The 228,668-nt window shown below is 64.8% G+C and carries 204 protein-coding genes, 2 pseudogenes and 1 riboswitch (1 of these 207 running past the window's edge); of the genes and pseudogenes, 104 read left to right on the top strand and 102 right to left on the bottom strand.

The annotated features are described in order from the left end of the window. The 8 genes from ACNFG0_RS02635 to putP all read right to left on the bottom strand — a co-directional run. Positions 1-38: the 5' end (the start) of a glycosyltransferase family 2 protein gene (locus tag ACNFG0_RS02635; protein WP_196145092.1), read on the bottom strand. It extends 736 nt beyond the left edge of the window; only the first 38 of its 774 coding nucleotides appear in the window; it begins with the start codon at positions 36-38; its stop codon lies beyond the left edge, outside the window. A 64-nt stretch (positions 39-102) separates the two neighbouring features. Further along, positions 103-1,059: a glycosyltransferase family protein gene (locus ACNFG0_RS02630; protein WP_196145093.1), complete on the bottom strand. Its 957-nt coding sequence runs from the start codon at positions 1,057-1,059 to the stop codon at positions 103-105. 29 nt (positions 1,060-1,088) lie between these two features. Then, on the bottom strand, positions 1,089-2,504 hold the full coding sequence (locus tag ACNFG0_RS02625) for a PIG-L deacetylase family protein (protein WP_416763955.1): 1,416 nt from the start codon (positions 2,502-2,504) through the stop codon (positions 1,089-1,091). Next, entirely contained in the window at positions 2,501-3,397 is an 897-nt protein-coding gene (locus ACNFG0_RS02620) for an antimicrobial resistance protein Mig-14 (protein WP_416763954.1), read from the bottom strand. Before ACNFG0_RS02620 ends, ACNFG0_RS02625 begins: the two co-directional genes overlap by 4 nt. Next, positions 3,397-4,527 carry a glycosyltransferase gene (locus ACNFG0_RS02615; protein WP_416763953.1) on the bottom strand — a complete coding sequence of 377 codons (1,131 nt, stop codon included), beginning with the start codon at positions 4,525-4,527 and terminating at the stop codon, positions 3,397-3,399. Before ACNFG0_RS02615 ends, ACNFG0_RS02620 begins: the two co-directional genes overlap by 1 nt. Continuing rightward, positions 4,511-6,268 carry a carbamoyltransferase gene (locus tag ACNFG0_RS02610; protein WP_196145097.1) on the bottom strand — a complete coding sequence of 586 codons (1,758 nt, stop codon included), beginning with the start codon at positions 6,266-6,268 and terminating at the stop codon, positions 4,511-4,513. Before ACNFG0_RS02610 ends, ACNFG0_RS02615 begins: the two co-directional genes overlap by 17 nt. Positions 6,269-6,488: 220 nt before the next feature. After that, the gene (locus ACNFG0_RS02605; RefSeq protein ID WP_196145098.1) at positions 6,489-7,325 is read right to left on the bottom strand and encodes a 23S rRNA (adenine(2030)-N(6))-methyltransferase RlmJ; all 837 of its coding nucleotides are present in this window, start codon (positions 7,323-7,325) and stop codon (positions 6,489-6,491) included. A 175-nt stretch (positions 7,326-7,500) separates the two neighbouring features. Beyond that, positions 7,501-8,979, bottom strand: coding sequence for a sodium/proline symporter PutP (putP, locus tag ACNFG0_RS02600; RefSeq protein WP_196155232.1), 1,479 nt, complete (start codon positions 8,977-8,979; stop codon positions 7,501-7,503). Positions 8,980-9,335: 356 nt separating this feature from the next. Between putP and putA the strand changes: the two genes are divergently transcribed. Next, entirely contained in the window at positions 9,336-13,286 is a 3,951-nt protein-coding gene (gene putA, locus ACNFG0_RS02595) for a trifunctional transcriptional regulator/proline dehydrogenase/L-glutamate gamma-semialdehyde dehydrogenase (protein WP_196145100.1), read from the top strand. A gap of 80 nt (positions 13,287-13,366) precedes the next feature. Here the strand turns inward: putA and ACNFG0_RS02590 are convergent, their stop codons facing one another. From ACNFG0_RS02590 to ACNFG0_RS02580, 3 genes are read right to left on the bottom strand one after another with little or no spacing between them, the layout of a single operon-like run. Continuing rightward, positions 13,367-14,299: a DMT family transporter gene (locus tag ACNFG0_RS02590; protein WP_416763952.1), complete on the bottom strand. Its 933-nt coding sequence runs from the start codon at positions 14,297-14,299 to the stop codon at positions 13,367-13,369. 2 nt (positions 14,300-14,301) lie between these two features. After that, the gene (locus ACNFG0_RS02585) at positions 14,302-15,261 is read right to left on the bottom strand and encodes a 2OG-Fe(II) oxygenase (RefSeq protein ID WP_416763951.1); all 960 of its coding nucleotides are present in this window, start codon (positions 15,259-15,261) and stop codon (positions 14,302-14,304) included. Between the two features lie 24 nt (positions 15,262-15,285). Beyond that, positions 15,286-16,266, bottom strand: coding sequence for a hypothetical protein (locus tag ACNFG0_RS02580; RefSeq protein WP_196166370.1), 981 nt, complete (start codon positions 16,264-16,266; stop codon positions 15,286-15,288). A gap of 123 nt (positions 16,267-16,389) precedes the next feature. On the opposite strand from ACNFG0_RS02580, the gene ACNFG0_RS02575 reads away from it, so the two are divergent. From ACNFG0_RS02575 to yccS, 7 genes are all read left to right on the top strand, one after another. Continuing rightward, positions 16,390-17,253 carry a LysR family transcriptional regulator gene (locus ACNFG0_RS02575; RefSeq protein ID WP_196166369.1) on the top strand — a complete coding sequence of 288 codons (864 nt, stop codon included), beginning with the start codon at positions 16,390-16,392 and terminating at the stop codon, positions 17,251-17,253. A 163-nt stretch (positions 17,254-17,416) separates the two neighbouring features. Next, positions 17,417-18,859, top strand: a complete 1,443-nt coding sequence (locus tag ACNFG0_RS02570; protein WP_416763950.1) for a TldD/PmbA family protein — start codon at positions 17,417-17,419, stop codon at positions 18,857-18,859. Beyond that, positions 18,859-20,190 (top strand): TldD/PmbA family protein, encoded by a 1,332-nt coding sequence (locus ACNFG0_RS02565; RefSeq protein ID WP_416763949.1) that lies wholly within the window; start codon positions 18,859-18,861, stop codon positions 20,188-20,190. Before ACNFG0_RS02570 ends, ACNFG0_RS02565 begins: the two co-directional genes overlap by 1 nt. Positions 20,191-20,343: 153 nt before the next feature. Beyond that, the gene (gene mdtD, locus ACNFG0_RS02560; RefSeq protein WP_196145108.1) at positions 20,344-21,771 is read left to right on the top strand and encodes a multidrug transporter subunit MdtD; all 1,428 of its coding nucleotides are present in this window, start codon (positions 20,344-20,346) and stop codon (positions 21,769-21,771) included. Positions 21,772-21,883: 112 nt separating this feature from the next. Beyond that, complete coding sequence (dbpA, locus tag ACNFG0_RS02555) at positions 21,884-23,221, top strand: ATP-dependent RNA helicase DbpA (RefSeq protein WP_416764000.1); 1,338 nt, start codon at positions 21,884-21,886, stop codon at positions 23,219-23,221. 148 nt (positions 23,222-23,369) lie between these two features. Beyond that, positions 23,370-24,551, top strand: a complete 1,182-nt coding sequence (locus ACNFG0_RS02550) for an NAD(P)/FAD-dependent oxidoreductase (RefSeq protein ID WP_416763948.1) — start codon at positions 23,370-23,372, stop codon at positions 24,549-24,551. Positions 24,552-24,740: 189 nt separating this feature from the next. Next, a complete protein-coding gene (yccS, locus tag ACNFG0_RS02545; protein WP_196145111.1) occupies positions 24,741-26,921 on the top strand; it encodes a YccS family putative transporter in 2,181 nt (726 codons plus the stop codon). A gap of 57 nt (positions 26,922-26,978) precedes the next feature. On the opposite strand, the gene ACNFG0_RS02540 is transcribed toward yccS, so the two are convergent. The 8 genes from ACNFG0_RS02540 to tkt all read right to left on the bottom strand — a co-directional run bounded on the left by ACNFG0_RS02540 (position 26,979) and on the right by tkt (position 34,201). Next, complete coding sequence (locus tag ACNFG0_RS02540) at positions 26,979-27,275, bottom strand: winged helix-turn-helix domain-containing protein (protein ID WP_070090534.1); 297 nt, start codon at positions 27,273-27,275, stop codon at positions 26,979-26,981. A gap of 12 nt (positions 27,276-27,287) precedes the next feature. Then, on the bottom strand, positions 27,288-27,788 hold the full coding sequence (locus ACNFG0_RS02535) for a M48 family metallopeptidase (RefSeq protein WP_196155222.1): 501 nt from the start codon (positions 27,786-27,788) through the stop codon (positions 27,288-27,290). 125 nt (positions 27,789-27,913) lie between these two features. Beyond that, the gene (gene fba, locus ACNFG0_RS02530; protein WP_084854068.1) at positions 27,914-28,978 is read right to left on the bottom strand and encodes a class II fructose-bisphosphate aldolase; all 1,065 of its coding nucleotides are present in this window, start codon (positions 28,976-28,978) and stop codon (positions 27,914-27,916) included. A gap of 98 nt (positions 28,979-29,076) precedes the next feature. Continuing rightward, the gene (locus tag ACNFG0_RS02525) at positions 29,077-29,406 is read right to left on the bottom strand and encodes an MliC family protein (RefSeq protein WP_084854066.1); all 330 of its coding nucleotides are present in this window, start codon (positions 29,404-29,406) and stop codon (positions 29,077-29,079) included. 161 nt (positions 29,407-29,567) lie between these two features. Beyond that, complete coding sequence (locus ACNFG0_RS02520; protein WP_196145938.1) at positions 29,568-29,783, bottom strand: hypothetical protein; 216 nt, start codon at positions 29,781-29,783, stop codon at positions 29,568-29,570. A gap of 32 nt (positions 29,784-29,815) precedes the next feature. After that, positions 29,816-30,979, bottom strand: a complete 1,164-nt coding sequence (locus tag ACNFG0_RS02515) for a phosphoglycerate kinase (RefSeq protein ID WP_196145939.1) — start codon at positions 30,977-30,979, stop codon at positions 29,816-29,818. A 12-nt stretch (positions 30,980-30,991) separates the two neighbouring features. After that, complete coding sequence (gene epd, locus ACNFG0_RS02510; protein ID WP_196155220.1) at positions 30,992-32,053, bottom strand: erythrose-4-phosphate dehydrogenase; 1,062 nt, start codon at positions 32,051-32,053, stop codon at positions 30,992-30,994. Positions 32,054-32,203: 150 nt separating this feature from the next. After that, positions 32,204-34,201: a transketolase gene (gene tkt, locus ACNFG0_RS02505; protein WP_196145941.1), complete on the bottom strand. Its 1,998-nt coding sequence runs from the start codon at positions 34,199-34,201 to the stop codon at positions 32,204-32,206. A gap of 312 nt (positions 34,202-34,513) precedes the next feature. Here tkt and ACNFG0_RS02500 point away from each other — a divergent pair, with 312 nt between their 5' ends. The 5 genes from ACNFG0_RS02500 to ACNFG0_RS02480 all read left to right on the top strand — a co-directional run bounded on the left by ACNFG0_RS02500 (position 34,514) and on the right by ACNFG0_RS02480 (position 39,638). Continuing rightward, positions 34,514-35,506 carry an ArsR/SmtB family transcription factor gene (locus ACNFG0_RS02500; protein WP_196145942.1) on the top strand — a complete coding sequence of 331 codons (993 nt, stop codon included), beginning with the start codon at positions 34,514-34,516 and terminating at the stop codon, positions 35,504-35,506. A gap of 19 nt (positions 35,507-35,525) precedes the next feature. Further along, positions 35,526-36,716, top strand: a complete 1,191-nt coding sequence (gene metK, locus ACNFG0_RS02495; protein ID WP_196145943.1) for a methionine adenosyltransferase — start codon at positions 35,526-35,528, stop codon at positions 36,714-36,716. A 268-nt stretch (positions 36,717-36,984) separates the two neighbouring features. Further along, on the top strand, positions 36,985-38,658 hold the full coding sequence (gene ligB / locus ACNFG0_RS02490) for an NAD-dependent DNA ligase LigB (protein WP_416763947.1): 1,674 nt from the start codon (positions 36,985-36,987) through the stop codon (positions 38,656-38,658). Positions 38,659-38,719: 61 nt separating this feature from the next. Next, positions 38,720-39,115: a DUF1090 domain-containing protein gene (locus tag ACNFG0_RS02485; RefSeq protein WP_196145945.1), complete on the top strand. Its 396-nt coding sequence runs from the start codon at positions 38,720-38,722 to the stop codon at positions 39,113-39,115. A 127-nt stretch (positions 39,116-39,242) separates the two neighbouring features. After that, complete coding sequence (locus tag ACNFG0_RS02480; protein ID WP_196145946.1) at positions 39,243-39,638, top strand: DUF1090 domain-containing protein; 396 nt, start codon at positions 39,243-39,245, stop codon at positions 39,636-39,638. 125 nt (positions 39,639-39,763) lie between these two features. On the opposite strand, the gene ACNFG0_RS02475 is transcribed toward ACNFG0_RS02480, so the two are convergent. Beyond that, on the bottom strand, positions 39,764-40,210 hold the full coding sequence (locus tag ACNFG0_RS02475) for a c-type cytochrome (RefSeq protein ID WP_196145947.1): 447 nt from the start codon (positions 40,208-40,210) through the stop codon (positions 39,764-39,766). Positions 40,211-40,328: 118 nt separating this feature from the next. Here ACNFG0_RS02475 and ACNFG0_RS02470 point away from each other — a divergent pair, with 118 nt between their 5' ends. Then, positions 40,329-41,480: a murein transglycosylase A gene (locus ACNFG0_RS02470; protein ID WP_416763946.1), complete on the top strand. Its 1,152-nt coding sequence runs from the start codon at positions 40,329-40,331 to the stop codon at positions 41,478-41,480. A 215-nt stretch (positions 41,481-41,695) separates the two neighbouring features. Here the strand turns inward: ACNFG0_RS02470 and ACNFG0_RS02465 are convergent, their stop codons facing one another. Together ACNFG0_RS02465 and ACNFG0_RS02460 are read right to left on the bottom strand one after the other, a co-directional pair. Beyond that, the gene (locus ACNFG0_RS02465) at positions 41,696-42,082 is read right to left on the bottom strand and encodes an MAPEG family protein (protein ID WP_196145949.1); all 387 of its coding nucleotides are present in this window, start codon (positions 42,080-42,082) and stop codon (positions 41,696-41,698) included. A 28-nt stretch (positions 42,083-42,110) separates the two neighbouring features. Further along, on the bottom strand, positions 42,111-42,944 hold the full coding sequence (locus ACNFG0_RS02460) for an EamA family transporter (RefSeq protein WP_196145950.1): 834 nt from the start codon (positions 42,942-42,944) through the stop codon (positions 42,111-42,113). A 234-nt stretch (positions 42,945-43,178) separates the two neighbouring features. Between ACNFG0_RS02460 and ACNFG0_RS02455 the strand changes: the two genes are divergently transcribed. After that, positions 43,179-44,414: a cation:proton antiporter gene (locus tag ACNFG0_RS02455; RefSeq protein WP_416763945.1), complete on the top strand. Its 1,236-nt coding sequence runs from the start codon at positions 43,179-43,181 to the stop codon at positions 44,412-44,414. A 73-nt stretch (positions 44,415-44,487) separates the two neighbouring features. On the opposite strand, the gene ACNFG0_RS02450 is transcribed toward ACNFG0_RS02455, so the two are convergent. Then, positions 44,488-45,216, bottom strand: coding sequence for an AAA family ATPase (locus tag ACNFG0_RS02450; RefSeq protein ID WP_416763944.1), 729 nt, complete (start codon positions 45,214-45,216; stop codon positions 44,488-44,490). Between the two features lie 343 nt (positions 45,217-45,559). On the opposite strand from ACNFG0_RS02450, the pseudogene ACNFG0_RS02445 reads away from it, so the two are divergent. Further along, positions 45,560-45,697: pseudogene (locus tag ACNFG0_RS02445) on the top strand (sodium:proton antiporter); the annotation flags it as partial. A 116-nt stretch (positions 45,698-45,813) separates the two neighbouring features. Here the strand turns inward: ACNFG0_RS02445 and ACNFG0_RS02440 are convergent. After that, complete coding sequence (locus tag ACNFG0_RS02440) at positions 45,814-46,215, bottom strand: acyl-CoA thioesterase (RefSeq protein ID WP_196145952.1); 402 nt, start codon at positions 46,213-46,215, stop codon at positions 45,814-45,816. A 180-nt stretch (positions 46,216-46,395) separates the two neighbouring features. Further along, positions 46,396-46,491: riboswitch (S-adenosyl-L-homocysteine riboswitch) on the top strand. Between the two features lie 21 nt (positions 46,492-46,512). Between ACNFG0_RS02440 and ahcY the strand changes: the two genes are divergently transcribed. From ahcY to ACNFG0_RS02415, 5 genes are all read left to right on the top strand, one after another. Next, positions 46,513-47,922 (top strand): adenosylhomocysteinase, encoded by a 1,410-nt coding sequence (ahcY, locus tag ACNFG0_RS02435; RefSeq protein ID WP_416763942.1) that lies wholly within the window; start codon positions 46,513-46,515, stop codon positions 47,920-47,922. A gap of 145 nt (positions 47,923-48,067) precedes the next feature. Further along, a complete protein-coding gene (gene metF / locus ACNFG0_RS02430; RefSeq protein WP_196145954.1) occupies positions 48,068-48,913 on the top strand; it encodes a methylenetetrahydrofolate reductase [NAD(P)H] in 846 nt (281 codons plus the stop codon). Positions 48,914-49,006: 93 nt separating this feature from the next. Continuing rightward, the gene (locus ACNFG0_RS02425; RefSeq protein WP_416763941.1) at positions 49,007-50,083 is read left to right on the top strand and encodes a hypothetical protein; all 1,077 of its coding nucleotides are present in this window, start codon (positions 49,007-49,009) and stop codon (positions 50,081-50,083) included. A gap of 48 nt (positions 50,084-50,131) precedes the next feature. Then, complete coding sequence (locus ACNFG0_RS02420; RefSeq protein WP_196145956.1) at positions 50,132-50,920, top strand: substrate-binding periplasmic protein; 789 nt, start codon at positions 50,132-50,134, stop codon at positions 50,918-50,920. A 219-nt stretch (positions 50,921-51,139) separates the two neighbouring features. Further along, positions 51,140-53,026, top strand: coding sequence for a DEAD/DEAH box helicase (locus ACNFG0_RS02415; RefSeq protein WP_196145957.1), 1,887 nt, complete (start codon positions 51,140-51,142; stop codon positions 53,024-53,026). A 131-nt stretch (positions 53,027-53,157) separates the two neighbouring features. Here ACNFG0_RS02415 and ACNFG0_RS02410 read toward each other — a convergent pair whose 3' ends face one another. The 3 genes from ACNFG0_RS02410 to ACNFG0_RS02400 all read right to left on the bottom strand — a co-directional run bounded on the left by ACNFG0_RS02410 (position 53,158) and on the right by ACNFG0_RS02400 (position 56,217). Next, complete coding sequence (locus tag ACNFG0_RS02410) at positions 53,158-53,736, bottom strand: YceI family protein (protein ID WP_196155212.1); 579 nt, start codon at positions 53,734-53,736, stop codon at positions 53,158-53,160. A gap of 33 nt (positions 53,737-53,769) precedes the next feature. Continuing rightward, positions 53,770-54,321, bottom strand: a complete 552-nt coding sequence (locus ACNFG0_RS02405; protein WP_416763940.1) for a cytochrome b — start codon at positions 54,319-54,321, stop codon at positions 53,770-53,772. 273 nt (positions 54,322-54,594) lie between these two features. Next, complete coding sequence (locus tag ACNFG0_RS02400; RefSeq protein WP_416763939.1) at positions 54,595-56,217, bottom strand: FAD-dependent oxidoreductase; 1,623 nt, start codon at positions 56,215-56,217, stop codon at positions 54,595-54,597. 230 nt (positions 56,218-56,447) lie between these two features. On the opposite strand from ACNFG0_RS02400, the gene ACNFG0_RS02395 reads away from it, so the two are divergent. Both ACNFG0_RS02395 and ACNFG0_RS02390 read left to right on the top strand, forming a co-directional pair. Continuing rightward, on the top strand, positions 56,448-57,854 hold the full coding sequence (locus ACNFG0_RS02395; RefSeq protein WP_196145961.1) for an adenosylmethionine--8-amino-7-oxononanoate transaminase: 1,407 nt from the start codon (positions 56,448-56,450) through the stop codon (positions 57,852-57,854). Positions 57,855-58,021: 167 nt separating this feature from the next. After that, entirely contained in the window at positions 58,022-58,741 is a 720-nt protein-coding gene (locus tag ACNFG0_RS02390) for a 16S rRNA (uracil(1498)-N(3))-methyltransferase (protein ID WP_416763938.1), read from the top strand. On the opposite strand, the gene trhA is transcribed toward ACNFG0_RS02390, so the two are convergent. From trhA to ACNFG0_RS02355, 7 genes are all read right to left on the bottom strand, one after another. Continuing rightward, positions 58,738-59,355 carry a PAQR family membrane homeostasis protein TrhA gene (gene trhA, locus ACNFG0_RS02385; protein ID WP_196145963.1) on the bottom strand — a complete coding sequence of 206 codons (618 nt, stop codon included), beginning with the start codon at positions 59,353-59,355 and terminating at the stop codon, positions 58,738-58,740. The genes ACNFG0_RS02390 and trhA overlap by 4 nt on opposite strands. Before the next feature lie 191 nt (positions 59,356-59,546). After that, a complete protein-coding gene (locus ACNFG0_RS02380) occupies positions 59,547-60,020 on the bottom strand; it encodes a chemotaxis protein CheW (RefSeq protein ID WP_196145964.1) in 474 nt (157 codons plus the stop codon). Continuing rightward, entirely contained in the window at positions 60,013-64,908 is a 4,896-nt protein-coding gene (locus ACNFG0_RS02375) for an Hpt domain-containing protein (protein WP_416763936.1), read from the bottom strand. The genes ACNFG0_RS02380 and ACNFG0_RS02375 overlap by 8 nt, the downstream gene beginning before the upstream one ends. A gap of 10 nt (positions 64,909-64,918) precedes the next feature. Continuing rightward, positions 64,919-66,943, bottom strand: a complete 2,025-nt coding sequence (locus ACNFG0_RS02370; RefSeq protein ID WP_416763999.1) for a methyl-accepting chemotaxis protein — start codon at positions 66,941-66,943, stop codon at positions 64,919-64,921. Between the two features lie 50 nt (positions 66,944-66,993). Continuing rightward, entirely contained in the window at positions 66,994-67,548 is a 555-nt protein-coding gene (locus tag ACNFG0_RS02365; RefSeq protein WP_196145967.1) for a chemotaxis protein CheW, read from the bottom strand. Beyond that, entirely contained in the window at positions 67,545-67,910 is a 366-nt protein-coding gene (gene pilH, locus ACNFG0_RS02360) for a twitching motility response regulator PilH (RefSeq protein WP_196145968.1), read from the bottom strand. The genes ACNFG0_RS02365 and pilH overlap by 4 nt, the downstream gene beginning before the upstream one ends. Before the next feature lie 46 nt (positions 67,911-67,956). Then, positions 67,957-68,358 (bottom strand): response regulator, encoded by a 402-nt coding sequence (locus ACNFG0_RS02355; RefSeq protein WP_084854016.1) that lies wholly within the window; start codon positions 68,356-68,358, stop codon positions 67,957-67,959. A gap of 338 nt (positions 68,359-68,696) precedes the next feature. Here ACNFG0_RS02355 and gshB point away from each other — a divergent pair, with 338 nt between their 5' ends. From gshB to ACNFG0_RS02285, 14 genes and pseudogenes are all read left to right on the top strand, one after another. Continuing rightward, a complete protein-coding gene (gene gshB / locus ACNFG0_RS02350) occupies positions 68,697-69,650 on the top strand; it encodes a glutathione synthase (protein ID WP_196155205.1) in 954 nt (317 codons plus the stop codon). 90 nt (positions 69,651-69,740) lie between these two features. Beyond that, on the top strand, positions 69,741-70,637 hold the full coding sequence (locus ACNFG0_RS02345) for a TonB family protein (protein ID WP_416763935.1): 897 nt from the start codon (positions 69,741-69,743) through the stop codon (positions 70,635-70,637). 158 nt (positions 70,638-70,795) lie between these two features. Beyond that, on the top strand, positions 70,796-71,365 hold the full coding sequence (locus ACNFG0_RS02340) for a YqgE/AlgH family protein (protein ID WP_196145971.1): 570 nt from the start codon (positions 70,796-70,798) through the stop codon (positions 71,363-71,365). After that, entirely contained in the window at positions 71,365-71,790 is a 426-nt protein-coding gene (ruvX, locus tag ACNFG0_RS02335; RefSeq protein WP_196145972.1) for a Holliday junction resolvase RuvX, read from the top strand. Before ACNFG0_RS02340 ends, ruvX begins: the two co-directional genes overlap by 1 nt. Positions 71,791-71,841: 51 nt before the next feature. Next, positions 71,842-72,360: a bifunctional pyr operon transcriptional regulator/uracil phosphoribosyltransferase PyrR gene (gene pyrR / locus ACNFG0_RS02330; protein WP_196145973.1), complete on the top strand. Its 519-nt coding sequence runs from the start codon at positions 71,842-71,844 to the stop codon at positions 72,358-72,360. 12 nt (positions 72,361-72,372) lie between these two features. Next, positions 72,373-73,377 (top strand): aspartate carbamoyltransferase catalytic subunit, encoded by a 1,005-nt coding sequence (locus tag ACNFG0_RS02325; protein ID WP_196166362.1) that lies wholly within the window; start codon positions 72,373-72,375, stop codon positions 73,375-73,377. Then, the gene (locus tag ACNFG0_RS02320) at positions 73,374-74,645 is read left to right on the top strand and encodes a dihydroorotase (RefSeq protein ID WP_416763934.1); all 1,272 of its coding nucleotides are present in this window, start codon (positions 73,374-73,376) and stop codon (positions 74,643-74,645) included. Before ACNFG0_RS02325 ends, ACNFG0_RS02320 begins: the two co-directional genes overlap by 4 nt. Positions 74,646-74,891: 246 nt before the next feature. Continuing rightward, positions 74,892-75,422 carry an ATP-dependent protease subunit HslV gene (gene hslV, locus ACNFG0_RS02315; RefSeq protein WP_043207181.1) on the top strand — a complete coding sequence of 177 codons (531 nt, stop codon included), beginning with the start codon at positions 74,892-74,894 and terminating at the stop codon, positions 75,420-75,422. A gap of 76 nt (positions 75,423-75,498) precedes the next feature. Then, positions 75,499-76,839 (top strand): annotated as a pseudogene (gene hslU / locus ACNFG0_RS02310) (ATP-dependent protease ATPase subunit HslU); the annotation flags it as partial. Positions 76,840-77,003: 164 nt separating this feature from the next. Beyond that, entirely contained in the window at positions 77,004-77,381 is a 378-nt protein-coding gene (locus tag ACNFG0_RS02305) for a gamma-butyrobetaine hydroxylase-like domain-containing protein (protein WP_196145977.1), read from the top strand. 346 nt (positions 77,382-77,727) lie between these two features. Next, the gene (gene phaC / locus ACNFG0_RS02300) at positions 77,728-79,404 is read left to right on the top strand and encodes a class II poly(R)-hydroxyalkanoic acid synthase (RefSeq protein WP_416763933.1); all 1,677 of its coding nucleotides are present in this window, start codon (positions 77,728-77,730) and stop codon (positions 79,402-79,404) included. A gap of 63 nt (positions 79,405-79,467) precedes the next feature. Further along, positions 79,468-80,313 carry a poly(3-hydroxyalkanoate) depolymerase gene (gene phaZ / locus ACNFG0_RS02295; RefSeq protein WP_196145979.1) on the top strand — a complete coding sequence of 282 codons (846 nt, stop codon included), beginning with the start codon at positions 79,468-79,470 and terminating at the stop codon, positions 80,311-80,313. 54 nt (positions 80,314-80,367) lie between these two features. After that, positions 80,368-82,050: a class II poly(R)-hydroxyalkanoic acid synthase gene (gene phaC, locus ACNFG0_RS02290; protein ID WP_416763932.1), complete on the top strand. Its 1,683-nt coding sequence runs from the start codon at positions 80,368-80,370 to the stop codon at positions 82,048-82,050. A 4-nt stretch (positions 82,051-82,054) separates the two neighbouring features. Further along, positions 82,055-82,669, top strand: a complete 615-nt coding sequence (locus tag ACNFG0_RS02285) for a TetR/AcrR family transcriptional regulator (RefSeq protein ID WP_196145981.1) — start codon at positions 82,055-82,057, stop codon at positions 82,667-82,669. Between the two features lie 116 nt (positions 82,670-82,785). Here ACNFG0_RS02285 and ACNFG0_RS02280 read toward each other — a convergent pair whose 3' ends face one another. The 3 genes from ACNFG0_RS02280 to ACNFG0_RS02270 form a co-directional block, all read right to left on the bottom strand. Then, on the bottom strand, positions 82,786-83,571 hold the full coding sequence (locus tag ACNFG0_RS02280; RefSeq protein ID WP_196145982.1) for a phasin family protein: 786 nt from the start codon (positions 83,569-83,571) through the stop codon (positions 82,786-82,788). Between the two features lie 10 nt (positions 83,572-83,581). Next, positions 83,582-84,004 carry a phasin family protein gene (locus ACNFG0_RS02275; RefSeq protein WP_416763931.1) on the bottom strand — a complete coding sequence of 141 codons (423 nt, stop codon included), beginning with the start codon at positions 84,002-84,004 and terminating at the stop codon, positions 83,582-83,584. 272 nt (positions 84,005-84,276) lie between these two features. Next, a complete protein-coding gene (locus ACNFG0_RS02270; protein ID WP_196145984.1) occupies positions 84,277-84,552 on the bottom strand; it encodes a polyhydroxyalkanoic acid system family protein in 276 nt (91 codons plus the stop codon). 124 nt (positions 84,553-84,676) lie between these two features. Between ACNFG0_RS02270 and ubiE the strand changes: the two genes are divergently transcribed. From ubiE to ACNFG0_RS02220, 10 genes are all read left to right on the top strand, one after another. Continuing rightward, the gene (gene ubiE, locus ACNFG0_RS02265) at positions 84,677-85,447 is read left to right on the top strand and encodes a bifunctional demethylmenaquinone methyltransferase/2-methoxy-6-polyprenyl-1,4-benzoquinol methylase UbiE (protein WP_196145985.1); all 771 of its coding nucleotides are present in this window, start codon (positions 84,677-84,679) and stop codon (positions 85,445-85,447) included. Continuing rightward, positions 85,447-86,070: a ubiquinone biosynthesis accessory factor UbiJ gene (locus ACNFG0_RS02260; RefSeq protein WP_416763930.1), complete on the top strand. Its 624-nt coding sequence runs from the start codon at positions 85,447-85,449 to the stop codon at positions 86,068-86,070. The genes ubiE and ACNFG0_RS02260 overlap by 1 nt, the downstream gene beginning before the upstream one ends. Next, positions 86,067-87,677: a ubiquinone biosynthesis regulatory protein kinase UbiB gene (ubiB, locus tag ACNFG0_RS02255; protein WP_196155198.1), complete on the top strand. Its 1,611-nt coding sequence runs from the start codon at positions 86,067-86,069 to the stop codon at positions 87,675-87,677. The genes ACNFG0_RS02260 and ubiB overlap by 4 nt, the downstream gene beginning before the upstream one ends. A gap of 73 nt (positions 87,678-87,750) precedes the next feature. Next, positions 87,751-88,143: a phosphoribosyl-AMP cyclohydrolase gene (hisI, locus tag ACNFG0_RS02250; protein ID WP_013974544.1), complete on the top strand. Its 393-nt coding sequence runs from the start codon at positions 87,751-87,753 to the stop codon at positions 88,141-88,143. 1 nt (position 88,144) lies between these two features. After that, entirely contained in the window at positions 88,145-88,480 is a 336-nt protein-coding gene (locus ACNFG0_RS02245) for a phosphoribosyl-ATP diphosphatase (protein ID WP_084853982.1), read from the top strand. Positions 88,481-88,661: 181 nt separating this feature from the next. Continuing rightward, complete coding sequence (locus tag ACNFG0_RS02240) at positions 88,662-88,934, top strand: twin-arginine translocase TatA/TatE family subunit (protein ID WP_196145988.1); 273 nt, start codon at positions 88,662-88,664, stop codon at positions 88,932-88,934. A 3-nt stretch (positions 88,935-88,937) separates the two neighbouring features. After that, positions 88,938-89,294, top strand: a complete 357-nt coding sequence (gene tatB, locus ACNFG0_RS02235; RefSeq protein WP_196145989.1) for a Sec-independent protein translocase protein TatB — start codon at positions 88,938-88,940, stop codon at positions 89,292-89,294. Beyond that, positions 89,291-90,082, top strand: coding sequence for a twin-arginine translocase subunit TatC (gene tatC / locus ACNFG0_RS02230; protein WP_416763929.1), 792 nt, complete (start codon positions 89,291-89,293; stop codon positions 90,080-90,082). The genes tatB and tatC overlap by 4 nt, the downstream gene beginning before the upstream one ends. Next, entirely contained in the window at positions 90,079-90,786 is a 708-nt protein-coding gene (locus ACNFG0_RS02225; protein WP_416763928.1) for a 16S rRNA (uracil(1498)-N(3))-methyltransferase, read from the top strand. Before tatC ends, ACNFG0_RS02225 begins: the two co-directional genes overlap by 4 nt. 94 nt (positions 90,787-90,880) lie before the next feature. Beyond that, the gene (locus ACNFG0_RS02220; RefSeq protein WP_416763927.1) at positions 90,881-92,482 is read left to right on the top strand and encodes a methyl-accepting chemotaxis protein; all 1,602 of its coding nucleotides are present in this window, start codon (positions 90,881-90,883) and stop codon (positions 92,480-92,482) included. Between the two features lie 110 nt (positions 92,483-92,592). Here the strand turns inward: ACNFG0_RS02220 and ACNFG0_RS02215 are convergent, their stop codons facing one another. From ACNFG0_RS02215 to hutC, 14 genes are all read right to left on the bottom strand, one after another. Next, entirely contained in the window at positions 92,593-93,327 is a 735-nt protein-coding gene (locus tag ACNFG0_RS02215; protein ID WP_196146001.1) for an amino acid ABC transporter ATP-binding protein, read from the bottom strand. Further along, positions 93,320-94,282, bottom strand: coding sequence for an amino acid ABC transporter permease (locus ACNFG0_RS02210; RefSeq protein ID WP_196145993.1), 963 nt, complete (start codon positions 94,280-94,282; stop codon positions 93,320-93,322). Before ACNFG0_RS02210 ends, ACNFG0_RS02215 begins: the two co-directional genes overlap by 8 nt. A 78-nt stretch (positions 94,283-94,360) precedes the next feature. Then, complete coding sequence (locus tag ACNFG0_RS02205; RefSeq protein WP_084854293.1) at positions 94,361-95,158, bottom strand: transporter substrate-binding domain-containing protein; 798 nt, start codon at positions 95,156-95,158, stop codon at positions 94,361-94,363. 326 nt (positions 95,159-95,484) lie between these two features. Then, positions 95,485-98,058: a glucans biosynthesis glucosyltransferase MdoH gene (mdoH, locus tag ACNFG0_RS02200; RefSeq protein ID WP_196156732.1), complete on the bottom strand. Its 2,574-nt coding sequence runs from the start codon at positions 98,056-98,058 to the stop codon at positions 95,485-95,487. Next, a complete protein-coding gene (locus ACNFG0_RS02195) occupies positions 98,051-99,754 on the bottom strand; it encodes a glucan biosynthesis protein G (protein ID WP_416763926.1) in 1,704 nt (567 codons plus the stop codon). The genes mdoH and ACNFG0_RS02195 overlap by 8 nt, the downstream gene beginning before the upstream one ends. A gap of 263 nt (positions 99,755-100,017) precedes the next feature. Further along, complete coding sequence (gene dtd, locus ACNFG0_RS02190) at positions 100,018-100,455, bottom strand: D-aminoacyl-tRNA deacylase (RefSeq protein ID WP_196156730.1); 438 nt, start codon at positions 100,453-100,455, stop codon at positions 100,018-100,020. Next, positions 100,452-101,423, bottom strand: a complete 972-nt coding sequence (pip, locus tag ACNFG0_RS02185) for a prolyl aminopeptidase (protein ID WP_196145997.1) — start codon at positions 101,421-101,423, stop codon at positions 100,452-100,454. Before pip ends, dtd begins: the two co-directional genes overlap by 4 nt. Positions 101,424-101,605: 182 nt before the next feature. Then, positions 101,606-102,409, bottom strand: coding sequence for an N-formylglutamate deformylase (hutG, locus tag ACNFG0_RS02180; protein WP_416763925.1), 804 nt, complete (start codon positions 102,407-102,409; stop codon positions 101,606-101,608). Positions 102,410-102,419: 10 nt separating this feature from the next. Next, positions 102,420-103,628 (bottom strand): imidazolonepropionase, encoded by a 1,209-nt coding sequence (gene hutI / locus ACNFG0_RS02175; RefSeq protein ID WP_196145999.1) that lies wholly within the window; start codon positions 103,626-103,628, stop codon positions 102,420-102,422. 15 nt (positions 103,629-103,643) lie between these two features. Next, positions 103,644-105,047 carry an amino acid permease gene (locus ACNFG0_RS02170; RefSeq protein WP_196146000.1) on the bottom strand — a complete coding sequence of 468 codons (1,404 nt, stop codon included), beginning with the start codon at positions 105,045-105,047 and terminating at the stop codon, positions 103,644-103,646. Between the two features lie 165 nt (positions 105,048-105,212). Beyond that, on the bottom strand, positions 105,213-106,745 hold the full coding sequence (gene hutH / locus ACNFG0_RS02165; protein WP_196144019.1) for a histidine ammonia-lyase: 1,533 nt from the start codon (positions 106,743-106,745) through the stop codon (positions 105,213-105,215). An 87-nt stretch (positions 106,746-106,832) separates the two neighbouring features. Beyond that, on the bottom strand, positions 106,833-108,506 hold the full coding sequence (gene hutU / locus ACNFG0_RS02160; protein WP_196144020.1) for a urocanate hydratase: 1,674 nt from the start codon (positions 108,504-108,506) through the stop codon (positions 106,833-106,835). A 268-nt stretch (positions 108,507-108,774) separates the two neighbouring features. Then, a complete protein-coding gene (locus ACNFG0_RS02155) occupies positions 108,775-109,347 on the bottom strand; it encodes a HutD family protein (RefSeq protein ID WP_416763924.1) in 573 nt (190 codons plus the stop codon). Continuing rightward, positions 109,344-110,054 carry a histidine utilization repressor gene (gene hutC / locus ACNFG0_RS02150; RefSeq protein WP_172402939.1) on the bottom strand — a complete coding sequence of 237 codons (711 nt, stop codon included), beginning with the start codon at positions 110,052-110,054 and terminating at the stop codon, positions 109,344-109,346. The genes ACNFG0_RS02155 and hutC overlap by 4 nt, the downstream gene beginning before the upstream one ends. 144 nt (positions 110,055-110,198) lie before the next feature. On the opposite strand from hutC, the gene ACNFG0_RS02145 reads away from it, so the two are divergent. After that, entirely contained in the window at positions 110,199-111,563 is a 1,365-nt protein-coding gene (locus tag ACNFG0_RS02145; RefSeq protein WP_416763923.1) for a formimidoylglutamate deiminase, read from the top strand. Between the two features lie 105 nt (positions 111,564-111,668). Here ACNFG0_RS02145 and ACNFG0_RS02140 read toward each other — a convergent pair whose 3' ends face one another. From ACNFG0_RS02140 to ACNFG0_RS02120, 5 genes are all read right to left on the bottom strand, one after another. Then, entirely contained in the window at positions 111,669-112,241 is a 573-nt protein-coding gene (locus ACNFG0_RS02140; RefSeq protein ID WP_196144023.1) for a lipocalin family protein, read from the bottom strand. Beyond that, a complete protein-coding gene (gene bamE, locus ACNFG0_RS02135) occupies positions 112,238-112,492 on the bottom strand; it encodes an outer membrane protein assembly factor BamE domain-containing protein (RefSeq protein ID WP_084853950.1) in 255 nt (84 codons plus the stop codon). The genes ACNFG0_RS02140 and bamE overlap by 4 nt, the downstream gene beginning before the upstream one ends. Before the next feature lie 223 nt (positions 112,493-112,715). Next, positions 112,716-113,312 carry a DUF924 family protein gene (locus ACNFG0_RS02130; RefSeq protein WP_196144024.1) on the bottom strand — a complete coding sequence of 199 codons (597 nt, stop codon included), beginning with the start codon at positions 113,310-113,312 and terminating at the stop codon, positions 112,716-112,718. Positions 113,313-113,315: 3 nt separating this feature from the next. Beyond that, on the bottom strand, positions 113,316-114,326 hold the full coding sequence (locus ACNFG0_RS02125) for a class 1 fructose-bisphosphatase (protein ID WP_025340932.1): 1,011 nt from the start codon (positions 114,324-114,326) through the stop codon (positions 113,316-113,318). 231 nt (positions 114,327-114,557) lie between these two features. Continuing rightward, the gene (locus ACNFG0_RS02120) at positions 114,558-117,008 is read right to left on the bottom strand and encodes a glycogen/starch/alpha-glucan phosphorylase (protein ID WP_416763922.1); all 2,451 of its coding nucleotides are present in this window, start codon (positions 117,006-117,008) and stop codon (positions 114,558-114,560) included. Positions 117,009-117,190: 182 nt separating this feature from the next. Here ACNFG0_RS02120 and ACNFG0_RS02115 point away from each other — a divergent pair, with 182 nt between their 5' ends. Next, positions 117,191-117,595 carry a YkgJ family cysteine cluster protein gene (locus ACNFG0_RS02115; protein ID WP_196144027.1) on the top strand — a complete coding sequence of 135 codons (405 nt, stop codon included), beginning with the start codon at positions 117,191-117,193 and terminating at the stop codon, positions 117,593-117,595. A 148-nt stretch (positions 117,596-117,743) separates the two neighbouring features. Here the strand turns inward: ACNFG0_RS02115 and typA are convergent, their stop codons facing one another. Both typA and thiI read right to left on the bottom strand, forming a co-directional pair. Beyond that, complete coding sequence (gene typA / locus ACNFG0_RS02110; RefSeq protein ID WP_196144028.1) at positions 117,744-119,564, bottom strand: translational GTPase TypA; 1,821 nt, start codon at positions 119,562-119,564, stop codon at positions 117,744-117,746. A 127-nt stretch (positions 119,565-119,691) separates the two neighbouring features. Continuing rightward, positions 119,692-121,146: a tRNA uracil 4-sulfurtransferase ThiI gene (gene thiI, locus ACNFG0_RS02105; RefSeq protein WP_196144029.1), complete on the bottom strand. Its 1,455-nt coding sequence runs from the start codon at positions 121,144-121,146 to the stop codon at positions 119,692-119,694. A 438-nt stretch (positions 121,147-121,584) separates the two neighbouring features. Between thiI and glnA the strand changes: the two genes are divergently transcribed. From glnA to ntrC, 4 genes are all read left to right on the top strand, one after another. Continuing rightward, positions 121,585-122,991 (top strand): glutamate--ammonia ligase, encoded by a 1,407-nt coding sequence (gene glnA, locus ACNFG0_RS02100; RefSeq protein WP_084853940.1) that lies wholly within the window; start codon positions 121,585-121,587, stop codon positions 122,989-122,991. 133 nt (positions 122,992-123,124) lie between these two features. Then, a complete protein-coding gene (locus tag ACNFG0_RS02095) occupies positions 123,125-123,670 on the top strand; it encodes a chorismate mutase (protein WP_196144030.1) in 546 nt (181 codons plus the stop codon). A 264-nt stretch (positions 123,671-123,934) separates the two neighbouring features. Continuing rightward, a complete protein-coding gene (glnL, locus tag ACNFG0_RS02090; RefSeq protein ID WP_196144031.1) occupies positions 123,935-125,020 on the top strand; it encodes a nitrogen regulation protein NR(II) in 1,086 nt (361 codons plus the stop codon). After that, entirely contained in the window at positions 125,017-126,453 is a 1,437-nt protein-coding gene (gene ntrC / locus ACNFG0_RS02085; RefSeq protein WP_196144032.1) for a nitrogen regulation protein NR(I), read from the top strand. The genes glnL and ntrC overlap by 4 nt, the downstream gene beginning before the upstream one ends. A gap of 223 nt (positions 126,454-126,676) precedes the next feature. Here the strand turns inward: ntrC and ACNFG0_RS02080 are convergent, their stop codons facing one another. After that, positions 126,677-127,114 (bottom strand): hypothetical protein, encoded by a 438-nt coding sequence (locus tag ACNFG0_RS02080; RefSeq protein WP_416763921.1) that lies wholly within the window; start codon positions 127,112-127,114, stop codon positions 126,677-126,679. Here ACNFG0_RS02080 and trmL point away from each other — a divergent pair. After that, the gene (gene trmL / locus ACNFG0_RS02075) at positions 127,113-127,568 is read left to right on the top strand and encodes a tRNA (uridine(34)/cytosine(34)/5-carboxymethylaminomethyluridine(34)-2'-O)-methyltransferase TrmL (protein ID WP_196144034.1); all 456 of its coding nucleotides are present in this window, start codon (positions 127,113-127,115) and stop codon (positions 127,566-127,568) included. The genes ACNFG0_RS02080 and trmL overlap by 2 nt on opposite strands. Positions 127,569-127,773: 205 nt before the next feature. On the opposite strand, the gene secB is transcribed toward trmL, so the two are convergent. From secB to ACNFG0_RS02060, 3 genes are read right to left on the bottom strand one after another with little or no spacing between them, the layout of a single operon-like run. Then, complete coding sequence (secB, locus tag ACNFG0_RS02070) at positions 127,774-128,256, bottom strand: protein-export chaperone SecB (protein ID WP_084853928.1); 483 nt, start codon at positions 128,254-128,256, stop codon at positions 127,774-127,776. A 41-nt stretch (positions 128,257-128,297) separates the two neighbouring features. Next, entirely contained in the window at positions 128,298-128,552 is a 255-nt protein-coding gene (grxC, locus tag ACNFG0_RS02065) for a glutaredoxin 3 (protein WP_043212544.1), read from the bottom strand. Between the two features lie 2 nt (positions 128,553-128,554). Next, a complete protein-coding gene (locus ACNFG0_RS02060; protein ID WP_196144036.1) occupies positions 128,555-128,968 on the bottom strand; it encodes a rhodanese-like domain-containing protein in 414 nt (137 codons plus the stop codon). A gap of 202 nt (positions 128,969-129,170) precedes the next feature. Between ACNFG0_RS02060 and gpmI the strand changes: the two genes are divergently transcribed. From gpmI to ACNFG0_RS02040, 4 genes are all read left to right on the top strand, one after another. Then, positions 129,171-130,706 (top strand): 2,3-bisphosphoglycerate-independent phosphoglycerate mutase, encoded by a 1,536-nt coding sequence (gene gpmI, locus ACNFG0_RS02055; protein ID WP_196144037.1) that lies wholly within the window; start codon positions 129,171-129,173, stop codon positions 130,704-130,706. A 238-nt stretch (positions 130,707-130,944) separates the two neighbouring features. After that, positions 130,945-132,231 carry a murein hydrolase activator EnvC family protein gene (locus tag ACNFG0_RS02050; protein ID WP_196144038.1) on the top strand — a complete coding sequence of 429 codons (1,287 nt, stop codon included), beginning with the start codon at positions 130,945-130,947 and terminating at the stop codon, positions 132,229-132,231. An 87-nt stretch (positions 132,232-132,318) separates the two neighbouring features. Further along, positions 132,319-133,650, top strand: a complete 1,332-nt coding sequence (locus ACNFG0_RS02045; protein ID WP_196144039.1) for a S41 family peptidase — start codon at positions 132,319-132,321, stop codon at positions 133,648-133,650. A gap of 8 nt (positions 133,651-133,658) precedes the next feature. Further along, positions 133,659-134,423 carry a divergent polysaccharide deacetylase family protein gene (locus ACNFG0_RS02040; RefSeq protein WP_416763919.1) on the top strand — a complete coding sequence of 255 codons (765 nt, stop codon included), beginning with the start codon at positions 133,659-133,661 and terminating at the stop codon, positions 134,421-134,423. 168 nt (positions 134,424-134,591) lie between these two features. Here the strand turns inward: ACNFG0_RS02040 and ACNFG0_RS02035 are convergent, their stop codons facing one another. Beyond that, positions 134,592-136,595, bottom strand: coding sequence for a BCCT family transporter (locus ACNFG0_RS02035; protein WP_196144041.1), 2,004 nt, complete (start codon positions 136,593-136,595; stop codon positions 134,592-134,594). Positions 136,596-137,013: 418 nt separating this feature from the next. On the opposite strand from ACNFG0_RS02035, the gene betI reads away from it, so the two are divergent. From betI to trxC, 7 genes are all read left to right on the top strand, one after another. Further along, a complete protein-coding gene (gene betI / locus ACNFG0_RS02030; RefSeq protein ID WP_196155353.1) occupies positions 137,014-137,670 on the top strand; it encodes a transcriptional regulator BetI in 657 nt (218 codons plus the stop codon). A 38-nt stretch (positions 137,671-137,708) separates the two neighbouring features. Then, positions 137,709-139,181, top strand: coding sequence for a betaine-aldehyde dehydrogenase (gene betB / locus ACNFG0_RS02025; protein WP_196144043.1), 1,473 nt, complete (start codon positions 137,709-137,711; stop codon positions 139,179-139,181). 77 nt (positions 139,182-139,258) lie between these two features. After that, complete coding sequence (betA, locus tag ACNFG0_RS02020; protein WP_196155352.1) at positions 139,259-140,956, top strand: choline dehydrogenase; 1,698 nt, start codon at positions 139,259-139,261, stop codon at positions 140,954-140,956. 253 nt (positions 140,957-141,209) lie between these two features. Next, positions 141,210-142,952 (top strand): potassium/proton antiporter, encoded by a 1,743-nt coding sequence (locus ACNFG0_RS02015; RefSeq protein WP_196144206.1) that lies wholly within the window; start codon positions 141,210-141,212, stop codon positions 142,950-142,952. Positions 142,953-142,987: 35 nt separating this feature from the next. Beyond that, positions 142,988-146,305, top strand: a complete 3,318-nt coding sequence (mscK, locus tag ACNFG0_RS02010; RefSeq protein WP_416763918.1) for a mechanosensitive channel MscK — start codon at positions 142,988-142,990, stop codon at positions 146,303-146,305. Between the two features lie 165 nt (positions 146,306-146,470). Then, a complete protein-coding gene (gene selO / locus ACNFG0_RS02005; protein WP_196155350.1) occupies positions 146,471-147,931 on the top strand; it encodes a protein adenylyltransferase SelO in 1,461 nt (486 codons plus the stop codon). A 136-nt stretch (positions 147,932-148,067) separates the two neighbouring features. Beyond that, a complete protein-coding gene (gene trxC / locus ACNFG0_RS02000) occupies positions 148,068-148,502 on the top strand; it encodes a thioredoxin TrxC (protein WP_196166891.1) in 435 nt (144 codons plus the stop codon). A gap of 272 nt (positions 148,503-148,774) precedes the next feature. Here the strand turns inward: trxC and ACNFG0_RS01995 are convergent, their stop codons facing one another. Then, positions 148,775-149,548, bottom strand: coding sequence for a ParA family protein (locus tag ACNFG0_RS01995; RefSeq protein WP_196144048.1), 774 nt, complete (start codon positions 149,546-149,548; stop codon positions 148,775-148,777). Between the two features lie 315 nt (positions 149,549-149,863). Between ACNFG0_RS01995 and ACNFG0_RS01990 the strand changes: the two genes are divergently transcribed. From ACNFG0_RS01990 to ACNFG0_RS01910, 17 genes are read left to right on the top strand one after another with little or no spacing between them, the layout of a single operon-like run. Then, on the top strand, positions 149,864-150,580 hold the full coding sequence (locus ACNFG0_RS01990; protein ID WP_196144049.1) for a beta-ketoacyl synthase chain length factor: 717 nt from the start codon (positions 149,864-149,866) through the stop codon (positions 150,578-150,580). Continuing rightward, entirely contained in the window at positions 150,556-151,371 is an 816-nt protein-coding gene (locus tag ACNFG0_RS01985) for a lysophospholipid acyltransferase family protein (protein ID WP_416763917.1), read from the top strand. The genes ACNFG0_RS01990 and ACNFG0_RS01985 overlap by 25 nt, the downstream gene beginning before the upstream one ends. Beyond that, the gene (locus tag ACNFG0_RS01980) at positions 151,343-151,612 is read left to right on the top strand and encodes a phosphopantetheine-binding protein (RefSeq protein WP_196144051.1); all 270 of its coding nucleotides are present in this window, start codon (positions 151,343-151,345) and stop codon (positions 151,610-151,612) included. The genes ACNFG0_RS01985 and ACNFG0_RS01980 overlap by 29 nt, the downstream gene beginning before the upstream one ends. A gap of 9 nt (positions 151,613-151,621) precedes the next feature. After that, complete coding sequence (locus ACNFG0_RS01975; protein WP_196144052.1) at positions 151,622-151,876, top strand: acyl carrier protein; 255 nt, start codon at positions 151,622-151,624, stop codon at positions 151,874-151,876. After that, a complete protein-coding gene (locus ACNFG0_RS01970) occupies positions 151,873-152,418 on the top strand; it encodes a hypothetical protein (RefSeq protein WP_416763916.1) in 546 nt (181 codons plus the stop codon). The genes ACNFG0_RS01975 and ACNFG0_RS01970 overlap by 4 nt, the downstream gene beginning before the upstream one ends. Next, positions 152,415-154,094, top strand: a complete 1,680-nt coding sequence (locus tag ACNFG0_RS01965) for an AMP-binding protein (protein WP_416763915.1) — start codon at positions 152,415-152,417, stop codon at positions 154,092-154,094. The genes ACNFG0_RS01970 and ACNFG0_RS01965 overlap by 4 nt, the downstream gene beginning before the upstream one ends. Beyond that, complete coding sequence (locus tag ACNFG0_RS01960; RefSeq protein ID WP_196144055.1) at positions 154,087-154,821, top strand: glycosyltransferase family 2 protein; 735 nt, start codon at positions 154,087-154,089, stop codon at positions 154,819-154,821. The genes ACNFG0_RS01965 and ACNFG0_RS01960 overlap by 8 nt, the downstream gene beginning before the upstream one ends. Further along, complete coding sequence (locus tag ACNFG0_RS01955) at positions 154,818-155,756, top strand: glycosyl transferase (RefSeq protein WP_416763914.1); 939 nt, start codon at positions 154,818-154,820, stop codon at positions 155,754-155,756. The genes ACNFG0_RS01960 and ACNFG0_RS01955 overlap by 4 nt, the downstream gene beginning before the upstream one ends. Then, a complete protein-coding gene (locus ACNFG0_RS01950) occupies positions 155,737-157,281 on the top strand; it encodes an HAL/PAL/TAL family ammonia-lyase (RefSeq protein WP_416763913.1) in 1,545 nt (514 codons plus the stop codon). Before ACNFG0_RS01955 ends, ACNFG0_RS01950 begins: the two co-directional genes overlap by 20 nt. Beyond that, the gene (locus tag ACNFG0_RS01945) at positions 157,274-157,699 is read left to right on the top strand and encodes an acyl-CoA thioesterase (RefSeq protein WP_416763912.1); all 426 of its coding nucleotides are present in this window, start codon (positions 157,274-157,276) and stop codon (positions 157,697-157,699) included. The genes ACNFG0_RS01950 and ACNFG0_RS01945 overlap by 8 nt, the downstream gene beginning before the upstream one ends. Then, positions 157,696-158,298, top strand: coding sequence for an outer membrane lipoprotein carrier protein LolA (locus ACNFG0_RS01940; RefSeq protein ID WP_416763911.1), 603 nt, complete (start codon positions 157,696-157,698; stop codon positions 158,296-158,298). The genes ACNFG0_RS01945 and ACNFG0_RS01940 overlap by 4 nt, the downstream gene beginning before the upstream one ends. Continuing rightward, a complete protein-coding gene (locus ACNFG0_RS01935) occupies positions 158,288-160,609 on the top strand; it encodes an MMPL family transporter (protein WP_416763910.1) in 2,322 nt (773 codons plus the stop codon). Before ACNFG0_RS01940 ends, ACNFG0_RS01935 begins: the two co-directional genes overlap by 11 nt. After that, positions 160,606-161,091, top strand: a complete 486-nt coding sequence (locus ACNFG0_RS01930; protein ID WP_196144061.1) for a hypothetical protein — start codon at positions 160,606-160,608, stop codon at positions 161,089-161,091. Before ACNFG0_RS01935 ends, ACNFG0_RS01930 begins: the two co-directional genes overlap by 4 nt. Next, positions 161,088-162,281, top strand: coding sequence for a beta-ketoacyl-[acyl-carrier-protein] synthase family protein (locus ACNFG0_RS01925; protein WP_416763909.1), 1,194 nt, complete (start codon positions 161,088-161,090; stop codon positions 162,279-162,281). The genes ACNFG0_RS01930 and ACNFG0_RS01925 overlap by 4 nt, the downstream gene beginning before the upstream one ends. Next, a complete protein-coding gene (locus ACNFG0_RS01920; RefSeq protein ID WP_196155339.1) occupies positions 162,278-162,748 on the top strand; it encodes a hotdog family protein in 471 nt (156 codons plus the stop codon). Before ACNFG0_RS01925 ends, ACNFG0_RS01920 begins: the two co-directional genes overlap by 4 nt. Then, entirely contained in the window at positions 162,741-163,469 is a 729-nt protein-coding gene (fabG, locus tag ACNFG0_RS01915) for a 3-oxoacyl-ACP reductase FabG (protein WP_416763908.1), read from the top strand. The genes ACNFG0_RS01920 and fabG overlap by 8 nt, the downstream gene beginning before the upstream one ends. Then, complete coding sequence (locus tag ACNFG0_RS01910; protein WP_416763907.1) at positions 163,469-164,695, top strand: beta-ketoacyl-ACP synthase; 1,227 nt, start codon at positions 163,469-163,471, stop codon at positions 164,693-164,695. Before fabG ends, ACNFG0_RS01910 begins: the two co-directional genes overlap by 1 nt. 94 nt (positions 164,696-164,789) lie before the next feature. On the opposite strand, the gene ACNFG0_RS01905 is transcribed toward ACNFG0_RS01910, so the two are convergent. Beyond that, positions 164,790-165,671, bottom strand: coding sequence for a LysR family transcriptional regulator (locus ACNFG0_RS01905; RefSeq protein WP_196144066.1), 882 nt, complete (start codon positions 165,669-165,671; stop codon positions 164,790-164,792). Between the two features lie 121 nt (positions 165,672-165,792). Here ACNFG0_RS01905 and ACNFG0_RS01900 point away from each other — a divergent pair, with 121 nt between their 5' ends. After that, positions 165,793-167,043 carry an MFS transporter gene (locus tag ACNFG0_RS01900; RefSeq protein WP_196144067.1) on the top strand — a complete coding sequence of 417 codons (1,251 nt, stop codon included), beginning with the start codon at positions 165,793-165,795 and terminating at the stop codon, positions 167,041-167,043. Positions 167,044-167,144: 101 nt separating this feature from the next. Here the strand turns inward: ACNFG0_RS01900 and ACNFG0_RS01895 are convergent, their stop codons facing one another. From ACNFG0_RS01895 to pilM, 24 genes are all read right to left on the bottom strand, one after another. Next, on the bottom strand, positions 167,145-167,492 hold the full coding sequence (locus ACNFG0_RS01895; RefSeq protein WP_196144068.1) for a YgiW/YdeI family stress tolerance OB fold protein: 348 nt from the start codon (positions 167,490-167,492) through the stop codon (positions 167,145-167,147). Positions 167,493-167,563: 71 nt separating this feature from the next. Next, positions 167,564-168,034, bottom strand: a complete 471-nt coding sequence (gene gspM, locus ACNFG0_RS01890; protein ID WP_196155336.1) for a type II secretion system protein GspM — start codon at positions 168,032-168,034, stop codon at positions 167,564-167,566. After that, positions 168,031-169,140: a type II secretion system protein GspL gene (gene gspL, locus ACNFG0_RS01885; RefSeq protein ID WP_416763905.1), complete on the bottom strand. Its 1,110-nt coding sequence runs from the start codon at positions 169,138-169,140 to the stop codon at positions 168,031-168,033. The genes gspM and gspL overlap by 4 nt, the downstream gene beginning before the upstream one ends. Further along, positions 169,133-169,990, bottom strand: a complete 858-nt coding sequence (locus ACNFG0_RS01880) for a type II secretion system protein GspK (RefSeq protein WP_196167062.1) — start codon at positions 169,988-169,990, stop codon at positions 169,133-169,135. Before ACNFG0_RS01880 ends, gspL begins: the two co-directional genes overlap by 8 nt. Next, a complete protein-coding gene (gspJ, locus tag ACNFG0_RS01875; protein ID WP_416763904.1) occupies positions 169,987-170,580 on the bottom strand; it encodes a type II secretion system minor pseudopilin GspJ in 594 nt (197 codons plus the stop codon). Before gspJ ends, ACNFG0_RS01880 begins: the two co-directional genes overlap by 4 nt. Then, positions 170,567-170,959: a type II secretion system minor pseudopilin GspI gene (gspI, locus tag ACNFG0_RS01870; protein WP_230386167.1), complete on the bottom strand. Its 393-nt coding sequence runs from the start codon at positions 170,957-170,959 to the stop codon at positions 170,567-170,569. Before gspI ends, gspJ begins: the two co-directional genes overlap by 14 nt. Further along, positions 170,928-171,392, bottom strand: coding sequence for a type II secretion system minor pseudopilin GspH (gene gspH, locus ACNFG0_RS01865; RefSeq protein ID WP_416763903.1), 465 nt, complete (start codon positions 171,390-171,392; stop codon positions 170,928-170,930). The genes gspI and gspH overlap by 32 nt, the downstream gene beginning before the upstream one ends. Beyond that, entirely contained in the window at positions 171,389-171,835 is a 447-nt protein-coding gene (gene gspG, locus ACNFG0_RS01860; RefSeq protein WP_196144074.1) for a type II secretion system major pseudopilin GspG, read from the bottom strand. The genes gspH and gspG overlap by 4 nt, the downstream gene beginning before the upstream one ends. Position 171,836: 1 nt before the next feature. Next, the gene (gene gspF / locus ACNFG0_RS01855; RefSeq protein ID WP_196155331.1) at positions 171,837-173,042 is read right to left on the bottom strand and encodes a type II secretion system inner membrane protein GspF; all 1,206 of its coding nucleotides are present in this window, start codon (positions 173,040-173,042) and stop codon (positions 171,837-171,839) included. Position 173,043: 1 nt separating this feature from the next. Continuing rightward, positions 173,044-174,507, bottom strand: a complete 1,464-nt coding sequence (gene gspE / locus ACNFG0_RS01850; protein ID WP_416763902.1) for a type II secretion system ATPase GspE — start codon at positions 174,505-174,507, stop codon at positions 173,044-173,046. Continuing rightward, on the bottom strand, positions 174,504-176,345 hold the full coding sequence (gene gspD, locus ACNFG0_RS01845) for a type II secretion system secretin GspD (protein ID WP_416763901.1): 1,842 nt from the start codon (positions 176,343-176,345) through the stop codon (positions 174,504-174,506). Before gspD ends, gspE begins: the two co-directional genes overlap by 4 nt. Further along, positions 176,342-176,827, bottom strand: coding sequence for a type II secretion system protein N (locus ACNFG0_RS01840; protein WP_416763900.1), 486 nt, complete (start codon positions 176,825-176,827; stop codon positions 176,342-176,344). Before ACNFG0_RS01840 ends, gspD begins: the two co-directional genes overlap by 4 nt. A 17-nt stretch (positions 176,828-176,844) precedes the next feature. Further along, positions 176,845-177,357 (bottom strand): cytochrome b, encoded by a 513-nt coding sequence (locus ACNFG0_RS01835; RefSeq protein ID WP_416763898.1) that lies wholly within the window; start codon positions 177,355-177,357, stop codon positions 176,845-176,847. Positions 177,358-177,413: 56 nt separating this feature from the next. Then, positions 177,414-178,877, bottom strand: a complete 1,464-nt coding sequence (gene gbpA, locus ACNFG0_RS01830) for an N-acetylglucosamine-binding protein GbpA (RefSeq protein WP_416763897.1) — start codon at positions 178,875-178,877, stop codon at positions 177,414-177,416. Positions 178,878-179,286: 409 nt separating this feature from the next. Next, the gene (gene hemE / locus ACNFG0_RS01825) at positions 179,287-180,351 is read right to left on the bottom strand and encodes a uroporphyrinogen decarboxylase (protein ID WP_196155325.1); all 1,065 of its coding nucleotides are present in this window, start codon (positions 180,349-180,351) and stop codon (positions 179,287-179,289) included. Between the two features lie 185 nt (positions 180,352-180,536). Next, on the bottom strand, positions 180,537-181,955 hold the full coding sequence (locus ACNFG0_RS01820; RefSeq protein WP_416763895.1) for an FAD-dependent oxidoreductase: 1,419 nt from the start codon (positions 181,953-181,955) through the stop codon (positions 180,537-180,539). A gap of 106 nt (positions 181,956-182,061) precedes the next feature. Further along, positions 182,062-186,507 (bottom strand): glutamate synthase large subunit, encoded by a 4,446-nt coding sequence (gene gltB / locus ACNFG0_RS01815; RefSeq protein ID WP_416763894.1) that lies wholly within the window; start codon positions 186,505-186,507, stop codon positions 182,062-182,064. A gap of 371 nt (positions 186,508-186,878) precedes the next feature. Next, positions 186,879-188,483 (bottom strand): AAA family ATPase, encoded by a 1,605-nt coding sequence (locus tag ACNFG0_RS01810; protein ID WP_416763893.1) that lies wholly within the window; start codon positions 188,481-188,483, stop codon positions 186,879-186,881. Between the two features lie 15 nt (positions 188,484-188,498). Next, positions 188,499-189,596 carry a 3-dehydroquinate synthase gene (gene aroB / locus ACNFG0_RS01805; protein ID WP_196155323.1) on the bottom strand — a complete coding sequence of 366 codons (1,098 nt, stop codon included), beginning with the start codon at positions 189,594-189,596 and terminating at the stop codon, positions 188,499-188,501. Positions 189,597-189,694: 98 nt separating this feature from the next. Continuing rightward, entirely contained in the window at positions 189,695-190,213 is a 519-nt protein-coding gene (gene aroK, locus ACNFG0_RS01800) for a shikimate kinase AroK (protein ID WP_196155322.1), read from the bottom strand. 4 nt (positions 190,214-190,217) lie between these two features. After that, positions 190,218-191,504 (bottom strand): type IV pilus secretin PilQ, encoded by a 1,287-nt coding sequence (locus ACNFG0_RS01795; protein WP_416763892.1) that lies wholly within the window; start codon positions 191,502-191,504, stop codon positions 190,218-190,220. Further along, the gene (locus tag ACNFG0_RS01790; RefSeq protein WP_196167056.1) at positions 191,410-192,312 is read right to left on the bottom strand and encodes a pilus assembly protein PilP; all 903 of its coding nucleotides are present in this window, start codon (positions 192,310-192,312) and stop codon (positions 191,410-191,412) included. The genes ACNFG0_RS01795 and ACNFG0_RS01790 overlap by 95 nt, the downstream gene beginning before the upstream one ends. Before the next feature lie 110 nt (positions 192,313-192,422). Further along, positions 192,423-192,962, bottom strand: a complete 540-nt coding sequence (locus ACNFG0_RS01785; protein ID WP_196144089.1) for a PilN domain-containing protein — start codon at positions 192,960-192,962, stop codon at positions 192,423-192,425. Next, complete coding sequence (gene pilM, locus ACNFG0_RS01780; RefSeq protein ID WP_416763890.1) at positions 192,959-193,819, bottom strand: type IV pilus biogenesis protein PilM; 861 nt, start codon at positions 193,817-193,819, stop codon at positions 192,959-192,961. The genes ACNFG0_RS01785 and pilM overlap by 4 nt, the downstream gene beginning before the upstream one ends. A gap of 163 nt (positions 193,820-193,982) precedes the next feature. On the opposite strand from pilM, the gene ACNFG0_RS01775 reads away from it, so the two are divergent. Beyond that, positions 193,983-196,433: a penicillin-binding protein 1A gene (locus tag ACNFG0_RS01775; protein WP_416763998.1), complete on the top strand. Its 2,451-nt coding sequence runs from the start codon at positions 193,983-193,985 to the stop codon at positions 196,431-196,433. 306 nt (positions 196,434-196,739) lie between these two features. Here the strand turns inward: ACNFG0_RS01775 and ACNFG0_RS01770 are convergent, their stop codons facing one another. The 3 genes from ACNFG0_RS01770 to rpmE all read right to left on the bottom strand — a co-directional run bounded on the left by ACNFG0_RS01770 (position 196,740) and on the right by rpmE (position 199,227). Beyond that, entirely contained in the window at positions 196,740-198,008 is a 1,269-nt protein-coding gene (locus tag ACNFG0_RS01770) for a malic enzyme-like NAD(P)-binding protein (protein ID WP_196144092.1), read from the bottom strand. A 179-nt stretch (positions 198,009-198,187) separates the two neighbouring features. Continuing rightward, a complete protein-coding gene (locus tag ACNFG0_RS01765; RefSeq protein WP_416763889.1) occupies positions 198,188-199,009 on the bottom strand; it encodes a thermonuclease family protein in 822 nt (273 codons plus the stop codon). 2 nt (positions 199,010-199,011) lie between these two features. Next, the gene (gene rpmE / locus ACNFG0_RS01760) at positions 199,012-199,227 is read right to left on the bottom strand and encodes a 50S ribosomal protein L31 (RefSeq protein ID WP_084853831.1); all 216 of its coding nucleotides are present in this window, start codon (positions 199,225-199,227) and stop codon (positions 199,012-199,014) included. 168 nt (positions 199,228-199,395) lie between these two features. On the opposite strand from rpmE, the gene ACNFG0_RS01755 reads away from it, so the two are divergent. The 3 genes from ACNFG0_RS01755 to ACNFG0_RS01745 all read left to right on the top strand — a co-directional run bounded on the left by ACNFG0_RS01755 (position 199,396) and on the right by ACNFG0_RS01745 (position 204,236). Further along, complete coding sequence (locus ACNFG0_RS01755; RefSeq protein WP_196167054.1) at positions 199,396-201,615, top strand: primosomal protein N'; 2,220 nt, start codon at positions 199,396-199,398, stop codon at positions 201,613-201,615. Positions 201,616-201,799: 184 nt separating this feature from the next. Beyond that, positions 201,800-203,536 carry an arginine--tRNA ligase gene (gene argS, locus ACNFG0_RS01750; protein ID WP_416763888.1) on the top strand — a complete coding sequence of 579 codons (1,737 nt, stop codon included), beginning with the start codon at positions 201,800-201,802 and terminating at the stop codon, positions 203,534-203,536. A gap of 1 nt (position 203,537) precedes the next feature. Continuing rightward, positions 203,538-204,236, top strand: a complete 699-nt coding sequence (locus ACNFG0_RS01745) for an SPOR domain-containing protein (protein ID WP_416763887.1) — start codon at positions 203,538-203,540, stop codon at positions 204,234-204,236. 43 nt (positions 204,237-204,279) lie between these two features. Here ACNFG0_RS01745 and ACNFG0_RS01740 read toward each other — a convergent pair whose 3' ends face one another. Beyond that, entirely contained in the window at positions 204,280-204,699 is a 420-nt protein-coding gene (locus ACNFG0_RS01740; protein WP_196144097.1) for an NINE protein, read from the bottom strand. 168 nt (positions 204,700-204,867) lie between these two features. On the opposite strand from ACNFG0_RS01740, the gene ACNFG0_RS01735 reads away from it, so the two are divergent. Then, positions 204,868-205,500 (top strand): C40 family peptidase, encoded by a 633-nt coding sequence (locus tag ACNFG0_RS01735; RefSeq protein ID WP_084853822.1) that lies wholly within the window; start codon positions 204,868-204,870, stop codon positions 205,498-205,500. A 160-nt stretch (positions 205,501-205,660) separates the two neighbouring features. On the opposite strand, the gene ACNFG0_RS01730 is transcribed toward ACNFG0_RS01735, so the two are convergent. Then, positions 205,661-206,668, bottom strand: coding sequence for a type IV pilus twitching motility protein PilT (locus ACNFG0_RS01730; RefSeq protein ID WP_416763886.1), 1,008 nt, complete (start codon positions 206,666-206,668; stop codon positions 205,661-205,663). 66 nt (positions 206,669-206,734) lie between these two features. Between ACNFG0_RS01730 and ACNFG0_RS01725 the strand changes: the two genes are divergently transcribed. The 9 genes from ACNFG0_RS01725 to ACNFG0_RS01685 all read left to right on the top strand — a co-directional run bounded on the left by ACNFG0_RS01725 (position 206,735) and on the right by ACNFG0_RS01685 (position 213,315). Next, positions 206,735-207,421, top strand: a complete 687-nt coding sequence (locus ACNFG0_RS01725) for a YggS family pyridoxal phosphate-dependent enzyme (protein WP_196155312.1) — start codon at positions 206,735-206,737, stop codon at positions 207,419-207,421. A gap of 38 nt (positions 207,422-207,459) precedes the next feature. Beyond that, positions 207,460-208,278 carry a pyrroline-5-carboxylate reductase gene (gene proC / locus ACNFG0_RS01720; protein WP_196155311.1) on the top strand — a complete coding sequence of 273 codons (819 nt, stop codon included), beginning with the start codon at positions 207,460-207,462 and terminating at the stop codon, positions 208,276-208,278. A gap of 10 nt (positions 208,279-208,288) precedes the next feature. Further along, positions 208,289-208,879: a YggT family protein gene (locus tag ACNFG0_RS01715; RefSeq protein ID WP_196144102.1), complete on the top strand. Its 591-nt coding sequence runs from the start codon at positions 208,289-208,291 to the stop codon at positions 208,877-208,879. 88 nt (positions 208,880-208,967) lie between these two features. Further along, positions 208,968-210,107, top strand: a complete 1,140-nt coding sequence (gene metX, locus ACNFG0_RS01710) for a homoserine O-succinyltransferase MetX (RefSeq protein ID WP_196144103.1) — start codon at positions 208,968-208,970, stop codon at positions 210,105-210,107. A gap of 7 nt (positions 210,108-210,114) precedes the next feature. Beyond that, positions 210,115-210,735: a methionine biosynthesis protein MetW gene (gene metW, locus ACNFG0_RS01705; protein ID WP_084853812.1), complete on the top strand. Its 621-nt coding sequence runs from the start codon at positions 210,115-210,117 to the stop codon at positions 210,733-210,735. Between the two features lie 32 nt (positions 210,736-210,767). Beyond that, entirely contained in the window at positions 210,768-211,202 is a 435-nt protein-coding gene (locus ACNFG0_RS01700; RefSeq protein WP_196144104.1) for a DUF4426 domain-containing protein, read from the top strand. Further along, positions 211,199-211,795 (top strand): RdgB/HAM1 family non-canonical purine NTP pyrophosphatase, encoded by a 597-nt coding sequence (rdgB, locus tag ACNFG0_RS01695; protein WP_196144105.1) that lies wholly within the window; start codon positions 211,199-211,201, stop codon positions 211,793-211,795. The genes ACNFG0_RS01700 and rdgB overlap by 4 nt, the downstream gene beginning before the upstream one ends. Continuing rightward, positions 211,792-212,979: a radical SAM family heme chaperone HemW gene (gene hemW / locus ACNFG0_RS01690; protein ID WP_416763884.1), complete on the top strand. Its 1,188-nt coding sequence runs from the start codon at positions 211,792-211,794 to the stop codon at positions 212,977-212,979. Before rdgB ends, hemW begins: the two co-directional genes overlap by 4 nt. A 9-nt stretch (positions 212,980-212,988) precedes the next feature. Then, entirely contained in the window at positions 212,989-213,315 is a 327-nt protein-coding gene (locus ACNFG0_RS01685) for a DUF3392 family protein (protein WP_196144107.1), read from the top strand. A gap of 385 nt (positions 213,316-213,700) precedes the next feature. Here ACNFG0_RS01685 and trmB read toward each other — a convergent pair whose 3' ends face one another. The 4 genes from trmB to ACNFG0_RS01665 form a co-directional block, all read right to left on the bottom strand. Then, the gene (gene trmB / locus ACNFG0_RS01680; protein WP_196144108.1) at positions 213,701-214,423 is read right to left on the bottom strand and encodes a tRNA (guanosine(46)-N7)-methyltransferase TrmB; all 723 of its coding nucleotides are present in this window, start codon (positions 214,421-214,423) and stop codon (positions 213,701-213,703) included. Between the two features lie 9 nt (positions 214,424-214,432). Then, positions 214,433-215,227, bottom strand: a complete 795-nt coding sequence (locus ACNFG0_RS01675; RefSeq protein WP_043208630.1) for a thiazole synthase — start codon at positions 215,225-215,227, stop codon at positions 214,433-214,435. A 53-nt stretch (positions 215,228-215,280) separates the two neighbouring features. Then, positions 215,281-215,481, bottom strand: coding sequence for a sulfur carrier protein ThiS (gene thiS, locus ACNFG0_RS01670; protein ID WP_084854288.1), 201 nt, complete (start codon positions 215,479-215,481; stop codon positions 215,281-215,283). Between the two features lie 103 nt (positions 215,482-215,584). Next, positions 215,585-215,956, bottom strand: coding sequence for a DUF423 domain-containing protein (locus ACNFG0_RS01665; RefSeq protein WP_196144110.1), 372 nt, complete (start codon positions 215,954-215,956; stop codon positions 215,585-215,587). Positions 215,957-216,020: 64 nt separating this feature from the next. On the opposite strand from ACNFG0_RS01665, the gene mtgA reads away from it, so the two are divergent. Continuing rightward, positions 216,021-216,719: a monofunctional biosynthetic peptidoglycan transglycosylase gene (mtgA, locus tag ACNFG0_RS01660; protein ID WP_416763883.1), complete on the top strand. Its 699-nt coding sequence runs from the start codon at positions 216,021-216,023 to the stop codon at positions 216,717-216,719. A 133-nt stretch (positions 216,720-216,852) separates the two neighbouring features. Here mtgA and rpoH read toward each other — a convergent pair whose 3' ends face one another. From rpoH to ftsY, 4 genes are all read right to left on the bottom strand, one after another. After that, positions 216,853-217,707, bottom strand: coding sequence for an RNA polymerase sigma factor RpoH (rpoH, locus tag ACNFG0_RS01655; RefSeq protein WP_084853798.1), 855 nt, complete (start codon positions 217,705-217,707; stop codon positions 216,853-216,855). A gap of 110 nt (positions 217,708-217,817) precedes the next feature. Then, positions 217,818-218,843: a permease-like cell division protein FtsX gene (gene ftsX / locus ACNFG0_RS01650; RefSeq protein ID WP_196144112.1), complete on the bottom strand. Its 1,026-nt coding sequence runs from the start codon at positions 218,841-218,843 to the stop codon at positions 217,818-217,820. Next, positions 218,840-219,511, bottom strand: coding sequence for a cell division ATP-binding protein FtsE (gene ftsE, locus ACNFG0_RS01645; protein WP_084853794.1), 672 nt, complete (start codon positions 219,509-219,511; stop codon positions 218,840-218,842). Before ftsE ends, ftsX begins: the two co-directional genes overlap by 4 nt. Then, entirely contained in the window at positions 219,508-220,965 is a 1,458-nt protein-coding gene (ftsY, locus tag ACNFG0_RS01640; protein WP_416763881.1) for a signal recognition particle-docking protein FtsY, read from the bottom strand. Before ftsY ends, ftsE begins: the two co-directional genes overlap by 4 nt. A gap of 230 nt (positions 220,966-221,195) precedes the next feature. Between ftsY and ACNFG0_RS01635 the strand changes: the two genes are divergently transcribed. From ACNFG0_RS01635 to ACNFG0_RS01610, 6 genes are all read left to right on the top strand, one after another. Then, the gene (locus ACNFG0_RS01635; protein WP_196144114.1) at positions 221,196-222,551 is read left to right on the top strand and encodes a M16 family metallopeptidase; all 1,356 of its coding nucleotides are present in this window, start codon (positions 221,196-221,198) and stop codon (positions 222,549-222,551) included. Then, a complete protein-coding gene (locus ACNFG0_RS01630; RefSeq protein ID WP_416763879.1) occupies positions 222,544-224,040 on the top strand; it encodes a M16 family metallopeptidase in 1,497 nt (498 codons plus the stop codon). The genes ACNFG0_RS01635 and ACNFG0_RS01630 overlap by 8 nt, the downstream gene beginning before the upstream one ends. Then, positions 224,040-224,642, top strand: a complete 603-nt coding sequence (gene rsmD, locus ACNFG0_RS01625) for a 16S rRNA (guanine(966)-N(2))-methyltransferase RsmD (protein ID WP_196144116.1) — start codon at positions 224,040-224,042, stop codon at positions 224,640-224,642. Before ACNFG0_RS01630 ends, rsmD begins: the two co-directional genes overlap by 1 nt. An 89-nt stretch (positions 224,643-224,731) precedes the next feature. Then, positions 224,732-226,063 (top strand): M16 family metallopeptidase, encoded by a 1,332-nt coding sequence (locus ACNFG0_RS01620; protein WP_416763878.1) that lies wholly within the window; start codon positions 224,732-224,734, stop codon positions 226,061-226,063. After that, positions 226,060-227,424, top strand: a complete 1,365-nt coding sequence (locus tag ACNFG0_RS01615) for a M16 family metallopeptidase (protein ID WP_416763877.1) — start codon at positions 226,060-226,062, stop codon at positions 227,422-227,424. Before ACNFG0_RS01620 ends, ACNFG0_RS01615 begins: the two co-directional genes overlap by 4 nt. A gap of 47 nt (positions 227,425-227,471) precedes the next feature. Continuing rightward, the gene (locus tag ACNFG0_RS01610) at positions 227,472-228,467 is read left to right on the top strand and encodes a hydrolase (protein ID WP_196144119.1); all 996 of its coding nucleotides are present in this window, start codon (positions 227,472-227,474) and stop codon (positions 228,465-228,467) included. Positions 228,468-228,668: the final 201 nt, after the last annotated feature.

Below are 228,668 nucleotides of genomic sequence, written 5' to 3'. Positions count from 1 at the left end.
ACGACCACGGTGATATCACTGTTCTCAGAGAAGCGCACGGGGCTCCCTCCACCTTTGGGCTATCAACGACTCACGCATTCCCTGCGACAGGCGCGCCATTGCTCAGAACCCCAGCCTCAGGCGCAGCCGCTGCCAGGCGCTCAGAGGTGGCTGCGGTCGCAGCGGAGGTTCCATGTGTTCGACGATGCTACGGCCCACCTGGGCGAAGCTGAAGCGCGAAACCGCCAGCTCCCGACCGTTGGCAGCGATGCGCGCGGCCAACGCCGCGTCCTGCCGTAGCGTGCGCAGTTTTTCCTGTAGCGTCGGGACGCTGTCGTATAGCACCACGTTGTGCATGTCTTCAAGGCCCAGGGCACGGTTTTCCGCCTCGCCCTGATCATAGGCCAGCAGCACGCAGCCACAGGCCATGGCCTCGAAGTTCTTGATCATGTACTCGCCCATGCCAACGTCGGCACTGACGAAGAAACGGATGCGGTTGAGCGTATTGCAGTAGTCCTCGCCCGACTTGGTGCGGGTGACCACCAGGTTTTCCACCTGGCCGAGCTCATCGAGCAACGCCTTGCGGCCGCTGTAGGCCACGCTGCCGGTGCTGCCGACGAAGGCCAGCTCGATATCGCGTTCGCGCGCCTGGTCGGTGAGGAGCTGTTCGTCATAGCCCTTGGGCACGAACACCGCGTCGAAACCCTCCTGGCGCAGGCGCTCGCTGACCATGTAGCCGGAACTGATCACCCGCGCCCACGGCAGGTGACGGTAGTGCGCACTGAACTTGCCGGTGTATTTGCACGGAATGTAGTTCTGGTAGGCATCGTGCTCGAGGATCACCAGGTTGGGCACGGTGCGGATGAAACCGACCTGGCGGATTTCCTGCTTGAAGCGCAGGAAGAACACGATCCGGTCGTAGCGGGTGACATCGACTTCACGCTTGAAGTAGCGACGCAGGTTGCGCTGGTCCTCGCTGGTCAGCCAGCGCAGGTCGCAGTCGCAGTGGGCGGCGACGCCGTCGTACAGGCGGTCCAGGATCGCCCGCTGCTCCTTCTGCACCAGAAATAGGACTTTCATTGCTTTCCTTGGGTTCTGTGCGCCATCAATCATTCGTCACGCTCGCGCGGGCAATGCCAGAACAGTTCGTGGCGGCGAACCGCCTTGCGGAAGAATTCGTTTTCGCCGTAGGCCGAGGGTTTGCGCCCGGCCAGCCAGCGTTGCAGCACCCGCCGCAGGCGGCGTTTGAACGGCGCGGGCGGCTGCAGGTCATGCATCATGCCCAACGCCATGGCCTTGTCGCGCTGGGTGGCAAGGTCCAGGACCCGGCTGTAGGGCGCCCAGGCCTGCTCGGCGCTCAACTGCGGCGGCAAGGCCACGCCATCGCCGCTGTCGCCCATGGGCCAGCGGTCGTTGTCGTGCAGGTGGTTGGCGTAGTACAGCTGTGTTTCGGGCTGCCAGTCCAGGCCCTGCAAGGCTTCGTGCACCGCGGCCTGGGCACAGATGTGGTCCGGGTGCGGGTCGAGTTGCGGGTGCGGCATCACCAGCACGTGCGGCCGGGCCTGCTCCAGCAGGGCGCGCAGGTCAGCCAGCAGGTTGTGCCAGGTGGGTGCGCCGTCGGCGTCGCCCGGCAACGTAAAGGCATTGAAACGGCGGAACGGGCGGGTATCGGCCAAGTCCGCCTCGCGCGACCCCACCGGCTGCTCCGGCGCCGCCTGCATCGCAGGCAATTGCAGGCAGAAATAGCCCAGCTGGACGCAGCGTGCCTCGGGCACTCCAGCCCAACGCGGCACGGCAATGCTGTCCCAGGCGCGCAGTCGGCCCTTGAGCCGCGCCGCCTCGGCCTTGGGCAGGCCCATCTGTTGATAGTGCTCGGCTTCGATCTCGCCTGCGGTCAAGGTGACCACCCAGGCTTCGTCAGCCTGGCTGTAGAGGCCATAGGCAGCCAGCTCGGCGTCGTCGGCATGGGGGGCGATGACCATGATCCGGCGCTGGCTCAGCTCGACCGACGGAGTTATCCACAGGCGCGGCGCACCGATCAATCGGCAATGCCGGCCACGCAGGCGCAACGCCCCGGCCATCAGCGGCGCAGCGAAGCCGGTGAGGTTGAGAAAGCGCACGCCATCCACCCCACGCTCGAAGGCCTGGCTGTCCTGCTGCGCTTCGCCGAGCAGTTCTACGCGCGGGTCGAGCCAGCGGCCTAGCCAGCTGCTTTTCACCCGCACTTCGAGAATCAGCGTTTCATCCCCGGCCAAGGCCACCTCGGCCTGCAGCACACCATCGCGAAGGCTGGCGGCAACCTGGCGAGCCTGGTCGCCGAAACGGTAGGCGTAGTCTTCGGCGGGCGAATAGAACAGGTGGTCGGCGAACCAGGCCTCATGCGCCACCCACAGCAGCGGCAACAGCAGCAGCGGCAGCCACCACCAGCCGAATACCCCTAGGGCGACCAGCGCGACCAGGCCTGCCAACAGGCCCAGGCGCTTGTTGCGTCGATGGCGCTTGAGCAGCTGCTGCTTGCGGCTCATGACTGGAACACCGGCACAGGGTTGCACCAACGGTCCTTGTATTCGCGATCGGCGCGACCGAAGGAGAACCGCAACGGCTTGTTGCGCGCTCGAGCGTCTTCCCAGGCGGCCTGGGTGTTGAGGAAACTCAACACGCTGCCAGGGCTGAAGGCCTTGGTCTCGGGGTCCACGCCGCCGTTGACGTACTCGACACTGACCCACTCCGGCGCCTCGACCCGGTACACCAGCTGGATGGCGATAGGGGCGCCGTCGAGCAGCAGCACCGAGCCGATCAACAGCTCGCGCAGGCGCTCCAGCACCTCGGCCATGCGCGCTGCGCCGGTGGCCGGGAACCCCCAGCGACGCTGGAACAGGTCGCAGTACATCGCGGCGATTTCAGCGGCGGAGAAATCACTGATCGGCCGCACCACGCCGCCCGCCTCTTCCAGCAGGCGCAACTCGCGGCGCTGGTTGTAGCGAAACTTCTTGGACAGGTCTTCGTGGGCGCGCGCCATGGCCAGTTGCTCGGGCTGCGCCTTGAGGCCCGTGAACCTGCCTTGGTTCAGCTCCGACAGGTAACGCGCGGCATGGCGTAGCGGCGCCCCGGCATCACCGGCAGCCGGCAGGATGATCTCGGCGTTGCCGAGGTCGAACAGGCCTTTCTTGCCGTGACGCTTGAGCACGTCCTTGGACAGCGCCAGGTGCCGGCCCCAGGTGGGAATCGCAGCCTTGAGCTCGCCATCGTGGTGCCAGCCCAGGTAGCGCACCGGGATCTGGGCAAGATCGGCCAGTTGCTCGATCACCAGCGGATGGGTCACGACGCTGCCGCCGAAACGCTGCCAGGCAGCGGCGTAGGTGGCCGCGTCGACAGGCGCCCAACCGCGTTCGCGAAAGGCCCGGATACGATTGAGCATCACGCCTCCGCCATCAGTGCACGCACCTGCGGCAGCGCCCAGAAGGCGTCGCGCACGGCTTGGTCGGAAAAGCGCTGGTGCAGCCGTTGCAGCATATGTTCGGCGCATGCCTGGCGCTGCGACGCATCGAGCCCTGCCATGTGCTTGAGCCCCTGAGCCAGCTGGCCGGCATCACCCAACGGGAACAACACGCCCACGCCCTCGACCACTTCCTGGGCACCGCCGCAGGCCGTGGCCAGCAAGGGTACGCCCGCGACCATGGCCTCCAGCAGGACCATGCCGAACGGCTCGTGATCCGAACTCAGGGCGAACACATCGAACGCCTGGAAATACCGACGGGCATTGGGTACCTGGCCGAGAAAATCGACCTGCCCGGCAATGCCCAGCGCCATGGCCTGGGCCTTGAGCGCTTCTTCCAGACGGCCCTTGCCCAGGATCGCCAGGCGCGCACCGGCGGGCAGGCTCGGCAGCGCCTGGGCGAAACCGCGCAGCAAGGTGGCTTGGTCCTTGTCCGGGTGCAGGCGCCCGACGTTGCCGACGATCCAGGCCTGCGGGTCGAGCCCCAGGGCCCGGCGCGCTTCTGCACGGGGCACAAGGCTCGCCTGCAGGGCCTGTACGTCGATCCGGTTGTACAAGGTCTGGATACGTTCGGCCGGCCAGTTGGCCAGGCAGCGGCGCATGTCGTCGCGCACCGCATCCGAGACGCCCAGCAAGCTCAGGCGCTTGCGATACAGGTTGGCGAACAGGCGCCGGCCCCTGCGCTGGTAGTCGCCGAACGCATGGTGCACGCCGATCACCGGCAAGCCGGTGCCCAACAGCGCCACGTAGATCGGCTTGAAGCGGTGGGCGATACAAAAACTGAAGTTGCGCGCGGCGGCGATCTTGCGCAGGGCCGCAATGGCCCCGAGCTTCAGGCCGCGCACGGCCTTGGAGCTGAACTCCAGGAACAACACCTCGTCCGAGGCGCAGCCGGCCGCGACCTGGGGGTCGGCCTTGCCGGTCAAGAAGACCGTGGTGACCTGGTAGCCACGCCCCTGGAACAGGCTGGCGTATTGACGGGCGCAGTCCAGGAACGGCCCGTCATAGCCATGGCAGAACTGCAGGACGCGCCGTTCAGAGCGGTTGGTCATAAGGCGCTGCGCCATCCTTGACCACCAGGATGTCTTCCATGATCAGGTACTGCAGGTCCGAGCCGAAGAACATGTTCAGGGCATCGGTCGGCGAGCAGATCATGGGTTCGCCACGACGGTTGAGCGAGGTGTTCAGCGATACGCCGTTGCCCGTCAGGTCCTCGAGGGCCTTCATCATGTCGTAGTAGCGTGGGTTGTACTCGCGCTTGAGGACCTGGGCACGCGAGGTACCGTCCTCATGGACCACTTCAGGCACGCGAGTCTTCCACTCCTCGGCCACCTCGAAGGTGAAGGTCATGAACGGCGCCGGGTGGTCGACCTTGATCATCTGCGGCGCGACGGTGTCGAGCATCGACGGGCAGAAGGGTCTCCAGCGCTCGCGGAACTTGATCTGCTCGTTGATCCGGTCGGCCACACCCGGCACGCTCGGGCAGCCAATGATGGAGCGACCGCCCAAGGCGCGCGGGCCGAACTCCATGCGGCCCTGGAACCAGGCCACCGGGTTGCCATCGACCATGATCTTGGCGATGCGCTGCGGCATGTCGTCGAGCTTGCGCCACTTGGGCGCGTTCGGGTGGCGGGCGCAGGCGGCGATCACGTCTTCGTTGGAGTACGCAGGGCCGAGATAGACATGTTCCATCTTCTCGACCGGCACGCCACGGGCGTGGGACACATAGGCTGCGGCGCCGACCGCGGTACCGGCGTCGCCGGACGCCGGCTGCACGAACAGCTCCTTGACGTCCGGGCGGGCGATGATCTTCTGGTTGAGCTTGACGTTCAGCGCGCAGCCGCCAGCGAAGGCCAGCTTGCCGGTCTGTTTGAGGGTGTCGCCCAGGTAGTGGTCGATCATCTGCAGGGCGAGCTTCTCGAACAGCGCCTGCATGCTCGCCGCGTAGTGGATGTACGGCTCGTCGGCGATGTCGCCTTCGCGCTTGGGGCCCAGCCATTCGATCAGCTTGGGCGAGAAGTAGAAGCCCTTGCCCTTCTCTTTATAGCGACGCAGGCCAATGACGTTGGCGTATTCGGTGTTGATCACCAGTTCGCCGTTCTCGAAGCTGGCCAGACGGGAGAAGTCGTACTTGCTGGCATCGCCGTACGGGGCCATGCCCATGACCTTGAACTCGCCGTCGAGCATTTCGAAACCGAGGAATTCGGTGATCGCGCCATACAGGCCGCCCAGGGAGTCCGGGTCGTAGAACTCCTTGATCTTGTGGATCTTGCCGTTCTCGCCGTAGCCGAAGAAGGTGGTGGCGTACTCACCCTTGCCGTCGATGCCGAGGATCGCGGTCTTTTCCTTGAAGCCCGAGCAGTGGTAGGCGCTCGAGGCGTGGGCCAGGTGGTGTTCGACCGGTTCGATCTTGATCTTCTTCGGGTCGAAGCCCAGCTGCTCCAGGCACCAGACGATCTTCTTGCGGTAGCGCTTGTAGCGACGGTTGCCCATCAGGATCGCGTCGAGGGCGCGGTCCGGGGCGTACCAGTAGCGCTTGGCATAATGCCAGCGTGCCTTGCCGAACAGGCTGATGGGGGCGAACGGGATGGCCACGACGTCGACGTCGGACGGCTTGATGCCGGCCTGCTCCAGGCAGAACTTCGCCGACTCGTAGGGCATGCGGTTCTTCGCATGCTTGTCACGCACGAAGCGCTCTTCTTCGGCGGCGGCAATCAGCTTGCCGTCGATGTACAGGGCCGCGGAAGGGTCATGGCTAAGGGCGCCGGACAGGCCAAGAATCGTCAATGCCAAGGGTCTAGCCTCTTCATTCGGTAGAGATGCGCCGACGGCCTCATGGGCGGACGGCGGCTAAAGGGCGGGATTATAACGCAAACATATGCGCAACGCGGCAACCTGTACCGGCCTCATCGCCGGCAAGCCGGCTCCCACAGGTACAGCGCAGGCCTCAAGGGCGATGGTGTATCTGCGGGAGCCGGCTTGCCGGCGATGAGGCCAGCACAGGCAATCAAGATTATTCGGCGATCAGCCAATCCATGCGGAAGCTGCCGGCGGTCTGCGCCAGCTCCTTGGCCAGCCAGGGCAGCAGCTCCTTGAGCTCGTCCTCCAGGCCCCACGGCGGGTTGGCGATGGCCAGGCCCGAGCCGTTCAGCCCCTGCGGGCTGTCTTGGTGATGCACGTACAGCTCGACCCGCAGCAGCTTGGGCGCGCCGGTGCTGGTCAGGTCCTGGTAGAAACGGGTCAGGGAACGCTGGTCCTTGATCGGGTACCAGATCGCCGCGACGGTTTGGCGCATGCGGCCGATCGCTTCCTTCATCGCCACGGTGCAGCGCTTGAGCTCATCGGCCTGCTCGAAGGGCGGGTCGATCAACATCACGGCGCGCTTTTCCTGCACCGGCAGCAAGGCTCGGGGCACATGCCAGCCCTCGCCCAGGTGCACGACCACCCGCGGGTCCTTCTTCATGTTGTCCTTGAGCAGCGGGCCGTCCTCGGGATGCTTCTCGTTGAGCAGCGCGCGGTCCTGCTGGCGCATCAGACGCCGCGCCAGCTCCGGGGAACCTGGGTAGTAGCGCAGCTCGCCATCGGGGTTCATGCGCTTGATGATGCGCAGGTAATCGGCGGTGACGGCCGGCAGGTCATCGCGATTCCACAGGCGGGCAACACCTTCGAGGTATTCACCGGTACGGGTCGCCTGATCACCCTGCAGGTCATACAGGCCAAGGCCGGCGTGGGTGTCGATATAGGCGAACGGCTGTTCTTTGCGCGACATCAGGGCGATGAGGCGGGTCAGCACGATGTGCTTGAGAACGTCGGCGTGGTTGCCGGCGTGGAAGGCGTGACGATAGTTCATGGCGACTCCTGCGGGGGTGGCAAGTTTACCTTGCAATGCAGGTGGCGTCAGGCCTGGCTGTCGGAGTTGACCTCATCGTCGGCAAGCCGGCTCCCACAGGAACCCTGGAACCTTTCGGACCGGGTTCACTGTGGGAGCCGGCTTGCCGGCGATGAAGCCGACTCCCATCACAGGCTTACTTGTCAGCGTGATACGCCGCGTCGGCCTTCTCGAAGCGCGAGACCATGCTGGTCGATGGACGACCCAGCTTGCTCACCACGACGATGGCGATGCTGGCGAACAGGAAGCCCGGGATGATCTCGTACAGGCCCAGGCCAACATAGTTCTTCCACAGGATCACGGTCAGGGCACCGACCACGATGCCAGCCAGAGCGCCGTTGCGGGTCATGCCCTTCCACAGTACCGAGATCAGCACCACCGGACCGAAGGCGGCGCCGAAGCCGGCCCAAGCGTAGGCCACCAGGCCCAGCACGCGGTTTTCCGGGTTGGCGGCCATGGCGATGGCGATCAGGGCCACGGCCAGGACCATCAGGCGGCCGACCCAGACCAGCTCACGCTGGGAAGCACCCTTGCGCAGGAAGGCCTTGTAGAAGTCTTCGGTCAGGGCGCTGGAGCACACCAGCAACTGGCAGCTCAGGGTGCTCATCACCGCGGCCAGGATGGCCGACAGCAGCACACCGGCGATCCAGGGGTTGAACAGGATCTTGGCCAGCTCGATGAACACACGCTCGTGGTTCTCGGTGACAGGACCCGCTACCTCGGGGTGCGCCGAGAAGTAGGCGATGCCGAAGAAGCCCACAGCACAGGTACCAGCCAGGCACAGGATCATCCAGGTCATGGAGATGCGGCGGGCCTTGGCGATGGATTTCACCGAGTCGGCGGCCATGAAGCGCGCCAGGATGTGAGGCTGGCCGAAGTAGCCCAGGCCCCAACCCATCAGCGAGATGATGCCGATGAAGGTCGCGCCCTTGAACATGTCGAAGTTCGTCGGGTCTTGCAGCTCGATGGCTTGGAACGTCGCATCGAAGCCGCCGGTGGAGATCAGCACGATGACCGGGGTCAGGATCAGCGCGAAGATCATCAGCGAAGCCTGCACGGTATCGGTCCAGCTCACCGCCAGGAAGCCACCGATGAAGGTGTAGGCGATGGTCGCTGCGGCGCCGGCCCACAGGGCGGTCTCGTACGACATGCCGAAGGTGCTTTCGAACAGGCGGGCGCCGGCGACGATGCCGGAGGCGCAATAGATGGTGAAGAACACCAGGATGACGATGGCCGAGATGATCCGCAGCAGGCCCGACTGGTCTTCGAAACGGCTGGAGAAGTAGTCCGGCAGGGTCAGCGCATCACCGTTGTGCTCGGTCTGCACGCGCAGGCGACCGGCGACGAACAGCCAGTTGAGGTAGGCACCGACGGTCAGGCCGATGGCGATCCAGGCTTCGGACAGGCCCGCGAAATAGATGGCCCCAGGCAGGCCCATCAACAACCAGCCGCTCATGTCGGAGGCACCGGCGGAAAGCGCGGTGACCACGCTGCCGAGGCTACGGCCGCCGAGAATGTAGTCGGAGAGGTTCTTGGTGGAGCGATAGGCGGCGAAGCCGATCAGCACCATTACTGCGATATAGATCACGAACGTGATCGTCAATGGATTGCCCATGGTTGTGCCCTGGCGTTTGTTTTTATGTTCAAGCGACCGCCCGCACGACGGTTGCACCTAGGCGGCGAATCCTATGCAACAACGCGAACAGGGTGCAACCATTTTTCGATGGCAAGTTGCACCCATTCGTGCAATTTCGGAAAAATCCTGCTTTTTGCGCCTTTTTGGAGCATAGACAGCCTTTTTCATAAGAAAACGCACCAAGAACAGGCTTTTTCGCGGTGTAAGAAAATCCGCCTGACGAGTTGCACCTTTTCCACGGAAAAAACGGGTTGCACCCGGTTGCACCCGAATTGTCCTACAGCTAATCTTGCGTCCAGCTTAGGCCACGCCCGTGGCAATAACGAGGATAAAAAATGGCGACGACCACCCTTGGGGTCAAACTCGACGACCCGACCCGTGAGCGACTCAAAGCAGCTGCGCAGTCCATAGACCGCACGCCGCACTGGTTGATCAAGCAAGCGATCTTCAATTACCTGGAGAAGCTCGAGGGTGGCGCCACCCTGCACGAACTCAGCGGCCAGGCCGGCAACCCTGCCGATGACGCCGGCGAGATCCAGCCCGACCACAGCCACCAGTGCTTCCTGGAGTTCGCCGAGAGCATCCTGCCGCAATCGGTGCTGCGCGCTGCGATCACAGCCGCCTACCGCCGCCCAGAGCCGGAAGTGGTGCCGATGCTGCTCGAACAGGCTCGCCTGTCGGTCGAGCAAGCAGACGCGACTAATAAGCTGGCTGCCGGCATCGCCGAAAAACTGCGCAACCAGAAGAGCACCGGCGGCCGTGCCGGTATCGTCCAGGGTCTGCTGCAGGAATTCTCCCTGTCGTCCCAGGAAGGCGTGGCCCTGATGTGCCTGGCCGAAGCCCTGCTGCGCATCCCCGACAAGGGCACCCGTGACGCGCTGATCCGCGACAAGATCAGCACCGGTAACTGGCAGCCGCACCTGGGCAATAGCCCGTCGCTGTTCGTCAATGCCGCCACCTGGGGCCTGCTGCTGACCGGCAAGCTGGTCTCCACCCACAACGAATCCGGCCTGACCTCCTCGCTCACCCGCATCATCGGCAAGAGCGGCGAGCCGATGATCCGCAAGGGCGTCGACATGGCCATGCGCCTGATGGGCGAGCAATTCGTCACCGGCGAGACCATCGCCGAAGCCCTGGCCAACGCCAGCCGCTTCGAGTCCAAGGGCTTCCGCTATTCCTACGACATGCTCGGCGAGGCTGCCCTGACCGAGCATGACGCCCAGAAGTACCTGGCGTCCTACGAGCAGGCGATCCACTCGATCGGCAAGGCTTCCCACGGCCGTGGCATCTATGAAGGCCCAGGCATCTCCATCAAGCTGTCGGCCCTGCACCCGCGCTACAGCCGCGCCCAGTACGAACGCGTGATGGAAGAGCTGTACCCGCGCCTGCTGTCGCTGACGCTGCTGGCCAAGCAGTACGACATCGGCCTGAACATCGACGCCGAGGAAGCCGACCGCCTGGAGCTGTCCCTGGACCTGCTCGAGCGCCTGTGCTTCGAGCCATCGCTGGCCGGCTGGAACGGCATCGGCTTCGTCATCCAGGCCTACCAGAAGCGCTGCCCGTACGTGATCGACTATGTCATCGACCTGGCCAAGCGCAGCCGCCACCGCCTGATGATTCGCCTGGTGAAAGGCGCCTACTGGGACAGCGAGATCAAGCGCGCCCAGGTCGAAGGCCTGGAAGGCTACCCGGTCTACACCCGCAAGGTGTACACCGACGTTTCCTACATCGCCTGCGCACGCAAGTTGCTGTCGGTACCCGAAGCCATCTATCCACAGTTCGCCACCCACAACGCCCACACCCTGTCGGCCATCTACCACATCGCCGGCCAGAACTACTACCCGGGCCAGTACGAGTTCCAGTGCCTGCATGGCATGGGCGAGCCGCTGTACGAGCAGGTGGTGGGCAAGGTTTCCGAAGGCAAGCTGAACCGCCCATGCCGCGTCTATGCACCGGTCGGCACCCATGAAACCCTGCTGGCCTACCTGGTGCGCCGCCTGCTGGAAAACGGCGCCAACACCTCGTTCGTCAACCGCATCGCCGACCACTCGATCTCCATCCAGGAATTGGTCGCCGACCCGGTCGCCAGCATCGAGCGCATGGCCACCCAGGAAGGCCAGATCGGCCTGCCGCACCCGCGCATCCCGCTGCCACGCGACCTTTACGGCAACGAGCGGGCAAACTCGGCCGGCATCGACATGGCCAACGAGCATCGCCTGGCATCGCTGTCCTGCGCCCTGCTTGCCACTGCCCACAATGACTGGAAGGCCGCACCGTTGCTGGCCTGCGCCGCCAGCGAGCAGCCGGCCGCACCGGTACTCAACCCGTCGGACCACCGCGATGTGGTGGGCCATGTGCAGGAAGCGACCGTCGCCGATGTCGACAACGCCATCCAGTGCGCCCTGAACGCCGCACCGATCTGGCAGGCCACCCCGCCAGCCGAACGCGCCGCGATCCTCGAGCGCACTGCCGACCTGATGGAAGCCGAGATCCAGCCACTGATGGGCCTGCTGGTGCGCGAAGCCGGCAAGACCTTCGCCAACGCCATCGCCGAAGTGCGCGAAGCCGTGGACTTCCTGCGCTACTACGCCGTCCAGGCACGCAATGACTTCAGCAACGACGCCCACCGACCGCTGGGCCCGGTGGTGTGCATCAGCCCGTGGAACTTCCCGCTGGCGATCTTCACCGGCCAGGTTGCCGCCGCCCTGGCCGCCGGCAACCCGGTACTGGCCAAGCCGGCCGAACAGACCCCGCTGGTCGCCGCCCAGGCCGTGCGCCTGCTGCTCGAAGCCGGCATCCCTGAAGGCGTGCTGCAACTGCTGCCGGGCCGCGGCGAGACCGTCGGCGCCGGCCTGGTGGGCGATGAACGCGTCAAGGGCGTGATGTTCACCGGTTCCACCGAAGTGGCGCGCCTGCTGCAGCGCAATATCGCCGGTCGCCTGGATGCCCAGGGCCGCCCGATCCCGCTGATCGCCGAGACCGGCGGCCAGAACGCCATGATCGTCGACTCCTCGGCGCTGACCGAGCAAGTGGTGATCGACGTGGTGTCCTCGGCGTTCGACAGCGCCGGCCAGCGTTGCTCGGCCCTGCGCGTGCTGTGCCTGCAGGAGGACTCCGCCGACCGCGTGATCGAGATGCTCAAGGGCGCCATGGCCGAAAGCCGCCTGGGCAACCCAGAGCGCCTGTCCGTGGACATCGGCCCGGTGATCGACGCCGAAGCCAAGGCCGGTATCGAGAAGCACATCCAGGGCATGCGCGAGAAAGGTCGTACCGTGTACCAGGTGGCCATCGCCAATGCCGAGGAATGCAAGCGCGGCACCTTCGTCATGCCGACCCTGATCGAACTGGAGAGCTTCGACGAGCTCAAGCGCGAGATCTTCGGCCCGGTACTGCACGTGGTGCGCTACAACCGCAAGGACCTCGACCAGTTGATCGAGCAGATCAATGCCTCCGGCTACGGCCTGACCCTGGGCGTGCATACCCGCATCGACGAGACCATCGCCAAGGTGGTGGACAACGTCAATGCCGGCAACATGTACGTCAACCGCAACATCGTCGGTGCAGTGGTCGGTGTGCAGCCGTTCGGTGGTGAAGGCCTGTCCGGCACCGGCCCGAAAGCCGGTGGCCCGCTGTACCTGTACCGCCTGCTGTCGACCCGCCCGGCCGATGCCATCGCCCGCCACTTCCAGCGTGCCGATGGTGAAAGCAAGGCCGACAGCGCCCTGCGCGACCAACTGATCAAGCCGCTGCACACCCTCAAGGCCTGGGCTGGCAGCAACCAGCCTGAGCTGGCCGCGCTGTGCGAGCAGTTCGCCGAACAGTCGCAGAGCGGCATCACCCGCGTACTGCCAGGCCCGACCGGCGAGCGCAACACCTACACCGTATTGCCGCGTGAGCATGTGCTGTGCCTGGCCGACAATGAAGCTGACCTGCTGGCCCAGTTCGCCGCCGTGCTGGCCGTGGGCAGCTCGGCAGTATGGGCTGACGGCGAGCCGGCCAAGAGCCTGCGCACCCGCCTGCCCAAGGAGCTGCAAGCGAAGGTCAAGCTGGTGGCCGACTGGCAGAAGGACGAAGTGGCCTTCGACGCGGTCATCCACCACGGCGACTCCGACCAGCTGCGCAGCGTCTGCGAGCAGGTGGCCAAGCGCGCCGGTGCCATCGTCGGTGTGCATGGGCTGTCCAGCGGCGATCACCAGATCGCCCTGGAGCGCCTGGTGATCGAACGGGCGGTGAGCGTGAATACTGCTGCGGCAGGCGGCAACGCCAGCCTGATGACCATCGGCTGACGCTGGGGTTGTCGAAGAAAAAGGAGAGCTTCGGCTTACTGCAGGTCAGTTAAGCTATTTGCGGCATTTCATTGGGGCTGCTATGCAGCCCCTGCACCGGCCCTATCGCGGGGCGAGGCCGACCTGCGCGGATGGCGAGTGATGGCGATCCCCGCCGCGACTACCGCGATGCCCACATAAGCTGTCCAATGGATGGCATCACCGAACATCAACGCTGCCCATAGCAATGTCACGGGCGGCTCCAGATAGACCAGGGCCGAGACACGGGTCGCCGACAGCTTCTTCAGCAATACCCATAGGCTCAGGTAGGCAATGAATGTGGAGAACAGGGTCAGCCATGCAACGGCCACCCAGACCTGCGTGCTGCCCGGTACCTCGATCAAGCCCAACGGCGCCCCTGTAGCAGCAAGCAGTGCCAGCGTCGCGCACGATTGCAGGAACAACGGCATCAGCAAGCCATCCTTGCTGTGGTCGGTTTCCAACACCGCCTGCCGCCGCTGGTACAGGGTGGCGATGGACAATGTCACCGCGGCAATCAGCGGCAGGGCGTACAGCCAAGGGGCGAGCCGGGTCGTGGACAGGCTGTATTCGCCGAGTATGACCACGCTGACACCCGCGAACCCGACCCCAAGCCCCAGCCACTCTTGCCGACCACTGCGCTCATGCTGATCGTTGCGGCTCATCGATGCCGTGATCAACGGCTGCAGCGCACAGATGATGGCGGCGATCCCCGCTGGCAGCCCACCGCGGATGGCAATGTAGACGCTGACTAGGTAGGCGAACTGGGCCAGGAAGCCGATCACGGCATTGTAGCGCACCTGAGCCCACGACAGCGTACGCAGCCGGTGCGCGACGAACGGCAGCAGGCAGACGCTGACCAGCAAAAAACGCCAGAACAGCAGGTTGATGGCGCCGGCGTCTTCGGTGCCCAGCCGGGCACCAATGAAGCCCGAACTCCAGGACAGCACGAAGATGGCTTGCAGCAGGATCAGGTATAGCGCACTGCTTGGCATGGTCACGCCCCTGTGCGATGCAATTGCTCGAACGTAATCGGCTCGATGCCGATACGCGCGAACTGTCGGGCGGGCGATCGGTGCAAGGCCCAGTGCAAGCCCAACCAGTTGGGGATGGTCGCCGGGATGCCATCGTCGGAGGCCAAGTGCCAGAAACGGTTGGCGTCCTCGCGAAAGTAGGGGCAATGGAACGACAACACCAATGACATGCGCCGCCCGCTGAGCACTGGGCGAACGCCATGGAACAATCGGCTGCCGTAGATGAACAGGGCATCGCCAGGCTCATTCAGCCGCGCGGTTTCGAAGGTGCGATGATCCAGCGCATCGAAGGTCTCGACCGTACCGTTGTGGAACAGGAACTCGCCCCCGCTGTAATCGGCAGGCCCCGACAACACGATGTTCAGCACATAGTTGGTGCCGTCTGTGTGCCACATGCCCCGTTGCTGCTGTTGCTCGGCAGGTTTGGGGTAGTAATAGTTGACCTGCGAGCGGGCGTTGAGCATCGGGTACGGTACCAGCGGCACGCCCGCGATGCGTGAGACAGCCAACAGGAACGCACGGCTGCGCATCATGTCGTTGATGAACGAAGACAATGCCGTCACCCCTCGGGTGCGCCGGGAAATGATCCAGTCACTGTCGCCCGCCCCATCCTCCAGGCGGGCGCAAATACCTTGCAAGGCGGCGACGCCCTCGGCAGTGAACAAACGATGGACGACCGCCACCCCGGTGATCGCATCCGCTGCGATGGTCGGATGCGGGCTATGGGCATAGCCAAGCGCCTCGAGCGTCCGGGTGTCGCTGACGGTGTGCCCCTGCTGGCAAAGCAGATCGTCCCGCCAGACTACCTGTTCGTCCAGGCAGCTCGACGACGGTTGCGGCGTACGCTTCAACGTCGACTTGAGCGCCAGCTTCACGCGCCCTATACCGCGCTCGAACAAGGGTAAGGTGTCTGTTTGGTTCATGATGTGTCCGTCCCAGAGGAGTCGCTACTGAAGGTATTTCGCGATCTGATAACGCACCGAACCGTCACCACTGGCGAACTCGTCCACCACGCTGCAGTTGCAGTGCCGGGCCCTGATACGGCGGAACTGTTCGGGCGTGTATTTGAGGCAGATATTGGTCAGCAGGTAGCCCTGCTGCCGCAGGTGCTGGACAGGCTGAAGGGTCACGGCCACATGGATCGACTCGTCCAGGAGCCGTAACGGCAGGAGGATGGCTTCGTGCTCGCCCGACGGGGTAAAGCCTTGTTGAAGCGCCACCATTCGCGAGAACTCGACCATGCAGGGGTTGGCATAGAACGCGAGGATGGCGTTTTCCAGGCCTTGGTCGTACACCTGCATTTCCGAAAGGATGTAGGTCGCATCACCTGCAAGATTACGGATCAGCCGCCCGGTGCTCACGGGCAGCTCGTTTCCTTCCTGGAACCCCAACAGGGTGATCAGGGTGAGTTCCTGGTCGTGACGCAATGCGTCATGGGTGACGGTGCGGTAGTCGGCGGCCATGTAGTTGAAGCTGCCCGCCCCTTGCACGATGGGACGCACGGCATCGCTCATGGCGATTTCCGAGGCCTGGTTGATGTCGATGGCGGTATAGCGGATGGAGCTGGACGTTTGGGCCATGCGCTTGAGCAGGCATGCGCTCTTGATCGGCTCGGGCCCCAGCTCGACATAGTGAACGCGGCGCCCACTGCCCAGAGCAGCCAACCGCTCGGCAACGTTGCCGATAACGTTCTTGAGCGCCCCCTGCCCCTGCGCATCGGCGCATAGCCCACTCTGGCCCACGCCCTGCTCGTTCAAGGCACGCATGAGCAGGAAGATCTCGTGGTTGAAACGATGATCTGCCAGAGGGCCAGGCTCTGGCTGGGCCAGGGTCGAGTACTTCTCGTGGTTCTCGACGGTCCATAAACGCACGTTCTGGTAGGAGGGGTTGCGTACGAGTGCATCTACAACGAAGTCGTTCAGGCTCATCCGTATCATTCCATTGCAATTCGGGGGGAGGCATGCCTTGACCCCACAGTAAGAGGGGGTATAAAGCCTGTACAGTTGAATAAATCGAAGCGCTGATTCGATCCGAGCAAATCAGGTGGCGACATGGGCAAAGGCCTCGACATCGATGTACTGCGAACCTTTCAGGCAGTCGCCCGGCTAGGCCGCTTCAAGGATGCGGCCGACTATGTCCACCGCAGCCCCTCGGCGGTGACGACGCAGATCCAGAAGCTGGAAGAAAAGCTCGGGCAACAACTGTTCGCGCGCAGCAACCAGTCGGTGGAACTGACCCCGGCAGGTCGGCAGTTGCTGGGCGAGGCCACACATTTCCTGATGGCCCATGACAAGCTGCTGGCAAAATTGTCGCCACAGCAGATGACCGGCAAGGTGCGCCTGGGGGTGCCCGACGGCTATGCCGCCGACCTCATGAGCGACTTCCTGCCGGTGTTCGTGGCCAGCAATCCGAAACTGGAGCTCGAAGCCGTGGCGCGCTCCAGCGCGGAGCTTATCGACCTGTTTGCGCGACAGCGGCTGGACCTGGCAGTGGCGGTCAGCCATGAAACCTGGGAGCAAGGTGAATGGCTGCGCTCGACCCAGCCGCGTTGGGCTTCAGCCCCCGGCTTCATCCATGATCCAGGCCGCCCTTTGCCGTTGGCACTGCAGTTGAAGGGCTGCCCGTACCGGGAAGCCGCCCTGCAGGCCTTGAAGGCCCACGGCATTGCCTACCGCATCCTGCTGGAAAGCGCCAATTGGCATGCGGTGCTGGCCTGCATGAGAAGTGGCCTGGCTGTCGGCATCGTCGAAGGGCTGGACAGCGGGGACACCTCGCTTGCGTTCGTAGAGGGGATGGGCCTGCCCGACTTCGCCGAGCACCATGTTTACCTGCTCACGGACACCTCCCACCATGTCGCGCTACACCTGAACGCGATGTTGAAAGCCGCCATTCAGAAGGAAGGCGCGGCCCAGTGATACCGCCGACTCGCCTTGGTGAATGGCTCGCTGCATGGTAATCCCTGACCTGCAGGTACCGGGCTGCCATAATGACCAGGCATCGTCCGAGGTCGCGCCCCACCCGCCAAGGCATGCAAAAGGGTGGCTCTAGGGGGAGCCACCGCGCACCGGAGGTTCCCGCATGTTCGATTCCAGCGCCCTGCTGCAACAGCGCTTCAAAGCGCTGCGCAGCTCGGCCGAACTGTTTTCCCTACGCCATGTGAAGCAGTCGCACCAGAGCCTGTCGGTGCGCCGCAATGTGGCCGAGCCGCCTTCTTTCAGCCAGGACGAAGGCGCGATGCTCACCGTACGCGTCAATGGCGTCGAGGCCTACGCCGCCACCGCCGACCTGTCCCAGGCCGGGCTGCAGCGCGCCCTGGAGCAGGCCGAAGCCCTGGCCCGCACCATCGCCGCCCACAGCTTGCTCGACCTGCGTGACCAACCGGTGCCAAGCCAGCGTCACGACCATGTCTCGCCCAACTTCGATCAGCCCCTGCCAAGCCTGGCCGAGTGCCTCGAGCTGCTCGCCAGCGAGTCGGCCAGCGTGCCCAGGGACAACCGCCTGGTGGACTGGCAGGCGAGCCTGGGCACCAGCCTGGTCGAGCAGACCTACCTGAACTCGGCCGGTGCCGAACTGCGCCATGCCCAACGCTTCCTGTTCCCCGGCCTGAGCGTGACCGCCAGCGATGGCCAGGACAGCCAGTGCCGCAGCCTGGGCCGGGAGAATTTCGGCCAGCAGGGCGGCTTCGAGGTCATCGAGCGCTGTGGCCTGGTCGGCGCCGCCCGCCGCATCGCGGACGAAGCCCTGCAACTGCTGCTGGCGCCCAATACCCCCAGCGGCCCCCGCGACCTGCTGCTGATGCCCGACCAGATGATGCTGCAGATCCACGAGTCCATCGGCCACCCGCTGGAAATGGACCGCATCCTCGGCGACGAGCGCAACTACGCCGGCACCAGCTTCATCAAGGCGAGCGACTTCGGTCACCTGCAGTACGGCTCGAACCTGCTCAACGTGACCTTCGACCCGAGCATCGGCGAAGAGCTGGCCAGCTACGCCTTCGATGACGACGGCACCCAGGCGAGCAAGCAGTACCTGATTCGCGACGGCCTGTTGCTGCGCCCCCTGGGCGGAGCCCTGTCGCAATACCGCTCGGGCCTGGAGGGCGTGGCCAACAGTCGGGCCTGCGGCTGGAACCGTGCACCGATAGATCGCATGGCCAACCTCAATATCGAGCCCGGCGACCGGACGCTCGCGCAACTGGTTGCCGGCATCGAGCGCGGCATCCTGATGCGCACCAACCGCTCCTGGTCCATCGACGATGCGCGCAACAAATTCCAGTTCGGCTGCGAGTGGGGCCAACTGATCGAAGACGGCGAGCTCAAGGGGGTGGTGAAGAATCCCAATTACCGCGGCATTTCCGCCGACTTCTGGCGCAACCTGTGCGCAGTCGGTGACCGCAGCACCTTCCAGGTGCTCGGCACGCCCAACTGCGGCAAGGGCGAACCCAACCAGGTGGTACGGGTCGGTCACGCCTCGCCGGCCTGTGTGTTCCGCCAGATCGATGTTTTCGGAGGGGACGCCTGATGACCACCCGCTACCAGCAACGTTTCCAAGACCTGCTCGACGCCCTGCGCAGTGCCATCGAGCCAGGGGAACACTTCACCCTTGGCTACAGTGCCGAGCAATCGCAGTTCGTGCGTTTGAACCATGCCAAGGTGCGCCAGGCAGGCCTGGTCAGCCAGGCCAGTGTCCACCTGCGCCTGGTGCGCGACGGCCGCCAGGCACAGCAGCAAGTCACCCTGGGCGACGATACCGCGCTCGATAGCCAACGCCTGCGCGACGCCCTGGCACAATTGCGCCAGACCTTGCCGCTGCTTCCCGCCGACCCCTACCTGAGCCTCGATGAACGCGCCTGGCACAGCCATAGCCTGCTGGAACAGCCGCTGCCGGAGTTGGGTGAAGTGCTGGCACGGGTCGAACGCGAGGCCGGCGACCTGGACCTGGTCGGGATCTATGCCGCAGGCCCGATCTGCCACGGCTTTGCCAGCTCTTTCGGGGCCTTCGGCTGGCACCAGGCCAACAGCTTCAACTTCGACTGGAGCCTGTTCCATGCCAACGGCCAGGCAGTGAAGGCCAACTATGCAGGCCAGGCCTGGAGTGCCGAACAGTTCGTCGCGCGCCTGCGCCAGGCCCGTGAGCAACTGGCATTCCTGGGACGCCCGGCGATTACCCTCAAGCCCGGCAGCTATCGGGCCTACCTGGCACCAGCGGCCATGGACGAGATCGCCGGCATGCTCTGCTGGGGGGGCTTTTCTGCCCAGGCGCTGGCTACCGGCAACAGCGCGTTGCAGCGCCTGTACAACGGCGATGCCTGCCTCAGCCCGCTGCTCAGCTTCGACGAACACGTCAGCGGTTCGCTGAGCCCACCGTTTTCCGATGAAGGCTCGCCTCGCCAGGACCTGCGCCTGATCAATGAAGGCCGCGCCCTGGAGCGCTTGGTCAGCGCACGCAGCGCTGCCGAGTTCGAACTGCAGGCCAACGGCGCCGACGGCTACGAGTCGCCTTGCGCGCTGAGCCTGGCGCCAGGGCACCTGGCATCGGCGCAGGTTCTCGAGCGCCTGGGCACAGGCCTGTACATCAGCAACCTCTGGTACCTGAACTACTCCGACCTGCCGGCCGCGCGCATGACCGGGCTGACCCGCTTCGCCACCTTCTGGGTCGAGGATGGCCAAATCCAGGGGCCGGTGAGCACCATGCGCTTCGATGACAGCCTGTACAGCTTGCTGGGCAGCCAGCTGGAAGACCTGACCCGCGAGCGGGAGCTGATCCTGTCGACCAGCACCTATGGCCAGCGCAGCACTGGGTCGAGTCATTTGCCGGGAGCGTTGGTCAAAGCCCTGACATTGACATTGTGATTGCAGAACAGGGGCTGCTGCGCAGCCCTTTCGCGGCACAAGGCCGCTCCTACAAGGGCGCCACTGCGCCCTGAAGGGGCGGCCTTGTGCCGCGATCGAGGGCGACGCCCTCGCCATGGAAGCATCATGCAGCTCTGGAAGAATGAGGTTCACATGCCCGAACGCGCCCCGCTGGACCCCGTCACCGCCCGCTGGATCCCATGGGTGGTGGCCATCGCCTTCTTCATGCAGTCCCTGGACGGCACCATCCTCAATACTGCCCTGCCCGCCATGGCCCGTTCCCTGGCCGAAGACCCGTTGCGCATGCAGGGCGTGATCATCGCCTACATGCTCACCGTCGCGTTGTTGATCCCCGCCTCGGGCTGGATCGCCGACCGCTTCGGCACCAAGCGCATCTTCTTCAGCGCCATCGTCCTTTTCAGCCTTGGCTCGCTGCTGTGCGCCATGGCCAACAGCCTGACGTTCCTGATCCTCGCCCGGGTCATCCAGGGCCTGGGCGGCGCCCTGATGCTGCCGGTCGGTCGGCTGGTGGTGCTGCGCGCCTATCCACGCTCGGAACTGGTGCGGATCATGAGCTTCGTCACCATTCCCGGGCTGCTCGGCCCACTGCTCGGGCCGACCCTCGGCGGTTGGCTGGTGGAGATCCTCAGCTGGCACTGGATCTTCCTGATCAACCTGCCCGTCGGCGCGCTGGGCTGCTATGCCGTGTGGAAGTTCATTCCCGACCTGCGCGGCGTCGAGCGCACGACCTTCGACGGCCCCGGTTTCATCCTGTTCGGCGCGGCGATGGTGCTGATCACCATCGCCATGGAAGGCCTGGGCGAGCTGCACCTGCCACACCTGCGGGTGATGCTCCTGCTGTTCGCCGGCATGGCGTGCCTGGCCGCGTACTGGCTGCGCGCCGGGCGCGACCCGGAGCCGCTGTTCCCGCCCAGCCTGTTCCGCGTGCGCACCTTCGCCATCGGCATCCTCGGCAACCTGTTCGCGCGCCTGGGCAGCGGCGCCCTGCCCTTCCTCGTGCCGCTGCTGTTGCAGGTGGCGCTGGGTTACTCACCGGCCGAAGCCGGCATGAGCATGATCCCGCTGGCAGCGGCGGCGATGCTGGCCAAGTCCATCGCCAGACCGCTGATCGAACGCTTCGGCTACCGCATCATCCTGACCGGCAACACCCTGTTGCTCGGTGCGCTGCTGGCCAGCCTGGGGCTGGTGGACGAACAGACTCCGTATGCCTTGCTGCTGGTACAACTGGCCCTGCTCGGCGCGGTGAACTCGATGCAGTTCACTGCCATGAATACCGTGACCCTGATCGACCTGGACGACGCCCACGCCAGCAGCGGTAACAGCCTGCTATCGGTGGTCGCGCAATTGTCGCTGAGCCTGGGCGTGGCTTGCGCCGGCGCCCTGCTCGGGGGCTTCAGCGCAGCCGGCAGCGCCGAGGGCGTGGAAAGCACCCTGGGCGCCTTCCAGCTGACCTTCCTGACCATCGGCCTGATGGCGATGCTGGCGGCGGCGATCTTCCTGCAGCTCGCGCCGACGGACGGAAGGCGTGCCCGTCGTCAGGAAGCGCACATGGAGTCGTAGGGCGAATGGCCACGAGGCTGGTAGACTGTGCGGCATTTTTCGCTTCGCAACGCAGGCCCGCCTCGTGACCACCGACTCCACCGCCTTCGCCACCCTGCCGCTGTCCGCTGCCATGCTGGCCAACCTGGACGCCCTCGGCTACACCTCGATGACGCCGATCCAGGCCCAGAGCCTGCCGGTCATCCTCAAGGGCCAGGACCTGATCGCCCAGGCCAAGACCGGCAGCGGCAAGACCGCCGCCTTCGGCATCGGCCTGCTCAACCCGATCAACCCACGCTACTTCGGCTGCCAGGCCTTGGTGCTGTGCCCCACTCGCGAGCTCGCCGACCAGGTGGCCAAGGAGCTGCGTCGCCTGGCCCGGGCCGAGGACAACATCAAGATCCTCACCCTCTGCGGCGGCGTCTCGCTCGGCCCGCAGATCGCCTCGCTGGAGCATGGCGCGCACATCATCGTCGGCACCCCGGGCCGGGTGCAGCAACACCTGGACAAAGGCACCCTGGTGCTGGACGGGCTCAATACCCTGGTACTGGACGAAGCCGACCGCATGCTCGACATGGGCTTCTTCGACGCCATCGCCAGCATCATCGGCAAGACCCCATCACGCCGCCAGACCCTGCTGTTCTCGGCCACCTACCCAGCCGGCATCGAGCAACTGGCCGCCGATTTCATGCGCAAGCCGCAGCAGGTGAAGGTCGAAAGCCTGCACGCCGACAACCAGATCGAGCAGCGCTTCATCGAGATCGACCCGCAACAGCGCCTGGAAGCCGTCACCCGCGTGCTGGGCCATTACCGCCCGCAATCGTGCGTGGCGTTCTGCTTCACCAAGCAGCAGTGCGAGGACGTAGTCGCCCATCTGACGGCCAAGGGCATCGTCGCCCAGGCGTTGCACGGCGACCTGGAGCAGCGCGACCGCGACCAGGTGCTGACGATGTTCGCCAACCGCAGCAGCTCGGTACTGGTCGCCACCGACGTGGCCGCCCGCGGCCTGGACATCGATGGCCTGGACATGGTCATCAACGTCGAGCTGGCCCGTGATGCCGAGATCCATGTGCACCGCGTCGGCCGTACGGGCCGTGCCGGCGAGAAAGGCATCGCCATCAGCCTGGTCGCCCCCGCTGAAGGCCACCGTGCCCAGGCCATCGAAGACCTGCAGAAACGCCCACTGCGCTGGGAACAGCTCGACAGCCTGAAGAACAAGGGCGGCGAGCCCCTGCTGCCAGCGATGACCACCCTGTGCATCGCCGCCGGCCGCAAGGACAAGCTGCGCCCGGGCGATATCCTCGGCGCGCTGACCGGCGACGCCGGCATCCCCGGCAAGCAGGTCGGCAAGATCGCCATCTTCGATTTCCAGGCCTTCGTGGCGGTAGAGCGGGCGCTGGCCAAGCAGGCCATGCAGCGGCTGAACAGCGGCAAGATCAAGGGCCGGTCCCTGAAAGTCCGCATCGTCTGACATTTTTCTGGGGCTGCTGTGCAGCCCATCGCCGGCAAGCCAGCTCCCACAAGATCTCCACAGGCCTCAGGTCGGGTGCAATCCCTGTGGGAGCTGGCTTGCCGGCGATGGGCCGCACAGCGGCCCCTGCTATCCATGAGGTAACACCGTGCACTCCACCGACGTGATCATCCTCGGCGCCGGCGCCGCAGGCCTGATGTGCGCCCAGCTCACCGCCCGCCGCGGCCGCCGCGTGCTGGTGCTCGACCATGCCAACAAGCCGGGCAAGAAGATCCTCATGTCTGGCGGCGGTCGCTGCAACTTCACCAATATGTACACCGAGCCGGCCAACTTCCTCTCGCACAACCCGCACTTCTGCAAGTCAGCCCTGGCCCGCTACACCCAGTGGGATTTCATCGAACTGGTCGCCAAGCACGCAGTGCCCTACCACGAGAAAAAGCTCGGTCAGCTGTTCTGCGACAACAAGGCCAGCGACATCCTCGACATGCTGCTGGCCGAATGTGACGACGCCGGCGCCGAGATCCGCATGCACACCAGCATCGAACAGATCGAGAAGACCGAGAGCGGCTACCTGCTGCAGACCAACGCCGGCCAGTTCGCCTGCCAGTCCCTGGTGATCGCCACCGGCGGCCTGTCGATCCCGACCCTGGGCGCCACCGGCTTTGGCTACCAGGTGGCGCGCCAGTTCGGCCACAGCCTGCTGCCCACCCGTGCCGGCCTGGTGCCGTTCACCATCACCGAGCCTCAACTCAAGGCACTGTGCACCGAACTTTCCGGCACCTCGCTGGACTGCATCGCCAGCTGCAATGGCACCAGCTTCCGGGAAAACCTGCTGTTCACCCACCGTGGCCTGAGCGGCCCGGCGATCCTGCAAATCTCCTCGTTCTGGGAGGCCGGCGACACGGTCGAGCTCAACCTGCTGCCGGATCGCGATGCACTGGTCTGGCTGCAAAACGTCCAGGCCGAACGGGCCAATGCCGAGCTCAAGACCGTGCTGGGCGAGGTGTTCACCCGCAAGCTGGCCAATCTGCTGGCCGAGCAGTGGTTCGTGTCCAAGCCGATGAAGCAGTACACGCCGGCCGAACTGGCCGAGGTCGCCGAAAAACTGTCGGCCTGGCAGGTGGTGCCAGCCGGTACCGAGGGCTACCGCACCGCCGAAGTGACCCTGGGCGGCGTGGATACCCGCGAGGTCTCGTCCAAGACCATGGAGTCGCTCAAGAGCCCAGGGCTGTATTTCATCGGCGAGGTGCTGGACGTGACCGGCCACCTGGGTGGTTTCAACTTCCAATGGGCCTGGGCTTCGGCCAACGCCGCGGCGCAGTTCGTGTAGAGTAGAATCCTTTCAGCAGCACGGAACGCTTCTTGCTGGACCGTGCGGTAAAGCCGGCATTGATCGGGGCTGCGTTGCAGCCCATCGCGAGGCAAGCCCGCTCCTACAGGAGTGGGGCTGCCCCGCGATGGAGCCCCCCAAAATGGACGGCGTGAAAGGTATCCATTCGATCACTGCCAGCAGGCCACCATGTCATCGAGCTCGTTCCGCCATTCATTGCGTCGCCTCTGGGGCCAAGACAAGTTCAGCTACAGCATCCGGGTAACGGTCGCCCTGACCGGCAGCATGGCCCTGTGCTGGTACCAGGACGAAATGGCCCTGCTGATCCCGCTGTTTCTGGGCATCATCGCCAGCGCCCTGGCCGAGACCGACGATGGCTGGCAAGGCCGCCTGAGTGCCCTGGCCGTGACCTTGGTGTGCTTCGCCATCGCTGCCCTGTCGGTGGAGCTGTTGTTCCCCTACCCCTGGCTGTTCGCCGGCGCGCTGGCCCTGGCCACCTTCGGCCTGACCATGCTTGGCGCCCTGGGCGAGCGCTACGGCGCCATCGCCTCGGCCACCTTGATCCTTTCGGTGTACACCATGATCGGCGTGGACCAGCGCGGCGGCGAGGTCAGCGACTTTTGGCACGAGCCCCTGCTGCTGGTGGCGGGCGCGGCCTGGTACGGCCTGCTGTCGGTGCTATGGCAGGCACTGTTTTCCAACCAGCCGGTGCAGCAGAGCCTGGCCAAGCTGTTCCTCGAGCTCGGCCGCTACCTCAAGCTCAAGGCCAACCTGTTCGAACCGATCCGCAACCTGGACCTCGAAGCCCGGCGCCTGGAGCTGGCCCAGCAGAACGGCAAGGTGGTGGCGGCCCTGAACGCGGCCAAGGAAATCATCCTGCACCGGGTCGGCAACAGCCAGCCGAATTCCAAGGTCAGCCGCTACCTCAAGCTGTACTTCCTGGCCCAGGACATCCATGAGCGGGTCAGTGCCTCGCACTACCCCTACAACGCCCTAGCCGAGGCGTTCTTCCACAGCGATGTGATGTTCCGTTGCCAGCGCCTGCTGCGCCAGCAGGGCTCGGCCTGCCAGCAGCTGTCACAGTCGATCCGCCTGCGCCAGCCGTTCGTCTACGGCACAGGCTTCGCCGAGGCGCTAGAAGACCTCAATGCCTCGCTGGAACACCTGCGCATCCAGAGCAACCCGGCCTGGCGTGGCCTGCTGCGTTCCCTGCGTGCCCTGGCCGGCAACCTGGCGACCCTCGACCGCCTGTTGGGCGCCGCGAGCAACCCCGACAGCCTGGCCGACGCCAGCGACAGCAGCCTGCTGGACCGCTCGCCGCGCAACTTCAAGGATGTCTGGAGCCGCCTGCGTACCCAGCTGACACCGACCTCGCTGCTGTTCCGCCATGCCTTGCGCCTGTCCCTGGCGCTGTCGGTCGGCTACGGCATGGTGCACCTGATCCACCCGACCCAGGGCTACTGGATCATCCTCACCACCCTGTTCGTCTGCCAGCCCAACTACGGCGCCACCCGTCGCAAGCTGGTGCAGCGCATTTTCGGTACCGCCATCGGCCTGACCGTGGGCTGGGCCCTGTTCGACCTGTTCCCCAGCCCGATCATCCAGTCCATGTTCGCGGTGGTCGCCGGGGTGGTGTTCTTCGTCAACCGCACCACCCGCTACACCCTGGCCACCGCAGCGATCACGCTGATGGTGCTGTTCTGCTTCAACCAGATCGGCGATGGCTATGGCCTGTTCCTGCCTCGCCTGTTCGATACCCTGGTCGGCAGCCTGATCGCCATCGTCGCGGTCTTCCTGGTACTGCCCGACTGGCAGGGTCGACGATTGAACAAGGTCCTGGCCAATACCCTGGCCTGCGCCAGCGTCTACCTGCGCCAGATCATGCAGCAGTATGCCCATGGCAAACGCGACGACCTGGCCTACCGCCTGGCCCGGCGCAACGCGCACAACGCCGACGCGGCCCTGTCCACTACCTTGGCCAACATGCTCATGGAGCCTGGGCACTTTCGCAAGGAGGCGGACGTGGGCTTTCGCTTCCTGGTGCTTTCCCACACGCTGCTCAGCTACCTCTCCGGCCTGGGCGCCCACCGTGACACGGCGCTGCCGGCCGAAGTCCACGAGCAGTTGATCGACGGTGCCGGCCAGAGCCTGGCCAACAGCCTCGATGAGATCGCCAACGGCCTGGCAGCAGGCTTGCCGGTAGCCGTCCACAGCGACACGGAAGAAGCCCTGGCCGACACCTTGGAACAGATGCCCGAAGAGCTGGATGAACACCAACGCCTGGTGCAAACCCAACTGGCGCTGATCTGCCGTCAGCTAGGGCCCTTGCGCACCCTGGCAGGCCACCTGATCAAGCAGCCTGACGCCTAGCGCTGCAGCGGCGCCCAGACGGCTAATAGCTCCGACCGCAGGAAGCGAACCCGTGGGTCAAGGGTAGCCAAGCACGTCGCGGATCTGGCGCAGGTGCTGGATGATCCACTGCTTGTCGATCGCGCCCCAGTCGTGGATGCGGTAGTGCCCGGCGTGGTTGCGCGCCCCTGCCTGCTGCTCGAACTCGCAGACAATATCCAGGTCGGCCAGGGCGGCGATGGTGTCCTGGGCGGTGCGCCTGGGCATGCCGGTTGCCTCCATCAACGCCGGCACGCTGGTGGCGGTCTGGCTGTCGATCAGCCAAGCCACGTAGAGGCGGCGGTAGAAACTGCTCTTGGTCTTGCTCACATCCATGCCGCTCGATCCTCAGGTGATGCCCGGTAGTTCCCGGTAGGTCAGGTAGACGCGCAGGTCGAACTCCAATTGATGGTAGTCCGGTTCCATGTGCTGGCAGAGTTGATAGAACGCTTTGTTGTGGTCACGCTCGCGCAGGTGTGCCAGTTCGTGCACGACGATCATGCGCAGGAACTGCGGCGCGGCTTCCTTGAACAACGAGGCGATGCGGATTTCCTTCTTGGCCTTGAGCTTGCCGCCCTGCACGCGCGAGACCGCGGTGTTCAGGCCCAGGGCACGATGGGTCAGGTCCAGGCGGTTGTCGAACAGCACCTTGTCCAGGTTCGGCGCGCTGCGCAGGTAGTGTTGCTTGAGGTCCTGGGCATAGCTGTACAGGGCCTTGTCGCTCTGCACGTCGTGGCGCTCGGGGTAGCGTTGGCGCAGGTAGTCGCCCAGGCGATCGGTGGCGATCATCTGGCGGACCTGCTCCTGCAGATGGGGTGGGTAGGCTTGCAGATAACGTAGTGTGGTCATGGCGCCGCGTTCAGCGAAACGAATCGCGGGACAAGCCCGCTCCCACAGGGTTCGGCGTATACAACCCCTGTGGGAGCGGGCTTGCCCCGCGATGGGGCTGCGCAGCAGCCCCGATTGATGCCGGATCAGTTGACCTTGGCAGCCAACTCGCCCTTGGCGTAACGCTGGAACATGCCTTCCAGGGAGATCGGCTTGATCTTGGAGGCGTTGCCGGCAGTGCCGAAGGCTTCGTAACGGGCGATGCACACGTCACGCATGGCCTTCACGGTTTCGGCGAAGAACTTGCGTGGGTCGAACTCGCTCGGGTGCTGGGCCATGTAGCGGCGGATGGCACCGGTGGAAGCCAGGCGCAGGTCGGTGTCGATGTTGACCTTGCGCACGCCGTACTTGATACCTTCGACGATTTCCTCGACCGGCACGCCGTAGGTTTCCTTGATGTCACCGCCGTATTCGTTGATGACCTTCAGCCATTCCTGAGGCACCGAGGAGGAGCCGTGCATCACCAGGTGGGTGTTGGGAATGCGCTTGTGGATCTCCTTGATGCGGTCGATCGCCAGGATGTCGCCGGTTGGCGGCTTGGTGAACTTGTACGCGCCGTGGCTGGTGCCGATGGCGATGGCCAGGGCATCGACCTGGGTCTTCTTGACGAAGTCGGCGGCTTCTTCCGGGTCGGTCAGCATCTGGCTGTGGTCCAGGGTGCCTTCGGCGCCGATGCCGTCTTCCTCACCGGCCTGGCCGGTTTCCAGGCTGCCCAGGCAACCCAGCTCGCCTTCCACCGACACGCCGCAAGCGTGGGCGAACGCCACGGTCTGCTGGGTGACGCGCACGTTGTACTCGTAGTCGGACGGGGTCTTGCCGTCTTCCTTGAGCGAGCCGTCCATCATCACCGAGCTGAAGCCCAGCTGGATGGAGCGCTGGCACACGTCAGGGCTGGTGCCGTGGTCCTGGTGCATACACACCGGGATGTGCGGGAACTCTTCGATCGCTGCCAAGATCAGGTGACGCAGGAAGGGAGCACCGGCGTACTTGCGGGCACCGGCCGAGGCCTGGACGATGACCGGAGAGTCGGTCTTGTCGGCGGCTTCCATGATGGCGCGCATCTGCTCGAGGTTGTTGACGTTGAAAGCCGGAACGCCGTAGCCGAACTCGGCGGCGTGGTCCAGCATCTGGCGCATGCTAATGAGTGCCATTGTGTATCTCTCTCCCGACAAGCGTCGTTGTTTCGTGCAAGCCTGCCGCAGGGGCGGTTGCTGTTCAAGTAGTGTGGGCCGCCTCGCGGCCCGGCCAGTCACGGTGCCTTGCAGCCCCGCCCAATCAGGTCGTTGGTCGCTACCCAGTACACCAGGCCTTCATCGCCCTTGGTGTGCAAGGCCAACACGCCATCGCTGTAGAGCGCACCCGATGCGCCCGGCTCGGACTTGAGCCGGTAGACCTGGTCGCCGCCACCCAGACGCACGTCGACCGACTCCTGGGTAGCATCGGCGAAGCGCCAAAGCACTTCGGCCTGTGTGTCGCAGACCCAGCGGGTCCAGTTGTCCGCCGGGGCGGGTTGCGGCGATTGCAGCAGCGAGCATCCTGCCAGGGTCGCCAGGGCCATCGAGGCCAGTAGCGCTTTCATTCAATTTCCTCGATTTGGGGCTGCTTTGCAGCCCATCGCCGGCAAGCCAGCTCCCACAGGGATCGATGCAGTACCTGTGGGAGCTGGCTTGCCGGCGATGGGCCGCACGGCGACCCCTTCTTCAAGACCACAAATCAGCCTTCAGGTTGCCTATTACCCGATCAAGGGCAACCCGGCGCCTTGCGCTGGTGGTCTTCGTCGTACTTTTCCAGGCCCTCCGGGCCCATGCGCTTGTTGATCACCGGGGCCGTCTCCGCCTGCCACTGGGACTGGTAGCAACCGCCCTTGGGCGGCTGCGACGGTTCGCTGTCCGCGCCCTTGCTGGAGCAAGCGCCCAGCAGCAGGGCCAGGATCATCACAGGCAATTGCTTGACCATCAGGTCGCTCCCTTTGCCAGGCGCCGTCATGCTCAGGCCTTGGCCCGCTCTTCCAGGATCGCCACGGCGGGCAGGACCTTGCCCTCGACGAACTCGAGGAACGCGCCGCCACCGGTAGAAATGTAGGAGATATCGGCGCCAACGCCATATTTGTCGATGGCCGCCAGGGTGTCACCACCACCGGCGATGGAGAAGGCGGCGCTATCGGCGATGGCCTTGGCCAGCACCTTGGTGCCGTTGCCGAACTGGTCGAACTCGAACACACCGACCGGGCCGTTCCACAGGATGGTCTTGGACGACTTGAGCAGTTCGGCGAATTGTTCGGCGGTCTTTGGGCCGATGTCCAGGATCATGTCGTCATCGGCCACGTCGGCGATGGACTTGACGGTGGCTTCGGCGCTCTCGGCGAATTCCTTGGCAACCACCACGTCCACCGGCAGCGGTACGCTGACCTTGGCGGCGATGGCCTTGGCGGTCTCGACCAGGTCAGGCTCGTACAGCGACTTGCCGACCTTGTGGCCGGCCGCGGCGAGGAAGGTGTTGGCGATGCCGCCACCAACGATCAGCTGGTCGCAGACAGTGCTCAGGCTGTTCAGCACGTCCAGCTTGGTGGACACCTTGGAGCCGGCGACGATGGCGGCCATCGGCTTGGCCGGGGCCTTCAGGGCCTTGCCCAGGGCGTCCAGCTCGGCGGCCAGCAGCGGGCCGGCTGCAGCGACCTTGGCGAACTTGGCCACACCGTGAGTGGAACCTTCGGCGCGGTGGGCGGTGCCGAAGGCGTCCATGACGAACACGTCGCACAGGGCAGCGTATTTCTGCGCCAGCTCGTCGGCGTTCTTCTTCTCGCCCTTGTTGAAGCGCACGTTCTCGAACAGCACCAGGTCACCGGCCTTGACCTGGACGCCGTCGAGGTAGTCGGCAACCAATGGCACGTCGCGGCCCAGGGCCTTGCTCAGGTAGTCGGCAACCGGCTTGAGGCTGTTCTCGGCGGAGAACTCGCCTTCGGTCGGGCGACCCAGGTGCGAGCAGACCATCACGGCCGCGCCCTTCTCCAGGGCCAGCTTGATGGTCGGCAGCGCAGCCAGGATACGCGCGTCGCTGGCTACCACACCGTCCTTCACGGGGACGTTGAGGTCTTCGCGGATCAGTACGCGCTTACCTTGCAGGTCGAGGTCGGTCATCTTCAACACGGTCATGAATGCAGTCCTTCAGGGCTGTTTGGTGCGGGTTTGGTGGACGACGCGCAGGAAATGGCCGGCGACGTCGAGCATACGGTTGGCGAACCCCCATTCGTTGTCGAACCAGGCCAGCAGGTTCACCAGGCGGGGGCCGGAAACACGGGTCTGGCTGGCATCGACGATGGCCGAATGCGGGTCATGGTTGAAATCACAGCTGGCATGGGGCAGCTCGGTGTAGGCCAGCAGCCCCTTGAGCGGGCCGTCCAGGGCGGCCTCGCGCAACACCCGGTTGACCTCGGCCGCACTGGTGTCGCGGGCGGTCTGCAGGGTGATGTCCAGGCACGACACGTTGACGGTCGGCACGCGTACCGCTTTGGCCTGGATTCGCCCGGCAAGTTCCGGAAGCAGCCGCTCGATGCCACGCGCCAGACCAGTGGACACCGGGATCACCGACTGGAACGCCGAACGGGTGCGGCGCAGGTCCTCATGGTGGTAGGCATCGATCACCGGCTGATCGTTCATCGCCGAGTGGATGGTAGTGATCGAGACATACTCGATACCGAACGCCTGGTCCAATACCCGCAGCAGCGGCACACCGCAGTTGGTGGTACAGGAGGCGTTGGACACCAGGCGTTCGTCACCGCCCAGGCAGTCCTGGTTGACGCCATAGACCACCGTGGCGTCGACATCCGCTTCACTGGACATCGGTTGGGAGAACAGCACCCGTGGCGCGCCGGCATCGAGGAAGCGCTGGCCATCGGCGCGGGTGTTGTAGGCACCGGAGCATTCCAGTACCAGGTCCACGCCCAGAGCACCCCAGTCGATGCCTTCCGGGGTGGCACTGCGCAAGACCTTCACGCAGTCGCCATTGATGTGCAGGCAATCGCCATCGACCCTCACCTCGCCGGGGAAACGCCCGTGGGTGGAGTCGAAGCGGGTCAGGTATTCGAGGCTGGCCTGGTCGGCTAGGTCGTTCAACGCAACGATTTCGAAACCGGCACCCGCTCCGCGCTCGAACAAGGCGCGCAAGACACAGCGACCGATACGGCCATAACCGTTGAGTGCAACTTTGTAGGGACGCGGATGGGGCATAGGTGGCTCTTGAACTCCGGCGGTTGAACGGGGCCGCTAGGCGGCCCATTCGCGGCACAAGGCCGCTCCTACAGGGGGCGACATGCGCAATACCCTGTAGGAGCGGCCTTGCGCCGCGAACGAGGGCCAAAGGCCCTCACCTTGCCTGTATCAGTCTTCCAGCAGCTCTTCGGCAGTACCCAGGATGTTCTCCAGGGTGAAGCCGAATTCTTCGAACAGTGCCGAAGCCGGCGCCGACTCACCGTAGGTGGTCATGCCGATGACGCGGCCTTCCAGGCCCACGTACTTGTACCAGAAGTCGGCATGAGCAGCTTCGATAGCAATGCGCGCGCCCACTTCCAGCGGCAGCACCGACTGCTTGTAGGCAGCGTCCTGGGCATCGAACACGCTGGTGCACGGCATGGAGACCACGCGGACCTTGCGGCCCTGCTCGGTCAGCTTGGCGTGCGCCTGGACCGCCAGGCCCACTTCGGAACCGGTGGCGATCAGGATCAGCTCAGGCTCGCCGGCGCAGTCCTTGAGGATGTAGCCGCCGCGGCTGATGTCGGCGATCTGCTGGGCGTCGCGCTCCTGGTGCTGCAGGTTCTGGCGCGAGAAGATCAGTGCCGACGGGCCGTCCTTGCGCTCCAGGGCGTTCTTCCAGGACACGGCCGATTCGACCGCGTCGGCCGGGCGCCAGGTGTCCAGGTTCGGGGTGCTGCGCAGGGCGGTCAGCTGCTCGATCGGCTGGTGGGTCGGGCCGTCTTCGCCCAGGCCGATGGAGTCGTGGGTGTAGACGTGGATCACGCGCTGCTTCATCAGGGCCGACATGCGCACCGCGTTGCGCGCGTATTCCATGAACATCAGGAAGGTCGCGCCGTACGGCACCAGGCCGCCGTGCAGGGCGACACCGTTCATGATGGCGGTCATGCCGAACTCGCGCACGCCGTAGAACACGTAGTTGCCGCTGGCGTCGTCGGCGCTCACGCCCTTGCAGCCCTTCCACAGGGTCAGGTTGGAGCCGGCCAGGTCGGCGGAGCCGCCGAGGAACTCGGGCAGCAACGGGCCGAAGGCGTTCAGGGCGTTCTGGCTGGCCTTGCGGCTGGCGATGGTTTCGCCCTTGGCGGCCACTTCGTTGATGTAGGCCTGGGCCTTTTCGGCGAAGTCGGCCGGCAGCTCGCCGCTTTCACGGCGCTTGAACTCGGCAGCCAGCTCCGGGTAGGCCTTGGCGTAGGCGTCGAAGCGCTGGTTCCACTCGGCCTCGAGCTTGGCGCCAGCGGCCTTGGCATCCCACTCGGCGTAGATGTCGGCAGGGATTTCGAACGGGCCGTGGTTCCAGTTCAGTTCCTTGCGGGCCAGGGCGATTTCGTCGTTGCCCAGCGGCGCGCCGTGGCAGTCTTCCTTGCCCTGCTTGTTCGGCGAGCCGAAGCCGATGATGGTCTTGCAGCAGATCAGGGTCGGGCGGTCGCTCTTGCGGGCGGTCTCGATGGCCGTCTTGATCTCGTCGGCGTCGTGGCCGTTGACGTTGCGGATCACCTGCCAGTTGTACGCTTCGAAGCGTGCCGGGGTGTTGTCGGTGAACCAGCCGTGCACTTCACCGTCGATGGAGATGCCGTTGTCGTCGTAGAAGGCGATCAGCTTGTTCAGGCCCAGGGTGCCGGCCAGGGAGGCGACTTCGTGGGAGATGCCTTCCATCATGCAGCCGTCGCCGAGGAACACGTAGGTGTTGTGGTCGACGATGGTGTGGCCTTCACGGTTGAACTGGGCGGCCAGCACTTTTTCCGCCAGGGCGAAGCCCACGGCGTTGGCGATGCCCTGGCCCAGCGGCCCGGTGGTGGTCTCCACGCCTGCGGTATAACCGTACTCCGGGTGGCCCGGGGTGCGGCTGTGCAATTGGCGGAAGGCCTTGAGATCGTCGATCGACAGATCGTAGCCGGTCAGGTGCAGCAGCGAATAGATGAGCATCGAGCCGTGGCCGTTGGACAGCACGAAGCGGTCGCGGTCGGCGAATTTCGGGTTGCTCGGGTTGTGCTTCAGGTAGTCGCGCCAAAGCACTTCGGCGATATCCGCCATGCCCATGGGGGCACCTGGGTGGCCGCTGTTGGCCTTTTGCACGGCATCCATGCTGAGGGCACGAATGGCGTTGGCACGTTCACGACGGCTGGGCATCGCTGAGTCTCCTGGGGCTTGAAAAGGTGGTGAAACGAAAAAAGGCGGCCATTTTCGCCCACAGGCGGGGCCGGGGGCAATGACGGATGGTCGCAGTTGGGTATTTTTCCTATGTTTGAGGCGTAAATCGGGACAAACCTGATGTCGCTGCCGCCCAGTTCGCGGGTAAACCCGCGTCCACAGCTCGGTCTTCCTCCTGTGGGAGCGGGTGTACCCGAGAACCGGGCTATCCCTACCCGCCCGTCATTCAATATCAAAACTTTTTGATATTGGCCTTGCGGGGGCAACGATGCCTGTCTAGACTGCCGCACCATGAACCTGCGCGCGCAACCGATCCCCCAGCAAAGCGAAACCCTGGCAGCCCTGTGCAAAGCCAGTGGCGATGCCTTGCGCCTGAACGTATTGCGTGCCCTGGCCAGCGACTCCTTCGGGGTGCTGGAGCTGGCGCAGATCTTCGATGTCGGCCAATCCGGCATGAGCCACCATCTCAAGGTACTGGCCCAGGCCGAACTGGTGGCCACCCGCCGCGAGGGCAACGCGATCTTCTATCGTCGCGCCCTGCCCGACAGCCTGCGCCTGGGCGGCCGCCTGCACGCGGCACTGCTCGAGGAGGTCGACGGGCTGGCCCTGCCGCAGGATGTACAGGCCCGGATCGCCCAGGTGCAGCAGCGCCGGGCGGCCACCAGCCAGGATTTCTTCCTGCGTGTGGAAGAAAAATTCCGCGCCCAGCAGGACCTGATCGCCGGCCTGCCGCAATACCGCGAAAGCCTCCTGGCCCTGCTCGACAACCTGAGCTTCGGCTCCGAGGCCACGGCACTGGAAGTCGGCCCGGGTGACGGCGGTTTCCTGCCGGACCTGGCGCGGCGCTTCACCCAGGTCACGGCCATGGACAACAGCCCGACCATGCTCGAGCTGGCCCGCCAGGTCTGCCAACGCGAAGGCCTGGATAACGTAAACCTGCAGTTGGCCGATGCACTGGGTGCAACGGATGTGGAAGCCGACTGCGTTGTGCTGAACATGGTGCTGCACCACTTCAGCGACCCGGCCCTGGCCCTGCGCCTGCTGGCCAAACGGGTGAAAGCGGGCGGCAGCCTGCTGGTCACCGAGCTGTGCAGCCATGACCAGGGGTGGGCGCGGGAAGCCTGCGGCGACCTCTGGCTGGGCTTCGAGCAGGACGACCTGGCCCGTTGGGCCCGGGTAGCGGGACTGGTTCCCGGGGACAGCCTCTATGTGGGCTTGCGTAACGGTTTCCAGATTCAGGTCCGCCATTTCCAGCGGACGACTGGCGACACTCACCATCGGTAAATTTTAGGAACCCGTCGAGATGAGCGAATACTCCCTTTTCACTTCCGAGTCCGTGTCCGAAGGGCATCCGGACAAGATCGCCGACCAGATTTCGGACGCGGTCCTTGATGCCATCATCGCCCAGGACAAGTACGCCCGCGTGGCCTGCGAAACCCTGGTCAAGACCGGTGTCGCCATCATCGCCGGCGAAGTGACCACATCGGCCTGGGTCGACCTGGAAGAACTGGTGCGCAAGGTCATCATCGACATCGGCTACGACAGCTCCGACGTCGGCTTCGACGGCGCCACCTGCGCCGTGATGAACATCATCGGCAAGCAGTCGGTGGACATCGCCCAGGGCGTCGACCGCTCCAAGCCGGAAGACCAGGGCGCGGGCGACCAAGGCCTGATGTTCGGCTATGCCAGCAACGAGACCGACGTGCTGATGCCGGCCCCGATCTGCTTCTCCCACCGCCTGGTCGAGCGCCAGGCCGAGGCGCGCAAGTCCGGCCTGCTGCCGTGGCTGCGCCCGGACGCCAAGTCCCAGGTCACCTGCCGCTACGAGAACGGCAAGGTCGTCGGCATCGACGCCGTGGTCCTGTCGACCCAGCACAACCCGGAAGTGTCCTACAAGGACCTGCGTGAAGCCGTCATGGAGCTGATCGTCAAGCACACCCTGCCGGCCGAGCTGCTGCACAAGGACACCCAGTTCCACATCAACCCGACCGGCAACTTCATCATCGGTGGCCCGGTGGGCGACTGCGGCCTGACCGGGCGCAAGATCATCGTCGACTCCTACGGCGGCATGGCCCGCCACGGCGGCGGTGCCTTCTCCGGCAAGGACCCGTCCAAGGTCGACCGCTCGGCCGCCTACGCCGGCCGCTACGTGGCCAAGAACATCGTTGCCGCGGGCCTGGCCGAGCGTTGCGAGATCCAGGTGTCCTACGCCATCGGCGTAGCCCAGCCGACCTCCATCTCGATCAACACCTTCGGCACCGGCAAGATCGCCGACGAGAAGATCGTGCAACTGGTTCGCGAGTGCTTCGACCTGCGCCCGTACGCCATCACCACCATGCTCGACCTGCTCCACCCGATGTACCAGGAGACCGCTGCCTACGGCCACTTCGGCCGCATCCCGCAGCAGAAGACCGTCGGCGACGACACCTTCACCACCTTCACCTGGGAACGCACCGACCGCGCCGAGACCCTGCGCAACGCAGCCGGCCTGTAAGCGTCACACCTGCACTGCCTGTGACAAGCCCCCGCCGAGCGATCGGCGGGGGCTTTTTTCATCCCGCATCGCCCCGCCGGCAAGCCGGCGCCCATAGCACAACGCAAAACTATTGGATTTTGCAGGGCCCCGGGGGAGCCGGGCGATGTGCCGCGCACGCGGCACCCACCCACCGAGCAACGAAACATCGCCTGACACCTTGCTCAGGCACACCCGCCGACAGCGGCCTAGGCTGTGCATTCGACTACGCCACGCACGGATGCCGGCCATGCGCTTCATGTTGTTCTTGCCCCTGTTGCTTTGTTCTTTCGGCCTATGGGCCAATGCCTCCCCCTGCCCCGACTGGGATGCAAAGCGCGCCCACGAAGAGGCTGCGCGACTGGGCGAGGTCATCGCCCGCTGGGACGATCACTACCACCGCCAGGGCGTTTCACTGGTTGCCGACGAAATCTACGACCAGAGTCTTCAACGCCTGCGCGCGCTCCAGGCCTGCTTCGACCTACCTGAGGCGCACGCCCCGTTGTCTGGCGCCGGCGGCCCTATTGCTCACCCCATCGCGCACACCGGCGTGGCCAAGCTGGACGACGAGCGCGCCGTGGCCCGCTGGCTGGAAGGCAAGCGCAACGTCTGGGTACAGCCGAAGGTGGATGGCGTCGCCGCGTCCCTGGTGTACCAGGCAGGCCAGCTGGTGCAGATACTCAGCCGCGGCGACGGTGTCCAAGGGCATGATTGGAGCCGGCACATCGGCCATCTCGCCGGTATCCCACGGCAACTGCCGGAGCCACTGCACCTGGTGCTGCAGGGTGAACTGTACTGGCGCCTTGACCATCACGTACAAGCCCAGGCAGGCGGCGCCAATGCCCGGAGCACCATGGCCGGGTTGATGGCCAGGAAGCAATTGTCCGATGCCCAAGGCGCAAGGGTCGGCGTGTTCGTCTGGGACTGGCCGAGCGGGCCGATCGATCAGGGCGAACGCCTGGCCCGGCTGGCCGAACTCGGGTTTCCCGACAGCCAGCGCTACAGCGTCGCCATCGACGACCTGGCGCAGGCTGCCCATTGGCGCCAACATTGGTACCGCTCGCCCCTGCCCTTCGCCACCGACGGCGTGATCCTGCGCCAGGACAGCCGCCCACCGGCTCACCGCTGGCGCGCCAAGCCGCCCTACTGGATCGCAGCCTGGAAGTACCCCTTCCAGCAGGCCCTCGCCGACGTGCGAGACGTGCGTTTCAAGATCGGGCGCACCGGGCGCATCACCCCCGTATTGCACCTGAACCCGGTGATGCTGGATGAACGCCGAATCAGCGTGGTCAGCGTTGGGTCACTGGCACGTTGGCAAGCGCTGGACATCCGTCCCGGCGACCAAGTCGCGATCACCTTGGCAGGCCTCACCGTGCCCAGGCTCGAAAGCGTGGTGCATCGCAGCACTGATCGCCCGCCCGTCCTGGCGCCGAACCCCAGCCAACATCATGCGCTCAGTTGCTGGCGGCCGAGCACACCGTGCAAGCAGCAATTTCTCGCCCGCCTGGCCTGGCTAGGCGGGCGCCAGGGGCTGAAGATGCCGGGTATAGGGCCTGCGACCTGGGCGCAGTTGGTCGAGCATGGCGTCATCAGCGACCTGCATACCTGGCTCGGCCTGGAGCGCGAGCACTTGCTGGGCATCCCCGGCATCAGCACGACGCGCGCCGAGCAACTGCTCCAGGCCTTCGCCCAAGCAAGGCGCCAGCCTTTCGAACGCTGGCTTCGCGCCCTGGGCGTACCAGCGCCCAGCCATCTGCAGCTCGCGCCCGACTGGGCAACGTTGGCAACCCGAAGTATCGCGCAATGGCGTGCCGAGCCAGGTATCGGCCCTGGGAGGGCGGCCCAATTGGCGGCGTTTTTCGCGGATGAATCGGTTGGCCTGCTGGCCGAACAATTGCGCGCCCAGGCAATCGAGGGTTTCTAAATTCCTCGGATCAGGGCAGCATTTCTCTTTTTTGTTGCCCTGCCTTCGAATGGAGTCCCCGATGAAACTGCTTTCGTCCCTTGCCCTGACCGCCTTGCTCGGCTTGGCCGCCGGCCCCCTGCTGGCCGTTGAAGAGCAACCTGGGCTGACCGGTTGCGCGGCCAAGCGCCAGGCCATCAGCGCACAGATCGAACAGGCGCGTGCCAACGGCAACGCCGACCAACAGGCAGGCTTGGAAAAAGCCCTCGACGAAGTCACCGAGCACTGCACCGACGCCAGCCTGCGCAAAGAGCGCGAACAGAAGGTGCTCGACGCCCGCCACGAAGTGAACCAACGCACCAAGGACCTGGACAAGGCCATGAAGAAGGGCGACGCGGAGAAGATCAACAAACGCAAGGAAAAGCTCGCCGAGGCCAAGAAAGAACTGCAGGAAGCCGTTGACGGTCTCGAACGCTGATACCGGTGTGGTCGTAAGAATTTTCTGAAAACGATGCAGCGCTTCCGGCCGGGGTTCACCCGGCAGCAGGAATGTAGGCACTATTCCCTACATTCTCTGTTGCCATTACTTTGAAAGGAAACTGCCCATGAAACGTCGCTCCTCCCTGGCGCTGATGATTGCCCTCGGCTTGGCCGCAGGCTCGCTGCAAGCGGCGCAGCCCAGCCCTGGCCTGACCGGCTGCGCAGCCAAGCGCAGTGCCATCGAGAATCAGCTTGTCTATGCCAAAAAGCACAACAACTGGGGCGAGATCCGCGGCCTGGAAAAAGCCCTGAAGGAAAACACCGACCACTGCACCGACGCCGGCCTGCGCCAAGAGCGCCTGGCCAAGATCGAAAAGGCCAAGGCCGAAATCGCCGAGCGCCAGGCCGACCTCGCCGAAGCCAGGGCCAAGGGCGATGCCGGCAAGATCGCCAAGCGCGAGCGCAAGCTTGCAGAATCCGAGGCAGAGCTGAAACAAGCCGAGCTCGAACTGGAGAAGTGATCCTGTCAGGGGCTGCTGCGCAGCCCTTTCGCGGCACAAGGCCGCTCCTACACCGATCGCATATGCCCGTAGAAGCGGCCTTGCGCCGCGAAAGGGCCGCAAAGCGGCCCCAACCCACCACCGCCTCAGTGGTTACGAAACTCCGTATGGCAGGCCTTGCAAGCCGCCTCGACCTTATCCATCGGCGCCTTCAGCCGCGCCGCGTCGAGCGGTTGTTCACGCGTAATCCCCACCAATTCCCCTGTCACCCCCTCCAGTTGCCGCGCCAGGTCATGAAAACGCGCCTGACGCTCCCACACTTCGGGCCGCGCGCTGCTGTCGCCTTCGTCTTTCACCTGTGGAAAATGCTGCCACGGCGCATGGGCCAGGCCGTCGAGCTTCACCGCCCCTTCGGCGAAACGAACGCCGTCGAACGGCAGGCGCCCTCGCAGCATGCCGCCCATGTCCTCGCTGGTCTTGAGCATCTGCTTGAAGATCGCCTTGCGCTGGCCCAGCGGTGAGTTAGGATCGACACGGTCGCAGGCCACCAGGGACAGGCTGGCCAACAGCAGAACGGTGAAACATTTCAACATCACGGTCACATTGGCAGAGGGAAAGGGCCAACAGTATCCTCGTCTGCTCGACAAAGACCAATACCCCTACGAAAAACATGGGTAGCCCACACCCGGCCACCCACTCAAGGATTCGACCATGACATCTGCTCTGCGCCATCTCGCCTGGGCGCTCCCCGCCCTGGCCCTGCTGGCCGGCTGCAATGGCGGCGAGAACGCCAAGCCCGAACCCCACGCCGTGGCGACCTATGCCTCTGCCACCTGGCAAGACCTGCCGAACGTCAGCGACAGCGACCTGCTGGCGGGCTTCCAGGCCTGGCGCAATGGCTGCGAAAAGCTCAAGCGCGACCCGGTCTGGGCCACCACCTGCGAGGCCGCTGCGCGCATGCCGGACGACGCCGCCCAAGTGCGCGCCTTCCTGCAACAGAACCTGCAGGTGTACGGCTTGCGTTCGGCCGAGAACAACGCCAATGGCCTGATCACCGGCTACTACGAACCGGTCTATCCGGGCAGCCTGGAACACACCGAAACCGCCCATGTGCCGGTCTACGGCGTGCCCGAGGACATGATCGTGGTCGATCTGGCCAGCGTCTACCCGGAACTCAAGGGCAAGCGCCTGCGCGGGCGTATCGAAGGCCGGGTGCTCAAGCCCTACGACACCGCCGAGGTAATCTACCGCGACGGCGCCAAGGCACCGGTGCTGGCCTGGCTGACCGACCCGATGGACCTGCAGTTCCTGCAGATCCAGGGCTCAGGGCGCATCCAGCTGGGCGACGGCCGGCAACTGCGCGTGGGCTATGCCGACCAGAACGGCCACCCGTACCGCCCCATCGGGCGCTGGCTGGTCGAACAAGGCCAACTCAAGAAAGAAGACGTCACCATGGGCAGCATCCACGCCTGGGCCCAGGCCAACCCGCAGCGCGTGCCGGAACTGCTGGCCAGCAACCCAAGCTATGTGTTCTTCAGTACCCGACCGGACAGCAACGAAGGCCCGCGAGGTTCGCTGAACGTGCCGCTCACAGCCGGGTACAGCGTGGCCATCGACCGCAAGGTGATTCCACTGGGTAGCCTGCTGTGGCTGTCGACGACCCGCCCAGACGGCACGCCGGTGACACGCCCGGTGGGTGCCCAGGATACCGGCGGAGCGATCACCGGCGAGGTGCGCGCGGACCTGTTCTGGGGCACTGGCCCCGAGGCTGGCGAGCTGGCGGGGAACATGAAGCAGCAAGGGCAGATCTGGCTGCTGTGGCCCAAGGGCGCCCCCTTGCCCGACGTGCCGAAAGTGCCCTGATCTCGTGGGCCCAATCGCCGGCAAGCCGGCTCCCACAGAACAACGCATAACTATTTGATTTTGCAGGTCCTTTGTGGGAGCGGCGGTGCGGCGGTCCCACAGAGGTACATTGTTTTCTGCGCGACAGCGCAGCCCGGAAGGGCTGGGTGATCTCCCACAGAACTATGCATAACGGGCCCTTGTGGGAGCCGGCTTGCCGGCGTTTGGGTTTCCAGTCAGACCGAAACCACGAACAACGCCACGATCATCGCCATCCCGGCGAACCAGACCAGCGAACGCAGGATCGCCAGGTCAGCCAGGTAGCAGATGATGTAGAGCAGGCGACTGGTGATGTACAGCACCGCCAGCACATCCTGGGTCACCTGCTCGGCATTGCCGACGATATCGGCCACCAGCACCGCTGCGGCGAATGCCGGGAACGCCTCGTAACCGTTCAACTGCGCCGCGTGGGCGCGCCGTGGCAGGCCCGAGAGGGTGTCGAGAAACGCACGGGGGTCATGGTTGTCGCGCAGGCCGAAACGGCCACTGCTCAGCTTGGCCGTCAACCCGCACAGCGGCGGCAGGACGAGGGCGATCAGGATGCACCACAGGGCTACGGTCATGGACAGGACTCCTTGTTCAAATCGTTGATCAGAGCTTCATCACCAGCATGCCTGCCAGGACCAGCCCGCAAGCTAGGAGTCTTGGCCCGCCAAAAGGTTCTTTGAGGTAGCGCATGCCCATGAGCACCACCAGGATCACGCTCAGCTCACGCAGCGCCGCCGCCTCGGCGATCGAGCCCAGGTGCATGGCCCACAGCACCAGGGCGTAGCTCAGCAATACACACAACCCCACCGCCAACCCCAGGCGCCACTGGGTCCGCCAGAACAACGCGAACGGCGCCCGCCGCGCCACACAGGCCAGCAATGGGAATGGCCAGGCGCTGAGCAGGGTCAGCCACACCAGGTAGTCCATCGGCTTGCCCCACAGCTGCACCGCCTTGCCGTCGAACCAGGTGTAGCAACCGATGCACAGGCCGATCAGCGCCACCACCGGCAGCATCGACCAAGGCAGGCGGTCACCGCCGCCGCCCTGCCACAATAGGCACGCCATGCCGCAGGGAATCAGCAGGATACCGATGATCTGCTTGTCGCTCAGCGCCTCGCCGGCGAACGCCAGGGTCAGCCCCAACACTACCAGCGGCGACAAACCCCGCATCAGAGGATAGACCAGCCCCAGGTCACCGACCCGGTAGGCCTGGATCAGCAGGAAGCGGTACAACTGCTCGGCCAGGGCCGAGGCCAACAGCCAGGGCCAGATCTCCCCAGGTGGAAAATCGACGAAAGCCACTGCCAGCACGGCGAAGACCAGGGCCACCAGGTCCATGCTGGCGATCACCAGCAAACGCTCGCCACTGAATTTGATCAGGGTATTCCAGGTCGCGTGCAGAAGGGCTGCGACCAACACCAGCGAAGTTGCCAACACGCCTTCTTTTCCTTTTGGCTTTTTCTGGCTGTGACTATATAGCGTTCGCAGGGGGGCCGTGGGAGATAGCCCAGCCAGATTTTTGGACAAGACTTCAGGTGCGTTGCGCCTCCGAACGGAAACGATTGGAACGAATCTGGTCAAACCCTGTGTCTCGAACCCCGTCTCAGGTCATCGAATAACTGCCCGAACGATTCGGGCCACGACTTGGAAGCCACTGTTACAGGATTCGGGATGCTTGAACTTGTTGCCGCGTTTATCTGCCTGACCACCCTCCTCACCTACGTCAACTACCGCTTCATCGGCCTGCCGCCGGCCATCGGCGTGATGGTCACCGCGCTGTTGTTCTCCTTGATATTGCAGGGTTTGAGCCTGATCGGCTTCCCTGGCCTGGAGGCTCGCGTCGAAGGCCTGATGAACCAGATCGACTTCAATGACCTGTTGATGCATTGGATGCTGTCGTTCCTGCTGTTTGCCGGCGCTCTGCACGTCAACCTCGTCGACCTGCGCAACTACCGCTGGCCGATCGGCCTGCTGGCCACCTTCGGCGTACTGATCGCCACCGTGGTGATCGGTTTCCTCGCCCATTGGGTCTTCGCCCTATTCGGCTGGGAGGTGCCGTTGATCTATTGCCTGCTGTTCGGCGCACTGATCTCGCCCACCGACCCGATTGCGGTGCTCGGCGCGCTGCGTACCGCCAACGCGTCCAAGCCGCTGAAGACCACGATCGTCGGCGAATCGCTGTTCAACGATGGCACCGCGGTGGTGGTGTTCACCGTATTGCTCGGCATCGTCCAGCTGGGGGAAGCGCCCAGCTTCGCCGACACCGCCGTGCTGTTCGCCCGCGAGGCCATCGGCGGCATCGTCTTCGGCGGCGTGATCGGCTACGCCACCTACCGCATGATCAAGAGCGTCGAGCAATATCAGGTCGAAGTGATGCTGACCCTGGCGCTGGTCATCGGCGGTTCGGCCATGTGCTATGAACTGCACGTGTCGGCGCCGATCGCGATGGTCGTGGCCGGCCTGATCATCGGCAACCTGGGGCGCAACCTGGCGATGAACGACATGACCCGCCGCTACATGGATGGTTTCTGGGAATTGATCGACGACATGCTCAACGCCCTGCTGTTTGCCCTGATCGGCCTGGAGCTGTTACTGCTGCCGTTCAACTGGCTGCACCTGGCCGCCGGCACCCTGCTGGCCGTGGCGGTGCTGCTGTCGCGGCTGCTCACCGTGGCCCCGGCCATCGTCCTGCTCCGCCGTTGGCGCAGCGTGCCCAAGGGCACCGTGCGCGTACTGACCTGGGGCGGCCTGCGCGGTGGCGTGTCGGTGGCCCTGGCGCTGTCGCTGCCCAGCGGGCCTGAGCGCGACCTGCTGCTATCGATCACCTATATCGTGGTGCTGTCGTCGATCCTGGTACAGGGCTTGAGCATCGGGCGGGTGGTGCGCAAGGTCAGTGCGCAGCCATAATAATGACACGGTAGTGGATCCCCCGCGTTATCTGCACCTCTTATTAGATTGGGCAGCTATTGCGGGGAATCGCTCAATCACGCAACATTTTCTCAAGAAATGCTCCTGATGATGAGATCACAGCCCTATAAAGATTGAACAACTCCGTATCCCTCGCGTGCGTGGGCTCCAGCACACTACCTTCAAGCTTGAAAAGGTCACAGCCGGGCGTGAACATGAGGATCGGCGAGTGCGTAGCGATGATGAACTGGGCGCCACGCTCGGCTAGCTCGCAGATTCGGCTGATAAAATTGAGTTGCCGTTGCGCAGAAAGCGAAGCTTCTGGCTCATCGAGAATATAAAGACCATTCTCCTTGAAGCGATGCTGATAAAGCGCCTCCATGGCTTCACCGTGGGACAATTCATGCAAGTCCTGTCCCCCATAGTAAGTATTGATTTTCGGATCAAAGCTACCCGCTGCGTCGAGATTACGAATCTCGGTCGTCAAATTATAGAAACTCTCCGCCCGATAAAAAAAAAGATCCCGCTCCTTCCGGTAGCCTTTAGTTAAGCGCAAGGCGTCATGCAATGTCGAGTGAGTATCTTCGGTCTTAAATCGAAAATTTCTGCCGCCACCTTCAGGATTGCACCCTAACTTAATGGCGATCGCTTCTAGCAAGGTAGACTTACCTGAGCCATTCTCTCCTAGAATGATCGAAATATTTTTATCAAACTTAACAGGGAACACATTTCGCAAAATATCTGGAGCGCGCCCTCCCGGCTTCAGGTTGACCTCCCTCAAGAAGAGCTCACTCAATGACATCACACACTCCTTATACGATTGATTGTCCTGATCCGACCAATGAAAGCGCAAGCTCAATGACCTGGGCGATCGAAATAGAAATAGTCTACAACTAGCAATATTTATACACCCAGCACAAACCATAAAAAGAAAAGCTTGTCCATAACGACGTACGACTGAAGCGCATTGTCATAGCCCCTGAAGTTCCTGTATATAAACAACAACAGCAAAACAGTTTCAGAATTTTTCTCTCAATGGCAAAATCCATATGATTCATTTAGTTATCCCAGCTTCCTGAGCAGATATCCAACATTGTCGCCAACGTCGGCCTGATCGGAGATAACTTGTGGAGCTACATGCACCGGCCCTGGCGCTGTCGCTGCCCAGCGGGCCTGAGCGCGACCTGCTGCTGTCGATCACCTATATCGTGGTGCTGTCGTCGATCCTGGTACAGGGCTTGAGCATCGGGCGGGTGGTGCGCAAGGTCAGTGCGCAGCCTTGAGATTCTGGGGCCGCTTTGCGGCCCTTTCGCGGCACAAGGCCGCGCCTACAGGCGAACGCTGGCTGCTGTAGGAGCGGCCTTGTGCCGCGAAAGGGCTGCAGAGCAGCCCCTGAATGTCATTCCACCGCGGTATCGGGGAACTGGTCCTGGATGTACTTGATCTCGGTCCGCCCGTGCGGGGCCGGCAGGCCGTCCTCGCCCAGGTTGACGAAGACCATCTTGTCCACTGTCAGGATGCTCTTGCGGGTGATCTTGTTGCGCACTTCGCACTTGAGGGTGATGGAGGTGCGGCCGAATTCTGTGGCGGTGATGCCCAGCTCGATGATGTCGCCCTGGCGCGACGCGCTGACGAAGTTGATCTCCGAGATGTACTTGGTCACCACGCGCTGGTTGCCCAGCTGGACGATGGCGTAGATCGCCGCCTCTTCGTCGATCCAGCGCAACAGGCTGCCGCCGAACAGCGTGCCGTTGGGGTTGAGGTCTTCGGGTTTTACCCATTTGCGGGTGTGGAAATTCATCGGGACTCCTGACCTGCTTGGCTGACGTGGGGTAATGATGGCAGAGCCTTCGGCGGTGCTCCATTGAACATCGACTATCGTCTCGATTAATCGACAGAAAACCTTGGGCGTGGCCCGGTGCCGCGGCTATAATCCCTGCCGATTCAACATGGCCGCCCGCCGCGGTGGCCATCCCGCCACCCAGCCGAGGGGCGCTGCAGCAGGTTCAACCTGTCAGGCTCGGCTGGGGCGTTGTCCGCAGCGCGGACGCTTAACGCACAACGGCGCCCATTCGCACACTACGAATGGAGGCTCTCGATGAGCGCTGTAAACACGCCTGCAGGTTTTTCCGACTTCAAGGTCGCCGACATTTCCCTGGCCGACTGGGGCCGCAAGGAAGTCATCATCGCCGAATCGGAAATGCCCGCGCTGATGGGCCTGCGCCGCAAGTACCAGGCTGCACAACCGCTCAAGGGCGCGAAGATCCTGGGCTGCATCCACATGACCATCCAGACCGCCGTGCTGATCGAGACCCTGGTCGCCCTGGGTGCCGAAGTGCGCTGGTCGTCCTGCAACATCTTCTCCACCCAGGACCAGGCTGCTGCCGCCATCGCCGCCGCCGGTATCCCAGTGTTCGCCTGGAAGGGCGAGACCGAGCAGGAGTACGAGTGGTGCATCGAGCAGACCATCCTCAAGGATGGCCAGCCATGGGACGCCAACATGGTGCTCGACGACGGCGGTGACCTGACCGAGATCCTGCACAAGAAGTACCCGGCGATGCTGGAGAAGATCCACGGCATCACCGAAGAGACCACCACCGGCGTGCACCGCCTGCTGGACATGCTGGCCAAGGGCGAGCTGAAGGTTCCGGCGATCAACGTCAACGACTCGGTCACCAAGAGCAAGAACGACAACAAGTACGGCTGCCGCCACAGCCTCAACGACGCCATCAAGCGCGGCACCGACCACCTGCTGTCGGGCAAGCAGGCGCTGGTGATCGGCTACGGCGACGTGGGCAAGGGCTCGGCCCAGTCCCTGCGCCAGGAAGGCATGATCGTCAAGGTCACCGAAGTCGACCCGATCTGCGCCATGCAGGCCTGCATGGACGGCTTCGAAGTGGTCTCGCCGTTCAAGAACGGCATCAACACCGGCACCGAAGACGGCATCAACCGTGACCTGCTCGGCCGCATCGACCTGATCGTCACCACCACCGGTAATGTCAATGTCTGCGACGCCAACATGCTCAAGGCACTGAAGAAGCGCGCCGTGGTCTGCAACATCGGCCACTTCGACAACGAGATCGACACCGCCTTCATGCGCAAGAACTGGGCATGGGAAGAGGTCAAGCCGCAGGTCCACAAGATCCACCGTACCGGCGCCGGCACCTTCGACCCGCAGAACGACGACTACCTGATCCTGCTGGCCGAAGGCCGCCTGGTGAACCTGGGCAACGCCACCGGCCACCCAAGCCGCATCATGGACGGCTCGTTCGCCAACCAGGTGCTGGCGCAGATCTTCCTGTTCGAGCAGAAGTTCGCCGCACTGCCAGCCGCGCAGAAAGCCGAGCGTCTGACCGTTGAAGTGCTGCCGAAGAAACTCGACGAAGAAGTGGCCCTGGAAATGGTCCGCGGTTTCGGCGGTGTGGTCACCCAGCTGACCCCGCAGCAGGCCGAGTACATCGGCGTCACCGTCGAAGGCCCGTTCAAGCCGGACACCTACCGCTACTAAGCGGCGCTGCGAGCGTCAGGCGGCGACAACCCGCCTGGCACTCGCAGTCTGTAGATCTTGATGGATGCCCAAGCCAGGCCGGCCCCCACCGCCCTGGCTTTTACTTGCAGCTTGCGGCTTGTCGCTTGCAGCTGAGGAATAAGAGATGTCACAAGAACGCCGCTACAGTTTCGAATTCTTCCCCACCAAGACCGACGCCGGCCATGAAAAGCTGATGGCCGTGGCCCGCCAGCTGGCTGGCTACAACCCGGATTTCTTCTCCTGCACCTATGGCGCCGGCGGCTCGACCCGCGACCGCACCCTGAACACGGTGCTGCAGCTGGAAAGCGAGGTGAAGATCCCGGCCGCGCCACACCTGTCCTGCGTCGGCGACAGCAAGGACGAACTGCGCACCCTGATCAACCAGTACAAGGCCGCCGGCATCAAGCGCATTGTCGCCCTGCGTGGCGACCTGCCGTCTGGCATGGGCATGGCCTATGGCGAGCTGCGCTACGCCAGCGACCTGGTCGAGTTCATCCGCCAGGAAAGCGGTGATCACTTCCACCTTGAAGTGGCCGCCTACCCGGAAATGCACCCGCAGGCGCGCAATTTCGAAAGCGACCTGGCCAATTTCGTGCACAAGGTCAAGGCCGGTGCCGACAGCGCAATCACCCAGTACTTCTTCAACGCCGACAGCTACTTCTACTTCGTCGAGCGCGCCCGGAAGATGGGTGTGGATATCCCGGTGGTGCCCGGCATCATGCCGATCACCAACTACAGCAAGCTGGCGCGCTTCTCCGACGCCTGCGGCGCCGAGATTCCTCGCTGGATCCGCAAGCAGCTGGAAGCCTACGGCGATGACACTGCCAGCATCCAGGCCTTCGGCGAGGAAGTGATCACCCGTATGTGCGAACAACTGCTGCAAGGCGGCGCACCGGGCCTGCACTTCTATACCCTGAACCAGGCCGAGCCCAGCCTGGCGATCTGGAACAACCTCAAGCTGCCGCGCTGACACATTTCGGCAATAAGTGCTTAAGGAAGATTTAAGGCTTTGGCTTTAGGCTAAAGCCTTATTTCTTTCTGCAGCCCGATAAGTTACCGAACGATGCAGCCGCCCTCCGCTTCGAATCCGCAACTCGTCTACCTGGCATTTGGTCGCCCGACCTACCATCAGGAAGCCTGTTTCAGCATCGTCAGCGCCCTCGCACAGTTACGCAAGGCGCCTGGCCAGGCACTGGATATCCAGGTTTATACCGACGACCCCGCTCCTTACGCGGGGCTGCCCGTCACACTGCATGTGCTGGATGACGCCACCCGGGCGGCCTGGAACCAGCCCCATGGTTATCACTTTCGCAGCAAGCATGTACTGTTGCGCCAGGTGCTGCAGCAATATCCCGTGGCAGCCTTGATCGACACCGATACCTTCTTCCGCGAGTCGCCCTTGCAGCTGTTCCAGCGAATCGCCCCCGGCAGCCTGCTGTGCAATGCCATCGGCGGGCGCTACGACGCCAACCGGCAATGCCAGCTGTACAGCAAACTGCAGGCCATCCTTCAGGAACGTGGCCTGGCGGATGGGCAGATGAGCCTGCTCAACTCCGGCGTCATCGGCCTGCATGCCAGCGATGCCTCGGTTCTCGACCAATCCATCGCCTTGATGGATGAGTTCCACCCCCAGGTGCCCAGCGCCTACACCCTCGAAGAGTTCTGCCTGGCCGTGGCCGCACACCGTACACTGGCCTTGGCCGCGTGCACCGATGTCATCCATCACTACTGGAGCCGCAAGGACCTGTTCCGCGCCAAGGTCCAGGCATGGCTTTGCAAGCACGGCCAAAGCCCGCTCAGCGAGGCGGCATTGGCCGATGTCGCGCTGGTCAACGACCGGCTGCCGCGCCCACCTACCTTGCACCGCCTGCGCTGCAAGGCCCTGAGCATGACGCTGCCCAGCCACCAGCGCCAGTTTGCCCGTGAACTGCTCTACGGCTGCTACCCCTATGACAACGAGTTCGACCGGGCCTGCGCGCCCGCCTGGTGGGACAAGGCGCTGGAAAACTTCCAAGGCATGCATGGCCGCAAGGACACCGAACAGCTGGGGCGGCTACTGCGCCATCCCGGTCTGCGCCTGTCGCTCGGCAGCAGGCACAAGGACGTGGAAGCACATCTGCTCCGGCCTTCGGGAACTTGACCGCAACGGCTGCTGGTATTGGTCGCGCATTGCACGTACCCTGCCGCCATGCCCAACTTCCTGCGCCTGACCTGCATCCTGCTGCTCGCCTGCCTGAGCCCGCTGGCCCAGGCAGAGCGTCTGCGCCTGGTCAGTGACGACTGGGCGCCATACATCTACTGGCACGACGGCCACCTCAAGGGCATCGACTACGAGGTCGCCAACGAAGTACTCAAGCGTCTTGGCATCGATGTCGACTGGCAACTGCTGCCCTGGAAGCGCTGCCTGGCCATGGTCGAGCAAGGCCTGGCCGATGGGGTGCTGGATATCTTCCAGCTCGATTCGCGCGAACCCTTCATGGTCTACCCGGACGAGCCTCTTTCAGAGGTGCAGTTCGTGCTGTTCCAGGCCGCCGCCCAGCACCGCGCAATAAAACGTCTGGAAGACCTCGCAGGCCTGACCGTCGGGACCTCGCCGGGCTATACATATAGCCCGGCCTTCAATACGTCGCCGCTGTTCCTGCGGGAATCGGCCCCTACCCACGAGGCGAACTTCGGCAAGCTGATGCTCGGGCGCATCGATCTGCTGGTGACCGACCGCCGCGCGGGCCGCTACCTGCGCAAGCGATTGGGCCTGGAGCAGCAGGTCGAGGAACTGCCGCTGATGATCAGCCGCCATGCACAATTCCTGGGCCTTGCCCGCAAACCAGGGCGCGAGCGCCTGGCCACGGCCTTTGCCGACGAGCTGCGCCGCTTCAAGCAGGAACCGGCCTATGCGGCGATCAGCGCCCGCTATGAAAACGACCTGGGAAATATTCCTGACGCCGTTGAGCAGCACGAACGCAGCACAGCGCGCTAGCTCTGTTATACTCGGGCCTTCCCGCCCGGCTCACGCCCGGACGCTCGGCCTCGCAACAGGCATCTCGACCGTCGGCCACGCACGCCCAGTGCTCCCCCGCCGCTTCCAGGATGCGCAGTGAACGCCCAGCTGGACCGGACGCGATCGCATCCCGCCGATGCCCGTCGCGCCAGGCAGATCATCCCATCGGGCCCAGCCCCCACGAGAACAGGATTGCCCATGTCCTTTGCTTCCCTCGGTCTCTCCGAGGCTCTTGTCCGCGCTATCGAGGCAGCGGGCTATACCCAGCCCACCCCAGTGCAACAGCGGGCGATTCCCGCCGTGTTGCAAGGCCGCGACCTGATGGTCGCCGCCCAGACCGGTACTGGTAAAACCGGCGGCTTCGCCCTGCCGATCCTCGAGCGCCTGTTCCCGGGTGGCCACCCAGACAAGTCCCAGCGCCACGGCCCGCGCCAACCGCGCGTACTGGTCCTGACGCCGACTCGCGAGCTGGCCGCCCAGGTCCATGACAGCTTCAAGGTCTATGCCCGCGATCTGCACCTGGTCAGCGCCTGCATCTTCGGTGGTGTCGGCATGAACCCGCAGGTCCAGGCCATGGCCAAGGGTGTGGACGTGCTGGTGGCCTGCCCCGGTCGCTTGCTCGACCTGGCCGGCCAAGGCAGCGTGGACCTTTCCCACGTCGAGATCCTGGTCCTCGACGAAGCCGACCGTATGCTCGACATGGGCTTCATCCATGACGTCAAGAAAGTCCTTGCGCGCCTGCCGGCCAAGCGCCAGAACCTGCTGTTCTCGGCGACCTTCTCCAAGGACATCACCGACCTCGCCGACAAGCTGCTGCACAACCCCGAGCGTATCGAGGTCACGCCGCCGAACACCACGGTCGAGCGTATCGAGCAGCGCGTCTACCGCCTGCCGGCCAGCCACAAGCGTGCCTTGCTGGCGCACCTGATCACCCTGGGCGCCTGGGAACAGGTGCTGGTGTTCACCCGCACCAAGCACGGCGCCAACCGCCTGGCCGAGTACCTGGAAAAGCACGGCCTGACCGCTGCGGCAATCCACGGCAACAAGAGCCAGAACGCCCGCACCAAGGCCCTGGCCGACTTCAAGGCCAACGCCGTACGCGTGCTGGTGGCCACCGATATCGCTGCCCGCGGCCTGGATATCGACCAACTGCCCCACGTGGTCAACTTCGAGTTGCCGAACGTGGAGGAAGATTACGTCCACCGTATCGGCCGCACCGGTCGTGCCGGCCGTTCGGGCGAGGCCATTTCCATGGTCGCGCCGGATGAAGAAAAACTGCTCAAGAGCATCGAGCGGGTCACCAAGCAGAAGATCCCGGACGGCGACCTGATGGGCTTCGACCCAAGCCAGGTGGAAGCCGAGAAGCCTGAAACCCGTGAGCGTCCACAGAACAATGGCCGTGGCGGTCGCAACCAGCAGCGCGCCGAAGGCAGCAAGGACGGCAGCGGCGGTCGTAAGGACAAGGGCAAGGACAAAGGCAAGGCCAAGCAGCAGGCCGCCGAGAAACCGGCCGACAAGGAAAAGGCCGGCGACAAGGCCCAGCAGCGCAAGCCGCGCAACAAGAAGCCACGCCAGCAACAGGCCGCCCAGGGCCAGGCCGGTATCCCACCGGTTCCAGTCGATCGTGACCCCGAAGAGTTCCTGGACGACGACATCGACAACTTCGGCAACCGTGCCGACTATGTCAGCCCGTACCAGAACGCCAAGAACCAAGGCCGCAACCGTCGCCCCGGCGGCAATGGCGGGCAAGGGCAGGGCCAAGGTCAAGGCCAGCGCAATGGTGGCGGGCAAGGCCGCAACAACGGTGGTCAACGCCAGGGTCAAGGTTCCGGCGAGAAACGTACCCGTAACAGCAACAACGGCGGTGCGCGCCGCGACAACAATGGCGGCGGCCGCGGCCGGTCTGCCGGCCGTGACGACCTTTCCCGCCAGGAACCGGCAGTGCGCAACCCGCGCGAAACCCACCAGCCGGTGATCATCCGCAAGGAGTCCAAGCTCGACCGTTACCCGACACCCGAGCAACTGGATGACCTGCCAAGCCGCCCACGCGGTGAGCGTCCAGCGCTGTTGACTCGCAAGGGCTAAAGCAAAGGGGCCGCTATGCGGCCCTTTCGCGGCACAAGGCCGCTCCTACAGGAACCGGCGGTAAACCTGTAGGAGCGGCCTTGTGCCGCGAAAGGGCTGCACAGCAGCCCCTGCTTTATCAGACAGCCGAATTACTTCTGCTTCACACCTTCGACACTGATATCCAGGTCCAGTGTCTGGGAAGTCGGGCCTGGGCCCTTGATGCCGAAGTCGTTCAGGTTCAGCGTGGTGGTGGCGTTGAAGCCTGCACGCTCACCGCCCCATGGGTCCTTGCCTTCACCGTTGAAGGTAGCCTTGAAGGTGACCGGCTTGGTCACGCCGTGCATGGTCAGGTCGCCGGTCACGTCGGCAGTCTTGTCACCGGTCTTCTTCACGCTGGTGGAGACGAACTTGGCTTCCGGATACTTCTTCACGTCCAGGAAGTCGGCGCTGGCGATGTGCTTGTCACGCTCGGCGTGGTTCGACCACAGGCTCGCAGTCTTCAGCTCGACGTTGATCTTGCTGTCTTCCGGCTTGGCGCTGTCCCAAGTGAAGTTACCGTCGAAGTCCTTGAAGGTGCCGTGGATGAAGCTGTAGCCCAGGTGGCTGATCTTCCAGTCGACGAACGCGTGCTGGCCTTCCTTGTCGATCTTGTACTCGGCGGCCATGGCCTGGCCGGCGGAGAGCAGTGCGGTACCGAGCGCCAGAGCGGCAAAAGTCTTTTTGAACATCCTTACTTCCTTCCTATGCAATTGAGTAGAGAGTCAAGCTTTGCGGCCCAGCATGCGGGACAGGGTCGCGTCACGGTCGATGAAGTGGTGTTTCAGTGCTGCCAAGGCATGCAGGACGGCGAAAATCACCAGCCCCCAGGCCAGGTAGAGGTGGATGACCCCGGCAACGTCCGCCTGGTCAGGCAGGTCGCTGACCAGCGCCGGGACCTCGAACAAACCGAATACCGGAATGCCCACACCGTCAGCTGTGGAAATCAGGTAGCCGGCGATCATCACGCTGAACAGGCCCAGGTAAAGCAGCGCATGGCCCAACTTGGCGGCCTGGCGGGTGAATGCCCCATGGCTGGCCGGCGCTGGCGGTGGCGGGCTGACGAAGCGCCAGATCACGCGCAACAGCATCACCCCGAGCAGCACCAGGCCGATGCTTTTATGCAGGTCGGGCGCGGACTTTCGCCACGGGCTGTAGTAGTCGAGGCCGACCATCCACAGGCCCAGGCCGAACAGCCCGAAGACTGCCAAGGCCACGCCCCAGTGCATGACGATGCTGACCAGGCCATAACGAGAGGATGAATTGCGCAGTTGCATGTTGATGTGTTTCCCCGTGAAAGCTGGTGCACAGACTAACGCGTAACGTATCGAATGAAAGCGGAAAAACTTGCTTCGGATGATCGAAAAATTAGATATGTATTGTGAAACCTTCTCATTAAGGAAACATTAACGATAGTCGCTCAAGGATCGGTTGCCAGTGCGGGCCCTATCGCGGGGCAAGCCCGCTCCCGCAGGAGCTTATCGTTGGGAAGACTGCCTGTGGGAGCGGGCTCGCCCCGCGATAGGGCCCGCACTGACAACGGGTGTGCTTCAGCCTGCCTTGACCTTGGACTCCACCGCGGCCTCAGGCTCGGCCTTGGCGCCATCCACCTTGTCGCCACCCCCGAATATCCGCGAGAAGAAGCCCGGCTTGTCTTCCTTGGCCTGTTCCTTCTTCACAGGTTCGGCCTTGGTCGACGAACCCCCGAACAGGTTGGAGAAGAACCCGCCCTTGTCCTTCGCCCCGGCAGTGCTGGTGACAGTGGCAGCCGCCGCGACCTTCGCCGGCTCGAACGACTTGCCGTCGGCCAGGTCCTGCACCTGGCTCGCTGCGCGCTGGCCACTGCGCAATGCACCTTCCAGGGTGCCTGGGTACAGTGCATCGGTGTGCTCGCCAGCGAAGGCAATGCGTTGCACGGGACGCTCCCACAGGCGCCAGTACTTGCTGATCTGGCCCGGACCATAGGCCAGGTAGGCGCCGCCGGTCCCGACATCGGTGCTGTAGCGCCGCACCTCGTAGCCGGTGAAGGCACCACGAGCCTGCGGGTAGAAGGCATGCATGCGGATCAATACCTGGTCGACCATCTGCTTGTCACCGAAGGCCTGCAGCAGACGGGCGTTGTCGCCGGAGAGGTTGATCACCACATTGGCGCCGCCCTTGAGCGCCGGCTCGATCCACAGCATGCCCAGGCCTGCGTTGCTGAAGATTTCACCCGACATGCGCGCGCGGCTTTCCCACACCGGTTTCTTGAACTTGAGCATCAGCTGGTCGCGCCAGCCGTAGTTGGTGCCCTTGAGCGCGGCCAGGTGCTTGCTGTCCAGGCCAGGGGTCATCTGGATCTTCGCCAACGCTCGCAGCGGCACGGCCATGACCAGGTAATCGGCCTGGTAGCCGACGCTGCCGACCTTGACCGTCACGCCGGTCTTGTCCTGGATGATCGCGGTCACCGGCGAACGGGTCTTGATGGTCTTGAGCTGCTTGACAAAGGCCTGTGCCAGCACTGGGCTGCCCCCTGGCAGACGCGCAGCACGCAGGTCGCGGTCGCTGACGCCACGGTAGACACGGGTCTGTTGGGCGAAATAGAGCAAAGACAGGCGCGACGGCTCGTCGTAACGGGTCCGGATCTGCTGGTTGACCAGTTGCCGAGCGGTGGCCGGCAGCTGCAGCTTGTCGAGCCAGGTGGAAACGTTCATCTGGTCGAGGGCGAACAGGGTGCTGGTGGCCGCCGGGTTCAACGGATCGTCGATCGAGCGGGCCAGGTCGTCGAGGGTCTTCTCGTAGCGCTTGAGCGCGTCGGCGGTGGCCGGTTGCTTGGAGGTCAGGTCGCTGGCGCTGTAGTACTCGCCGTCGATCAGGTAGCCAGGGGTGCGCACGAATTCCGGGGCAGGCAGCGTTTCAAGCTTGAAGCGGTCCAGGTACTGGTTGAGCACCGGCTGGCTCTTGCCATTGCCGATCCATTCGCTGGTGGCCAGGCCCGAGCGCCCACCCATGCCTGTCTTGGCCTCCAGCACGGTGACCTGCCAGCCCTTGTTCTGCAGCTCATAGGCCGCGGTCAGCCCCGCCAGCCCGCCGCCCACGACGATCGCCGTGGGGCTTTTGTCCTTGGCCAACGCGCCGGCGCTGGACACACCAATCAATACCAACGCACACAGGCGCACCCAAGCAGCAGCCATTTTGGCGAACTCCGGAAATAGAGGTGACAAAAAGAGGGGAAGAACGCCCCAGGAGGTGATGCGTTAAGAATACGTCAGGTATCCAGACCCTGCCAGCGTAGTGACATCAAGTGCCTGCCAGCACAGGAAATTTAATTTTCGACGCAGCCGCACGCTGCGCGTCGGTTGTCCTGCGCGGCCCCATTGCTTAGGCTTGTCGGCCAAAGCACGCCCCGCCAGGAGATCTGCCCATGGGCCTCAACCAACAGTGGATGCAACGCGACCTGAAAGTCCTGTGGCACCCCTGCACCCAGATGAAAGACCACGAGCAACTGCCGCTGATTCCGATCCGCCGTGGTGAAGGCGTGTGGCTGGAAGACTTCGAAGGCAAGCGTTACCTGGATGCCGTCAGTTCCTGGTGGGTCAATGTGTTCGGCCACGCCAACCCGCGCATCAACCAGCGCATCAAGGACCAGGTCGACCAGCTCGAGCACGTGATCCTGGCCGGCTTCAGCCACCAGCCGGTCATCGAGCTGTCCGAGCGCCTTGTCGCCATGACGCCGGCTGGCCTGGACCGGGTGTTCTACGCCGACAACGGCTCGTCCTGCATCGAAGTGGCGCTGAAGATGAGCTACCACTATTGGCAGAACAAGGGCCAGGTGGACAAGAAGCGCTTCGTCACCCTGACCAACAGCTACCATGGCGAGACCATCGCCGCCATGTCGGTGGGTGACGTGCCGCTGTTCACCGAAACCTACAAGGCGCTGCTGCTCGACACCATCAAAGTGCCAAGCCCGGACTGCTACCTGCGCCCGGATGGTATGAGCTGGGAAGCGCATTCGCGCAACATGTTCGCGCTGATGGAACAGACCCTGGCCGAGCACCACGCCAGCATCGCTGCGGTGATCGTCGAGCCGCTGATCCAGGGTGCCGGCGGCATGCGCATGTACCACCCGGTATACCTCAAGCTGCTGCGCGAGGCCTGTGACCGCTATGGCGTGCACCTGATCCACGACGAGATCGCGGTGGGCTTCGGCCGTACCGGCACGATGTTCGCCTGCGAACAGGCCGGTATCCGCCCCGACTTCCTGTGCCTGTCCAAGGCCCTGACCGGCGGCTACCTCCCGCTGGCCGCCTGCCTGACCACCGACGATGTTTACCAGGCCTTCTACGACGACTACCCGACCCTGCGCGCCTTCCTCCATTCGCACAGCTATACCGGCAACCCGCTGGCCTGTGCCGCGGCGCTGGCGACCCTGGACATCTTCGAGCAGGACAACGTGATCGAGGCCAACAAGGCGCTGTCGGCGCGCATGGCCAGTGCCACCGCGCACCTGGCCGAACATGCCCATGTCGCCGAGATCCGCCAGACCGGCATGGCCCTGGCCATCGAAATGGTCCAGGACAAGGCCGGCAAGGTCGCCTACCCCTGGCAGGAGCGCCGCGGCCTGAAGGTCTTCGAGCATGCGCTGACCCGCGGCGCGCTGCTTCGGCCGCTGGGCAGCGTGGTGTATTTCCTGCCGCCGTACGTGATCACTCCGGAACAGATCGACTTCCTGGCCGAAGTGGCCAGCGAGGGCATCGACATCGCCACCCGCGACAGCATCAGCGTGGCGGTGCCGGCGAACTTCCACCCCGACTTCCGCGATCCAGGCTAACCTGCGAACCGATCCCTGTAGGAGCGGCCTTGTGCCGCGAAAGGGCCGCCAAGCGGCCCCGGCAATCGATGCCGCGAAGCTGAAACCCTGGGGCCGCTACGCGCCCCCTTCGCGGCACAAGGCCGCTCCTACACAGTATGCGCAGCCCCCTTTTTGACGAGCACCCCATGAGACTGTCCCGCTTCTTCATCGACGCCCCCCTGAGCCTCGGCGAGCACGAGCTGCCCGAAGCCCAGGCCCACTACATCGGCCGCGTGCTGCGCATGGCCCCCAGCGACGCCGTGCAATTGTTCGACGGCAGCGGCCAGGAATTTCGCGGCCAATTGCTGGAGGTCGGCAAGAAAACCGTGCGCGTGGCGCTCGACGAGGCCCTGCCCGGCCAGGCCGAATCGCCGTTGCAGGTGCACCTTGGCCAGGGCCTCTCCCGAGGCGAACGGATGGACTGGGCGATTCAGAAGGCCACCGAGCTGGGCGTCAGCGCCATCACGCCGATCGTCAGCGAGCGCTGCGAGGTGCGCCTGAAGGACGAACGCGCCGACAAGCGCCTGGCCCATTGGCGCCAGGTGGCGATCAGCGCCTGCGAGCAATGCGGCCGCTCGACCGTGCCGGTGATCCACCCGCCGCTGACGCTTGCCGACTGGCTCAAGCAAACCGATGCCGACCTCAAGCTGGTGCTGCACCCGATTGCAGAGCCACTGACCCGCCACGAACGCCCGGCGCGCCTGGCGTTCCTGATCGGCCCCGAGGGCGGGCTGAGCGACGCCGAAGTGGACCAGGCCAAGGCTGCCGGCTTCCACGCAGCACGCCTCGGCCCGCGCGTGCTGCGCACCGAGACCGCGCCAGTGGTCGCGCTGTCGGTCGCCCAGCAGCTGTGGGGCGATTTCTAGCGTACGTAGAAGAACACCGCGACGAAGTGCATCAGGCTGCCGGCGATGACGAACAGGTGCCAGATGCCATGCCAATGGCGGAAGCGGCTGTCGAAGGCGAAGAACAGGATGCCGATGGTGTAGAACGCCCCGCCCGCCGCCAGCCAGGCGAACCCGGCACCGCCGAGGCTGTGCAGCAGGGGCTTGACCGCCACCAGGACGATCCAGCCCATCACCGCATAGATGATGATCGACAGGATCCGCGCTTCCGAGCGCGGCTTGATCTCTTGCAGCATGCCGATCACCGCCAGCCCCCAGACCACGCCGAACAGGCTCCAGCCCCAAGGGCCACGCAGGCTGACCAGGCAGAACGGGGTATAGCTGCCGGCGATCAGCAGGTAGATCGACAAGTGATCGAGCTTGCGCATGATCACCTTCGCCCGGCCGCGGGTGCTGTGGTAGAGGGTGGAGATGCTGTAGAGCAGCAGCAGCGTGCTGCCGTAGATGGAGAAGCTGACGATCTTCCAGGGGTCGCCCTGCAACCCGGCCACGACGATCAGCCAGATGGCGCCAATACAGGCCAGCACGGCACCGACCAGGTGCGTCCAGGCATTGAAACGTTCACCGTAATACATGCAGACACAGACCTCCTCGAACGCGCCAGGTTCCGGATCACCGCGCCCCTCATCGCGGGGCAAGCCCGCTCCCACAGATCCATCACATCACCCTACCCCAGGCCCGCGCTGTCGCGCACAGAACAAGCGGCCAGTGCTGATCCTCTGTGGGAGCGGGCTTGTCCCGCGATTGGGCCCGCAAGACCGACATCCTACCCGACCACAGGTTGCAGATCGGCGTCACGCACCATGCGCTCCAACGCGGCCAGGTCGGGCACCCGGGCCACCTGCTCGCCTACCTGCACTGCCGCCAGTTCCAGATTGGCCAGCGGCACATCCACATAATTGAGCTGGCTATCGAGCTTGCACGAGCGGGGAATGTCCTGCAGCAGCAGCGCCAGGTAGCGCAGGCCGGTATCGCCCAAGGCGTTGAGCACCACGACACGGGCCCGCTCGCCGCAGACGGTTTCGCTACCACAGGCCGCCTCGAAGCCGATCAGCGGCAGCCGCTGCTGGCGCCAGTCGATCCAGCCCAGATGCCAGGCCGGGTCGTGGGGCTGGCAAGCGAACGCACGCTGGCCGATCAGCTCGGCCACGGCGACATTGGGCAGCACCAGGGTCCGGTCGCTCATGGGCAGCAGCAGGCCGGTCAGGCTGCTGCGCTGGCCGGCGATATGTTCAAGCATGGGTCTGGCTCCAGTGGGCGATGCTCGCGAGCAATACCGACTCCTGATACGGCTTGCCCAGGTAGTCGTTGACGCCGATGGCCATCGCCCGGTCGCGGTGCTTCTGGCCTGTGCGCGAGGTGATCATGATGATCGGCAGGTCCTTGAGCCGGGCGTCGCGCCGGATACGGGTGGCCACTTCGAAGCCATCCATGCGCGGCATCTCGATATCCAGCAACAGCACGTCGGGGCGGTGCTCCTCGAGCAGGGTCATGGCATCCACCCCGTCCTTGGCCGTGAGCACGCTCATGCCGTGGCGCTCCAGCAGACGGCTGGTGACCTTGCGCACGGTCACCGAGTCGTCCACCACCATCACCAGCAGGCGCCGACGCGGCGCCGGCCCGAGCAACGGATGCTGGGCGCCATAGCCGCCCGGCAAGCGCGCCAGGCGTCGTTGCTGGCCACGCAACTGGCCGAGCAGGTCGAGAATCAGCACGACCCGGCCATCGCCCAACAAGGTCGCGCCGGACAACCCCGGCACCGCCGCGAACTGCGGCCCCAGGCTCTTGACCACGATCTCGCGGCTGGGCGACAGGCTGTCCACCTGAATGGCGAAGGACTGCTCCTGGGAATGCACCAGCAATACCGGCAGCGGCACGCTCTGGCCCAGCAAGCTGGGGCGTGGCCCGCCGCCTTGCAGCACCTCGCCCAGATAACGCAGGTGGTATTCGTGCCCGGCGTAGACGTAGCGCGGCGCGCTCAACTGGTAGCAGGCCTCGAGCTCCGCGGGCGGCACACGGACGATCCCTTCGATGGTATTGAGCGGGATCGCATATTGCTCGTCGTCCAGGTGCACCATCAGCGCCCGGTTCATGGACACGGTGAACGGCAGGCGAATCAGGAAGCGCGCGCCCTTGCCCGGGCTCGACTCGATGCTCATGGAGCCGCCCAGTTGCTTGACCTCTTCATGGACCACGTCCATGCCAAGGCCGCGGCCGGAAATCTGGGTGATTTTCTGCGCGGTGGAAAAACCGGGGCGCAGGATGAACTGCAAGATCTCGTGGTCGCTCAGATAAGCCTGCGGGTCCAACAGGCCACGCTTGATCGCCTTGGCGCGCACGGCCTGCAAAGGCACGCCGGCACCGTCGTCGCTCATCTCGATGACGATGTCAGCCCCCTCATGGAGCAGGTTCAGGTGGATGGTGCCCTGCTCCGGCTTGCCGGCCGCAAGCCGCGCCTCTCGGGTTTCCAGGCCATGATCGACCGCGTTGCGCAGCATGTGCTCGAGCGGCGCCACCATGCGTTCGAGCACGCTGCGGTCCAGCTCGCCCTCGGCATTGCCGACCACCAACTCCACTTGCTTGCCCAGCTCGCTGGCCACCTGCCGCACCACCCGTTGCAGGCGTGGTACCAGACGCTCGAAAGGCACCATCAAGGTGGCCGTCAGGCCTTCCTGCAACTGGCTGTTCACCCGCGCCTGCTGTTGCAGCAGGCTGTAGGCTTCCTGGGCACGCTGGGCCAGGGTTTCCTTGAGGTCAAGCAGGTCGGAGGCCGACTCGAACAGCGCCCGCGACAACTGCTGCAACTGGGAATGGCGGTCCATCTCCAGCGGGTCGAAGTCGTCATAGGCGTCGCCTTCGGCCTGGTAGCGGCTGGACATTCGCCCCTGGGTCTCGATATCCAGACGCAGCAGCTGATCGCGCATGCGCTCCAGGGTGGTTTCCATTTCGTTGAGGGCGAACTGGGCATCGTTGACCTGCTGCTCGATGCGCCCGCGGATGATCGAATGCTCGCTGGCCAGGTTGCCCAGGTCGTCGAGCAGCTCGGCGTCCACCTTGACCATATCGCCTGCGGCCCGCTCCGGCGTGGCTGCGGGCACTTCGGCGGCCGGCACCTCGACCTGCGCCTGGCCGGCGGCGCTGTCGGTCAGCGCGGCGCTGCTGAAGTTGCGGATATAGTCGATCAGTGCCGTGGCCGCGTGCAGCGGTTGGCCAAGGCGCACCGCATCGAGCATGTGGGCGAGGCGGTCATGGCAGTTCTGCAGCAGGGCGAACAGCGCCGGGCTCGGCGGTAGGCGCCCGGCGGCAAGCAGTTCGTAGAGGAATTCCAGCTCGTGGGCCAGGTCGCCGATCGCCGCGACTTCGACCATCCGCGCCCCCCCCTTGAGGGTATGCAGGTCGCGCAGCAGGTTCTCGACCTCGACACTGTTGCGTGGGTCGGCCTGCCAGCGGGCCAAGGCGGCGGCGGCGCTTTCGACGATATCCGAACTCTCTTCCAGGAAGACTTCGCGCAATTCGCTGTCGCCCGGGTGCTGGGCTTCGCCCACCCCAGGCTCGGCAACTGGCGCGGTCGGGAGGGACAAAGGCGTCACCGTGTCGAGGCCGACCTTGCCCGTCGCATCTGGCGCCAGTGCATCGTCCAACAGGCCGCGCAGCGCCGCCACGCACTCCAAGCGTGCCTCGACCTGCTGCCCGGCGGCGATTTCATCGAACATGTCGAGCAAGGCCTCGTGGGCTTGCTGGGCCAGGCCGAAGAAACGCCCGTTGGCGGCCAGGCTGCCCTCCTCCACGGCGCCATACAGGTCCAGCAGCGCCTCGCAGACTTCATCCACCTGCCACAGCTCGGCCAGGTGAGCCGCCTGCCCGAGCGCCGTCAGTTCATCGAGCAGGGCCTCCAGTTCCTGGCGCTCGCGCGGGTGTTCCTGCCAGCGCGACAACAGCGACTCGGCATCGAGCAGGATGTCCATGCCCTGCGCCAGGAAGGCGGCGATACGCTGCGGGTCGCGGCCGGATCGCTGGGCCGAGTGCGGGTTCTGTTCAAGGAATGCCAGGCGCGCATCCACGGCTTGGCCGACCTGCTCGATCAACGCCGCGGCGTCCGGGATGGGTGCCAGGGGCGTGCTGTCGAGCTGGGCGAGGCCCAGGTGGAACAAGGCCCGGGCGGCCTCCAGCCATTCCAGCTCGGCGACCTGCAACGTCAGCCCGTGCCCCTTGTATTCCCGGACCAGGCGGTCGAAGGCCGTGGCCAGTTCGGCGATCGGCATCACGCCCGCCATGGCGGCGCTGCCCTTGAGGGTATGCAGGGCACGCTGCAGGCTGTCGCTGACGGCCGTGCCCTCGCCATCAGCGCCGCGCAGGAAGGTTTCCAGGTGGCCCAGGTGGCCCTGGGCCTCGTTGCGAAAGATCTCCAGCAACTGCGGGTCCAGCCCGTGGCCCGCTGGCACCGGTACATCGTGGATGGCCAACTGGTGCAGATGGCTGGACAAGGCTTCGGCCTCGGCCAGCGGCGTCGGGTGGCCCACCGCGAAATCGGCGAGCAGGTCCGGCAACCGTACCAATACCTGCTGCAAGGCCACCACGCCTTCGTCGGCAAGGGTGATACGCCCTTCCAATACCCGGTTGAGCAAGTGCTCGGCGCCCCAGGCCAGTTCCGCCAGGGCTTCGGCATGCACCATTCGCCCGCTGCCCTTGAGGGTGTGCAGCGCCCGGCGCACCTCCACCAGCGCATCGCGCAAGGTGTTGTCGGCGCGCCAGCGCAACCAGTGGCGTTCGATCTCCGGCAGCAGCTCGCCAGCTTCCTCGAGAAAAACATCGCGCAGCTCGTCATCGACTGCCTCGGGCTCGGAACTGGCCTGGGGCTGCTGGCAGACCACGCCGATGGCACTCAGGCTGGCACGGGCCATGTCGATGAATGGCTGGGCGTCGGCCAAGGGGTCGGCCGCGCGCCATTGCAGATACATTTCGCCGGCGCTCAGGGCTTCGGCCAGGTACGCGAGCTCTTCGGCAGGCGGTTCCTGATCCAGGTGCGCGAGCCAGCCCTGCACGTAACCGGCGCAGCCGCCGAATACACCGGCCACCTCCGGCAGCATGAGCATCGACAAGGCGCCGCGCACCTGATGCAGCAGGCCAGGCAGCGGTTGCAGGCGCTCGCGTGGCCAGCCGGACTCCAGGCAATCGCCGATCAGGTCTTTGGCCTGCTGCAACACCGCCAACGACTCGTTCAGCACCAGCTGGCGGATCTCGATCACGTCGGCGCCCGGCAGGCTACCCTGGCCGCTCTCATCCAATGGCCCGACCATGCCGTTGAGGGTGGCCTCCACGTACAGCAAAGCGCCGGCGATATCCATCAGCACCGCGTCGTCCACGGCTCGCTCGCCCAGGACCAGGGCCTGCAAGGCCAGCACCTGATCGATGATCACCCGGCGCGGTTGCTGGAAGGCCAGTACCGCCAAGGTATCGGCGACCTGGCGCAGCGGCGCCAGCAAGGCCTCCAGCTGCTCACGCTGCTGGCGGTCGCCCCGCACGAACAGGTCCAGTCGCTCTTTGATCCGCACCAGGTCGTCGCACAGCGCCATCACCACCGAGCGCAAGGCGTCGCGGCCTTGCCCGGCCTGCAACTGTTCGCGCCAATTGCCCAGCGACAGGTCCAGGTCAGCCAGGTCGGCGGCACCCGCCAGGCGCTGCGCCGCCCCCCCGACCAGGCTGCCCTGGGGCAACGGCTCGACGCCCCGGCAGCCGCGCAGCTGGTTCAGCAGCGGCACCACCACCAAAGGCAAGTCATGACGTGCCCCACGTAGTCGCTCCAGGTACGGTGGCAATTGCTCGAGCCCCCGGAACAGCGCGCCGAGGCAATCGCCTCGGGGGCTGACCTGGCCATCGGCCATGGCCCGGCCAAGCAGTTCCAGCTCCTCGGCCAGATGCGTCGCCCCGCGCAGCTCGAGCATGCGCAGGCAACCGTGCACCTGGTGCAAGTTGTCGATGAAGAAGGCCAGCATCGCTGGGTCTTCCGGCTCACTGGCGAACCGCTCCAGGGCCTGGCGGGCCTGGCCCAGGCAGTCGAGAATGGGCGCCTTGGCCCAAGCCAGGGCGACGGTATCGTGGCGCTCGGGGCTTAGGGTCGTGGACACCATGGCTCGCTCCTCAACGTGGCTCGCCGGGGGCCGGCAGGGTGAAGCCGGAGACCGAGCGGCGCATCTCGCTGGCCATTCGCGCCAGGTGGCGAATGCTGTCGGCGGTGGCGCCGGAGCCGGCGGAGGTCTGCGCGGTAATCTGCTGGATCACCGCCATGGTGTGTGAAATCTGACCGGCCGAGGAGGTCTGCAACTGGGCGGCATCGGAGATGCTGTGGATAAGGTCGGCCAACGTCTGCGAGACGCCCTCGATCTCGGCCAGGGCGACCCCGGCGTCCTGGGCCAGGCGCGCACCACGCACCACTTCGGCGGTGGTCTGCTCCATGGAGATCACCGCCTCGTTGGTATCGGCCTGGATAGTGCGCACCAGCGCCTCGATCTGTCGGGTGGCCGACGACGACCGCTCGGCCAGGCGCTGCACTTCGTCGGCGACCACGGCGAAACCACGCCCGGCCTCACCGGCGAGGGAAGCCTGGATCGCCGCATTGAGGGCGAGGATGTTGGTCTGGTCGGCGATGTCGTCGATCAGGCTGACGATGTCGCCGATTTCCTGGGAAGACTCGCCCAGGCGCTTGATCCGTTTGGCGGTGTCCTGAATCTGCTCGCGAATGTTGTCCATGCCGTGGATGGTGTTGTGCACCACCTCGTTGCCTTTGTTGGCGATGGCCACCGAGCGCTCGGCCACCTTCGCCGACTCGTAGGCATGGGCCGACACCCGGTCGATCGACTCGACCATGTCGCCCACCGCCAGGGACGCCTCGCTGATCTGCTCGGCCTGATGCTCGGAGGCCTTGGCCAGCTGGCGTGCGGTGTTCTGGGTGTCCTGCACGGCCGCGGCGACCTGCTCGGCGCTGTGGTTGATGGTGGCTACCAGGTCGCGCAACTGGTCGACCGAATAGTTGATCGAGTCGGCGATGGCGCCGGTGAAGTCCTCGGTGACCGAAACGGTGACGGTCAGGTCGCCGTCGGCCAGCTCCTCGATCTCGTCGAGCAAGCGCATGATCGCCTGCTGGTTGCGTTCGTTCTTTTCGGCGGTCTCGCGCAGCTGGCGGTGGGTCGCGCGCACCATCACCAGGCCGATGAGGATGATCGAGGCCAGGGCCACCAGGCCCAGCAGGTAGCCACCGATGGTGGCCAGGGTACGCCCGCTGGCCAGGTTCTCGAAGCCGTTGGCCAGGTGCGAGGCTTCATCGAGCAAGGTCTGCGACAGGCTGAAGATGTTGCCGGCCGCCTCGCGCACGCGCAGCAGCTCCGGCGAGGTCTCGAGGATTTCATCCACGGAGCCTGCAACGAACTGGAACAGCTCGGCGATTTCGGCCAGGCGCGCGCGGGCATCGGCGTCCTCGACCTTGGTCACGTGGATCGCCGGGTTGCCGCCGAGCATGCCCTCGAGCACCTGGCCGAAACGGCTGGCATCGCGCCCGAAGGCGTCCGCCGCCTGGGCCGAGGTGTCGTCGCCCGCCAGCACCGTGTTGACCGAGCCGAGAATGCGCTCAGCCAGCAGCAGTTGGCGCTGGGCCACGGCCACCTGACTGGCCGGAGCCCCGCTCTGCAGCAGGATTTCCACGACCTTTTCATACTCGACCTGCAACTGCGGCACGGTCTCGGCCAGGGTCGCGGCTACCTGGTGCAGCGACAGCACGGTTTGCTCGCTGGCGAGAATGGAGTCGGTGTTCTTGCGCAGGTTTTCCCAGTCCTGGCGCACGGCATCCATTTCGTCGCGCACGGCCATTGGTGCCGGCGGCAGCCCAGTGGCCTTGTCGCCCTCGCGCAGGTAGCGCCAGCGCCGCTCGAAATCGTTGCGCGCATCGGACAGCAGCTTGAAGGCCAACGCCTTGCCGGCCGCCGCCTCGGTGGCGTTCTTGGCGATGCGCTGGGAGAGCACGCGCAACTCGCCAGCATGGCCGATGTACTGCTTGTCGTAGTTGGCCTGGGTGTTGAGGTAGGCGAAGTTGGCGAACAGCAGGATGATCGACAGGATCAGCAGCAGGAACAGCACGGTGATCTGCGCGATGCTGCGCCGGCGCGGGCTCACGACAGCCGGGGCAACGGGTGTGGCGGGTTTGTTCACGGTCGATGGATCCTCTACAACGCCACGTCGAGAAAGGCCGGTGCCTGGGCCAGGGCGAACGGGCTGAAGATCGCCCAGTTGCGTTCACGGGGAAAATGGCCCTGGACGAAGGGTGCGGCGGCGCGCAGCAGCGGCTGCGGCGGCGACAACTCCAGGCTGCTCAGGGCGAAGTGCTGCAAGCCCAGGACTTCGTCCACCAACAGGCCTGCAAACAGTGCTTCATGGTCCAGCACCAACACCCGCCGCTGCTTGCCCGACAACGCCGGGCCAAGGCCGAAGAACGCGCTCAGGTCCATGACCGGCAACAACCGGCCACGCAGGTTGGCCACTCCGCAGACCCAGGGCTGAACACCGGGCACCCGGCTGCTGCGCGGCTCGTGCAGCACTTCGGCGACTTCGCCCATCGGCGCCACGAACCACTGCCGAGCGACGCGGAAACCGATACCGCTCCATTGTTGCTGGCGGGTGTCCTGCAGCGGCTGGTCGGCCACCAGCAGGCGACAGCGCCGGTCGATGTCCAGCAGCAGTTCGAAGGCGGTCAGCGACGCGCCCTGCGGGCGGGTGGTCAAGCCCCGATCACCTCTTTGAGCTTGGCGATCAGCGCCGCTTCTTCCACGGGCTTGGTCAGGAAGTCCCGCGCGCCCTGGCGTGTAGCCCAGACCCGATCGGTTTCCTGGTCCTTGGTGGTCACCACGATCACTGGGATGGCGCTGGTTTCCGGGTCCTTGCTCAACTGCCGGGTGGCCTGGAAACCGTTCATGCCGGGCATGACGATGTCCATCAGCACCGCGTCGGGCTTTTCCTGGCGGGCCAGGGCCACGCCATCGGCACCATTGCCGGCCTTGAGCACCTGGTGGCCATGCTTCTCCAGCCAGGCGGTCAGCTTGTACATCTCTGTCGGCGAATCGTCGACGATCAAAACTCGGGCCATGCTGTTTCCCCATGAAGGAAAGATGACACCGCCATGGCGGGCGGGGTCAGGGTGCGTGTTGTGCCTGCGCGGCGAACCCGGGCACGTGGGCCCTGATCGCATCGAGCAGTTCTTCCTTGCTGAACGGTTTGGTCAGGAACTGGTCGGAGCCGACCACCCGGCCACGGGCCTTGTCGAACAGGCCGTCGCGCGAGGACAGCAGGATGACCGGAGTGTCCTTGAAGGCGCTGTTCTGCTTGATCACGGCGCAGGTCTGGTAACCGTCCAGGCGCGGCATCAGCACATCGACGAAGATGATCCGGGGCTTGTGGTCGACGATCTTGGCCAGGGCATCGAAGCCGTCGCTGGCGGTGATCACCTCGCAGCCTGCTTCGCCGAGCAACATCTGGGCGGTGCGGCGGATCGTGCGGGAATCGTCGATCACCATCACCTTCAGGGGTTGTTCCATAAGTTGGGCTACCATCGCGGCTCTGGCTGACATCCGGGGGGCCGCTTCGCGCCCCATCGCGGGGCAAGCCCGCTCCTACACGGCCCTGCAACAGCAGAGCCCCGAGCCCGGCACAGACCCTGTGGGAGCGGGCTTGACCCGCGATGGACTGCGCAGCAGCCCCAAGCGACATCATGCTTGGCTCCTGTGAGCGGCATCAAGCACTATGCCTGGCATTTTTAGCACAGTCCGCAGGGGCATTCCATCCGCCGCCCCCTTGACCATCGGCGTTCCCGGCGCCACCCTGAGCCACTTTTCATCGAACCATCGCGGCTGTCGCCGCCAATGAGGAATTACCCATGAGCGTTCGCCTCGGGATTGTCATGGACCCCATCGCGTCCATCTCCTACAAGAAGGACAGCTCGCTGGCCATGCTGCTGGCCGCCCAGGCCCGTGGCTGGACCCTGTTCTACATGGAACAGCGCGACCTCTACCTGGGCGCAGGCCAGGCCCGCGCGCAGATGCGCCCGTTGAAGGTGTTCGCCGACCCGTCCCGCTGGTTCGAGCTGGGCGAAGAGCAGGACTGCGCCCTGGCCGACCTGGACGTGATCCTGATGCGCAAGGATCCGCCCTTCGACATGGAGTTCGTCTACAGCACCTACCTGCTGGAGCAGGCCGAGCGCGAGGGCGTGCTGGTGGTCAACCGCCCGCAGAGCCTGCGCGACTGCAACGAGAAGCTGTTCGCCACCCAGTTCCCACAGTGCATGGCGCCGACCCTGGTCAGCCGCCGCGTGGACATCCTGCGCGAATTCGCCAACAGCCGCGGCGACGTGATCCTCAAGCCGCTGGACGGCATGGGCGGCGCCTCGGTGTTCCGCCACCGCAAGGACGACCCGAACCTGTCGGTGATCCTCGAGACCCTGACCCAGCACGGCACCCAGCAGATCATGGCGCAGGAATACCTGCCGCAAATCGTCGATGGCGACAAGCGCATCCTGATGATCGACGGCGAGCCGGTCGACTACTGCCTGGCACGCATTCCGGCCAGCGGCGAGACCCGTGGCAACCTGGCCGCCGGTGGTCGTGGCGAGGCTCGCCCGTTGACCGAGCGTGACCGCTGGATCGCCGCCCAGGTCGGCCCGACCCTGCGTGAAAAGGGTCTGCTGTTCGTCGGCCTGGACGTGATCGGCGACTTCCTCACCGAGATCAATGTCACCAGCCCCACCTGCATCCGGGAGATCGACGCGGCCTACAACACCGATATCGGCGGGCAACTGATGGATGCCATTGATCGCCAGCTCAAGGCGCGCTGACCGCCGACGCGGAGCAATCTCGCGCAGTGGGGTATGATGCCAGTCCTTTTCGACTGAGCTGCACCCCGCTTTGCGGTTGCTGGATACCTGATGACGCTGCCTGCCGACATCCCTGCCGACCTGCTGCCCCCCCGCGTCCGCCCTGCGGACCGGCTCGGCTTCACCCTGTTCCTGGCTGCCCTGGTGCACCTGGCGCTGATCCTGGGCGTGAGCTTCACCATCGCCAAGCCCAGCGAAATCCGTCGCACCATGGAAATCACCCTGGCAACCTTCAAGAGCGAAAAACCGCCCGAAAAGGCCGATTTCCAGGCCCAGGACAACCAGCAGGGCAGCGGCACCCTGGAGAAGAAGGCGGTGCCCAAGACCACTGAGGTCGCGCCGTTCCAAGACAGCAAGATCAACAAGGTCACCCCGCCTCCCGCCGCCAAGCGGGAAACACCGCCCGCGCCGCAGAAGTCCGCCGTGGCCACCCGGGCGCCCAAGCCGCAGAAAATCGAGCCCAAGCCCAAGGAAAGCAAACCACAGCCCAAGCCTCAGGCGGTGCCGGACTTCGACAGCTCGCAGCTGTCCAGCCAGATCGCCAGCCTCGAGGCGGAGCTTTCCAACGAACAGCAGCTGTACGCCAAGCGCCCACGCATCCACCGCCTCAACGCCGCCTCGACCATGCGCGACAAGGGTGCCTGGTACAAGGAAGAGTGGCGCAAGAAGGTCGAGCGGGTCGGCAACCTCAACTACCCCGAGCAGGCGCGTCGCCAACAGATCTACGGCAGCCTGCGGATGATGGTGTCGATCAACCGCGATGGCTCCCTGTACGAAGTGCTGGTGCTGGAGTCGTCCGGCCAGCCGGTGCTCGACCAGGCGGCCCAGCGCATCGTCCGCCTGTCGGCGCCCTTCGCGCCGTTCACCGGCGACCTGGCCGAGTTCGACCGGCTGGAGATCATTCGCACCTGGCGCTTCGCCCGGGGTGACCGCCTGTCCAGCAACTGAATATTGATGTCGGGCTTGCCAGATGTGACAGCGCGGATATCGAGCACCGCGCGGGCGGCGCGCGATTCATCAGACACCCCAAAACCACCGCCCTGCACAACGCCCAGCAACACACTGGTACCTTGTCAGCCTCGCCACCTGACGCCACACTATCACCCATGAAAACCCTCAGCCCGAGCTACCTCAAGCACCAGTTCCTCATCGCCATGCCGCACATGGCCGATCCGAACTTTGCCCAGACCCTCACCTACATCGTCGAGCACAACGCCAATGGCGCCATGGGCCTGGTGGTCAATCGGCCTCAGGAGCTGAACCTGGCGGACATCCTGGAGCAGTTGCGCCCAGGCGAGGAGCCGCCGGCCAGCACCTTGCAGGTACCGATCTACCAGGGTGGCCCGGTGCAGACCGATCGCGGCTTCGTATTGCATACCAGCGAGTGCAGCTACCAGGCCACCGTCGAGCTGCAGGGCCTGTCGCTGTCCACCTCCCAGGACGTGCTGTTCGCCATCGCCGATGGCGTAGGGCCGAAACAGAGCCTGATCACCCTGGGCTACGCCGGCTGGGAAGCCGGCCAGCTGGAAGCCGAGCTTGCCGACAACGCCTGGCTCAACTGCCCGTTCGACCCCGAGATCATCTTCGGCCTGGCCAGTGACCAGCGCCTGGAGGCCGCCGCCGCCAGCCTGGGCATCAACCTCAGCCTGTTGACCAGCCAGGCGGGCCACGCCTGATGGCCGAGCTGCGCCTGCTGCTGGGCTTCGACTACGGCAGCAAACAGATCGGCGTGGCCGTCGGCCAGGTGATTACCGGCCAGGCCCGCGAGCTGTGCACGCTCAAGGCCCAGAACGGCGTGCCGGACTGGGCACAGGTGGAAAAACTCATCAAGGAATGGAAACCCGACGCCATCGTCGTCGGCCTGCCGCTGAACATGGACGGCACGCCCAGCGAGATGAGCGAACGCGCCGAAAAGTTCGCCCGCCGCCTGCAGGGTCGCTACAACCTGCCCGTGCACACCCATGACGAACGCCTGACCACCTTCGAAGCCAAGGGCGAACAGATGGCCCGCGGCATGCGCCACGGCAGCTACCGCGACAACCCGGTCGATGCCATCGCCGCCGCCCTGCTGCTGCAAGGCTGGCTGGAGGCCAACACTTAAATCCGCTTTGCCGCCGGCCCACATCCGGCGCCCCCTTCCGAGGAGCACGCAATGAGCCTACCCAACCCCGCCGACCTGATCCGGCAGATGGCCGTCGACCTTCGCGCCCACCTGGCCCGCCGTGCCATCACCGAGCCACGTTTCATCGGCATCCGCACCGGCGGTGTGTGGGTAGCCCAGGCCTTGCAGCAAGAGCTGGGCGACAGCAGCGCGCTGGGCACGCTGGACGTCTCCTTCTACCGTGACGACTTCAGCCAGAACGGCCTGCATCCGCAGGTGCGCCCCTCGGAGCTGCCCTTCGAGGTCGAAGGCCAGCATCTGGTGCTGGTGGACGACGTGCTGATGAGCGGGCGCACCATCCGCGCTGCGCTCAACGAACTGTTCGACTACGGCCGGCCCGCCAGTGTCACCCTGGCCTGCCTGTTGGACCTGGACGCCGGCGAACTGCCGATACGCCCCAACGTGCTCGGCGCCACCTTGTCACTGGCGCCCCATGAGCGGGTAAAATTGACCGGACCCGCACCGCTCGCCCTCGAGCGCCAGGACCTCGCCACCGCTTCCGCCCTTTAAGAGTCCCCCGCGATGACGCCATTCGACGCCAAGCGCCCGCTGCAGCTCAATGATCAGGGCCAGCTGCGCCACTTCCTCTCGCTCGACGGTTTGCCCCGCGAACTGCTGACCGAGATCCTCGACACCGCCGACTCCTTCCTGGAGGTCGGTGCCCGGGCCGTGAAAAAAGTCCCGTTGCTGCGCGGCAAGACCGTGTGCAACGTGTTCTTCGAGAACTCGACCCGCACCCGCACCACCTTCGAACTGGCCGCTCAGCGCCTGTCGGCCGATGTGATCAGCCTGAACGTATCGACCTCCTCGACCAGCAAGGGCGAGACCCTGTTCGACACCCTGCGCAACCTGGAGGCCATGGCCGCCGACATGTTCGTCGTGCGCCACTCCGACTCCGGCGCCGCGCACTTCATCGCCGAGCATGTCTGCCCCGACGTGGCCGTGATCAACGGCGGCGACGGCCGCCATGCGCACCCGACCCAGGGCATGCTCGACATGCTGACCATCCGTCGTCACAAGGGCAGCTTCGAGAACCTTTCGGTGGCCATCGTCGGCGACATCCTGCATTCGCGCGTGGCCCGTTCCGACATGCTGGCGCTGAAAGCGCTGGGCTGTCCGGATATCCGCGTGATCGGCCCGAAGACCTTGATCCCCGTCGGCATCGAGCAGTATGGCGTCAAGGTCTATACCGACCTGGCCCAGGGCCTGAAGGACGTCGACGTGGTCATCATGCTGCGCCTGCAGCGTGAGCGCATGGCCGGCGGCCTGCTGCCCAGCGAAGGCGAGTTCTACCGCCTGTTCGGCCTGACCACCACGCGCCTGGCCGGTGCCAAGCCCGACGCCATCGTCATGCACCCGGGCCCGATCAACCGTGGCGTGGAGATCGAGTCGGCGGTGGCCGACGGCGCCCATTCGGTGATCCTCAACCAGGTCACCTACGGTATCGCCGTGCGCATGGCGGTATTGTCCATGGCCATGAGCGGCCAGGCCGCGCAACGTCAACTCGACCAGGAGAACGCCCTGTGAGCATCAGCATTCTTGGCGCCCGGGTCATCGACCCCAGCAGCGGCCTGGACCAAGTCACCGACCTGCACCTGGACGGCGGTCGTATCGTCGCGATCGGCGCAGCGCCTGCCGGCTTCAACGCCACCCGCACGATCCAGGCCGAGGGTTTGGTAGCAGCCCCAGGCCTGGTCGATCTCGGCGTCTCCCTGCGCGAGCCGGGCTACAGCCGCAAGGGCAACATCGCCAGCGAGACCCGCGCCGCGGTCGCCGGTGGCGTCACCAGCCTGTGCTGCCCGCCGCAAACCAAACCGGTGCTGGACACCTCGGCAGTCGCCGAACTGATCCTCGACCGCGCGCGGGAAGCGGCCAACAGCAAGGTCTACCCGATCGGCGCGCTGACCAAGGGCCTGGAAGGCGAGCAACTGGCCGAACTGGTCGCCCTGCGCGATACCGGCTGCGTGGCCTTCGGCAACGGCCTGAAGGAAATCCCCAACAACCGCACCCTGGCCCGTGCACTGGAATATGCCGCCACGTTCGACCTGACCGTGGTCTTCCACTCCCAGGACCGCGACCTGGCCCAGGGCGGCTTGGCCCATGAAGGCCCGATGGCCAGTTTCCTCGGCTTGCCGGGTATCCCCGAGACCGCCGAGACCGTGGCCCTGGCGCGCAACCTGCTGCTGGTCGAGCAGACGGGCGTGCGGGCGCACTTCAGCCAGATCACCAGCGCCCGTGGCGCGCGGCTGATCGCCCAGGCCCAGCAGCTGGGCCTGCCGGTTACCGCCGATGTGGCGCTGTATCAGCTGATTCTCACCGATGAGACGCTGCGCGACTTCTCCAGCCTCTATCACGTACAGCCTCCACTGCGCACCGCCGCCGACCGCGACGGCCTGCGCGAGGCCGTCAAATCGGGTGTGATCCAGGCGGTCTCCAGCCATCACCAGCCCCACGAGCGCGACGCTAAGCTGGCGCCGTTCGGCGCCACCGAGCCTGGCATCAGCAGCGTCGAGCTGCTGCTGCCGCTGGCCATGACCCTGGTGCAGGACGGCCTGCTCGACCTGCCGACCTTGTTGGCCCGCCTGACCAGCGGCCCGGCCGCGGCCATGCGCCTGCCGGCGGGCGAGCTGAAGGTCGGTGCGGCGGCGGACCTGGTGCTGTTCGACCCACAGGCCTCCACGGTCGCTGGCGAGCAATGGTATTCGCGTGGCGAGAACTGCCCGTTCATTGGCCACTGCCTGCCAGGCGCGGTGCGTTATACCTTGGTCGACGGGCACGTTTGCCACGAGGCCTGAGCGGTGACCTTGTAGGAGCGGCCTTGTGCCGCGAAAGGGCCGCAAAGCGGCCCCGGCAATGCATGCATCATGCAAAGATCCTGGGGCTGCTACGCAGCCCTTTCGCGGCACGAGGCCGCTCCTACACAGGGGGTGCACCCCCTGAAATCCATCGCAACCGTTTATCCCCTACGGTTGAAATCCTTCCCCCCACCCCCATATGAGTCTGCAACAGGCATTTTCGCCCCGCTGCGTGGAGACTCTCCCTTGACTACCATCGTTTCAGTTCGCCGCCACGGCAAAGTCGTCATGGGCGGCGACGGCCAGGTTTCCCTCGGCAACACCGTGATGAAAGGCAATGCGAAGAAAGTCCGCCGCCTGTACCACGGCCAGGTGATCGCCGGCTTCGCCGGTGCCACTGCCGACGCCTTCACCCTGTTCGAGCGCTTCGAAGGGCAGTTGGAAAAACACCAGGGCCACCTGATCCGCGCCGCCGTCGAACTGGCCAAGGAATGGCGTACCGACCGCTCCCTGAGCCGCCTGGAGGCCATGCTCGCCGTGGCCAACAAGGACGCCTCGCTGATCATCACCGGCAATGGTGACGTGGTCGAGCCCGAGGACGGCCTGATCGCCATGGGCTCCGGCGGCGCCTACGCCCAGGCCGCAGCCCGCGCCCTGCTGAACAAGACCGACCTCTCGGCCCGTGAAATTGCCGAGACCGCCCTGAACATCGCCGGCGATATCTGCGTGTTCACCAACCACAACCTGACCATCGAGGAGCAGGACCTGGCCGAGTGATCAGCTGTTCTGGCGCCCTGCCCCGGCGGCAGGGCCTTCCCACGCTGACTCATTCCGCTCGAGGACCCTTTTGATCATGTCCATGACCCCCCGCGAGATCGTCCACGAACTCAACCGCCACATCATCGGCCAGGACGACGCCAAGCGCGCCGTGGCCATCGCCCTGCGCAACCGCTGGCGCCGCATGCAGCTGCCGGCCGAGCTGCGCGCCGAAGTCACGCCCAAGAACATCCTGATGATCGGCCCCACCGGCGTGGGCAAGACCGAAATCGCCCGCCGCCTGGCCAAGCTGGCCAATGCGCCGTTCATCAAGGTCGAGGCGACCAAGTTCACCGAAGTCGGCTACGTCGGCCGCGATGTCGAGTCGATCATCCGCGACCTGGCCGATGCCGCCCTGAAGATGCTGCGCGAGCAGGAGATCATCCGCGTGCGCCACCGTGCCGAAGACGCCGCCGAGGATCGCATCCTCGACGCCCTGCTGCCCCAGGCCCGGGTCAGCAGCTTCGCCGAGGAAGCCTCGCAGCCGAGCACCGATTCCAACACCCGCCAGTTGTTCCGCAAGCGTCTGCGTGAAGGCCAGCTGGACGACAAGGAAATCGAGATCGAAGTGGCCGAGTCCATGGGCGTCGAGATCGCCGCACCGCCTGGCATGGAAGAAATGACCAACCAGCTGCAGAGCCTGTTTGCCAACATGGGCAAGGGCAAGCGCAAGGCGCGCAAGCTCAAGGTCAAGGAAGCGCTGAAGATGGTCCGTGACGAGGAAGCCAGCCGCCTGGTCAACGAGGAAGAGCTCAAGGCCAAGGCCCTGGAAGCCGTCGAGCAGCACGGCATCGTGTTCATCGACGAGATCGACAAGGTGGCCAAGCGCGGCAATGTCGGCGGCGCCGATGTGTCCCGCGAAGGCGTCCAGCGCGACCTGCTGCCGCTGATCGAAGGCTGCACCGTCAACACCAAGCTGGGCATGGTCAAGACCGATCACATCCTGTTCATCGCTTCCGGTGCATTCCACCTGAGCAAGCCGAGCGACCTGGTGCCTGAACTGCAGGGCCGCCTGCCGATCCGCGTCGAACTCAAGGCGCTGACCCCGGAAGATTTCGAGCGCATCCTGCAGGAGCCGCACGCTTCGCTGACCGAACAGTACCGTGAGCTGCTCAAGACCGAAGGCCTGAACATCGCGTTCGCCGCCGACGGCATCAAGCGCCTGGCCGAGATCGCCTACCAGGTCAACGAGAAGACCGAGAACATCGGTGCCCGTCGCCTGCACACCCTGCTCGAGCGCCTGCTCGAAGAGGTGTCGTTCAGTGCCGGCGACCTGGCCAGCGCCCATGACGAAGCACCGATCCAGATCGATGCCGCGTACGTGAACAGCCACCTGGGCGAACTGGCGCAGAACGAAGACCTGGCGCGCTACATCCTGAACCACCGTCGGGGGCCGCCTCGCGCCCCAATCGCCGCAACGCCGGCACCCCCCGCAATCTTGTGGGCGCCGGCTTCCCGGCGATTGGGCTGCACAGCAGCCCCATTGCACAATGGTCCGAATCTCTGGAAGCTTGCATCATCAGCTCACGAGAGATCCTGCCCATGGCCCGCCTCCCCACTGCCATCAACCTGCACAAAGCCTCCAAGACCCTCACCCTCACCTACGGGCCGAACGAGGTCTACCACCTGCCCGCGGAATTCCTGCGGGTGCACTCCCCCTCCGCCGAGGTCCAGGGCCACGGCAACCCGATCCTGCAATACGGCAAGATCAACGTCGGCCTCGTCGGCCTCGAGCCTGCCGGCCAGTACGCACTGAAACTGACCTTCGACGACGGCCATGACAGCGGCCTGTTCACCTGGGAGTACCTCGAGCAGCTGTGCCTGCGCCAAGAAGAACTGTGGGCGGAATATCTCGATGACCTGCACAAGGCCGGCAAATCTCGCGACCCGTCGCAGTCCGTGGTCAAGCTGATGCTCTAGCGCAAGCCCTGCGGGATTTAGAGCGCATTTTCTAAAGTCATCTGCTTGAATGCCCCTACACCTGCCAATGACAGGCTGTCTTGCGCAAGACATGAAAGTCGGGTAACCAATGGAGCTGGCAAGTTCCCTGCATCGTCCATCGCGCGGTCAGGGCCGGGCCGGTATGTAGAGGTCGCGAGCGAAAGCAGGCTGTCTTCACCCGCAGGAAAACCCGCCGCCGTCGCCACACGCATCCGGTCCGCAACCGCTGTTTCTTATCACTTGGTCACCCGAGCAGTACCGGGCAGTCGTCTGTGTACCCGCCACAGCCAACCGGTACTCGTCTCAGGACAACGGAGCGTCGTAGATGAGTAAGAACAACGATGAGTTGCAGCGGCAGGCCTCGGCAAACACCCTGGGCCTGAACCCGGTCATCGGCATTCGCCGCAAGGACCTGTTGAGTTCGGCGCGCACCGTATTGCGCCAGGCGGTTCGCCAGCCCTTGCACAGCGCCAAGCACGTGGCGCATTTCGGCCTGGAACTGAAGAACGTACTGCTGGGCAAGTCCAGCCTGCAGCCAGGCAGCGACGACCGTCGCTTCAGCGACCCCGCCTGGAGCCACAACCCCTTGTACCGCCGCTACCTGCAGACCTACCTGGCCTGGCGCAATGAACTGCAGGACTGGATCGGCAACAGCGACCTGTCGCCCCAGGACGTCAGCCGCGGGCAGTTCGTCATCAACCTGATGACCGAGGCGATGGCACCCACCAATACCCTGGCCAACCCAGCGGCGGTCAAGCGCTTCTTCGAAACCGGCGGCAAGAGCCTGCTCGATGGCCTGTCCAACCTGGCCAAGGACATGGTCAACAACGGCGGCATGCCCAGCCAGGTGAACATGGAGGCCTTCGAAGTCGGCAAGAACCTGGCCACCAGCGAAGGGGTGGTGGTCTACCGCAACGATGTGCTGGAGCTGATCCAGTACAGCCCCATTACCGAGCAGGTGCACGCCCGCCCGCTGCTGATCGTGCCGCCGCAGATCAACAAGTTCTATGTCTTCGACCTGAGCCCGGAGAAGAGCCTGACGCGCTTCTGCCTGCGCTCCAACCAGCAGACCTTCATCATCAGTTGGCGCAACCCGACCAAGGCCCAGCGCGAGTGGGGCCTGTCGACCTATATCGATGCCCTCAAGGAAGCGGTGGACGCAGTGCTGGCGATCACCGGCAGCAAGGACCTGAACATGCTGGGCGCCTGCTCGGGGGGCATTACCTGCACCGCCCTGGTCGGCCATTACGCCGCGCTGGGCGAGAACAAGGTCAATGCCCTCACCTTGCTGGTCAGCGTGCTCGATACCACCCTGGACAACCAGGTCGCGCTGTTCGTCGACGAGCAGACCCTCGAGGCCGCCAAGCGCCACTCCTACCAGGCAGGTGTGCTCGAAGGCAGCGACATGGCCAAGGTATTCGCCTGGATGCGCCCCAACGACCTGATCTGGAATTACTGGGTCAACAACTACTTGCTCGGCAACGAGCCGCCGGTGTTCGACATCCTGTTCTGGAACAACGACACCACGCGCCTGCCGGCCGCCTTCCACGGCGACCTGATCGAAATGTTCAAGAACAACCCCCTGACCCGCGCCGACGCACTGGAAGTGTGCGGCACGTCCATCGACCTGAAGAAGGTCCAGTGCGATATCTACAGTGTCGCCGGCACGGCCGATCACATCACGCCGTGGCAGTCCTGCTACCGCTCGGCCCACCTGTTCGGCGGCAAGATCGAGTTCGTGCTGTCCAACAGCGGGCATATCCAGAGCATCCTCAACCCGCCCGGCAACCCGAAGGCCCGCTTCATGACCGGCGAGGACCGCCCGGACGACCCGGTGGCCTGGCAGGACAACGCGATCAAGCATGCCGATTCCTGGTGGCTGCACTGGCAGGCCTGGCTGGGCGAGCGCGCGGGCGATCTCAAGAAAGCCCCTACACGCCTGGGCAATCGCACCTACAGCGCTGGCGAGTCGGCGCCAGGCACTTATGTGCACGAACGATAGGCCACCTCGATCATGGCCATTTGATACGATGACAGAGCGACTTATCCACCTAGAGTTTCGTGCATGCCGCAACCGTACATATTCAGGACCGTCGAGCTGGACAACCAGTCCATCCGCACCGCAGTCCGCCCAGGCAAGCCAGAGCTGACGCCGCTGCTGATCTTCAACGGCATCGGCGCCAACATGGAGCTGATCTTTCCGCTCATCGAGGCACTGGACCCGGACATCGAAGTCATCGCCTTCGATGTGCCCGGTGTCGGGGGTTCTTCCACGCCCAGCCGCCCGTATCGCTTTCCCGGCCTGGCCAAGCTGACCGCGCGCATGCTCGACTACCTGGACTACGGCCAGGTCAATGTCATCGGGGTTTCCTGGGGCGGGGGCCTGGCCCAGCAGTTCGCCCATGACTACCCCGAGCGCTGCAAGAAGCTGATCCTCGCCGCCACCGCTGCCGGGGCTTTCATGGTGCCCGGCAAGCCCAAGGTGTTGTGGGCCATGGCCAGCCCCCGGCGCTATGTACAACCGTCTCACGTGTTGCGCATTGCAGCGCAGGTCTACGGTGGCGGTTTCCGCCGCGATCCGGACCTGGCCCTGCATCATGCGGCCAAGGTGCGTTCCAGCGGCAAGACCGGCTACTACTGGCAACTGTTCGCGGGCCTGGGCTGGACCAGCATCCACTGGCTGCACAAGCTCCATCAGCCGACCCTGGTGCTGGCCGGCGACGACGACCCGTTGATCCCGCTGATCAACATGCGCCTGCTGGCCTGGCGAATTCCCAATGCCCAGCTACACATTATCGACGACGGGCACCTGTTCCTGATTACACGGGCCGAGGCGGTCGCGCCGATCATCATGAAATTCCTCCAGCAGGAACGCCAACGCGCCGTGATGCACCCTCGCCCCGGAGGCTGACAACCCATGACGCCTCGATACGAACCTGGATGATCGCTGACGACGGAGTGAGGGATGAAAGACAAACCGGCAAAAGGGACAAGACCGGCCCCGGCTGCGAGTATCAACGTACAGAACGCGATCACCGGTCTGCGCGGTCGTGACCTGTTCTCCACGCTGCGCAATGTCGGTCGCCTGAGCCTGGGCAACCCGTTGCACACCGCGCACCACCTGCTGGCCCTGGGCAGCGAGCTGGGGCGGGTGATGCTCGGCGAGACGCCGCACCAGCCACACCCGCGCGACAACCGCTTCAGCGACCCGACCTGGAGCCAGAACCCCTTCTATCGCCGCGGCCTGCAAGCCTACCTCGCCTGGCAGAAGCAGACCCGCCAATGGATCGAGGAAAGCTCGCTGGAGGACGACGAGCGTGCCCGGGTGCATTTCCTGTTCAACCTGCTCAACGATGCCCTGGCGCCGAGCAATTCGTTGCTCAATCCGTTGGCGGTCAAGGAGTTGTTCAACACCGGCGGGCAGAGCCTGGTCCGTGGCCTGGCCCACCTGGTCGACGACCTGCGCCACAATGATGGCCTGCCGCGCCAGGTGGATGAGCGCGCTTTCGAGGTTGGCGTCAACCTGGCGACTACACCCGGTGCGGTGGTGTTTCGCAACGAGCTGCTGGAGCTGATCCAGTACCGACCGATGAGCGAGAAACAGTACGCCCGGCCGCTGTTGGTCATCCCGCCGCAGATCAACAAGTTCTATATCTTCGACCTGGGCCCGACCAACAGCTTCGTCCAGTACATGCTCAAGAGCGGCCTGCAGGTGTTCATGGTCAGCTGGCGCAACCCTGACCCGCGCCACCGTGAGTGGGGGCTGTCGAGCTATGTGCAGGCGCTGGAGGAGGCGCTCGCGGCCTGCCGCAGCATCACCGGCAGCCGCGACCCGAACCTGATGGGCGCCTGTGCCGGCGGGCTGACCATGGCCGCGCTGCTGGGCCACCTGCAGGCCAAGCGTCAGCTGCGCCGGGTGCGCAGCGCCACCTACCTGGTGAGCCTGCTGGACAGCCAGTTCGACAGCCCCGCCAGCCTGTTCGCCGACGAACAGACCATCGAGGCCTCCAAGCGTCGCTCCTATCAGCGTGGCGTGTTGGACGGCGGCGAGGTGGCGCGCATCTTCGCCTGGATGCGGCCCAACGACCTGATCTGGAACTACTGGGTCAACAACTACCTGCTTGGCCGCACGCCCCCGGCGTTCGACATCCTCTACTGGAACGCCGACAACACCCGCTTGCCCGCCGCCTTCCACGGCGAGCTGCTGGACTTCTTCAAGCTCAACCCGCTGACCCAACCGCAAGGGCTGGAAGTGTGCGGCACGCCCATCGACCTGGGGCAGGTCGACCTGGACAGCTTCACCGTCGCCGGCAACAACGACCACATCACGCCGTGGGACGCAGTCTACCGCTCGGCCCTGCTGCTCGGAGGCGATCGCCGCTTCGTGCTGGCCAACAGTGGCCATATCCAGAGCATCATCAACCCGCCCGGCAACCCCAAGGCTTTCTTCCTGGAGAACCCGACGCTTTCCAGCGACCCGCGCGCCTGGATGCACGATGCCACGCGCCACGAAGGCAGCTGGTGGCCGCACTGGCAGGCCTGGATCGGCCAGCGCTCCGGGCGCCTGAAGGTGCCGCGCAGCGAGCTGGGCAATGCCACCTACCCACCGCTGGGCCCGGCGCCGGGCAGCTACGTACGGACGCGTTGAGCGAATGAAGACCCGCGAGCGGATCCTCGAATGCGCCCTGCTGCTGTTCAACCAGCAGGGCGAACCGAACGTCTCGACCTTGGAAATCGCCAACGAGCTGGGTATCAGCCCGGGGAACCTGTACTACCACTTCCATGGCAAGGAGCCGTTGGTGCTGGGGTTGTTCGAGCGTTTCGAGGAAGGGCTCATGCCACTGCTCGACCCACCCGTGGGGGTACGCCTGGACGCCGAGGACTACTGGTTGTTCCTGCACCTGATCGTCGAGCAGATGGCCCGCTACCGGTTTCTGTTCCAGGACCTCTCCAATCTGGCCGGGCGGTTGCCGAAGCTGGCCCGGAACATGCGCAGCCTGATCAATGCCCTCAAACGCACCCTTGCCGCCCTGCTGGCCAGCCTAAAGGCCCACGGGCAGGTGTCCAGCGAGACACAGGCGCTGGGGCAACTGGTGGAGCAGATCACCCTGACATTGATGTTCTCGCTGGATTATCAGCGGGTGCTGGGGCGGCAGGGGGATGTGGGGATCGTCGTATACCAGGTGATGATGCTGGTGGCACCCCATTTGGTAGGGCCGGCGCGGGAGGCGGCGCAGCAGCTGGCGGAGAAGTACCTGCAAGGGTAAGGCTGCGGGCCTTGCGTCGTCCAGGCTGCAGCAATCGCGGGACAAGCCCGCTCCCACAGGGGCGGTGGTGTACCCCATTGGGAGCGGGCTTGCCCGGCGATGCAGGCGACGCGGTATCAGGCCTGGGAAGCCGGAGTGGCCGGTGCCGCCGGGGTGCTGCTGGACGGTGCCGCACTTGCGGTTGGCGTCGCTGCCGGCGCTGCGTTGACGGCCGGGGCCGCCTTCGCCGCAGCAGGTTTTGCCGGAGCCTTCTTCACGGCAGGTTTCTTCGCAGCGGGTTTGGCAGCTGGTTTTGCGGCTGTAGCCTTGGTTGCGGGCGCCTTGGCCGCAGGCTTGGCAGCAGCGGTTTTCGCCGCCGGCTTGGCCGCAGCCGGCTTGCTCGCCGCAGCTTTGGTCGCAGGCTTGGCCGCCGCAGCTTTCGCCGCCGGTTTGGCCGCCGCCTTGGCCAGCGGCTTGGCGGTGGACTTGCTGGTCGCAGCCTTCGAAACCGGGGCCACCGAAGCGCCAGTCAGTTTCTCGATCTGCTTGGTCAGGCTATCGACCTGTTGGTGCAGGGCCTTGATCTCATTGCGGCTCGGCACACCCAGGCGCGAAATGGCGCTGTTCAGGCGCTTGTCGAAGGCCTCCTCCAGTTCGCTCCATTTGCCCAGCGCGCGCTCCTTGACATCCGATACCCGCGAGGACGTCGCGGACTTGGCGGTGTCGGCAGCTGCCCCGGCACTTTTCTTCGCCTGCTTTTCAGCCTTCTCGCCATCCTTGACCAACGAGTCGAACAGCTTGGGGCCGTCCTGGTCGATCTTGGAATAGATGCCCAGGCCCGCCAGCCAGATCTTTCGCGAGTACTTCTCGATCCCGCCTACCCACGAGCCGCCTTCTTTTTCAGTGTTCTTCTTGCCAGCCATCCTGCTCTCCTTATGGTTTGCGCGCGACACGCTCGAGCAACTCGGTCAGCTGTTCGAGTTTGATGGACAGCGCCTCAACGTCATGTTTAGACGCAATGCCAAGGCGATTCAAGGCGCGGACGACCCGTGCATCGAAAGCTTTTTCGATCTTGTCCAGTTGAACTTCGACCTTGCCGCGTACGCGGCCGACTTCCTCGGTCGCTTCGTCGATCGGATTGTTAGCGGCATCGAGCTGTTCGCCGAGCCGCTTCTTGCCACGCTTCTCGATACCTTCACCGGCCTTGACCAGCTCCTTGAAGTAATCCGAGCCTTCCTGGCCAACGCGGGCATAGGCACCCAGGCCTGCCAGCCAGATCCTGCGCGCATAGCCGCGCACCTCGCCCAGGGTGCTGCCTGGGGCGTCGTCTTTTTTCCTAACGTTCACGTTGGCCATGTTCGGCACCTCATGCTCATGAAGGGACATGTGCCCATTGGATGCGGGCTCGAGCATAAGGTAGGGAGGAAAATTAGAATCCTCACCCTAAGTAAAGGAAGGCGCACGCTGCAGGGGCAACTGCCTTGGGGTGCTTGCCCCGGCCCGATCGCTGGCAAGCCAGCCCCCACAGGTACAGCGGTGTCTCTGAAACAGCGCAAGGCAGGTGGGAGCCGGCTTGCCGGCGATGGGACGCGCAGCGGCCCTGTATCTTGATCGACCGGCAGCGACGATCAGGCCAGCGCTTTGTCCAGCGCCCGCTCGATCTCGCCCTTGATCGAGCCGCTCATCATCGACAGCATCATGCCGAGCTTGAGCTCCACGCGGATGGTGTCCTCGCCGATATGCACGCTGCCGTTGGCGCCGCTGCGTGACACGTCGACGCGGTCGCCCTGCCAGTTGGCCTTGAGGTCGTATTCGCGGGTCAGGCGCTCCACCAGCGCCTCGGCCTTGGCGCGCGCGGCTTCACGGCCGAGGGAGTGCTTGCGTTCAACGCTGATCTGGGTCATGCGGGTAGTCCTGGATATCAACACAATGAACGCATTATGCCCGTGCCCATCCAACGGAGCACCCCGCCAAGACAAATTGGCCCGATGCCCCTAGAATGGCGGTAATTTTTTCCGGTGAAGCGATATGAACGACCAGCGCAAAGGCGACCACGCCGAACCCACCACCCATTTCGGCTACCAGAACGTACCCGAGAGCCAGAAGGCGAAGAAAGTCGCCGAGGTGTTCCACTCCGTAGCCGCCAAGTACGACCTGATGAACGACGTCCTTTCCGGTGGCATGCACCGGTTGTGGAAGCGCTTCACCATCGAGCTGTCCGGCGTGCGCAGCGGTAACCGGGTGCTGGATATCGCCGGCGGCACGGGCGATCTGGCCGCCAAGTTCTCGCGCCTGGTCGGCCCTACCGGCCAAGTGGTGCTGGCCGACATCAACGAGTCGATGCTCAAGGTCGGCCGCGACCGTTTGCTCGATCGCGGCGTGGCGGGCAACATCGAGTTCGTCCAGGCCGACGCCGAGAAGCTGCCGTTCCCGGACAACCACTTCGACTGCGTGACCATCGCCTTCGGCCTGCGCAACGTCACCCACAAGGAAGACGCTATCCGCTCCATGCTGCGCGTGCTCAAGCCCGGTGGCCGCCTGCTGGTGCTGGAGTTCTCCAAGCCGACCAACAAGCTCATGTCCAAGGCCTACGACGCCTACTCGTTCGCCTTCATGCCCCTGGCCGGCAAGCTGATCACCAACGACTCGGAAAGCTACCGCTACCTGGCCGAATCGATCCGCATGCACCCGGATCAGGAAACCCTCAAGGCCATGATGGTCGACGCCGGCTTCGACCGCGTCACCTACCACAACATGACCAGCGGCATAGTCGCCGTGCACCGGGGAATCAAGCCCTGATGTTCCTGGCCGGCCTGCTCGCCAGCGTCGAGCACGGGCTCAACCGCGTGCTGCGCATGGACAGCACGGCCCTGCCGCGCCTGGCTGCGCTCGAGGGCAAGGTGGTCGAGATCGACTGCCTGCAGCCGGCCCTGCAGCTGTTCATCCTGCCCGACGACGAAGGCCTGATGCTCGCCGCCCATTGGGAGGGCGAGGTCGACTGCACCCTGCGTGCGCCGGCCGGCAGCCTGGCCCAGCTGGCCTTGGCCAAGGACAAGACCGCCGTGCTGCACAGCCCGCAGGTCGAGCTGCACGGCGACAGCGCCGTGCTGTTGGACTTGGTCGGCGTGCTGCAAGACCTGGAACTGGACTGGGAGTACGAGCTGTCGCGCTGGCTCGGCCCCGTGGCCACCGCACTGGTCGCCGGGCACATTCGCCTGCGCGCCCGCTGGTCCCGCCAGGGCCTGTCACGCTTCAGCCAGAACCTCTCCGAGTACCTGGCCGAAGAATCCCGCACCCTGGTCGGCCGGCGCGAAGCCGAAGCGGCCTTCAGCGAGCTCGATGCCCTGAAGGTCGATATCGAACGCCTCGAGGCGCGCATTAGCCGCCTCACCCGATCCCTTGATACCAGCGATAACGCATGAAGCTGCTCGCCGTCCGCCGTCTGTTGCGCATCCAGCGCGTCGTGATCCGCTACCGCCTCGATGACCTGCTGTTCGACCTTCCCCTGCCCTGGTGGCTGATGAGCCTGCGCCTGCTGCTGCCCTGGCGCTGGCTGCCGCGCAAGCCATCCGCGCTCAGCCGCGGCGCGCGCCTGCGCATGGCCCTGCAAGACCTGGGGCCGATCTTCATCAAGTTCGGCCAGTTGCTGTCCACCCGCCGCGACCTGCTGCCCACCGACATCGCCGATGAGCTGATGCTGCTGCAGGACCGGGTGCCGCCCTTCGACCCGAAGAAAGCCGTGGCACTGATCGAGGAACAACTTGGCGCCAAGGTCGGCGAGGTGTTCAGCCGTTTCGACGTCGAGCCGCTGGCCTCGGCCTCGGTGGCCCAGGTGCATGCCGCACGCCTCAAGAGCGGCGAAGAGGTCGTGGTCAAGGTGGTACGCCCGGGCCTCAAGCCTGTGATCGCCCAGGACCTGGCCTGGTTGTTCCTGATTGCCAAGGGCGCCGAGCGGGTGTCCGCCGACGCGCGCCGCCTGCACCCGGTCGAAGTGGTCAGCGACTACGAGAAGACCATCTACGACGAGCTCGACCTGCTGCGCGAGGCGGCCAACGCCAGCCAGTTGCGCCGCAACTTCGAAGGCTCGGACCTGATGTACGTGCCCCAGGTGTACTGGGACTGGTGCCGCCCCAAGGTGCTGGTGATGGAGCGTATCTATGGCGTGCCGGTCACCGACCTGGCCACCCTGGCCGACCAGCGCACCGACATGAAGCTATTGGCCGAGCGCGGTGTGGAGATCTTCTTCACCCAGGTGTTCCGCGACAGCTTCTTCCATGCCGACATGCACCCGGGCAACATCTTCGTCAGCACCGTCAAGCCGTGGAGCCCGCAGTACATCGCCATCGACTGCGGCATCGTCGGCAGCCTCACCGCCGAGGACCAGGACTACCTGGCGCGCAACCTGATCGCCTTCTTCAAGCGTGACTACCGCCGCGTCGCCCAGTTGCACATCGACTCCGGCTGGGTGCCGGCGCAGACCAAGGTCAACGAGTTCGAGGCGGCGATCCGCACGGTGTGCGAGCCGATCTTCGAAAAGCCGCTCAAGGACATCTCCTTCGGCCAGGTGCTGATGCGCCTGTTCCAGACCGCCCGGCGCTTCAACATGGAAGTCCAGCCGCAACTGGTGCTGCTGCAGAAGACCCTGCTCAACATCGAAGGCCTGGGCCGCCAGCTGTACCCCGACCTGGACCTGTGGAGCACCGCCAAGCCGTACCTGGAGCGCTGGATGCGCGAGCGCATGAGCCCCAAGGCGGTGTTCGGCAACCTGCAGAGCCAGGTGGAGCAACTGCCACACCTGGCCGACATGACCCGCGACCTGCTCGAACGCCTGTCGCAACCGCACCTGCACGACCCGCAGATGCCCGAGCGCCGTCGCCAGGGTGACCGCTGGGCCCTGCGCCTGCTGGGCGCGGGCCTGCTCGCAGGCGGCGCTACGTTGGCCGCCGGTGCCGCCAGCCTCAGCGCCCCGGCCGCCTGGCCGGCCTGGCTGATGTTGGCGGCCGGGCTTTACCTGGTCGTGCGCCAATAGCCAGCTGCGCAGCTGGCTGGCACACTAGCGCAAAGGGCCCGGCACTGGCGCGGGCCCGGATTTGGAGTCGACGATGAAAGACTGGCTGGACGAGATCAAGTGGAACAGCGAGGGCCTGGTGCCGGCGATCGCCCAGGACCACAAGACCGGGCGCGTACTGATGATGGCCTGGATGAACCGCGAATCCCTGGCCCTGACCGCCGCCGAGCAACGCGCCATCTACTGGTCGCGTTCGCGTGGCAAACTGTGGCGCAAGGGCGAGGAGTCGGGGCATGTGCAGAAGCTGCACGAGATGCGCCTGGACTGCGATGCCGACGTGATCATCCTGATGGTCGAGCAACTGGGCCATATCGCCTGCCATACCGGCCGCGAAAGCTGCTTCTACCGCGTCTTCGAAGACGGCCAGTGGAAAACCGTCGACCCGGTCCTGAAAGACCCGGATGCCATCTATAGCGCAGGACACTGACATGAGCGACACCCTCAACCGCCTCGCCGAGGTGCTGGAGCAACGCAAGCAGGCGGCGCCAGACAGCTCCTATGTGGCCAGCCTGTACCACAAGGGCCTGAACAAGATCCTCGAGAAGCTCGGCGAGGAGTCGGTGGAAACCATCATCGCCGCCAAGGATGCCGCCGTCAGCCAGGATTACAGCGATGTCATCTATGAAACCGCCGACCTGTGGTTTCATAGCCTGGTGATGCTCAGCGCCCTGGGCCAGCATCCGCAGGCGGTGCTCGACGAACTGGAGCGCCGCTTCGGGCTTTCCGGGCATGACGAGAAGGCCGCGCGCCAGCCGTCTGCCTGAATGATTGCTGGGGGCTGCTACACAGCCCATCGCCGGCAAGCCGGCTCCCACAGGGACGGTGCTGCCCTCGAGGCCGATGCGTTACTTGTGGGAGCCGGCTTGCCGGCGACGGGCGTGCAACGCCCCGCGTCCTTAACTGACAGGCATTAACCCTAAGCCCCACATTTTTCAGGAGTACGAAATGGGTATTTTTGACTGGAAACACTGGATCGTCCTGCTGGTCGTCGTGGTCCTGGTCTTCGGCACCAAGAAGCTGAAAAACCTGGGCAGCGACCTGGGCGAATCGATCAAGGGCTTTCGCAAGGCCATGAACGAAGAAGAGACCAAGCCAGCCGAGCAGACCCCGCCGCCGGCCCAACCCGCCCAGCCCGTGCAGAACACCGCGCAGCAGAACCAGGGCCATACCATCGAAGGCCAGGCCCAACCGGCCCAAGAGCCGCAGCGGAAAGACTGACCCATGTTCGGCATCAGCTTCAGCGAGCTGCTGCTCGTCGGCCTGGTCGCGCTGCTGGTGCTCGGCCCCGAGCGCCTGCCCGGTGCCGCTCGCACCGCAGGCCTGTGGATCGGCCGGCTCAAGCGCAGCTTCAACAGCATCAAAATGGAAGTCGAGCGTGAGATCGGCGCCGACGAGATCCGCCGCCAGCTGCACAACGAGCACATCCTGTCGATGGAGCAGGAGGCCCGGCGCATCCTCAACCCGCAGACGCCACCGGCCCAGCCGAGCAGCAGCGAAGCGCCTGCCAACCCGACGGCGAGCACACCTGCGGCCCCGGCCACGCCATCCGAGCCTCCCCAACCACCACGAGCCCCATGAGCGATAGACCGGAAACCGACCAGCCGATGCCGCTGGTCTCGCACCTGACCGAACTGCGCACCCGCCTGCTGCGCTGCGTTGCCGCCGTCTTCCTGATCTTCGCCGGGCTGTTCTCCTTCGCCCAGCAGATCTATACCTTGGTCTCGGCCCCCTTGCGCGCGCACTTGCCGGCCAACGCGACGATGATCGCCACCGACGTGGCCTCGCCGTTCCTGACGCCGTTCAAGCTGACCATGATCGTCTCGCTGTTCCTGGCCATCCCGTTCATCCTCCAGCAGATCTGGGGCTTCATCGCACCAGGGCTGTATCGCCATGAAAAGCGCATCGCCATCCCGCTGCTGGTGTCGAGCATCCTGCTGTTCTACGCCGGCATGGCATTCGCCTATTTCCTGGTGTTCCCGCTGATCTTCGGCTTCTTCGCCAGCGCCACGCCCGAAGGCGTGTCGATGATGACGGACATCGCCAGCTACCTGGACTTCGTCATGACGCTGTTCTTCGCCTTCGGCGTCGCCTTCGAGATCCCGGTGGCCGTGGTGCTGCTGGTGTGGATCGGCGTGGTGGATGTGCAGTACCTGAAGAAGATCCGCCCCTACGTGATCATCGGCTGCTTCGTGGTCGGCATGGTCCTGACGCCCCCGGACATCTTCTCCCAGACCCTGCTCGCAGTGCCCATGTGGATGCTGTTCGAGGTGGGGGTGCTGTGCGGCAGCCTGATCCGCAAGCGCAGCCATGCCCAGGAAAGCGCATCGGACGACCACAACGACCAACCGCCAGCGACCCAATCGTGAACCTGCTGTTGCTCGAGGAGGCCGATTTCATCGCGGCCGACCGTGTGGTCCTGGCCGATCGACGCTTCACCCACATGCAGGAGATCCATCGCGTGGCGGTGGGCGACACCTTGCGTGTCGGCCGTATCGGTGGGCTGATGGGCCAGGCCAGCGTGCTGCGCCTGGAGGGCCACGAGGCCGAGTTGCAGGTCGCCTTCGACCAGCCGCCACCAGCCAAGCTGCCGTTGACACTGATCCTTGCCGTACCGCGCCCCAAGATGCTGCGCCGCCTGTTCCAGACAGTCGCCACCCTGGGCGTGCCACGGCTGATCCTGGTCAACAGCTACAAGGTCGAGAAAAGCTTCTGGCAGACCCCCTTCCTGCACCCCGAGGCCATCCGCGAGAACCTGATCCTGGGCCTTGAGCAGGCGCGCGACACCGTGCTCCCCGAGGTCATCATCGAGAAGCGCTTCAAGCCGTTCGTCGAAGACCGCCTGCCGGCCATCGCCTCCGGCACCCTGGGCCTGGTCGGCCACCCCGGCCTCTACCCTGCCTGCCCGCGCGCGGTCGACGAGCCGGTTACCTTGGCGATCGGCCCAGAAGGCGGCTGGATCCCCTACGAAGTCGACCTGTTGGGCAAAGCAGGCCTGGCGCCAGTACAACTGGGCGATCGCATCCTGCGTGTTGAAACGGCTGTCACGGCACTGCTCTCGCGCATTTTCTGACGGACGGGTCAGGTTCGCCCCGTCAAGTTTCTTCGGTACAGGCCGATGGCCTAGGCAACATTACAAAAATGCTTCCGTTGCCGGGGAATAGAACATGTACCGATGGTTTAACCAGTCGCTGGGGAATATGAGCGTCAATCGCAAGTTGGGCTTCGGTTTCGGCCTGGTATTGCTCTTGACCCTGGCCATCACCGTGACCGGCTGGATCAGCCTGGACAACGTCACCAACCGCGGTGACAAGCTGGGCAATATCTCGATGATCTACGAGACCACCCAGGACCTGCGCATCGCCCGGCTCAACTACCAGACCAGCCACGACCAAGCCGCGATCGCCGAGCTCGAGAAGACCCTCGAGCACCTGGAGCAGCAGATCCAAGCGATGCTCGGGCAGATCGAACAGCCGGCCGACCAACAGCGCCTGCAGCAGCAACTCGAAGCCACGCGCCAGTACCGTCAGGCGTTCGACCAGCTCAGGCAGGCCGACCAACGCCGCGGCACCCTGGTCGACGACGCCATGGCGGCCAGCCAGCAGGCCCTGGAACACATGGCCGCGCAAGGCACTGTGCTCAAGAACACCAGCCAAGCCCTGACCCTCTCGCAGACCGCAGTACGCGATGCCGGCACCCGCCAGGCCAAGCAGACCCTGGCCGCGGCCACTACCCTGGCACTGCTGCTCGGCCTGCTGGCCGCCTGGGCGATCACCCGCCAGATCGTCGCGCCCTTGCGCCAGACCCTCGCCGCCGCCGAACGCGTGGCCAGTGGTGACCTGCGCCAGGAGCCGCCGGTGCAGCGCCGCGACGAGCTGGGCCAGCTGCAGGCCAGCATGCAACGCATGACCCAGGGGCTGCGCGAGCTGATCGGTGGTATCGGCGATGGCGTCACCCAGATCGCCAGCGCTGCCGAACAGCTGTCGGCCGTCACCGAGCAGACGAGTGCCGGGGTCAACAACCAGAAAGTCGAGACCGACCAGGTGGCCACGGCGATGAACGAGATGGCCGCCACGGTTCACGAGGTGGCGCGCAACGCCGAACAAGCCTCGGAAGCGGCACTGGCAGCCGACCAGCAGGCGCGCGAAGGGGACCGGGTGGTGGGTGAAGCCATCGCCCAGATCGAGCGCCTGGCCAACGAAGTGATCAACTCCAGCGAAGCCATGAACCAGCTCAAGGCCGAAAGCGACAAGATCGGCAGCGTGCTGGACGTGATCAAATCGGTGGCCCAGCAGACCAACCTGCTAGCGCTCAATGCTGCCATCGAAGCAGCCCGCGCTGGCGAGGCCGGCCGTGGCTTCGCCGTGGTGGCCGACGAGGTGCGCAGCCTGGCCCAGCGTACCCAGCAATCCACCGAGGAGATCGAAGAGCTGATCGCCAGCCTGCAGAACGGCACTCAACGAGTCGCTGGCGTGATGGACGGCAGCCGCGCGCTGACCGACAGCAGCGTCGAGCTGACCCGCCGTGCGGGCAGTTCGCTGGAAACCATCACCCGCACCGTGTCGGCGATCCAGGCGATGAACCTGCAGATCGCTACCGCGGCGGAACAGCAGAGCGCCACGGCCGAAGAGATCAACCGCAGCGTGATGAACGTGCGAGATATTTCCGACCAGACCTCAGCGGCCAGCGAAGAGACCGCCAGCTCGACCGTCGAGCTGGCGCGACTGGGGACGCATCTGCAAGGGCTGGTGGGGCGGTTCAGGCTCTGAGGTCTGCTGCGCAGCCCAATCGCACACAGCCCGCTCTCACAGGAGGGTACAAATGCGGCCCCTGTGGGAGCGGGCTTGTCCCGCGATGGCCGCCATAGCGGCCCCGGCGGTTACAGCACCTGACGCAGGAACGCCTGAGCCCGCGGGTCCTTGGGCGCGGCGAAGAACTGCTGCGGCGGCGAGTCTTCCAGCAACTTGCCATGGTCGAAGAACAGCACGCGGTCGGCCACTTCCCGGGCAAAGCCCATCTCGTGGGTCACGCAGACCATGGTCATGCCTTCCTGGGCCAAGGTCTTCATCACATCGAGCACTTCGCCGACCATCTCCGGGTCCAGCGCTGAGGTGGGCTCGTCGAACAGCATGACCTTAGGGTCCATCGCCAGGGCCCGGGCGATGGCCACCCGCTGCTGTTGACCGCCGGACAACCGCGACGGGTACTCGTTGGCCTTCTGGCCGATACCGACCTTCTCCAGCAGCGCCTTGGCCTTGGCTTCACGCTCGACCTTGCTGCGCTTGCGTACCACCTTCTGGGCCAGGCACAGGTTCTCCAGCACGGTCATGTGCGGGAACAGGTTGAAATGCTGGAACACCATGCCGACTTCACGACGGTAAGCATTGATGTCGGTCTTCGGGTCGTCCAGTTGCAGGCCGTCGATGGACACATGCCCCACATCGAAATCCTCGAGGCCGTTGAGGCAGCGCAGGAAGGTCGACTTGCCCGAGCCTGAAGGCCCCAGCACCACCACCACTTCGCCCTTGGCCACGCCGGTGGTGACGTTGTCCACCGCGCGCACCACCTGGCCACGGGTGTCGAAGACTTTTACCAGGTCACGGACTTCAATCACTTTGCGCAAGCCTCCGCTCGAGCCGGCTGGCGATGTGCGACAGCGGCAGGTTGATCAGCAGGTACAGGCCTGCTACGCAGAACCAGATCTCGAAGGTCGAGAACGAGGTGGTGATGGCCTCGCGGCCGCTCTTGGTCAGTTCGGTGATGGCGATCACCGAGACCAGCGAGGTGTCCTTGACCAGGCTGATGAACTGCCCGGCCAGCGGCGGCAACACGCGCTTGAAGGCCTGGGGCAGGATCACATGGCGCATCGACTGGCTGGCGTTGAGCCCCAGCGAGCGCGCCGCCTCGTTCTGGCCCTTGGCGATGGACTGCACGCCGGCGCGCACGATCTCCGCCACGTAGGCGCCGGTGAACAGCGCCAGCGCCGCCACCCCGGCGAATTCCCGGGACAGGTTGAGCACGGTGCCGATGAAGAAGTAGAAGATGAAAATCTGTACCAGCAGCGGCGTGCCGCGCACCAATTCGACATACACCGTGGACAGGTCGCGCAGGGTCGGGTTGTTCGACAGCCGGCACAGCCCGGCGAACAGGCCGATCACCAGGCCCAGGGCGCCGGATACCACCGAGATCCACAGGGTGGTCCACAGGCCCCAGGCCAGCGGGCCTGCCGCCCAATGGCGGGTCACGCCGATCGCATCGCCTTCGGCGACATCGTCGCCACGGCTGAGCAACACGCTGTCCTTGTCCACTTCCACGACCTGCTGGCCGCCACTTTCGTCCTTGAGCGTCACGCGCGCGGTGTCGCCGCTGACCACGATCTCTTCGACCGTGCCGTAGTCGGCAGCGCGCTGGGTCTCTTCAGCCTTGTAGGCGAAATACTGAGGGACGCGGTTCCAGCGCCACTCATAGGAAATCATCGAGGTCGCCAGGTAAAGGCTGAACGCCAGCCCCACCAGAACCAGCGCGGTCAACCCGTGCCAGGGCCACTGGGCTTTCTTGTGCTTGATCAATTCGGGTACTTCCGTAAAAACGAACGCGCAGGGTTGCCTGCGCGTCGGGGTGATAAAGCCGGGCTTGTGGCCTGGGCCTTATTCCATTTCCTTCAGCCAGTCCTTGTTCTTGAACCACTTGTCGTGGATACGATCGTAGGTCCCGTCGTTCTTGATCTGGTGCAAGAAGTTGTTGATGAAGTTGATGCTGTCGTAGTCGCCTTTCTTCAGGCCGAAGGCCAGCGGCTCGTAGGTGAAGGGCTCCTCGAGGAACAGCAGCTTGCCGGCACCGGCCTTGTCCACTGCCACCACGTTGTACGGCGCGTCGTAGACGAAGGCATCGGCCTTGCCGTTGACCACGTCCATCACACCTTCCTGCTCGTTGTCGTAGCCGTGGTACTTGGCCTTGCTGATCAGCTTCTTGGCGACCATCTCGCCGGTGGTACCGAGCTTGGAGGTAATGCGGTACTTCTCGTTGTTCAGGTCCTTGTACGACTTGATCTCGCCTGCCAGCTCCTTGCGGATCAGCAGGGTCTGGCCGACCACGATGAAGGGTTCGCTGAAGTTCAGGCGCAGGTTGCGTTCCTGGGTCAGGGTCATGCCGCTGCCAATCATGTCGAACTTGTCGGTCAGCAGGGCCGGGATGATGCCGTCGTAGGCGGTGGAGACGGTTTCCAGCTTGACGCCCATGGACTTGGCCATGGCCTTGAGGATGTCGACCTCGAAGCCGATGATCTCGCCGCGCTTGTTGGTCATCTCGAAGGGCATGTAGGTGGGGTCCATGCCGACCCGCAGCGTGCCGCGCTTGACCGCGTCTTCGATGGCCCCCGCCTGGGCCGCGGTTACCGCGACCAGCGCGGTGACACCGACCAAGAGTCGCGACAGGTATTTTTTCATCATCACCAGGTCCCCTAGCAAAGTAGTGCGAATTTTATTGTTGGAGAGGTCTTCAGACCGATACATATCGAGGTGGATGCTAACGCATGCGCGGCCTGGCACCTAGAGCCGGGGGGGACTTTGTTGGCCAAAATCAGGGAGGGATGATCGCCGAGGGCTGCGCCCTCGATCGCGGCACAAGGCCGCTCCTACAGAGGACCACGATTTCCCGTAGGGACACCTTGCGCCCTCGAGCGCGGCACAAAGCCCCTCCTACAGAGGATCGCGATTGCCTGTAGGAGCGGCATTGTGCCGCGATGGGCCGCAAAGCGGCCCTTTGGAATGGATCAAGCGCCGACCAGCGAGGGCTGGGCCTGGTTGTCCGGATGCAGCGGCAGCAAGGGCGAGTGAGGGTCGCTGGTGATGGAATTGCGCCATACCCCGATCCACGCTTCGTTGTGCGTGGCCCAGACCTGCTCATGCAGGCGCGACAGCGCCACCGGGTCGCTCAACAGTGCCAGGCGGGTGTTACCGTCCAGCCCCTTGGGCCCGACGTCCAGCGCCTTGGCGACACGCTCGGCACGCAGCGCCTCGATCGGAGCTGCCTGGCCGTGGCGTGCAGTGGCCATGGCACAGGCCAGGGCGTTCTGCCGCGGGTCGACCACCGCCCGGACGAAACCTTCGTGCATGGCATGCCAGCGGTTTTCGTGGGTGTATTGGTCGGTAGCCAACAACTCGTGCGGGGTCGCGTATTCCTCAGGAATCAGGAACAGCTTCTCGTCCTTGGCGCTCAGGCCCAGGCGCACGCGGCTGGAGATCACCGACACCGGGATCGACAGCACCAACGAGCCCACGATCGGCGCCAGCCACCACAGGAAGCTCGGGTTCAACCAGGCCACCAAAGCCGCCCAGGCGATGCCCAGGAGGGTCTGCGGGCCGTGGCGACGCACCGCTTCGCTCCACGGCGTGGAGTCGTCGTCACGCTGCGGCGAGTTCCAGGTCGCTGCCCAGCCCAGGAATGCGGCCAGGACGAAGCGGGTGTGGAAGATCATCCGCACCGGCGCCAGCAGCATGGAGAACAGCATCTCGATCAGCATCGACAAGGTGACCTTGATGCGCCCGCCGAACTCGGTGGCGCCCTTGGCCCAGATCAGCACGATGCTCAAGAGCTTGGGCAGGAACAGCAGCACGATGGTGGTGGAGAACAGCGCGATGGCCTTCTCCGGGTGCCATTGCGGCCACAGTGGGTAGAGCTGGAACGGTTCGATGAAGTACTGCGGCTCCATCAGCGTGTTGGTGGCCAGCAGCGCGGTCGAGAGCACCAGGAAGAAGAACCACAGCGGCGCCGACAGGTACGACATCACCCCGGTGAGGAACACTGCGCGGTGCACCGGGTGCATGCCTTTTACCAGGAACAGACGGAAGTTCATCAAGTTGCCGTGGCACCAGCGCCGGTCGCGCTTGAGCTCATCGAGCAGGTTCGGCGGCAGTTCTTCATAGCTGCCCGGCAGGTCGTAGGCGATCCACACGCCCCAGCCGGCACGGCGCATCAGCGCGGCTTCGACGAAGTCGTGGGAGAGGATCGCACCGGCGAAAGCCCCCTTGCCCGGCAGCGGCGCCAGGGCGCAGTGCTCGATGAAGGGCTTCATGCGGATGATCGCGTTGTGGCCCCAATAGTGCGATTCGCCCAGCTGCCAGAAGTGCAGGCCGGCGGTGAACAGCGGGCCGTAGACACGGGTGGCGAACTGCTGGATGCGCGCATAGAGGGTGTCCATGCCCGACGCTTTCGGCGCGGTCTGGATGATGCCCGCGTCCGGGTTGGCCTCCATCAGGCGCACCAGGCTGGTCAGGCACTCGCCGCTCATGACGCTGTCGGCGTCGAGCACGACCATGTACTTGTACTCGCCACCCCAACGACGGCAGAAGTCGTCCAGGTTGCCGCTCTTGCGCTTCACGCGGCGACGGCGGCGGCGATAGAAGATGCGCCCGAAGCCCTTGGCCTCGCGGCACACTTCGAGCCAGGCCTGCTGCTCGGCGACGGCGATGTCGGTGTCGTTGGTGTCGCTGAGCACGAAGAAGTCGAAGCGGTCCAGGTCGCCCGTGGCGGCCACCGACTCGAAGGTCGCGCGCAGGCCGGCGAAGACCCGCGGCACGTCCTCGTTGCAGATCGGCATGACCAGCGCGGTACGCGCCTGAGGCGCGATCGGCTCGCTGCCGGCGCTGCTGCCGGAGATGCGGTACTTGTCACGCCCGGTGAGCAGTTCGAGAAAGCCCATCAGCGCGGTCCAGAAGCCTGCGGACACCCAGCAGAACAGGATGCCGAACAGGACCAGGATGGAGGTCTGCAAGGCGTACGGCCAGACCTGCACCACGGTTTCCCAGAAGGTCTGGGCCATGATCTCGTCGAGCGAGACGAACGACCACCCCTGATACGGCAGGATGCCCTTCATGTACCAGCCGGCCACGAGGGTCTGGCCGATCATCAGCAGCAGCAGGATGTAGCGGCGCAGGGAGCCGACCCGGCGCCAGCGGGCCGGTGGCAGCTCGCGCTTGGGCGGCTGCGGAGCGTTGGTGCGCCCGGTCAGGCGCCGCCACATGCGCACCAGCACGTTGGTGCGCCACGGCTCGGGCACCACGCGGGTACGCTTGATCGGCGGCGCGATCTTCAGGCACAGCCGCCCGCCAGCGTCGACGCCGAGCATCTCGGCCTCTTCCAGCTCGGCGGCGCTGCCCACGGTCAGGCGCGGGCCCACCGAGGCCTGCACGGCCTCGGTGGCGTTGGCGGCCGGGTGGGCCGCCAGGCGTTGGTGCAGCTCACTGAACGAGGTGCAGCTGGCAAGTTCTGCCCGTTGCTCGTCGCTCAGTGGTAGGTGGGCCAGGTATTCGGCAAGCGATTCTGGCCGGGCGCTTGAGTTACTCATCGGCAGGCAACTGATAGCTCCAGGTCTCGGTCATCACCTGCTCGGTGGTGGCCGGGGCCCCGTTGGTGGGCGCCGCATCGGCGGCAGGTTGTTCAGCCTTGGCGTGCTTGCCGTTGGCCTTCTCCTGCTTGCCTTCCTTGGCCGGCTTGGCCGGTTCCACCGGAACGTCGCGTACCAGCGCGGCACGCATCTCGGTGGACTTGCTCGGGTCCTTGACCTTCAACCGCAGGGTCAGGCGCCAACCCTTGATCTCAGGGTTATAGCGCAGGTTGTTCTCGACCACCTCGGCGTTGTCGCCAACGCTGACCTGGCTGCGCAGGGCGGTGTCCTCGGGCAGGGCGGCCAGCGCCGGGCCCTCGAAGTCGACCAGGAAGGCCACGCTGCCGTCGGCTTCGCGGATCAGATTGGACTGCTTCACGTCACCGGTCGAACGCATGGTCTGCTTGACCCAGCCCAGCGCCTGCGAGTGCAGCTGGGACTCGTCGATGGTCCAGCGCAGGCGGTATTCGAACTCCATCGGCTTGCCGGGTTCTGGCAGCTTTTCCGGGCTCCAGAAGGCAACGATGTTGTCGTTGGTCTCGTCGGCAGTCGGGATCTCGACCAGGTCGACGGTCCCTTTGCCCCAGTCACCACGAGGTTCGATCCAGGCGCTTGGACGCTTCTGGTAGTTGTCGTCGAGGTCTTCGTAGTGGCTGAACTCACGCTGACGCTGCAGCAGGCCAAAGCCACGCGGGTTCTCCACGCTGAAGCTGCTCACGGCCAGGTGCTTGGGGTTGTTCAGCGGGCGCCACAGCCATTCGCCATTGCCAGCGTGGATCGACAGGCCCTCGGAGTCGTGCAGGGCCGGGCGATAGTTGAGGACCTTGGACGGCTGGTTGCTGCCGAACAGGTACATGCTGGTCAGCGGGGCAACGCCCAGGCGGCTGACGTGGTCACGCAGGAACACCTTGGACTTGACGTCCACCAGGGTGTCGCTGCCTGGGCGCAGGATCAGCTTGTAGGCACCCGTGGAGCGCGGCGAGTCCAGCAGGGCGTAGATCACCAGGTGCTTGTCGGCAGGCTTGGGCTTCTCGACCCAGAATTCGCGAAAGCGCGGGAATTCCTCACCCGACGGCAACGCGGTGTCGATGGCCAGGCCCCGGGCCGACAGGCCGTACACGTGGCCTTTGCCGACGACGCGGAAGTAGCTGGCGCCCAGCAGGGTCATGATCTCGTCCTGCTTGCCGGCCTTGTTGATCGGGTAGAGCACGCGGAAACCGGCGTAGCCGAGATTCTCGACGGTCTTGGGGTCATGGGGTACGTCGCCGAACTCGAAACGGCTCGGGTCGTACTTGATTTCCTCGACGCTGGTGGCGGTGACCTGGTTGATCTTCACCGGCGTGTCGAAGTGCATGCCCTGGTGGTAGAAGGACAGTTTGAAGGGGGTCTTGTCCTGGGCCCACTCGGCCTTTTCCTGGATGAAGCGGATCTTCTGGTAGTCCGCGAATTTCATGTCACGGAACACCGCCGGCAGATTGCTCTTCGGTGCTTCGTATTTCTGGCCGGCGAGATCCTTTGCCTTGGCTGCAACATCGTCAAGATTGAATGCCCACAGCTGGCCAGCGCTCATCAGGCCGATCAGTGCAACGCCTGCCGCCAGGGCCTTGCGCAGACGATTTCCGGGGATTCTTTGTGCAATACAGGGACTTACAATCACGAGCAACCCTCGCCGAAAACAGATCATGAAACCAACGGCCAGCGACCAATGCCGGGTTGGCGAGCACTGTTCGGACCCCGCAAGGGCGCAATGATTCCCCAAACGGTTCCAGACAATGCTCGAGTCAAAGTGAAACGAGCCTGCGAACGCAGGCTCACGCAGCGCGCGATTATCCAGCAGGGCGCGTTACAACGCATCAGGCTGGAACAACTATTTATCGTACAAACCCTCTTGTTTTTCACGCAAACATGGGGTTTTTGGGCTCATATTTGTAACATAAATGTTACGGGGCCATCATTGACCAGATGCACCTGCATGTCGGCGCCGAAACGGCCGCTGGCGACGTCGTCATGCGCGGCGCGGGCTCGCTCGAGCAGGTAGTCGAACAGTTCGGCGCCGAGGGCCGGCGGCGCTGCAGTGGAGAAGCTCGGGCGCATGCCGTTGCGGGTGTCGGCAGCCAGGGTGAACTGGGAGACCAGCAGCAAGCCGCCGCCGATGTCCTTGAGCGAAAGGTTCATCTTGCCCTGGGGGTCGCTGAACACACGATAGTTGAGCAGCTTGTGCAAAAGCTTGTCGGCGTGCTCACGGGTGTCCCCCGGCTCCACCGCCACCAGCACCAGCAGGCCCTGGTCGATGGCGCCGACGATTTCCCCTTCTACCTCTACCCGCGCGCCCCGCACGCGTTGCAGCAGGCCCTTCATGCTTCTTCCAGGGGCAGGTCGAGCAAGCGGCGAGCCATCTGGTCGGCGGCGCGCACCAGGGCATCGGTGATACCCGGCTCGGAAGCAGCGTGGCCGGCGTCGCGGATCACCTTCAGCTCACTGTTCGGCCAGGCCTGGTGCAGCGCCCAGGCGTTTTCCAGCGGGCAGATCACGTCGTAACGACCGTGCACGATCACCGCGGGCAGATGGGCGATCTTCGGCAGGTCGCGGATCAGCTGGTCCGGCTCGAGGAAGGCGTTGTTCATGAAATAGTGGCATTCGATACGGGCGATCGACAGGGCGCGCTGTGGCTCGGAGAAGCGGTCGACCACCAGCGGGTTGGGGCGCAACGTCGCGGTACGGCCCTCCCAGGTGGACCAGGCCTTGGCGGCATGCATCTGGGCGATCTGGTCGTTGCCGGTCAGGCGCTTGTGGAAGGCCTTGACCAAGTCACCGCGCTCTTCCGGTGGAATCGGTGCGATGTAGTCCTGCCAGTAATCGGGGAACAGGCGGCTGGCACCTTCCTGGTAGAACCATTGGATCTCCTGCGGACGGCACAGGAAGATGCCTCGCAGGATCAGGCCATGGACGCGCTCGGGGTGGGCCTGGGCGTAGGCCAGGGCCAGGGTGGAACCCCAGGAGCCACCGAACAGCACCCATTTGTCGATCCCCAGGTGCTCGCGGATGCGCTCCAGGTCCTCGACCAGGTGCCAGGTGGTGTTGTTCTCCAGGCTGGCGTGGGGCGTGGAACGGCCGCAGCCGCGCTGGTCGAAGGTGATGATGCGGTACAGGGTGGGATCGAAGTAGCAGCGGCTCTGGGCATCGCAGCCAGCGCCCGGGCCGCCGTGGATGAACACCACCGGCAGACCTTCCGGCGAACCGCTTTCGTCGACATACAGCACATGCGGCGCTTCCACGGCCAGATCGTGCCGGGCGTAGGGTTTGATCTGCGGGTACAGGGTCTGCATTGCGCACTCCGTGTGAGGATTTAGTCTGCCGCCTGGCATCATAAACCTGAATTGCGCTTTGAGCATGTGTCGCGGTGAATCGGCAGGCATTTGTACAAGACCAATCGCGGGGCAAGCCCGCTCCCACAGGATTCGTGCAGCCTCTGTGGGAGCGGGCTTGTCCCGCGATTGGGCCGGCCAGGCTATCGCCCGTAATGCTCCTTGCCCCAGGCCAGAACGGTTTCCAACAACTGCTTCAACACCATCTGGGTCGGCCGGGCCAGGTCTTCGCGATAGGCGAACGGCTCGACCTCTTCCATGTAGGTGCTCTGCGCCAGCTCCAGCTGCACCGCGTGGATGTGGTTGGCCGGGTCGCCGTAATGGCGGGTGATATGCCCGCCCTTGAAGCGCCCGTTGAGCACATGGCTGTAGCCCTGGGCCTCGGCGCACACGCCTTGCAGGCGCTCGGCCAGGGCCGGGTCGCAGCTGGCGCCGTTGAAGGTGCCCAGGTTGAAGTCCGGCAGTTTGCCCTCGAACAGGTGCGGGATGTGCGAACGGATCGAGTGGGCATCCCACAGCAGCGCATAGCCGTGGCGCTCGCGCAGACGGGCCAGTTCGCGGCGGATCGTCTCGTGGTACGGGCGCCAGACCTGCTCCAGGTAGGCCTTGCGCTCTTCGGCCGAAGGCACCTGCCCCGCCTTGAACAGCGGCTCGCCTTCGAACAGCGTCGAAGGATACAGGCCAGTGGTAGCCCCGGCGTACAGCGGTTTGTCATCGTCCGGGCGGTTGAGATCGATGACGAACCGCGAATACTGCGCCGCCACTACGCTAGCGCCGAGCTCGTGGGCGAAGTCGTATAGCCGTGGGATGTGCCAGTCGGTGTCGGGCAGGCTACGCGCTTGCTCGACCAGGCCGTCACGCACCGCATCGGTCAGGCCGAGCCCGGCATGGGGCATGCTGATCAACAGGGGCACTTGGCCTTGGTGAAAACTCAATACCTTGTCCATGTCGCCTCGCTCAATGAGTGGTGATTTCATGGCCCAGGCGCACGATGCGCTTGGGCAGGTCGCCACCTAGCCAGTAGGCCAGGTCGGCAGGGCGTTCGATCTGCCAGGCGACGAAATCCGCCACCTTGCCCACTTCCAACGAGCCGTGGCTATCGCCCAGGCCCAACGCCGTAGCGGCGTGCACGGTGACGCCGGCAAGTGCCTCCTCCGGGGTCATGCGGAACAGGGTGCAGCCCATGTTCAGCATCAGGCGCAGCGACAACGCAGGCGAGGTGCCTGGGTTCAGGTCGCTGGCCAGGGCGATCTTCACCCCATGGCGGCGCAGGGCCTCCATCGGTGGCAGCTGGGTTTCGCGCAGGAAGTAGAATGCGCCCGGCAGCAGCACGGCAACGGTGCCGGCCTCGGCCATGGCGATGGCATCTTCCTCGGTCATGAATTCAAGGTGGTCGGCCGACAGCGCGTGGTAGCGCGCCGCCAGGCTCGATCCGTGCAGAGACGACAGCTGCTCGGCGTGGAGCTTGACCGGCAAGCCCAGCTCGCGCGCCTTGATGAAGACCTTCTCGACCTGGGCTGGCGAGAACGCCAGGTGTTCGCAGAAGGCATCCACCGCGTCCACCAGGCCTTCCTCGGCCAGGGCGGGCAGCATCTGCTCGCAGATATGCGCGATGTAGTCGTCCGCCCGGCCGGCGTATTCCGGCGGCAAGGCATGGGCGGCGAGGCACGTGCTGCGCACGGTCAGCGGCAGCTCCTCGCCCAGGCGCCGGGCGACCCGCAGCATCTTGCGCTCGTTGGCAAGATCCAGGCCGTAGCCGGACTTGATCTCCAGCGTGGTCATGCCATCGCGCATCAATGCCTGGACCCGCTGGCGTGCACTGGCGAACAGTTCATCTTCGCTGGCCGCGCGGGTCGCCCGCACCGTGCTGGCAATCCCGCCGCCCTGGGCGGCGATCTCGGCGTAGCTGACGCCCTGCAGGCGCTGCTCGAATTCGCCGCTGCGGTTACCACCGAACACCGCATGGGAGTGGCAATCGATCAGCCCCGGGGTGACCCAGGCGCCACCCAGGTCCACCGTACGCTCGGCGTCGACCGGCGGCAGTTCGCCGCGCGGGCCGATCCATTCGATCTGCCCGGCCTGGGTGACGATCGCCGCGTCCTCGACGATCGAGTAGCGGCCCTGGGCCATGGTCGCCACGTGGCAGTGCTGCCAGAGGGTTCTCATAAGCGGTCTCCGTTTCTAGCGGTGCAGCTCGGCCGGCGCCCGGACTGGCTGGCCCTGCCCTGCCCGCGGCTTGCACCACAGCAGGTAGGAGGCCACCAGGAACACCACCCAGACCACACCGACGATCAACGCGGCCTGGGTATCCGGGAAGTAACCAAGTACACCAAAGATGAACAACATGAAAGCGATGGCCATGGCCGGCCCGTAGGGCCAGAACGGCACAGGGAACTTCAGCTCGGCGACCTGCTCGGCGCTCAGGCGGCGACGCATGGCCACCTGGCTGACCAGGATCATCATCCACACCCACACGGTGGCGAAGGTGGCGATCGAGGCGATCAGCAGGAACACGTTCTCCGGGATCAGGTAGTTCAGCAGCACACCGACCAGCAGCGCGGCGCCCATCACCAGCACAGTCATCCATGGTACGCCGTGGCGGGACAGCTTGCCGAAGCTGCGCGGCGCATGGCCTTGCTGGGCCAGGCCATACATCATGCGACCGGCGCCGAAGATGTCGCTGTTGATGGCCGAAACCGCGGCCGAGATCACCACCACGTTCAGCACAGCGGCGGCCGAGCCGATGCCCAGGTTGCTGAAGATCTGCACGAACGGGCTGCCCTGGCTGCCGATCTGCGGCCATGGGTACAGGCACATCAGCACGAACAGGGTGAGCACGTAGAACAGCAGGATGCGCAGCGGCACGGCGTTGATCGCCTTGGGAATGACGCGTTGCGGATCCTTGGCTTCACCGGCGGTGACGCCGATGATCTCGATACCGCCGAAGGCGAACATCACCACCGCGAAGCAGGCGATCAGGCCGCCGATGCCGTTGGGCATGAAGCCACCGTTGCTGACCAGGTTGCTCACGCCCATCGTGGTTTCGGTGGTGGCATTGCCCAGGCCGAAGATCATGATGCCGAAGCCGGCCAGGATCATGGCGACGATCGCGCCGACCTTGAGCAACGACAGCCAGAACTCCATTTCACCGAAGACCTTGACGTTGCACAGGTTCAGGCCGCCGATGATGAAGACGATGCCCAGCACCCAGATCCAGCGGGCCACTTCCGGGAACCAGAAGCCCATGTAGATTCCGAATGCGGTGACGTCGGCGATGGCCACGATGACCATCTCGAAGGCGTAGGTCCAGCCGAGGATGAAGCCCGCCATGGGGCCGAGGTAGGTGCTGGCGTAATGGCCGAAGGAGCCGGCCACCGGGTTGTGCACGGCCATCTCGCCAAGGGCGCGCATGACCATGAACACCGCCGCGCCGCCGATCAGGTAGGCCAGCAGCACCGCCGGGCCGGCCATCTGGATGGCAGAGGCCGAACCGTAGAACAGCCCGGTACCGATCGCGGAACCGAGCGCCATGAAACGAATGTGCCGGGCCGATAGCCCGCGCTTGAGACCTTGGGTTTGTTGCATGTCACGTCCTTCTTAAATTGTTCTTGTGGTCGTGAGTAGAAGGGGACTGCTGCGCAGCCCATCGCCGGCAAGCCGGCTCCCACAGGCGGCGATGTCTCTGGAAACAGCGCAGGACAGGTGGGAGCCGGCTTGCCGGCGATGGGCCGCAGGGCGGCCCCAAGGGCATTACAGGCTTGGCAGGACGCCGGCCGGCAGCAGGCTGGTCAAGGTCCCTTTGGCCAGCAGCTCGGCAGCGATTTCGATGTCCGGAGCGAAGAAGCGGTCGCGGTCATAGTGCGGCACTTCGCGGCGCAGGGCCTGGCGCGCCTGCTCGAGCTTGGCGGAGGTCTTCAGGCCTTTGCGCAGGTCCAGGCCCTGGCAGGCGCCCAGCCATTCGATGGCGAGCACGCCACGGGTGTTTTCGGCCATTTCCCACAGGCGCTTGCCGGCGGCAGGGGCCATCGACACGTGGTCTTCCTGGTTGGCGGAGGTCGGCAGGCTGTCGACGCTGTGCGGGTGCGACAGGGCCTTGTTCTCGCTGGCCAGGGCGGCTGCGGTAACCTGGGCGATCATGAAGCCGGAGTTCACCCCACCGTTTTCCACCAGGAACGGCGGCAGCTGGGACATGTGCTTGTCCATCATCAGCGAGATGCGGCGCTCGCTCAGCGAGCCCATCTCGGCGATGGCCAGGGCGAGGTTGTCGGCGGCCATGGCCACAGGCTCGGCGTGGAAGTTACCACCGGAAATCACGTCGCCTTCGGCGGCGAATACCAGCGGGTTGTCCGACACGGCGTTGGCCTCGATGCCCAGCACTTCGGCAGCCTGGCGGATCTGGGTCAGGCAGGCGCCCATGACTTGTGGCTGGCAGCGCAGGGAGTATGGGTCCTGGACCTTGTCGCAGTTCTTGTGCGACAGCGAGACTTCGCTGGCGTCGCCCAGCAGGTCGCGGAAGCAAGCGGCGGTGTCGATCTGGCCACGCTGGCCACGTACTTCGTGGATACGTGCATCGAACGGCGAGCGCGAACCCAGTGCGGCTTCCACGCTCAGGCCGCCACAGGCGATGGCCGCGGCGTACAGGTCTTCGGCGGCGAACAGGCCACGCAGGGCGTAGGCGGTGGATGCCTGGGTGCCGTTGAGCAGCGCCAGGCCCTCTTTCGCGGCCAGGGTCAGCGGTTCCAGACCGGCGACTGCCAGGGCTTCGGTGGCAGGCAGCCACTGGCCCTTGTAGCGCGCCTTGCCTTCGCCCAGCAGCACCAGCGACATATGGGCCAGCGGTGCCAGGTCGCCCGAGGCGCCTACCGAACCCTTGAGCGGAATGTGTGGGTAGACTTCGGCGTTGACCAGGGCGATCAGCGCGTCGATGACCTTGCGACGGATGCCGGAGAAACCGCGGCTGAGGCTGTTGATCTTCAGCACCATGATCAGGCGCACCAGGGCGTCGTCCAGCGGTGCGCCGATACCGGCGGCGTGGGACAGCACCAGCGAGCGCTGCAGGTTTTCCAGGTCATGGCTGGCGATGCGGGTCGAGGCCAGCAGGCCGAAACCGGTGTTGATGCCATAGGCGGTGCGGTCTTCGGCGATGATCTGCTCGACGCAGGCAACGCTGGCGTCGATCGCAGCGCCAGCGCTGGCGTCCAGTTGCAGGCGTACAGGCGCTGCGTGGACAGCACGCAGTTGGGCCAGGGTCAGGGTGCCGGGCTTGAGAGTCAGGTCGGTCACTTCGCTACTCCAATTCGTATGGGGCCCGCAGGCCCCTTCTTGTTGTTCAGTATCAACGTTGTTCGGCGATAGCCAAAGGAACGTCGATCAGCCCGTGATCATCGGCAGGTCCAGGCCCTGCTCCTTGGCGCAGTCGATGGCGATCTGGTAGCCGGCATCGGCGTGGCGCATGACGCCGGTCCCTGGGTCGTTGGTCAGTACGCGGGCGATACGTGCAGCGGCTTCGTCGGTACCGTCGCAGACGATGACCATGCCCGAGTGCTGGGAGAAGCCCATGCCTACGCCACCGCCGTGGTGCAGCGAAACCCAGGTGGCGCCGCCTGCGGTGTTGAGCAGCGCGTTGAGCAGCGGCCAGTCGGAGACAGCGTCGGAGCCATCACGCATGGCTTCGGTCTCGCGGTTCGGGCTGGACACGGAACCGGAGTCCAGGTGGTCGCGGCCGATGACGATCGGCGCGGACAGCTCGCCGCTGCGGACCATTTCGTTGAACGCCAGGCCCAGCTTGGCACGCAGACCCAGGCCAACCCAGCAGATACGTGCCGGCAGGCCCTGGAAGCTGATGCGCTCGCGAGCCATGTCCAGCCAGCGGTGCAGATGGGCGTCGTCCGGGATCAGTTCCTTGACCTTGGCGTCGGTCTTGTAGATGTCCTCGGCATCGCCCGACAGCGCGGCCCAGCGGAACGGGCCGACACCGCGGCAGAACAGCGGACGGATGTAGGCCGGTACGAAGCCTGGGAAGTCGAAGGCGTTGGCCACGCCCTCTTCCTTGGCCATCTGGCGGATGTTGTTGCCGTAGTCGAAGGTCGGCACGCCCATCTTCTGGAAGTCGAGCATGGCCTGCACGTGCACGGCCATCGACTGCTTGGCGGCCTTGACCACGGCAGCAGCGTCGGTCTGGGCGCGGTCGCGGTACTCTTCCCAGGTCCAGCCAGCCGGCAGGTAGCCGTTGAGCGGGTCGTGGGCGCTGGTCTGGTCGGTGACCATGTCCGGGCGCACGCCACGCTTGACCAGCTCAGGCAGGATCTCGGCGGCGTTGCCGTGCAGGGCGATGGAGATGGCCTTGCCTTCGGCGGTGTACTTGGCGATGCGCGCCAGGGCGTCGTCCAGGTCCTTGGCCTGCTCGTCCACGTAGCGGGTCTGCAGGCGGAAGTCGATGCGGCTCTGCTGGCATTCGATGTTCAGCGAGCAGGCGCCGGCCAGGGTGGCTGCCAGCGGCTGGGCGCCGCCCATGCCACCGAGGCCCGCAGTCAGGACCCACTTACCGGTCAGGTTGCCGTTGTAGTGCTGGCGGCCTGCTTCGACAAAGGTTTCGTAGGTGCCCTGGACGATGCCCTGGCTGCCGATGTAGATCCAGCTGCCGGCGGTCATCTGGCCGTACATGGCCAGGCCCTTGGCGTCCAGTTCGTTGAAGTGTTCCCAGTTGGCCCAGTGCGGCACCAGGTTGGAGTTGGCGATCAGCACGCGCGGGGCGTTGGCGTGGGTCTTGAAGACACCGACCGGCTTGCCGGACTGCACCAGCAGGGTCTCGTCGTCTTCCAGGCGGGTCAGGGTCTCGACGATCTTGTCGTAGCACTCCCAGTTACGCGCGGCACGGCCGATACCGCCGTAGACCACCAGTTCCTTCGGGTTCTCGGCGACCTGCGGGTCGAGGTTGTTCATCAGCATGCGCAGCGGCGCTTCGGTCAGCCAGCTCTTCGCGGTCAGCTTGTTGCCACGCGGGGCGCGGATTTCTACGTCACGGTATTTGTTGTTGTCAGTCACGGGAGATGTCCTCTGCGGTCGATGTCGACGGCGGTGTGTCGATGGAGATATACAAACACACCTTTACTTGTACATACAAGCATGGACAACTAAATTTTTCCTACCGCTCCTCGGGAAACCGAAAAACAAAAGGGGCCGCTTCGCGATCCAATCGCGGGGCAAGCCCGCTCCCACAGGTTCGCGTTGCCCTTGAAGGCGGCGCAGAACCTGTGGGAGCGGGCTTGCCCCGCGATTGGGGCGCGCAGCGGCCCCTTTCACAATGCCAGGCTTAGCGCGGCATCAATTCGATCAGGCAGAATCGCCCTTGCACATCCAGCGCCAGCAGCTCTTCGTTGTCCTCCAGGCGCAGGCAGTCATACATGCCAAGCTGTTGCACCTGTTGCCCAGCCACCGTCACCTCCACCTGCCCGCTGGCCGCGAACAGCAGCACCGTCGAAGCCGAGCTGTATAACCGGTGCGTGCCATCGAGCCATTGCAACCGCGCCCGGTAGCGCTGTGGCGCGTAGATCAGGTTGAAGTCGCGGATCGGCCCGCCCAGCAGCTTGCAGCTGACCTGGCTTTCACCCATGAAGGCAAAGGCATCGAACGGCAGCAATGGCCGACTGGCCTGGCCATCGACCAGCAAGCGCATGCCGTCGCCCTGGAGCACGGTGATGATCCGCTGGTACCCGGCGAAGGTGGAAAACCCGCCGGACTCCTCGATATCGGCGATCGACAGGCGCCAACCGAACCCTTCCAGGCCCTCGCCGGCATCGCGGGTGATCTCTTCGGTGAAGCCTCCACCGTTCTTCCAGGGCATGCGCGGGTAGTCTTGGGCGCGCAACAGCTGCAATTGACTCATTTGCTGAATCGTCCTTCCAGGCGATGACGGGAACCAGGGTGGATCAGGCGTGCAGCGGTCACCGGCTGGCGCCCGGACCAGGTGCGCCGGCGTATCAGCAGGCACGGCTCGCCTCGCTCGATTTGCAGCAGACGACACTCCTCGGGCTCGGCCAGGATCGCCTCGACCACGTGCTCACCCTCGGTCAATGGGGCGACCTGTGACAGGTAGGCGTAGGGCGTCTGCCGGGTGAAGTCCTGCTTGAGGTAGTCCGGGGCGATCTGCGCGTTGACGTAGCGGTCCTCGATCTGCACCGGCACACCGTTTTCGTAGTGCACGATCAGCGAATGGAACACCCGCTGCCCTTCGCGCATGTCCAGAGCCAGGGCACGCTCGGAGCCGGCCGCCTCTTCGGCGAGGCGGATCACCTGGCAGCTATGCTGGTGGCCACGGCCGGCGATTTCGTCGGCGATGTTGTTGACCTCGAACAGCGCCGAGCGGGTCTTGGGCTCGGCCACGAAGGTGCCAACACCCTGCATGCGCACCAACAGCCCTTCGGCGGTGAGTTCGCGCAGGGCCCGGTTGATGGTCATGCGGCTGAAGCCCAGCTGGCTGACCAGCTCGCTTTCCGAGGGGACTCGGTGGTGTGGCGGCCAGCTGCCGTTTTCGATCTGCTGGACGATCATCTGTTTGACCCGGGCATACAGCGGCGCCGGACCTTCGCCCATCTGGGCAACCAGCGCGGAGACAGGAGGTGTCGGCACGGCGTTGAATCCTTTGCAATTGGCTGAACGGTAGCTTGCCGCAGTTTACCCGGCGCGCAAACGCCTGTATATGTATATACAAGTTAAACAATAACAGGATTTTACCCGATGCCTGCCTTTTTCGCCGAACGCGCCCTGCTGCCCACTGGCTGGGCCAGCAATGTCCGCCTGGAGGTAGCCGAGGATGGCCGACTGACCCACGTCGAGGCCAACGCCTCGGCCGAAGGTGCCGAACGCCTGGCCGGCCCGCTGCTGCCGGGCATGCCCAACCTGCATTCCCATGCTTTCCAGCGTGCGATGGCAGGCCTTGCGGAAGTGGCTGGCAACCCCAACGACAGCTTCTGGACCTGGCGCGACCTGATGTACCGTCTGGTTGGCCGGATCACGCCACAGCAATTGCAGGTCATCGCCCGCCAGCTGTACATCGAGATGCTCAAGGCCGGCTACACCTCGGTGGCCGAGTTCCATTACGTGCATCACGACCACAACGGCCATGCCTATGCCGACGCCGCCGAGCTGTCGCTGCGCATCAGCGCTGCCGCCGCCGACACCGGCATCGGCCTGACCCTACTGCCGGTGCTCTATAGCCATGCCGGGTTCGGCGGCCAGCCGCCGAGCGAAGGCCAGCGCCGCTTCATCAACTCCAGCGAGCAGTACCTGCGCCTGCAACAGCGGCTCGCCCCGCAGCTGGCGGCGCAGCCCGCCCAGCGTTTGGGCCTGTGCTTCCACTCCCTGCGCGCAGTCACCCCTGGGCAGATCGCCGAAGTGCTGGCCGCCAGCGACCAGCACTGCCCGGTGCACATCCACATCGCCGAGCAGCAGAAGGAGGTTGACGACTGCCTGGCCTGGAGCGGCCGTCGCCCGCTGCAATGGCTGCATGAAAACGTCGAGGTGGACGAGCGCTGGTGCCTGGTGCATGCCACCCACGCCGAGCCTGACGAAGTCACCGCCATGGCCCGCAGCGGCGCCGTGGCCGGCCTGTGCCTGACCACCGAGGCCAACCTGGGCGACGGCATCTTCCCGGCCGTGGACTTCCTGGCCCAGGGCGGGCGCATGGGGATCGGTTCGGACAGCCACGTGTCACTGAGCGTGGTGGAGGAACTGCGCTGGCTGGAATACGGCCAACGCCTACGCGACCAGCGACGCAACCGGCTGTACCGTGGCGACCAGCCAATGGTCGGGCGCACCCTGTACGACGCCGCCCTGGTCGGCGGCGCCCAGGCGATGGGCCAGCCCATCGGTGAGCTGGCCGTGGGCAAGCGCGCCGACTGGCTGGTGCTCGATGGACAGGACCCTTACCTGGCGACCGCGAACGGGGATGCCATTCTCAACCGCTGGCTGTTCGCTGGCGGGGATCGCCAGGTGCGCGATGTGATGGTCAACGGGCAATGGGTGGTGCGCCAGGGGCACCATGCCCAGGAAGAGGCGAGCGCGCGGGCGTTCGTCGAGGTGCTGCGACACCTGTTGGACTGATCGGTCGCACCGCCTATCGCAATCGCGGGACAAGCCCGCACACAGCGATCACCGTCACCTCTGTGGGAGCGGGCTTGTCCCGCGATTGCGATGTATCCGCCGAACTCAGTGCGAAGCGACGATCTGCTTGTCCGACGCCCGCCAGATCAGGCGGGTGGTGTCATACCCCTGCTGGCGGGCCTTGGCCAGCAGGCTCTCGCGTTCCACCGCCGGCAGGCTCTGGGTCCGCGACAGGATCCACAGGTACTTGCGGTCCGGGCTGCCGACGATCGCCGTGCGGTAGCGTTCGTCCACGTACAGTACCCAGTACTCACCCTTGGCCACGCCCGGCACCAGGTGCGTGAACCAGTTGTTGAACTCCACCCACAGCCGGTCGTTGTGCCCTGGGTCCTGCGGCCAGGCGGAACCCTCGGCGCGCAGCCACTCGCCGTCGATCATGCGGCAGCGGTTCAGCACACCCATCGAGCCATCGGGCCTGAGGTTGTAATGGGCCTCGGACTGGGCGCAGTCGCGCTGATAGGGCATCGGCAACCGCGCCAGCTCGAACCATTTGCCCTCGTAGCGCTCCAGGTCGATGCCGCCTGCGGTCTTCGGTGCCAACGGGTCGCTCGGGGACGTGGCGCAACCGCCCAGCAGCAACGCTGCACAAACCGCCAGCAGCAGGTGGATACGCTTCATTTGAGACCCTGCCCGGAATACATCAAGACCTTGTCGGCAGCGTACTGAACGCTGATGAAGCTCTTCTCGTCGCCCCACGTGCAGCTGCTCATGCCCAGCGCCCCCGAACATTCGGCAGGGGTACCGAGCAGCTGCTCGACCTCGGCCTTGCTCATGCCGGCTTTGAGCTTGGAATAGTTTTCCTGGTTGATCTTGCTGCAGGCAGTCAGGACGACGCACAAGGACAACAGGGCGAGGGAACGCAACGACATGAAGGGACACTCCTGGAGATGAAGGCACAGGCATGGTGGCCTGCAGACAGCTTAGAAGGCAAAAAGCCGCCTCGGTTCCCTGCTTCCCCAGGTTTGTACGTACACCGTTGGTCGGCTGGCGTGAACCTTGCGAACCTGTTCACATCGCCCAAACGATTGCGGGGCAAGCCCGTCCCCATGCATCGCGCATGAGAGCGGCCTTGCCCCGCAAGGGCCTGCTGGCCTAGAAACGCGAACCTGGCTCGAGCAGGAAGTCCATCTCTTCATCGGTGCTCGGCCGGCCCAGCACCAGATTGCGGTGCGGGAAGCGGCCGAAGCGGGCGATCACCCGTTGGTGCTGTTCGGCGTAGTCGAGGAAGCCCTCGAACAGCCGGCGATTGGCCTCGGGCTGTTCCTCCAGCAGGACCTGGTAGCGCTCCACGCACAGGTTCTGCCAGTCGAGCACCTCGGCATGCTCCAGCACCAACAGCACGAACACCCGCTGGATCGGCAACAACTGGTAGTCCCAGCCCTTCTGCAGACCTTGCATGGCCACCACCTGGGCGCGCCGGTCGCCGTCGAAGGCACGCGGCGTGTCGCGATGGATCATGCGCGGCAGCTGGTCCAGCAGGATCAGCAGGCCGAGCCAGCCTTGCGGGCTTTGCTGCCACTCGTCGAGACCACCGGCCAGGGCGTGCTCGACCAGCTCGCCAAACAGCGCCTGGGCCTCGGCATCGTGATGCTTGCCGAACCACAGCGTGCTCTTCTCGTCAGCCACGGCCTGGGGACTGGTGCCCCAACCGAACCACCACTCCAGCAACGGCTGCCAAGGTGCGAGCATGACTTACTCCTTGTGATAGGCGGTGACGCGCTCGACCTCTTCCTTCGAGCCCAGGATCACCGACACGCGCTGGTGCAGGCTCTCGGGCTGGATGTCGAGGATGCGATCGTAACCGTTGGTGGACGCGCCGCCGGCCTGCTCGATGATGAACGACATCGGGTTGGCTTCGTACATCAGGCGCAGCTTGCCCGGCTTGCTCGGCTCACGGGCATCGCGTGGGTACATGAACAGGCCGCCACGGGTCAGGATGCGGTGCACGTCGGCCACCATCGAGGCGATCCAGCGCATGTTGTAGTTCTTCTTCAGCGGGCCGGTCTCGCCAGCCAGCAGTTCGCCCACGTAGCGCTGCACTGGGGCTTCCCAGTGACGCTGGTTGGACATGTTGATGGCGAACTCGGCGGTGCTTTCCGGTACGCGGATGTTCTCGTGGGTCAGGACGAAGCTGCCCAGCTCGCGGTCCAGGGTGAAGCCCTTGACGCCGTTGCCCAGGGTCAGGATCAGCATGGTCTGCGGGCCATAGATGGCGTAGCCGGCGGCGACCTGCTGGGTGCCTGGCTGGAGGAACGCATTTTCGTTCAGGGTTTCGTTCTGGCTCAGGTATTCATTGGGGCAACGCAATACCGAGAAGATAGTACCGACCGAGACGTTGACGTCGATGTTCGACGAACCGTCCAGCGGGTCGAAGACCAGCAGGTAGGCACCCTTGGGGTACTTGCCCGGGATCTGGTAGGCGTTGTCCATTTCCTCGGACGCCATGCCGGCCAGGTGACCGCCCCACTCGTTGGCCTCCAGCAGGATGTCGTTGGAGATCACGTCGAGCTTCTTCTGCACCTCGCCCTGTACGTTTTCGGTGCCCATGCTGCCCAGTACGCCGCCCAGGGCCCCTTTGGACACGTGGTGGCTGATTTCCTTGCACGCACGCGCCACCACTTCGATCAGGAAGCGCAGATCGGCAGGGGTATTGTTGCTGCGGGTCTGCTCAATCAGATAGCGACTCAGGGTAACGCGGGACATGTATGGCTCCGAAATGGAAAGGGGGGAGAAAAACCCCCGCAGTTTACAGGGAGAGTTGCGGGCTAGCGAGCGATGAGACTCGACTGGTCGTTCAGACGGCACAATAGGTCGGTAGTTCAGCCCCCGCCAGGCCGGCGGTCGGAGCGCACGGCTGGCACCGCGACCTGTAGGAGCGGCCTTTTCGCGGCACAAGGCCGCTCCTACAGGAACCCTACAGGGTCGCGCGCGACCTCAATCCAGCGCCTTCCAGATCTCGCTGGCATATTCGCGAATGGTACGGTCCGACGAGAACCACCCCATCCGCGCCGTGTTGAGCACCGCCATGCGCCACCAGCTCTGGGGCTGGTGCCACAGCGCCTCGACCCGTCGCTGGGCCTCCCAGTAGGCATCGAAGTCGGCGCACACCAAGAAGCGGTCATGGGCCACCAGTGCATCCACAAGGCCTGTGTAGCGCGCCGGGTCGTCGGGCGAGAAGACGCCGCTGCGGATCGCCTCGAGCACATCGCCCAGGCGGCTCGACGCCGCGATCGCAGCGCCGGCACCAAAGTCCCCGGCACGCTTGCGGGCTTCCACCTGCTGGGCGGTGAGGCCGAAGATGAACATGTTCTCGGTACCGACCTGCTCACTCATTTCGACGTTGGCGCCATCGAGGGTGCCGATGGTCAGCGCGCCATTGAGGCCGAACTTCATGTTGCTGGTGCCGGAGGCCTCGTACCCGGCGGTGGAGATCTGCTCGGACAGATCCGCCGCCGGGATGATGCTCTCGGCCAGGCTGACGTTGTAGTTGGGCAGGAACACCACCTTGAGCAGGCCGCGCACGGTCGGGTCGTTGTTGACCACCCGGGCGATGTCGTTGGCCAGCTTGATGATCAGCTTGGCCTGGTGGTAGCTGGCCGCAGCCTTGCCGGCGAAGATCTTGACCCGCGGCACCCAGTCGATATCCGGCTCGGCGCGCATGGCCTGGTACAGGGCCACGGTGTGCAGCAGGTTGAGCAACTGACGCTTGTACTCGTGGATCCGCTTGACCTGCACATCGAACAGCGCCTCGGGGTTGACCGTCACCCCGACCCGGTCCTGGATGATGCTGGCCAGGGCCCGCTTGCTGTGCAGGCGTTGGGAGGCGAACTGCTTGCGGAAGGTGGTCTTGTCGGCGAACGGCACCAGCGCCTTCAATTGCCCTTCAGGGTCGTCCAGGACCTGCTCGCCCAGCGCCTCCACCAACATGGCGGTGAGCTGCGGGTTGGCCTGGTACAGCCAACGGCGGAAGGTGATGCCGTTGGTCTTGTTGTTGATCCGTTTCGGGTACAGCTTGTGCAGCTCGGCGAACACCGTGCTGCGCATCAGCTTGCTGTGCAAGGCCGACACGCCGTTGACACTGTGCGAACCGAGGAATGCCAGGTTGCCCATGCGCACCCGGCGGCCGTTGTCCTCTTCGATCAGCGATACCGCGCGCAGCACATCGAAGTCGTGCAGGCCTTTGGCTCGCAGGGCATCGATATGCTGGGCGTTGATCAGGTAGATGATCTGCATGTGGCGCGGCAGCATGCGCTCCATCAGTGCCACCGGCCAGGTTTCCAGGGCTTCGGGCAGCAGGGTGTGGTTGGTATAGGCCAGGGTCCCTACGGTCAGCTCCCAGGCGGTATCCCAGGGTATCTCGTGCTGGTCGACCAACAGCCGCATCAGCTCGGCCACGGCGATCGACGGGTGGGTGTCGTTGAGCTGGATGGCCGCTGCATCCGGCAGGTTGAGCAGGTTGTCGTGCATGTTCAGGTGCCGGCGCAGCAAGTCCTGCAACGACGCCGAGACGAAGAAGTACTCCTGGCGCAGGCGCAGCTCCTGGCCGGCCTCGGTGCTGTCTGCCGGGTACAGTACCCGTGAGATGCTCTCGGCCCGCGCCACTTCGGCTACCGCGCCCAGGTGATCGCCAGCGTTGAAACGCTCCAGGTGCAACTCTTCCATGGCCCGGGCGCGCCACAGGCGCAAGGTGTTCACGCTCGCCCCGCGCCAGCCGACCACTGGCGTGTCGTAGGCCACCGCCCGTACCGTCTCGCCCGGCCACCAGACCTGGCGCGCGTGGCCGTGGGTGTCGTACACCGTCTCGACGCTGCCGCCAAAGCTGATCGGGTAGATCACCTCCGCGCGCTCGAACTCCCACGGGTTGCCGAAGTCCAGCCAGTTCTCGGTCTGCTCCTGTTGCCAGCCATCGACCATGGCCTGGCGGAACAGGCCGTGTTCGTAGCGGATGCCATAGCCATGGGCGGCGATGCCCAGGGTCGACATGCTCTCCATGAAGCACGCCGCCAGGCGACCGAGGCCGCCGTTGCCCAGTGCGGCGTCCGGCTCCAGCAGGCGGATACGCTCCAGGTCCACGTCCAGCCCTACCAGCGCTTCGCGGGCGATCTCCAGCAGGCCCAGGTTGCTGAGGCTGTCGTACAGCAGGCGGCCGATGAGAAATTCCAGGGAGAGGTAGTAGACCCGCTTCTGGCTGCGCCGATAGGCCTGGCGGGTGTGGTCCATCCAATGGTCGACCATGTGATCGCGGGCAGCCAGGGCGATGGCTTCGAACCAGTCATGGTCGAAGGCATGCTCCGGGTCCTTGCCGACCGCGTAGGTCAGCTTGGCCAGCACAGCGGCGCGAAATTCGGCCACCTCTGCGTCACGAGCTTTGGGTTCCTGGGACATGCGGCATCCTCGAGCAAGTTGACGAAAGCACAGGTTGTTCAGCCTAGACGCTTCGACACAGAGCGTCAGCGAGGGTTCGCGGTTTTCATGCCCCACTCGGCGATTCGGGCAAAAGGTTGTTCACAAATTGAACAACTCCGGTATCATCGCGCGCCCCGCAAACCGTGATATGCCCCAAGAAAATGAAACCGACCCTGATCGCCGCCGCCGAAGTCGACCGCCTGGAAACCTGGCAACGCTATGCCAGCCACATGTGCGGGGGCTGCCACTCGACCTGTTGTACCCTGCCGGTGGAAGTGAAGATCAAGGACCTGATCCGCATCGGCGTGGTGGACGAGTTCGAGAAGGACGAGCCGCCGAAGAACATCGCCAAGCGCCTGCAGAAAGAAGGCATCATCGAGCGCTTCAACCAGAAATCGGGGATCTTCACCCTGACCCGCATGAGCAACGACGACTGCCTGTACCTGGATCGCAAGAGCCGCTTGTGCACTATCTACGACAAGCGGCCCGACACCTGCCGCAACCACCCCAAGGTCGGGCCGCGGCCGGGGTATTGCGCGTACAAGCCCAAGGTGGTCGGACGCTGAGCCTGTTTCAATTGAGAATTTGGGGCCGCTTCGCGCCCCTTGCGCCGCGAAAGGGCCGCAAAGCGGCCCTCAACTTTCTTGAAGGCAAACAAAAACGCCCCCGGTCTTTCGACTCGGGGGCGTTTTCGTTTCAGCTCAGGCTAGACGATCAAGCCTTGGCTTTCTTGGCAGCGCGGGTACGCTCGCCTTCGTCGAGGATCTTCTTGCGCAGACGGATCGACTTCGGCGTGACTTCGCACAGCTCGTCGTCCTGGATGAATTCCAGGGCCTGCTCGAGGGTGTGGCGAACCGGCGGAACCAGGGCGATGACTTCGTCCTTGCCCGAAGCACGCATGTTGTCGAGCTTCTTGCCCTTGGTCGGGTTCACGCCCAGGTCGTTGTCACGGCTGTTCAGGCCGATGATCTGACCGTTGTAGATGTCCTGGCCGTGCTCGATGAACAGCTTGCCGCGAGCCTGCAGGGTTTCCAGCGAGTAGGTCAGGGCCTTGCCGGTCTCGATCGAGACCAGAACACCGTTCAGACGGCCCGACATGGTGCCTGGCTTCATGGTGTCGTAGCGATCGAAGATCGAGGTCAGGATGCCTGCACCGTTGGTCAGGGTCAGGAACTGGTTGCGGAAGCCGATCAGGCCACGGGCCGGAACGTTGTACTCCAGGCGCACACGGCCCTTGCCATCCGGCGCCATGTTGGTCAGGTCGCCCTTACGCAGGCCCATTTCTTCCATGACCTTGCCCTGGGACTCTTCAGGGATATCGATGGTGACGTTCTCGAACGGCTCCTGCTTGACGCCATTGACTTCGCGGATGATCACCTCAGGACGGCCCACGGCCATCTCGAAGCCTTCGCGGCGCATGGTTTCGATCAGGACCGACAGGTGCAGCTCACCACGGCCAGAGACCTTGAACTTGTCGGCCGAGTCGCCTTCTTCGACGCGCAGGGCAACGTTGTACAGCAGCTCTTTGTCCAGACGCTCTTTGATGTTGCGGCTGGTGACGAACTTGCCTTCCTTGCCGCAGAACGGCGAGTCGTTGACCTGGAAGGTCATCGAAACGGTCGGCTCGTCGACGGTCAGCGGCTTCATCGCTTCGACGTGGTTCATGTCGCACAGGGTGTCGGAGATGAACAGCTCGTCGAAACCGCTGATGCAGACGATGTCGCCCGCGGTGGCTTCTTCGACGTCGACGCGGTGCAGGCCGTGGTGGCCCATCAGCTTGAGGATACGGCCGTTGCGCTTCTTGCCTTCGGTGTCGATGGCGACGACCGGGGTGTTCGGCTTGACGCGGCCACGGGCGATACGGCCAACGCCGATTACGCCCAGGAAGCTGTTGTAGTCCAGTGCGGAGATCTGCATCTGGAACGGGCCGTCGACGTCGACGGTCGGTGCCGGCACGTGGTCGACGATGGCCTGGTACAGCGGGGTCATGTCTTCGGCCATGTCGGTGTGGTCGAGACCGGCGATGCCGTTCAGGGCCGAGGCGTAGACAACCTGGAAGTCCAGCTGGTCGTCGGTGGCGCCGAGGTTGTCGAACAGGTCGAAGATCTGGTCCAGAACCCAGTCAGGACGCGCGCCCGGACGGTCGACCTTGTTGATCACGACGATCGGCTTGAGGCCGGCTTCGAAGGCCTTCTTGGTCACGAAGCGGGTTTGCGGCATCGGGCCGTCCTGGGCGTCGACCAGCAGCAGCACGGAGTCGACCATCGACATCACGCGCTCTACTTCACCGCCGAAGTCGGCGTGGCCGGGGGTGTCGACGATGTTGATGCGGTAGTCGTTCCAGCGGATGGCGGTGTTCTTCGCCAGGATGGTAATGCCGCGCTCTTTTTCCTGGTCGTTGGAGTCCATCACGCGCTCGTCGTTGAGCTCGTTACGCTCCAGGGTGCCGGACTGGCGCAGGAGTTTGTCGACCAGGGTGGTTTTACCATGGTCAACGTGGGCGATGATGGCGATGTTACGCAGATTTTCGATCACAACTGTATCTCGATCAGAGGATTCGGTTGCCGCCAGTGTAGGCGGCGAATATGTACGGTTTGCGGCTCAGCGGGCCCGGTGGTCGGGAGGGCGATGGCGGATGCTGCCGCCATACAGCCCTGGGGTCTTATGTCGGACGATAAACACGCACATTGGCATGTCCCTCACTGAGCAGGTGGTGTGCGTGCAGGCGGCTCATCACACCTTTGTCGCAATACAGCAGGTACTGGCGGTTGGCATCCAGGTGCTTGAACTTGCTGTTGATCGCATAGAACGGCATGGCCTGGACTTCGACGCCCTCGATCACCAGAGGTTCGTCTTCCTGAGCATCGGGGTGACGGATGTCGAGGACGATCTGGCCCGGCAGGGCCTCGGCCACTTCCTCGATCTCGATGTCCTTGCCCAGCTCGTCGATCACGTGGTCGATGGAGATGAACTTGGCACGCTCCATGGCGCGCTCGAGCACTGCCATGTCGAACTGCTTCTCTTCGTGCTCCATGCGGTGGCGCTTGGCATGGGTGGTCGGGTTCACCGAGATCACGCCGCAATATTCCGGCATGTGCTTGGCGAACTCGGCAGTGCCGATCTGGTAGGCGGTGTCGATGATGTCCTGCTTGTGGCTGGCCAGAAGCGGGCGCAGCACCAGCTTGTCGGTGGCCGAGTCGATGATCGACAGGTTCGGCAGGGTCTGGCTGGACACCTGGGAAATCGCCTCGCCGGTGACCAGGGCGTCGATCTCCAGGCGCTCGGCCATGCGCGCAGCGGCGCGCAGCATCATGCGCTTGAGGGTCACGCCCATGTAGCTGTTGTCGACCTTGCCCAGGATCTCGCCGACCACTTCTTCGAAAGGCACGCTGATGAACAGCACGCGCTGGCTGCTGCCGAACTTCTTCCACAGGTAGTGGGCCACTTCCATCACGCCGAGCTCGTGGGCACGGCCGCCGAGGTTGAAGAAGCAGAAATGGGTCATCAGGCCGCGGCGCATCATCTGGTAGGCGGCGACGGTGGAGTCGAAGCCGCCGGACATCAGCACCAGGGTCTGCTCCAGCGCGCCCAGCGGGTAACCGCCGATGCCCTGGTGCTGGTTGTGGATCACGTACAGGCGTTGGTCGCGGATCTCGATGCGCACCAAAACTTCAGGGTTCTTGAGGTCGATGCCGGTGGCACCGCACTGCTGGCGCAGCTGGCTGCCGACGTAGCGGTCGACGTCCATCGAGGTGAAGTCGTGGTGGCCGCCACGCTTGCAGCGCACGGCGAAGCGCTTGCCGGCCAGCAGGTGGCCAAAATGGTGCTTACACTTCTCGACGATGTCGTCGAAGTCGCCCAGCGGGTATTCCTCGACCTGCAGGAAGTGGGTGATCCCCGGGGTGCAGGTCAGGCGCTCGATCATTTCGCGCTGGATCTTCTCGTCCTCGACGCGGGTGACCACTTCGAGATTGTCCCAGACACCATCGACCACGAGCTCCGGATCCAAGTCCTTGAGCACGACGCGGATGTTCTTGCCGAGCTGGCGGATGAAACGCTTGCGCACCGGCCGGCTCTTGATGGTGATCTCAGGGAAGACTTTGACGATAAGTTTCATTGGTTTAACAGCGCGCGCAGGGCCTGCCGAAAATGAGGGGCGCGAATTATAGCGGAAATAGCTCAAGGTTTGAGCAACTTTTGATCAGGGCATTGATTTTATGTTGCCTGCGCGGGCCCCATCGCGGGGCAAGCCCGCTCCCACAAGGAATTGCGCACAACGGCCTTTGTGGGAGCGGGCTTGCCCCGCGATGGGACGAGCGCGCACCACAATGGTGCGCCACCTCGAAATAACGCATCTTATGAGTGCATTTCCCAAGGCACCCCTAGAACAAAATGCCCGCCAACGCCCCCTTTTATCTCACCCTCGCCATTTTCGGGCACTGGCATGCAAATTGCTCTCTTGTGAGGCAGGTAAGCTTGGCCGACTATCCGCGCCCGGCGACACCCTTTTTCCAGGGCAGCGGCCCACCGCGCCCTAGACCATCCGGAGGACAACATGTCGAAGTCGGTTCAACTCATCAAAGATCATGACGTCAAGTGGATTGATCTGCGTTTCACGGACACCAAAGGCAAACAGCACCACGTCACCATGCCCGCTCGCGATGCGCTGGAAGACGACTTCTTCGAAGCCGGCAAAATGTTCGACGGCTCGTCCATCGAAGGCTGGAAAGGCATCGAAGCCTCCGACATGATCCTGATGCCGGACGACGCGTCCGCCGTCCTGGACCCGTTCACCGAAGAGCCGACCCTGATCCTGGTCTGCGACGTAGTCGAACCGTCCACCATGCAAGGCTACGACCGCGACCCACGCGCCATCGCCAAGCGCGCCGAGGAATACCTCAAGACCACCGGCATCGGCGACACCGTGTTCGTCGGCCCGGAGCCTGAGTTCTTCATCTTCGACCAGGTCAAGTTCAAGTCCGACATCTCCGGCTCCATGTTCAAGATCTACTCCGAACAAGGTTCCTGGATGACCGACCAGGACGTCGAAGGCGGCAACAAGGGCCACCGCCCAGCCGTCAAGGGCGGCTATTTCCCGGTTCCGCCGTGCGACCACGACCACGAAATCCGTACTGCCATGTGCAACGCCATGGAAGAAATGGGCCTGGTCATCGAAGTTCACCACCACGAAGTGGCCACTGCCGGCCAGAACGAAATCGGTGTGAAATTCAACACCCTGGTCACCAAAGCTGACGAAGTCCAGACCCTGAAGTACTGCGTGCACAACGTGGCTGACGCCTACGGCAAGACCGCTACCTTCATGCCTAAGCCGCTGTACGGCGACAACGGCTCGGGCATGCACGTTCACATGTCGATCTCCAAGGACGGCAAGAACACCTTCTCCGGCGAAGGCTATGCCGGCCTGTCCGACACCGCCCTGTACTTCATCGGCGGCATCATCAAGCACGGCAAGGCACTGAACGGCTTCACCAACCCGGCCACCAACTCCTACAAGCGTCTGGTGCCAGGCTTCGAAGCCCCGGTCATGCTGGCCTACTCGGCCCGTAACCGTTCGGCCTCGATCCGTATCCCGTACGTTTCCAGCCCGAAAGCCCGCCGTATCGAAGCGCGCTTCCCGGACCCGGCGGCCAACCCGTACCTGTGCTTCGCCGCCCTGCTGATGGCCGGCCTGGATGGCATCCAGAACAAGATCCACCCAGGCGATGCCGCCGACAAGAACCTGTACGACCTGCCGCCTGAAGAGGCCAAGGAAATCCCGCAGGTTTGCGGCAGCCTGAAGGAAGCCCTGGAAGAGCTGGACAAGGGCCGCGCCTTCCTGACCAAGGGCGGCGTGTTCTCCGACGACTTCATCGATGCCTACATCGAGCTGAAGTCCGAAGAAGAAATCAAGGTCCGTACCTTCGTTCACCCGCTGGAATACGACCTGTACTACAGCGTGTAATGTAAGCTGCACCCTCGGAACGGCCTCCCTTGGAGGCCGTTTCTGCTTTTACACTCAAGCATTTCGGAATGGCCCTACCCGCCACACCTGAGCGACTGGCCACACTCGGTTCTCCCGACTTCAGGAGAGCAACATGCGCCTCATCCCCCTCCTCGCCCTGACCGGCGCGATCAGCTTGACAGGTTGCGCGGCAACCCTCGATGCCTCCTCCTCCCTGACTCGCCTGATCGACGCCATCGATCATCGACTCGACATCGCCGAGGCCGTAGCCCTGCACAAATGGGACACGCGTCAACCGGTACACGCACCGCAGCGCGAGCAGGACGTGCTGGCCAACGTGCGCCAGGCTGCGCTGACCTATGACCTGAACGCCGAACGCGCCGAAACCTTCTTCGCCGACCAGATCGAAGCCAACAAGCTGCTGCAATACCACTACCTCAACACATGGCACCAACAACGCCAGGCGCCCGATACCCAGCGCCGCGACCTTGCCAGCGAAATTCGCCCGCAACTGGATAACCTGCAGGACCAGTTGCTCCAGGACCTGGCGCGCTTCGACCAGCAACGCATGCCCCTGTGTGCCGAGCAATTGGCCGATGCCCTGGCCCAACGTTCGAAAGATACCCCTCGCCATTTGGCCCTGGTCCGTGCCACTGCGCAGCTGTGCGAGCGCAGCTGAACACCCTATGCTCTATATTGGTGCATCGCGGCGTCCTATGCCCAGCGATGCATCCCAATAGAGGTCACAAGAAACGATAAACCAGGGCTTTTTGTTCTGATTTCGCGCAAATCCAGGCCTTTATCCGGAAAATCTGCTTCTTTTCGGAGCCTTGGTTTGTTTCTTGCATTTTCCTTTGCACCGAGAGGATCACCCGCGCGCGCCCCAGCCCAGCCGGGGCCTACCCACGAGCCAACACGCGCCCAAATAGAGGTCCAAGACGCCATGACTATCAGCGATGCACAGCACCGGCTGCTCCTGGACAACCTGACCACGGCCACGCTTCTGCTCAATGCCGAACTGCGCCTGGAGTACATGAACCCGGCGGCGGAAATGCTGCTGGCGGTCAGCGGGCAGCGCAGCCATGGGCAATTCATCAGTGAGTTGTTCACCGAATCGACCGAAGCGCTCAACTCCCTGCGTCAGGCCGTGGAGCAGGCGCACCCGTTCACCAAGCGCGAAGCCCAGCTCACCTCCCTGACCGGTCAGGCCATTACCGTGGACTATGCCGTCACGCCGATCCTGCACCAGGGCCAGACCTTGCTGCTGCTGGAGGTCCACCCGCGCGACCGGCTGCTGCGCATCACCAAGGAAGAGGCCCAGCTGAGCAAGCAGGAGACCACCAAGATGCTGGTGCGCGGGCTGGCCCACGAGATCAAGAACCCGCTGGGCGGCATCCGTGGCGCGGCGCAACTGCTGTCACGCGAACTGCCCCATGACGATTTGCGCGACTACACCAACGTGATCATCGAGGAAGCCGACCGCCTGCGAAACCTGGTCGACCGCATGCTCGGCTCGAACAAACTGCCATCGCTGGCCATGACCAATATCCATGAAGTACTGGAGCGCGTCTGCAGCTTGGTGGAGGCCGAAAGCCAGGGTGGCATCACATTGGTGCGCGACTACGACCCGAGCCTGCCGGACGTGCTGATCGATCGCGAACAGATGATCCAGGCGGTGCTCAACATCGTGCGCAACGCCATGCAGGCGATCGGCGGGCAGAACGAACTGCGCCTGGGCCGCATCACCCTGCGCAGCCGCGCGGTGCGCCAGTTCACCATTGGCCATATCCGCCATCGCCTGGTCGCACGGATCGAGATCACCGACAACGGCCCGGGCATCCCCGCCGAGCTGCAAGACACCCTCTTCTACCCGATGGTCAGTGGGCGCCCGGACGGTACCGGGCTGGGCCTGGCCATCACCCAGAACATCATCAGCCAGCACCAGGGCCTGATCGAATGTGACAGCCACCCTGGCCATACCACCTTCTCGATCTTCCTGCCCCTGGAACAAGGAGCCACCGCCTCATGAGCCGAAGTGAAACCGTCTGGATCGTCGACGATGACCGCTCCATCCGCTGGGTACTGGAAAAAGCCCTGCAACAAGAAGGCATGACCACCCAGAGCTTCGACAGCGCCGACGGAGTCATGGGCCGCCTGGCCCGGCAACAACCGGATGTGATCATTTCCGATATCCGTATGCCTGGCACCAGTGGGCTGGACTTGCTCGCCCAGATCCGCGAACAGCACCCGCGCCTGCCGGTCATCATCATGACCGCCCATTCCGACCTGGACAGCGCCGTGGCGTCCTACCAGGGCGGCGCCTTCGAATACCTGCCCAAGCCATTCGACGTGGACGAAGCCGTCGCGCTGGTCAAGCGCGCTAACCAGCACGCCCAGGAGCAACAGGCGCTCGACGTGCCGACAAGCCTGGCCCGCACGCCGGAGATCATCGGCGAGGCGCCGGCGATGCAGGAGGTGTTCCGTGCCATCGGCCGGCTCAGCCACTCCAACATCACCGTGCTGATCAACGGCGAGTCCGGCACCGGCAAGGAGCTGGTGGCCCATGCGCTGCACCGCCACAGCCCGCGCGCGGCATCGCCGTTCATCGCACTGAACATGGCGGCGATCCCGAAGGACCTGATGGAGTCCGAATTGTTCGGCCACGAGAAAGGTGCCTTCACCGGCGCGGCCAACCTGCGTCGTGGCCGCTTCGAGCAGGCCGACGGCGGCACGCTGTTCCTCGACGAGATCGGCGACATGCCCGCCGACACCCAGACGCGCCTGCTGCGGGTGTTGGCCGATGGCGAGTTCTATCGGGTTGGCGGCCATGTACCGGTCAAGGTCGACGTGCGCATCATCGCCGCCACGCACCAGAACCTGGAGTCGCTGGTGCAGGCCGGCAAGTTCCGCGAAGACTTGTTCCACCGCCTGAACGTGATCCGCATCCATATCCCGCGCCTGGCCGACCGGCGCGAGGACATTCCTGCCCTGGCGCGTCATTTCCTCGGCCGCGCGGCCAAGGAACTGGCGGTGGAACCCAAGCTGCTCAAGCCGGAAACCGAGGAGTTCATGCGCAACCTGCCCTGGCCGGGCAATGTGCGCCAATTGGAGAACACCTGCCGCTGGATCACCGTCATGGCCTCCAGCCGCGAGGTGTTGATCGGCGACTTGCCGCCGGAGCTGCTCAACCTGCCGCACGATGCGGCACCGGTGACCAACTGGGAACAAGCCCTGCGCCAGTGGGCCGACCAGGCCCTGACACGCGGCCAGTCGAACCTGCTCGACAGCGCCGTGCCCAGCTTCGAACGCATCATGATCGAGACCGCCCTCAAGCACACCGCCGGGCGCCGACGCGATGCGGCGGTGCTACTGGGCTGGGGCCGCAATACCCTGACACGAAAGATCAAAGAGCTGGGGATGAATGTCGATGGCGGGGACGAGGAGGATAACGACGAACATTGACCGTCGTTGAACCTGCCGGGGCTGCATAGCAGCCCCAATGTTTCCATGCACCGATCCTGTGCCGACTGCACCGCACAAAGGCACAAAAACCTGGAAAACCCCAACAGAACCGCTCTAGAACCCGTATTTCAGGGGCTTCGCAAAACTGGCACGCGATCTGCAATAAGACAGATACCTCCAGTTTTGGGGACCCCGGTACAGGCAGGCCGGGATATCCCCTCTTTTATTCGTGCAGTTTCACCTGCACCCGCCAGCGCCCAGCGTCCTCTGTACCGGCCCACTCGCCGTGCAGGGGGCGCGCGGCGACCACGGTCAGCAACAAACCCTCGTCGCTCTGGCGCAACCGCCACCCTGCGGGCTTGCCCTGTATCTGCAACTGTCCGCGCTGCTCCCGGCCTTTGGCCTGGAAGACCAGCGCCACGGTGCCTTGCACATTCTCGCCATGCAGCCTGGGCTCACCGTCGAACCACAGGTCCAGGCCATCCTGTACCACATCCACCTGTTCCAGCACCCGTTCCTGGGGCGCGGTCAGGCGGCCGATCATCAACCCTACCATCAGGCCGACGATAGCCAAGGACAACAACACACGTGGCCAGGCCTTCGAACGCAGGTCCGGTTCGAGGGTAGAATGCTCGTCATCTTCACGCCTGGAGCCGTGCATGTTTCACGTCATCCTCTTTCAACCAGAGATTCCGCCGAATACCGGCAACATCATCCGCCTGTGCGCCAACAGCGGCTGCGACCTGCACCTGATCGAGCCACTAGGCTTCGAGCTGGATGACAAGCGCCTGCGCCGGGCAGGGCTGGATTACCACGAGTATGCCACGCTCAAGCGCCACCAGAACCTGGCCGACTGCCTGGAAAGCCTCGGCCAGCCGCGGCTGTTCGCCTTCACCACCAAGGGTTCGCACCCCTTCCATGAAGTGGCCTACCAACCGGGCGACGCCTTCCTGTTCGGCCCGGAGAGCCGCGGGCTGCCGGCTGAGGTGCTGGACAGCCTGCCGCCGGAACAGCGCCTGCGCCTGCCGATGCGGCCAGGGTGCCGCAGCCTTAATCTGTCCAATACCGTGGCGGTGACGGTGTACGAGGCGTGGCGCCAGCAGGGGTTCGCCTGACCAGCCCCATCGCGGGACAAGCCCGCTCCCACAGGGCTTGCTTAAGCTAGCCAGTGTTGCCCCGGTGGGAGATCACCCAGCCCTTCGGGCTGCGCTGTCGCGCAGAAAACAATGCACCTCTGTGGGAGCGGGCTTGTCCCGCGATCGGGCCCGACAAGGCCATGAAAAAAGCGCCCCGAGAGGCGCTTTCTTCATACCGGCAGAATCACTGCACGGTCGGCGCTTCGCCAGCTTCCTGCATGCGCTGCATCTCTTGCGCGTACAGGGCATCGAAGTTGACCGGCGACAGCATCAGGGCCGGGAACGAACCACGGGTCACCAGGCTGTCCAGAGTTTCGCGGGCGTACGGGAACAGGATGTTCGGGCAGAACGCGCCGAGGGTGTGGCTCATGGAAGCGGCGTCGAGGTTCTTGATCAGGAAGATACCGGCCTGCTGCACTTCGGCGATGAACGCCACTTCTTCCCCGTTCTTGACGGTCACCGACAGGGTCAGCACCACTTCGTGGAAATCGCTTTCCAGGGCCTTCTGGCGGGTGTTCAGGTCCAGCGAGACGCTCGGCTCCCACTGCTGGCGGAAGATCTGCGGGCTCTTCGGCGCTTCGAACGACAGGTCGCGCACATAGATGCGCTGCAGGGAGAATTGCGGGGAATTGTCTTCGGCGGCGCCGTTGTTCTGCTGGTCTGTCATGGCAGATCCTTTTTCCTAATGGTTATGTAAGGGAAAGTGCTTCAGGCCTCGAGCAGGGCGTCGAGCTTGCCCGCGCGCTCCAGGGCATAAAGGTCATCGCAACCGCCAACGTGGGTGGTGCCGATCCAGATCTGCGGCACCGAGGTACGGCCCGCCTTCTGGCTCATCTCGGCACGCACCTGGGGCTTGCCGTCGACCTTGATTTCCTCGAAGGCCACCCCCTTGCTCTCGAGCAGGTACTTGGCGCGCATGCAATAAGGGCAATAGTCGCTGGAGTAGACGATGACAGGCTTCATGATCACTTCACCAGGGGCAGGTTATCGGCTTTCCAGCTGGAAACGCCACCGCTGAGCTTGGCGGCAGTGTAACCAGCCTTGAGCAGCTCGCGGCAGATAGTGCCGGACTGCTGGCCCATGCTGTCCACCACGATCAGGGTCTTGCCCTTGTGCTTGTCCAGCTCGGCCATACGGTTGACCAGTTTGTCCTGCGGGATGTTCAGGGCGCCGACGATGTGGCCTGCCGAGTATTCCTTGCCAGGGCGGATGTCGATCACCACGCCTTTGTCGGCGTTGACCAGGGCGGTCAGCTGGCCATTGCTCAGGCTCTGGCCGCCACGGCGGATCTCGTTGACCAGCAGCAGAATCAGTAGAACAACGAAGATCGCAACCAAGATGTAGTGTTCGGTGGCGAATCGGATCAGGTTCTCAACCATTTAGGGTGTTCCAAGCCATTGAAAATGCCGGCCAGTATACACAGCCCCCAATGCCGGCCAAAGCCCGTCGGGCCCGCTGGGAAAACACCTACACCCGCAGCCTGTCGGGGCGATGGCCGGTCATCCGGAGGAAATTGGCCGCGCTTGGCCGAATTGCCCTAGAATGCGTGTCTTTATCATCTTGCAACCGTGAGTAGGATTGATGACAAACACGCCAAAACCCTTGGTCCTGATTATCCTGGATGGTTTCGGGCACAGCGAAAGCCCCGAGTACAACGCCATCTTCGCCGCCAATACCCCGGTCTACGATCGCCTGCGGGCCAACCAGCCCCACGGCCTGATTTCCGGTTCCGGCATGGATGTCGGGCTGCCCGACGGCCAGATGGGCAACTCCGAAGTCGGCCACATGAACCTCGGCGCAGGGCGTGTGGTGTACCAGGACTTCACCCGGGTGACCAAGGCCATCCGTGATGGCGAGTTCTTCCACAATCCGGTCCTCACCGGCGCGGTGGACAACGCCGTGGGCGCCGGTAAGGCGGTGCATATCCTCGGCCTGCTTTCCGACGGCGGCGTGCACAGCCACCAGGACCACCTCATCGCCATGGCCGAGCTGGCCGCGCAACGTGGCGCCGAGAAAATCTACCTGCACGCCTTCCTCGATGGCCGCGACACCCCGCCACGCAGCGCGCAGTCGTCCATCGAACTGCTCGACGCCACCTTCGCCAAGCTGGGCAAGGGCCGCATCGCCAGCCTCATCGGCCGCTACTACGCGATGGACCGCGACAACCGCTGGGACCGCGTCGCCGCCGCCTACAACCTGATCGTCGACAGCGTCGCCGACTACACCGCCGATTCGGCCCTGGCGGGCCTGGAAGCCGCCTACGCCCGCGATGAAAGCGACGAGTTCGTGAAAGCCACGCGCATCGGCGAAGCGGTCAAGGTCGAGGATGGCGACGCTGTCATCTTCATGAACTTCCGCGCCGACCGCGCCCGCGAACTGTCCCGCGTGTTCGTCGAGCCCGACTTCAACGAATTCCCCCGCGCCCGCCTGCCGAAACTGGCCGCCTACATCGGCCTGACCCAGTACTCGGCCAAGATCCCGGCCCCGGCCGCGTTCGCCCCGGCCAGCCTGGACAACGTGCTCGGCGAATACCTGGCCAAGCACGGCAAGACCCAGCTGCGCATCGCCGAGACCGAGAAATACGCCCACGTCACCTTCTTCTTCTCCGGCGGGCGCGAAGAACCGTTCGAAGGCGAAGAGCGCATCCTGATCCCATCGCCGAAGGTCGCCACCTACGACCTGCAGCCGGAAATGAGCGCCCCGGAAGTCACCGACCGCATCGTCGAGGCCATCGAGCAGCAGCGCTACGATGTGATCGTGGTGAACTACGCCAACGGCGACATGGTCGGCCACACCGGCGTGTTCGAGGCGGCGGTCAAGGCCGTCGAGGCCCTGGACGGCTGCGTCGGCCGTATCGTCGAGGCGCTGGACAAGGTCGGCGGCGAGGCGTTGATCACCGCCGACCACGGTAACGTCGAGCAGATGGAAGACGAATGCACCGGTCAGGCGCACACCGCCCATACCACCGAGCCCGTGCCGTTCATCTATGTCGGCAAGCGCGCCCTCAAGGTCCGCGACGGCGGCGTACTGGCCGACGTGGCGCCGACCATGCTCAAGCTGCTGGGCCTGGAAAAACCTGCACAAATGACCGGTACCTCGATCCTCGTCGACGCCTGAGCCATTGATTGGGCCGCTGTGCGGCCGATCGCCGGCAAGCCGGCTGCCACAGGGATCGCGCTTCTCTCGCAAACCCCACTGTGCCCGTGGGAGCCGGCTTGCCGGCGATCAGGCTGCAAAGCAGCCTCTTATGCACGGTTTCCAGACAAACGCCTCGCCGCAAATACCGCGAGGCGTTTTTTTTGCGGGCACGGGCGGGCATACTAGGCCAGTCTCCATCCCTGGTACGCCCAACCTCATGCTTCGTGCCCTGATCCTCATCGCCCTGTCCTGCCTGCTCAGCCCGGCCTTCGCCGACGAGCGCGCGCAGACCCAGCAACAACTGGAAGCCACCCGCCAGGACATCGCCGAGCTGAAAAAGATGCTGGGCAAGCTCCAGGAGGAGAAGTCCGGTGTGCAGAAAGACCTCAAGACCACCGAGACCGAAATCGGCGATCTCGAAAAACAGGTGGAGGCGCTGCAAGAAGAACTAAAAAAGACCGAGGGCGAGCTGGAGCGCCTTGATACCGAGAAAAAAAAACTCCAGAGCGCCCGCGTTGAACAACAGCGACTGATCGCCATCCAAGCCCGCTCGGCGTACCAGAGCGGCCGTGAGGAATACCTCAAACTGCTGCTCAACCAGCAGAACCCCGAGAAGTTCGCCCGCACCCTCACCTACTACGACTACCTGAGCAAGGCGCGCCTGGAGCAATTGCGCGCCTTCAACGAAACCCTGCGCCAACTGGCCAACGTCGAACAGGACATCAGCCGCCAGCAGGCGCAGCTGTTGGCCCAGCGTGGCAACCTCGACAGCCGCCGGCAGGAACTGGAGGCCGTGCGCAGCGAGCGCAGGCAGGTCCTGGCCAAGCTCAACGGCGACATGAAAGCCCGCGACCAGAAGCTGCAGGCTCGCCAGCAGGACCAGGCCGACCTGACCAAGGTGCTCAAGACCATCGAGGAAACCCTCGCCCGCCAGGCCCGCGAAGCCGAAGAGGCACGCCAGAAGGCGCTGCTGGCCCAGCGCGAGGCGGAAAAACGCCGCCAGCAGGAAGCCCTTGCCGCCCGCTCGGCCACCGAAACGCCCACGAAAAAGGCCCGCACCACCCTGGGCCCGCTGGTTTCCAGCGACGGCGCGAACTATGGCGGTGCATTTTCTGCCGCTCGCGGAAAACTTCCATGGCCGGTCAATGGTCGATTGCTGGCACGCTTCGGCGATGCACGCGGTGGCGATGCCCGGGCCAAGTGGGACGGCGTGATGATCGGCGCCAGCCCAGGCACCCAGGTACGCGCCGTGCACGGCGGGCGCGTGGTGTTCGCCGACTGGTTGCGTGGCGCTGGACTTCTGGTCATTCTCGACCATGGTAATGGTTACCTGAGCCTGTACGGCCACAACCAGAGCCTGCTCAAGAGCGCCGGCGATATCGTCAAGGCCGGCGAAGCCATCTCCACCGTCGGCGACAGCGGTGGGCAGGACAGTTCGGGCCTGTACTTCGCCATTCGCCAGCAGGGCCGGCCGACCGACCCTGCGCAATGGTGCCGGGGCTAGCCCCCTCAAACGTTTACGGCCTAGCGCACCCCAACGCTGCGCCGATGCTCCCGCGGGAGCGCCAACAGGATCAGGAGTTCGTTCGACATGCTGCACTCGCCTCGCCTCACCCAGCTGGCCCTGACCATCGCACTGGTGGTCGGCGCGCCCTTGGCCTGCGCCGCCGAGCCGGCACCGGCAACGCCGGCCAGCCGTGCCGCGGCCCCGGCCACCGAGGTGACGGCCAACGCGCCGCTGCCGCTGGATGAGCTACGCACCTTCGCCGAGGTCATGGACCGCATCAAGGCGGCCTATGTCGAACCGGTGGACGACAAGACCCTGCTGGAAAACGCCATCAAGGGCATGCTCAGCAACCTCGACCCGCACTCGGCCTACCTCGGCCCCGAAGACTTCCAGGAGCTGCAGGAAAGCACCAGCGGCGAATTCGGCGGCCTGGGCATCGAAGTGGGCATGGAGGACGGCTTCGTCAAGGTGGTATCGCCGATCGACGACACCCCGGCCTCGCGCGCCGGCATCGAGGCGGGCGATCTGATCGTCAAGATCAACGGCGCCCCGACCCGCGGCCAGACCATGACCGAGGCAGTCGACAAGATGCGCGGCAAAGTCGGTGAGAAGATCACCCTGACCCTGGTGCGCGACGGCGGCACGCCGTTCGACGTGACCCTCGCCCGCGCGGTGATCCAGGTCAAGAGCGTGAAGAGCCAGCTGCTGGAAAACGACTACGGCTACATCCGCATCACTCAGTTCCAGGTCAAGACCGGCGAAGAAGTCGGCAAGGCCCTGGCCAAACTGCGCAAGGATAACGGCAAGAAGCTGCGCGGCGTGGTCCTGGATCTGCGCAACAACCCTGGCGGCGTCTTGCAGTCGGCCGTGGAAGTGGCCGACCACTTCCTGACCAAGGGCCTGATCGTCTACACCAAAGGCCGCATCGCCAACTCCGAGCTGCGCTTCTCGGCCGACCCGGCCGATGCCAGCGAAGGCGTGCCACTGGTGGTGCTGATCAACGGCGGCAGCGCCTCGGCCTCGGAGATCGTCGCCGGCGCCCTGCAAGACCAGAAGCGCGCCGTGCTGATGGGCACCGACAGCTTCGGCAAGGGCTCGGTACAGACCGTGCTGCCGTTGAACAACGACCGTGCCCTGAAGCTGACCACCGCACTGTACTTCACCCCTAACGGCCGCTCGATCCAGGCCCAGGGCATCGTCCCCGACATCGAAGTGCGCCCGGCCAAGCTCACTGCCGAAGCGGACACCGACAACTTCAAGGAAGCCGACCTGCAAGGCCACCTGGGCAATGGCAACGGTGGCGCTGATCGCCCGACCGGCAGCGCCAAGCGCAAGGATCGTCCGCAGGATGGCGACTTCCAGCTCAGCCAGGCCCTGAGCCTGCTCAAGGGCCTGAACATCACCAAGGGTGACTGACCCTGCCCATGCGCTACCTGCTGTTCGCGCTGTTCTGCCTGCTGGCCGGCACCGCCCATGCGGCGCCGGCCAAGGCGTACATGAGCATCGTCATCGACGACCTGGGGCAGAACAGCGAGCGCGATAGCCGCACCCTGGCCCTGCCGGGCCGGATCACCCTGGCGATCATGCCCGATACGCCCCACGCCACCGACTTCGCCCGCCAGGCCCACAAGGCCGGGCGCACGGTGATCCTGCACATGCCCATGGATCCGGCCACCGGCCCTTATGCCTGGACGCCGGGCACGCCTGTCGAGGAGCTGGCCCGCCGCCTGGATGCCGCCTTGACCAAGGTGCCTTACGCCGCCGGCATCAACAACCACATGGGCAGCCGCATGACCGCCCAGCCCGGGCCCATGGCCTGGCTGATGGGCGAGTTGCAACGGCGCCACCTGTTCTTCGTCGACAGCCGCACCAGCGCGGCCACCGTGGCGGCGGCCAAGGCCCAGGAACAGGGCTTGGCCCATGTCTCCCGGGATGTGTTCCTGGATGACGTGCGCACCACCGAAGCCATCGCGGCCCAGTTGCAACAGGGCATCGCCCTGGCCCGCAAGCAGGGTTCTGCCGTGCTCATCGGGCATCCCTACCCGCAGACCCTGGAAGTCCTGGCACGGGAAATACCCCGGCTCAGGAGCCAGGGCATCGAACTGATCGATATCCAGCAGATGATTGCCCATCGCGGCAACCAGGCGATGCCGGGCCACGGCCATAACGGACGCTATACCAACCGCTGAGCAGCAAATGGGCGGAGCACGGTTTGTTTTGAGACAGGCTGGGAATCGAGCGCCGCGCGGGCGGCGCTCGATTTCCGCCCCACCATAAAACGCAAGCTGAGCTCCATCCACAAATGAAAAGAGCCCGATCCTCACGAACCGAGCCCTTCTTCATTGCATCAAGCTGTATCAGCTATACACACGCCCCAACAGCTGGCGGTGGCTCTCGAACTGATCCAGCACATCGCGCACGATCTGGTCAGGCGTGAAGCCCATCAGGTCGTATTCCTGGCTACCATCGTGCAGGTACACCTCGGCGCGATAGAAGCGCTGCGGCACCTCCGGCGCACCCTCGAGCGGCGCCTCGCTCGGCGCGGCCTGGTAGCCGTCCAGGCTCACCTCATAGACGAACGGGTTGCCCTCTTCCATCATCACCCGCAGGCCCATCAGGTTACGCGAGTGACCGGCACGGGCCTCGACCTCGAAGCCTTGCAGGCGCATCTGTGCGGCGGCTTCCTTGAGCGCCGGGCTCACATGCTTGTCCATGAAGCGCTGGACCACGGCCTGGGTCGGCTGCAGGTCCATCTGGCTCAGGCGCTCGCTGAAGCCACGGCGGCCGCGGGCGGCCAGCTCGGCGCGCTCCTGCTCGACGGCGACGTCCTGCTTCATGGCTTTGTACAGGCCGAACATGAACAGCACCAGCACCACCGAGAACGGCAGGCCAGCCAGCACCACCATGGTCTGCATGGCTTCGAAGTTACCGGCGAACAGCAGGCCGATGGTGACCAGGGTGATGACCACCGACCAGAACACCACCATCCAGTGCGGCGCGTCTTCGTCCACCTTGCCGCCTTTGCACGACAGGTTGGCCATCATCACCGCGCCCGAGTCGGCCGGGGTGAGGAACAGCACGAAGCCGACGAATACCGCCACACCGATGACGATCTTGGCGGCCGGGAAGTATTCCAGCAGCTGGTAGATCGACATCGAAGGTTGCTCGAGCGCGGTCTTGCCCAGCTCCACCGCGCCCTGGTTGATCACCAGGTCCAGTGCGGTGTTACCGAAGATCGACAGCCAGGCCAGGGTGAAGCCCAGCGGGATCAGCAGCACGCCGGTCACCAGCTGGCGCACGGTGCGGCCTTTGGAGATACGGGCGATGAACATGCCGACGAACGGGCCCCAGGAAATCCACCAGGCCCAGTAGAACACGGTCCACAGGCCCAGCCAGCGCTCGGACTTGCCCGCTTCGCCTTCATAGACATAGAGGTCGAAGGTCTTGAGCACCATGCCGTTGAGGTAGTCGCCGATGTTCTGCACGAAGGCGTTGAGCAGGTGCAGGGTCTGGCCACCGAGCAGTACGAAGATCAGCAGGCCGCTGAACAGGACGATGTTCAGGTTGGACAGGCGGCGGATGCCGTTCTCCACACCCGACACTGCAGCCACGGTGGCGACACCGGCCATGACCAGGATGACCGCCAGCAGGTTGGTCTTGCTGTGGTCGAAGCCAAACAGGTATTCCAGGCCCGAGGCCACCTGCATCGAGCCGATCCCTAAGTTGGTGACCAGGCCCAGCAGGGTGACGAACATGCCGAAGATGTCCACGGCATTGCCTGCCGCGCCCTTGACCCAACGCTCGCCGACCAGCGGGTACAGCGCCGAGCGCAGTGCCAGCGGCTGGTTGTGGCGGTAGGCGAAGTAGCCGACGGCCAGGCCGACCAGGGCATAGATCGCCCAGCCGTGCAGGCCCCAGTGCAGGAAGGTCAGCTGCAAGCCTTGGCGCGCGGCCTCGAGGCTGGCCGAGGTACCCTCTGGCGGGTTGAAGTAGTGATCCAGCGGCTCGGATGCACCGAAGTACAGCAGCGAGATACCGATACCGGAGGAGAACAACATGCCGGCCCAGGCGCCGTAGCTGAAGTCGGGCTGGTCGTCCTTGCCGCCCAGCTTGAGCTTGCCGTAGTCGGAGAAGGCCAGGTAGACGACGAACAGCAGGTAACCGCAGATCACCAGCATGTAGTACCAGCCAAAGGTGCGGGTCAGCCATTTCTGGGCGACGCCCAGCACTTGGCCGGCGGTTTCGGGTACAGCGATAAGCAAGGCAGTCAAAGCCAGGATCAGCAGCGCGGAGGTGTAGAACACCACACGATTGACCCGTACCCGTTCGGCGGGGGGCTTGGTTAGGGAGGCAGAACTCATTGCACGAATGCTCCGGGCAGTGCGGGGTGGAGGCTAATCAGATATTTCCCAAGCAAATGGTGGAATAGCCCCACTGCGTCAGGTGTTATAAATGCACCTAGGAAATCGTGATCCCGAATCGAATCGTTGCAAAAAAAGCAGTTCCAGCCCGCTCCAAAGGGCTTCCGCGCGGCCTTCGACCGCCCGGCGGAATCTGTCATCTGCATCGCTCATGCCCGTCAACGCCTTGTATTCCGGGGGTTACGCGATTTCCTGGGGTGTCAATCCGTGCCTTCTCGACCGCCTGAAAAACTGTCAATGGCACAAATTGTCGCAGAGCTTATTCTTTATTGATTGAACGTTCAATCAAAACAAAATAGACTGGCCTTCGCCGAGGCAGCCGCTCGTCGTCTGATCGCAGGCCTGAGGAGATAGCAAGATGCCCAAGGTCGGTATGCAACCCATCCGCCGCCAGCAGTTGATCGAAGCCACGCTACTGGCTGTGGATCAGGTCGGCCTGGGAGATGCCAGCATTGCGCTGATTGCCCGTTTGGCCGGTGTGTCGAACGGCATCATCAGTCACTACTTTCGGGACAAAAATGGCCTGATCGCAGCGACGATGGGCTACATCATGAGCATGCTCAACGAAGGGGTGGCAGCGCGTCGCCAGGCACTGACGGACGACAGCCCGCGTGCCCACCTGAAAGTGATCATCGAGGGCAACTTCGATGCGAGCCAGGTGAATGGCCCGGCAATGAAAACCTGGTTGGCCTTCTGGGCCTCCAGCATGCACCAGCCAGACCTGCACAGGTTGCAGCGGATCAACGACCACCGCTTGTATTCCAACCTGTGCTGCCAGTTCCGCCGCGTCCTGCCGCTCTACCATGCGCGCAAGGCAGCCCGCGGTCTGGCGGCCCTGATCGATGGCCTGTGGCTGCGTGGTGCGCTGTCGGGTGACGAATTCGACACCGACCAGGCGATACGGATTGCTTACGAATACATGGATCTACAACTGGCTAAACAACAGACCCTGGGCATTACCGACCAGGCCTCTGAACCATCGCGCGCAGCGCTTGCCGAGCAGGCAGGAGCGTGACGCGGTAGCCAACCACACACTGCACTTGCGAGGACACTATGGCCCGTTTCGGAACGCAAAAACTCTATATTGATGGTGGTTATGTCGACGCTAGCTCCGACGCTACCTTCGAAGCCATCAACCCGGCCACCGGCGAAGTCCTCGCCCACGTGCAGCGTGCCACCGAGGCAGACGTCGAGAAAGCCGTCGAAAGCGCCGAGCGCGGCCAGAAAGTCTGGGCGGCCATGACCGCCATGCAGCGTTCGCGCATCCTGCGCCGCGCCGTCGACATCCTGCGCGAGCGCAACGACGAGCTGGCCATGCTGGAAACCCTGGACACCGGCAAGTCGTACTCCGAAACCCGCTACGTCGACATCGTCACCGGCGCCGACGTGCTGGAATACTACGCAGGCCTGGTACCGGCCATCGAAGGCGAGCAGATCCCGCTGCGCGAAAGCTCCTTCGTCTATACCCGCCGCGAGCCGCTGGGCGTGACCGCCGGTATCGGTGCCTGGAACTACCCGATCCAGATCGCCCTGTGGAAATCCGCCCCGGCCCTGGCCGCCGGCAACGCCATGATCTTCAAGCCGTCGGAAGTCACCTCGCTGACCACCCTGAAACTGGCCGAGATCTACACCGAAGCCGGCCTGCCGGACGGCGTGTTCAACGTTCTGACCGGCAGCGGCCGTGAAGTCGGCACCTGGCTGACCGAGCACCCGCGCATCGAGAAAGTCTCCTTCACCGGCGGCACCACCACCGGCAAGAAGGTCATGGCCAGCGCCTCGAGCTCCACGCTCAAGGAAGTCACCATGGAACTGGGCGGCAAGTCGCCGCTGATCATCTGCGACGACGCCGACCTGGACAAGGCCGCCGACATCGCCATGATGGCCAACTTCTACAGCTCCGGCCAGGTCTGCACCAACGGCACCCGCGTATTCGTACCGGCGTCGATGAAAGCGGCCTTCGAAGCCAAGATCGCCGAGCGCGTTGCCCGCATCCGCGTTGGCAACCCGGAAGACGAGAACACCAACTTCGGCCCGCTGGTCAGCTTCCCACACATGGAAAGCGTCCTGGGTTACATCGCCAAGGGCAAGGAAGAAGGTGCGCGCGTGCTGTGCGGTGGCGAGCGTCTGATGGACGGTGATTTCGCCAAGGGTGCCTTCGTCGCACCGACCGTCTTCACCGACTGCACCGACGACATGACCATCGTCAAGGAAGAAATCTTCGGCCCGGTCATGAGCATCCTGACCTACGAAACCGAAGAAGAAGCCATCCGCCGCGCCAACGACACCGAATACGGCCTGGCCGCCGGTGTGTGCACCAACGATATCAGCCGCGCCCACCGCATCATCCACAAGCTCGAAGCCGGTATCTGCTGGATCAACGCCTGGGGCGAGTCCCCGGCCGAAATGCCGGTCGGCGGCTACAAGCAATCGGGCGTCGGCCGTGAGAACGGCGTCAGCTCGCTGGCCCAGTACACCCGCATCAAGTCGGTCCAGGTCGAGCTGGGCGGCTACAACTCGGTTTTCTAAACCCTGTCTAGCCACGCCCGTGCCGCCATGCACGGGCGTTTCCGCTCCCTGATCACCGCTCACACGAGGGTACTTCAATGTCCCAAGAATTCGACTACATCATCGTCGGCGCCGGTTCCGCCGGTAACACCCTGGCTACCCGCCTGACCGAAGACGCTGGCGTCACCGTCCTGCTGCTCGAAGCCGGCGGCCCGGACTACCGCTTCGACTTCCGCACCCAGATGCCAGCCGCCCTGGCCTTCCCACTGCAGGGTCGTCGCTACAACTGGGCCTACGAGACCGACCCAGAGCCGCACATGGACGGCCGCCGCATGGAATGTGGCCGCGGCAAGGGCCTGGGTGGCTCCTCGCTGATCAACGGCATGTGCTACATCCGTGGCAACGCCATGGACTTCGATGGCTGGGCGAAACTGCCAGGCCTGGAAGACTGGACCTACCTGGACTGCCTGCCGTACTTCCGCAAGGCCGAAACCCGTGACATCGGCCCGAACGACTACCACGGCGGCGAAGGCCCGGTCAGCGTGACCACGCCCAAGGCTGGCAACAACCCACTGTTCCACGCCATGGTCGAAGCCGGCGTGCAGGCCGGCTACCCACGTACCGAAGACCTCAACGGCTACCAGCAGGAAGGCTTCGGTCCGATGGACCGTACCGTGACCAAGCAAGGTCGTCGCGCCAGTACCGCACGCGGCTACCTGGACCAGGCCAAGAAGCGCCCCAACCTGACCATCGTCACCCACGCCCTGACCGACCGTGTCCTGTTCGAAGGCAAGCGCGCCATCGGCGTGACCTACCTGGTCGGCGACAGCGAAGAGCGCGTGGAAGCCCGCGCCCGCAAGGAAGTGATCGTCAGCTCCGGCGCCATCGCTTCGCCACAGCTGCTGCAACGCTCCGGCGTCGGCCCGCGCGAGCTGCTGGAAAGCCTGGACATCCCGGTGGTCCACGACCTGCCGGGCGTCGGCGAGAACCTGCAGGACCACCTTGAGCTGTACCTGCAGTACGCCTGCACCCAGCCGGTCTCGCTGTACCCCTCGCTGCTGTGGTGGAACCAGCCGGCCATCGGCGCCGAGTGGATGTTCAAGGGTACCGGCATCGGTGCCAGCAACCAGTTCGAGGCCGGCGGCTTCATCCGCACCCGCCCTGAATTCGAATGGCCGAACATCCAGTATCACTTCCTGCCGGTAGCGATCAACTACAACGGCTCGAACGGTGTGAAGGAACACGGTTTCCAGGCTCACATGGGTTCCATGCGCTCGCCAAGCCGCGGCCGCATCAAGCTCAAGTCCAAGGACCCGCGCCAGCACCCAAGCATCCTGTTCAACTACATGGCCACCGAGCAGGACTGGCAGGAATTCCGCGACGGCATCCGCCTGACCCGCGAAATCATGGCCCAGCCGGCGCTGGACCCGTACCGCGGTCGCGAAATCAGCCCAGGTGCGCACGTGCAGACCGACGAGGAACTGGACAAGTTCATCCGTGAGCACGCCGAAACCGCCTTCCACCCGTCCTGCTCGTGCAAGATGGGCACCGACGACATGGCTGTGGTCGATGGCGAAGGCCGCGTGCACGGTATGCAGGGCCTGCGTGTGGTCGATGCCTCGATCATGCCGATCATCATCACCGGCAACCTCAACGCCACCACGATCATGATCGCCGAGAAAATCTCGGACAAGATCCGTGGCCGCAAGCCCCTGCCGCGCAGCACCGCCAAGTACTACGTGGCCAATGGTGCGCCGGTGAAGGGCAAGCCGATGCGTGAGGTGAAGCAGGCGTAATCCTGCCCCGGCCCTATCGCCGGCAAGCCGGCTCCCACGGGTTCACCACAGGTATGAAGACTTGTGCAGTACCTGTGGGAGCCGGCTTGCCGGCGATAGCCCTCCCTGGCAACACAACAAAAGGCACCCACCGCGGTGCCTTTTTTTCATCTGCAGAAACGCTTTACAGCCTGCCAATTCATCAGGTTAGAATCGATTGGCACGCGACTTGCGAGTCAAGTCCTCTTTCCGCAATACCCCGGAGTACCTGCCTTTGGATGCGAGCACCATCAACAGCCTGTTCCTGATCGGCGCACTGCTGGTCGGGGCAAGTATCCTGGTCAGCTCGCTGTCATCCCGTCTGGGCATCCCTATCCTGGTCATCATCCTCGCCGTCGGCATGGCTGCCGGGGTCGACGGTGGCGGCATCATCTTCAACAACTACCCGACCGCCTACCTGGTGGGCAACCTGGCCCTGGCCGTGATCCTGCTCGACGGCGGCCTGCGCACCCGGGTGGCGAGCTTTCGCGTAGCCCTGTGGCCGGCCTTGTCGCTGGCCACGGTGGGCGTGCTGATCACCACCGGCTTGACCGGCATGGTCGCCGCCTGGCTGTTCGACCTGAGTTTGATCCAGGGTTTGCTGATCGGCGCCATCGTCGGCTCCACCGACGCCGCGGCGGTGTTCTCGCTGCTCGGCGGCAAGGGCCTGAACGAGCGGGTCACCGCCACCCTGGAAATCGAGTCGGGCAGCAACGACCCGATGGCGGTGTTTCTCACCGTCACCCTCATCGACATGATCGCCAGCGGCCAGACCGGCCTGCACTGGAGCCTGCTCACCCACCTGCTGCGCGAATTCGGCATCGGCGGCCTACTGGGCCTGGGTGGCGGCTGGCTGATGCTGCAACTGGTCAACCGTATCAACCTCGCCGGTGGCCTGTACCCGATCCTGGTGATCGCCGGCGGCCTGGCGGTGTTCTCCCTGACCAACGCCCTGCACGGCAGCGGCTTCCTGGCGGTGTACCTGTGCGGCCTGGTGCTGGGCAATCGGCCGATCCGCAGCCGCCATGGCATCCTGCACATGCTCGATGGCATGGCCTGGCTGGCGCAGATCGGCATGTTCCTGGTGCTGGGCCTGCTGGTCACGCCCCACGACCTGCTGCCCATCGCTCTGCCGGCCCTGGGCCTGGCGCTGTGGATGATCCTGTTCGCCCGGCCGCTGTCGGTGGTCGCCAGCCTGTTGCCGTTCAAGGCCTTCCATGGCCGCGAGAAGGCATTCATTTCCTGGGTCGGCCTGCGCGGCGCGGTGCCGATCATCCTTGCCGTGTTCCCGCTGATGGCCGGCCTGCCGGATGCCCAGCTGTTCTTCAACCTGGCGTTCTTCATTGTCCTGGTGTCACTGCTGGTGCAAGGCACCAGCCTGCCGTGGATGGCCAAGCTGCTGAAGGTCACGGTACCGCCGGACCCGGCCCCGATCTCCCGCTCTGCCCTGGAGGTGCATATCACCAGCGAATGGGAGCTGTTCGTCTACCGCCTGGGTGCTGAAAAATGGTGCATCGGCGCCGCCCTGCGCGAGCTGAAGATGCCCGAGGGCACACGGATCGCCGCTCTGTTTCGCGGCGAACAACTGCTGCACCCCTCGGGTAGCACGGTGCTGGAGGTCGGCGACATGCTTTGCGTGATCGGCCATGAACACAACCTGCCTGCCCTGGGCAAGCTGTTCAGCCAGGCCCCGCAACGCGGGCTGGACCTGCGCTTCTTCGGCGACTTCGTGCTCGAAGGCGATGCCGAACTCGGCGCCGTGGCAGCGCTTTATGGCCTGAAACTCGAAGGCCTGGACGCGAAAATGCCGCTGGCGCAGTTCATCCGACAGAAGGTCGGAGGCGCTCCAGTAGTAGGCGACCAGGTCGAATGGAACAGCACGATCTGGACCGTGGCGACCATGGACGGGAACAAGATCCAGAAAGTGGGCGTCAGATTCCCCGAAGGTACTCGCCCCGGCCCCGGGTTGTTCCTCTAAACTCCGATTTGCCTCGTTTCACAAGAATTCTGCCTATGTCCCTGCGTTCAACACTCAGCGCAGCCCTGCTCGGGCTGTGCCTGTCACTTTCGTTCCTGGCCTCTGCGGCCGAGGCGCCCACCGCCGCCGGCATCCAGGGCAGCCTCGACAAGATCGCCGACCGCAAGCTGCCCGAAGCCGAGCAGAAGGCACTGCAGCAAGTGCTCGAACAGACCCTGAGCCTGCTCGCCAGCCAAGAGGACAACGCCCGCAAGCTGGCCGACCTCAAGCAGCAGATCGCCGGGGCGCCCAACGAGATCCGCGAAAGCCAGCGCGAGCTTGCCAAGCTCAAGGACAGCAAGACCGTGCCGGTCGCCCAGCGCTACGCAAGCCTGGGCGTGCCTCAGCTCGAGCAGATGCTCGGCGAGCGCAGTGCCCAGCAGGGCGACCTGCAAAAGGCGCTGTCGGAGGCCAACAGCCTGATCATCAATTCCCAGACCCGCCCGGAACGGGCCCAGGCCGAGATCAGCAGCAGCCAGACGCGCATCCAGCAGATCAACAACAGCCTCAAGAGCGGCAAGGACAACGGCAAGCCGCTGACCGCCGACCTGCGCAACCAGCTCGCCGCCGAACTTGCCGCCCTCGACAGCCGGATCCTGCTGCGCCGCCAGGAAATGGCCAGCAACAGCTTGCTGCAGGACCTGGGCAACGCCCGTCACGACCTGTTGATCGAACGCGCCACGCGCCTGGAGCAAGAAATCCAGGACTTGCAGACGTTGATCAACGACAAGCGCCTGGCCCAGTCCCAGCAGACCGTCACCCAGCAGTCGATCGAGGCGCAGAAGGCCGGCGGCAGCACCCTGCTGGCCAACGAAAGCACGGCCAACCTCAAGCTCTCCGACTACCTGCTCAGGAGCACCGACCGCCTCAACGAGGTCACCCAGCAGAACCTGCGCACCAAGCAGCAGCTCGACAGCCTGACCCAGGCCGACCAGGCCTTGGACGAGCAGATCGACGTGCTCAAGGGCAGCCTGTTGCTGTCAAAGATCCTCTACAAGCAAAAGCAATCCCTGCCCCACCTGAAGGTCGACCGCGACCTGGCCGACCAGATCGCCGACATTCGCCTCTACCAGTTCGAGGTCAACCAGCAGCGCGAGCAGATCAGCAGCCCTTCGAACTACGTCGACAAGCTGCTGGCCAACCAGCCCGGCGAAGAAGCCACGCCCCAGCTGCGCAAGGCCTTGCTCGAGGTGGTGATCACCCGCAGCGACCTGCTCGAGCGCCTGAACCGCGAGCTCTCCGCCCTGCTCAACGAGTCCATCACCCTGCAGCTGAACCAGAAGCAACTGCTCGGCACCGCCCAGAGCCTGCGCACCACCCTGGAAGAGCAAATGTTCTGGATCCCCAGCAACAAGCCTCTGGACTGGGAATGGCTGAGCTATGTGCCGCAGCGCCTCGCCGACCAGGTGGCCAACCTGCCCTGGGGCTCGGGCATCAAGGAGCTGGCCGATGGCCTGGTCCAGCGGCCGTTGCTGTTCCTGCCGCTGCTGCTGGTGATCGGCGCGCTGCTGTGGCGACGCAAGTACCTGTACCAGCGCCTGGGCAAGGTCCACCAGGACATCGGCCACTTCCGCCGCGACAGCCAGTGGCACACGCCCCAGGCGATCCTGATCAACATTCTCCTGGCCCTGCCCGTCGCCCTGGGCCTGGCCCTGGCCGGCTATGCCCTGCAGATCGATGCACGCGGGCAGAACGCCAACCTGGGCGCCGCCCTGTGGCAGATCGCCCAGGCCTGGCTGGTGTTCTACACCGCCTACCGCATCCTCGCCCCAGGCGGCGTGGCCGAGATCCACTTCCGCTGGTACAAGCCTCAGGTCGAATTCCTGCGCGGCTGGGTACGCCGCCTGGGTACCGTGGTGCTGGCCCTGGTGGGTGTGGTGGCGGTGGCCGAACACCAGCCCTCGGCCCTGGCCGACGACGTGCTGGGCATCGGCGTGGTGTTGACCTGCTACGCCCTGATGGCCTGGCTGCTCAGCCGCCTGCTGCTCAGCAGCCCGGCGCACCGCGACACCTCGCTGTTTCGCAAGGCCGTCGGGGTGGCCTTCACGGCCTTGCCTATCGCCCTGTTCGTAGCGGTGTGCTTCGGCTACTACTACACCGCCCTGAAGCTCACCGACCGGCTGATCTACACCTTGTACCTGCTGCTTTTCTGGCTGGTGATCGAGGCGGCCTTCGTGCGCGGCCTCTCGGTGGCCGCGCGGCGCCTGGCCTACCAGCGCGCGCTGAGCAAGCGCCAGGCCGTCAAGGAAGGGCTCGACGGCGAAGTGATCACCGAAGAGCCGACCCTGGACATCGAACAGGTCAACCAGCAGTCCCTGCGCCTGATCCGCCTGGCCTTGCTGGGTGGTTTCATCGGTGGCCTGTACTGGGTCTGGTCGGACCTGATCACGGTGTTCTCCTACCTCAACAACGTGACCCTGTACGAGTACAGCAGCGGCACTGGCGCGGCGGCGAGCATGGTGCCGATCAGCCTCGGCGACCTGCTCGGCGCCCTGGTGATCGCCGGCATCACGGTGGCCCTGGCCAGCAACCTGCCCGGCCTGCTCGAAGTGTTGGTGCTGTCGCGCCTGAACCTTGCCCAGGGCAGCGCCTACGCCATCACCACGCTGCTCTCCTATGTGATCGCCGGGGTCGGCATCGTCAGCACCCTGGCCACCCTCGGGGTGAGCTGGGACAAGCTGCAATGGCTGGTGGCGGCCCTGTCGCTGGGGCTTGGCTTCGGCATGCAGGAGATCTTCGCCAACTTCATCTCCGGCATCATGATCCTCTTCGAGCGCCCGGTGCGCATCGGCGACACCATCACCATCGGCAACCTGTCGGGCACGGTGAGCAAGATCCGCATCCGTGCAACCACCATCACCGACTTCGACCGCAAGGACATCATCGTCCCCAACAAGACCTTCATCACCGGCCAGCTGATCAACTGGTCGCTCACCGACACGGTCACCCGGGTCACGCTCAAGTTGGGCATCGACTACGGCTCGGACCTGGACCTGGTGCGCGACCTGCTGCTCAAGGGCGCCCATGAAAACCCCCGGGTGCTCAAGGACCCGGAACCGATCGTGTACTTCCTCAACTTCGGCGAGAGCTCGCTGGACCATGAGCTGCGCATGCACGTGCGGGACCTGGGCGACCGCAACCCGACGCTCGATGAGCTCAACCGCTACATCAGCCGCGAGTTCAAGGCCCATGGCATCAAGATCTCGGTGCGCCAGGTGGAGGTGTTCCTGATCGACACCAAGGGCGGCAAGCAGCAGTTGGTGCCACTGGAGGCCAACCCGGTGCCCAAGATCGATGGCACTCCGGCCGGGTGACTGGACTCCATAGGTCATGACCGCCCAGAATGCCGCGAGGGCTGCGCCCTCGTTCGCGGCGCAAGCCGGCTCCTACAGGACCTTGAAATCCGCACGGACCTGTGGGAGCCGGCTTGCCGGCAATTGGGTCGCCAGCCCAGCCCCAAGACTCCAGGAGCAGGCCCCGTGAAAGCCCTCGACCAACTGACCTTCGACAACCGCTTCGCCCGCCTGGGCGACGCCTTCTCCACCGAGGTGCTGCCCGACCCCATCGCCGAGCCACGCCTGGTGGTGGCCAGCGAGGCGGCCATGACCTTGCTCGACCTGGACCCGGCCCAGGCCGAACTGCCGGTGTTCGCCGAACTGTTCAGCGGCCACAAGCTGTGGGAAGAGGCCGACCCGCGGGCCATGGTTTACTCCGGCCACCAGTTCGGCTCCTACAACCCGCGTCTGGGCGACGGCCGTGGTCTGTTGCTGGGCGAAGTCCTCAACGATGCCGGCGAGCACTGGGACCTGCACCTCAAGGGCGCCGGCCAGACGCCCTATTCGCGCATGGGTGACGGCCGCGCCGTGCTGCGCTCCTCGATCCGCGAATTCCTCGCCTCCGAAGCCTTGCATGCCCTGGGCATCCCCAGCAGCCGGGCCTTGTGCGTGATCGGTTCGAGCACAACGGTCTGGCGCGAAACCCGTGAAAGCGCTGCCATGCTCCTGCGCCTGGCCCAGAGCCACATTCGCTTCGGGCATTTCGAGTACTTCTACTACACCCGCCAACCCGAGCAGCAGAAGGTACTCATCGACCATGTGCTGGAGCAGCACTACCCCGAATGCCGCGAAGCCGAGCAGCCATACCTGGCGATGTTCCGCACCATCGTCGAGCGCAACGCCGAGCTGATCGCCTACTGGCAGGCCTATGGCTTCTGCCATGGGGTGATGAACACCGACAACATGTCGATCCTGGGCATCACCTTCGACTTCGGCCCATACGCCTTCCTCGACGATTTCGACGCCAACTTCATCTGCAACCACTCCGATGACCGTGGCCGCTACAGCTATTCCAACCAGGTGCCTATCGCCCACTGGAACCTGAGCGCCCTGGCCCAGGCCCTGACCACCGTGATCGAGGTGGAGCCGCTCAAGGAGGCGCTGGGGCTGTTCCTGCCGCTGTACCAGGCCCACTATCTGGACCTCATGCGCCGACGTCTGGGCCTGACCACCGCCGAGGACGACGACATGGCGCTGGTCGAGCGCCTGCTGCAACGCATGCAAAGCGGCGGGGTGGACTACAACCTGTTCTTCCGCAAGCTGGGCGAACGACCAGTAGCCGATGCGCTGAAGGTGGTACGCGACGACTTCATCGACCTGGCCGGTTTCGATGCCTGGGGCCAGGACTACTTGGCCCGCTGCGAACGCGAACCGGGTAATGCCGAAGGCCGGCGCGCGCGCATGCACGCGGTCAACCCGCTGTACATCCTGCGCAACTACCTGGCGCAAAAGGCCATCGAAGCGGCCGAAGCCGGGGACTACAGCGAAGTGCGACGGCTACATCAGGTGCTGAGCAAGCCGTTCGAGGAACAGCCCGGGATGCAGGCCTACGCCGAGCGCCCGCCCGAGTGGGGCAAGCACCTGGAGATCAGTTGTTCGTCATAAGCCACGTTTCGGCAATTGCGAGGGCTTGGCCCTCGATCGCCGGCAAGCCGGCTCCCACGGACATCGTGCGGGCCCGGTGGGAGCTGGCTTGCCGGCGATAGGCCGCGAAGCGGCCTCGAATCCAAGGAGACCCTCAATGCCCGACCCCATGCTGATCCCCTGCCCCCACTGCAACGGCCTCAACCGCCTGCCGGCCGAGCGTCTGGGCGATGCCCCCAAATGTGGCCGCTGCAAGCAGGACGTACTGCTGGGCAAACCCTTCGACCTCAACGAGCGCAGCTTTGCCAGCCAGATCAAGGGCGACCTGCCGCTGCTGCTCGATGTCTGGGCCGACTGGTGCGGCCCGTGCAAATCCTTCGCCCCGGTCTTCGAACAGGCCGCCCGCCAGCTCACCGGCCGCTGCCGCCTGGCCAAGCTCGACAGCGAGGCCAACCGCAACCTGGCCGGGCAGCTGGGCATCCGCTCGATCCCCAGCCTGATCCTGTTCAAGGACGGGCGCGAAATCAGCCGCCAGGCGGGGGCGTTTCCACTCCAGCCGTTGCTGGAGTGGTTGCGTGGTCAGGGGGTTTAGAGCCTAGCGCACGTCTTCAGAAGTGTGTGTTCGTCGCATCGCGGGGCAAGCCCGCTCTCATAGAACACCGCATAACTATTTGAGTTTGCAGGTCCTTTGTGGGGGCCAACTGTCTTGAGTTGCTTGCCCCGGTCCTATCGCTGGCAAGCCAGCTCCCACAGGTAGGGAGGTGTCTCTGAAAACAGCGCAGGCTGGTGGGAGCGGGCTTGTCCCGCGATGCGCCGCGCGGGCGGCGCGCGCGCTCACAGGCGCTAAAAATCCCCCCAACCCCTTCAGCCATTCTCCTCGAGCAACGCATGCAACTCGACAAACTGCTGGGTCAACTTGTGCCGCGGCTCCAGGTGGATCAGCGGCAAGCTGGCATGGTGCGACTCGCGCATCTTCACCGAACTGCCCAGGTATACCGGCAACACCGGCAGGCCCTCGGCCAGCAGTTCGTCGAGCATCTGCTGTGGCAGGCTGGCCCGTGACTGGAATTGGTTGACGACGATACCTTCGACCACCAGTTCCTCGTTGTGGTCGTCCTTGAGCTCCTCGATCTCCGCCAGTAGGCCGTACAGGGCCTGGCGCGAGAAGCTGTCACAGTCGAAAGGAATCAATACGCGATCCGCTGCGATCAACGCGGAAACGGCATAAAAGTTCAGCGCTGGCGGGGTGTCGATGTAGATCCGTTCGTAGTCCTCGTCCAGCTCGTCGAGCAACTTACGCAGCTTGTTGATCTTGTGCTTGGCCTCGAGCTTGGGCTGTAGGTCGGCCAACTCCGGCGTGGCGGTGACCACGTGCAGGTTGTCGAACGGCGTTTCGTAGATATCCACCCGGTTCTTCTTGGCGAACGGCCCGCTGGAAAGGGTCTGCTTGAAGAAATCGGCGATGCCCATAGGGATATCCTCGCCGGTAAGCCCGGTGAGGTACTGGGTCGAGTTGGCCTGGGCATCCAGGTCAACCAGCAAGGTCCGGTAGCCTTCGTTGGCACTGACCGCCGCCAAGTTGCAGGCAATGCTCGACTTGCCTACGCCCCCTTTCTGATTGAATACCACGCGCCGCATGGGAGACCTCCGTGTATCAACGAATGCCCGAGTATGTGGCCCGCGCATGACAATGACCAGTACCGCCTGCCTCAACCTTCCTACCTGCTGGCCGATACAGTGCTTACACCGTTCATCGGAAAATGCCGACAAACGATAGAACCTTGTCCCCTGGCCGGCGACTTGCCCGTTCGTCATTGTCCAACGGGTATTTGCTACAGATCGCCTGCACCGGGATAATGCGCGCCACTCGACGAGCACCAACCCCTGTCAGGTCATTGTTCCGACGCATTCCTTGGCCAAAGGAAGTCATTCAGGGCGGGAACCAGACACATCGTGATCACTTTCAACATCAGCCAATGGCGCGCCTGGGCCCCTGGCCTGCACACGCCTGCTGACTGGCGTGCCTGGGCCGAGGGTGGGTCACTGCCGCAGGGCGACAGCCCGGCGCCGGACGTTTCGTTCCTGCCAGCCATGCAGCGCAGGCGCCTGGGCCTGCTGGCACGCATGGCGTTCGCGGTCGGCTGGCCGTTGGCCGAGGGCCACGACGCGCTGCCGCTGGTATACGCCTCGCGCCATGGCGAAACCCCGCGTACGTTCTCCATGCTCGGTGAACTCGCCCAGGGCCAGCCACTTTCGCCCACACAGTTCAGCCTTTCGGTGCATAACGCCGTGATCGGGCTGTGGTCGATCATGCGCGGGCAGACCTGCGAGATGACCGCCCTGGCCGCCGCAGGCGATGGTTTCGAGCAAGGCCTCCTGGAGGCCGCCGGCCTGCTGCACGACGGCGCCCCTGCCGTGCTGCTGATCGTCGCCGAGGAGACGCCGCCCGAGGCCTACAGCCCATGGATCGAGGATGTGCCCTTCAGCTATGCCCTCGGCCTGTTGCTCACCCCCGGCAGCCAATGGCGCCTGGAAATCGCCCCGGGCAGCAGCGCCACACCCGCCGCCCTGCCCCACGCCCTGAACTGGCTGAAGAACCTGCTCGCCGGCCAGGCCCGCCTCACCCACCCAGGAGCCCTGCGGTCATGGAACTGGCATCGGCTCGCGTGAACAGGCCAACGGACGCCTACCCTTGGCGCCTACTGGCGACCGCGCTGAGCTTCGCCGTTTTCGGTGTCGGCAGCCTGTGCCTGCGCGTGCTGGTATTTCCGTTGCTGGCCTGCCTGCCCGGTGGCGTGCAGCGCCATCAACGCCGCGCCCGCCGCACCATCGGCTGGCTGTTCTGGCGTTTCATCCGCTTCATGCGGGTCACCGGCGTACTGACCTACGAGGTGGAGGGTGCCGAGCGCCTGGGGCGCCCTGGGCAACTGGTCATCGCCAACCACCCCTCGCTGATCGACGTGGTGTTCCTCATCGGCCTGGCGCGCAACGCCAACTGCGTGGTCAAGCAGAGCCTGTTCGACAACCCGTTCACCCGCGGCCCCGTGCGCGAGGCGGGCTACATCGGTAACGACGGTAGCCTGCAGATGCTGGAAACCGCCGCGGCGACCCTGCGCCACGGCCAGCCGCTGATCATCTTCCCGGAAGGCACCCGCACCCCGCCCGGCCAGGCCCCGGCCTTTCATCGCGGCGCTGCGGCCATCGCCCTGCGCGGTGCGAAAATCATCACACCGGTGACGATCAGCGTCAGCCCCAGCACATTGACCAAGCATGAGCCCTGGTACCGCATCCCACACCGTCGCGTGCACTTTCGCCTAGGCGTCGGCGCCGACATCGACCCGGCCACCTTCGCCGCCCTCGGCCCGGCACCGGTGGCCTCGCGCCGCCTCAACGACTACCTGCATCAGTACTTCTTCAAGGAGCTCGCCGAAGATGAGCGATCCACACAACCTGCACCGTGATATCAAGCAGCTGATCATCGACGCCCTGGGCCTGGAGGACATCGACGTCCAGGACATCGATGACCAGCAGCCGCTGTTCGGCGAAGGCCTGGGCCTGGATTCGGTGGACGCCCTCGAACTGGGCCTGGCCCTGCAGAAGCGCTTCGGCATCAAGATCGATGCCGACGCCAAGGACACCCGTTCCCATTTCACCAATGTCGCCACCCTGGCGGCATTCATCACTGCCCGACAGGCTGCCTGAGACCGCACCATGCAAAACCGCGAAGCCATCTTCAACCTCTTGCGCGACGCCCTTGTCGAGCTGTTCGAGCTCGATCCAGCCAGCATCCGCCTGGAGTCCCACCTCTACCAGGACCTGGAAATCGACAGCATCGACGCCATCGATCTGATCGACCACATCAAGCGCCAGACCGGCAAGAAAATCACCGCCGAGGACTTCAAGTCCGTGCGCACCGTCGAGGATGTGGTCGAGGCGGTGTTCCGCCTGGTGAACTCCGCGGCATGAAGCGCCTGGTCGGCCTCGGCCTGGTGCTGGCCGGGGTGCTCTACCCCTTCGCCGTGCACTACGGCCTGGCCCGTTTCGCCCCCTGGCAGTTCGCCCTGGTGCTCGCCGCGCTGTGGCTGGCCCGTGCCCTGGGCGCGCCGCGCCGGCCCGGCAATCTGTGGATGACCATCGTCGCCCTGGCCTTCTGTGCGCTGCTGGCATTGTCCGACAGCCGCCAGCTGCTGCGCTGGTACCCGGTGTTGGTCAATGGCTTGCTGCTGGCACTGTTCGCCTCCAGCCTCAGGTACGGCCCGCCGTTGGTGGAACGCCTGGCGCGCCTGCGCGAGCCGCAGTTGCCTGACGCCGCCGTTGCCTACACGCGCCGGGTGACGCAGGTCTGGTGCCTGTTCTTCCTGGTCAACGGGCTGATCGCCGCCGGCCTGACCCTGTGGGCACCGCTGCCCTGGTGGACCCTCTACAACGGCTTGATCGCCTACCTGGCCATGGGGCTGCTGTTCGCCGTGGAATGGCTGGCCAGGCAACGCATGCGAGCACGCTCATGAACTGGATCGAACCCCAGCACCTGCTGCAGCCACACGCCGCCGCTCGGGTGATCACCCGCGAGCCCGCGCTGGACCACGCCACCCTCTGCCAAGCCGCCCTGTGCCTGGCCGCAGGCCTGCGCGAACGTGGCGTGCAGCGCCTGGCGGTGTACCTGGAGGATGCCGGCGAACTGGCCATTGCCTTGCTGGGCGCCTGGCGAGCCGGGGTACAGGTGTTGCTGCCCGCCGACCTGCAGGCACACACCCGTGCGCGCTGGAACGACCAAGTCGAGCTGTGGCTCAGCGACCAACCCGGCGACCACAGCCTGGCCTCGCTTTCAGGCGCGCCGCTGGCACCCGCCGACCTCGACCTGGACGCGTGCCAGATCAGCCTGTGCACCTCCGGGTCCAGCGGCGAGCCCAAGCGCATCGACAAGCCACTGCGCTTGCTGGCCAACGAAGTGCAAGCCCTTGAACGCCTGTGGGGCGCCGACCTGGGCGACGCCTGGATCATCGGCAGCGTCGCCACCCAACACATCTACGGGTTGTTGTTCCGCGTCCTCTGGCCGCTATGCGCCGGGCGCGGTTTCCTGCGTCGCCCGCTGCCCTTCCCGGAGGACCTGCAGCGTGCCAGCCGCGAACAACCTGGCTACGCCTGGGTGGCCAGCCCCGCCTTGCTCAAGCGCATGGGCGACAACCTCGATTGGCCAGCCCTGAGCCAGGTGCGCCGGGTGTTTTCTTCCGGGGGTGCCCTGCCTGGGGACGCCGCGCAGCAGCTATATCGGCGCCTGGGCCAATGGCCCGTGGAAATCCTCGGCAGCTCCGAGACCGGCGGCATCGCCTGGCGCCAAGGCGATACCCCGTGGAGCCCTTTCGCCGGCATCACCCTGAGCCAGTCGGCGGACGGTGCCCTGTGCGTCGCCTCGCCCTACCTGCCCCACGGCCATGTCGAACACACCGCCGATGCCGTGCAATTCACCGACGATGGCCGCTTCCACTTGCTTGGGCGCCTGGACCGCATCGTCAAGCTTGAAGAAAAACGCATCTCGCTGCCGCTGCTGGAGCAGGCGCTGTGCGCCCATGCGTGGGTCAGCGATGCGCGATTGGGCGTGGTGCAGGAAGGCCGTGCGTTCCTCGGCGCCTTGCTCGTGCCCAGCCCGGCCGGCCTGCACCAGCTGCGCACCCAGGGGCGCCGAGCCCTGCTCGATACACTGCGCCAGCACCTGGCGCAACATTGTGAAAGCCTGGCCTTGCCACGGCGCTGGCGCCTGCTGCGGCAACTGCCGCTCAACGGCCAGGGCAAGCTGCCCCAGGCGCAGGTCCAGGCGCTGCTGCAAGCCCCACGCGACAATGCGCCGGACGTGCTCCAGACGACCTCTGACGAGCAGCAACTGAGCCTGCGCCTGGCGGTGCCTGCGGACTTGGCCTGCTTCACCGGCCACTTCCCCACCACCCCCATTCTGCCCGGCGTGGTGCAGGTCGACTGGGCCGTGACCCTGGCCACGCCCCTGCTGCCGCAAGGGCTGCGCTTCGCCGGCATGGAAGTGCTGAAATTCCAGCAACTGGTTCGCCCAGGCGACGAACTGGAACTGACCCTGCGCTACGATGCCCAGCGCGGCAAGCTGTACTTCACCTACGCCAGCAACGGCCAGGCCTGCTCCAGCGGCCGCATCCTCCTGGAGCCTGGCCGTGCATAAGCCTTGCGCCGTGATCCCGGTATACGACCACGAGCACGCCGTGCCCGCGGTGGTAGCCCAGGTGCTCGCCACGGGGCTGCCCTGCGTGCTGGTGGACGATGCCAGCCACGCGCCCTGCGCCAAGGTGCTGGACCAGTTGGCCGGGCAGGATCAAGTGTTCCTGGTGCGCCTGGCCGTCAACCAGGGCAAGGGCGGCGCAGTGATGGCTGGCCTGCGCGAAGCCGCCCGGCTGGGCTTTACCCATGCCTTGCAGGTGGACGCCGATGGCCAGCATGACCTTGCCGATGTCCAGGCGTTCCTGGCCGACTCAAGGGCTTGTCCACAGGCCCTGGTGTGCGGCTATCCACACTACGACGCCAGCGTGCCCAAGGGGCGCCTCTACGCGCGCTACCTGACCCACGTCTGGGTCTGGATCAACACCTTGTCGCTGGCCATCCCGGACTCGATGTGCGGGTTTCGCCTGTACCCGCTCGCCCCTACCCTGGCCCTGCTGGACAGGGTACGCCTCGGGCGGCGCATGGATTTCGACACGGAGGTCCTGGTGCGCCTGGCCTGGCGCGGGCAGCCGATGCGCTGGCGGCCGATCCGGGTGCATTACCCGAGCGACGGCATCTCGCATTTTCGCCTGCTGCACGACAACGTGCTGATCTCGCGGATGCATGCCCGGCTGTTCTTCGGCATGCTGCTGCGCGCACCGCGGATGCTATGGCGCAGGTGGTGGCAATGAGCCGATCTTCCCGGCACTGGGCCGAACAAGGCGAACGCGGCAGCTTCTGGCTGATGAAGCTGACCGCCGTGCTGGTGCGCCTGCTCGGCCGACGCCTGCTCAGCCCGTTGATCCATGGCATCGTGCTGTATTTCTTCCTGTTCGGGCGCAAGGCCCGGCGCAGCGCCTGGCAGTACCAGCAGCGGCTGGCCGCCTGGAGCGGCGGCCAGGTGCCGCCCCCGACCCATGGGCGGGTGTTCGGCCAGTTCATGGCCTTCGCCGACGCCTTGCTGGACAAGCTGGACGCCTGGAACGGCCGGCTGCGCCTTGAAGATATCGAGATCGACGACCCCAGCCAGCTGCGCCGGCAATTGCGCAGCAGCCGCGGGCAGATGCTGGTGGGTGCGCACCTGGGCAACCTGGAAGTCTGCCGGGCCCTGGCGGAGCTGGGCGAGCGGGTGACCATGAACGTGCTGGTGCACACCCGCCATGCCGAACGCTTCAACCGCCTGCTGGGCGAGGCCGGCGCCAGCCACCTGCGGCTGATCCAAGTCAGTGAGCTGGACCCGGCGATCATGCTGCAACTGTCCGAGCGTCTGGAGCGCGGCGAATGGCTGGCCATCGCCGGCGACCGCGTGCCCCTGCACGGCAGCCGCACGGTAGCAGTGGATTTTCTCGGCCACCGGGCAGCCTTCCCCCAGGGCCCCTGGCTCCTGGCAGGCCTGCTGGGCTGCCCGGTCAACCTGCTGTTCTGCCTCAAGCACCAGGGCCGCTACCGGATCACCCTGGAGCCGTTCGCCGAACGCCTGCAGTGGCGCCGCGACCTGCGCGAGCAGGTGATCGCCGAATGGGCCGGGCGCTATGCCGCTCGCCTGGGCCATTATTGTCTGCAGGCCCCTGGCCAGTGGTTCAACTTCTACCCTTTCTGGAACGACGATGACGACGCATTCCCATGAGCCCGTGACCTTTGGCGAGGCCCCGCTCGCCATCGAGGACATCCTGGCCCTGAGCCAACGAAAGGCCCGCCCGCTGTTGCAGGCAGATGCCGCGTACCGCGGACGCATCGCCCGTGGCGCGCGTTTCGTCGACAGCCTCCTGGACAAGGAAGGGGTGATCTACGGGGTCACCACCGGCTATGGCGACTCCTGCGTGGTGGCCGTGCCGCTGGAGCATGTCGAGGCCTTGCCGCGCCACCTGTACACCTTCCACGGCTGCGGCCTGGGCCGGCTGCTCGATGCGCCGGCCACCCGGGCGGTGCTGGCAGCCCGGCTGCGCTCGCTGAGCCACGGCATGTCGGGGGTGCGCGTGGTGTTGCTGGAGCGCCTGCGTGGGTTTCTCGAACATGACATCCTGCCGCTGATTCCCGAAGAAGGCTCGGTGGGCGCCAGCGGCGACCTGACACCGTTGTCCTACGTCGCTGCGGCCCTGTCGGGCGAGCGCGAAGTGATGTACCAGGGGCAGCGCCGCGACAGCGCCGATGTGCACCGCGAACTGGGCTGGCAGCCCCTGGTACTGCGTCCCAAGGAAGCCCTGGCACTGATGAACGGCACCGCGGTGATGACCGGCCTGGCCTGCCTGGCCTATGCTCGCGCGGATTACCTGCTGAAGCTGGCCACGCGCATCACGGCGCTGAACGTGATTGCCCTGCAAGGCAACCCCGAACACTTCGACGAGCGCCTGTTCGCCGCCAAGCCGCACCCCGGCCAGAACCAGGTCGCCGCCTGGTTGCGCCAGGACTTGGCCATCGAGGCCCCGGCAGCGCCCCTGCACCGGTTGCAGGACCGCTACTCGCTGCGTTGTGCGCCCCATGTACTGGGCGTGCTGGCCGACAGCCTGGGCTGGTTGCGCGGTTTCATCGAGACCGAGCTCAACAGCGCCAACGACAACCCGATCATCGACGGCGACGCCGAACGGGTGCTGCATGGCGGGCATTTCTACGGCGGCCATATCGCCTTCGCCATGGACAGCCTCAAGACCCTGGTGGCCAATGTCGCCGACCTGCTCGACCGCCAGCTAGCGCTGCTGGTGGACGAGCGCTACAACCATGGCCTGCCCAGCAACCTGTCCGGTGCCGGGCCTGGGCGGGCGATGCTCAACCATGGTTTCAAGGCCGTGCAGATCGGCGCCAGCGCCTGGACTGCCGAAGCCCTCAAACTGACCATGCCGGCCAGCGTGTTCTCGCGCTCCACCGAATGCCACAACCAGGACAAGGTGAGCATGGGCACTATTGCCGCCCGAGATGCCGTGCGCGTGCTGGAGCTGACCGAGCAGGTGGCCGCAGCGACCCTGCTGGCCGCCAACCAGGGGGTGTGGCTGCGCGGCCGAGAGGCTGGCGCCAATCCGTTGCCGCCAGCATTGGCAAGCATGCATGCGGCCCTGCTGCAGGACTTCGCGCCGGTCACCGAGGACCGCGCCCTGGAGCGCGAACTGCGCCTGTGCCTGGCACGTATCGGCGAACGCCACTGGAGGCTGCATGCGTAAGCCTGGGGTATTCCATGTGGACACGGAGATCCTCGTGCCTTTCTTCGACGTCGACAGCATGCACATCGTCTGGCACGGCCACTACGTCAAGTATCTGGAAGTGGCTCGCTGCGCCCTGCTCGAACGCCTGGACCAGGACTATCCACGCATGCAGGCCAGCGGCTACATGTGGCCGGTGATCGACCTGCAGCTGCGCTACATCCGCGGCGCCACCTTCGGCCAGCGCCTGAAGGTGCGCGCCAGCCTGGTGGAATGGGAGCACCGCCTGAAGATCAACTACCTGATCAGCGATGCACTCACCGGCGAGCGCATGACCCGCGCCAGCACGGTGCAAGTCGCGGTGCACATCGCCAGCGGCGAAATGCAGCTGGCCTCGCCCCAGGCCATGCTCGACGCCGTCGGCAAGGTGTTGGCATGAGACGCCTGGCGGGTTACCTGCTGATGGCCACCTTGCTGCTGGCCGGCCCGCAGGCCATGGCGTTCAGCCTGGATGACCTGCAGAAGCAGCTAGGCGCATCGGCGGTGGTCAAGGGCCCGTTCGTCCAGGAGAAACACTTGCGCGCCCTGCCCCAGCCGCTGGTGAGCCAGGGCCGCTTCGTCCTTGCCCGCGACCATGGGCTGCTCTGGCTGCTGCGCACGCCCCTGCGCCAGGACTACCGCATCACCGCCGACGGTATCGCCCGGCGCGACAGCAGCGGTTGGCAGAAGCTGCCCAGCCAGAGTGCCGGAGCGCAGCAGAACCGCCTGTTCTTCGCCGTGCTGCAAGGCGACAGCAGCGGCCTGCAGCGCGACTTCGAACTGAGCCTCAGCGGCGATGCCGAACACTGGCAACTGCACCTGGTGCCTCGCGCGTTGCTGCTCAAGCAGGTGTTCACCCACATCGATATTGCCGGCGGGCGTTTCGTGGAGCGTATCGTGCTGGCCGAAACCCAGGGCGACAGCACCGTGCTGCGCATGCCGGCCAGCGATGGCGCCACGGCCTTGAGCGATTCGGAGCGCAGCGACTTTGCCGACTGAACGACGGTTGCCCAGGCTGTTCCTGGCGCTGTTGCTGGCCGTGCTCGCACTGGCAGGCTGGCAATGGCACCGCGGCGCCCCGGTTTCCGCCGACCTGATGACCCTGGTGCCCGGGGCTGCGCAAGACGAATGGGTAGCGCGTGCCGAGCAGCGCATGCAGGCGCCGCTCAACCGCCAGGTGCTGGTTCTGGTCGGCCATGCCGACCGCCAGCAGGCGCTGAACCTGGCCGAACGCCTGGCAAGCCAATGGCAGGCCAGCGGCCTGTTCGAGCAGGTGCAATGGAGCCTGCAGACCGATCTGCAGGCGGTACGCGCCCAGCTGCTGCAAGGCCGTCTGGCGATGCTCGCCACCACCGACCGCCAGCAGTTGCTGACACAACCCGACGCCTTCATCGAACAACGCGTGCAGGCGCTGTTCGACCCTTTCGCAGGCGTCAGCCTGTTGGCCAACCAGGACGACTGGCTGGGCCTGGGCGCGCGCATCCAGGCCAGCCAACCCAAGCCCGCCACTGTGGAGCTGGACACGGCCAGCGGCGCGCTGGTCGCCGAGGCAGACGGCCTGCACTGGGTAATGTTGCGCGCCAGCACCCGGGGCGACGCCTTCGACCTGCAGCTGCCGTTGCAGGTCGCCGACCTGCTCGCCAGCGGCCGCCAGCTGGCCGAACAGCAAGGCGCCCAACTGCTGGCGGCCAGCGGCCTGCTGCATGCGGCCAGCGGCCAACGCCAGGCCAGCCGGGAAATCACCTGGGTGGGCGGCGGCGCCACGCTGGGCATCCTGCTGCTGTTGCTGTTGACCTTCCGCCGCTGGCGGGTGCTGTTGGCCTTCGTGCCGGTGCTGGTGGGGATGCTGTTCGGTACGGTGGTGTGCACGGCCCTGTTCGGCCGCGTGCATGTCATGACCTTGGTATTGGGCTCGAGCCTGATCGGCGTGGCGGTGGACTACCCGCTGCACTACTTGTCCAAGAGCTGGAGCTTGCGCCCCTGGCACAGCTGGACGGCCGTGCGCCTGACCTTGCCCGGGCTGAGCCTGAGCCTGGCGACCACCTGCATCGGCTACCTGGCCTTGGCCTTCACGCCCTTCCCGGCGCTGACCCAGATCGCGGCGTTCTCCGCCGCCGGCCTGGTCGGCGCCTACCTGAGCGCGGTGTGCCTGCTGCCAGCCTTGTTTGGCGATACGCAGCTGCGCCCGGCGCGCTGGCCGCTGCGTATCGCCCAGGCGCTGACGGACCTGCGCGAACGCATGCTGGCCAAGGTACCTAGCGCTGCACTGCTTGCGCTGCTGCTGGCGTTCTGCGCCGCGGGCTTGTGGCAACTGCAGACGCGAAACGACATCCGCCAATGGGTCGGTGCGCCGCCGCAGCTGCTCGAAGAAGCCCAAGCCGTGGCCCGGATCACCGGCTACCAACCGACCAGCCAGTTCTACCTGGTGCGCGCCAGCGATGAAACACAATTGCTCGACCGCCTGCAGGCACTGGCCGGCAAACTCGACGAACTGGTCGACCTGGGCAAGCTCAAGGGCTACATGGCGCTCAGCCAACTGCTGGCCAGCCCGGCGCAGCAGCGGCACGTACAGCAGGCCCTGGGGCAATTGCCTGAGCATTGGCAACCCTTGCTGGCCCTGGGTGTGCCTGAAACGGCCCTGCGCGGCGAGCTGCAGCAGCTGCAAGCGCTGCCGCTGCTGTCGATCGACCAGGTGCTCGCCGGGCCGCTGGGCGAAGCCTGGCGGCCGCTGTGGCTGGGCCGCACCGACGATGGCGTGGCCGCCGTCGTCAGCCTGCAAGGCCAGGCCGATGCCGCCCTGCTTCGTCTGCAGGCCCAGGACCTACCCGGCGTGCAACTGGTGGACCGGCTGGGCGAACTCAACCAGCTGTTCGCCGCCACCCAGGTCAGCGCCGCCGAACTCAAGCTGCTCTCCTGTGGGCTGATCCTGGTATTGCTGGTACTGCCCTTCGGGCCGGGGGCGGCCCTGCGCATCGTCGCCCTGCCGCTGCTGGCGGCGCTGTGTAGCCTGGCCTGCCTTGGCTGGCTGGGGCAGCCCTTGACCCTGTTCAGCCTGTTCGGCCTGCTGCTGGTGACTGCCATCGGCGTGGACTATGCCATCCTGATGCATGAGCGCATCGGCGGTGCTGCGGTCAGTCTGCTGGGTACCCTGCTGGCGGCGGCCACCACCTGGTTGTCGTTCGGCCTGCTGGCGCTGTCCGGCACGCCGGCGGTGAGCAACTTCGGCCTGGCCGTGAGCCTGGGGCTGGTGTTCAGCTTCCTGTTGGCGCCCTGGGCGACGAGCCGTGAGCGAGGGGACGTAGCGCCATGAAATATCTGTTGCCCCTGTTGATGCTGTTGCTGCTCGGCGCCTGCGCCTCGCAGCCGCCCCTGCCCGAGCAACTGCCCCCGCTCGAGCTGCCACGCCAGTTCCATGTACAGCGGGAACAGGCCAACCAGCGCCAGGACTGGCTGCTGGTGATCCAGCGTGAAGACGGCCACCTGCGCTGGTCGCTGCTGGACTTGCTGGGCGTTCCCCAGGCGCGCCAGTTGCTCGATGGTAGGCACTGGCAAGCCGACGGCCTGCTGCCGCCTAACCCTGCCGCGCGCGAGCTGTTCGCCGCCATGCTGTTCGCCCTGACGCCACCGGGCCAACTGCCCCGGCTTTATCCCCAGGCCATCGGCCACATTTCTGAACGCAGCCTGCCAGGCCGATGGCGCGTCACCTATCGCAGTGCCGACGACTTCACCCTGGCCCTTGATCAAGGCCTGCGCTACCACGTTTCCCCCTTGCCCAGCGAGAACGCACCATGACCGCCTTCCTCGACGCCCTGGGCCTGGTCTGTGCCCTCGGGCACGGCCAGGCCCAGGTGGCCCGCAGGCTCTTTGCCGGCGACTGCTCCGGCATGCAACTACAGGACGGCTGGGTGCCCGGACGCCGCCTGCCGGTAGGCGGCGTGGCCGGACCACTGCCCGCGCTACCGCTGCCCGGTTACCAGAGCCGCAACAACCAACTGCTGCTGGCCGCCGCCTTGCAGATCGAGCCGGCGATCCGGCAAGCCCTCGAGCGCCATGGCCCGCAGCGGGTCGGCGTGGTGCTGGGCACCAGCACCTCAGGAATCGCCGAAGCCACTGCCGGCATCGCCCATTACCTCGAGGCAGGCCGCTTCCCGGCCGACTACCGCTACGACCAGCAGGAGCTCAGCGCCCCGGCGAACTTCCTGGCGGCCTGGCTGGGCCTGCAAGGGCCTGCCTACGTGTTGTCCACCGCCTGCACCTCCAGCGGTCGTGCCTTGCTCAGCGCACGGCGCCTGCTCGACCTGGGCCTGTGCGATGCCGTGCTGTGCGGTGGCGTGGACAGCCTCTGCAGCCTGACGCTCAACGGCTTCACCGCCCTGGAAGCGGTCAGTGCGCAGCGCTGCAACCCGTTCTCGGCCAACCGCGACGGCATCAACATCGGCGAAGGGGCCGCCTTGTTCCTGATGACACGCCAATCATCGGCCCAGGGGCCTGCCATCGCCCTACTCGGCGCTGGTGCCAGTTCCGATGCGTTCCACATCTCGGCACCGGAGCCCAGCGGCAAAGGCGCCTTGCAGGCCATGCGCAAAGCACTGGACAATGCAGGCCTGACGCCGGGGCAAGTCGATTACCTGAACCTGCACGGCACCGCCACCGCGCACAACGACGCCATGGAATGCCTGGCCGTGCACAGCCTGTTCGGCAGCCAACTGCCCTGCTCGTCCAGCAAGCCCATGACCGGCCATACCCTGGGTGCCGCCGGCGCGCTGGAAGCCGCGTTCTGCTGGTTGAGCCTGAGCACGCACAACCCGCAGGGCCTGTTGCCGCCCCATTGCTGGGATGGCCAGCCCGACCCGGGCTTGCCGGCGCTGAACCTGGTCGATGGCCGCCAGCGCCTGCCCGCGCAAGGGCCACGCCGGCTGATGAGCAATTCGTTCGCCTTCGGTGGCAACAATGTCAGCCTGATTCTCGGAGATGCCTCATGATCACTTGGCCCTTGGCCGAATTGCTGCCTCACGCTGGGGACATGATTCTCATCGAGCGCATCGACAGCTGCGACGACGAGCAGATCCACACGTGCACGACGGTTCGCCCCGATGGCCAGTTCAACCGGGCCGATGGCAGCCTGCCGGCCTGGCTTGGCCTGGAGCTGATGGCCCAGAGCGTGGCGGCCTATGCCGGCTGCCAGGCACGTCGCCAGGGGCGCCCCGTGGAAATGGGCTTTTTGCTCGGCACGCGCAAGTTCGAATGCAATGTCGAGGCGTTTCCCGCCGGTGTGCAACTGCACATCCATGCCCTGCGTTCGCTCGAGGATGAAAACGGCATGGGCGTGTTCGAGTGCCACCTGCGTGGCGAAGGCATCCATGCCAGTGCCCGCCTGAATGTCTACCGCCCGCCGCAAGCTGCCAGCTACCTGGCCGAGGCGGGCCCGGAGGAGTCGCAGCATGACTGACACCATTTTGGTCACCGGTTCCAGCCGAGGGATCGGGCGCGCTATCGCCCTGCGCCTGGCCCGCGCTGGCTTCGACTTGGCCCTGCATTGTCGCAGCGCGCGAGACGAGGCCGAGGCGGTCGCCGGCGAAATCCGTGCCCTGGGCCGCCAGGCGCGGGTCCTGCAGTTCGACGTGGCCGACCGTGGCGGCTGCGCCGCGGCACTCGAAGCCGATGTCGAGGCCCATGGCGCCTACTATGGCGTGGTGTGCAATGCCGGGTTGACCCGTGACGGCGCCTTCCCGGCACTGACCGAGGACGACTGGGACACCGTCATGCGCACCAACCTCGACGGCTTCTACAACGTGCTGCACCCGCTGATCATGCCGATGATCCGCCGCCGTGCCCCTGGCCGGATCGTCTGCATCACGTCGGTATCCGGCCTGATCGGCAACCGCGGCCAGGTCAACTACAGCGCCTCCAAGGCCGGCCTGATCGGAGCGGCGAAGGCGCTGGCGATCGAACTGGGCAAGCGCCGCATCACCGTCAACTGCGTGGCGCCAGGCCTGATCGATACCGCCATGCTCGACGAACAAGTGCCGGTGGAGGAGCTGCTGAAGATGATTCCAGCCCAACGCATGGGCACGCCCGAGGAAGTGGCGGGGGCGGTGAATTTCCTGATGTCGGACGAGGCCGCCTACATCACCCGCCAGGTCCTGGCGGTCAACGGAGGGCTGTGCTGATGCGCCGCGTCGTGGTCACCGGCATGGCCGGCATCACTGCCCTGGGCAACGACTGGGCCAGCATCGCCACACAGTTCGCCGCCAACCGCAGCGGTATCCGGCGCATGGACGAATGGGACCGTTTCGAGGAGCTCAACACCCGCCTGGCCGGGCCCGTGGACGGCTTCCAGGTGCCCGCGCACTGGACCCGCAAGCAACTGCGCAGCATGGGCCGCGTGGCACACCTGGCGGTGGCGGCTGCCGAGCAAGCGCTGCTCGACGCCGGGTTGCTCGACGAGCCGAGCATTCGTGACGGCCGCATGGGCGTTGCCTGCGGCTCGTCGATCGGCAGTACCGAAGAGATCAAGGCCTTCGGGAACATGCTGCTCAATTCCAAGGCCGACGGCCTCAATGCCAATTCCTACGTACGCATGATGCCGCACACCACCGCGGCCAACATCAGCATCTTCTTCGGCCTCACCGGGCGCCTGATCCCCACGTCCAGCGCCTGTACCAGCGGCAGCCAGGGCATCGGCTATGCGTACGAGGCGATCAAGTACGGGCGCCTGCCACTGATGCTCGCCGGCGGCGCCGAGGAACTGTGCCCCAGCGAGGCCATGGTATTCGACGCGCTGTACGCCACCAGCCTGAAGAACGATACCCCGTCCCTGACGCCACGGCCCTATGACAGCGCCCGGGATGGCTTGGTGGTGGGCGAAGGCGCCGGCATGCTGGTGCTCGAGGAGTTACAGCACGCCCTGGCCCGTGGCGCTCGGATCCATGCCGAGATCGTCGGTTTCGGCAGCAATGCCGACGGCCAGCACATCACCCGCCCCGAGCAGGCCACCATGCGCCGGGCCATGGAGCTGGCGCTGGAAGACGCAGGCCTAGGGCCCGAGGCCATCGGCTACGTCAATGGCCATGGAACCGCCACCGAACAAGGCGACATCGCCGAAACGCTGGCCACCCATGAACTGTTCGGCCCGCACATGCCCATCAGCTCGCAGAAGAGTTTTCTTGGGCATACCCTGGGGGCCTGCGGAGCGCTGGAGTCCTGGTTCAGCATCGAGATGATGAACCGCGATCAGTACGTGCATACCCTGAACCTCGACCACATCGACCCCCGCTGCGGTGAGCTGGACTACCTGCGCGGCGGGTTCCGGGCCATGCAGCATGAGCATGTGATGAACAACAACTTCGCCTTTGGTGGCGTGAATACGTCGCTGGTGTTTCGGCGCTGGCACTAACGCGTGACCGGGGGCCGCTTCGCGCCCCTTTCGCGGCACAAGGCCGCTCCTACCGAAACAGCGCCGTAGCGCCCTTGTGGGTGAGCGCGCGGAGCTACCGGGTCAACAACTCGGCAAACGCCCTGGCCATGGCCGACCCTGCCGCCTGCCGCTGGACCAGCCACACCGCAGTCGTCGCGCCCTCGTCCAGCAGGGTCCGGTACACCACGCCATCGATACGCATGCGCTGGAACGAAGCCGGCAACACCGACACCCCCAGCCCCGCCGACACCAGGCCGATGATGGTCATCGCCTCGCCCGCTTCCTGGGCGAAATGCGGGCTGAACCCGGCCTGGCGCGCCAGGCTCAGTAACTGCGCATGCAACCCGCTGCCGTAGCTGCGCGGGAAGAACACGAAGGGCTCGTTGGCCAGCGCCTGCATGAACACGCCCTGTTCGCTGCCCTGGGCCAGGGGGTGGGAAGCGTGGATCACCGCCACCAGCGGCTCGCTGAACAGTTCGGTGGCCACCAGCCCTTCGGGCAATGGCATCGGCCGCATCAGGCCGACTTCGATGCTCTCGTCGAACACCGCCTCGGCCACGTCACGGCTGCTCATTTCGCGCAGGTTCAGGTGCACCGCGGGAAAGCGCTGGCGAAAGGCATGCAGCGCCTTGGGAATCCTCGAGGTGAACGGCGCCGAAGAGGTGAAGCCGATCTTCATCTCGCCCAGCTCGCCCAGTTGCGCGCGCCGGGCGACATCCGCTGCCTTTTCCACCTGGGCCAGCACCTGGCGCGCTTCGTCGAGGAACAGCCGCCCGGCCTCGCTCAGCTCGACCCGCCGGTTGGTGCGCTCGAACAGGCGTGCGCCCAGTTCCTGCTCCAAGGCCTGGATCTGCTGGCTCAACGGAGGTTGTGAGATACCCAACTGCTGGGCCGCGCGACCGAAGTGCAACTCTTCGGCCACGGCGATGAAATACCGCAGATGACGCAACTCCATGACGGGCTCCGATTAGGTCGCATAACGTCTTAAATAGGTCGAACAATATATTGGATGTATCCATTAGCCAGCTATATGATTTTTTCATCGCAACACCGGCCCAGCGCCAGAGGTCCCCTCCGTGAAATCCGCCGTCGCCCCGCTCTCCATCGACCCCGAGCCTGTGACGCCTGCCCTGAACGACACCTGGATCGAAAAAGGCACGCCCGCCTTCATGAAGACCGTGCTGGCGCTGTTCAGCGGCGGCTTCGCCACCTTCGCCCTGCTGTATTGCGTGCAGCCGATGATGCCGTTGCTGTCGCAAGAGTTTTCCATCAACGCCGCGCAGAGCAGCCTGGTGCTTTCGGTTTCCACGGCCATGCTAGCCTTCGGCTTGCTGGTCACCGGGCCGATTTCCGACCGTATCGGCCGCAAGCCGGTCATGGTCTTCGCCCTGCTCTGTGCGGCCTTGGCAACCCTGGCCAGCGCAGTGATGCCGACCTGGGAACTGGTGCTGGCCACCCGCGCGCTGGTGGGCCTGGCCCTGAGCGGCCTAGCCGCCGTGGCGATGACCTACCTGAGCGAAGAAATCCACCCGCAGCACATCGGCCTGGCCATGGGCCTGTATATCGGTGGCAATGCCATCGGCGGCATGAGCGGACGCCTGATCACCGGGGTACTGATCGACTTCGTCAGCTGGCACACGGCGATGCTGGCCATCGGCGGCCTGGCCCTGGTCGCGGCGCTGGTGTTCTGGAAGGTGCTGCCCGAATCGCGCAATTTCCGCCCCCAGGCCATGAACCCGCGCAGCCTGCTGGACGGCTTCGTCATGCATTTTCGTGACGCAGGCCTGCCGTGGTTGTTCCTCGAGGCGTTCCTGCTGATGGGGGCCTTCGTCACCCTGTTCAACTACATCGGCTACCGCCTGCTGGCAGAGCCCTACCACATGAACCAGGCCCTGGTCGGCCTGCTCTCGGTGGTGTACCTGTCGGGCATCTACAGCTCCGCCCAGGTGGGCGCGCTGGCGGACAAACTGGGCAGGCGCAAGGTGTTCTGGGCGAGCATCCTGGTGATGGCCGGCGGGCTGCTGATGACCCTGGCCAGCCCGCTCACGCTGGTGATCCTGGGCATGCTGGTGTTCACCTTCGGCTTCTTCGGCGCGCACTCGGTGGCCAGCAGCTGGATCGGCCGACGGGCGCTCAAGGCCAAGGGGCAGGCCTCGTCGCTGTACCTGTTCTGCTACTACGCAGGCTCCAGCGTGGCCGGTACGGCCGGTGGGGTGTTCTGGCACCAGGCCGGGTGGAACGGCATCGGGCTGTTCATCGGCAGCCTGCTGGCGGTGGCATTGCTGGTGGCGTTGCACCTGAGCCGGTTGCCACCCAAGACTGCCTGAACAGGGGCTGTTTTGCAGCCCATCGCCGGCAAGCCGGCTCCCACCTGTCTCGCGCTGCGCTGAACCTGTGGGAGCCGGCTTGCCGGCGATGAAGCCTGGGATCAGTTGACGATCTCGACGATGTCCACGTCCACTTCACGGCTCATCAGGTGCTTCTCCACCTCGCCGGTCAGCTTGACCTTGGTCTTGTCGTTGAACGGCGTCTGCGGCAGGTCCTCGTCGTCGATCTCGACGGTGATGGTGCCGGTGTTGTCCTTGAACTCGTACTTGTCGTCGTTGTTGATCTTCTTGGTCACGTAGCCTTGCAGCACCACCGGGGTGTCGTCAGCGGCATCGTTGGCGGCGGCGACGGTGGTCACCGACTGGGCGCCTGGGCCGGTGTAGCCGGCTGCCAGGGCGGCAGTGCTGAACAGAGGGGCGAGGATCAGGGCGAGGTAACGAGCTTTCATGGTGTCAGGTCCTGTTGGGGTTTCGATGGGAACAGCCTACCGAGGCAGGCTGAAGCGAAGCTTAATCAGCCTCATGCCTCGTCCAGTTCCAGACTGACCCTGGCCTGGAGCTGGTCGTCCATGACCTGCAATTGCATGTCCCGTACCCGGCCGCCTTCACGCTCAAGCGCATGCAGCCATGCAAACATCACGGCCGGCGAGCCTTCGAAGCTGACATCGACCTGCTGGGCCCTGGTCTCAAGGCCAGTGATGCGCACGCCCGCCGCCTGGGCCCGCTCGCTCAGCCTGGCCGGTGTCAGCACCGGCCAGGCTTCCTGCATCCGGGCAGGCCCTGCCGATACCCGTTGCAGGTGGTCGGCCAATGCCTGTTCGCGGGCCAATGCCTGGCCGGCCTGCTGCAGGCGCGCCTGGCCTGGCTCCCACGCCAGCTGCCAGGCCGCAACCAGGGCCAATGCCCACAGGGCGGCTACGATCACCCTTCGCCGCTCGCCCGGGATCAGCCGCCATTGGCGCACCAGGGCATGTTCCTTCCACTGCATCATCGCGCCTCCTTCCAGGTCAGGGTCGCCCGTACACCTTGTTCGTCCTGACGGGCCTGGTCGATCAATACTGCCGGCACGCGTTGGCGCAGGCGCTCGAGGTCTTCGAACCCTTGCGCCAACACCTCCATGCGCCAGCCTTCGACAGGGCTCAGGGTTGCCTGCGCCACAGTCAGGTTCCCGGTTTCCACCAACTGCTCGCCGAGCGACGCCAGCCCTTCGATCGCCGTCGCCGGGTGCGGGCGGTACTCGAGCGCACGGATCTGGCTGGCAAGGTCTGCGCTGACCGGCTGCCCGGGCGCCCAGCGTTGGAAGGCCTGGCGATTGTCTGCCTGCAATTGGGCGGTGCGCTGCAGCAGCCATTCAGCCCTCAGATAATCGGCCACGCACACCATCGCGAACGCTATCGACACCCCAACGGCCAGGGCTCGCCAGGGCACACTCGCACGGCGCCGTCGGTAGGCGCCCTGAAGCAGGTCGATGGCCTGCATGCGGCCTTGCCTGAGCGTATCGAAGGCACAGGTGACCGATCGGGTGCACAGGGGCAGCTCTGCCTGCTGCGCCTCGGCCAGCCAGGCCATGGTCGGACACTGCGGTGCCAGCGCCTGGGCGGCCTGGGGGGTGGCAGCCAACCGGGGGGCGCCAGCACCGCCTATCAACCAACGGCCTTCGAGCCACAGCGCACACGCGGGCTCGCCCGTGAGCAGGTCGGCATCGACATGCAAGGCAAGCGGTTCGACACCCTGGGCTTGCAGCAGGGCCAGCAGGTTGTCCATGACGTCTCGGTCAATCACCAGTCCCCGCCGTTGCTTCTGCTCATCGGCAGGGCCGAAAGCCAGGTGCACCGTCTCCAGCGGCGCTGCCAACTGGTCCTCGGCGGCATAAGCCAAGGTATCGGGCTTGGGCCGCCTGCCCGGCAGCGGGCCGACTTCGCAGGTGCCCACCATTTCCATCGGCACCACCACCACGGCCGCGCCGCTCAAGATCGAGGCCACGTCACCGATGCTCACGCGGTGTTGCTCGCCACCTGCCGTTCGCACCCACACGGGCCACTGCGCATCGGCCGTCTCTTTTCCTGCGGGCAGCAGGTACAACCAATTTTCACTCATTCGGCATTTGCTCCCGCACTGCAGAAAACACACGTCGCACCACACGAACCTGGTGCGTGTTCAGATCGATTTCCAAGTCGCTGTACAGGTACATCCGCCTGCCGCCCAGCTCTACCTGGACCTCGAGTCGAAACCACTGGCTGTTCACGGTCAGCCCGCGGCTGGTCACGCCAAGGCCCTCCATTTGGGGCAGGGCCAGGAACTGGTCGACTCTGGCGTAGCCCTCTTCGGGTCGCTCAGCCACCAGCCGGCGCGCCACGTCGGGCGACAGGTCCTCGAGCGCGGCCAGCACCTGCGCAGGTGCGGTATTGATGTTGAGCCTGGCCTCCTTGGGCAATGCCACGACCCAGGGCCGCAAGCGCTCCATGACCGCTGCGGAAACCTCCGGCAAGGCACGTAGCTGGGTGATGTCGAGCAGCGGTTTCCCCATCAAGCTGTCCAACACGGGGGGCTCTATCTGCAGTGACCGACAGAGGCGTTCCCACCGTTCGAGCAAGATCGGGTCGGGCGTCTTGGGCGCCAGCAAGGCACCGAGGTTGTATCGTGCCGAGAGATCCTCAAGCTGCGTGCGCACCCGCCCCTGGCCGAGGGTGAAGGCCTGGGGACGCGCCCAGTGCTGCCCGCCATGGGTGACCTGAACGACCTCGACCACCGCCTGGCGAAGCTGCCCCAGCACCCTGCGTTCTGCGCCATGGGCCAGCTGCAACAAACGTGTGGCCTCGATCTGCTGGGTCACACCGCCCAGCAGCAGTTGGTGGCTACGCAACATGCCGGCGACCAGCAACGACAACAGCGCCATGATCAACAGTACCGTGACGAGCGCCAGCCCCTTTTGCCGCTGCTGGGTCATCGATTGGCTCCCGCCAGGGGCAGCACCCGCCGCACCTGCCCGATGCGCTGCGTCGACACGATGATTTCCAGTGCCTGCGGTGGTGCTGGCCGGCGCTGCGCGAAGGGCCAGCGCGTCTGCCAGCCGACCTCGGGCACATACACGCGCCAGCGCAGCTCGACGACACCGTCGAGCAGACGCTGGGGAAGACCTAGGCCTTGTTCCAAGGTGCTGCGCCGCCGCCACAGCACGCCATCCTCCAGCCAATAGTCGACCAACCTCACGTCGCTGCGTGGCAAGGGTTGGCTGTCCTGGGTGCCGGCGAGCAGCCAGCCCATGCGCTGCTGCCCCAGCGTGAAGCCATAGCCGTTCTTGTTCAGGCTCCCTGGCAGGTACGCTTGCAGCGCATCCCGCTGAACCAGGCTCATTGCCCGCCCCAACGCGCGCACGGCTTCGGCCTGGTCCTGGCGCTTGGCATCGGCACGTACCAGCACATCGAGCAGGCGCCCGGTGCCGACCGCCAGCAGCGCGAAGATGGCGATGGCCAGCAGCAACTCGATCAGGGTAAAGCCCTGCTGGCGGCGCGCCCTGCCCGCTTCATTCGGCAGCATCGGCGTCCTCCGTCCACCCGGTGGCCTGGTGCAGCACCTGGCCATTCGCGGCGAGGCCCACACGCACATGGACTTCGACCAGGCCACGCCCAGCCAGGCGACGACGGGTCTCGACCAGCGTCCAGCGGCGCCGGTCGTAGGTCACCTCCAGCGTGCGCTGCCCAGCCGGCGGCGTCGGCAGCAAGCGCAGCTCGGTCAGATGGTTATCGGCGATCCAGCTGGCGAACAGGCGGTCCTGCAAGCCTTGCGACTGCATCAGCACATGCCGGGTCGCCGTGCTCACCGCCACCGCCAGGACGGCGAAGATCGCCAGCGCCACCAAGACTTCCAGCAAGGTGAATCCACGTTCACGGTGCGAGCTTGGGATCATTGAGTCCATCACTCGACACCGTGGCCAGGCGCTTGTCCATCGCCATGAAATACAACGAGAACGGCGTGTGCTCGTCATTGCTGGAGATCACCAGTTGCGGTGCGTTGCCGCGTGCAGCGGTCGATACCGGCACCCCATCGACCTCCAGGCGCAAATCCAGCTCCAACGCACGATGCCGGCCCGCAGCCTCCCAGCCTTGCTCGGCGGCGCGGAACAACTGGTAGCCCTGACCGTCGAGGCGGATCCCCAGGGTGCGCCCCTCCAGCACCGCCTGTTGCCGTGCATGCTGCAGCATTTGCAGGAAGAGGCTGGCCTCCTGGTTGGCCACACGCTGCGGGTCACGACCGAACTTCAGCCCCGCCATTCCCATGACGATCCCCAGCAGCACCATGACCACCAACAGTTCCAACAGGGTAAAACCCTGGGCTTGGCGCCGTTTCATTCAGGCCAGTTACCGATGTCGGCGTCCATGCCCTCGCCGCCAGGCTGGCCATCGGCGCCCAGGGTATACAGGTCATAGCCTTGGCTCGAGCGCGTACCAGGGCTCGTGTACTGGTAAGGCGAACCCCACGGGTCGGTAGGCGTGCTCTTCAGATAGCCCTGGGCGTTCCACTGGCGCGGCAGCGGCGCCACGGTCGGCTGTTTGACCAAGGCATCGAGGCCCTGGGCGGTGCTTGGGTAGCGGCCGTTGTCCAGCCGATAGATTTCCAGGGCCGTGGAAATCGACTGGATATCGGTGCGGGCGGCGGTGAGCTTGGCGTGGTCCGGGCGGCTCATCACGTTGGGCAGCACCAAGGCGCCAAGCACGCCCAGGATGATGACCACGACCATGATTTCGATGAGGGTGAAACCGCGTTGCGCGCGGCGTGCTGAACGAATGGACATATCAGTTGACCAGTTGGTTGAGGTTGAGAATGGGGAGCAGGATGGCAAGCACGATGAACAGCACGATGCCGCCCATCACCAGCAGCATCAGCGGCTCGCAAAGGCTCACCAGCAGGGAGATCCGCCCCGCCAGCTGTTTGCCCTGAAGGTCGGCGGCACGTTCGAGCATGGTGTCCAGCTCACCGGCACGCTCGCCGCTGGCGATCATGTGCAGCATCAGGGGCGGCAAGGTCTCGCTGCGTGCCAGGCAGTTGGCCAGCGTGGCGCCTTCACCCAGCTCCCGGGCCGCTTCCAGCAGGCGTTCGCGCAGCACCAGGTTGCCGATGACACCGGCACCGATGTGCATGGCTTCGACCAGGGCGACACCGCTGCGCCCCAGAATCGCCAAGGTGCTGATGAAACGCGCCGCCTCACTGGCGCGGACGAATTCGCCATAAGCCGGCAGGCGCAAGGACACCCCATGCCACTGCCGACGCCGGGTGGGTTGGCGCAAGGCCAGGTACACCACCGTAGCCGCTGCCGCCAGGGCCGGAACGCCTATCAGCCCATAGCGGTTGGTGGCGTCGCTGAGCGCGATCAGTACCTGGGTCGCCATGGGCAGTTGGGCCTGGTCCCGGGCGAACGCCTGCACGACATCTGGCACCACATAGCCCAGCAGAAAGCCCACGACCAGCAACGAGACCACCAGCAGGATCACCGGGTACACCATCGCCAGTTGTACTTTCTGGCGCAGGGCCTGCTGGTTCTCGCCATGCTCGGCCAGGCGGTCGAGCACCCCGGCCAGGTGGCCGGAGCGTTCCGCCGCCGCGATGGTGGCCCGGTAGACCATGGGAAACGCCTGTGGATAAGCCCCCAGTGCTTGCGCCAGGGCGTGGCCTTCGGCAACGCGCTCAGCCACGCCACGCACTATTTGCCGTACTTGGCGTTGGCTGGTTTGCGCAGCGACGGCCTGCAGGGCTTCGGTCAGCGGCACGCCCGCATGCAGCAAGGTCGCCAGCTGCCGGGTCAGCAGCGAGCGCCGGGCCAGGCTCAGGCGGTTGCGCGCCAACAAGCCATTGAAGAAAGACGCCCGTACCGGTTCGACCTGCAGCACCAGCAGCCCCTGGTCACGCAGCGCCTGGCGGGCCTGGCGCGCGCTCGGCGCCTCCAGGGTGCCCCGCTGGCGAACGCCTTGGGTGTCCTGGGCCTGGTAACGAAACACCGCCATATCAGCCCTGCCCCGTCACGCGCAGCAGTTCTTCCACGCTGGTCTGCCCCTGGCAGACACGCTGGACGCCATGCTGGAACAAGCTTGGCGTGTCCTGGCGGATCAGCTCGAGCATCTGCGCCTGGGACGCGCGTGTATGGATCGCCTGGGCCAGCGGCGGCTCTACCACCACCATTTCATGCAGGGCCAGACGGCCGCTGTAGCCTTGCTGGCACTCAGCACACCCCTGCGCCTTGTAGACCACCGCAGGCCGCTCAGCGGGGTGGCCGAGAGCGTTGGCAATGGCCTCGTCCACGTCGCAGGCGACCTTGCAGTGCGGGCAAAGCTTGCGTACCAGGCGCTGGGCCATGACCCCGGCCAGCGACGAGGCGAGCAGGCAGGTGTCGATGCCCATGTCCGCCAGGCGTGTGATGGCACCCAATGCGCTGTTGGTATGCAGGGTGGACAGCACCAGGTGCCCGGTAAGCGAAGCCTGGACGGCGATATCGGCGGTTTCCCGGTCACGGATCTCGCCGACCATGACCACGTCCGGGTCCTGGCGCAGGATGGCACGCAGGCCGCGGGCGAAGGTCATGTCGACCTTGGTGTTGACTTGGGTCTGGCCGATACCGGGCAGGTGATACTCGATCGGGTCTTCGACGGTGAGGATGTTGCGCGACACCTGGTTGAGGTACGAAAGCGCGGTGTACAGCGTCGTGGTCTTGCCCGAGCCGGTGGGCCCGGTGACCAGGAAGATGCCATGGGGCTTCTCCAGCATGCGCATGAAGCCGGTACGCACCGCCCCTTGCATCTGCATGTGGTCGATGTCCAGGCGCACCGCCTGCTTGTCCAGCAAACGCAGCACCACCCGTTCGCCATGGGCCGCCGGCAGGGTCGACACCCGCACGTCCACTTCATGGCCGGCCAGGCGCAGGCTGATCCGGCCATCCTGGGGCACGCGCTTCTCGGCGATGTCCAGGCGCGCCATGACCTTGATGCGCGAGACCAGCAGCGCGGACAGCTCCCGTGGCGGTGCCAGCACTTCGCGCATCACGCCGTCGATGCGCATGCGCACCCGCAGTTGCTGCTCGAAGGTTTCCAGGTGGATGTCCGACGCCCGGGAGCGCACCGCCTCGCTGAGCAAGGCATTGAGCAGGCGAATGATCGGCGCATCATCCTGCTGGTCGAGCAGGTCGCTGGTCTGCGGCAAGGCTTCGGCCAAGCGGGACAGGTCGATTTCCTGGTCCAGGCCCTGGACCACCGCCTGCGCCGCGTCCTGGCTGCCGCCATAGCAACTGGCCAGGCGCTCGGCAAAGCAGGCGTCGTCCACCTGGCGCAGGGGCCAGGCACTGCCTACCACGCGACAGGCCTCGGCCATGGCGGCCAGCGACGCATCCTTGCGCATCAGCAAGGCGGGTTCATCCGCCTGCTGGTCGAACAGGATGCCGTGGCGCCGGGCGAAGCTGAAGGGCAGAGCGGCGCTCATCGACGGTCGCCTGGGTTGTCGGGCAGGCGCTTGGCCTCGAACAGCTGTCGGGCATCCTTGGGCAGCACGGAATCGTCCACTGTGCGAACGTTCTCGTAGGCGCGTCGCCCGGCCTGGACCAGCTCAGCCTGGCTACGCAGGATGGTAGGGCGCAGGAAGACCATCAGGTTGGTCTTTTCCTGGACATCCCGGCTCCAGCGGAACAGGCCGCCCACCCAGGGAATTCGGCTGAGCAACGGCACGCCACGCTGCTCTTTCCTCACGCTGTCCTTGATCAGGCCACCGATCACGATGATCTCGCCGTCGGCGGCGAGGATGGTGCTTTTGAGCGTGCGCTTGTTGGTGATCAGGTCGTTTTCCAGCGTACTGGGGGCAAGCTCCGAACTTTCCTGCTCCACTTCCAGGCGCAAAGTTCGGCCTTCGTTGATGTGCGGGCGCACCTTCAGGCTGATACCGATGTCCTTGCGCTCGACGGTGGTGAACGGGTTGTCCGCGCCACTGCCGGTGGTGGTGTACGACCCGGTCTTGAACGGCACGTTCTGGCCGACGAGGATCTGCGCCTCCTGGTTGTCGAGGGTCAGCAGGCTGGGAGTCGACAGCAAGTTGCTGCGCGTATTGCTGGCCAGGGCCGAGACCAGCAGGCCGAAGCGATCCGAGCCGATGGCCAGGGCCGCGCCCGCCGGGATCGACTTACCCTCGCCGAGCAAGTCGGCCAGCGAGGCACCGCTGTCCGGGAAGGTGATGCCTCCCTTCAGGCCGCCCTTGTCGATGCCCCATTGCAGGCCGAGGGCCTCGTTGATGTCACCGCTGACTTCGACGATGGCCGCGTGGATCAACACCTGGGCCCGTGGTTGATCCAATTGCTCGATGATCTGTTCAACACTGCCCAGGGTCTGGGGCTCGCCCAGCAGCACCAGGGCGTTCTGGTTGGCATCGGCCTTGACCATGGCTTCACCACTGAGCGCCTCGCCCAGGCCGTCGCCGGTCGGCTTGCCGTCCAGGCGCTTGCCCACATCGCCCAGCACCTCGGCCAACTGCTCGGCGTTGCTGTGCTGCAGGCGGACCACACGCCAGTTCTGCGAAGCGGTAGGCGCTGGGACATCCAGCGAACGGCTCAACTGTGCCAGGCGCTGGCGCGACTTGGCGGGCCCGAGGATAAGCAGGCGGTTGCCCGGCAGGTCAGCCAGTACCCGCACACCGCTGTCCGGGCCACCTGCGGCCCCTTCCACCACCGCCAGCACGTCGCTGGCCTGGGCCTTGCGCAAGGTCACCAGTTCGTAGTCGTGCCGCTGGCCGCTGTCGAGCTGCAACACCAGGTCTTCCAGGCGGTCCAGATTGGCGGCCGAATCGGTCACCACCAGGGCGTTGGCCGAACTGGAAGGCCCGATATAGCCATTGCTCGACACCAGCGGGCGCAACAGCCCCGCAAGGTCCGAGGCCGTACTGCCCGACAGCGGCAACACCCGAGTGGTGAATGCCGCAGGGATGGCCTCGACCTGCTGGTTGGCCCAGGCCTTGGCTTCGCTGGCCGGCAGCACCAACAGCCGGTCACCGTCGTTCACCGCGGCGAAGCCCTGGGCGTTGAGCACCGAGTAGAACAGCCGGCGTATCCCTTCACGGTCGAGCGCCTCGCTCGACAGGACGGTGATGCGGCCTTGTACGCGGGGGTCCAGGATGATCGTCTGGTCGAGTATCGCCCCCACCTCACGCACCACGTCGCGCACGTCGGCATCGCTCATTGCCAGTTGCCAGGTCGCCTCGTCGGCCAGGGTCATGGAACAGGTCAAGGTAAGGCAGGCGCCGAGAGAGGCGGCGCGCAGGTAGCGTTTAAGAGTCATTGCACCTCCCGCAACAGGCGGGGCGAAGAAGAGGAAACAGAAGCAGCACCCGTGGTGCTGCCAGCGGGCTGGAACACCGGTGAAGCGCTGGCCGACAGCGACACCACTTCTTCCCGGCCGTTAAGCCACAACACAATGGAGCGCACGTCGATGCGCCGCAGCACGCCGCCGCCCGGCAGGCGGTCGCCGACCCGGTGGATGGCATCGCCGTTGGGACTTTTCACCAGCGCGCGGGCATCGCCCTGGCTGGAAACGAAGGTGGCCTTGAGCGTGATGTCCGAGCGGCTCGACTGGGGCTGCCCAGGTGCCTGGAAGCCGAACGCCAGGGCCAGGGTGGCGACAGGCAACGGCTTTTGCGCAGCCGCTGCAGGTGCCACGAGCGAGGCCGGGGTGGCAATGTCCGTCACCACCGGGTTGGCCATTTCACGCCATGTCAGCAGGCCCCCTGTGGCCAGCACCATCGCGGCCCAGGGCAAATGCATGGAAAGCTTCATCGACTTCAGGGCAGCATCCGCCGAAGCACCCGCCGACCGGACAACTCATGCAGCACCACCGCAGCGATGTGCATCGCCACGCCCAAGGCCAGCAACAGGCAGGAAGCGATATGGATGTTGAACCAGATACCGTGCCAGACCGGGTCGCTCAGCACTGGCGCGATGGCGAACCAGCCGAACACATCGATGTCGCGATCCATCATCAGCACACCGGACAGCAGCACGGTCGCGATGGTCCAGTACAGGGCTTCATGCACGACATGGGCGATACGGCGACCACGCGGGTCGTCATGCAGACTCTTCGGCGCAGGCTTGGCCAGGCGCACCAACCAGCGCAACAGGAAGACCGGGATGAACAGCGTGGTCAGGGCGACATTGATGAACGCGACCAGGTGGAACGTGGCAGGGTCAAAATCGAGGTGCGCGACCGAGAAGCCGCTGATCAACACCCAAATGATGACCAGGGCAGAGATCCAGTGCAGGAGGATCTGCTGCCAGCAATACTTGGTTGTTTGCATTGGAGGTACCGGTGAGAAGCCTGACACCTCACGAAGAGGCGCCAGGCTTTATCGACTTAGAGCTTGTTCCAGGCGTCTTGCCAGTTGCTGCCTACACCAGGCTCATAGTGGTTGACGTTTGGCGAATAGTTCTTGCACCAGCCTTCGAACGGGAAAGGCTTGCATTCGAAGATCTCGCCGGTCTTCGGTTGCAGCACTTTGGTACCGGCCTTGTAGCTTGTGGTCGACTGCGGGAACTCGAAGTCATAGTTGACATCGCCAGCCGCTTTCAGCTGAACGGTAGGTGCTTCCTGCAACAGCACGCGCTCGCCCTTGTCTGTGCCCACAACCTTGAGGGTGTGTGCACCTTCGGTACTGGCAACATCCAGCACCAGCTGCTCGGTGCCATCCACCGTTTGCTGGGCGTAGCCAACCTGTTTATTGCTGCCATCGAACAACTGTGCCTTGACCTTCAGCGCAGTGTTGGTCGTGACACGGAAGCCCAGGCTGGTCTTGCCGTCTTTGAGCGTGTACTCAGGCAAGACGTCATTCAGATGCATCGTGGCCGGCTCGCCGGAAGCAGCATCGATATCCAGGATGTAGTTGGTCAGACCACTTTCAGCCTTGGCGAAAATGCTGTTGCTGCCCTGTACAGGCTCGATATTGCCATCGGCGTCCAGCTTGCCGGCTCGCACCAGCGTCTGGGTTTCGTTGATTCGCTTGGCGAGCTTGTAGGCCCAGTTGGCGCCAATCGTTTCTTCGGCATTATCGATACTGATCGCCACATCGAAATCGGTACGTACGCCATTCGCATCGAATGCACGAGCAGTCACCTTGTCGCCAACTTCGAGGTCACGATGCGGGGCGATCTCGGCCAGTCGCGGCCATTCTGGCGCTGGCCCGCCATCCAACTGGATATCGACATCAGCAACGCTGTGGAAAGCATTGGCGGTATCGTCGACGGTCCATACAGCCAGAATGGCATGCTGGCCCGAACGGTCGCTAGGCAGGGTGCAGCTATGCTTGGGGTTGGTACCTGTGCCAGCCACAGGAAGGCTGCCTTTACCATCCACCGTACAGAACGGTGTCGGATCAAAGGACTCACGAGTCAACGAGGCATTCGGGTTCCAGCCGGTCTTGGTGATGAAGTATTCCCATTTGCTGGTCTTGTGAGGGGCAGCGTAGTGCCAGTCGAAGCTGATATTGCGATCGACGATCGGCGTCAGGTGCCAACGGTTGGCAGACTGCTCATCGAGTGCTGCGAAATCGGCGCGCACACCACCGCTGGCGATTTTCCCATCGACAGGGCCATTGACCGGGAAGCCTTTTGCAACCTCACCAACAGACCAAGGCTCGTACTGGGCGCCCCCACAACCAACGTTTACGTTTTTATGATTCGCATGGCAAAGCCCGGCACGGGAAGTTGGTTCAGCCAGATAACCATGTGCATTGGCCATTTGAGCGTGCAAACCTGCACCGGCAATCGCCATCCACACAGCTGTGGCGACAACGCTTTTACGCAGGACCTTTCTTGTCTTCATTACAAACTCCGAACGCATTACTGGGGTCTAGGAATCAGAGCACTGCAACGCAAAACGCAGATATCTGACGGGCGCCATCTAACTACATCGCCAGGAGTTGATATGTAGGAAAGTACTGAATCACATACGAAATATCGGAACACTAAAAGGAATAAATTAGCACTTAGAAATATTTTGTTAAGAATAGGAAAACCGGGCAGATTTTTCCGGATTTAATGAACTTCAAAGTTTACATATAAATGGCAATCGCATGAACTTCCCATTACAGCTCATGGACATTCTGTGATGTACGACTGTACTTGCGCGCTCGCGGTTTGTCGGGACTGCTTTGAGCCCATCGCGGCACAAGCCCACTACAGGGCCGCAAAGCGGCCCTCGTGTACGAACACAGTATGTCTTGCCCGGAGCCTCAGGCGTGATACTGCGCCGAAAGCTCATGCACCGCGTTGATGAAGGCACCCGCGTGTTCTGGATCGACTTCCGGCGTGATGCCATGCCCCAGGTTGAATACATGCCCGCTACCATGCCCGTAGCTTGCCAGGATCCGCGCCACTTCCTTGCGGATGGCCTCGGGCTTGGCGTACAGCACGGTCGGGTCCATGTTGCCTTGCAGGGCGACCTTGTCACCGACACGGCGACGGGCATCGCCGATCTCGCAGGTCCAGTCCAGGCCCAGGGCGTCGGCACCGGCCTCGGCGATGCTTTCCAGCCAGATACCGCCGTTCTTGGTGAACAGGATCACCGGCACCTTGCGCCCGTCGTGCTCGCGAATCAGGCCGCTGACGATCTTGCGCATGTAGGCCAGGGAAAACTCCTGATAGGCCGCCGCCGACAGGTTGCCGCCCCAGGTGTCGAAGATCTGCACTGCCTGGGCACCGGCCTGGATCTGGCCATTGAGGTAGCTCGTAACCGACTGGGCCAGCTTGTCCAGCAGCAGGTGCAGGGCCTGCGGGTTGTCATAGAGCATGGCCTTGGTCTTGCGGAAATCCTTGGAGGAGCCGCCTTCGACCATGTAGGTGGCCAGGGTCCAGGGGCTGCCGGAGAAGCCGATCAGCGGCACGCGGCCGTTGAGCTCGCGGCGAATGGTGCTGACGGCGTCCATCACATAGCCCAGATCCTTGTGCGGATCGGGCACCGGCAGCGCCTCGATGTCGGCCAGGGTGCTGACGACCTTCTTGAAACGCGGGCCTTCGCCGGTCTCGAAGTACAGGCCTTGGCCCATGGCGTCGGGGATGGTGAGGATGTCCGAGAAGAGGATCGCCGCGTCCAGCGGGTAGCGGTCCAGCGGCTGCAGCGTGACCTCGCAGGCGAACTGCGGGTTCATGCACAGGCTCATGAAGTCACCGGCCTTGGCGCGGCTGGCGCGATACTCCGGGAGGTAGCGGCCGGCTTGGCGCATCATCCAGACCGGGGTGACGTCTACGGGTTGCTTGAGCAGTGCACGCAGGAAACGATCGTTCTTCAGGGCAGTCATGTCGGCATCCAGCAAAAAAGTGCGGGCATTTTCTCAGACGCACAGAGAAAAGGCACGGCTGTTTGTCTATTGGATGCCGTAGATCAAAGGTTTTTGTATACAAAAGCATCGCGGGACAAGCCCGCTCCCACATTGGGCAATGAATCACCTCTGTGGGAGCGGGCTTGTCCCGCGATTGCGATGGATCAGACGCCGAGGTAGTCCAGGATACCCTCGGCAGCGGTACGCCCTTCGAAGATCGCCGTCACCACCAGGTCCGAACCGCGCACCATGTCGCCGCCGGCGAACACTTTCGGGTTGCTGGTCTGGTGCTTGAACTTGCCTTTCTCCGGCGCCACCACGCGGCCCTGGCTGTCCAGCTGGATACCATGCTGCTCGAACCATGGCGCCGGGCTCGGGCGGAAGCCGAAGGCGATCACCACGGCGTCGGCCGGCAGGATCTCCTCGGAACCGGGGATCGGCTCGGGGCTGCGGCGGCCACGGGCGTCCGGTTCGCCGAGACGGGTCTCGACCACCTTCACACCTTCGACCTTGTCTTCGCCGACGATGGCGATGGGCTGGCGGTTGTACAGGAACTTCACGCCTTCTTCCTTGGCGTTCTTCACCTCGCGGCGCGAACCCGGCATGTTGGCCTCGTCACGACGGTAGGCACAGGTCACCGATTTGGCGCCCTGGCGGATCGAGGTACGGTTGCAGTCCATCGCAGTGTCGCCACCGCCAAGCACCACGACCTTCTTGCCCTGCATGTCGACGAAGTCTTCCGGCGACTTCTCGAAGCCCAGGTTGCGGTTGACGTTGGCGATCAGGAAGTCCAAGGCGTCATGTACGCCTGGCAGGTCTTCGCCGGGGAAGCCGCCCTTCATGTAGGTGTAGGTGCCCATGCCCATGAACACCGCATCGTAATCGGCGAGCAGCTGTTCCATGGTGATGTCCTTGCCCACCTCGGTGTTCAGGCGGAACTCGATGCCCATGCCGGTGAAGACTTCACGGCGATTGCTGAGCACGGTCTTTTCCAGCTTGAACTCGGGGATGCCGAAGGTCAGCAGGCCACCGATCTCCGGGTTGCGGTCGAACACCACCGGGGTCACACCGGCACGTACCAGCACGTCGGCACAGCCCAGGCCCGCAGGGCCCGCACCGATGATCGCGACGCGCTTGCCGGTCGGCTTGACCTTGGACATGTCCGGGCGCCAGCCCATGGCGAAGGCGGTATCGGTGATGTACTTCTCCACCGAGCCGATGGTCACCGCACCGAAGCCGTCGTTGAGGGTGCAGGCGCCTTCGCAGAGACGGTCCTGCGGGCACACGCGACCGCACACTTCCGGCAGGGTGTTGGTCTGGTGCGAAAGTTCTGCCGCCGCGAGGATGTTGCCCTCGGAAACCAGCTTCAGCCAATTGGGGATGAAGTTGTGAACCGGGCACTTCCACTCGCAATACGGGTTGCCGCAGCCCAGGCAGCGGTGTGCCTGCTCCACGGACTGTTGCGGCTTGAAGGGCTCGTAGATTTCCACGAACTCCTTCTTGCGCTGGCGCAGGAGCTTCTTCTTGGGGTCCTTGCGCCCTACTTCGATGAACTGGAAGTCGTTGTTCAGACGTTCAGCCATTTTTAAAAACCTCTATACCGCAGTTGCTGGCCTGGGCCGCAAGCTGCAAGACGATCACTTGAGCCGGACAAGCCCCGCGCACGGGGCCTGCCACTTGCAGCTGTTGTTACTGCGGGTTGGCACGGGTACTGGACAGCAGTTGCTTGAGGTTGGCCGCCTTCGGCTTGACCAACCAGAAGCGCCGCACGTAGTCGTCCAGGTTCTCCGAGAGCTCGCGCCCCCACTCGCTGCCGGTCTCTTCCACGTATTCGGCAAGGACCCGCGCCAGGTGGCTGCGGTAGGCCTCCATCGCCTCGCCACTGATACGCTGGATTTCCACCAGCTCGTGGTTGAGTTTGTCGACGAAGGTGTTGTCCATGTCGAGCACGTAGGCGAAACCGCCCGTCATGCCAGAACCGAAGTTGTAACCGGTCTTGCCCAGGACGCAGACAAAGCCGCCGGTCATGTATTCACAGCAGTGATCGCCGGTACCCTCGACCACAGCGTGGGCGCCGGAGTTACGCACAGCGAAGCGCTCGCCCGCGGTGCCGGCAGCGAACAGCTTGCCGCCGGTGGCACCATACAGGCAGGTGTTGCCGATGATGGCGCTGTGCTGGGTTTCGAATGGGCTGCCGGCAGGCGGCACGATGGTCAGTTTGCCACCGGTCATGCCCTTGCCCACGTAGTCGTTGGCGTCGCCTTCCAGGTGCAGGTTCAGGCCACCGGCGTTCCAGACGCCGAAACTCTGGCCCGCAGTCCCCTTGAAGCGGAAGGTGATCGGCGCCCCGGCCATGCCCTGGTTGCCATGCAGGCGGGCGATTTCGCCAGAGACGCGCGCGCCGATGGAACGGTCGCAGTTACAGATATCCAGGCTGAACTCGCCACCGGCCAGGTCGCGAATGGCCGGCAGGGCCATCTCGACCATCTTCTCGGCCAGCTCGCCCTTGTCGAACGGCGGGTTCTTGTCGACTTCGCAGAACTGCGGCTTGTCAGCCGGGATGTGCGAGCTGCCCAGCAGCGGCGACAGGTCCAGGAACTGCTGGCGCTCGGTGTCGCCCGGCAGCACGTCGAGCAGGTCGGTGCGGCCGATCAGCTCGCCCAGGCTGCGCACGCCCAGCTTGGCCAGCCACTCACGGGTTTCTTCAGCGACGAAGGTGAAGAAGTTCACCACCATGTCGACGGTACCGATGTAGTGGTCCTTGCGCAGCTTGTCGTTCTGGGTGGCAACGCCCGTGGCGCAGTTGTTCAGATGGCAGATACGCAGGTACTTGCAACCCAGGGCGATCATCGGCGCGGTGCCGAAGCCGAAGCTTTCGGCGCCGAGGATCGCGGCCTTGATCACGTCCAGGCCGGTTTTCAAGCCGCCGTCGGTCTGTACCCGTACCTTGCCGCGCAGGTCGTTGCCACGCAGGGTCTGGTGGGTTTCGGCCAGGCCCAGCTCCCACGGTGCGCCGGCGTACTTGATGGAGGTCAGTGGCGAAGCGCCGGTGCCGCCGTCGTAGCCGGAGATGGTGATCAGGTCCGCATAGGCCTTGGCCACGCCAGCGGCGATGGTGCCCACGCCGGCTTCGGCCACGAGTTTGACCGACACCAGGGCCTGCGGGTTGACCTGCTTGAGGTCGTAGATCAGCTGGGCCAGGTCTTCGATCGAGTAGATGTCGTGGTGCGGCGGTGGCGAGATCAGGGTCACACCCGGCACGGCGTAGCGCAGGCGAGCGATCAGGCCGTTGACCTTGCCGCCAGGCAGCTGGCCGCCCTCACCGGGCTTGGCGCCCTGGGCCACCTTGATCTGCAGCACTTCGGCATTGACCAGGTATTCGGGGGTGACGCCGAAACGGCCGGTGGCCACCTGCTTGATCTTCGAGCTCTTGATGGTGCCGTAGCGCGCCGGGTCTTCGCCGCCCTCACCGGAGTTGGAGCGCGCGCCCAGGCGGTTCATGGCCTCGGCCAGAGCCTCGTGGGCTTCCGGCGACAGGGCGCCGAGGGAGATGCCCGCGGAGTCGAAGCGCTTGAGGATCTCCTCCAGCGGCTCGACCTGGTCCAGCGGCAGCGCCTGGTCTGCGACCTTCACTTTCAGCAGGTCGCGGATCATCGACACCGGACGCTGGTCGACCAGCGTGGTGTATTCCTTGAACTTGGCGTAGTCGCCCTGCTGCACGGCAGCCTGCAGGGTGTTGACCACATCCGGGTTGTAGGCGTGGTACTCGCCACCATGGACGAACTTGAGCAGACCGCCCTGCTGGATCGGCTTGCGCGCGCTCCACGCTTCGGCGGCCAGCAGCTTCTGGTCGCTCTCCAGGTCGACGAAACGTGCGCCCTTGATACGGCTGGACACGCCCTTGAAGCTCAGGCCGACCACTTCCTCGGCCAGGCCCACGGCTTCGAACAGCTGGGCGCCACGGTACGAGGCGATGGTCGAGATACCCATCTTCGACAGGATCTTCAGCAGGCCTTTGGAGATGCCCTTGCGGTAGTACTTGAAGACCTCGTCCAAGTCGCCCAGCACCTCGCCGGTACGGATCAGGTCGGCCAGCACTTCGTAGGCCAGGTACGGGTACACGGCAGAAGCACCGAAGCCGATCAGCACCGCGAAGTGGTGCGGGTCACGGGCGGTGGCGGTTTCCACCAGGATGTTGCTGTCGCAACGCAGGCCTTGCTCGGTCAGGCGATGGTGCACCGCGCCGACGGCCAGGGAAGCGTGCACCGGCAGCTTGCCTGGGGCGATGTAGCGGTCGCTCAGCACCAGCTGGGTCTTGCCACTGCGCACGGCTTCTTCGGCCTGGTCGGCGATATTGCGGATGGCTGCTTCCAGGCCGACGCTTTCCTCGTAGTTGAGGTCGATCAGCTGACGGTCGAAGCCTTCGCGCTCGAGATTCATCAGCGAGCGCCACTTGGCCGGGGAGATCACCGGCGAGCTGAGGATCACCCGCGAGGCATGCTCGGGGGACTCCTGGAAGATGTTGCGCTCGGCACCCAGGCAGATTTCCAGGGACATGACGATCGCTTCGCGCAGCGGGTCGATCGGCGGGTTGGTCACCTGGGCGAACTGCTGGCGGAAGAAGTCGTACGGCGAACGCACGCGCTGGGACAATACCGCCATCGGCGTGTCGTCGCCCATCGAGCCCACCGCTTCCTGGCCTTGCTCGCCGAGCGGACGCAGCACCTGGTCACGCTCCTCGAAGGTGACCTGGAACATCTTCATGTACTGCTTGAGCTGGTCGGCGTCGTAGCTGGCCACGCCCTGGTCGTCGGTCAGGGTCGCCTGGATGCGCAGGGCATGCTGGCGCAGCCAACGCTTGTACGGATGGCGCGACTTGAGGCGGTTATCGATGGCATCCGTGTCGAGGATCTGGCCGGTCTCGGTGTCCACGGCGAAGATCTGGCCCGGGCCGACGCGACCCTTGGCCAGAACGTCCTCGGGCTTGTAGTCCCATACGCCGATTTCCGAGGCCAGGGTGATGTAGCCATTCTTGGTGGTGACCCAACGTGCCGGACGCAGGCCGTTGCGGTCGAGCAGGCAGACCGCATGGCGGCCTTCGGTCATGACGATGCCGGCCGGGCCGTCCCACGGCTCCATGTGCATGGAGTTGTATTCGTAGAAGGCGCGCAGGTCGGCGTCCATGGTCTCGACGTTCTGCCAGGCCGGCGGCACCAGCATGCGCACGCCACGGAACAGGTCGATGCCACCGGTGACCATCAGCTCCAGCATGTTGTCCATGCTCGAGGAGTCGGAACCGACGCGGTTGACCAGCGGGCCGAGCTCTTCGAGGTCGGGGATCAGGTCATTGGCGAACTTGGTGCGACGGGCCACGGCCCAGTTGCGGTTGCCGGTGATGGTGTTGATCTCGCCGTTGTGGGCGAGGAAGCGGAAGGGCTGGGCCAGCGGCCACTTCGGCAGGGTGTTGGTGGAGAAGCGCTGGTGGAAGACGCAGATGGCGGTCTTCAGACGTTCGTCACCCAGGTCCGGGAAGAAGGCGGCGAGGTCCGCCGGCATCATCAGGCCTTTGTAGATGATGGTCTTGTGCGAGAAGCTGCAGATGTAGTGGTCGGCGTCGTGGGCGTTGGCCACGGACGAACGGCGACGGGCGCTGAACAGCTTGATCGCGAATTCCTGGTCGCTCAGGCCTTCACCGCCGATGAACACCTGCTCGATCTGCGGCAGGCGCTCCAGGGCCAGCCGACCGAGCACGCGGGTGTCGATCGGCACCTTGCGCCAGCCGACCAGCTTGAGGCCGGCATTGACGATTTCGCGGTCCATGTTGGCGCGGGCCGCTTCGGCCTTCACCGGGTCCTGGTTGAAGAACACCATGCCGACGGCATACTGCTTGGGCAGCTCGACGGCGAAGTGTTCCTGGGCCACGGCACGCAGGAACTGATCGGGCTTCTGCATCAGCAGGCCGCAACCGTCACCGGTCTTGCCGTCGGCGTTGATACCGCCGCGATGGGTCATGCAGGTCAGTGCCTGCATGGCGGTTTGCAAAAGATGGTGGCTCGCCTCGCCCGTCATATGGGCGATCAGGCCAAAACCACAGTTGTCCTTGAATTCTTCGGGATGGTACAGACCTGTTTTCATAGACACTTTCTCACCAGGTTCGCCTCTCAACGAAGGCAAATCTCTTTTTAGTACAACCACTTACCATCCACGCCGATCAAACGCCAGCTTTTTGCGGTGGGCAATGGGAAACCATTGTTGCACAGGGACAGCAACGCCCACAAATTTTCATGACGCATCATTGAAAACTTATGTCGCATTTTTGAATGTTTTGCGCCATGAGCCGTGATAGCGACTTGGCTCGAGTCTGAAGCGTTTCAGCCAGGACTGCAAGAGTGGGCTTGTGGCCGGCAGTCTGGGACAGAAAAGCCTGCCGCGCTCAGGCGCAGCAGGCTCTACAAGTCGGGAATCGCTTTGCAACTGGGCGGCGGGGTGTTGCCGCCCGGAAGGTATCAGCGGGCCGCCGCCAGCTCTTGTTGGACGCTGCCGACGGTACGAGGCCAAGGTTTACCAGCCTGGACCTTGGCTGGCAAGTTCTTGATTGCCGCAACCGCTGCATCGCGGTTGGCGAAATTGCCGTAGGTGACCACGTACAGCGGCTTGCCCTGCAGGGTTTTCTTGAAGTAGCGATAGTCGCCACCCTGGGCCTTGACGAAGGCCTGGGCCGATGCCTCGGAGCTGGTCCCCAGGATCTGCACGACATAGTTGCCGGCTTTCTGGCCGGTATACCAGCTGCTATTGCCCGAACCGCCAGCGGCAGGTTTGGCGGCAGGCTTGGCCGTGGCCACCTGGGTCGGTGCCGGAGCTGGCTTGGCGGGTGCAACCGGCTTGGCCGGCTGGGTAGCGACAGGCTTTGGCGCTGGTGCAACCGGCTGCGCAGGCGCCGTGGCGACGGCCTGGGCCGGAGCGCTGGTGACAGGCTGCGCCGGGGTCGGCGCAGGGCCTGCAGGCACACCCTGTGGCGGCGCAGTGGTGGTCACGGTGGGCGGAACAGCGGGCTGCAGCGCGGTGTCGCCAGCCGGGCTGCCTTCCTCGCCATCACCCATGCCGGCCGCCTGGGCCAGCGGCTCGCGCATCACCGGCTGCGACTGGCCAACCAGCGGCAGCGGCATGGGCTGCGACGAGCCGGAGAACTCGATGGCCGGCTGGCCTTCACCCAGGGGCAACTGGGCCTGTGCGGCCGGCGCCTCGGCAGGCTTGTCGCTCTTCTTGGGCATCAGCACCGCCGCGACAACCGCGACCACGACGACAGCGGACAGCGCGAGCACATGTTTCTTAGGCATATTGAACCCCATGGATGGTCGCTTGGCCGTACTGCGGCTGGCGATCATGGCTTCGATCAAGGTATCGCGGGCAACCTGGTTGATAGTCCCAGGCCAGCCGTCTGAGTTTTCATGGATGTCGACGATCTGTTCGCGGGTGAACACCTCGATACCCCGGCCCGCGCCGTCCAGGCGCTGTTCCAGGTACTCGCGGGTCTCCTCCTCGCTATAGGGCGCAAGCTCGATGACATGGAACCGCTCACCACCGGCATCGAGCCCTTCCAAGCCGGCGATCAACGAAGGCTCGCCGAACAGGAATACATGCGGACGCCCTTCCGGAACGCCAGCCGCCAACTCCAGCAACGCTTGGAGTGCCGACTCGTCGAGTTGTTCCGCATCGTCCACCAGCAAATAAACTTCCTGGCCGGTCAGGGCCAACTGTACCACCTGGGCAAGAATGGCCTGGACCTCGGCATGCGCTACGTCGAGCGCCTGGGCCACCTGGCCGAGCACGCTGGCCGCATCGCCCGCGCCGCGGGCAGACACCACCACGCTCTGCACGGATTGTTTGTTGGTACTGGCCACCAGGGCCTGGCGCAGCAGGGTCTTGCCGCTGCCCATGGGGCCGGTGACCACCAGCATCAGCTGGCTGTAGCGTGCCAGGTGATGGAGCTGGCCCAGCACCGGCTTGCGCTGGGCGGGGAAGAACTTGAAGCCGGGCACCCGGGGTGCGAACGGGTCATGGCTCAACTGGTAGTGGTCGAGAAACGCCTCATCGGCATGCAAACTGGTCATCGCGCTGTCACAACCTCAAAGCTGGGCCACGATCGCGCGGTAGTCCGCCGCCAGCGTGGCTTGAAGAATCTCTTTCGGATAGTCGTCGGTCACCACGGCCTCGCCCATCTGGCGCAGCAGCACCAGACGCAGGCGACCGTCGAGTACCTTCTTGTCGACCGCCATGTGTTCCATGAAATGCGCCGGGGTCATCTCCTCGGGCGGCACCACCGGCAGGCCCGCAGCCTGCAGCAGGCGAATGCCGCGGTCCCGTGCCGGCTGGTCGATCCAGCCCAGGCGCATGGACATCTCCAGGGCCATCACGGTGCCGGCAGCCACGGCTTCGCCATGCAGCCAGACGCCATAGCCCATGTGGGTCTCGATGGCATGGCCGAAGGTATGGCCAAGGTTCAAGGTGGCCCGTACTCCGGACTCGCGCTCGTCGGCACCGACCACGGCCGCCTTGGCGGCGCAGGAGCGGCCGATGGCCTCGGTCAGGGCGGCAGGCTCCAGGGCGCGCAGGGCTCCCATGTGCTCTTCGAGCCAGGTCAGGAATGGCTCGTCGCAGATCAGCCCGTACTTGATCACTTCGGCCAGGCCCGCCGACAGCTCGCGTTCGGGCAGGGTCTTGAGGCTGGTGGTGTCGATCAGTACCGCATTGGGCTGGTAGAAGGCGCCTACCATGTTCTTGCCCAGTGGGTGGTTGATGCCGGTCTTGCCGCCGACCGACGAGTCCACCTGGGACAACAGGGTGGTCGGCACCTGGATGAAGTCGACGCCACGCTGGTAGCAAGCGGCGGCGAAACCGGCCATGTCGCCGATCACGCCACCGCCCAGGGCCACCACGGTGGTACGGCGGTCGTGGCGTGCAGTGAGCAGGGCATCGAAGATCAGTTGCAGGGTTTGCCAGTTCTTGTGGGCCTCGCCATCGGGCAGCACCACCGGCAGCACCGAATAGGCACCAAGGGTACGGCTCAGGCGCTCGAGATACAGGGGCGCGACGGTTTCGTTGGAGACGATGGCGACCTGCCGCCCGGCAATGTGCGGCGCCAGCAGTTCGGGCTGGTCCAACAGGCCTTCGCCAATGTAGATCGGGTAGCTACGTTCGCCCAGGTCGACCTTTAGTGTCTGCATGTATCCCCACAATGTACTAGGGCGCGGCATCGTCCAGGCGACACCGCGCGGTAACGTTCAACCCCGCCTCGGCGCTGGTCGCCGAGCATAGTCCCGGCTTACCGGGGCGGCAACTTCTCCAGGCGCTCGAGAATGTCGAGCACCACCATGCGTGGCGGCCGTTCGTCGGTTTCCACCACCAGGTCGGCAATTTCTCGGTACAGCGGGTCGCGGGTTTCCAACAGGGCGCGCAGGGTCGCCTCCGGGTTGGCAGTGCGCAGCAAGGGGCGATTGCGGTCGCGCGCGGTGCGCCCGACCTGCTGCTCCACCGAGGCATGCAGGTAGATCACCCGCCCGCCCCCGTGCAAGGCTTTGCGATTGGCCTCGCGCATCACCGCGCCGCCTCCGGTCGCCAAAACCACGCCATCGAGGGCGCAGAGCTCGGCGATCATGGCTTGCTCGCGGTCACGAAAACCCGGCTCGCCTTCCTTGTCGAAGATCCACGGGATATTGGCGCCGGTTCGCAGTTCGATTTCCTTGTCGGAATCCTTGAACAGCAGCCGCAGCTCTTTGGCCAAAAGGCGTCCGATGGTGCTTTTACCAGCGCCCATGGGCCCCACAAGTATCAAATTTCGCACAGAATCAACGACTCACAGCAATCGCCTGGTCACTCATGATACGCGGAGTCAGGAAGACCAGCAGCTCGGATTTTTTCTCTTGTAATGCATCGCGTCGAAACAGCCGACCAACATACGGCAGATCGCCTAAAAATGGCACCTTGTCGACCACTTTGTTTTGCGTGGTCGAATAGACGCCACCGATGACGACGGTCTGCCCATCAGCCACCCGGACCTTGGCATTGACCTCGTTCTTGCGGATCGGCGGTACGTTGTTCAGTGCATTGACGTAGTCAGGCTCGTCCTTGGTCACCCGCACCGCCATGATGACCTTGCCATCCGGGGTGATCTGCGGCGTAACCTCCAGCGACAGCGACGCCTCGCGGAACGACGTGGAGGTGGCGCCGCTCTTGCTGGTCTCCTGGTAGGGCACTTCCGTGCCTTTGAGGATCCGCGCCGTTTCCTTGTCTGCCGTGACCACCTTGGGCTGGGAGATGATTTCGCCGTTGCCGCTCTTTTCCATGGCGCTGAGCTCCAGGTCCAGCAACGTGCCGCCGCGCAGCAGGCCGAGGCCGACAGCCGAGCCGGCCCGCTCGACACCCAGGTCGACGAACAGGTCCTTGCCCAGGCGGGCGGCCTCGCCTGGGAGCGGCGCGCCCCACCTCACCCCCAAGCTCTTTTCGTAGTCGACATTCGCCTCGACGATGCGCGCCTCGATCAGCACCTGGCGCACCGGCACGTCCAGCTGCGCCACCAATTGCTGCAACTCGGCAAGGCGGTCGGCAGGCTGGTACGCCACCAGCGTGTTGGTGCGGGCATCCACGCTCAGACTGCCGCGCCCGGTGAGGATGCCATCGTCGGCCAGTGCGGCCAGCAACAGCTCGGCCAGGTCCGCCGCGTTGGCGTGGTGGATCGGCAACAACGCCCGGCGCATGGGTTGCTGTTGCGCATCCAGCGCCTGCCCCAGGCGTGCTTCGCGAAATTGCTCGGCCAGCTCGGCTGCCGGTGCCACCAGCAGTACATTGCCCTCTTCGCGGCGGGCCAAGCCCTTGCTGCGCAGCACCAGGTCAAGGGCCTGTTCCCAGGGTACGCGCTCCAGGCGCAAGGTCAGGCGGCCTTGCACAGTGTCGCTGGCCACCAGGTTGATACCGGCAAAGTCGGCGAGCACCTGCAGTGCCGCACGCACTTCGATGTCCTGGAAGTTCAGCGAGAGCGGCTCATCCCGACTGGCCAGCGCCGTGCCGGCCAGGCCCGCCAAGAGTATCGCCAGCATCCACTTCCTCAGACTGTTCACGCTCATCCATGACCTCATTACCCACCTGCTTCCTTAGCCTCAGGTACGCCGACCGCTCGTGCCAGCCACCCGCGACGAATACACGTTCACGCACTTCGACCTGCTGGCCATCCACCGCCACGACGATTCCTTGGTCCCGGCCCAGCCGGTCGCCCTCGCCCACCCGGTAAAGGCGCCCCGCCGACAGCAGCAATGCCTGGCTTCGCCCGTTGCGCGAGAGGCTTCCGACCATTTCCAACTGCGCAAGCGCGACGCCAGCCAGCCCTTGTGCCGGCCTTTGCATCGACCAGGGCGCAAACAGATCGATGCCGACAGGCTGCGCGGCCGGCTGTGCTGGCTCATGGGCAAGCGAAGCGGGCGGCATCAAGTTCTCATCAGAATGGTAGGACTCGACCTGCAAGCGTAGGCGCCGCACACCCGGCCGATCCTGTACGCCCGCCAGCTCCAGGCGCGTCGGCCGCAACAGGCGAACCTGGCCCAGCCATGCCTGAAGCCAGGCTCGCAAGGCCGGGTAGGCGCCGATGACCTGGATGTCGAGCGGCACCACCCGGTACCCCGGCCCGGTGCCCTCTGGCAATACATCGAGCTGCTCGAACACCAGCCCCAAGGCATGCCCGGAGCTGGCCAACCCGTCCAGCAGGTCGCTCATGTCCTCCCCTGCCGAGAGTCGCCACCGCGCATCGAGCAACTGGCGTTGCACATCCGCCAGCGCCTCGGTGGCCGGCAGCAGGTGGCGAGCGGCCTGAGCCTTGTGATCGTACGCCAGGCGCAGGCCATCTGCTGCTGCCTCGCCCTGGCGCAAGGCACGGTAGCCTTCCTGGAGCAAGAGAAGCCACCCCAGGAAAAACACCGCCAGCACGAGCAGCCCTGTGGCAGCCACCCTGCCAACCCATGACTGGACAATCCATTCCGACCCGAGCGCTCCGCCCAGCCCTCTCATGACCAGGTTGCCGAGAGGCGCGCGACCAGCAGGAACTCATCTGCGCCAGGCAGATTACGCAGCCGCTTCAACTCCAGCCCCTGCACCACCGCAGCGTGCGTCAGGTCACGCATGAACTGTGCAAGCACCGCCGAAGAAGCCGCCATACCCAACAGCCGAAGGTCTTCACCCTCGAGCTGCAGCTCGCTCAGGTGCAACCCGCCTGGCATTACCCGTTCGAGTGCCAGCAGCATCGCCACGAACGCGCCCTGGCCGGACCTCAAGCGCGCCAACGCCTGGGTCTGCCCTTCGATGACCGCACGCTGCTCACGCAGCGCCTCGATACGCGCCAGGGCCTGCTCCATCGGTTGCAGGGCCGCTTGCTGGGCCGCGGCCGCCGAGGCTTGTTGTTGCAGGCGCTGACGTGCCAGGTGATCCAGCGACATCACGCCACCAAGCGCGAACAGCAGGCTGACGACCAGCGCCACCTTGAATCGGCGGATGGCCACCAGGCGGCGATGCTCGCGCCACGGCAACAGGTTCAGGCGCACTGTCATCGGGCATCCCCCATCGCCAGGCCCAAGGCCAGTACCAGGCTCGGATCGAATCGGGTAAACGGCAAGAATGCCTTGCAGGGCATACCCAGTCGCTCGGACAAGGCATCGACCCAATCGCCGTCGGCGGCGACCAGCAGATGCTCGAACCGAGTCAGCGGCAATGCACTGTGCAACCATTGCGCGATACGCTCGGCAGCCAGCGAGCGGTCTTCCGAGGCCAGCAGCCGCAGCGTAGACCGCTGGGGTATCGCAGGCTCCGGCCAAGCATGCAGAACCGCGCAGTCCGACTCGATCCGAAGCAATGCCGGTGAGTCAGCGCCTGATGGCAAGGTCCGCTCCAGGGCAATGCTGTCGACTTCCACCGCCACGGCCTGCAGCCCGGCGCTGCCGAGCACCTCCTCCAACGGCCCGAGGGCCTGCTGGCGGCACGCGCCCACCAGCACCCGGGCTTCACCGGCCTGGCCTGCCACGGGCTCCAGGACCTGGAAATCCAGCGCCAGGTCCTGCAAAGGAAAGGGAAACAGGTGCTCGGCCTCCACCAGCAGCTGCGCCTCCATCTCGGCTTCGGACAACCCCGCAGGCAGCCGGCAGACTTTGCAGATCACCTCCGAGGCAGACACGGCGACTGCCGCCTGGCGTTGCCGGCTACCGCTGCGATGCCAGGCGCGCCGCAGCGCACCGGCCACGACATCGGGGCGAGCAGCCCACCCGCCCGCCGGCGGCTCAAAGGGTTCCAGCGCCCAGGCGCCAACCGAACGACGCGCCTGGCGCCCCTGCAATTGAAGGATTCGAACGGAATCGGAGGCAATTTCCACCCCCAGCAGTGAACCGGCATCCCTGCCGAAGCGTCCAAGCATGGCTTTTTCCTGACAGTTCGTCGCAATACCGCGCCACCGGAGCCGACCGACCAGGCCGGCCGGTCACCCCGGCAAAGCGAAAAATGCTTATAATGCCCAGCGTTTTTTCCTGTCCGCCGGACCGCGTGCAATCCACTCCCAACCTGGACACCCAAAAGCCTTGATACGTCTGCTGAAGTTCTTCTGGTGGTCTTTCGTCGCAGTCATCTGCGCGCTCGTACTCGGTGTGAGCGGTGCGTTTCTGTATCTTAGCCCCAGCCTCCCCTCGGTCGAGTCCCTCAGAAGCATCCAGTTGCAGATCCCCTTGAGGGTGTACAGCAGCGACGGCAAGCTGATTGCCGAGTTTGGCGAAATGCGCCGCTCGCCGATCCGCTTCGCGGACATTCCCCCACAATTCATCCAGGCGCTTCTGTCAGCCGAGGACGACAATTTCCTCAACCACTATGGCGTCGACCCGAGCAGCCTGATGCGCGCAGCGACCCAGCTGGTGAAGTCTGGCCACATCCAGACCGGCGGCAGCACCATCACCATGCAGGTGGCGAAGAATTACTTCCTCACCAGCGAGCGCAGCTTCTCGCGCAAGACCAACGAGATCCTCCTGGCGCTGCAGATCGAACGCGAGCTGACCAAGGACGAGATCCTCGAGCTGTACGTCAACAAGATCTACCTAGGTAACCGCGCCTATGGCATCGAGGCCGCGGCCCAGGTGTATTACGGCAAGTCGATCCGTGACGTCAGCCTGGCGCAGATGGCCATGATCGCCGGCCTGCCCAAGGCTCCTTCGCGGTTCAACCCGCTGGCCAACCCGGCGCGGGCCAAAGAGCGGCGCGACTGGATCCTTGGGCGCATGTACAAGCTCGGCAAGATCGACCAGGCCAGCTACGAGGCCGCCCTGGCAGAGCCGCTCAACGCCAGCTACCACGTGCCGACGCCGGAAGTGAACGCGCCTTACATCGCCGAAATGGCCCGCGCCGAAATGGTCGGCCGCTACGGCAGCGAGGCCTACACCGAAGGTTTCCGCGTCACCACCACGGTGCCGAGCGACATGCAGGAAATGGCCAACAAGGCCGTGCTCAACGGGTTGTCCAGCTACGATGAACGCCACGGCTACCGCGGCCCGGAGGCACGCTTCCCGGGCAAGACCCTCGAAGCCTGGCAGCAGGAACTAGGCAAACAGCGCACCCTGGGCGGCCTGGAGCCGGCCATCGTGACCCAGGTGCAGGCCGATGGCCTGCAAGTGCTGACCCGTAGCGGTCAGCAGGAACATGTCGGCTGGGACACCATGAAGTGGGCCCGCCCGTTCATCAACAGCAATGCCCAGGGCCGCTCCCCGCAGTCGCCGAAGGATGTGGCCCAGGTCGGCGACCTGGTCCGCGTCCAGCGCCTGGAAGACGGCACGCTCAAGTTCAGCCAGGTCCCCGGCGCGCAGAGCGCCCTGGTCACCCTCGACCCGTACAGCGGCGCCATCCGCGCCCTGGTCGGCGGCTTCTCGTTCGAGCAGAGCAACTACAACCGCGCCATGCAGGCCAAGCGCCAGCCGGGTTCGAGCTTCAAGCCGTTCGTCTACAGCGCCGCGCTCGACAACGGCTATACCGCGGCCAGCCTGGTCAACGACGCGCCGATCGTGTTCGTCGACGAGTACCTGGACAAGGTCTGGCGCCCGAAGAACGACACCAACACCTTCCTCGGCCCGATCCGCATGCGCGAAGCGCTGTACAAGTCGCGTAACCTGGTCTCGATCCGCCTGCTGCAATCGATGGGCGTGGGCAAGACCATCGACTACATCACCAAGTTCGGCTTCAACAAGCAGGACCTGCCGCCGAACCTGTCCTTGGCTTTGGGCACCGCGACCCTCACGCCGATGGAAATCGCCACCGGCTGGAGCACCTTCGCCAACGGCGGCTACAAGATCAGCCCGTACCTGATCGAGCGGATCGAGAGCCGTAACGGCGAGACCCTGTTCACCGCCAACCCGGCCCGGGTCCCGCAAGGCGGCCAGGACGAGGCCGGCATCGCCGCGCCGGAACAGCCGATCAGCACCCCTGCCCTGCCCGGCGAAGCCCCTGTGGCCGCGGGCCAGACTACGCCGCAATTGCAGGTGCCGGCGGTGGCCGAGCGCATCATCGATGGGCGTACCACCTACATCCTCACCAGCATGCTGCAGGATGTGATCAAGCGTGGTACCGGCCGCCGCGCCCTGGCCCTGGGCCGCAGTGACCTGGCAGGCAAGACCGGCACCACCAACGAGTCCAAGGATGCCTGGTTCACCGGCTACAACGCCGACTACGTCACCACCGTATGGGTCGGCTTCGACCAGCCGGAAACCCTGGGCCGACGCGAGTATGGCGGCACTGCGGCGCTGCCGATCTGGATGAGCTTCATGGGCGCTGCGCTCAAGGACAAACCCGAGCACGCGCCTGCCGAACCGGAGGGCATCCTCAGCCTGCGGGTCGACCCGGTCAGCGGCCGCGCCGCTACACCGAGCACGCCGAACGCCTATTTCGAGCTGTTCAAGGCCGAGGATTCGCCGCCTTCGGTGGACGAGCTGGGCAATGGCGCGATACCTGGCAGCCCACTGCCGGCAGACGAAGCGGCACCCATGGATCTGTTCTAAAAAACCGATCATCGCGGGCCTGCCCCGCGATTGGGCCGGGCCTGATATCACCGTCGCCTGGCAAGGGCTACGCCCTTGATCGCGGGGCAAGCCCGCTCCTACAGGGGCTGCGCTGTCGCGCAGAGAACGACTGGCAAGCGCTGACCTCTGTGGGAGCGGGCTTGCCCCGCGATTGGGCCGGGCCTGATATCGCCGTCGCTGGCAAAGGCTGCGCCCTTGACCGAGGAGCAAGTCGGACGTGCAGCCCCAAACGAAAAAGCCCCGACTCTCACGAGCCGGGGCTTTTTCATGACGCTACGGCCTGGATCAGCCGTTGAACACGTCGTTCACGCTCTGCAGCGGGTAGTGCTTCGGATACGGCAGGGTAGCCACGCCGGATTCGATGGCAGCCTTGGCCACGGCGTCGGAGACGACGGTGATCAGGCGTGGGTCCATCGGCTTCGGAATGATGTACTCACGGCCGAATTCCAGGGCCTGTACGCCGTAGGCGTCGCACACTTCCTTCGGCACTGGCAGCTTGGCCAGGTCCTTCAGGGCGATGGCGGCGGCGATCTTCATCTCTTCGTTGATGCGCTTGGCGCGAACGTCCAGGGCACCACGGAAGATGAACGGGAAGCCCAGTACGTTGTTGACCTGGTTCGGGTAGTCGGAACGACCGGTGGCCATGATCACGTCGCTGCGGGTGGCGTGGGCCAGCTCCGGGGCGATTTCCGGGTCCGGGTTCGAGCAGGCGAACACGATCGGGTTGGCCGCCATGGACTTCAAGCCTTCGGCACTCAGCAGGTTCGGGCCGGACAGGCCAACGAACACGTCGGCACCTTCCAGGGCGTCGGCCAGGGTGCGCTTGTCGGTAGCGTGAGCGAACTGGGCCTTGTACTGGTTCAGGTCGTCGCGGCCGGCGTGGATGACGCCAGTGCGGTCGATCATGAAGATGTTCTCGACCTTGGCACCCATGCTGACCAGCAGCTTCATGCAGGAGATGGCGGCAGCGCCGGCACCCAGGCAGACGATCTTGGCTTCTTCGAGCTTCTTGCCGGCGATTTCCAAGGCGTTGATCATGCCGGCCGCGGTGACGATCGCGGTACCGTGCTGGTCATCGTGGAAGACCGGGATGTCGCACTGCTCGATCAGGGTGCGCTCGATCTCGAAGCACTCAGGCGCCTTGATGTCTTCGAGGTTGATGCCACCGAAAGTGATGGAGATGCGCTTGACGGTGTCGATGAAGGCCTGTGGGCTTTCCGAGTCGACTTCGATGTCGAACACGTCGATGCCGGCGAAACGCTTGAACAGAACGCCCTTGCCTTCCATGACCGGCTTGGAGGCCAGCGGGCCCAGGTCGCCGAGGCCGAGGATGGCGGTACCATCGGAAATCACCGCGACCAGGTTGCCCTTGCCGGTGTACTTGTAGGCCAGCTCTGGGTCACGGCCAATCTCGCGCACCGGCTCGGCGACGCCCGGGCTGTAGGCCAGGGCCAGGTCACGGGCGGTTGCGGTCGGCTTGGTGAGTTCGACGCTCAGTTTCCCCGGACGAGGCTGAGCGTGATATTCGAGAGCGGCGGTTTTCAGGTCTGACATGGTGGGCATTCCGCTTGTTTACTGTTCTGACGGACCGCCGAGGATACGCAAAGAGCCGGGGGGCTACAAGACTGCCCGGTCACTTGTGTCAAGGCCTTTAGCCTACGACTTTACGCTATAACCCACGGGGCATACGCCATCAAGTGTGTACAATCCAATAGCGAAATGTCTACAACTATTTAACCTGAAACACGCTCCAACATGCTCGGATCGGTCAATGGTAACAACCAGCGTCGCTGCCCCGGCTTCAAGCCGCCCTTGCGGGAACGGTCCAGCACCCAGCCACGCGCCTCGACCTGGCGTCCCTTGAGATTATCGAAGAACCTTGCCGGGAAGTTGCGTTGCAGACGAGCGGGAACCTGCAATACCACCTGGTCGCCAAGATCGAGCCAGACACCACCGCGATTGCGTTCGATGCCCTGGATTTTGCCGCTGATGACGGCAAACCCAGACTGACGCACATCGCCGTCACGCAGCACCGGCGACTGCCGCCAGAGCCCGGCACGGGCCACCCTGGCCGCCTGTTCGGCTTGCTGCTGGCAGGAGGCGAGGTTGACGTTGGGCGCCACCGCGACCCGATAGCCCAGGCCCTCGCTGAGCAATACCGCCTCGAGATTGTCGCCATTGCGGCCGTAGATATGCGCCAAGGTTCGGCCGTACTTGTCTTTCGACTCCACGCCCGGCACCAGCCCGACGCGCCCGTCGCTGGCGCTCACCAAGGCCTGCAGGCGGCGCTTGGCGGCCTCGGCGTATGGTTCGCTGGTGCGCCCCTTGCGGCCGATTTCCGGTGCGTTGAGCCCAATCATGCGCACGCTGCGCCCATCGCTCAGGCGCAAGGTGTCGCCGTCGACCACCTGGCGCACCGCCACTTGCTGCGGCTTGTCAGGGACGGGGCAGTAGGCCAGGGTCGGCAGGTGCCAGAACGCAGCCACAAAAAAAGCGCCCACAAGGGGCGCCTTTTTCTGCAGCAGCGCGAAACCCGAGGGGTTCGCCATATGCATGATTACTTCTTGGTACCGAACATACCGAAGCGATCGGCGAACTTCTGTACGCGACCACCGGTGTCCAGGACCTTCTGCTTGCCAGTGTAGAACGGGTGGCACTGGGAGCAGACGTCGATCGACAGAGGCTTGGCCAGGGTCGAACGGGTCTCGAACTTGTTGCCGCAGCTGCAGGTGACTGCAACTACTTCGTAATTCGGGTGAATTTCTGGTTTCATCGTCACTTCCTCGAGCTGCGTGCCGCCACCCAACACCAATTGTTGAATACCGCACGTAATTAGGCGGCGAATAATACCAGAGCATCACGCCAACGCAAGTTGTCGCGAGCACCGACTGTCGTCTGCTAGTCTCGGCGGATTCCGAAATACCCTCCAGAGACCTTCCGCGTGTCCGACGTCATCCTGCGCCTTGCCCTGCCTTCGCCCCTGCGTCGCCTGTTCGACTACCGGGCCCCGGCCAGCATGGCCCGCCAGGCGCTAGTGCCCGGCATGCGCATCCGCGTGCCGTTCGGGCGCCGGGAGATGATCGGCGTGCTGGTGGAAGTCTGCGACAAGAGCGAGGTCCCGGCAGACAAACTCAAGCCGGCCAGCGCCCTGCTCGACCCGGTCTCGCCGCTGCCCGCCTCGCTGTTCAAGCTGTGCCTGTGGACCTCGCAGTATTACCAGCACAGCCTGGGCGACACCCTCAACTGGGCCCTGCCGACCCTGCTGCGCCAGGGCGAGCCGGCCGAGATGCGCCAGGAGCGCTTCTGGCACGTGGCGCCCGGCGCCCGCCTGGAAGACCCGCGCATCGCCCGCGCACCGCGCCAGCGCGAAGCGCTCAAGACCTTGTCGCAACATCCCCATGGGGTCGCCCACAGCCTGCTGGCCAAACTGGGCCTGAACAAGGACAGCCTGGACCTGTTGCTGGCCAAGGAGCTGGTCCAGCTGGAAATACGCCGCCACCTGCCACAGGCGCGTCACGAACATTGGCTGGCGCAGCCGGAACTGCCCCTGAACGAGGAGCAGCTGGCAGCCTTCGATGCCGTGCGCTCGGGCTTCGGTGCCTTCCACGCCTTCCTCCTGGCCGGGGTGACAGGCAGCGGCAAGACCGAGGTTTACCTGCAGCTGATCCGCGAAACCCTGGAAGCGGGCAAACAGGCGTTGATCCTGATCCCCGAGATCAACCTGGGGCCGCAGACCCTGGCGCGTTTCGAGCAGCGCTTCAATGCTCGCATCGCGCTGCTGCACTCGGCGGTAGGCGATCGCGAACGCCTCGATGCCTGGCTGGCGGCCCGCGACGGCGAGGCCGATATCATCATCGGCACGCGTTCGGCGCTGTTCACGCCCATGAAGAACCCCGGCCTGATCATCATCGACGAGGAGCACGACGGCTCCTATAAACAGCAGGAGGGCCTGCGCTACCACGCCCGGGACCTGGCTGTGGTACGTGCCCATCAGGAAAACATCCCGATCCTGCTCGGCTCCGCCACGCCCTCGCTGGAAAGCCTGCACAACGCCCACAGCGGGCGCTACGGCCTGCTGCGCATGAACCAGCGCGCCGGCGGCGCACGCGCGCCCCGCTTCCTGCGCCTGGACGTACGCAGCCTGCCCCTGGACAGCGGCATCAGCGGCCCACTGCAGCAGGCCATCCGCCAGACCCTGGAAGCCGGCCAGCAGGTGCTGGTATTCCTCAACCGCCGCGGCTTCGCCCCGACGCTGCTGTGCCACGACTGCGGTTGGCTCTCCGAATGCCCGCGCTGCGACGCGCGGATGACCGTGCACCAGCGCTCCGGCGTGCTGCGCTGCCACCACTGCGGCCATGACGAACGCCTGCCGCACCAGTGCCCGCAGTGCGCCCATGTCGACCTGCGCCCGGTGGGTGCAGGTACCGAGCGGGCCGAAGAGCGCCTGAAAACCCTGTTCCCCGACTACCCCATCCTGCGCGTGGACCGCGACAGCACCTCGCGCAAGGACGCCATGCACAACCTGTTCACCACCATCCAGCGCGGCCAGCCCAGCATCCTGGTGGGGACACAGATGCTGGCCAAGGGTCACCACTTCCCAAGGGTAACCTTGGTGGCCATCCTCGACGCCGATGGCGGCCTGTTCTCCGGCGATTTCCGCGCCAGCGAGCGCATGGCCCAGCTGATCGTCCAGGTGGCCGGCCGCGCCGGGCGGGCCGAAGAACCGGGCAAGGTGATCATCCAGACCCACCTGGCCGAACACCCGTTGCTGGTGCAACTGACCGAGCAGGGCTACTTCGCCTTCGCCGAACAAGCCCTGAGCGAACGCCGGGCCGCAGGCTTACCCCCCTTCGCCCACTTGGCCCTGCTGCGCGCCGAGGCGCACAAGCCGGGCCAGGCAGAGGGGTTTCTCGACGAGGCCTGCGCCGCGGCCGAACGCCTGCTGGCCGAGCACAACCTGCACGGTATCGAGCTGCTCGGCCCGGTACCGGCCCCCATGGAGCGCCGCGCTGGGCGCTTCCGTGCGCAATTATTGCTCCAGGCCAATGCCCGGGCGCCTTTGCATCGACTGATCAGCGCCTGGTTGCTAGTGTTGGAGCACATGCCGAGCGGGCGCCAGGTGCGCTGGTCGCTGGATGTGGACCCGGTCGATCTGTACTGAATCGATCGTCCCTATCGCCGGCAAGCCGGCTCCCACGCGCCCTGTGGGCGCCAGTTTGCCGGCGATAGGGCCGGAACATACAGCGTCAAAGGTTGGCAACCCGCCTTTGGAAACGGATAATGCCCAGTTTTTCCACCTGCGCATCGAAGCGCCCCACCGCGCTTGCGGTCGAAAAGAGAACGCCATGAAAGACACCATTCGCCAGCTGATCCAGCAAGCCCTCACCCAACTCGTCACCGACGGCGTGCTGCCTGAAGGGCTGACGCCGGCGATCCAGGTGGAAAATGCCCGGGACAAGACCCACGGCGACTTCGCCAGCAACATCGCCATGATGCTGGCCAAGCCCGCCGGCATGAAGCCACGCGACCTGGCCGAAAAACTCATCGAGGCCCTGCCGACCAGCGACGACATCACCAAGGTCGAGATCGCAGGCCCGGGCTTCCTGAACTTCTTCCAGAACACCCAGGCCCTGGCCAACCGCCTGGACGCCGCCCTGGCCGATGACCACCTGGGCGTGCGCAAGGCCGGCCCGAGCGAGAAGGTGGTGATCGACCTGTCGGCACCGAACCTGGCCAAGGAAATGCACGTCGGCCACCTGCGCTCGACCATCATCGGTGACAGCGTCGCCCGGGTCCTGGAGTTCCTCGGCGACCAAGTGATCCGCCAGAACCACGTGGGCGACTGGGGCACCCAGTTCGGCATGCTGCTGGCCTACCTGGAAGAGAACCCGATCACCAGCGACGAACTCTCTGACCTGGAGAACTTCTACCGCGCGGCGAAGAAGCGCTTCGACGAGTCCGAAGACTTCGCTACCCGCGCCCGTGGCCTGGTGGTCAAGCTGCAGGCCGGCGACCCCGAGTGCATGGCACTGTGGACCCGCTTCAAGGACATCTCCCTGTCCCACTGCCAGAAAACCTACGAGCTGCTCAACGTCAAGCTGACCATGGCCGACGTGATGGGCGAAAGCGCCTACAACGCCGACCTGGCCAACGTGGTCGCCGACCTCAAGGCCAAAGGCCTGCTGGTCGAGGATCAGGGCGCCCAGTGCGTGTTCCTCGACGAGTTCAAGAACGCCGAAGGCGAGCCGCTGCCGGTGATCGTGCAGAAGGCCGATGGCGGCTACCTCTACGCCACCACCGACCTTGCCGCCGTGCGCTACCGCAGCAACGTACTCAAGGCCGATCGCGCCCTGTATTTCGTCGACCAGCGCCAGGCCCTGCACTTCAACCAGGTGTTCGAAGTCGCCCGCCGCGCAGGTTTCGTCGGCCACCCGATGCAGATGGAGCACATGGGCTTCGGCACCATGAACGGCGCCGATGGCCGCCCGTTCAAGACCCGCGATGGCGGCACCGTGAAGCTGATCGACCTGCTCACCGAAGCCAAGGAACGCGCCTACACCCTGGTCAAGGACAAGAACCCGAGCCTGTCCGAGGACGAACTGCGCCGCATCGGCGAAGTGGTCGGCATCGGCGCGGTGAAGTACGCCGACCTGTCCAAGCACCGCACCAGCGACTACAGCTTCAACTTCGAGCTGATGCTCAACTTCGACGGCAACACCGCGCCGTACCTGCTGTACGCCTACACCCGCGTGGCCAGTGTGTTCCGCAAGCTGGGCAAAGGCTTTGACGAAGTCGAGGGCAAGATCACCCTGCAGGCCGCCCACGAGCAGGATTTGGCCGCGCGCCTGGCGCAGTTCGGTGAAGTGCTCAACAACGTCGCCGACAAAGGCACCCCACACGTACTGTGCAGCTACCTGTACGACATCGCCGGCCTGTTCTCCAGCTTCTACGAGAACTGCCCGATCCTCGCCGCCGAGAACGCCGAACAGCAGCAGAGCCGTCTGCGCCTGGCCGCCCTGACCGGTCGAACCCTCAAGCAGGGCCTGGAACTGCTCGGCCTGGAAACCTTGGAGCGCATGTAAGTTGGCTGCCAAGAAAAAACCCGCACCAAAGCGTGGCGCCAGCCGTAACCAGGCACCGGCCAAGCAGCCGATCCCAGGCTGGATCTGGCTGGCGGTCGGCCTGACCGTCGGCGCCTTCATTGTCTTCCTGATGAAGCTCGAGCCTGGCGGCGACGATATCAAGCGCACCAAGCCTGAACAGCAGAAGCCGGCGAAGGTCGCCGAGGCCAGCAAGGGCAGCGCGCCTGTGCAGCAACAGCCAGTCAAGCCCAAGTACGACTTCTATACGCTGCTGCCGGAGTCGGAGGTCATCGTGCCGCCCGAAGCCGTGCCGGAGAAAACCCCACCGGTGCCGGCGCAACCGGTCAAGCCGGTCACACCGGCCGAAGCGGCGAAGATCGACATCGCCCGTGCCCAGGCCGCCCTGATGGGGCAGACGCCTCCGCCCGCCCCCCCGGTGATCAAGCCAGCGGCGACCACGCAGTTCTTCCTCCAGGCCGGCTCGTTCCGCAAGCAGGCCGATGCCGACAAGGTCCGTGCGCAGATCATCCTGCTGGGCCAGTCGGTCAAGGTGGAATCGGGGACGGTGAAGGATGAAACCTGGTACCGCGTACTGGTCGGCCCGTTCAGCAACCGCGAACAGCTGACCGGGGCGCAGAAGCAGCTGGCCGGAGCTGGCTTCGGCAACCTGCTGTTGCAACAGCGACAGACCCGCCAGTAACGGAAAAGGCCTTGCCGCCCTGCGCGACAAGGCCTTTTTTCTATCAGCGACGTTCAGCGTTGACTTGGGAAATCTGGCTGTTGAGCGTCCAGAAGTCATACAGCACGCCCACCAGGAACAGGCCGCCGGTGAGCAGGTAGATCAAGGCGCTGATCCACTTGCCCTGGTAAAGGCGATGCGCACCGAAGATCCCTAGGAAGGTCAGAAGGATCCACGCCAGGTTGTAGTCCACCCGCCCCGGCTGGAAGCGCATGTCTGCTTCACGGTCCATCGAAGGGATCAGGAACAGGTCGATCAGCCAGCCGATGCCGAGCAGGCCCAGGGTGAAGAACCAGATCGTGCCGGTGATCGGCTTGCCATAGTAGAAGCGGTGCGAGCCGGTGAAGCCGAAGATCCACAAGAGATAACCCAGGACCTTGCTATGGGTGTCGTGCATCGGCGCCCCCTGTTGATAACCATTCATGCTTGTCCTCCTTGGGTTAGTGAAAAATTTTCTAAGGAAATTTGTGACTTTTTCCTTGGAAGCCGACGTATGGTACCCGCGCAATCGACCAACGGAACGAAAAACCCGTCCTGAGTGTTATAGAGTTGCGCGCCATACAGCCAACACATACCTAAAAGAGTTTCAACTATGCCGCCTTTGTTCAAGACATGGCTGACCCTCTGCCTTTTGTTACCCCTGGCCGCCCACGCCACCAACCGTGAGCAACGTCTTCCCAACGGTTTTACTGGCTATACCACCAATGCCAGCAGCACCGTAAAGCGCACGCCGATCAAGCAAACCAGCCTGCGCGCTCGCCCGAGCAATGCCGCCAAGGTGTCCAGCCAACTGCCCGTTGCCATGATGTCGGCCAAGCAGAGCAGCAATGTGCTCAGCCGTGCCGTCAATGTACTGGGCACACCCTACCGTTGGGGCGGCAGCAGCCCGAGCAAGGGCTTCGACTGCAGCGGGCTGGTCAAGTACGCCTTCACCGATGTCGCCGACGTCGACCTGCCACGTACCTCCAATGCCATGGCCCGCGGGCATGGCGTCAAGGTGGCCAAGAGCGACCTCAAGCCAGGCGACCTGATCTTCTTCAATATCAAGAGCCGCCGGGTCAACCACGTTGCCATTTACCTGGGCAACGACCGCTTCATCCATGCGCCGCGTACCGGCAAGCGGGTGAGCATCGATACCCTGAGCAAACCGTACTGGCAGCGGCATTACGTGGTGGCCAAGCGGGTGTTGCCCAAAGAGCAGACGCTGGCACTGGCCAAGCGCTGAGCTGAAATCGCTGCCCGCCCCTTCGTGGGTGACTCTGCTCCTATAACTATTTGATTTTGCAGGCCCTTGTGGGAGCGGGCTTGTCCCGCGATTGGGCCGGGCCGATATCACCGTCGCCCTTGATCGCGGGGCAAGCCCGCTCCCACAGAGGACCCGCAAATCAATTAGTTATTCTTTTATCTGCATCAATCTGCCCCCGCAACGCCTGCAGCGCCATCTCCATCGTCTTCATCCCCACCGCCGCACCGGTCTGCATCACGGACTGCAACTGCGCCATCCGCCCTTCGCGAATCAGGTTGCGCACCGCAGGTGTCGTCACCAGCACTTCCCGCGCAGCTACCCGTCCGCCGCCTGTTCGCTTGAGCAGCACCTGCGCCACCACCATGCGCAGCGATTCTGCGAGCATCGCCCGCACCAGGGCTTTTTCTTCTGCGGCGAATACCTCCACCAAGCGGTCGATGCTGTTCACTGCCGAGCGGGTATGCACGGTCGCCAGCACCAGGTGGCCGGTTTCCGCCGCGCGCAAAGCCAGGCGAATGGTCTCCAGATCGCGCAATTCACCGATCACGATGACATCCGGGTCCTGGCGCAAGGCACTGCGCAAGCCCTGGGCGAAGCTGCGGCAATCGCGACCGACCTGCCGCTGGTTGACCAGGCTGCGCTGGCCGATGTGAAGCACCTCGACCGGGTCTTCCAAGGTGATGATGTGCAAGGCGTGTTGGCGGTTGAGCTGGTCGACCAAAGCCGCCATGGTGGACGTCTTGCCGCTGCCGGTGGGCCCGCCGACGAGCACGAGGCCGTCGCGCCACTGCGCAACAGACTGAAACACTTCCCTCAGGTCGAGTTCGTCCACGGTCGGTACCCGGGTCGGCAGCAGGCGCAGGCTCACTCCCGGGCCATTGCGCTGACGGTACAGGTTCAGGCGGGCACGCACGGCGCCCGGCAGGGTCACGGCCAGGTCCAGTTCATCGCCGCCCGCCCATTGCCGCCGCTGCGCCTCGTCGAGCAGCGGCGCGAGTGCATCTTCAAGGGGGGTAGCCGCCAAAGGCGGCAGGTCCAGGCGTTGCAGCAGTCCATCCACACGCAGCACAGGGACTTCGCCCGTGGCCAGGTGCAGGTCCGAAGCCCCTGCAGCTCTGGCCCGGGCCAACAGGTCGGTCACATCCATGAGACTCCCCAAAGGCCATCAAGCAGGTAGAATGCCGCAGACCACAGAGCCGTCGGCATCGATTCCATGTCCACCATAGCAGACAACCTTTCCGCCCTCGCCGCACGCATCGACAGCGCAGCACGGGCCGCCGGGCGCGACCCGGCCAGCGTCCAGCTGTTGGCGGTGAGCAAGACCAAACCGGCCAGCGCCATCCGCCAGATCCATGCCGCGGGTGTGCGCGATGTCGGCGAGAACTATCTCCAGGAAGCCCTGGCCAAGCAGGCCGAGCTCGATGACCTGCCCTTGATCTGGCATTTCATCGGCCCCATCCAGTCGAACAAGACCAAAGCCATTGCCGAGCATTTCGACTGGGTACACTCCGTGGACCGCCTGAAGATCGCCCAACGCCTGTCCGAACAACGCCCCGAAGGCCTGGCGCCGCTGAACATCTGCCTGCAAGTGAATGTCAGCGGCGAGGACAGCAAGTCCGGCTGCGCACCCGTCGACCTGCCCGCCCTGGCCCAGGCCGTGGCGGCCCTGCCCCGGCTGCACCTGCGCGGCCTGATGGCGATCCCCGAGCCCACCGACGACCGCGCCGCCCAGGAGGCCGCCTTCGCCAGCCTGCGCCAATTGCAGGAAGGCCTGGGTCTTGGCCTGGACACCCTGTCCATGGGCATGAGCCACGACCTCGAGGCAGCGATCGCCCAGGGAGCGACCTGGGTACGCATCGGCACCGCCCTGTTCGGGGCGCGCGATTACGGCGCCGTCTGAATCCATGCTTTACTCACTCTTTCCCTCAAGGACCTGACATGAGCAAGACACGAATTGCCTTTATCGGCGCCGGCAACATGGCCGCCAGCCTGATCGGCGGCCTGCGTGCCCAGGGCCTGGATGCCGCGCATATCCGCGCCAGCGACCCGGGCGCCGAGACCCGCACGCGGATCAGCGCCGACCACGGTATCGAAGCCTTCGAAGACAACGCCCAGGCCATCGCCGGCGCGGACGTGATCGTCCTGTCGGTAAAGCCGCAGGTCATGAAGGGCGTGTGCCAAGCCCTGCAGCCACACCTTGCGCCAGGCCAGCTGATCGTCTCCATCGCTGCCGGCATCACGTGCGCCAGCCTCCAGGCCTGGCTCGGTGCCCGCCCGGTGGTGCGCTGCATGCCCAATACCCCAGCGTTGCTGCGCCAGGGCGCCAGCGGCCTGTACGCCACCGCCGAGGTCTCGGCCGAGCAGCGCCAGCAGGCCGAGCAACTGCTGTCTGCCGTGGGTACCGTGCTGTGGCTGGAGCAGGAGCAACAGCTCGATGCCGTCACCGCCGTTTCCGGCAGCGGCCCGGCCTACTTCTTCCTGCTGATCGAGGCCATGACCGCCGCCGGTGAAAAACTCGGCCTGCCTCGCGAAACCGCCTCCCAGCTGACCCTGCAGACTGCCCTGGGCGCCGCGCACATGGCCGTCGCCAGCGACGTCGATGCCGCCGAACTGCGCCGCCGCGTGACCTCGCCGGCCGGTACCACCGAGGCTGCGATCAAGTCGTTCCAGGGCAATGGCTTCGAGGCCATCGTCGAGCAGGCGTTGGAGGCTGCGGCGAAACGTTCCGCCGAACTGGCCGAGCAATTGGGCAAATAAGGAGCTGTCGATGAATGCATTGTCCGGCGCCGCGATCTTCGTGGTGCAAACCCTGGTCAGCCTGTACCTGGTGATCGTCCTGCTGCGCTTCGTGCTGCAACTGGTCAAGGCCGACTTCTACAACCCGCTGAGCCAGTTCGCGGTGCGCGCCACCCAGCCGCTGCTCAAGCCGCTTCGCCGCATCATCCCCAGCATCGGTGGCCTGGACACCTCGTCCCTGGTGCTGTCGGTGGTGATCCAAGCGCTGTTGATGGCCTTCGTGCTGATGGTCACCTACGGCACCTTCGGCGACGTCCTGCACCTGCTGATGTGGGCGATCATCGGCATCACCTCGCTGTTCCTGAAGATTTTCTGGGTGGCGATGATCGTCATGGTGATCGTTTCCTGGGTCGCACCCAACAGCCACAACCCAGCGGCCGAACTGGCCTACCAGATCAGCGAACCGGTGCTGGCGCCGTTCCGTCGCCTGGTTCCGAACCTCGGCGGCATGGACATCTCGCCGATCTTCGCGTTCCTGGCGATCCAGGTGATCCAGTCGTTCGTCATGCCCCCGCTGGCCGCCTACGCCGGCATGCCACAAGAGCTGTGGCGGATGATCTGACCGACCTTGCCCGCAGCGGCAAGCCTTCGCTTGCCGCTGCCGGTGGCCCTCTTTAGACTTACGCCTCCGTCAAGCGTGAGCAGGGTCGATGTCCACTGTCCTTCCCGAAGATTCCGTTGGTCTGGTAACACCGCAAACCGCCCGGTTCGATGAACCGCTGGCCCTGGCCTGCGGCCGCTCCCTGGCCAGCTACGAGCTGGTCTACGAAACCTATGGCACCCTCAACAGCACCGCCAGCAATGCCGTGCTGATCTGCCATGCGTTGTCCGGCCACCACCATGCTGCCGGCTACCACGCCCCCACCGACCGCAAGCCGGGCTGGTGGGACAGCTGCATCGGCCCCGGCAAGCCGATCGACACCAACCGCTTCTTCGTGGTCAGCCTGAACAACCTGGGCGGCTGCAACGGCAGCACCGGCCCGAGCAGCATCAACCCGGCCACCGGCAAACCCTACGGCGCGGAATTCCCGGTCCTGACCGTGGAGGACTGGGTACACAGCCAGGCACGCCTGGCCGACCGCCTGGGCATCGGCCAGTGGGCCGCCGTGGTCGGCGGCAGCCTGGGCGGCATGCAGGCACTGCAGTGGACCATCAGCTACCCGGACCGCGTTCGCCATTGCGTGGACATCGCCTCGGCCCCCAAGCTCTCGGCACAGAACATCGCCTTCAACGAGGTGGCGCGTCAGGCCATCCTCACCGACCCGGAGTTCCACGGCGGCTCGTTCCAGGACCAGGGCGTGATTCCCAAGCGCGGCCTGATGCTGGCGCGCATGGTCGGCCACATCACGTACCTGTCCGATGATTCCATGGGCGAGAAATTCGGCCGCGAGCTCAAGAGCGACAAGCTCAACTACGACTTCCACAGCGTCGAATTCCAGGTCGAGAGCTACCTGCGCTACCAGGGCGAGGAATTCTCCGGGCGCTTCGACGCCAACACCTACCTGCTGATGACCAAGGCCCTGGACTACTTCGACCCGGCCGCCAGCCACGGCGGCGACCTGGCCGCCACCCTCGGGCACGTCACGGCCGACTACTGCATCATGTCGTTCACCACCGACTGGCGCTTCTCGCCAGCGCGTTCGCGGGAGATCGTCGACGCCCTGATGGCAGCGCGCAAGAACGTCTGCTACCTGGAGATCGACTCACCTTACGGGCACGATGCCTTCCTGATCCCCACGCCTCGCTACATGCAGGGTTTCGCGAACTACATGAACCGCATCGCCATCTGAGGACAGCATGAGAGCCGACCTGGAAATCATCCACGACTGGATCCCCGCCGGCAGCCGGGTACTCGACCTGGGCTGCGGCAGCGGCGAGCTGCTGGCCTCGTTGCGCGAGCGCAAGCAAGTCACCGGCTACGGTCTGGAAATCGACGCCGACAACATCGCCGCCTGCGTAGCCAAGGGCGTCAACGTCATCGAGCAGGACCTGGACAAGGGCCTGGGCAATTTCGCCAGCAACAGCTTCGACGTGGTGGTCATGACCCAGGCCCTGCAGGCCGTGGAGTACCCCGACCGCATCCTCGACGAGATGCTGCGCGTGGGGCGTCAATGCATCATCACCTTCCCCAACTTCGGCCACTGGCGTTGTCGTTGGTACCTGGCGACCAAAGGTCGCATGCCGGTCTCGGACTTCATGCCCTATACCTGGTACAACACGCCGAACATCCACTTCTGCACCTTCGCCGACTTCGAAGAGCTGTGCCACGAGCGCAATGCCAAGGTCATCGACCGCCTGGCAGTCGACCATCTGCACCGTAATGGGTGGGCCGGCCGGCTATGGCCTAATCTTCTAGGGGAGATCGGCATTTATCGCGTCAGCAGTCGAGGCCTGCCAGAACATCAGGTCGCGGTCTGAACCTCGCGCCCAACCCATTGGAGGATCGCACCATGCGTCGCCTAGCCCTATTCCTGATCAGCCTGTGCCTGGCCCTGCCGGTACTGGCCGCAGACCCCGCCAGGCCGGAGCGCAAGGAAGTCTTCGGCGACGTCACGGTGCACTACAGCGCCTTCACTTCGAGCATGCTGCAACCGGACGTGGCAGCCGCCACGGGCCTGACCCGCAGCAAGAACCAGGGCGTGCTCAACATTGCCGTGCTCAAGGCCGGCAAGCCAGGCATGGCGGTGGTCAGCGGCACGGTGAAGGACCTGACCGGGCGCAGCAGCCCGCTGTCGTTCAAACAGATCAACGACCAGGGCGCGGTGTACTACATCGCCCAGTTCAAGATCGAACAGGCCGAAACCCTGACCTTCGACGTGAACGTCGAGACCGGCGGTGTCAGCCATAAACTCAGCTTCAACCAGGAAGTGTTCCCAGGCGAATGATGAATTTCCAGCAACTCGTATTGGCCAGCCACAACGCCGGCAAACTCAAGGAGCTGCAGGCCATGCTCGGCGAGTCCGTGCACCTGCGCTCGATCGGCGAATTCAGCCAGGTGGAGCCTGAGGAGACCGGCCTGTCGTTCGTCGAGAACGCCATTCTCAAGGCCCGCAATGCCGCGCGCATCTCCGGCCTGCCCGCCCTGGCGGATGATTCTGGCCTTGCAGTGGACTACCTCGGTGGCGCGCCGGGCATCTACTCGGCACGCTACGCTGACGGCAAGGGCGATGCGGCGAACAACGCCAAGCTGCTCGAAGCCTTGAAAGACGTTCCGGTAGAGGCGCGCGGCGCACAGTTCGTCTGCGTCCTGGCCCTGGTGCGTCATGCCGACGATCCATTGCCCATTCTTTGCGAAGGCCTGTGGCACGGCAGCATCCTGTTCGAAGCCAGCGGCGAGCACGGCTTCGGCTACGACCCGTTGTTCTGGGTGCCGGAGCGCAAGTGCTCCAGCGCCGACCTCAGCCCCTTGGAAAAGAACCAGCTTAGCCACCGCGCCCGCGCCATGGCCCTGCTGCGTCAACGTCTGGGCCTGGCATGACCGAAACGCTGTCCACCCAGCTGCGCCACCCCGGCGCGGTGGGTTTCGCCACGCTGCCGCCCTTGGCCCTGTATATCCACATTCCATGGTGCGTGCGCAAATGCCCCTATTGCGACTTCAACTCCCATGCCGCCGGCCCTGAGCTGCCGGAAGAGGCGTATGTCGATGCCCTGCTGACCGATCTGGATCAGGAGATGGCCGCGGTGCAGGGCCGTGTGCTCAGCTCGATTTTCTTCGGCGGCGGCACGCCAAGCCTGTTCAGCGCCAATGCCCTGGGGCGGTTGCTGCGTGGCGTGGAACAGCGCATCCCGTTCGCCCCGGACATCGAAATTACCCTGGAGGCCAACCCCGGGACCTTCGAGCAGGAGAAGTTCAAGGCCTACCGGCAAACAGGCATCAACCGCCTGTCCATCGGCGTGCAGAGCTTCCAGCCGGCCAAGCTCCAGGCCCTGGGGCGCATCCACAATGGCGACGAGGCGGTCCGCGCCGCCGGCATGGCGCGGGCGGCCGGCTTCGACAACTTTAACATGGACCTGATGCACGGCCTGCCCGACCAGTCGCTGGAAGACGCCCTGGCCGACCTGCGCCAGGCCATCGACCTGGGGCCGACCCACCTGTCCTGGTACCAGCTGACCGTCGAGCCGAACACCGTGTTCTGGAACCAGCCGCCGGAATTGCCCGAGGACGACATCCTCTGGGACATCCAGGAAGCCGGGCAAGCCTTGATGGCCGCGAACGGCTTCCAGCAGTACGAAGTTTCGGCCTATGCCCAAGCGGGTCGCGCCGCGAAACACAACCTCAATTACTGGCGCTTTGGCGATTTCATCGGCATCGGTGCCGGCGCCCACGGCAAGCTGACCTTCGCCGACGGGCGCATCCTGCGCACCTGGAAGACGCGCCTGCCCAAGGACTACCTGAACCTGGCCAAGCCATTCAAGGCCGGGGAAAAGCTGCTGCCCGTCGACGAGCTGCCGTTCGAGTTCCTGATGAACGCCCTGCGCCTGACCCAAGGGGTGGAAGCCGAACTGTTCAGCCAGCGCACCGGGCTTGCGCTTTCGCAGTTGGCGCAAGCCAGACGCGAGGCAGAACGAAAGGGCCTTTTGCAGGTCGAACCGGATCGGCTGGTGGCTACGCCCCGGGGCCAGTTGTTCCTCAATGACCTGTTGCAGTATTTCTTGACCTAAGGATGACCCATGGATCTGGTACTTGACCTGCTCGCGACCGTTTCTCGTTGGAGCCGCAGCAACCTGTCGGAAATCTCCCTGGCCTTGGTAGGCTGCCTGCTGGTGCTGTTCGGCACTGACATCAAGAGCTGGGTGGAAGGACGCCTGGGCGGCCTGGCCGGCGCCCTGCGCGTGCCGTTCATGGCGTTGTTGGTGATGATCGGCAGTGGCGCTGCGTTGATCTATGCGACGCCCTGGGTGGTGAAGGGGCTGGCCCAGTTCAACAACTATGCCTTGGCACCGGTCCTGTTGGTGGTGCTGGTCCTGATCGGCGTGGTGGCAGACCGCCGCGGCTGATCCGCTTGCGTCCAACGCCCCAATCCGCGCCTATACGAGCAAGATACGAAAACGGGTAATGCCAGCCAGAAAGCCTTATCGGCTGCACTTAGGGCTGCTACGCAGCCCATCGCCGGCAAGCCGGCTCCCACAGAACAACGCATAACTAGTTGATTTTGCAGGTCCTTTGTGGGAGCGGCGCTAGCCGCTTGTTCTTGTGCGACAGCGCAGCCCGGGAGGGATGGGTGATCTCCCACAGGGACAGTGCTGCCCTCAAGGCTGGCGCGTTACTTGTGGGAGCCGGCTCGCCGGCGATGGGCGTGCAGCGCCCCGTGCCATTAACTGACAGGCATTACCCAGCCCGGGCGTTTTTCGTTCGCATTGCTTGGGAAATCGAAGCAGTCGATCAGCTGACTTTCTCGAACTTCAAATCCCATACCCCATGCCCCAGACGCTCGCCACGGCGCTCGAACTTGGTGATCGGACGCTCTTCAGGGCGCGGGACGTAGGTGCCGTCAGGCGCCTGGTTACGGTAGCCGGGGGCAACCTTCATCACGTCAAGCATGTGCTCGGCATAGGGTTCCCAATCGGTGGCCATGTGGAACACACCACCGACCTTGAGCTTGCGGCGTACCAGCTCGGCGAACGCCGGCTGGACGATGCGGCGCTTGTGGTGACGCGCCTTGTGCCACGGGTCGGGGAAGAACAACATCAAACGGTCGAGGCTGTTGTCGGCCACGCAGCGGTTAAGCACTTCGATGGCGTCGCAGTCGTATACCCGCAGGTTCTTCAGGCCCTGGGTCAGCACGCCATTGAGCAACGCGCCAACACCTGGACGGTGCACTTCGACGCCGATGAAATCCAGCTCAGGCGCCGCAGCGGCCATCTCCAGCAGGGAATGCCCCATGCCGAAGCCGATCTCCAGGGTGCGCGGTGCCGAACGGCCGAACACCTGGTCGTAGTCCACCGGGCTGTCGGCCAGAGGCAGGATGAACAGGGGGCCGCCCTGCTCCAGGCCGCGTTGCTGGCCTTCGGTCATGCGCCCGGCGCGCATCACAAAGCTTTTGATACGGCGGTGCGGGCGGGCTTCGCCGTCGGCGGGGATCGGCGTGTCGTGCGATTCAGTCATCAGGGGCTCTTACTTGATCAGACCTTCCAGCGGCGACGAGGCGCTGGCATAGAGTTTCTTCGGCATGCGCCCGGCCAGGTAGGCCATGCGGCCGGCGACGATGGCGTGCTTCATGGCCTCGGCCATCAGCACCGGCTGCTGGGCATGGGCGATGGCCGAGTTCATCAGCACCGCCTCGCAGCCCATCTCCATGGCGATGGTGGCGTCGGACGCGGTACCCACGCCGGCATCGACCAGCACGGGCACCTTGGATTCTTCCAGGATGATCTGCAGGTTGTATGGGTTGCAGATGCCCAGACCGGTGCCGATCAGGCCTGCCAGCGGCATCACCGCGATGCAGCCGGCTTCGGCCAGCTGGCGGGCGATGATCGGGTCGTCGCTGGTGTACACCATCACGTCGAAACCGTCCTTGACCAGCACTTCGGCGGCCTTGAGGGTCTCGATGACGTTGGGGAACAGGGTCTTCTGGTCGGCCAGCACTTCCAGCTTGACCAGGTTGTGGCCGTCGAGCAGCTCACGGGCCAGGCGGCAGGTGCGCACCGCCTCGACCGCATCGTAGCAACCGGCGGTGTTCGGCAGGATGGTGTAACGGTCCGGCGGCAGCACGTCGAGCAGGTTCGGCTCGCCCGGGTTCTGGCCGATGTTGGTACGGCGCACGGCGACGGTGACGATCTCGGCACCCGAGGCCTCGATGGCCAGGCGGGTTTCTTCCATGTCACGGTACTTGCCGGTGCCGACCAGCAGGCGCGACTGGAAAGTGCGCCCGGCCAGGGTGAAGGGCTTGTCGCTACGAACGTTGCTCATCGTGGATCCTCTGGAAAAGGTTGCGGGACTTGCAGTGAATCGCCGGGCGGGGCTTAGCCGCCACCGATGGCATGGACCACTTCGACCTGATCGCCTTCGCTCAGCTGCGTGCTTTCGTGCTGGCTGCGCGGGACGATGTCCAGGTTCAGTTCCACCGCCACCCGGCGGCCAGCGAGCTCCAGCCGGCCCAGCAGGGACGCGACGCTCTCGCCATCGGGCAATTCGTAAGGTTCACCGTTCAGTTGAATGCGCATGCGCACGGCCACCATTGTGCTTTGGGGGTCCGCATTCTAGCCCCGATCCGCACTCCAACCCAAGGGTGGCCGACGCCATTAGTCGCGATTGTGGACCACTTGGTCAGCTCAGGCGCCAGGCGGCCAGGCCCAGGCACAACCAGCCGGCCAGGAAGCACAGGCCACCGATGGGTGTGATGATGCCAAGCTTGCCCAGACCGCTGAGGGTCAGCACATACAGGCTGCCGGAGAAGAGCACGATCCCCAGGGCGAACAGCCCACCGGCCCAGCCGACCAGGCGCCCGGGCAGGTGCACCGAGAGCAGCGCGACGCCAAGCAGGGCCAGGGCATGCACCAGCTGGTAGGTCACACCGGTCTGGAAGATCGCCAGGTAATCGGCACTCAGACGGCTCTTCAGGCCATGGGCGGCGAAAGCGCCCAGGCCCACACCGGTGAAGCCGAAGAAGGCGGCGAGCATCAGGAAGCTGCGAAGCATGGGACGACTCCTGGAAACGGGTCTGTATAATGGCCCGTTCCACCGGTCCGGCCAAGCCATCACCATGTTGTCATCCCTTATCCGCCGCCTCGTCCGCGCCTTGCTCTGGTTCACCGCCGGCAGCATCGTCGTGGTGCTGGCCTTGCGCTGGGTGCCGCCGCCGGGTACGGCATTGATGGTCGAGCGCAAGGTGCAATCCTGGGTCAGCGGCGAGCCGATCGACCTGCAGCGCGACTGGACACCATGGGAACGGATCTCCGACGAGCTCAAGGTGGCGGTCATCGCCGGTGAGGATCAGAAGTTCGCCAACCACTGGGGCTTCGACCTGCCGGCCATCCAGGCCGCGCTGGCCTACAACGAGCGCGGCGGCAAGATCCGCGGGGCCAGTACCCTGACCCAGCAGGTGGCCAAGAACCTGTTCCTGTGGTCCGGCCGCAGCTGGCTGCGCAAGGGGCTGGAGGCCTGGTTCACGGCTCTGATCGAGCTGTTCTGGTCCAAGGAGCGGATCCTCGAGGTCTACCTGAACAGCGCCGAATGGGGCAAGGGTGTATTCGGCGCCCAGGCCGCCGCCCGCTACCACTTCGGCGTGGATGCCAGCCGCCTTTCGCGCCAGCAGGCGGCGCAACTGGCTGCCGTGCTGCCCAGCCCGTTGAAGTGGAGTGCCAGCCGCCCCAGCGCCTACGTGGCCAACCGCGCCGGCTGGATCCGCCGGCAAATGAGCCAGCTGGGCGGGCCCAGCTACCTGATGCAGCTTCGCCCTTGAAGACCGGGGCCAACAGGCCGCATCCCCTCCTGTAGGAGCGGTCTTGTGCCGCGAAAGGGCTGCACAGAAGCCCCAAAAAAAAAGCCGCTGCCTCTTTCGAGCGCAGCGGCTTTTTACATTCGGCCAAGGGTGATCAGACCGTGATCAACGCCTTGACCTTGTTCATCGCGTTCTTTTCCAACTGGCGGATACGCTCCGCCGAAACGCTGTATTTATCCGCCAGCTCATGCAAGGTGGCCTTTTCCTCGGCCAGCCAACGCTGGTAGAGGATGTCCCGGCTGCGCTCGTCCAGGCCCTGCAGGGCATCGTGCAGGTTGCTGGTGGAGTTGTCGCTCCAGTCGGCATCTTCCAGCTGGACGGCCGGGTCGTAGCGGTGGTCTTCCAGGTAATGTGCAGGCGACTGGAAGGCGCTGTCGTCATCGGCCTCGGCGGCCGGGTCGAAGGCCATGTCCTGGCCGCTCAGGCGGCTTTCCATTTCGCGCACTTCACGCGGCTCCACGCCCAGGCTTTCGGCCACGCGATGGACTTCGTCATTGTTCAGCCAGGCCAGGCGCTTCTTCTGGCTGCGCAGGTTGAAGAACAGCTTGCGCTGGGCCTTGGTGGTCGCCACCTTGACGATACGCCAGTTGCGCAGGATGAACTCATGGATCTCGGCCTTGATCCAGTGCACCGCGAAGGACACCAGACGCACGCCCATTTCCGGGTTGAAACGCTTTACCGCCTTCATCAGGCCAACGTTGCCTTCCTGGATGAGGTCGGCCTGGGCCAGCCCGTAGCCGGCGTAGCTACGGGCGATATGTACGACGAAACGCAGGTGGGCCATCACCATTTGCCGAGCGGCCTCGAGATCCTGCTCATAGTAGAGACGCTCGGCCAGTTCACGCTCCTGCTCGACCGTCAGCAACGGAATGCTGTTGACCGTGTGCACGTAGGCTTCCAGGTTTGCACCGGGAACCAGGGCATAGGCAGGTTGCAACGAAGTGGTCATTAAGTACCTCCGACTCACGAACTCGTGCCTTTTGGGCACTGCCAACATTGACCGGAAACCGCGAAACAAGTTCCCAGAATGATCAGAAAGTCAATGCTGGCTAAAAAACATTATCGTGGTGCCAGCTCGTTCAGGTGACGAGCGACCGCGATCCACGCACCGATATACCCCAACAGTACAGCACCGATCAAGAGCGAAAGTCCATCCGACCCTGGTACACCTGCCAGGGCGAAATCACTACCGTACAGCCCGGAAAGGTCCACGACCGCATCGTTGAGCCAGTCCAGCGAGAAGGCCAGGATGCCCCAGGCCAGCACGCCAGCACCCAGGCCGTAGAGCGCGCCCATGTACAGGAAGGGGCGGCGGACATAGCTGTCGGTCCCCCCCACCAGCTTGATCACTTCGATCTCGATGCGGCGGTTCTCGATGTGTAGACGAATTGTGTTACCGATTACTAACAACAAGGCCGAGATCAACATCACGGCCAGGCCGAACACGAACCGATCGCCCAGCTTGAGGATCGCCGCCAAGCGTTCCACCCAGACCAGGTCCAGCTGCGCCACTTCAACCCGTGGCAGCTCCGACAGGCGCTGGCGCAAGGCTTCCAGGGCCGGCTTGTCGACCTCGGTCGGGGTCACCACCACCACACCGGGCAGCGGGTTGTCTGGCAGTTCGCGCAGGGCCTCGCCCAGGCCCGATTGCTGCTGGAATTCCTCCAGCGCCTGCTCGCGGCTGACATATTGGGCATCGGCCACGCCGGGCATGCCCTTGATCTCGTCACGCAGCGCCTCGCCTTCCTTGCTGCCCGCCTCGAGCTTGAGGTACAGCGAGATTTGCGCGGCGCGCTGCCAGGAGCCACCGAGTTTCTCGACGTTCTTGAGCAGCAACGAAAGGCCCATGGGCATGCTCAGCGCCACAGCCATCACCAGGCAGGTGAAGAAGCTGCCAATCGGCTGCTTGCCCAGACGGCGCAGGCTGTCGGCCAGGCTGGCGCGGTGGCTTTCCAGCCAGGCGTGCAGCAGGGTGCGAAAATCCGGGCCGTCATCGTCGTGGCCGCCGCGCTGCTTGCCCGGCTGCGGGTCGGCCGCTTTCGGCGCGACGCGCTCGGAGACCTTCGGCGTACGTGTCGTATTCATTGCCCGGCCTCCCCATCGCCGATCAAGCGACCGCGCTGCAAGGTCAACATGCGGTGACGCATGCGCGCGATCAGCGCCAGGTCGTGGCTGGCGATCAATACCGTAGTGCCCAGGCGGTTGATGTCCTCGAACACGCCCATGATCTCGGCGGCCAGGCGCGGGTCGAGGTTACCGGTGGGTTCGTCGGCCAGCAGCAAGGCTGGCTGGTGGACGATGGCGCGGGCGATGCCCACACGCTGCTGCTGCCCGGTGGACAGGTCCGCCGGGAACAGCTCGCCCTTGTCGCTCAGGGAAACTCGCTCCAGGGCCGAGTCCACGCGCTTGGCGATCTCGGGCTTGGACAGGCCGAGAATCTGCAAAGGCAACGCGATGTTGTTGAACACCGTGCGGTCGAACAGCAACTGGTGGTTCTGGAACACCACGCCGATCTGCCGACGCAGGAAGGGAATCTGTGCGTTGCTGATCTGCCCCAGGTCCTGTCCGGCCAGCATCAGCTTGCCGCTGGTCGGGCGCTCCATGGCCAGCAACAGGCGCAGCAAGGTGCTCTTGCCCGCGCCCGAGTGGCCGGTGACGAACAGGAACTCGCCCCGGCGCGCCCGGAAGCTCAGCTCGTGCAGGCCGACATGGCCGTTGGGGTAGCGCTTGGCAACCTGTTCGAATCGGATCATGGATGCTCCCGCTCGGCGAACAAGGCTTTGACGAAAGGCTCGGCTTCGAAGGTGCGCAGGTCGTCGATGCCTTCGCCCACGCCGATGAAGCGGATCGGCAGGTTGAACTGCTTGGCCAGGGCGAAGATCACCCCGCCTTTTGCAGTGCCGTCCAGCTTGGTCAGCGCCAGGCCGGTCAGCTCGACGCTCTGGTTGAAGTACTTGGCCTGGCTGATCGCGTTCTGCCCGGTACCGGCGTCGAGCACCAAGAGCACCTCATGGGGCGCCTCGGCGTCGAGCTTGCCGATGACCCGGCGCACCTTCTTCAGCTCTTCCATCAGGTTGTCCTTGGTGTGCAGGCGACCGGCGGTATCGGCGATCAGCACATCCACGCCGCGGGCCTTGGCGGCCTGCACGGCATCGAAGATCACCGAGGCCGAGTCGGCACCGGTATGCTGGGCGATGACCGGGATCTGGTTGCGCTCGCCCCACACCTGCAGTTGCTCCACCGCCGCGGCGCGGAAGGTATCGCCGGCCGCCAACATGACCTTCTTGCCTTCCAGCTGCAGCTTCTTGGCCAGCTTGCCGATGGTGGTGGTCTTGCCGGCACCGTTCACGCCAACCACGAGGATCACGTAGGGCTTGGACTGCGACTGGATCTTCAGCGGTTGCTCGACCGGGCGCAGCAGCGCGGCCAGTTCTTCCTGCAGCGACTTGTACAGCGCATCGGCGTCGGCCAACTGCTTGCGGGCGACCTTCTGGGTCAGGTTCTGCACGATCACCGAGGTAGCCTCGACGCCCACGTCGGCGGTCAGCAGGCGGGTCTCGATCTCGTCGAGCAGGTCGTCATCGATGGCTTTCTTGCCCAGGAACAGGCTGGCCATGCCCTCGCCGATGCTGGCGCTGGTCTTGGACAGACCCTGCTTGAGGCGGGCGAAGAAGCCGACCTTGGCCTGCTCGGTGACGACCGGTGCCGCTGCAGCCGGTTCGGGCTCAGGAGCAGGCTCGGCGACAGGGCGCTCGGGAATGGCTGGCGGGGCTTTCGGTTCGAGGTCCGGGACCAGGGCCACCGGCTCTTCGGCGACCGGCAACACCAGGTTGCTGACCGGTGCCGCAGGCTCGAGCGCCGGTTCCACGACCGGTTGCGTGGTTTGCAGGGGCATGGACGCCACGGGCTCCGGTGCCGGCGCTTGCACCGGCATGGACGCGACCGGCTCGGGCTGGGGCGCCTGCAGCGGCTCGGACGCGACCGGCTCGGGAGCAGGCGCTTGCACGACCGGGGCCACGGGCTCGACCGGAGCGACTTCGGGCTGCTCGACGGGGGCCTGCGGCGCGGCCGGCTCTACGGCCTGCGGTTCAGGGGTTTGCGGCTGTTCGGCGACAGGTTGCTGCGGCTTCTTGCGAAACCAGCTGAACAGGCCTTTCTTCTCGCCAGCCTCGGCCGGCGCTTTTTTGTCGTCGTTGGAACCAAACATGGAAGACGGCTATCTCAGGGTAGCGATGGGCCACCAGTGGCGCATCGGGAATTCTCTAAACGCAGAACAGACTATTTTGAATCCGGCTGGTTCATGCGCAATATTTTGTCGCCAAGCCCGCAGGCCAGAACGGCGACAGGCATGGTCGCCAGGCAACCGGATCAGTATCCTAGCACCTCCTGGCCCGCCGACGCTAAGCCAAGCGGGCCGCCGTACAGGTTATCCAACGTATGAATGCTCTAGCCCGCCGCGCCGCTGGCCTGTTGCTCGGCACGCTCTGTCTGCCGTTCGCGGCCCTGGCCGCCGATCTGCAACCCACCCATGAGTTCATCCTCGACAACGGCCTGAAGGTGGTCGTGCGCGAGGACCACCGCGCGCCAGTGGTGGTCTCGCAGATCTGGTACAAGGTCGGCTCCAGCTACGAGACGCCAGGCCAGACCGGCCTGTCCCACGCCCTGGAGCACATGATGTTCAAGGGCAGTGCCAAGATCGGCCCAGGCGAGGCCTCGCGCATCCTGCGCGACCTCGGCGCAGAGGAAAACGCCTTCACCAGCGACGACTACACCGCCTATTACCAGGTACTCGCCCGCGACCGCCTGCCCGTGGCCCTGGAGCTGGAAGCCGACCGCCTGGCCAGCCTGCGCCTGCCGGCCGACGAGTTCAGCCGCGAGATCGAGGTCATCAAGGAAGAACGCCGCCTGCGCACCGACGACCAGCCCAACGCCAAGGCGTTCGAGCTGTTCCGCGCCATGGCCTACCCGGCCAGCGGCTACCACACGCCGACCATCGGCTGGATGGCCGATCTGGACCGCATGAAGGTCGAGGAGCTGCGTCATTGGTACGAGTCCTGGTACGCGCCGAACAACGCCACCCTGGTGGTGGTCGGCGATGTCACCCCCGAGGAGGTCAAGGGCCTGGCGCAAAAATACTTCGGCGCCATCCCCAAGCGTGCGGTGCCACCGGCCAAGCTGCCCCTGGAGCTGGCCGAACCCGGCCTGCGCCAACTGACCCTGCACGTGCGCACCCAGCTGCCCAGCCTGATCTACGGCTTCAACGTGCCGGGCCTGGCCACTGCCAAGGACCCGCGCACCGTCCATGCCCTGCGCCTGATCTCCGCCCTGCTCGACGGCGGCTACAGCGCGCGCATGCCGGCCCGCCTGGAGCGTGGCCAGGAGCTGGTGGCCGGTGCGTCGTCCGGCTACAACGCCTTCACCCGCGGCGACAGCCTGTTCATGATCTCGGCCACGCCGAACGTGCAGAAGCAAAAGACCCTCGCCGACGTGGAAAAAGGCATCTGGCAGCTGCTCGATGAACTCAAGACCACGCCGCCTACCGCCGAGGAGCTCGAGCGCGTGCGCGCCCAGGTGATCGCCGGCCTGGTCTACGACCGCGACTCCATCAGCAGCCAGGCCACCACCATCGGCCAGCTGGAAACCGTGGGCCTGTCCTGGAAGCTGATCGACAGCGAACTGGACGAGCTCAAGCGCGTGACCCCGCAGGACATCCAGGACGCCGCACGCACCTACTTCACCCGCGAACGCCTGAGCGTTGCCCACGTACTGCCCGAGGAGTCCGCCCATGAGTGATCGCAGCGCCCCCCGTTATACCCTGCTTGGCCTCGGCATCATCGCCGTGGTGGTGGCCCTGGCTCTCGTCCTGGCCCGTCCGGCGCAGTCGGGCAGCCCTGCCGAAGGCAAGGCGCCGGCGGCCCGCCCGGCCAATACCCTGCAGTCCTTGGCCGAGCTGGACGGCAAGGCGCCCAGCCGACGCACGCTGAACATCCAGAACTGGAACACCGCCGAAGGCGCCCGCGTATTGTTCGTCGAGGCGCGCGAACTGCCGATGTTCGACCTGCGCCTGACCTTCGCCGCCGGCAGCAGCCAGGACGGCGACGTGCCAGGCCTGGCGACGCTGACCAATGCCATGCTCAACGAAGGCGTGGCCGGCAAGGACGTCACCGCCATCGCCCAGGGCTTCGAAGGCCTGGGGGCGGATTTCGGCAACGGCTCGTACCGTGACATGGCCGTAGCCACGCTGCGCAGCCTCAGCACTGCGGACAAGCGCGAGCCGGCCCTGAAACTGTTCGCCGAGGTGGTGGGCAAGCCGACCTTCCCCGAGGATGCCCTCAAGCGCATCAAGAACCAGCTGCTGGCCGGTTTCGAATACGAGAAACAGAACCCGGGCAAGATCGCCGGCAAGGCCTTGTTCGCCAAGCTCTACGGCGACCACCCCTACGCCCACCCGAGCGACGGCACCGCCCAGAGCATTCCGGGCATCACCCTGGAGCAACTGCGCGCCTTCCACGCCAAGGCCTATACGGCTGGCAACGCGGTCATCGCCCTGGTCGGCGATCTCAGCCGCGCCGAAGCCGAAGCCATCGCCGCCCAGGTATCCGCCGGCCTGCCCAAGGGCCCGGCGCTGCCCAAGCCCGCCGAGCCTGTCGAACCCAAACCGGGCCTGACCCACATCGACTTCCCGACCAAGCAGACTCACCTGATGCTCGCCGAGATGGGCATCGACCGCCAGGACCCGGACTGGGCCGCCCTGTCCTTGGGTAACCAGATCCTCGGCGGCGGTGCCTTCGGCACTCGCCTGATGAGCGAAGTACGCGAGAAACGCGGCCTGACCTACGGCGTCTATTCGGCCTTCAGCCCGATGCAGGTACGCGGCCCGTTCATGATCAACCTGCAGACCCGCGCCGAACTCAGCGAAGGGACCCTCAAGCTGGTCCAGGACATTCTCGCCGACTACCTCGAGCACGGCCCCACCCAGCAAGAGCTGGACGATGCCAAGCGCGAGCTGGCCGGCAGCTTCCCGTTGTCCAACGCCAGCAACTCGAGCATCGTTGGTCAGCTGGGTGCTATCGGCTTCTACAACCTGCCGCTGACCTGGCTGGAGGACTTCATGCAACAGTCCCAGGCCCTGACCGTCGAGCAGGTCAAGGCAGCGATGAACAAGCACCTGGCCGTGGACAAGCTGGTGATCGTCACTGTCGGCCCGACCGTGGCGCAAAAACCGCTGCCACCGCCCACTGACAAACCCGCCGAGCAACCGCTTGGCGTACCGGAGCACTAATGGCCAAGCCAACCCACACCGCCCGCCCGGGCCCGGCCCACAGCAAAGGGCAAGGTCACCTGCGCATCATCGCCGGCGAGTGGCGCAGCCGTCGCCTGGCCGTACCTGAAGGCGAAGGCCTGCGCCCGACGCCAGACCGCGTGCGCGAAACCCTGTTCAACTGGCTGGCGCCCCATATCGAGGGCGCTCTGGTGCTGGATGCCTTCACCGGCAGTGGCGCCCTGGTGCTCGAAGCCTTGTCCCGCGGGGCCGAGGATGCCGTGGCCCTGGACAGCAACCCGGCGGCCATCGCCAACCTGAAGAACAACCTGGAGATCCTGCGCTGCCCACGCGGCCAGATCCTGCAGACCGATGCCTTGCGCTACCTGCAGAACACAGCGAAGCATCAGTTCGACGTGGTGTTCCTCGACCCGCCCTTCCACCAGGACCTGCTGGCCGATACCTGCAACCTGCTCGAACAGAACCAGTGGCTACGAGGCCAGGCCTGGATCTACACCGAGAGCGAAGCCGCGCCCTCCTCTCTGCAGATGCCCGGCAACTGGCGCCTGCACCGGGAGAAGAAGACCGGCCAGGTGCATTACGCCCTCTGGCAACGCGGCTGATACCCGCCCGGCCTAACTATGTAACGCAGGCGGGCACCGCCTTTCACTGAAGCTGCTCCGGCTTATTGTCCTAACGGAGCACTTCAGTGATGAATCCGCCCTCAGATGCCCAGACGATCTCCGTCAGCCTGGATGCACTGGTGGCCGCCAAGCCGCCATCCCTCCACCACTTCAGGCTGGAAAATGGCCTTTCGGTCTATTTGTGCGAAAACCACACCGCCCCTTTGGTCGCGGTTCAACTCTGGTATCACGTCGGGTCGAGCGATGAACCACCAGGCCACTCGAACTTATCGCATTTGCTCGAGCACCTTATCTTCCAAGGAAGCAGCAAGCTTCCTAGCGGCCAATATTCGCGCTTGATCGCGCAGCTGGGCGGCCGGGCCAATGCATCTACCTATGATGACTCGACTGCGTTTGAAATGACCTTGCCTGCCGAAAGGCTGCCAGTTGCCTTGGAACTGATGGCCGATGCCATGACCGGTGCATCGTTCGGCCAATCGGAATTCGAGCTGGAAGTCCTTACAGTCGATGCTGAACGCCGCTTTAACGTCGATCATTCAGCCCTTGATTGGGCAAAAGAACGCCATCGAAAACTCGCCTACGACGGCACCCCTTACGCAGCACCCATCTTCGGTCATGCCATCGACCTTGCCCAAACAGACCTGGAAACGGTACGCACCTGGTACCGCACCTGGTATCACCCCAATAACGCAACACTCGTCGTCGTGGGTGCGGCCAGCCTGCAGGACCTTCGTCGGCATGTGGATACTTACTTTGCCCCGTTGTCACCTGCCCCCCTGTGGGACCGACCTCTGATTCGATACAGCGCAACGCTTCAGGCGCGTAGCCAGCAATTGGTCGATCCGAGACTTGAAGACGGCCTGCTCATGTCCTTCAACGTGCCCAGCCTGGCGAGCGCCCCATCACAGGAAGTCGCCCTGGCACTGCTTATGCTCGAAAGTATCCTGGGTACCGAGTCCAACGCCCTGCTTTACAGGCGCCTGAGCCGAGACAGGCCCGTTCTCACATCGAGCAAGGCCACTTACGACTATCAGATGCGGGGAGATGCCTTGGTGGGCATCGAGGCAACCCTCGCTGCGAACACGCTTACCGCCCAGGAGGCTGCGCTCGAAATCTGGAACCTTATCGACGAGCTTCGAACCACAGCCTTGCCGGACGAAGTGCTTGAGCGCGAAAAACTACGGCTGCTTGCCCGTGAGCTCTACGCTCAGGCCGATATCGACAAGCAAGCAACGCGCATCGGTCATGCAGCGGCGGCCGGGCTGGACCCAGCCAGCCTGGCAGAGGCGCCGCGCATCATCCGGAACCTGTCCAGTTCGACCTTGCAACAGGTTGCAGCCCGATACCTGCACCGCGACCGTTTGACCACGACTTACCTACAGCGAGGAGAACCCGTATGAACGGTACGTCTTCTACGTGCGCCCAGACGACTGATCACAGCTTCACCGTGGCGCTGGACCAACTGAGCTCGCCCCAGGGTCTGGATCTGCAGCGAATCCAGCCGCCAACGCACGACATACATCAATGGCATACCGCAGAAGGAGCCCATGTCCAGTTCATCGCAAACCGTGACCGGCCGATGTTCGACCTGGTACTGCGCTTCAAGGCCGGAAGCGCCTTTGATGGCGACAAGCCGGGCCTGGCAGCCCTGACATTCGAGCTTCTGGATGGTGCGCGGGTCGCCGAGCAGTTACAAGGTGTCGGGGCGATCTTGAAATACAAGATCGCTCGCGATTACGCAATGTTCATGCTTCGCGGCTTGAGCTTGCCTGCTCTGCGCGCCCGCGTGATGCAGTTGGTCACGCAAATGATCGCTAGACCGGCCTTTGGGCTCCCCGATTTCTCGGCGGCTCGCAAGCGCCTGCTCGACGAACAGGAGGCTTCGAACGACGTGGATGCGATGCTGTTGGGCGCGATAGAGGCGCACATGTTCGCCGGACACCCCTATGCCACTGCGCATACCGGTACAACGGAAGGCCTCGCCAGGATTACGCAGGAACAGATCGCGACCTTCCATAGGCAAGCGTATGGTTCCGGGAACCTGGAGATAGGCCTGGTCGGCGACTTGTCACTCGAGGAAGCCGAAACCCTCATCGCGCCTCTCGTACAGGCGCTGCCGCAACACTGGATGGCCATCACACCCCCTCCTTTACCCATTACCAAGGGGCAGACCGTGCACTTGGAGCAACCCGGCTCCAACACCAGGATATGGCTGACCCTGCCACTACGCGCCTACCCCACCGATACGGACTACCCAGCATTGTTGATGGTCGACAAGATGTTGGGCGCTAACTTCGAATCACGTTTGACCACAGAACTGCGCCTCCGACGCGGCCTGACTTATTCCATCCAGTCTGCACTGGTGTCGAGGGATGCAGGTTGCCTATGGCACATCATCTGGGACACCAGGCCAGCATACCGAGATGCCTCCCTGGCCTTGGTATTGGACGTGATCAAGTGTTTCGGCGAGCAGGGGCCGACCAAGGCCGAATGTGAATTCGCCCTCAACCTTTTTGCAGGCCAACTGCTGCGTCTCATGGCCGACAGTGCTGCACTCGCCAAAGGCCTGACGATACTCGGCCACCGGAAACATCCCGCCGATCAATTGGCCCACTACCTGGATAAGCTCGCGGTACTTGAACCCGAGAACATCCGCCAAGTCGCCCGTGGCATGAACCTGAACGAGGCGTTTATCGTGACCGCCGGCCCGACCGTCGATCAGCAGCCACTCCCGACCATTGGCGAACCGGCCTCACCCTAGGCAACACTTCATGGCAAGCTAGGCAGGCACAACACGAGCCGCCTAGCATGCCAAACCCTGCCCCACCCCGTTTCGTTCCCGCCACAGGCCTCGCCAACCCCCATCTGCAGACGTTGTGGGGGCCGTTGTGGCGCAAGCTTGCAGACCTGCCGCGTACCCGTGAACGCCTGTGGCTCGCCGATGGCGATTTCCTCGACCTTGACTGGCACGGCCCGCACCAAGCCGATACGCCGCTGGTGCTGGTATTGCACGGCCTGACCGGCTCGTCCCACTCGCCCTATGTGAAAGGCCTGCAACAGGCCTTGCACGCACGTGGCTGGGCCAGTGTCGCGGTGAACTGGCGTGGCTGCTCCGGCGAGCCGAACCTGTTGGCGCGCAGTTATCACTCCGGTGCCAGCGAGGACCTGGCCGAAGCCATTCGTCACCTGCGCGCCCAACGGCCACTGGCGCCCCTGTATGCAGTGGGCTATTCGCTGGGGGGCAACGTACTGCTCAAGTACCTGGGCGAAAGTGGCTCGGCCAGCCAACTGGAAGCGGCAGTTGCCGTGTCGGTGCCGTTTCGCCTGGACCAGTGCGCCGACCGTATCGGCATGGGGTTTTCCCGGGTTTACCAGGCACATTTCATGCGCGAGATGCGCGCGTACGTACAGCAGAAACAGCGGCATTTCCGTGACAATGGCCACGCCGAACGCCTGGCCGAACTGGAAAGGCTGGGGTCGTTGCGCAATCTACGCACCTTCTGGGATTTCGACGGCAAGGTCACGGCGCCGCTCAATGGTTTTCGCGACGCGAACGACTACTATCGGCGTGCGTCGAGCCGCTATTACCTGGGCGAGAACCGTACGCCAACGTTGATCATCCATTCCAGCGATGACCCGTTCGTGTTCAGGCATAGCCTGCCGGGCAGGGAGGAGCTGGCGCCGCAGACCGAATTCGAGCTGCACGCATGCGGCGGGCATGTGGGGTTTGTCGAGGGGAGCCTGCGCAACCCAGGGTATTACCTGGAGCGCAGGATCCCGCAATGGCTGGCCGAAGGGGCTTGAGCTTCAGAGCAGAATCGCCGGCAAGCCGGCCCCCTAGAACAGTCAATAACCTTTGCGGGCCCTTGTAGGAGCGGCGGTGCGGCGCTCCGACTTGCCCCGCGATTGGGCCGGGCCCGCTATCACCGCCACCAAGCAAGGGCTTCGCCCTTGATCGCGGGACAAGCCCGCTCCCACAGGGTGTGGTTGGCGAAGTACCGGTGG

The sequence above is a fragment of the Pseudomonas sp. NY15372 genome, assembly GCF_048068215.1.
In the GTDB taxonomy this organism is placed as follows: Bacteria; Pseudomonadota; Gammaproteobacteria; order Pseudomonadales; family Pseudomonadaceae; genus Aquipseudomonas; species Aquipseudomonas guariconensis_A.
The sequence above is the reverse complement of the archived record's forward strand: the minus strand, read 5'-3'. Positions and strand labels throughout refer to the sequence as shown.

Excerpts from the sequence above, each read along its gene's own strand:
- phaC (WP_416763932.1), top strand. The coding sequence starts at position 80,368 with ATGAAAGACAAACCGGCAAAAGGGACAAGACCGGCCCCGGCTGCGAGT.
- ACNFG0_RS01920 (WP_196155339.1), top strand. The coding sequence starts at position 162,278 with ATGATCACTTGGCCCTTGGCCGAATTGCTGCCTCACGCTGGGGACATG.
- tatB (WP_196145989.1), top strand. The coding sequence starts at position 88,938 with ATGTTCGGCATCAGCTTCAGCGAGCTGCTGCTCGTCGGCCTGGTCGCG.
- ACNFG0_RS01795 (WP_416763892.1), bottom strand. The coding sequence starts at position 191,504 with ATGAGGTCATGGATGAGCGTGAACAGTCTGAGGAAGTGGATGCTGGCG.
- rpoH (WP_084853798.1), bottom strand. The coding sequence starts at position 217,707 with ATGACCACTTCGTTGCAACCTGCCTATGCCCTGGTTCCCGGTGCAAAC.
- ACNFG0_RS02270 (WP_196145984.1), bottom strand. The coding sequence starts at position 84,552 with ATGACCCAGATCAGCGTTGAACGCAAGCACTCCCTCGGCCGTGAAGCC.
- pilM (WP_416763890.1), bottom strand. The coding sequence starts at position 193,819 with ATGCTTGGACGCTTCGGCAGGGATGCCGGTTCACTGCTGGGGGTGGAA.
- ACNFG0_RS01630 (WP_416763879.1), top strand. The coding sequence starts at position 222,544 with ATGAGTGATCGCAGCGCCCCCCGTTATACCCTGCTTGGCCTCGGCATC.
- ACNFG0_RS01925 (WP_416763909.1), top strand. The coding sequence starts at position 161,088 with ATGACCGCCTTCCTCGACGCCCTGGGCCTGGTCTGTGCCCTCGGGCAC.
- ACNFG0_RS02245 (WP_084853982.1), top strand. The coding sequence starts at position 88,145 with ATGAGCGACACCCTCAACCGCCTCGCCGAGGTGCTGGAGCAACGCAAG.
- trmB (WP_196144108.1), bottom strand. The coding sequence starts at position 214,423 with ATGACTGAATCGCACGACACGCCGATCCCCGCCGACGGCGAAGCCCGC.
- mtgA (WP_416763883.1), top strand. The coding sequence starts at position 216,021 with ATGTTGTCATCCCTTATCCGCCGCCTCGTCCGCGCCTTGCTCTGGTTC.
- hemE (WP_196155325.1), bottom strand. The coding sequence starts at position 180,351 with ATGACTGCCCTGAAGAACGATCGTTTCCTGCGTGCACTGCTCAAGCAA.
- ACNFG0_RS02260 (WP_416763930.1), top strand. The coding sequence starts at position 85,447 with ATGTTCCTGGCCGGCCTGCTCGCCAGCGTCGAGCACGGGCTCAACCGC.
- ACNFG0_RS01730 (WP_416763886.1), bottom strand. The coding sequence starts at position 206,668 with ATGGATGTGACCGACCTGTTGGCCCGGGCCAGAGCTGCAGGGGCTTCG.
- gbpA (WP_416763897.1), bottom strand. The coding sequence starts at position 178,877 with ATGAAGACAAGAAAGGTCCTGCGTAAAAGCGTTGTCGCCACAGCTGTG.
- ACNFG0_RS02400 (WP_416763939.1), bottom strand. The coding sequence starts at position 56,217 with ATGGCTGCTGCTTGGGTGCGCCTGTGTGCGTTGGTATTGATTGGTGTG.
- ACNFG0_RS02080 (WP_416763921.1), bottom strand. The coding sequence starts at position 127,114 with ATGCACGGCTCCAGGCGTGAAGATGACGAGCATTCTACCCTCGAACCG.
- ACNFG0_RS02130 (WP_196144024.1), bottom strand. The coding sequence starts at position 113,312 with ATGCTCGCACCTTGGCAGCCGTTGCTGGAGTGGTGGTTCGGTTGGGGC.
- ACNFG0_RS01635 (WP_196144114.1), top strand. The coding sequence starts at position 221,196 with ATGAATGCTCTAGCCCGCCGCGCCGCTGGCCTGTTGCTCGGCACGCTC.
- gpmI (WP_196144037.1), top strand. The coding sequence starts at position 129,171 with ATGACAAACACGCCAAAACCCTTGGTCCTGATTATCCTGGATGGTTTC.
- ACNFG0_RS02425 (WP_416763941.1), top strand. The coding sequence starts at position 49,007 with ATGCAGCCGCCCTCCGCTTCGAATCCGCAACTCGTCTACCTGGCATTT.
- ACNFG0_RS01970 (WP_416763916.1), top strand. The coding sequence starts at position 151,873 with ATGAAGCGCCTGGTCGGCCTCGGCCTGGTGCTGGCCGGGGTGCTCTAC.
- ACNFG0_RS01945 (WP_416763912.1), top strand. The coding sequence starts at position 157,274 with ATGCGTAAGCCTGGGGTATTCCATGTGGACACGGAGATCCTCGTGCCT.
- ACNFG0_RS01675 (WP_043208630.1), bottom strand. The coding sequence starts at position 215,227 with ATGAGCAACGTTCGTAGCGACAAGCCCTTCACCCTGGCCGGGCGCACT.
- ACNFG0_RS02455 (WP_416763945.1), top strand. The coding sequence starts at position 43,179 with ATGCTTGAACTTGTTGCCGCGTTTATCTGCCTGACCACCCTCCTCACC.
- ACNFG0_RS01955 (WP_416763914.1), top strand. The coding sequence starts at position 154,818 with ATGAGCCGATCTTCCCGGCACTGGGCCGAACAAGGCGAACGCGGCAGC.
- pilH (WP_196145968.1), bottom strand. The coding sequence starts at position 67,910 with ATGGCCCGAGTTTTGATCGTCGACGATTCGCCGACAGAGATGTACAAG.
- dbpA (WP_416764000.1), top strand. The coding sequence starts at position 21,884 with ATGCTGGCCAACCTGGACGCCCTCGGCTACACCTCGATGACGCCGATC.
- gspH (WP_416763903.1), bottom strand. The coding sequence starts at position 171,392 with ATGAAACGGCGCCAAGCCCAGGGTTTTACCCTGTTGGAACTGTTGGTG.
- mdtD (WP_196145108.1), top strand. The coding sequence starts at position 20,344 with ATGCCCGAACGCGCCCCGCTGGACCCCGTCACCGCCCGCTGGATCCCA.
- tkt (WP_196145941.1), bottom strand. The coding sequence starts at position 34,201 with ATGCCCAGCCGTCGTGAACGTGCCAACGCCATTCGTGCCCTCAGCATG.
- ACNFG0_RS02620 (WP_416763954.1), bottom strand. The coding sequence starts at position 3,397 with ATGCTCAATCGTATCCGGGCCTTTCGCGAACGCGGTTGGGCGCCTGTC.
- ACNFG0_RS01735 (WP_084853822.1), top strand. The coding sequence starts at position 204,868 with ATGCCGCCTTTGTTCAAGACATGGCTGACCCTCTGCCTTTTGTTACCC.
- ACNFG0_RS02305 (WP_196145977.1), top strand. The coding sequence starts at position 77,004 with ATGGCCCGCCTCCCCACTGCCATCAACCTGCACAAAGCCTCCAAGACC.
- gspD (WP_416763901.1), bottom strand. The coding sequence starts at position 176,345 with ATGACTCTTAAACGCTACCTGCGCGCCGCCTCTCTCGGCGCCTGCCTT.
- ACNFG0_RS02540 (WP_070090534.1), bottom strand. The coding sequence starts at position 27,275 with ATGGATGTGAGCAAGACCAAGAGCAGTTTCTACCGCCGCCTCTACGTG.
- phaC (WP_416763933.1), top strand. The coding sequence starts at position 77,728 with ATGAGTAAGAACAACGATGAGTTGCAGCGGCAGGCCTCGGCAAACACC.
- ACNFG0_RS02515 (WP_196145939.1), bottom strand. The coding sequence starts at position 30,979 with ATGACCGTGTTGAAGATGACCGACCTCGACCTGCAAGGTAAGCGCGTA.
- ftsY (WP_416763881.1), bottom strand. The coding sequence starts at position 220,965 with ATGTTTGGTTCCAACGACGACAAAAAAGCGCCGGCCGAGGCTGGCGAG.
- ACNFG0_RS02325 (WP_196166362.1), top strand. The coding sequence starts at position 72,373 with ATGACGCCATTCGACGCCAAGCGCCCGCTGCAGCTCAATGATCAGGGC.
- ACNFG0_RS02155 (WP_416763924.1), bottom strand. The coding sequence starts at position 109,347 with ATGAGTCAATTGCAGCTGTTGCGCGCCCAAGACTACCCGCGCATGCCC.
- epd (WP_196155220.1), bottom strand. The coding sequence starts at position 32,053 with ATGCCCCATCCGCGTCCCTACAAAGTTGCACTCAACGGTTATGGCCGT.
- glnA (WP_084853940.1), top strand. The coding sequence starts at position 121,585 with ATGTCGAAGTCGGTTCAACTCATCAAAGATCATGACGTCAAGTGGATT.
- ACNFG0_RS01965 (WP_416763915.1), top strand. The coding sequence starts at position 152,415 with ATGAACTGGATCGAACCCCAGCACCTGCTGCAGCCACACGCCGCCGCT.
- ACNFG0_RS02440 (WP_196145952.1), bottom strand. The coding sequence starts at position 46,215 with ATGAATTTCCACACCCGCAAATGGGTAAAACCCGAAGACCTCAACCCC.
- ACNFG0_RS02390 (WP_416763938.1), top strand. The coding sequence starts at position 58,022 with ATGAGACTGTCCCGCTTCTTCATCGACGCCCCCCTGAGCCTCGGCGAG.
- ACNFG0_RS02410 (WP_196155212.1), bottom strand. The coding sequence starts at position 53,736 with ATGTTCAAAAAGACTTTTGCCGCTCTGGCGCTCGGTACCGCACTGCTC.
- bamE (WP_084853950.1), bottom strand. The coding sequence starts at position 112,492 with ATGTCGTTGCGTTCCCTCGCCCTGTTGTCCTTGTGCGTCGTCCTGACT.
- ACNFG0_RS01685 (WP_196144107.1), top strand. The coding sequence starts at position 212,989 with ATGGATCTGGTACTTGACCTGCTCGCGACCGTTTCTCGTTGGAGCCGC.
- thiI (WP_196144029.1), bottom strand. The coding sequence starts at position 121,146 with ATGAAACTTATCGTCAAAGTCTTCCCTGAGATCACCATCAAGAGCCGG.
- ACNFG0_RS01615 (WP_416763877.1), top strand. The coding sequence starts at position 226,060 with ATGAACGGTACGTCTTCTACGTGCGCCCAGACGACTGATCACAGCTTC.
- ACNFG0_RS02045 (WP_196144039.1), top strand. The coding sequence starts at position 132,319 with ATGCTGCACTCGCCTCGCCTCACCCAGCTGGCCCTGACCATCGCACTG.
- ACNFG0_RS01840 (WP_416763900.1), bottom strand. The coding sequence starts at position 176,827 with ATGCATTTGCCCTGGGCCGCGATGGTGCTGGCCACAGGGGGCCTGCTG.
- gspG (WP_196144074.1), bottom strand. The coding sequence starts at position 171,835 with ATGTCCATTCGTTCAGCACGCCGCGCGCAACGCGGTTTCACCCTCATC.
- secB (WP_084853928.1), bottom strand. The coding sequence starts at position 128,256 with ATGACAGACCAGCAGAACAACGGCGCCGCCGAAGACAATTCCCCGCAA.
- ACNFG0_RS01810 (WP_416763893.1), bottom strand. The coding sequence starts at position 188,483 with ATGACCAGTTTGCATGCCGATGAGGCGTTTCTCGACCACTACCAGTTG.
- ruvX (WP_196145972.1), top strand. The coding sequence starts at position 71,365 with ATGGCCGAGCTGCGCCTGCTGCTGGGCTTCGACTACGGCAGCAAACAG.
- ACNFG0_RS02120 (WP_416763922.1), bottom strand. The coding sequence starts at position 117,008 with ATGTCCCAGGAACCCAAAGCTCGTGACGCAGAGGTGGCCGAATTTCGC.
- gltB (WP_416763894.1), bottom strand. The coding sequence starts at position 186,507 with ATGAAAACAGGTCTGTACCATCCCGAAGAATTCAAGGACAACTGTGGT.
- ACNFG0_RS02280 (WP_196145982.1), bottom strand. The coding sequence starts at position 83,571 with ATGGCTGGCAAGAAGAACACTGAAAAAGAAGGCGGCTCGTGGGTAGGC.
- ACNFG0_RS02205 (WP_084854293.1), bottom strand. The coding sequence starts at position 95,158 with ATGAAAAAATACCTGTCGCGACTCTTGGTCGGTGTCACCGCGCTGGTC.
- pyrR (WP_196145973.1), top strand. The coding sequence starts at position 71,842 with ATGAGCCTACCCAACCCCGCCGACCTGATCCGGCAGATGGCCGTCGAC.
- ACNFG0_RS02140 (WP_196144023.1), bottom strand. The coding sequence starts at position 112,241 with ATGAAGCGTATCCACCTGCTGCTGGCGGTTTGTGCAGCGTTGCTGCTG.
- thiS (WP_084854288.1), bottom strand. The coding sequence starts at position 215,481 with ATGCGCATTCAACTGAACGGTGAACCTTACGAATTGCCCGATGGCGAG.
- metK (WP_196145943.1), top strand. The coding sequence starts at position 35,526 with ATGAGCGAATACTCCCTTTTCACTTCCGAGTCCGTGTCCGAAGGGCAT.
- ACNFG0_RS02035 (WP_196144041.1), bottom strand. The coding sequence starts at position 136,595 with ATGAGTTCTGCCTCCCTAACCAAGCCCCCCGCCGAACGGGTACGGGTC.
- gspE (WP_416763902.1), bottom strand. The coding sequence starts at position 174,507 with ATGAGCGCCGCTCTGCCCTTCAGCTTCGCCCGGCGCCACGGCATCCTG.
- ACNFG0_RS02580 (WP_196166370.1), bottom strand. The coding sequence starts at position 16,266 with ATGAGCCTGAACGACTTCGTTGTAGATGCACTCGTACGCAACCCCTCC.
- metX (WP_196144103.1), top strand. The coding sequence starts at position 208,968 with ATGTCCACTGTCCTTCCCGAAGATTCCGTTGGTCTGGTAACACCGCAA.
- ACNFG0_RS02525 (WP_084854066.1), bottom strand. The coding sequence starts at position 29,406 with ATGAAAGCGCTACTGGCCTCGATGGCCCTGGCGACCCTGGCAGGATGC.
- ACNFG0_RS02565 (WP_416763949.1), top strand. The coding sequence starts at position 18,859 with ATGACCACCCGCTACCAGCAACGTTTCCAAGACCTGCTCGACGCCCTG.
- yccS (WP_196145111.1), top strand. The coding sequence starts at position 24,741 with ATGTCATCGAGCTCGTTCCGCCATTCATTGCGTCGCCTCTGGGGCCAA.
- gspI (WP_230386167.1), bottom strand. The coding sequence starts at position 170,959 with ATGGACTCAATGATCCCAAGCTCGCACCGTGAACGTGGATTCACCTTG.
- fabG (WP_416763908.1), top strand. The coding sequence starts at position 162,741 with ATGACTGACACCATTTTGGTCACCGGTTCCAGCCGAGGGATCGGGCGC.
- ftsE (WP_084853794.1), bottom strand. The coding sequence starts at position 219,511 with ATGATCCGATTCGAACAGGTTGCCAAGCGCTACCCCAACGGCCATGTC.
- ACNFG0_RS01620 (WP_416763878.1), top strand. The coding sequence starts at position 224,732 with ATGAATCCGCCCTCAGATGCCCAGACGATCTCCGTCAGCCTGGATGCA.
- betI (WP_196155353.1), top strand. The coding sequence starts at position 137,014 with ATGCCCAAGGTCGGTATGCAACCCATCCGCCGCCAGCAGTTGATCGAA.
- ACNFG0_RS02605 (WP_196145098.1), bottom strand. The coding sequence starts at position 7,325 with ATGAACTATCGTCACGCCTTCCACGCCGGCAACCACGCCGACGTTCTC.
- ACNFG0_RS02450 (WP_416763944.1), bottom strand. The coding sequence starts at position 45,216 with ATGTCATTGAGTGAGCTCTTCTTGAGGGAGGTCAACCTGAAGCCGGGA.
- ntrC (WP_196144032.1), top strand. The coding sequence starts at position 125,017 with ATGAGCCGAAGTGAAACCGTCTGGATCGTCGACGATGACCGCTCCATC.
- betB (WP_196144043.1), top strand. The coding sequence starts at position 137,709 with ATGGCCCGTTTCGGAACGCAAAAACTCTATATTGATGGTGGTTATGTC.
- putA (WP_196145100.1), top strand. The coding sequence starts at position 9,336 with ATGGCGACGACCACCCTTGGGGTCAAACTCGACGACCCGACCCGTGAG.
- ACNFG0_RS01725 (WP_196155312.1), top strand. The coding sequence starts at position 206,735 with ATGTCCACCATAGCAGACAACCTTTCCGCCCTCGCCGCACGCATCGAC.
- hisI (WP_013974544.1), top strand. The coding sequence starts at position 87,751 with ATGAAAGACTGGCTGGACGAGATCAAGTGGAACAGCGAGGGCCTGGTG.
- ACNFG0_RS02395 (WP_196145961.1), top strand. The coding sequence starts at position 56,448 with ATGGGCCTCAACCAACAGTGGATGCAACGCGACCTGAAAGTCCTGTGG.
- ACNFG0_RS02415 (WP_196145957.1), top strand. The coding sequence starts at position 51,140 with ATGTCCTTTGCTTCCCTCGGTCTCTCCGAGGCTCTTGTCCGCGCTATC.
- ACNFG0_RS02470 (WP_416763946.1), top strand. The coding sequence starts at position 40,329 with ATGACATCTGCTCTGCGCCATCTCGCCTGGGCGCTCCCCGCCCTGGCC.
- ACNFG0_RS02050 (WP_196144038.1), top strand. The coding sequence starts at position 130,945 with ATGCTTCGTGCCCTGATCCTCATCGCCCTGTCCTGCCTGCTCAGCCCG.
- ACNFG0_RS02060 (WP_196144036.1), bottom strand. The coding sequence starts at position 128,968 with ATGGTTGAGAACCTGATCCGATTCGCCACCGAACACTACATCTTGGTT.
- ACNFG0_RS02340 (WP_196145971.1), top strand. The coding sequence starts at position 70,796 with ATGAAAACCCTCAGCCCGAGCTACCTCAAGCACCAGTTCCTCATCGCC.
- proC (WP_196155311.1), top strand. The coding sequence starts at position 207,460 with ATGAGCAAGACACGAATTGCCTTTATCGGCGCCGGCAACATGGCCGCC.
- metW (WP_084853812.1), top strand. The coding sequence starts at position 210,115 with ATGAGAGCCGACCTGGAAATCATCCACGACTGGATCCCCGCCGGCAGC.
- ACNFG0_RS01980 (WP_196144051.1), top strand. The coding sequence starts at position 151,343 with ATGAGCGATCCACACAACCTGCACCGTGATATCAAGCAGCTGATCATC.
- ACNFG0_RS02355 (WP_084854016.1), bottom strand. The coding sequence starts at position 68,358 with ATGGAACAACCCCTGAAGGTGATGGTGATCGACGATTCCCGCACGATC.
- ACNFG0_RS02240 (WP_196145988.1), top strand. The coding sequence starts at position 88,662 with ATGGGTATTTTTGACTGGAAACACTGGATCGTCCTGCTGGTCGTCGTG.
- grxC (WP_043212544.1), bottom strand. The coding sequence starts at position 128,552 with ATGAAGCCTGTCATCGTCTACTCCAGCGACTATTGCCCTTATTGCATG.
- ACNFG0_RS02615 (WP_416763953.1), bottom strand. The coding sequence starts at position 4,527 with ATGACCAACCGCTCTGAACGGCGCGTCCTGCAGTTCTGCCATGGCTAT.
- hutG (WP_416763925.1), bottom strand. The coding sequence starts at position 102,409 with ATGGACAAGGTATTGAGTTTTCACCAAGGCCAAGTGCCCCTGTTGATC.
- ACNFG0_RS01700 (WP_196144104.1), top strand. The coding sequence starts at position 210,768 with ATGCGTCGCCTAGCCCTATTCCTGATCAGCCTGTGCCTGGCCCTGCCG.
- ACNFG0_RS02115 (WP_196144027.1), top strand. The coding sequence starts at position 117,191 with ATGAAACCGACCCTGATCGCCGCCGCCGAAGTCGACCGCCTGGAAACC.
- ACNFG0_RS02095 (WP_196144030.1), top strand. The coding sequence starts at position 123,125 with ATGCGCCTCATCCCCCTCCTCGCCCTGACCGGCGCGATCAGCTTGACA.
- ACNFG0_RS02535 (WP_196155222.1), bottom strand. The coding sequence starts at position 27,788 with ATGACCACACTACGTTATCTGCAAGCCTACCCACCCCATCTGCAGGAG.
- ACNFG0_RS02575 (WP_196166369.1), top strand. The coding sequence starts at position 16,390 with ATGGGCAAAGGCCTCGACATCGATGTACTGCGAACCTTTCAGGCAGTC.
- ACNFG0_RS02485 (WP_196145945.1), top strand. The coding sequence starts at position 38,720 with ATGAAACTGCTTTCGTCCCTTGCCCTGACCGCCTTGCTCGGCTTGGCC.
- ACNFG0_RS02040 (WP_416763919.1), top strand. The coding sequence starts at position 133,659 with ATGCGCTACCTGCTGTTCGCGCTGTTCTGCCTGCTGGCCGGCACCGCC.
- rpmE (WP_084853831.1), bottom strand. The coding sequence starts at position 199,227 with ATGAAACCAGAAATTCACCCGAATTACGAAGTAGTTGCAGTCACCTGC.
- ACNFG0_RS01835 (WP_416763898.1), bottom strand. The coding sequence starts at position 177,357 with ATGCAAACAACCAAGTATTGCTGGCAGCAGATCCTCCTGCACTGGATC.
- ahcY (WP_416763942.1), top strand. The coding sequence starts at position 46,513 with ATGAGCGCTGTAAACACGCCTGCAGGTTTTTCCGACTTCAAGGTCGCC.
- ACNFG0_RS02585 (WP_416763951.1), bottom strand. The coding sequence starts at position 15,261 with ATGAACCAAACAGACACCTTACCCTTGTTCGAGCGCGGTATAGGGCGC.
- ACNFG0_RS02625 (WP_416763955.1), bottom strand. The coding sequence starts at position 2,504 with ATGAGCCGCAAGCAGCAGCTGCTCAAGCGCCATCGACGCAACAAGCGC.
- rdgB (WP_196144105.1), top strand. The coding sequence starts at position 211,199 with ATGATGAATTTCCAGCAACTCGTATTGGCCAGCCACAACGCCGGCAAA.
- rsmD (WP_196144116.1), top strand. The coding sequence starts at position 224,040 with ATGGCCAAGCCAACCCACACCGCCCGCCCGGGCCCGGCCCACAGCAAA.
- ACNFG0_RS01880 (WP_196167062.1), bottom strand. The coding sequence starts at position 169,990 with ATGACCCAGCAGCGGCAAAAGGGGCTGGCGCTCGTCACGGTACTGTTG.
- ACNFG0_RS01785 (WP_196144089.1), bottom strand. The coding sequence starts at position 192,962 with ATGACAGTGCGCCTGAACCTGTTGCCGTGGCGCGAGCATCGCCGCCTG.
- hemW (WP_416763884.1), top strand. The coding sequence starts at position 211,792 with ATGACCGAAACGCTGTCCACCCAGCTGCGCCACCCCGGCGCGGTGGGT.
- trmL (WP_196144034.1), top strand. The coding sequence starts at position 127,113 with ATGTTTCACGTCATCCTCTTTCAACCAGAGATTCCGCCGAATACCGGC.
- gspL (WP_416763905.1), bottom strand. The coding sequence starts at position 169,140 with ATGAGTGAAAATTGGTTGTACCTGCTGCCCGCAGGAAAAGAGACGGCC.
- ACNFG0_RS02145 (WP_416763923.1), top strand. The coding sequence starts at position 110,199 with ATGCCTGCCTTTTTCGCCGAACGCGCCCTGCTGCCCACTGGCTGGGCC.
- ACNFG0_RS02345 (WP_416763935.1), top strand. The coding sequence starts at position 69,741 with ATGACGCTGCCTGCCGACATCCCTGCCGACCTGCTGCCCCCCCGCGTC.
- glnL (WP_196144031.1), top strand. The coding sequence starts at position 123,935 with ATGACTATCAGCGATGCACAGCACCGGCTGCTCCTGGACAACCTGACC.
- ACNFG0_RS01940 (WP_416763911.1), top strand. The coding sequence starts at position 157,696 with ATGAGACGCCTGGCGGGTTACCTGCTGATGGCCACCTTGCTGCTGGCC.
- ACNFG0_RS01610 (WP_196144119.1), top strand. The coding sequence starts at position 227,472 with ATGCCAAACCCTGCCCCACCCCGTTTCGTTCCCGCCACAGGCCTCGCC.
- argS (WP_416763888.1), top strand. The coding sequence starts at position 201,800 with ATGAAAGACACCATTCGCCAGCTGATCCAGCAAGCCCTCACCCAACTC.
- gspF (WP_196155331.1), bottom strand. The coding sequence starts at position 173,042 with ATGGCGGTGTTTCGTTACCAGGCCCAGGACACCCAAGGCGTTCGCCAG.
- fba (WP_084854068.1), bottom strand. The coding sequence starts at position 28,978 with ATGGCACTCATTAGCATGCGCCAGATGCTGGACCACGCCGCCGAGTTC.
- gspJ (WP_416763904.1), bottom strand. The coding sequence starts at position 170,580 with ATGCTGCCGAATGAAGCGGGCAGGGCGCGCCGCCAGCAGGGCTTTACC.
- ACNFG0_RS01930 (WP_196144061.1), top strand. The coding sequence starts at position 160,606 with ATGAAATATCTGTTGCCCCTGTTGATGCTGTTGCTGCTCGGCGCCTGC.
- ACNFG0_RS02380 (WP_196145964.1), bottom strand. The coding sequence starts at position 60,020 with ATGCTTGAACATATCGCCGGCCAGCGCAGCAGCCTGACCGGCCTGCTG.
- tatC (WP_416763929.1), top strand. The coding sequence starts at position 89,291 with ATGAGCGATAGACCGGAAACCGACCAGCCGATGCCGCTGGTCTCGCAC.
- ACNFG0_RS01715 (WP_196144102.1), top strand. The coding sequence starts at position 208,289 with ATGAATGCATTGTCCGGCGCCGCGATCTTCGTGGTGCAAACCCTGGTC.
- ACNFG0_RS02465 (WP_196145949.1), bottom strand. The coding sequence starts at position 42,082 with ATGACCGTAGCCCTGTGGTGCATCCTGATCGCCCTCGTCCTGCCGCCG.
- ACNFG0_RS01895 (WP_196144068.1), bottom strand. The coding sequence starts at position 167,492 with ATGAAAGCTCGTTACCTCGCCCTGATCCTCGCCCCTCTGTTCAGCACT.
- ACNFG0_RS02570 (WP_416763950.1), top strand. The coding sequence starts at position 17,417 with ATGTTCGATTCCAGCGCCCTGCTGCAACAGCGCTTCAAAGCGCTGCGC.
- gshB (WP_196155205.1), top strand. The coding sequence starts at position 68,697 with ATGAGCGTTCGCCTCGGGATTGTCATGGACCCCATCGCGTCCATCTCC.
- ACNFG0_RS02170 (WP_196146000.1), bottom strand. The coding sequence starts at position 105,047 with ATGCAACAAACCCAAGGTCTCAAGCGCGGGCTATCGGCCCGGCACATT.
- ACNFG0_RS02375 (WP_416763936.1), bottom strand. The coding sequence starts at position 64,908 with ATGGTGTCCACGACCCTAAGCCCCGAGCGCCACGATACCGTCGCCCTG.
- ACNFG0_RS01950 (WP_416763913.1), top strand. The coding sequence starts at position 155,737 with ATGACGACGCATTCCCATGAGCCCGTGACCTTTGGCGAGGCCCCGCTC.
- ACNFG0_RS02125 (WP_025340932.1), bottom strand. The coding sequence starts at position 114,326 with ATGTCCCGCGTTACCCTGAGTCGCTATCTGATTGAGCAGACCCGCAGC.
- ACNFG0_RS01770 (WP_196144092.1), bottom strand. The coding sequence starts at position 198,008 with ATGTCAGACCTGAAAACCGCCGCTCTCGAATATCACGCTCAGCCTCGT.
- ligB (WP_416763947.1), top strand. The coding sequence starts at position 36,985 with ATGCGCTTCATGTTGTTCTTGCCCCTGTTGCTTTGTTCTTTCGGCCTA.
- ACNFG0_RS02420 (WP_196145956.1), top strand. The coding sequence starts at position 50,132 with ATGCCCAACTTCCTGCGCCTGACCTGCATCCTGCTGCTCGCCTGCCTG.
- ACNFG0_RS01665 (WP_196144110.1), bottom strand. The coding sequence starts at position 215,956 with ATGCTTCGCAGCTTCCTGATGCTCGCCGCCTTCTTCGGCTTCACCGGT.
- ACNFG0_RS02630 (WP_196145093.1), bottom strand. The coding sequence starts at position 1,059 with ATGAAAGTCCTATTTCTGGTGCAGAAGGAGCAGCGGGCGATCCTGGAC.
- ACNFG0_RS01975 (WP_196144052.1), top strand. The coding sequence starts at position 151,622 with ATGCAAAACCGCGAAGCCATCTTCAACCTCTTGCGCGACGCCCTTGTC.
- mscK (WP_416763918.1), top strand. The coding sequence starts at position 142,988 with ATGTCCCTGCGTTCAACACTCAGCGCAGCCCTGCTCGGGCTGTGCCTG.
- ACNFG0_RS01740 (WP_196144097.1), bottom strand. The coding sequence starts at position 204,699 with ATGAATGGTTATCAACAGGGGGCGCCGATGCACGACACCCATAGCAAG.
- hutI (WP_196145999.1), bottom strand. The coding sequence starts at position 103,628 with ATGAGAACCCTCTGGCAGCACTGCCACGTGGCGACCATGGCCCAGGGC.
- ACNFG0_RS01985 (WP_416763917.1), top strand. The coding sequence starts at position 150,556 with ATGGAACTGGCATCGGCTCGCGTGAACAGGCCAACGGACGCCTACCCT.
- ftsX (WP_196144112.1), bottom strand. The coding sequence starts at position 218,843 with ATGAATACGACACGTACGCCGAAGGTCTCCGAGCGCGTCGCGCCGAAA.
- ACNFG0_RS01905 (WP_196144066.1), bottom strand. The coding sequence starts at position 165,671 with ATGGAGTTGCGTCATCTGCGGTATTTCATCGCCGTGGCCGAAGAGTTG.
- mdoH (WP_196156732.1), bottom strand. The coding sequence starts at position 98,058 with ATGAGTAACTCAAGCGCCCGGCCAGAATCGCTTGCCGAATACCTGGCC.
- trxC (WP_196166891.1), top strand. The coding sequence starts at position 148,068 with ATGCCCGACCCCATGCTGATCCCCTGCCCCCACTGCAACGGCCTCAAC.
- ACNFG0_RS01995 (WP_196144048.1), bottom strand. The coding sequence starts at position 149,548 with ATGCGGCGCGTGGTATTCAATCAGAAAGGGGGCGTAGGCAAGTCGAGC.
- putP (WP_196155232.1), bottom strand. The coding sequence starts at position 8,979 with ATGGGCAATCCATTGACGATCACGTTCGTGATCTATATCGCAGTAATG.
- gspM (WP_196155336.1), bottom strand. The coding sequence starts at position 168,034 with ATGATGCAGTGGAAGGAACATGCCCTGGTGCGCCAATGGCGGCTGATC.
- phaZ (WP_196145979.1), top strand. The coding sequence starts at position 79,468 with ATGCCGCAACCGTACATATTCAGGACCGTCGAGCTGGACAACCAGTCC.
- ACNFG0_RS01820 (WP_416763895.1), bottom strand. The coding sequence starts at position 181,955 with ATGGCTGAACGTCTGAACAACGACTTCCAGTTCATCGAAGTAGGGCGC.
- ACNFG0_RS01765 (WP_416763889.1), bottom strand. The coding sequence starts at position 199,009 with ATGCATATGGCGAACCCCTCGGGTTTCGCGCTGCTGCAGAAAAAGGCG.
- dtd (WP_196156730.1), bottom strand. The coding sequence starts at position 100,455 with ATGAAGGGCCTGCTGCAACGCGTGCGGGGCGCGCGGGTAGAGGTAGAA.
- ACNFG0_RS02285 (WP_196145981.1), top strand. The coding sequence starts at position 82,055 with ATGAAGACCCGCGAGCGGATCCTCGAATGCGCCCTGCTGCTGTTCAAC.
- hutC (WP_172402939.1), bottom strand. The coding sequence starts at position 110,054 with ATGGGCGAAGGTCCGGCGCCGCTGTATGCCCGGGTCAAACAGATGATC.
- ACNFG0_RS02520 (WP_196145938.1), bottom strand. The coding sequence starts at position 29,783 with ATGGTCAAGCAATTGCCTGTGATGATCCTGGCCCTGCTGCTGGGCGCT.
- metF (WP_196145954.1), top strand. The coding sequence starts at position 48,068 with ATGTCACAAGAACGCCGCTACAGTTTCGAATTCTTCCCCACCAAGACC.
- ubiB (WP_196155198.1), top strand. The coding sequence starts at position 86,067 with ATGAAGCTGCTCGCCGTCCGCCGTCTGTTGCGCATCCAGCGCGTCGTG.
- ACNFG0_RS02480 (WP_196145946.1), top strand. The coding sequence starts at position 39,243 with ATGAAACGTCGCTCCTCCCTGGCGCTGATGATTGCCCTCGGCTTGGCC.
- trhA (WP_196145963.1), bottom strand. The coding sequence starts at position 59,355 with ATGTATTACGGTGAACGTTTCAATGCCTGGACGCACCTGGTCGGTGCC.
- ACNFG0_RS02500 (WP_196145942.1), top strand. The coding sequence starts at position 34,514 with ATGAACCTGCGCGCGCAACCGATCCCCCAGCAAAGCGAAACCCTGGCA.
- betA (WP_196155352.1), top strand. The coding sequence starts at position 139,259 with ATGTCCCAAGAATTCGACTACATCATCGTCGGCGCCGGTTCCGCCGGT.
- ACNFG0_RS02475 (WP_196145947.1), bottom strand. The coding sequence starts at position 40,210 with ATGTTGAAATGTTTCACCGTTCTGCTGTTGGCCAGCCTGTCCCTGGTG.
- ACNFG0_RS02275 (WP_416763931.1), bottom strand. The coding sequence starts at position 84,004 with ATGGCCAACGTGAACGTTAGGAAAAAAGACGACGCCCCAGGCAGCACC.
- ubiE (WP_196145985.1), top strand. The coding sequence starts at position 84,677 with ATGAACGACCAGCGCAAAGGCGACCACGCCGAACCCACCACCCATTTC.
- ACNFG0_RS01910 (WP_416763907.1), top strand. The coding sequence starts at position 163,469 with ATGCGCCGCGTCGTGGTCACCGGCATGGCCGGCATCACTGCCCTGGGC.
- ACNFG0_RS02405 (WP_416763940.1), bottom strand. The coding sequence starts at position 54,321 with ATGCAACTGCGCAATTCATCCTCTCGTTATGGCCTGGTCAGCATCGTC.
- ACNFG0_RS02590 (WP_416763952.1), bottom strand. The coding sequence starts at position 14,299 with ATGCCAAGCAGTGCGCTATACCTGATCCTGCTGCAAGCCATCTTCGTG.
- ACNFG0_RS02220 (WP_416763927.1), top strand. The coding sequence starts at position 90,881 with ATGTACCGATGGTTTAACCAGTCGCTGGGGAATATGAGCGTCAATCGC.
- pip (WP_196145997.1), bottom strand. The coding sequence starts at position 101,423 with ATGCAGACCCTGTACCCGCAGATCAAACCCTACGCCCGGCACGATCTG.
- aroB (WP_196155323.1), bottom strand. The coding sequence starts at position 189,596 with ATGCAGACACTAAAGGTCGACCTGGGCGAACGTAGCTACCCGATCTAC.